The following is a 229,795-nucleotide window of genomic DNA, read 5'->3' on the forward strand; positions in this document are numbered from 1 at the left end:
CTCTTTCGACGCGGAGGCCGAGCTGACCGTGCGCATCGACCAGATCGTGGCCGAACGCACCCGGGTGCTCGGGTCATTGCAGGCGAGCGGATGGCGCGTAACCGACTCGCAGGGAAACTTCGTCTGGCTCCGCACCGGCGACGACACCGACCGGGTGAACGCCGTGTTCATCACCGAAGGCATTCTGGCCCGGGCTTTCCCCGGCGAGGGACTGCGCGTGACGATCGGCACGGCCGAGCAAAACGACCGGTTCCTGGTCGCCGCGGCAGCCGCCCTCGCGCCCGCAACCGTCTAACCCCTAACCGTCCGGCCGCAGATTCCTGCGTGCCGTATCAGCATAAATTCAAAGGAGAATTTCCAGCATGAAACACACCAGATCTTTATCCGGTCTCGCCCTGGTCGCCGCGGGCGCCCTCGCACTCAGCGGATGCGCGGCGAGCGAGCCGGAAGCATCCGCTTCAGACGACATGATCACGATCGGCATCAGCCAGATCGTGCAGCACCAGGCGCTCGACGACGCCCGCGAGGGCTTCAAGCAGGCCTTCGTGGACGCCGGCTACGTCGAGGGCACCGACATTGAGTTCGACGAGCAGAACGCGCAGGGTGAGCAGGCCACCGCGAGCACCATCGCTGCTAAGTTTGCCGCCGACAAGGTCGACCTCGTGCTGGCGATCGCCACGCCCACCGCGCAGGCCGCCGCGCAGACGATCATCGACATTCCCGTGCTGTTCACCGCCGTGACCGAGCCCAAAGAAGCCGGACTGGTCGAGAGCTGGGAGAAGCCGGGCAGCAACATCAGTGGTACTAGTGACCTGAACCCGGTCAAGGAACAGCTCGAACTGATCCAGGAGATTCTGCCAGACGCCCAGACGGTCGGCATCATCTACAGCTCGGGCGAGGTCAACTCCGACGTGCAGGTTGAGCTCGCCAAGGAGGCTGCTAAGGACCTGGGCCTGACCATCAAGGAAGCCACCGTCACCAACTCAAGCGAGGTCGCCCAGGCCACCGTATCGCTCGGCGATGTCGACGCCATCTATATTCCCACCGACAACCGTGTCACCGAGGGCCTCGAAGCCGTCATCCAGTACTCCGAGTCGAACCAGATTCCGTTGTTCGGTGCCGAAAACGGCCAGGTCGAGCGTGGCGCCATCGCGACCTACGGCATCAGCTACACCGACCTCGGCTACCAGACCGGCCAGATGGCCATCCGCATCCTCGAAGACGGGGAGAACCCGGGCGATATGCCCGTTGAAACCCTCGACACGATCGAGTTCATCCTCAACCCGGCCGCTGCCGAGCGCATGGGAGTGACCCTCACCGAAGAACTCATCGCCAAGGCCGACCGAATCATCGAATAACAACCGCTCCTCATATCCGAAGGAATAACCAGATGAATGCGGCTCTCGAACTCGGCCTGCTCTACGGAATCATGGCGTTGGGTGTCTACCTGACGTTTCGAATCCTCAACTTTCCCGACCTCACCGTCGACGGAAGTTTCACGACCGGGGCCGCGGTAGCCGCGTCGCTCATTATCAATGGTGTGCCCGCTCCCCTCGCCACCCTCGCCGGGGCGGCGTCGGGAGCGGTGGCCGGTCTGGTCACCGGTGTGCTCTATACCAAGGGGCGTATCGACGGCCTCCTCGCCGGCATCCTGACCATGATCGCGCTGTGGTCGATCAACCTGCGCATCATGGGCAAATCCAATCTGCCCTTGTTGCGCGAAGACACCATGATGACGCCGCTGCGTGACGCCGGTCTGCTCGGCGGAGCCTGGAGCATCCTGATCTTCGCCGTTGCGGCCCTCATCATCAAGTTCGCCATCGACTGGTTTCTCAGTACCGACCTCGGCCTGTCGATTCAGGCGACCGGCAACAACGAGCAGATGATCCGCAGCCTCGGCGTCAATACGCACCGCACGACGATTCTCACCCTCGCGATCTCCAACGGGCTTGTCGCGCTCTGCGGCGCGCTCATCGCGCAGTACCAGGGCTTCGCCGACGTCAGCATGGGCATCGGCCTCATTCTGGTCGGACTCGCCTCCGTCATCGTCGGCCAGGCCGTTTTCGGGCGTCGCACCATTTTTCTCGCCTCGCTCGCCGTCATCGGCGGCGCCGTCATCTATCGCTTGGTGATCTTCTTTGCCCTGGGCGCCGGCCTCAACCCGAACGATATGAAGCTCATCTCGGCGCTGCTCGTCGTCGCAGCGCTGCTGTTGCCGCGCTGGGGCTTCCTGAAACACATCCCCTCGCTGCGCCAGATGCGTTCCGCCGCCGGCAGTGCCAACTACAGCAAAGCCACTTAGGAGTCTCATGCTGCTCATTCAGAACATCACCAAGACCTTCTTTCCCGGCACAATCAACGAACGCGTCGCCCTCAACGACGTATCACTGCAGCTGAAAACCGGTGATTTCGTCACCGTCATTGGCAGCAACGGCGCCGGCAAATCCACCCTGCTCAACATGATCAGCGGCAAGCTGCCGATTGATTCCGGCGACCTGTCGATCGATGGCAGTTCTGTCAAGCGGATGCCCGACTACGCACGCGCCGCGTACGTCGGCCGGGTGTTCCAGGATCCCATGGCCGGCACAGCGCCCGACCTGAGCATCGAACAAAACCTTGCGCTCGCGCTGCGCCGCGGTCAGCGTCGCGGGCTCGCCTGGGGCGTCACCCACAAGCGTCGGGCGTTCTTTCGCGAGGAGTTGCTCTCGCTTGAGCTCGGCCTCGAAAATCGGCTCAAGGCCCGGGTAGGACTGCTTTCAGGCGGCCAGCGGCAGGCGCTGTCACTGCTCATGGCGAGCTTCACTCAGCCACGCATCCTGCTGCTCGATGAGCACACCGCCGCCCTCGACCCGCAGCGGGCTGAGCTGGTCACGACGCTCACCCAGAGCATCGTCGAGAAGCACCATCTGACCACGCTCATGGTCACGCACAATATGGAACAGGCGCTGCGCCTCGGCAACCGACTCATCATGATGCACGAGGGCCAGATCATTCTCGACGTCGACGCCGAGCGCAAGGCCACCATGACGGTGCCCGACCTGCTCGCTGAGTTCGCGAAGATCAAGGGCGCGTCCCTCGACGACCGGGCGCTGCTCGGGTAGTCGGCGGCGGCAAGGAACGCGGGTTCGGCCCTGCGGAATTGCGCAGTCCGGGCGGCGCTTCTAGGGTCAGGGACTCAATCGCGGCTGGCTCGGCGGCGTCTGAGCCGGACAGGCGGTCTATAACGACCTTGGTGAAGAAGAGCAGGCCGTGGTCCGGTTGGACCTCCAGCGCATCTTCACTGGCACACCATTTTGAGCGGATGCAGTCCACCAGATTGAGCACCACGCGTCACACACGAAGACGGTATGACGGGTTATGACTTGCGTCATGAAGACTGCGATCTCGGTTCCCGATGGCGATTTCGAGCGCTTCGAGCGCATCGCGGGCAAGCACGGCATGAACCGTTCGGAGTTCTATCGACTCGGCGCGCGGGGATGTCGTCTGGGTCGATTTCGGGTCGTCCCGCGGCTCCGAACCGGCGAAAGTTCGCCCTGCGGTCGTTGTTCAGGAGGACTGGCTGTTGGCCACGAACATCGCCACGGTACAGGTCGTCCCGTTGACGTCGAACACGGGACTGGAAGCATTCCCGGGGAACGTCCTGATACCCGCCGAGGCCTCCGGACTTGAGAAGGACTCCGTCGCCATTGTCTCTCAGGTCGGTCCGATCAGCCGGGAATTCCTCGACCCCTATCCCGCCGGGCATGTACCTGCGTACCTGCTCGCCGAGATCGGCGCGGGCATTCGCCTCGCACTCGGTTTATAGAGCCAGAACGCCCCGCGGCAGCTAACTTAGCCGTCTGACTGAATGCCCTTCGGGCAATTCGCCGCCGCAGAACCCAGGCTATGAGCGACCAGGGCGCGATGGCTCCGCTGCTCAACACTCCCGCTATCCGCAATCCCGGTGTCGTCAGCGTAAGTGCGAACAGGGCGCAGAGAGCGCACGGTGGTGGAGCCACGTGCTGTGGTACGGCGCCAGAGTATCCGCATTCACCCGGCGCCGTTCACAACTGCGGATACTTGTGGATCATCAGCTGAACGGTGGCACGGGAGACGAAACGAACGCAAATATGCAAGTTCTCTTGGAGTACAAACTGTTGCAAGACTTCGCTCACGATACGCACTGACCTAGAAACTGAACGGGCTCTAGCAGCGCTGACCGGTGACGGACTGTCCCGCTCGGATGGCGATCATGGAGGCTGAACGTACTCACCGCCGCGCTCGACTCCGGGCCGAGTCCGAAGCGCTCCGGAACGATCCGGAAGACGTCACCGCTTCTCGCAAACTTGCGGCCGAGCTGGACGCTTTTCGTGCGTGGCGACCTCTACCGCCTGAAGACGCCTAGTGACCCTCGTGGACACGAGCAAACTGGGGCGCGGTTCGCTGTGGTCCTGCAGTCCGACGAGGTGAGGCGTCATTTCGCCCCGAGGTCGAAATCAATGGAACGAAGACCAGAGTGTTGGTCGAGCAACTGACAGCGGTCAATCAGGAAATCCGGCTGGGTGAGTTCGCCGGTCGCTTGAATGGCTCGAAAATGCGCGCCATAGACGCGGCTCTGCAGAACCTGCTGGGTCCGGACTGACCGCTAGTTGCGGGGGCGGGCCGTTCCGCTACGACTGGTAGCGGGCGAGAAACTCGATCGCAGCTTGTTTGAACGCCCGTGAGCTGACCGCGTTCATATGGGTACGGGCCGGCAGCCACAACACTTCGGAGCAGGCGGCGAGCGCCGCGAGCTCGGCCGTGCCGGTCGCGAGCACATCACGGTCGCCGGTCACGAAAAGAAGGGGCCGAGACGGAACGGATGCGCCCGGCTCGAACCGCTCAGCCTTGATCGCGGCGACCAGCCGCAGCAGGGCCGGGGTGTTCGCGCCCGGAGCGAGCTGCATCAGGGTCATCAGTGAGGCGGTCGACTCGTGCGCGATCGCGCTGGAATCCGACAGAAACAGGGCGGCCGCCTCGAGGTCGAAGTCGGCGAGCGGGTCCTCGGCGCTCATGCCGCCGAGCACCGCGCGATTGACCAGGTCGGGCCGCTCGGCGGCGAGTTCCCAGGCCAGGCGCGAGCCGAGCGAGTACCCGACCAGGTCGACGCCGGATGCGGGCTGGCCGACCTTGCGGGGCCGGGCGCCGGCCAGGGTGAGCACCTCGAGAACCGCCGCGCGCAGGCGGCTGGGGGCGTAGGCATCCGTCTTGAGCGGTGCCCTGCTCGCTCCGTGGCCGAGCAGATCGATGGTAATGACGCGCCGTCCGGCGCTCACGAGGTCACGCACCCAGCCGGTCGCCTCCCAGTTGAGGGCGGTGGATGAGGCGAAGCCGTGCACGAGCAGCACCGGGGCAAGGCCCGCGTCGAGTTCGGGTTCGTGCTGGCGCCAACTGGTGAGCATGTCTAGTCCCCGTCGAGAACGACGGTGAGGCGCACGCGGCGTTTCGGCGCGGCCTCTGCCGGCACAGTGCCGACGATGCCGGCCGAGTCGTCGGCGACCGTGAAGGTGATCAGCGGAGTGTCGACGAGCACCACGTCGCCGGGCTCGCCGTGCAGGGTGAGCACGATACCGGCGATGGGTGACGGCAATTCCACCGACGACTTCGTCGTTTCAACCTCGACGAATGGCTGGTTGCGTTCGACTTGGTCACCCACCGTGACGAGCCATTCGAGCACGGTCGCCTCGAGCAGTCCCTCACCGAGGTCGGGCAGGGGAAAAGAGATTTCAGCCACGGCGGTACTCCAATACTCGCTGAACTCCAAAGAGAATTCGATCAATGTTCGGGATGTACTCGTCCTCCAGATCGCCAGACGGGTACGGCACGTCGAAGCCGGTCACGCGCTCGACCGGCGCCCGCAGCGTGTCGAAGCAGCTCTGCGAGACGAGCGCGGCGACCTCGGCACCGAGGCCAATGGTGCGCGGCCCCTCGTGCACGACGATGGCCCGACGCGTGCGTGAAACGGATGCCGCCAGCCCCGCTTCGTCGATCGGCTTCAGCCAGCGCAGATCGAGCACCTCGAGTTCGATGCCATCTTCCGCGGCTAACTCCGCCACCTGGAGGCAGCGGGAGACCATTGAGCCCCACGCGATGAGGGTCGCGTGCTTGCCCGGACGAGCGATCACCGAGCCCTCGAGGGAGGCGCGGCCGGTGAGCGGGCCATCCGTTCCCCCGGAGATGCCATCACCGACCACGTTGTCGACCAGGTTGACCCCGGCCTTGTTCCAGTAGCGCGCCTTGGGCTCCATGAAGATGACCGGGTCGGGCATCGAGACGGCGTGCTTGAGCAGGTGGTAGGCCTGCTGCGGGTTGGCCGGCGACACGACCTTGAGTCCGGGCACGTGCGCGAACAGCGATTCGAGGCTCTCACCGTGGTGTTCGGGGGCGCGGATGCCGCCAAAGCTCGGCACCCGCAGCGTCACAGGCATCGGCAGGCGTCCGCGGCTGCGATAGTTCATGCGGGCCAGCTGCGTGATGATCTGGTTGACGGCCGGGTAGGCGAAGCCGTCGAACTGCACCTCGGGGATCGGGTGAAAACCGGCCATGGCCAGCCCAATCGCGGTGCCGAGAATGCCAGACTCTGCGAGCGGGGTGTCAAAGACCCGGTTCGCGCCGAAGCGCTGCTGCAGCCCGTCGGTGACCCGAAAGACTCCGCCGAGCACGCCGACGTCTTCGCCGAAGATGAGGGCGCGCTCATCCGTTTCGAGAATCTCACCGAGCGCCCGGTTGATGGCCTGCTGCATGGAGAGTTGCAGGAGCGGGGCCTCCCGCACGAGTTCGAGGACGGCGCCGTTCATAGACTCAGACATGCTCGGATTCCTCTCTCCACTGGCGCGCCTGGGCGCCAAGCGTCGGGGTTGATTCTTGAAAAACGAAGTCGAACATTTCGCTTCCGGGCCGGCTTTCGAGGGCCACGACTCCGTCGCGAATCTCGTCGGCACGCGCCTGGGCGTCGGCGTCAGCCACGGCGAAGAAGGCAGAGTCAGCCACGTTGTCGGCCAGCAGCACCGCGCGAAACCGGTTGAGCGGATCTTCGCCACCGTCGGTTTTCTCGTCCTCGAGGGTGCGGTAGCGACCGGGGTCGTCGCTCGTGGAGTGCGGACCGCGCCGGTAGGTCATCGCCTCGACCACGACCGGGCCGAGGCCCGCGCGGGCGTGGGCGACCGCGCGTCGGGTGGCGTCCAGCACGGCGAGCACGTCGTTGCCGTCGACCTGCACGGCTGGCATGCCGTAGCCGGCAGCGCGTGCGGCCACCGAGCCGCCGGCCACCTGTTGTTCGGTCGGCACCGAGATGGCCCAGCCGTTGTTTTGCACGAAGAACACCACCGGCGCCTTCAGAATGGCGGCGAAGTTCATCGCCTCGTGCACGTCACCCTGCGAGCTCGCGCCGTCGCCGAGAAAGGCCAGGCCCACGCCGAGGCCGGTTGTTGAAACGGATGCTGCACCGCCCGTTACCACAGCCGTCCCGTTCAGCGTCTGGCCGTTCAGGGTCTGCCCGTGCGCCCAGCCCACCGCGTGCAGAACGGATCCGCCGACAACCGCTTGAAAGGGCGCGAAGTGGGTGGCCCCGGGGTCGTAGAGCCCGCCGTGCCAGATCGCTTTGTGGGTCGACATGTACTCGACCATGTTCACGCCGACCGTGTAGGCCACGCCCATCTCACGGTAGGTCGGAAAGATGAAGTCCCGGGTCTTATCGACGCCGAAGCCGGCACCGACCTGGGCTGCCTCCTGGCCGAGCATCGGCGCGTAACCGGGAATAAGACCCTGGCGCTGCCACGCCACGGCATCGCGGTCGAGCTGACGCACGTTCGCCAGCATCCGATACAGGTCGCGCAGCTGATCCGGGGTGAGGTCGCCGACATCCGCACTCTGCATCTGCATCTGCCCTGAACGCAGGGGAAGGGTGTCGAGGGCGTGAGTCGCCATGCTGGCTCCTTCTGATCGTTGACTGGGCGGGCTACCGCAAAGTTAGTGACTTTGCCGAGCGTCTGCCACAGCGACCATTTGAAGTGCACACTCTGTGAATAATTGTGTGCATTTTCAACGAAACACCATACAGTTGGTACACCCCCGCTCGGCAACGATGCCCGACCGGACCACCGAAAGGTCACGCTCATGGATGTCGACTCGCTGGATGCTCGACTCGTCACACTGTTCTGCGAGCGGCCGAAGCTCTCGGTGCTCGAGGCCTCGCGGCGGCTCAAGGTGGCCAGGGCAACCGTGCAGGCCAGGCTCGACCGGCTAATGAGCCGCGGGGTGATCAAATCCTGGGCGCCGACCCTGAACCCGAGCGAGTTCGGCTACCCGGTCACCGCCTACTGTTCGCTCACCGTGCGGCAGGACTCTGGCCACGCGGTTGTCGTTGCGGCTCTCGCGAAGATTCCCGAGATTCTGGAGTTGCACACGGTCTCCGGCGACAGCGACATGCTCGCCCGGGTCGTCGCCCGGTCGAACGCCGACGTGCAGCGCGTGCTCGACCTCATCGTCGCCACCCAAACGGTCGTGCGCTCCTCGAGCGTGATCGTGCTGCAGACCCGCATCGAGGCGCAGGCCCTGGCCCTGCTGCAGGCCACTGCCGCCGGCACTATCTCCACTCCTGGCACGCCGGAGCCGCCCGTCGATCGTGGCTAATTCAGGATAATTTCGGCGAGCGACCCCGCGGCTCCCGAACCAATGCGGCGCAACTCCCCCCGCTCAGGCAATTTCCTGAATTAGCCACCAGGCAGCTCCGTGACACACCACGCTGAGCTGAGCCACTCAGGCTCGCGTGAGAGAATAAGGGTTGGTCCCTTTTTCTTACGGAGCTCCCTCACCTATGGCCCATTCCCTCAGCACTCACGAGATCGCCCGCATCGTCGGCAGCCAGTCGTTCTCGCGCGGTGAACGGTACGCCCGCAACGGACACGTCACCGAACAGTCCTGGGCCCCGTCGGGAACACACCTCACCGGACGCGTGAGCGGCACCAGTCCCCAGCCGTACACCGTGCTGGTCTCGTTCACCCTCAATGCGGCCGGCCAGGCCGTTCGAGCCAGCGGAACGTGCACCTGCCCGATGGCCAGGAACTGCAAGCACGTCGCCGCCCTGCTGCTGGCGAGCCGCAGCACGCCCGCGGAGCTGAATGCCGAGCGCGCGGCGTCCAACGTGCGTGCCATCGGCGACCGCCGCACCCCCGTCTTCGAGTCGACCTTCGTACCGACCGCGTATCAGCCGCCCACCCCGGCCCCCGTCGTTCCCATTCGCCCACCGGTCCCGGCCTGGCGCGCCGCCCTGGCCCCGCTTGCGAAGCCGAGCGGCGCCGAGACGGTCACGAGCACGGCCCTCGCGCTGCAATTCGACCTGCTTGATCCCGTCTACAGCCCGAACCGCCGCACCGGGCCTCGCCGCCTCGGCGCACGCCCCATGGTGATGGGCAAGAAGGGCAAGTGGATCCGCGGCTCCCTCACCTGGGACAACCTGTCCTGGACGCCCGGCACCTACAACCGCGGCCACCGCAAAATCCTGAACGCCCTCTACGCCCTGTCGGCCACCGGGCAGCGTTATTACAGCTACACCGACCACTGGCTCTACCTCGACAACTTCGAGAACAAGGCCCTCTGGGATCTGCTGCACGAGGCCCAGCTGAGCGGTCTGCCACTCGTCTGCGCAACGGATGCCCAGAACCCCGTCCTCCTCTCTCCCACGCCCGCCTCGCTCGAGGTCGACATTCGGCGGGACGATGACGGCCTGCAGCTGACCCCCTTGCTCGTGTTGAGCGAGAAGCTGCACCGCGGCTCCGAATTCGGTTTTCTCGGCGATCCGGCGCACGGCGCCTACACCTGGACCGCCCCGGCCGACCCGCTCGCGACCGGCAATCAGCTCATCCTCGCCCCGCTGACTGCCACGGTGAACTCCGAGATCCGCGCCCTGGCCGTGACCGGCGGCTTCGATATTCCGGCCGACGACGAGGTGGCCTTCCTCACCGACTTCTACCCCTTTCTTCAGCAAAAACTAATCTTGACCAGCCATGACGCATCGTTTGAGTTGCCCAAGACCGCTCGCCCCCAACTCGCCCTCACCATCACGCACCAAACGGATGCCCGCATCACCCTGGCCTGGGAGTGGCAGTACGTCGCGCCCACCGACCAGGCCGCAGCCGTCCCGACCGACGCCTTCGAAATAGAGCCCGCCCCCGTGCTCTACCGCCACCCGCTGCGCCCGACACCCAACGACACCCGCTTTCGCAACGCGACCCGCGAGAGCGACACGCTGCGAGACGTCGAACGCGCCATCAGCTCGTTCGAGCAGCTCTGGCAGCCGGCAACCCCGATCAGTGCGGCCCTACTGCTCGAGCACGCCGAGCTGCAGGGCGCCGTCATGATCACCTTCCTCGGTGAAGCCGTATCCCAGCTCGCGAAAGATGGCGTCATCGTGCACGTCTCCGCCGACGCGCCGAGCTATCGCGAGGCTGACGAAGCGCCCGTGATCAGCCTCGCCACCACCGAGAGCACCGATACCCGCGACTGGTTCGACCTCGCCGTCACCGTGTCGATCGAGGGCGAAGACATTCCCTTCGACGACCTCTTTCGAGCGCTGGCCACCGACCAGGACCTGATGATCCTCGACAGCGGAACCTATTTCAGCCTCGACCGGCCCGAGCTGCAGCAGCTGCGCCGCCTGATCGAAGAGGCCCGTGGCCTGCAGGAGAGCAATGCCGGCACTCTCGGCCTCAGCCGTTTTCAGGCCGACCTGTGGGACGAACTGCAGCTGCTCGGCGTGGTCGCCGAACAGGCCGCTACCTGGCGCAGCGCCGTCGAGGGCCTGTCTGAAGCCGCTCCCATCGCCGAACGCCCGCTCCCGCTGGCCGTGCACGCCACCCTGCGCGCCTACCAGCAGACCGGTTTCGACTGGCTCAGCTTTCTCTACGACCACCAGCTCGGCGGCGTACTCGCCGACGACATGGGGCTCGGCAAGACCCTGCAGGCGATCGCCCTGATCGCCCACGCCCGGGACAGCGAACGCGCGCAGCCGGGCACCGTGCGCAAGCCGTTCCTCGTCGTCGCGCCCACGAGCGTCGTCTCCAACTGGGCCACCGAGTGCGCCCGGTTCGCTCCCGACCTGGCGACAGCAGCCATCACCCAGACCGCCGGAAAGCGCGGCTCCAGCCTGCAGGACGTGATGGGTGAAGCGGATGTCGTGATCACCTCGTACACGCTCTTTCGCCTCGACTTCGAGGAATACAACGCTCAGGACTGGGCCGGACTGCTGCTCGACGAGGCCCAGTTCGTGAAGAACCACCAAAGCAAGGCGCACGTCTGCGCCCGCCGGCTGCGCACCCCGTTCAAGCTCGCCATCACCGGCACGCCGATGGAAAACAACCTGATGGAGTTGTGGTCACTGCTCTCCATCACCGCGCCCGGCCTGTTCCCGAGCCCGAGCCGCTTCGCCGACTACTACCGCAAGCCCATTGAAACGGATGCCGACGGTGAGCGGCTCACGCAGCTGCGCCGCCGCATCCGTCCCTTCATGCTGCGCCGCACCAAAGCCCAGGTGGCGAGCGACCTGCCCGAGAAGCAGGAGCAGGTGCTGGAACTCGACCTGCACCCGCGGCACCGCAAGGTCTACGACATGCACCTGGCCCGGGAACGCCAGAAGGTGCTCGGCCTGATCGAGGACATGAACGCGAACCGGTTCGAGATCTTTCGCTCGCTCACCATGCTGCGCCAGCTCAGCCTCGATGCGAGCCTGTACGACAAGAAGTACGACAGCGTTCCCTCGACCAAGCTCGACGCCCTGCTTGAGCTGCTCGAAGACACCGTCGCCGAGGGCCACCGCACCCTCATCTTCAGCCAGTTCACCCAGTACCTCGGCAAGGCGCGGGACCGGCTCGACGCAGCCGGCATCAGCTACTCCTACCTCGACGGCAAGACCCGCAATCGAGCCAAGGCCATCAGCGACTTCAAGGAGGGCTCGAGTTCGGTTTTCCTGATCAGCCTCAAGGCCGGCGGATTCGGCCTCAACCTCACCGAGGCCGACTACGTCATCCTGCTCGACCCGTGGTGGAACCCGGCGACCGAGGCACAGGCGGTCGACCGCGTACACCGCATCGGCCAGACCAAGAACGTCATGGTCTACCGATTGGTGTCGAAGGACACTATCGAGGAGAAGGTCATGGCCCTCAAAGCCACCAAGGCCCGCCTGTTCGAGAGCGTTATGACCGATGGCGCCCCGGCCGGCACCGCCCTGACCGCCGCCGACATCCGAGAGCTCCTCGCCTGACCCCCTCCACCCCCTGCGGTCGGGGCCCGGGCCCGGAAAGCGGGCCCATGATAGGTCATGGGCCCGCTTCCACAACCTGGGCCCGAGGGATGACCATCCGTCACCAGAAGTTCACTCGCCACCCCTAGACTGCCCGCGACTCCCCACCCCGCGCTGCAGAAACGGTGACATGTCTAGAACCTTCGATTGGATCGACGCCCGCCTCGCCACGGCGCTCACCCCGAGCCGCCGTCTCACCCTGCAACGACCGCGCACTCTGGCCCTGGGGTTCCTGGGCCTGCACGCGGTCTTTCTCGTCGCGCTGCTCCCGACCATCCTCACCGGCCGGGTGCTCGGTGATCTCCCGCTCTACCGACGATGGGCCGAACTCGGCCTGGGCAACGGTTTCTGGCAGGGCCTCGACGTGGCCTGGGTGTATCCGATCGGGGCCATGCTGCCGATCGCGTTCGCCGGCATCGCCGGGCCGCTGCTCTACCAATTGCTCTGGTTTCTGATGACGGCAGCGCTCAATGCCGTCGCCGTCGGAGCCCTGACCGATTGGGGACGCCGCCGCAGCGGCTACAAGCCGGCCTGGTACTGGTTGCTGTGCTCGTTCCTGCTGAGCCCGGTCGGGCTGTTACGCCTGGAAGGAGTCACCGCACCGATCGTCATTGTCGGCCTCGTGCTGCTCGCGCGTCGACCGGTCATCGCCGCGCTCCTGCTGGCCCTCGCCACCTGGATCAAGGTCTGGCCGGCCGCCGTTTTCCTCGCGGTCGTCACGGTATCGTCGCGAAAACTGACGATGGTCCTGACCGGAGCGGCGTTGTCGGCGGCGGTGGCGGCATCCGTTTGGCTGCTCGACGCTGCGCAGTTTCTCACCGGATTCGTCACCGAACAGACCGACCGTGCGCTGCAGCTCGAGGCTCCGGTCACGACTCCGTGGGTGTGGCTGGCCTCGCTCGGCCAACACGACACGGTCATCTACGAAAACTTTGCCATCGCGACCCGCGAGGTGAGTGGCCCCGGGGCCGGTCTCGTCGCCTCCCTGATGACACCGGTCATGTTCGGTGCCATCGCGGCGATCTTCGTGCTGATGGTCATTGCTCAACGTCGACAAGCGGATGCCGCCGAGCTGCTGCTGCTTGGTTCCCTGGCCCTGGTCAGCGCATTCATTGTCTTCAACAAGGTCGGGTCGCCGCAATACATGCTCTGGCTGGTGCCGATCGTCGCGGTCGGCGTTGGCCGCAGCTGGGCGGCCTGGAGGGTGCCCGCCGTGCTGATGCTGGCCATTTCAGCCCTGACGACGTTGATCTTTCCAATCTTCTACCTGCCCCTGATCGACGGCAACCTATTTTCGCTGCTACTGCTCACGGCGCGCAACGGGCTGCTCGTCGCACTCTGCGGCTGGTCCATCGTCGCGGTCGCACGGTTGGCCCACACCGCATGGCGGAACGAGGCCGCCGCTGGCGCGCGGCGCGCACTCCCAGTCGGCCAAGGCAGAATAGACGGGTGACCACGACGACGACCTTCGCCCTCATCCGCCACGGCCAGACCGATTGGAACGCCGCCGCGCGCATCCAGGGCGCCACCGATATCCCACTGAATGACGTGGGGCGCGGTCAGGCAGCGGATGCCATCGCTCCCCTGAAACGCTACGACTGGGATTTCATCGTCTCGTCCCCGCTCTCCCGTGCTGCGGAAACCGCCGACCTGATCGGCGAGCGGCTCGGCCTCGACACGGCCCGCCGCCTCCCGGCACTGATCGAGCGCAACTACGGGCCGGCCGAGGGTTTGAGCGCTGGCGCCGAACTCGATGCCCTGCGTTTTCCCGGAGGGTTCCACGGTGCCGAGACCGAACAGGCCGTCGCCGCGCGCGGCATCGACGCCCTGCGCGACCTCGCCCGCGAGCACCCCGGAGCGCGCATCATTGTGGTCGCGCACGGCACGCTCATTCGTTTGAGCCTCGAAAACGCGCTCGACCAGCCCATCGGCAGCATTACCAACGCCTCGCTCAACGTCGTGCAGCACCACCACACACACGCTGATGGATCGACCGCCTGGCAGCTCGACGTTCTGAACGGCGAGCCGCTCGTACGCGCCTGATCGCGCCCGAAGTATCACCGCAGACCGGCAGACCAGTGTCTGCCGGTCGTCACCATCCACTGATCGAGCTTGCCGAGATCGCCCTAGGCCCGCCGTAAGCCGCCCCGAAAAAGCTAGCGACCGGTCGACACCGTCACCGTGAACTTGGTGTTGCGGCCGACTTGGCGGGTCGAACCGACGATGCGGGTCAGCATCGGACGGTAGCCGAGGTGCGTGTTCCAGACCGTCCACAGTTCGCCGCCGGGCGCAAGCACTCGGGCCGCGTCGATGAACAGCTTCTCGGCCAGGCCCGCGTGCACGGATGCGCCGATGTGAAAGGGCGGGTTGAGCAGAATCAGGTCGGCGGAGTCATCAGCCTGGCCGGACAGGCCATCGGCCCGCACGACGGTGACTCGTTCGGCGAGCGCGTTGGCGTCGACGGTGGCACGAGCGGATGCCACGGCAACGGCCGACTGGTCCGTCGCGAGCACCCGCAGCAGGGGTCGCTGCGCAGCGAGCGCCGCGGCGAGCACGCCGGTGCCGCAGCCGAGGTCGATGGCGCGCTCGGCATCGGGCTTCATGCGGTCGAGCACCTCGAGCAGCGCCCGGGTGCCGATGTCGATGCTGGTTCCAGCGAACACTCCGCCGTGGCCGCGCACCACGAGGTCGAAGTCCTCGTGCTTCTCGCTGTGCGGCCAGTCGGTCGTCGACGTGGTGAGCGGCGAGGAGGCGATGAGCACGCGGGACTTCTGGCGAGCCGGGCGCACGTTGAGGGCGCCGAAGTGACGGCGCAGCACCTCGTTCATGCTCACGGTCATGTGCTTGATGCGGCCGCCGGCGAAGACGATCACGTCGGGGGCGGCGTACTTGGCGATGGCGCCGGCGATCTCATCGAGGGCGTCGAGGCTTTTTGGCAGCTGCAGCAGCACGACGTGGGCGTCGGCCAGCAGTTCCTCGCCGAGCGGAAGGGAGCGGTAGGCATCCGTCAGGTTGACGCCGGAGGCGTTGCTGTCAAGCGCGTACTCGCCCGAGAGGGCGTCCTGATAGACGCGAATGCCGCGGGCATCGTGCAGTGCGGCGGCGCCGAGGGTGAGGGCGCCATAGCGGTCCTCGAGCACGACGACTCCACCGCTGCGGTAGGCGGCGATCGCACCGGCGGCCTCATCGAGGATGAGCCGGTCGCTGGCGTCGACGGCGAACAGGTTCTCGGCCTCGATGTCGGGGCGACGTCGCAGCCGATCGAAGTCGAAATCATTGGTGTTCCGCGGCGCGGACTGGTCGTGCGTGCCCGATTCGGACATGGTTCCCCCTGAAAGTGGTGCCGGTGCAACCAGTTCGTGCTGTGAAAGCGAAACGTGGAGCTAGGTGTTGTAGAACTACGTGTGGTCTCGCGGCCGCCAGATGACAATCTGGTTGCTGCGTCTGGTGCGGGTGCCCGCCTTCATCGAAATGACGTCGCCGGCCGAGCCAGCCGCGAAAACGCGGCGGCCCGGACGGTTCAGCAATTCGTCGGCGAGCGTCGATTCCAACTCGCGCAGGCGTTTTTCGAGCCCGCGCACGTGATCCTCGAGTTCGAGGATACGACGGATGCCCTCCAGACTCACACCTTCTGAGCCCAAGAACGCAATTTCACGGAGCTTTGCCACGTCGAGCATGGAGTATCGACGGCTCTTTCCGGGGGTGCGCTCCGGGCTGACCAGGCCCAGGCGATCGTATTGGCGCAGGGTTTGCGGGTGCATTCCCGCAAGCTCTGCTGCCGTGGAAATCACGAAAACCCGGGTGGTCTCGTCCATGACTAGCCCTTCGCTCGCGCGATCAGTTCATCACGCGGATTTTCCTTGGGCAGTGCCTCGGCGAAGGCTGCGAGCTTTTCTTCCGCATCCTTTGACAGGTGTGACGGTACAGCGACCTGCACGATGGCGAGCAGGTCGCCGGTGCCCTTCGCCGTGGTGACGCCGCGACCCTTGACCCGCAGCACGCGTCCTCCGGGAGTGCCGGGGGCCACGCGCAGTTTGACCGGGGCACCACCGAGGGTGGGCACCTCGATCGTCGCACCGAGGCTCGCCTCGACGAAGGTGACCGGAACGGTCACCCGCAGGTTGAGGCCGTCCCGTTCAAACACCGGGTGCTTGCGCACGGTGATCGTCAGCACGATATCGCCGGTTTCTCCGCCGTCGGGGCTGGGCTGGCCCTTGCCGCGCAGGCGAATCTTCTGCCCGTCGGCGACGCCCGCTGGCACCTTGACCTTGATCGGCCGGCCGTCCTGGGTCTGCAGACTGATCTGGTCGCCCTGGGTAGCCGTGATGAAGTCGATGGTCGTCGACGCGATCACATCGCGGCCTCGGGTAGGCGCGCCCGATCCGCGGTAGCCGCCGGTGGGGTTGCCGAAGCCACCGCCACCGCCGCCACCTCTGCCGAACATACCCCCGAGGATATCGTCGAAGCCGCCCTGCTCGAAGGTATAACTTTGCTGACGACTTCCGCCGCCGAACATGCCTCCGAAGGCGTCCTCAAAGCCACCGCTCTGGGCCCGGCCGCCGGGCGCGGCGAACCGCGCCCCACTGCCCATGGCCCGCACGGCATCGTATTCCTTGCGCTGCGCGGCATCGCCCAGCACCGAGTGCGCCTCGCTCAGTTCCTTGAACTTCGCCTCGGCGGCGGGGTTCCCCGGGTTGGAATCCGGGTGGTACTTACGCGCGAGCTTGCGGTACGCCTTCTTCAACTCGGCCGGCGTGACATCTTTCGATACCCCGAGAACCTTGTAGAAGTCCTTGTCAAACCAATCCTGGCTAGCCATCGCTCGGTACCTGAACGACGACCTTGGCCGCGCGCAGCAGCGTGGAGCCAAGGTAGTACCCCGTCTCCGCGACGTCGCCGACGGTTTCCACGTCGACCGCTGCACTCGGCTGCTGGAAGATCGCCTCGTGCATGGTTGGGTCGAAGGGTTCGCCGACCGTGCCGAACGAGGTCAGCCCGAGCCGTTCAACGCTCGAACGCAGTTTGGCTGCGATCGTGGCGAAGGCCGAGTCGGGCACGAGATCGCCGTGCTTCTCAGCACGGTAGATGTCGTCGAGTACCGGAATAAGCACCTTGACGATATCCCCGGTCACGCGCTCTTTCTCGATGGCCCGGTTGGCTTCGGTGCGCCGACGATAGTTGGCGTACTCGGCCGTCACGCGCTTGAGGTCGGCGAGGTGTTCGCTCGTCGGCTCAGCAACTTCGCGTTCCGCCGCGTCCAGAATGTCCTGAACGGTCAGTTCGTCTTCTTCGATCCCGTCGGCCGTACCGTCGGCTACAGCACTGTCAGGTTCAGAAGCGGATGCTGCATCAGCTGCGGCCGCGCCCGCAGCGGCGGTGCCGTCATCGGGCACCCCCGCAGCGGACGCGTCGTTGTCTGGATGTTTCTTGTCAGCCATGGTTACGGCCTACTTCTTCTTCTCGTCTTCGTCGTCGTCAACAACTTCGGCGTCGACAACGTCTTCGTCCTTGTTCTCTTCGGCAGGAGCCTCGTCGGTGCTGGTCTCATCAGCGCCGGCTGCGGCATCCGCCTGGCTGGACTTGTAGATGGCTTCGCCAAGCTTGCCCTGGCTTTCGTTGAGCTTGTCAAACGCGGTCTTCACCGCGTCGTCATCGTCGCCGGCGAGAGCGGACTTGAGGGCGTCGACATCAGCCTGCACCTCATTCTTCACGTCCTCGGGGAGCTTGTCGACGTTGTCCTTGATCAGCTTCTCGATCGAGTAGGCGAGCTGCTCGGCCGTGTTGCGGGTCTCGGCGACTTCACGCAGACGCTTGTCTTCTGCGGCGTGCTCTTCACCCTCGCGCACCATGCGCTCGATGTCTTCCTTCGCGAGCGAGGAACCGCCCGTGATGGTCATCGACTGCTCGGTTCCAGTGCCCTTGTCCTTGGCAGACACGTGCACGATGCCGTTGGCGTCGATGTCGAAGGTGACCTCGACCTGCGGAATGCCGCGCGGCGCCGGCGCGATGCCGGTGAGCTCGAAGGTTCCGAGGTTCTTGTTGTCGCGGGTGAACTCACGCTCGCCCTGGAAGACCTGGATCGCAACGGACGGCTGGTTGTCGTCGGCCGTGGTGAAGGTTTCGCTGCGCTTGGTCGGGATGGCCGTGTTGCGCTCGATCAGGCGCGTCATGATGCCGCCCTTGGTTTCGATGCCGAGGCTCAGCGGGGTGACGTCGATGAGCAGAACGTCCTTGCGCTCGCCCTTCAGCACGCCGGCCTGCAGTGCGGCGCCGACGGCGACGACCTCGTCCGGGTTGACACCCTTGTTCGGGTCCTTGCCGCCGGTCTCGCTCTTGACGAGCTCGTAGACGGCGGGCATACGGGTGGAACCACCGACGAGAACGACGTGGGCGATGTCACCGACCTTGACGCCGGCCTCACGAATAACGTCCTGGAAGGGCTTCTTGGTGCGGTCGAGCAGGTCCTCAGTCATCTTCTCGAACTGGGCGCGGGTGAGCGTCTCGTCGAGGTTGGCCGGGCCGTTTTCGGTCAGCGACAGGTAGGGCAGCTGGATGCTCGTCGACATGCTCGAGGAGAGTTCCTTCTTGGCCTGCTCAGCGGCTTCTTTGAGGCGCTGCTTGGCGATCTTGTCCTTGGACACGTCAACGCCGGTGGTCTCCTTGAAGCGCTTGATCAGGTGATCAACGATGCGCTGGTCCCAGTCGTCGCCGCCGAGGCGGTTGTCGCCGGCGGTCGAGCGCACCTGGATGGTGGAGAAGTCGTCGTCCTTGCCCACCTCGAGCAGCGACACGTCGAAGGTTCCGCCTCCGAGGTCGAAGACCAGAATGAGCTCGTCTTCCTTGCCCTTGTCGAGACCGTAGGCCAGCGCGGCGGCGGTCGGCTCGTTGATAATGCGCAATACGTTGAGTCCGGCAATCTCGCCGGCCTCCTTCGTGGCCTGACGCTCGGCGTCGTTGAAGTACGCCGGCACGGTCACGACGGCGTCGCTGACCTTCTCGCCCAAGTACTGCTCGGCATCCCGCTTGAGTTTGGCGAGGATACGCGCGCTGATCTCCTGCGGGGTGTACTTCTTGTCGTCGATCGCGACGGTCCAGTCGGTGCCCATGTGGCGCTTGACGCTGGAGATGGTGCGGTCGACGTTGGTGACGTTCTGGCGCTTGGCGGTTTCTCCGACGAGAACTTCGCCGTCCTTGGTGAATGCGACCACCGAGGGGGTGGTGCGCAAGCCCTCGGCGTTGGCGATGACGGTGGGTTCTCCACCTTCGAGCACGGACACCACCGAGTTTGTGGTTCCGAGGTCAATACCTACTGCACGAGCCATCTGGGTTGTTCTCCTTCAATCATGTGCGAAACGAACTGCTAAGTAATCTCAAGACTTGAGCCTCGATGGCTCAAGTATTCCAGAGCCGTTTCGTCCCTGTCAATTTCTACGGCTGAAAGTTGAGTGTGAGTGGCTCAACTTTCAAAGCGGATGCCGCTCCGCCGACGGCAGACATGGAAGAACGGGCCGCACGATGTAACCAGTGCGACCCGTCCACGTATTTTTCGCCCGAAGGCTGGTTAGTCGCCCTCCACCTTGATGGTGGCGATGGTACCGGTGAGCACGCCGATCAGGCGGTCACCGTCGAACTCGGTGGTGGGGGCATCCATCACGATGCGGCCGAGGCGCAGCACGACGATGCGGTCCGTCACCTCGAGTACGTGCGGCAGTGTGTGGGAGATGAAGATAACGCCGAGTCCCTTGGCCTTGGCCGCACGAATGACATTGAGCACTTCGCCCGCCTGACGCGCACCGAGGTGGTTGGTGGGCTCGTCCAGAATGATCACTTTTCGCGCCCACGACACCGCCCGGCCAATCGACACCGCCTGGCGCTGGCCGCCGGAGAGCTGAGAAACGGAACGGTTCGACGCCGGCACGGCGATTCCAACCCGCTCGAGGTCAGCGTGCGCCTCGCGGGCCATGGTCTTCTTCGACAGAAACCCCAGCTTTCCCAGGAATCCCGGCACGACCTTTTCACGGCCGAGGAACACGTTTTCCGAAACGGTCAGGTGCGGTGCCAGACCGGAGTCCTGGTAGAGAGTCTCCACCCCGGCCTCGAGGGCCTCCCGCGGCGAGCTCCATTCCCGCTCCACCCCGTCGAGCAAGATCTGTCCGCCGTCGGGTTGGTGGGCGCCCGAGAGCACCTTGACCAGGGTCGATTTTCCGGCACCGTTGTCGCCGACCAGGCCGACGACTTCGCCGGCGTGGAGCTTGAGGCTGGCCCCGTCGAGGGCGATGACTGAGCCGTAGCGCTTGGAAACGTTCCGGACTTCGTAGATGACTTCGCCGACCATGGTCACTTTCTCCCGTTCTTGCTCTGCAGCGTCTGAGCGGCGACCGCCGCAGCGATCAGAACGGCCACGACAACCTTTTTCCAGTCCGGTGCAACACCGATCATGATCAGGCCGGACTGCACGGTGAAGAGGATGAGGGCGCCGAGGATGGTGCCCATGATGCGGCCGACGCCACCCATGAGGGACGCGCCGCCGATGACGACAGCCGCGATGGCGTCGAGTTCACGGCCCGTTCCCGACGAGGGGGAACCTGCGCCGAGACGGATATAGACGTACATGCCGGCCAGGCCGGCCAGCGCACCGGACAGCGCGTAGACCATGGTGAGGTGTCGTTCCACGTTGATACCCGCTGCCCGTGCCGCAAAGGCATTCGAGCCGATGGCGTAGGTGTACAGACCAAAGCGGGCCTTGTGCAGGAACAGGCCCAGCACGGCAATGACGATGGCCACGAAGAGCACGGCCCAGGAGAGCGGATTCCAGGTCGGCGACATCGCGCTGATGAGAGTGAAGTCATTGGCGCTGCCGATGGGGGCGCCCTTGGAAATGATGACCGAGAATCCGAGCGCCGCGCCCATCGTGGCCAGGGTAGCGATGAACGGCACGATTTTGAGCTTGTTGATCAGGAATGCGTTGACCAGACCGACGCCCAAACCGACGGCGACCGAGACCACGGTTCCGATCAGGAGCGGGCCGGCAGCATCCTGCCCCTTGACGGTCTGGTCCAGGCCGAGCACGTTGGCCATGGTCCAGGCCGAGATGACGCCGCTGAGTCCGATGGTGGCACCGACCGACAGGTCGATGCCACCGCTGATCACCACAAAGGTTTGACCAACGGCAATCAGGGCAACGGAACCCCAGTCCGTGAGGACGTTATTGGCCGTCGCGACCGAAAAGAACTTCGGTTCGAGCACCGTGAACACGACGATCAGAATGATCATCACGCCCACCAGGATGGTGCTTTGATTGGCGGCCAGGGAGGAGAACCGTGACGAGAGCGCTGACTTCTGCACGCTCTGACTGACGTTGGTCATGTATTTGCCTTTGTTTTCTACAGCTACCGGGAAGACGACTTATTCAGTGGCGACGTAGGTGTACTTCGCGAAGTCGTCATCAGAGGTGCTGGAATCCAGGACTACGTTCGGAATGACAACCTCGTGCTCGGTCGACGTCTCACCGGTCTTGATGTACTCGACGAGCGTCTGAATGGCGAGGCGGGCTTCGGCGGCGGGATCCTGCGCGATGAGCGCGGTGAAAACGCCGGACTTGATCTTCGCGACGTTGTCGGGGTAAGCGTCGTAGCCGACGAGTCCAATGGTGCCTTCCAGGCCCTTGGATTCGAGGGCCGCAGCCGCACCCGAGGCGTTCGTGCCGTCAATGGCGAAAATGCCGGCCAGGTCAGGGAAGCGGGTGAGCCAGTTGTTCACGTTGGTCGCGGCCTTTTCCGGGTTGGACTCGGAGTACGCGACGTCAGCGATTTCAATGCCGGGATATTCGGCTTCGATCTGGGCCGTGAAGCCGTCGAGGCGGCTGACATTGGTGGTCGCGGTGGCGCTGGTGAGCCCGACGACAACCTGGTAGGTTCCGCCGTCTTCGTAGCCGATCTGGGTAGCGAGCGCGTCAGCGGCCTTGGCGCCGCCGTCGGCGTTGTCACCGGTGATGAATGACACGACGTCGGAGAGGTCGTCGACGTGGGTGTCTACGTTGACCACGGGGATGCCGGCGGCAACGGCCTTGGAGACCGAGGACTGCAGGGCCGTCGGGTCGGTCGGGATGAGCACCAGGCCGGAGGGCTGCTGGGCCAGAACCGCGTCGACGATCGGGATCTGGGTCTCGGCCGAGTAGTTCGCCGGGTCGCCCTGCCAGATGAGCGTGACGCCGAGCTTGGCGGCTTCTTCCTCTGCGCCGGCCTTCATCGCCTGGAAGAACGGGTCGGCCTCTGCGCCCATGACGAATGCAATGGTGATTTCATCCGCTGCCGCAGCACCGGTGGAATCGGTAGTGGCTGCGGTCGAGCAACCGGCCAGGGTCAGTGCGAATGCCGTCATTGCACCAACTGCTGCAATCGTTCGGAATGAGCGCCTCATGAATGTCTCCTTTGACTTACGTGACCAATGCGAGATCGTTCTCGCAAACCTTGGTACTATATATTCCAATGGGAGAATGAGTAATGCAACTCGAGTAGGTAACGGTTGCATCACGTTTACAAAGGGGTCACTGTGCGGGACGACGACGTCACGAAGCCAAGTCATCTGCCGACAATCGTCGACGTTGCCGCCGAGGCGGGTGTGTCCCGAGCCACGGCCTCGCGGGCGCTCGGCCGCTACGGCCGCACCTCGGCCTCCACCATCGCGCGGGTCGAGCAGGCGGCGGACGCGCTGGGTTACCGCCCGAACGAACTCGCCCGGGCGATGCGCGTCGGTGTCACCAAGACCATCGGTCTGGTCATCATCGCTGACTTCACGAATGCGTTTTTCGATCGCGCTACCAAGGCCATCGTGGACGAGGCCAAACTACACGGCTACCAGGTGCTCATTACCAACACCGATGAAGAAACCGCGATCGAGCGCCAAGCTATCGAGACCCTGCTCGAGAAACAGGTCGATGGGTTGATCGTGGTGCCGTCGCTGTCAGCGGGCTACGAGCATCTAAAGCCGGCTCAGCTCGGCGGCCGACCGATCGTGCTCATTGACCGCCGCCTGGACGACCCGCCGCTCACCTCCATCACCACCGACGACTTCGCCGGCACCCGCGAAGCCGTGCGCCACGCCATTTCACTCGGCCATAAACGGCTGGGTTTTCTCATCTCGGCCTCGAGCGTCGAGGGCGTGACCGACCAGAGGCCAACCCATCTCATCTCGACCGTTCTGGACCGCACAGAAGGCTTTCTGCAGGGCGCCTCCGACGCCGGTATCCGTCGCAACAGCCAGCATTGGATCTTCTGTGAGGACAAGCCGAAGTCATCCGAGGCGGCCGTGGCGTCGCTCCTGGACCGACCGAACCCACCCACGATCATTTTCACGTCGAACAACGACATGGCTCTGGCCGTGCTGAAGATTGCCGGAAACCGGCGCCTCACCATCGGCCGGGACATCTCGCTCGTGACGGTCGACGACAGCCAGTGGGCGGCGGCAATAGTTCCCGGCATCACCGTGGTCGCCCGCCCGGTTGAAGAAATCGGCCAACTGGCCGTCACGAAGCTGCTGGCCGAAATCGCCGAGCCCGGCCAGCCCATCGAAGTCGTGGTGCTGCCAACCGAACTCATCACCCGCGATTCGGTGGCGAACCTGTACCTGCAGGACTACCGCGTCAGCTGACGTTCGCCCGAGCGGATGCCGACCCGACGGTCCCAGTATCAGCGCAGCATCCGTTCCTTACCGGCGGGCAGTAGATTGTGCACATGATCCACACTGTCGCCGGAGACGCAGCCACCACTCCAACGCGTGGCCGGGTGGTGGCCTGGGCGTTCTGGGACTGGGGATCAGCCGCGTTCAACGCCGTCGTCACGACCTTCGTCTTCACTGTGTACATCACCGGCGCGTCTTTCGGCGATGAAGACGTGATCAGCGCCCAGCTCGGCTGGGCCCTGGCCATCGCCGGCCTCGTCATTGCCGCACTGGCCCCGATCACCGGGCAACGCTCCGACACTTCCGGCCGCCGCAAATTCTGGCTCGGCGTGAATACCTTCATCGTCGTCGCGCTGACCGCTTGCATGTTCTTCGTGCAGGCAAGCCCGAGCTACCTGCTGCTCGGACTGTTCCTGGTCGCGGCCGGCAACGTCTTCTTCGAATTCGCAGGCGTCAACTACAACGCCATGCTTGCGCAGGTGTCGACACCGCGCACTATCGGCAAGGTCAGCGGATTCGGCTGGGGCATGGGCTACCTCGGCGGCATCGTGCTGCTGCTCATCGTGTACTTCGGCTTTATCCAGCCCGAGGTCGGCCTGTTCGGGGTGACCGGCGACAACGGTCTCGCCGTGCGCGTCTCCATGTTGCTCGCAGCCGCCTGGTTCGGTCTCTTCGCGCTGCCCGTGCTCCTGCGGGTACCGGAGTATCGGGCGCCCAAGGCCGCCCGACGCGAAAAAGTCAGCTTCTTCCAAAGCTACGGGGTGCTCGGCCACGATATTGCCCGCCTCTGGAAGACCAGCCGCCAGGCGGTGTACTTTCTCATCGCGAGCGCGGTGTTCCGCGACGGCCTGGCCGGCGTGTTCACCTTCGGCGGTGTGCTCGCGGCATCCGTTTTCGGATTCTCGCCCGGCGAGGTCATCATTTTCGCCATCGCGGCCAATGTGGTCGCCGGCATCGCGACCATGAGTGTTGGCGCGCTCGACGACCGGCTCGGCGCGAAGCCCGTCATCATGACCGCCTTGGTCGGGCTTCTGGTCAGCGGCCTCCTGGTGTTTTTCCTGCACGACGGCGGGCAGATCGTGTTCTGGACGGCAGGGCTGGCCCTGTGCCTGTTCGTCGGCCCCGCCCAATCGGCCAGCCGCACCTTTCTGGCTCGGCTCATTCCCGTCGGCCGCGAGGGTGAAGTGTTCGGGCTCTACGCCACGACCGGTCGAGCCGTCAGCTTTCTCGCGCCGGCCGCCTTCGCGCTGTCGGTCACAATCTTCGGCGAGACCTACTGGGGCATCCTGGGCATCATGCTCGTGCTGCTCGTCGGCCTGCTACTGCTCATTCCGGTCTCGGCCAGGCAGCAGCATATCTCCTAGCCGGACGCCAGCCCGTCCTTGCCTGAGCATCTACTGAATTGCGGCTGTTCCCTCGCCCAGGGCGCGCAGGCCGGTCAGACTGAAGAGCATGACTCTTACCCAGCTCCAGAAGGCCGAACTCCTGCTCTCGCTGCACGTGCCCGGCGAGCCCCTCATCGTCACCAACGTGTGGGATGCCATTACCGCCAAGATCGTGGCCGATGCGCCCGGCGTGAAGGCCCTCGCCACCGCGAGCCACTCCATCTCGAACGTGCGCGGCCTGCCAGACGGCGAAGGCCTCTCGCTCGACGAGGCCATTCTCGCCGCCACGATCATCGCCCGCGCCGTCGACCTGCCGGTCTCTGCCGACTTCGAGAAGGGCTACGCACCGGATGTTGCCGGCGTGACCCGCAACGTGCGTCGCCTGATCGAGGAATCCGGCATCGTGGGCATCAACATCGAGGACTCGGTCGGCGCCGCGAAGGCCCCGCAGTTCGACATCGAGACCGCCACTGCCCGCGTGGCCGCCGCGAGAGCCGGCGCCGAGCAGACCGGCATTCCCGTCGTCATCAACGCCCGCGTCGACACCCTGGCCGGCGGCGGCGACTGGGACGAAGCCGTCGCCCGCGCCAACGCCTACCTCGGCGCCGGCGCTGACGTCATCTTCTTCCTCGGCCTGACCGACGAGGACAAGGTGGCCCGCGCGATCGAGCAGGTTAACGGCAAAATATCGGTGATCGGTGCGCCCGGACTCGTTCCGCTGAAGCGCCTAGCCGAACTCGGCATCAGCCGAGTCAGTTTCGGCCCGGGCACCCTCGGCCTCACCCTCGCAGCACTGCAGGCCGCGGCCACGAACCTCACCGCCCTCGGCGACTACCCGGCCGACCTCGGGTTCAAGTTCACCCTCTAAGCCACCCAGACACCGAGGCCATCAGCATCCGTTTCTCAGCGGATGCGGGTGGCCTCATTGTGTTCGACGAGTTGCCAGGTCGCGCCCTCATCGGCGGAGACCCACCCCTCCCACTTGTAGCTGTCGGGGGTGATGGCGGTGAAATTCCAGCGGATCGGGCGGCCGTCCGTGCGGGTGCCCTCCTGCCGAACTCCATGCCGGTATGGGGTGGCCACGAGCTGGCAGTATTCGCCCAGCGCCGGGGCGAAGTAGCTCACGCGCCAGGCTCCGGCGAACGGGTCGTAGACGCGCACGGTAGTGGCGACGGTTTCAAATCCAGACGGATGTGTCGTGCTCGCAACGACCTCGACGTCTTGCACGGCCCGACCGTCGAGGATGAATTCGACCATCCAGACGAAGTCACGTTCGATCCACTCTCCGGTGGTCTCGTCGAGGCGGGTACCCTTGGCGGCCCAGGATCCGACCATCTGGCCGAAGCGGTGCATGCGCCCCGGATACTCTGGCGTGGGGCCGTGCGCGATCAGCGCCTCGTCGAATCGGGTCGGCATGGAGGTCATACTCAGATTTTACCCGACGCGTGGTTACGTTCGACGTATTACGTTTGCTCGGCCCGCGGGCAGCCGCTGGTGTTGGAAGGCTGCGTCAGCGGTCGATGACCGTGCGGTGAAAGTTTTGGAACGAGCGTGACGCCGTCGGGCCGCGCTGGCCCTGGTAGCGGGAGCCGTATTCGTTCGAGCCGTAGGGCTTCTCGGCCGGGGAGCTGAGCTGAAAGAAGCACAGCTGGCCAATCTTCATTCCGGGCCAGAGCTTGATCGGCAGCGTCGCAACGTTGCTGAGCTCGAGCGTGACATGGCCCGAAAAGCCGGGGTCGATGAACCCAGCCGTGGAGTGGGTCAGCAGACCGAGACGTCCGAGCGAGCTCTTGCCCTCGAGCCGGGCGGCAATGTCGTCTGGCAGGGTCACCTGCTCGTAGGTGGCGCCGAGCACGAATTCGCCCGGGTGCAGAATGAACGGCTCGTCGGGCTTGGTCTCGATCAGGCGGGTCAGCTCTGGCTGGTCCTCGGCCGGATCGATGTAGGCGTACTTGTGGTTGTCGAATAGCCGAAACAGGCGGTCGAGGCGCACATCAATGCTCGATGGCTGGATCATTGCGGGGTCGAGCGGCTCCAAACCGATTCGTCCAGCGTCGAGTTCAGCCTTGATATCGCGATCTGAGAGCAGCACGGTGCCAGCCTAGCCGCGCTGGGTTGATATGCTGGCACGGTTCCGATTGTTGTCCACTCACGGTCGGGCGCGCGGATGTAGTTCAATGGTAGAACTTCAGCTTCCCAAGCTGATAGCGCGGGTTCGATTCCCGTCATCCGCTCCGAATAAGCACCGTCACGTTCTCAGTGGACAACTTCGTGTGGTGCAACCGGACTGTGACCACCCAAAGTTGTCCAGTCAGCGACGAGGTTGGTCGGCACCCACGTCGTGCAGAAAGTACGCCCCGAGCGTCGTCACCAGGCCACCTCGCCGGCCCGAAAACGACAGGCCGGGCATGGGCGTTCGAGTACCCAGCTCCAGTCAGACGTGTCAGGAACGATAGGCATGGTTTCATGGTAACGCCCGCACTTCGCGGCGCTGCGGGCTCATCGTCATGGTGCGCCCGCTAGCGTGGAATAAATCAAGGAGACAGATGACGGTACTCATTGCCGGATGCGGCGACCTCGGCACCGAGGTTGGCCTGCGGTTCGCGCGGCTGGGGCACACTGTGGTCGGGCTGCGGCGCAACGCACGCCTGCTCCCCCCAGAAATCACCGGCCAGTCCATCGACCTGAGCGTCGAGAAGCCAACCATCCCGCCAGACACCGAGTTCGTGGTCGTCGCGATCTCGGCCGGCAGCCCCACGGCCCTGGCCTATCGCACCACCTACCTTGACGGCCTGCGCAACCTGCTCGACGCGCTCAATGAGGCACAGGTCACGCCGCGCCGCGTGCTGCTGGTCTCGTCGACGGCGGTCTACGACGTCAACGACGGCAGCCGGGTCGACGAGCAGACGCCGGCGAATCCGAAACCGGGCACCGATTCAATCGTGCTCGATGCCGAACGGATGCTCCACTCCAGACTCCCCGCCGCCACCGTTCTGCGCCTGGCCGGCATTTACGGCCCCGGCCGTGAACGACTGATCGCCCAGGTACGCGCGGGTGCCGGGCTCTCCGCCCAGTCACGCCACACCAACCGCATCCACCGGGACGACGCAGCCGCCGCGATCGTTCACCTGCTGCTGCGTTCTGAGCAACCGGCGCCGCTCTATCTCGGCGTCGACAATGAGCCAGTGCGCAGTGACGAGGTGCTGACCTTTCTCGCTGCCGAGCTCGGCCTGCCCGAACCGGCGCTGAACGAGTCGGACCAGCCGACGCGCACCCGCGAAAGCCAAAGAGGCGGCGACAAGCTACTGAGCAACCAGCTTCTGCGCGATACCGGCTTCATCTTCAGCTACCCCACCTACCGGGAAGGCTACCGGGCCATGCTGGCCGGGCGCGGAATCCGCCACCCCTAACGGTGGCCCAGGCGGTCATACTCAGGCGGTCAGGCTCAGATCGGCGTCCGATCCCACGGTCAACGCCATCGCGGACAGCATGGCGCCCAGCCGTGCTTGGTCCTCCGGGCTCACGTCGCGCACGGAGTGAGTGATGAGCGCCTCGAAATCGTCGTAGATTTTCTGCGTGATCTGCTCCGCGGCCGGTGTCAAGGTCAAGAGCAGACTCCGTCGATCGTGCGGGTGAGCCACCCGAACCAGCAGTTGCAAGGCCACGAGTCGATTCGAGATCGCGGTCACTGCACCGGTCGTCATTTCCATCGATTCCGCGAGCAATTTCGGGGTAATGCTGCCCGCTTCGGCAACGCGAGCCACGGCGCGCAGCTCGCTCCCGGTCAGACCGCTCTCGGTCGCGACCCGGTTTCGATTCCGATCCATGGCGCGCAGAAAAGCTAAAGCGGATGCCGACAAGGCGTCCGGGGTGCGTCCGGAACTGTCCCGACCATACATTCGTTCTCCTGACCTCTGGTCTGTTGGTTTCGCCCAACTTCAGGCTCGCAAAATTGCCCGTGAGGGCATTCTGTTCTGTCAGTGTAGCCGCTAGATCAATTACTAAGTTTCTTAACTCTTAAATAGTTTACTGTTTGAAGTAAATCCCGTATATTGAAACGCGCGCTGCCGAGCAGCGCGACGCGCAGAGTCCGCGGTGGCAGCGAAGCCCCCGCATGCTCCTAACCGGCAGCGCGCTCACGAACCTGTCACAACGAAATGGACAATGCAATGCAGAGCTATCGGTTGACGATCAATGACGACTGGTTTTACCTATCGGACGAGTACAACATTGCCGGTCTCAAGTCAGCCCTGTCCGCCGCCGTGCACAGCGGCGGAGGCTTCGTCGACGTCGTCAGCCCCATGCGGGCGCACGTCTCCCTGCTGATCACGGCCCACTCCATGGTCAAGATTGAAACGATCAATGCCGTCGACCTCCCCGATATCAACGACGCAACCCCGGTGACCGGCCCGCAGTACATGGACGACGACTACTGGCTGGACTGAAGCCCGCAAGTCGAATCGTTGGCCGGTGGCTATTGACGGTGCACAGACAGGCGGGTACATTCACGCGAACGGCTTAGTCCGCGCCACATCCAGGCCAACCTGAAAGGCAGTTCTCATGAGTTTCCTCGGATTTCTCCTGCTCGGTCTCATCGCCGGAGCTATCGCGAAGGCGATCCTGCCCGGTCGCCAGGGCGGGGGCTGGCTTATCACCCTGCTGCTCGGGGTTGTCGGTGCCTTCCTCGGTGGATGGCTCGGCGGGCTCCTGTTCAATGTCAGTCTGGAGGAGTTCTTCTCGCTGACTACCTGGGCCCTCGCTATCGTCGGATCGCTGATCGTGCTGCTTATCTTCGGCGCGATCACTAACCGTCGCAAGGCCTGACCCGCCTCGGCACACAGCGCGTCACCCAATTCGGGTGGCGCGCTGTTTTTTGCGCACCGATCCCCTTAAACGGGGAGATCAGGGCCACAATTAGTACCAATCCGAAGCGGATGGAGCTCCGAATAAATAGCAACCACGGGTTAACCGTGAATCACCTAGGAGGCACCTGAAATGCGCACATCACCCAATCGCCTGATCGCCACCGTCTTCGGCGCGGTCTATCTTCTCGTCGGATTACTCGGCTTCGCCGTCACCGGCAGTGTCGGCTTCATCGCCACCGAGGGCGGATTGCTTCTCGGCATCTTCGAGGTCAACCCGCTGCACAACATCGCGCACCTCTTGATCGGAGCGGCTCTGCTCATCGCCGGACTCTCCAACGCCATGGCAGCCAAGGCCACCAACAGCACGATCGGTGCCGTGTACCTGCTCCTCGGAATCGTCGGATTCTTCATCGCGAGCACCTCGCTGAACATCCTGGCGCTCAACACCGCCGACCACTTCCTGCACCTCGCCAGCGCGATCGTGCTTCTCGGTGTCGGCCTCACCGCAGACAAAACGGTTCACAGCAAAGCCAACGCCTAACGCCGCACCGCTTCACTCCATCCCTTCGCGCACCAAGTCAATAGGAGCATCATGTCCCCGGTCGTTCGCACCTGGCTCGGCTTCGCCGCTTTCGGCGCCGCCCTGATCCATCTGGCCGTGGGTGTGACCGCTCCATTGCCCCTGTCGGTTCTGCTGGTCGGGTTCGGCATTGCCGAACTCGGCTGGGGAATCGCCACCCTCGCTGCTGGCCGGGTTCTGGTGCCCCGGATCATCGTGGGTGCGGCGCTCATCCCGGTCTTCATCTGGGGTACCACCGCCGTGCTCGGTAATGGCCTCGGGGTGACCAGTGGCCAAACCGGCCTGCCGCTCTACCCGATGTCCGTCGCTTCACTCTTCAACGTATTCCTGGCCGCCACGGTAGCCATCGCACTGCGCCGCTCTCCGACCGGGCCCCCTACGCCCGCGACCCCCAGCATTGAAACGCGACGTGCTTCCGCAGCAGGCGCTGCCACACCCAGCGGCTGGCGTTTTCTTACCGGTCTCGTCGTCGGAGGCTTTCTGCTTTCGGCGCTCACCACCCCGGCCCTCGCCGCCACGGAGGTCGGCTCCCATGCCGTGCCCCACGGTTCACCCGGAGTGACCGAACCGACCATCCCCGACTCCGGCGGCCACGGAGCACACTAGAGTCCCTCGCAGAGCTCACCAGCGCACGACAGCACGGGTCAGGCGGGCAGCCCGGTTTCGGGGTCGGTTGGCTCCTGGCCCGACGTGTCAAGCCCCGCCAGGTTAGCCACCGGCGGTACCACCTCGATGTTCATAAACCGTTTGACGTTCTCGTCGACGATTATGTCGCTCGGTCGCAGTGGCCTGGTCAGGTACAGGCCATTGAGGCTGGTCAGCCGGCTCAGCGCAACGTACGTCTGACCGGGGCTGAATACCCGTGCTCCCAGGTCGACAATCGCCCGCTCGTAGGTCGCACCCTGAGACTTGTGAATGGTGACCGCCCAGGCCAACCGCAGCGGAAATTGCGTGAATTCCGCCACGACATCCCGGCTCAGCTTCTTGGTCGCGGCGTTGTAGGTGTACTTGTACTTCTCCCACACCGTCGGCTCAACCTCGTGCACGTCACCGTCGATGTCGACGAACACCGTCGAGGTGACCTTGGTGACCGTGCCGATACTGCCATTCACCCAGCGCGGCCCGCCATCGAGCGGGGAGTCGTTGCGCAAAAACATCACCTGTGCTCCCACCTTGAGCTCGAGCACCTCGTCGGCCGGAAACTGCTTGCCGCCAAAATCCCCGGTGATATCGGCCTTCGCGGTGAGCGATTTGCCCGACAGCTTCTTCAAAGCGGATGCGTTGATGCGGTTTACCGCATCATTGCGCGTCGCGAGGGTGATCACGCCCTCACTCGGCGGGGTTCGCATCCCCGCACCGTTGAGCGCACCGCCGATCTCGGCGGTGACCTGACCATGGCGCACGGCATTGAGCATGAGCTTGAAATCGTTGTCCCGCTGGCGGTGAATCTCGGTGAGCTCGAAGATGCGCAGCTCGGCATCCCGCCAGACCTTGGCGTCGAAGAACCACATCGACCGATAGTGGTCGGCGAAATAGGCGCGCTCGTCGGGGCCGCCGGGCACCGGGGCCAGCTGGTACGGATCGCCGAACAGCACGATCTGCACCCCGCCAAACACCTCGAACGGGCGTTGGCGGGCCTGACGCAAACTGCGGTCGATCGCGTCCATCAGGTCGGCGTTGACCATCGAGACTTCGTCGATCACGAGGGTGTCGATGGTATTGAGGAGCTTGCGCACCTGGTCGTTCTGGTCGATCGGGCTGTCGGCGATGACTCCGATCGGCAGGCGAAAGAGCGAGTGAATAGTCTGGCCACCCACGTTGAGCGCAGCGACACCGGTGGGTGCCGCAATCACGATCTGCTTGCTGGTGTTCCAGGACAGGTGGTTCAGCAGCGTCGATTTACCCGTTCCGGCCCGACCGGTGACGAACACGTTCTGCTTGGTTCCCTCGATTGCCGCGAAAACCAGCGCCTGTTCACGGCTGAGCGGAATCTCGGACACGGCACACTTTCTCTGGCAGGCTCATGCTGCGCGGGGGACATACCACTGTAACGTCCCGTGGGCCCACAGCGAGCACTGGATCGGGCACTGGCCGTAGGTCCGACCCGCCCCCCGTACAATATTTATGTGACCACCCCGGCCGAAAACCAGCGGGCGAGCGGGCGCCGCGGCAGAATGCTCCGGGCCGTCCTCGCCCTCGTGGTGGTCGCTGCCCTCCTCGCGGCCGGTCTCGTGGGAACCATCACCGCCCTCAATCGCACGGTGTACAGCGCCGGCGGATTTGTGGAACAGTACCTCGACGCCCTCGCCCGCGGCGATACCGTCGGAGCCCTCGCGCTCGGTGGGGTCATGCCTTCGGCTGCGGAACTGACCGCGGCGGAACTGACCGTCGAATTGCCGGAGACGCTGCTGCGGGCATCCGTTTTGAGCGGTCTGAGCGATATCGAGTTGAAGAGTGACACGCCCAGCAATGCGGCCGGCGATGACACGCACCGGGTCGTCTTCGACTTTGATTTGAACGGCACAGCGTCGAGCATGGCGTTCACGGTCGAGCGGGCCGGAACCTTCGCTGGCGTCTTCAACGCCTGGACGTTTGCCGTCAGCCCGCTCGCTGTGCTGCAGGTGTCGGTGCTGCACGAACGCACCTTCACGGTCAACGGCCTCACGCTCGATACCCGCGCCCACGCGGCAGAGGATGCGCCAGCCACCTTCTCTTCCGGCGCCGCGTACCTCGCCTTCGCCCCGAACCGCTACACCATTGAACACTCCTCAGCCATGCTGACAGCGGAGAAGACGAGCGTGCGCGTGACGGCATCCGGGGCCACCGCGGTCGAGATCGACGCCCTGCCTAACGAAAAGATGATTGCGCAGGTGCAGTCAGAACTGAACAAGTTCCTCGACGAGTGTGCCACCCAGACCGTGCTGCAACCGACCAGCTGTCCGTGGGGTATCTCGATCGATGACCGCATCAAGGGCGCCCCGGCCTGGTCGATCACCGGTTACCCCGCGGTTGAACTCACCGCCGGCGAGCGGTCCTTCGAGATGGTGGCGACGGCCGGACAGGCCCACATTGTGGTCGAGGTGCAATCCCTGTTCGACGGCGACATCAGCACCCGCGACGAAGACGTGCCGTTCACCATGGGGCTCAGCGTCATCGTGCAGCCCAGCGGCGCCCTGGCCATCCAGCTGCACTAGCCGCGCGGACTTTGCGCGTCGCGCTCGGTGATCCGGGCCAGGTTGGTATTGTAGGCGATCAGCTCGGCGTCTTCGTTGCGATCGGCCTTGCGATCCAGCCTTCTCGTGACCTTGGTGTCGTCGCGGCTCCACTGAATCGCCACGACAACGGCCAGCACAAAGGTCGGCAGCTCGCCGATGCCCCAGGCGACGCCGCCACCCATCTGCTGGTCGGCGATGGCGGAGAGACCCCAGGTGCGGCCCATCGCGCCGTACCAGTCGGCCAGGAGTAGCCCGGTGCCGCTCATCAGGGCGAGGCCGAAGAAGGCGTGGAAAGCCATCGTCACCAGCAGCAGCAGCAGTCGGAAGGCATACGGCAGGCGGTACGGCACCGGGTCGATGCCGATCAGGGACTGCACGAACAGGTAGCCGGTGATCAGGAAGTGCACGATCATCCATTGGTGGCCGATGTGGTCGGTCGTCGCCCAGCTGAAAATGGACGTGTAGTAGAACACCCAGAGTGAGACGCCGAAGAGTAGGGCAGCGACGATCGGGTTGGCGACGATGCCGGCGAAGCGCGAGTGCACGGCGGTGAGAATCCATTCGCGCGCCCCAAGGCTGCCGTCGTGGCGCTTGGCGATGGCGCGAGCTGCCAGCGTCACCGGGGCTCCCGGAACGAGCATCAGGGGCACGAGCATGGTCAGCAACATGTGCATGAGCATGTGGGTGGAGAACAGGTACTTCTCGTAAACGTTCACCCCCCCGTTGGTGATGTAGAACAGGGTGAGGATGCCCAGAATCCAGAGCACGCTGCGATAGATCGGCCAGGAGTCGCCGCGGCGGTGCAGCCTCCAGACGCCGGCCAGGTAGAAGAAGATGCCGAAGGCGCAGAACAGAATCCAGGCGAGGTCGAAGCTCCACTCGGTGAAATAGCGGGAGAAGGTCAGTTCCGGCGGCAGGAGTTCGCCGGTGAGGATCTGGGCCGGTGTCGACTGCGGAATCTCGGTGGCGACAACCTGGGCGACCGGTGTCGCCGTGCGAGCGAGGGCGGCGGCTACGCCCGAGGCGAGCCCCATGAAGCCGAGTTCGGTCACCACGAGCCACCAGAACCAGCGACCGTGCGTCGAGTCGGTCCGCTGCATCCGCTTGATGAAGAACCGGCGTTGCAGAATGCCGAAGCCGCCGAGGGCGACGAGGGCAGCGACCTTCACGAGCACGAGCACGCCGTACGGGCTGAACAGGTTGTCCCAGCTGCCGATGCGCAGTTCGGCGCTGACATAGCCGGAGGCGGCCACCACGACGAAGGAGACCAGGGCGAGGGAGGAATAGCGTGCAATCACCGAGCGGATGCGTTCGCCGTCGAGCTGGGTGCGCAGCACGATGATGGTCAGCAGGCCGCCGAGCCAGATCGCCGCGAAGACAAGGTGCAGGCCGAGGGCGGTGATCGCGGCGTTGTGGCCGGCAGCGCCCGCCGAGTGGCCCTGCTGGGCCATGGGTAGCAGCGAGAGCAGCGCCAGCACGGTGACGAAGATGAGGGCGGTCTGGTTGCGCACGGCGAAGCAGAGCACGGTCACGCCGGCGGCGATCAGCGTGGTCGCGAGCCAGGCCTGGCCGAGGTCGATCTGGCTGAAGAACTGTCCGACCGTGGCGCTGAACTGATCACTGAAGCCGAAGGGAACGTTGGTGACCTGGAGAAAGGTCAGAAAGCCGGTGACAGCGGATGCGACGGCGAACAGTGCGGCCGAGGCTGCGGCGAAGTCGAGGGCGGTGCCGAACTCGCGTTCCCGGGGGCTGAGGGCGAAAAGCGTGAGCACGAGGGCACCGATCGTTCCGGCCGCGCTGATGTTGACAATGACCTTGGCGAGGGGAAGTCCCCAACGCACCACCGGCCCGGGGTCGGCCAGCAGTTGGGCCGAAGCTCCGCCGCCATAGGCGAGGGCAACGAGGGTGGACAACACAGCGACCAGCAGCAGGGCTGCCGGTCCGAGAACGCGGACGAGACGGGGCACCTGCCCAGCTTATTCGCCCAGCCCTGGGCATCCGTCTCGCCTGAGGCCGGTGCCCGGTGCCGGCGCGCGCCGAGCCGTGAGTTTTGGCCCTTTTTCGAGGAGAAATTCACGTCTCGACGCGGCCCTCGATCGACATCGGAGGATGTCCGGGGACGCCAAAGGGGGCGCCGACCGTGGTCGACGCCCCCTTTCAGTACTGAAAGCTACTTCGCGGCAGCCTTGAGCTTGCTTCCGGCGGTCAGCTTGACGCGGTGGCCGGCAGCGATGGCGATTTCGGCGCCGGTCTGCGGGTTGCGACCGGTGCGAGCAGCGGTTGCGGTGCGCTCGACGCCCAACCATCCCGGGATGGTGACCTTGCCGTCAGCGGCAACGGTCTCGGCCAGGGTTGCAAAGAATGCATTCAGAACGCCGTCAACGGCGGCCTGGCTCTGTCCGGAGTCAGCGGCAACCTTGGCAACGAGCTCGGTCTTGTTCAGCGACTTGTCAGCCATTGAGTGTCCTCCTCGGACCTTCGTCTGTATAAACAGCGATATTCGTGATACGGATGCTCCTCGAGAGAGAAGCCCCGCTGGTCGGTTCGACCGAGTTGAAATCTAGCATTGATCCGCCAAAATCCCCGGATTTACGGCGATTTTCGACCATTTCAGGGCAGTTTCACCCGCTAAGACACCCGATTTCGCTCTCCGCGAAAAGGTCGTGACCACAAAACGGGATGTCGACCGAAGTTGACATCCCGTTTTGATGGTTCAGACACCGGCGAAACCGGCTACCAACTGCACTTACCAGCGCAGGAGTTACCAGCTGGACTTGGTGATGCCGGGCAGCTCGCCGCGGTGCGCCATGTCGCGAAAACGAACGCGCGAGATGCCGAACTTGGAGAGGTGGCCACGGGGACGACCGTCAACGGCGTCACGGTTGCGCAGGCGCACCGGGCTCGCGTTGCGCGGCAGCTTCTGCAGGCCCTTGCGAGCAGCTTCACGCGACTCGTCGGTGCCGGCAGGGTCAACCAGGGCCTTCTTGAGCTCAAGGCGCTTGACGGCGTAACGCTCGACGATGACCTTGCGCTGGTTGTTCTTGGCAATCATGCTCTTCTTCGCCATGTTTAGCGCTCCTCACGGAAGTCAACGTGCTTACGGATGACCGGGTCGTACTTCTTGAGTACCAGACGGTCGGGGTCGTTACGGCGGTTCTTCTTGGTCACATAGGTGTAACCGGTTCCAGCCGTGGAACGAAGTTTGATGATCGGACGTACGTCATGAGCCTTAGCCATTAGATCTTCACCCCACGAGCGAGAACGTCCTTGACGACGCTCTCGATACCACGAGCATCAATAACCTTGATGCCCTTTGCGGACAAGGTCAACGTGACCTTGCGACGAAGCGACGGCACGTAGTACGTCTTCTTCTGAACGTTCGGGTCGAAACGACGCTTGGTGCGTCGGTGCGAGTGCGAAATGTTGTGTCCGAAGCCGGGAACAGCTCCGGTCACCTGGCATACAGATGCCATGGTTTCCTCCATTACCGAAGAGCGAGTGCTCTTCCCAAGATCCCTTGTCGACGGGCAGAACCACATCGGCCCGGAGCTAACTCAAGGCCGGGGGAGAATCGCCCGCAATGTACGCACACAGGCGTAGCAGCTCTCAACGCTACTAGATCCGCGCGCCTCCCGCAAACTCTCCTGGCCGCGAGAGCGGGTGAACGGTTACTTCAGCGAGCACGAAGCAACCGTTCACCCGCTTTCGCGCAACTTGTTAAGTGGATGCTGCGGCTGCTGCTTGACTCGTCGCCGTGACAGTGCAGGCGGCGCAGAGACCGAAAACGTCCACGACGTGGGCGGCGGCGGTGAAACCATTCTTGGCGGCGACGTCTTTCGCCCAGGTTTCCACGGCATCCGCTTCGATCTCGACCGTGAGCCCGCAATTGCGGCAGATCAGGTGGTGGTGATGATCATTGGTGCTGCACGCGCGGTACAGGCTCTCGCCCTCCGGGGACTGCAGGGAGTCGGCGTCACCCTTGACCGCGAGGTCGGCGAGGGCGCGGTAGACCGTGGCGAGGCCGATTGGGGATCCGGTCGCGTGCAGGGCGGAGTGCAGCGCCTGGGCGCTGACGAAGCCGTCGTTGGCATCGAGGGCGCCTCGAACGGCCTCACGTTGCCAGGTGTTTCGCTTCATGACTTCAACCGTAGCGATGTTCGCGCGGGCCGGCGCGCATCCGCTTCTTGGGGCACCCGCGCGGCACCGACCAATCGCCGAGCGACCAGGGCGAGCAGAAAGAACGCCGCCGCGGTGAGGGCGATGCTGGGGCCGGCGGCCACATCGAGCGAGCGGGAGAGCAGCACGCCGATCACGCCGGACACCGCGCCGAGCACGGGGGCAATCAGAAACATCTGCGAGGTCGTGCGCGAGACCAGGCGGGCCGCGGCGGCGGGGGCGGCGATCAGGGCGATGGCGAGGATTGCTCCGACGGCCGGCATCGCGGTCACGACCGTGGCCGTGATGAGCACCAGGGACAGCAATTCGATCGGCCATTCTCGATAGCCCGCTGCGCGAAAACCGTTCACGTCGAAGGTCGAGAACATGATCTGTTTGCCCAAAACCACGATGGTCAGCACTGCGAATGCCAGCACGATGGTTACGAGCGTCACATCCCTGGTGGTCACCGTGAGAATCGAGCCGACCAGATAGGAGTCGACCTTGACCGGCAACGAGGGATTGAGTCCCTGCAGCAGAACACCGAGCGCGAATCCGGCGGTGAGCAGAATGCCCGATGCGACCTGATTTCCCTGTCGCTTGACGCGTCCGATCATGGTCATGATCCCCACAATGAGCACGCTAGCCACTGCGGCGCCGAGCGGGATGCTCACGCCCAGGATCGCGGCGCCGACCGCTCCCGGAAAGGTCGCGTGGGTGAGGGCCTGGGCGAAAAAGGTGCGCTGGCGCAGTACCACGAGGGTCCCGACGAGGCCACTGAGCGCGCCGATCAGCAGCGCGGCGAGGAGCGCCTGCTCGAAGTAGCCCATCAGCGCAGCACCGCGCCCGCCGTGCGACGAGGGCCGCCGATCCGGTCGATCCCGAGCCGAGCGACCAGGGCCAGCACGTAGCCGCCGACGAGCACGAGCACGACGGTGGCGCCGCTCGGCAGGTCGACACCGCGGTTCACCGAGGCTTCGTAGCCGAGCACGAGGCCCAGCCAGGCGGCCAGAATCGCGAAACTGGCGGCGACCAGAAAGAGCAGCCAGAGGCGACGGGTCACCAGACGAGCGACCGCGCCCGGCACGATCAGCACGGCAAGCACGAGCAGGTTACCGACCGCGCTACTGGCGGCCACCACGACCAGGGCGATGGCGACGTTGAGCAGAATGTCGAGGACGAGCGGGCGGTATCCGGCCGCAGCGGTGCCCTCGAGGTCAAAGGCGCGAAAGACCTGCTCCTTGAGGGTGAACCCCACGATAATCAGCGCAATCAGGCAGACCACGACGGTCTGATTGACCTCGGCCGTACTGACGGTCAACAGACGCCCGAACAGCAGCGCGTCGAGCTGGCCGACGTAATTTGTTTCCCGTGAAACCACGATGATTCCTACGCTGAACATGGCCGTGAAGACGATCGCGATCGCAGCATCCGAGGTGACCGCTCGTTTGACGATCACCGTGAGCACGACGGCGGCGATGAGGCCCGCCACCAGTGCTCCGACAAAGAGTCCGTCACGACCACCCCAGACGAATCCGATCGCCACCCCGGGGAAGACGGCGTGGGTGAGTCCGTCGCTGATGAATTCGAGTCCGCGCAAGTTGACGAGTACGCCGACGAGGCCGGCCACGAGGCTCAGCACCACGAGCACGAGCAACGCCCGAGCCATGAAAGGCAGATCGAACGCGGTGATCAGCACGGTATTCATCTCCGGCGTGACGGCATCCACTCAGTGCCCCCCGTGGCCGGGAACCACGATGGTGTGCTCGTCCATTTCGACGCCGACCGAGCCGAACGCCTGCTGCACGTTAGCGAGGGTCAGCACCGTATCGCGCGGCCCGAACGCCACCTGGGCGCCGTTGAGCAGCAGCACGCTTTCGCACACGGCGCGGGCCAGGTCGAGGTCGTGGGTGGATACCAGTACGGCGACCCCCTGCAGCTTGAGCCGCTTTACCGTTTCGATGAGGGCATCGCGGTTCACCTGGTCGAGTCCGTTGAAGGGCTCATCGAGCAGAAGCAAACGCGGGGCGGATGCGACGGCTCGCGCCAGCAGACCGCGCTGCTGCTGCCCGCCCGACAGCTCCCCGAACCGGGTCTTGGCTCGATTGCTAAGTCCGACGGTCTCCAGCGCCTCGGCGACAGCCTGCCGATCAGCCCTGGCCGGCATGCGCCACCAGCCGAGCGAGCGGTAGCGGCCCATCATGACGACTTGCTCGAGCGAGACCGGAAAGTGCGGGTCGAGCTGGTCGGTCTGGGGTACATAGCCGATGTAGCCAGCGGGGGCTGGCCACTGGCCGAGCACCTCGACCGTGCCGTCCGTGCGGGTGATGAGTCCGAGAATGCCCTTGAGCAGGGTGGACTTACCCGAGCCGTTCGGGCCGATCAGGGCAACGGCCTGACCCGGCAACACGGTGAAATCAATGCCGGTGAGCGCAGGCTCTGCGCCGTAGGCAAACGACGCTGCCGCCACTCGAAGAGCGGCGGCAGCGTCCGATGTTGGTGTTTCTTGAGAAGTGTTCTCGATCACGTGTTAACTATTGCAGTTCGGCGGGCAAAGCAGAGGGTGTGACGCCCCACGATTCGAGCATCAGCGTTGAATTGTGCAGCTGCGCCTTTATGTAGGTGTCGCCGGCGCTACCGGCGGGGCCGAGCGAGTCGACGTAGAGGGCGTCGTCACCGGAGTAGACGGTGACGCCGGCTTCGGTGGCGATCGTCTCGGCGGTTTTCGGGCTGAGTGACGCCTCGGAGAACACGGCCGTCACACCGGTGGCCGTGATCGCCGCGACCAGTGAATCGATCTCGGCGGCGCTCGGCTCGGCGTTATCGTCGAAGCTCGGAATCACCGATCCGACGTAGTCGATGTGGTACGCCGCGGTGAAGTAGCCGAGGGCGTCATGGTTGCTCACGAGCAGGCGGTCGCTTTCCGGCACGGTCTCCACGTTGGTACGGATCCAGTCGTCGAGCGCACTGAGCTGGGCGGAATACGCTGCGGCGTTGGCCTCAAAGTTCGCGGCGTTATCGCTGTCGGCAGCCACGAGGCCGTCGGTGATCGTCTGCACGATGGTCTCGGCGTTGTGCACGTCGGTCCAGATGTGTGGGTCTCCACCGTCGTGGGCGTCTTCGGCCTCGCCTGCGTGGGCATCCGCTTCTTCGTCAGCGTGGTCATCCTCCTCGGCGACTTCGTCGGAGTGATCTTCGCCGGCCCCAACCTCGGAGATGGTGATGCCCTCGTCGGCGTCGATCGTGACACCGTCGAAGCCCGACGCGACGATGGCGTCGTCGAGCCACTCCTCGAGTCCGACACCATTGATGACGAGCACGTCGGCGGCGCCGAGCGCGGTCAGGTCGGCCGCGGACGGGTCATAGCTATGGGCGCTCTGGTTGGGCTGAATCAGCTGCGTGAGGTCGACGCCGCTGGCGTCACCGATCACGTTGCGGGCGAAGTCGGCGACCTGCGTGGTCGTGGCGACGACCTTGAGTCCAACGTCCGCGCTGTCGGCGCTGGCGGTCGTGCCGGCCGAGCACCCCGAAAGGGCGAGTGCGGCGGACGCGAGAAGTACGGGAACGGCGAAATATCTCTTGTGCATGCTTCGAGATTAGCGTTGTTGATAATGATTGTCAAAACCATTAACAGTGTGCGCACACACCCTCTGACCGCGCTACTGGTCGGTGATGAGGTCGGGCGCCGGCACGACCTGCAACGTGGTTTGCTCCGGGCTGAGCGTGGGGGTGTCTTCGTCGTAGAAGTTCTTCCACCCCCAGGCGACATCGGCCGGGGCATCCACGTGCAGTGCCGACCAGGTGGCCTGTTTGTCGGGCTGGCTGCCGGGACCGTCCACGTGAATGAGCAGTCCGATCTCCGCATGCGTCACGTCGAGCAGCGCACGGTTGCCGATCATGCTGGAGCGAAACTGGTGCAGGACGAGGAGTTTCTGGCGCAGGGCCCCCTCACTGGTCAGCGCAGCGAGCCAGCTGACGACGGCATTGATCTCCGCCACATCGACCGAACCGATCTGCCCGAGGTGGCGATGATCGCGTGCAGGGGCACGACGGTTCGGGCGGTCAGCGACGCAAACGCCAGGGGGCATGCCAACCGCCGCACGCGTACATCGACCGCCGCCAACTCGCTCTCCTCGACCCTTCATCCTGAGGTCTGCCACGATCGGGGAGTCACAACTGCGGTCAGGTCGAAGGAATGGGCCACATTTGACGCTGACCGTGGGTCTTTCCGCCCTTGTGAACGACGCGCCGTCCTACTCGAGCAGCAGGGCCGGTTCCTCCATGATGCTCGCGACGTCGGCGAGAAAACGGCTCGCGACGTCGCCATCGACGACCCGGTGGTCGAAGCTCGCACCGATCGTGGTCACGTACCGCACCCGCACCTCGCCATCGACAACCCACGGCTTCTGCTTGATCGTGCCGAGGGCCACGATTCCGGCCTCCGGGGAGTTGAGAATGGGGGTGCCGGTGTCCATACCGAACACGCCGATATTGGTGATCGTGATCGTGCCGTTGCTCATCTCGGCCGGGCTGGTCTTGCCGTCGCGCGCGGTCATGGTGAGCTTCTCGAGCGCCGCAGCGAGTTCGAGCAGGCTCATATCCTGCGCTTCCTTAATGTTGGGCACGATCAGCCCGCGCGGGGTCGCCGCGGCAATGCCGAGGTTGACGTAGTGCCGCACGATGATTTCCTCATCGGTGAAGGTGGAGTTCACCGTTGGATTGCGGCGCACCGCCCAGATCATGGCCTTCGCCATGATCAGCAACGGCGAGACGCGAATGCCGGCGAAGTCGGTCGAGGCCTTGAGTCGCTTGACGAATTCCATCGTGCGGGTGGCATCCACGTCGACGAACAGGCTCACATGCGGCGCCGTGAAGGCGCTCTTCACCATGGCCTGGGCGATGGCTTTGCGAACGCCCTTCACCGGAATGTGCTCGTCGCGATCGACCGGCCATTCCGGCGTCTGGATGTTGCGAAACACACTGGCCTGGGTCGCCCCGCGCAGCACGTCTTCCCGGGTCACGTCACCCACCGGGCCGGTCGCTTCGACGAGGGCGAGGTCGACGCCGAGGTCTTTGGCGAGCTTACGAATCGGCGGCTTGGCCATGACCGGGCCGACGGATGCCGCGCGCCGGGTCGATTCCAGCGGCTCGGCCCGCGGGCGCACAGCGGGTTCGGGCGCCAGCGTCTCGTGGGCGACACTCGAGCCGCTGTGCCGACGCCGCCGGGTGGGCATCGTCGCGGCAGAGCCGCGGCCGACGAGAAGCGGTTCGGGCGCCTCATCGCTGATGCTGCTGCTGGTGTCCGTTGTGAGCGTGGTCGTGTCGGCGCTGTCACTGTCGGCCGTCTGCGCAGCGGATGCACCGGCCTCCACTGCCAAACCAGCCGCCGGCAGGTCTGCACTCGCGTCGGCGTTCGGCCCGCTATCGGAATGTATCGTGATGATCAACGTACCCACGTCGACCGTCGTGCCCGCCGCGACCAGAATTTCACCGACGACGCCCACGAACGGAGACGGCAGCTCGACCAGGGATTTGGCCGTTTCGATCTCGACCAGCACCTGGTTGATCGTCACGGTATCGCCGGGGGCGACCTTCCATTCCACAATTTCGGCCTCAGTCAGGCCTTCGCCGACATCGGGGAGGGTGAATTTCGACACGCTCATAAGGTGCCTTTCTTGAAGTTCATAAGTGCTAATTAGTAAGCGAGAGCGCGGTCCACGGCTTCGAGCACCCGGTCGGGACTCGGCAGAAAGTGCGTCTCGACCGCCGCCGGCGGGAAGGGGGTGTCGAAGCCGGAGACGCGCAGCACGGGCGCTTCAAGCGTATAGAACGCCCGCTCGGCGACCGTGGCGGCGATCTCGCTGCCGACACTGACAAAGCCGGGGGCTTCCTGGGTGACCACGAGGTGACCGGTCTTCTGGACGGAGTTCAGAATCGGTCCGTAATCGATCGGGGAGATCGAGCGCAGGTCGATCACCTCCAGGCTGATGCCCTCGGTGGCGGCCAATTCGGCGGCCTGCAGCAGCACGCTCACCATGGCGCCGTGGCCGACGACGGTCACGTCGGTCCCAGCCCGCACCACGCGGCTGGCGTGCAGCGGCGTTCCGCTCTGCTCGAACCGCACCTCGCCCTTGGGCCAATAGCGGCTCTTCGGCTCGAAGAAAACGACCGGATCGTCACTCGCGATAGCTTCCTGCATCATCCAGTAGGCATCGTGCGGGTTGGACGGGCTCACCACGCGCAGGCCGGGGGTGTGCGCGAAGTACGCCTCCGGGCTTTCCTGGTGGTGCTCGATTGAGCCGATGTGTCCACCGTAGGGAATGCGAATCACGACGGGCATGATCAGGCCCCCCTCGTGGCGGTTGCGCATACGCGCCAGCTGGCTGGTGATCTGGTCGAACCCGGGAAAGACGAATCCGTCGAACTGGATCTCACAGACCGGACGAAACCCGCGCATGGCCAGGCCGATGGCCGTGCCGATGATTCCGGACTCGGCGAGCGGGGTATCGAGCACGCGCTTGTCGCCGAATTCAGCGATCAGCCCCTCGGTGACCCGAAAGACGCCGCCGAGCGGGCCGATGTCCTCGCCCATCAGCAGCACCTTGGGATCGTCCAGCATCGCCCGGCGCAGCCCGGCGTTCAGGGCCTTCGTCATCGGCAGTGAAGCGGATGCCACACTCGTGTCAATTACAGCGGTCATCAGTTCTTACCCTCGTCGAAAGACGCTTCGTAGCGTTCCAGCCAGGCCTTCTGCTCGGCCACGAGCGGATGCGGTTCGGCATACACGTTGTCAAAGATCACCGATTGCTCCGGGCCGGTGATCTCCAGCGCCCTCTTGCGGGTGTCGGCAGCGAAGTCGGCCGCTTCTTCATCGACGGCGTCGAGGAACTCCTGCTCGATCCCCCGGCCCTGCAGATAGCTGCGAAAGCGCACGATCGGGTCGCGGGCCACCCAGTAGGCGAGTTCGTCCGGATCGCGGTACTTGGTGGGGTCGTCGGCGGTGGTGTGCGCGCCGACCCGGTAGGTGAGTGCCTCGATCAGTGCCGGTCCGTGGCCGGCGCGGGCGTCATCCATCGACTTCGCGGTGACGGCGAAGCTCGCGAGCACATCGTTGCCGTCGATCTGGGTGCCGGGCATGCCGAAACCACCGGCGCGCAGGTAGAGCGGAGTGCGCGACTGCCGGGCGACGGGTACCGAGATGGCCCAGTGGTTGTTCTGCAGAAAAAACACCTGCGGGGTCTGGTAGCTGGCCGCGAAGACCAGCGCCTCGTTGGCGTCGCCCTGCGAGGAGGCACCGTCGCCGTAGTAGACGATGACGGCCTGGTCGGTCTCCGGGTTGCCGGTCGCGGTCGACCCATCCAGTTGCATGCCCATGGCATAGCCGGTGGAATGCAGCGTCTGCGAGGCCAGCACGAGGGTATAGAGGTGAAAGTTTCCGTGTTCTTCCGGCACCCAGCCACCGAGGGTCACGCCGCGCAGCATCCGCAGAATATCAACGACATCGAGGCCGCGGATCATGCCGACGACGTGCTCGCGGTAGGAGGGAAAGACGTGGTCCTGGGGCCTTGTGGCGTAGGCCGACCCGACCTGGGCGGCCTCCTGGCCGTGGCTCGGAACCCAGAGGGCAAGCTGGCCCTGGCGCTGTAGGTTGGCCGCTTCGGTATCGAACTTTCGCACCACGACCATGTCACGGTAGAAGCGGCGGTGGTCCGCCTCACTGAGGCGATCGAGGTAGGGCAGAAACTCCTCGGCGGCGGCATTGGGTTCGAACGTGCCGTTCGGGGAGATCATGCGTACGCAGGTCGCGGCCCCATCGAGGCCAAAGGCTGCTGACGTGGGCGCTGCTGTCATGGGCACAGTCGCATCGTTTCGGGTGGCTGACACCGTACTAACCTATCTTTCGTGCCGGGTGACCGGCGGGAAGGGCGTCGACAAGATCCGCGCTCATTAATAGGAGTGTCGCCACAGCCTGCTCCTCACCGATCGACACCCGAATGCCCTCCGGCACGAAGGGGCGCACGATAAGGCCGGCCTCGCCGAGAGCCTCGGCCACGCTCGCGGTTTCGGCACCCGTGGGCAGCCAAAGAAAGTTGCCCTGCGGCTGGGGAATATTCCAGCCCTGCTGGGTGAGTGCCGTCCAGGCTGCATCGCGACGCGCAGCAATGGTCCGAACCCGGTCAAGCAGTTCCTTTTCGGCGTCGAGCGAGGCGATCGCTGCCGCGGCTGCTGGCGCGGTAACCGAGAGCGGGATGGCGGTCGCGCGGGCGGCGTTCAGAATATCCACCGGCCCGAGGGCATAGCCGATGCGCAGTCCGGCCAGGCCGTAAGCCTTGGAGAAGGTGCGCAGCACGACCAGATTCGGGTAGCGGGCCAGGAGCGGCGGGCCGGTCACGGCATCCGCTTCGGTGACGAACTCGATATATGCCTCATCGAGAATGACCAGCAGATCGGTCGGGACAACGGCCATGAAGGCCTCGAATTCGTCCTTGGTGACGATGGTACCGCTGGGGTTGTTGGGCGAGCAGACGATGACGACCCGGGTCGCCTCGCCGATCGCGGCGGCCATTTCGGGTAGGTCATGACCGTGATCGGCGCGGTTGGGCACGCGCACGCTGGTCGCGCCCGCGACGGTGACGAGCGAGGGGTAGGCCTCGAAAGACCGCCAGGAGTAGAGCACTTCATCGCCAGGGCCTGCGGCAGCGAGAATCAGCTGGGCCAGCAGGGCCACCGAACCCGAACCGACGTGCACCTGGTCGACATCGATGCTGTACTTGGCAGCGAGGCGTTCGCACAGGGCCAGCGCCGAGGCATCCGGGTAGCGGTTGAAGGCCATTTCGGCGGCGACCGCCGCCACGACCCCCGGTAGCGGGTCAAAGGGGTTCTCGTTGCTGGAGAGCTTGAAGTCACTGGCGTCAGCCGGTTTGCCCTGCTTATAGGCCGGGAGTGCGATGATCTCCGGGCGCAGGCGGACGGAGGGTCGGTCGGAGAGGCTCACTCGTGGAGTCTACGCCCGCATATATTCGCAATGGCGAATGAATGATTGCCCGCCTTTCGACCGCGCGGCCCGGACGCCGCACCCGACGGCGCTTCCCGGTGAGATAGTAGGGACATGGCCAGATTCCTGATCAAGTTGATCGTCAACGCGGTGGCCCTGTGGCTCACCGCCCTGCTCGTCACCGGAGTGCACGTCATTCCGTACGCACCCGATTCGGGTGCGAGCGTGATCACCTACCTGCTCATCGCGCTCATCTTCGGGTTCGTGAACACCGTCGTCGGCGGCGTCGTGCGGGTCGTCGCATTTCCGCTGTACATTCTCACGCTCGGACTGTTTGCGCTCATCGTCAACGGCCTGCTGCTGCTGCTCGTCGCCTGGCTCTCCGGTTTTCTGGGTTTTGGCCTCGTTGTCGATGGCTTCTGGTGGGGCGTACTCGGTGCCCTGGTACTCGGAATCATCTCCTGGCTGCTCGGTCTGATCGTGCGCCCGGTCACCGACCGTAACTAAGCCGCGCCGTCACTTCGGCGCTGACCCGGCTGGCAAGCGGATGCCGCGCCACAAGACGGCCTCGCCCTCCGCGCTCCCGACAATGCCAGTCATCGTGTCCTGAAAATTTTGCAGGTTCTCTTCTGGGGAGGCGTTGATGAGTTGCGCCGTCTCGCGGTAGCGATCAAGGTGGTGGGCCGGCACGTTCTCCCCAACTGGGGGTTCGGTCGTCGCGAAGACCTCGCGACGCACGGTGAGGCGATCCTCCGAGTCGATCAGGCATGACCCACCAAGAGCCGTCACCACGTCATCGCTGTGCTCAACGGTGAGCGTCGCGACACCGGACGGCACCGGAACACACGTTTCCGGCGCCCCAAAAGTGGCCACCGCCTGCACGTTGAACGCCTCAGAGGCAGCTACCTGCGTGGCGACGATGCCACCCTGCGAATGACCGGCCACGACTACTGGATCACCGGGTTCAACGCCGGCGGCCTGCATCGCCTCCATCACCGCCCGAAAGGACCCCGCGTTTTGCTGGGCAATCGCAGACACGTTCGCGGCGAGGTCGAAGGGCTCGTTCGTGGCGACCGGATCCCAGTCGACCGTCCCACCGATGTACACGGCCCAGGACGTTTGCTCGCCGTCACCATATTTCTCGATGCGAACCTGCGCCCCGCCTTTGGCGGCTTTGGGAATTCGCGCGGCCACGTCACTCACCCCGGTGGGTGGCTTCAATTTTGCCAAAATACGGACCCGCCGCACCCTCACCGCACCTTCCCGCAACAGCCCGCCACGGCGAGCACGGCGACTGCGGTGCTCGAGATGCCCGTCACACCCAGGCCGGTGTCTCCGAGAATCAGGTCAACTCCAAGAGGCACTCCCAGTGCGCCCAGAGCGACGTCATCGAGCGAAGAGACGAGCAGTTTGGCCATGAGGACCGTTTGCGGGTCCGTGATAACCCGTTGGTCGAGAACAAACCCGTATCCCGTCTCACGCTTCACGAGCCCCGCCATCGCCCAGACGACCAATCCCAGAGCAGGCAGAGAGGTTGCCATTACTCCCAGGACCAGTGGAGTGGCTCCGAGCAGGAGCATCAGCCTGATAATCGTCCCGACATCATGCCCCACTTTCGCGCTCCCCAGCACGGCCAGTTGCAGGGCGCTGTGCTCAGCCCAGCCGTACCGTTCCGCGGCAGCCACCAGGGACTCGGCCAGGTCGCCGCTGCGCTGCACCAGTTCGCCGAGCGCCCCACTGGCCCAGAGCAGGGGTATCCCGGCGTCCCCCGGCGTCCATTTCATGGCCCCGCCGGCGGAGTCCAGTTGCCGGATACTGTCCACCCTGACGCGAAAGTCCTCGGCCTGGGCCTGGGCATACCGCAGCATCTCGGCCTCGGCCAGTACGACATCCGTTGACACGATTGTGGTTCCCCCCACGGACACTGTCAGTTCGCTTCCACCCACGCCAACGTCGTATTCGCTCATTGCTCCGACTCCAGCTGCCAAATGTTCTGCCTTAACTGGTCCTGCGCTTCGTCCAGAAAGTTCACGACCAGGCCCAGGTCGTGAACAATCTCTGCGACCCGCTCGCGGTAGGCACGCTTCGCGGCCGACTGCCAGAATTCGCTTTCGTCCCCCCGGCGCAACCGTCCCTGTAAATCCACGACATCGGCGGTGAGGGCCTGCACCCGCAGCCGTTGAGCTCGAAACACGGAAAGCTGATCGGTGCGTCCCGATGCGATGAGTTCAGCCAGATCATCCATGGCACCTCCCCGACAGGACCGATCGTCGCAGAATCGCCGGCCACCGGGCCTCCCCTCGACGATTCTGTGCACAGACTCCGGATACTGGGCATGTGCAGGAGCCGAATCTGCTCCACAATGGGATACATGTCTTTCGCGTCACTCACCCCCGACGAGTCGACGCCATTCCGCATCATTTTCGTCTGCACCGGCAACATCTGCCGATCGCCCATGGCCGAGGTCGTGCTGCGTGATCTGATCACGAAGCTCGGCCTGGGGCGACTGATCGCGACCAGCTCAGCCGGCACCGGAGACTGGCATGTGGGTGAGCAGGCCGACGGTCGCACGATTACCGCGCTGGCCAAGCGGGGTTATGACGGCAGCCACCACCGGGCTCGCCAATTCGATCCGCTCTGGTTCGCCGACCACGACCTGGTCGTCGTACTCGACCGCGGCCAGGAGCGCATCCTGCGGAACTGGGCGCTGGCTGATCGCGATCGCGCCAAGGTGCGCCTGCTGCTGAGTTTTGACGCCGAGCAGGCCGCCCTGTGCGACGTGCCAGACCCCTACTATTCCGACGATGCGTTGTTTGACTCGGTATTGGGCATGATTGAGAGTGCCAACCACGCACTTTTGAAACAACTTGCACCCGCAATTCGACAGGGAGTCCAATGAGTCACCTACCCGTACAGGTTCTAAGCCCGCTTGACGGCCGCTACCGATCCGCCGTTTCCGATCTGGGCGAGTACCTGTCCGAGGCCGGCCTCAACCGCGCCCGGGTGCGCGTGGAGGTCGAGTGGCTGATCACCCTCACCGACCGCAGCCTGTTCGGCTCAGCCCCGCTGACCGCCGAGCAGAAGCTCGACCTGCGAGCCCTGGTGACGAATTTCGGGCAGGCCGAGATCGATGAGCTGGCCGAGCTCGAGGCAACCACCCGGCACGACGTGAAGGCTGTCGAATACCTCGTCCGTCGCCGCCTCGGCACGCTCGGCCTCGCCGACATCAGCGAGCTCACCCACTTCGCGGCGACCAGCGAGGACATCAACAACCTCTCCTACGCCCTCACTGTGCGTGATGCGGTGCAGACGGTCTGGCTGCCCAAGCTTCGCCTGGTCATCGACGCGCTGCGCAGCCGTGCTCTCGAATTTCGAGCGGATGCGATGCTGGCCCGCACCCACGGGCAGCCCGCGACGCCGACCACCATGGGCAAGGAACTCGCCGTGTTCGTCTATCGACTCGAGCGCATCGTGGCCCAGATCGACGCCGGTGACTACCTCGGCAAGTTCAGCGGCGCCACCGGCACCTTCGCCGCCCACGTCGCCGCCGATCCGTCGGTGGACTGGCCCGCCGTGTCCCGCGAGTTCGTCGAGGGCCTCGGCCTCGGCTGGAACCCGCTCACCACTCAGATCGAGTCGCACGACTGGCAGGCCGAGCTGTACTCCCGCGCCTCCCACGCCAATCGCATCCTGCACAACCTGGCCACGGACATCTGGACCTACATCTCGATCGGCTACTTCCGCCAGATTCCGCAGGCCGGAGCCACCGGATCCTCCACCATGCCGCACAAGATCAACCCGATCCGGTTCGAGAACGCAGAGGCCAACCTCGAATTGTCCTGCGCCATTCTCGACTCGCTCGCCGCGACGCTGGTGACCAGCCGGCTGCAGCGCGACCTCACCGATTCCACCACCCAGCGCAACATCGGCGTCGGTTTCGGGCACTCGCTGCTCGCCCTCGACAACATTCTGCGCGGCCTCGGCGAGATCGACATCGACCGCGCCCTGCTCGAGCGCGACCTGGACTCCAACTGGGAGATTCTCGGTGAAGCGATCCAGACCGTGATTCGCGCCGAGGTCTCGGCCGGACGATCCTCGATCGAAGACCCCTACGCCCTGCTCAAGGAGCTGACCCGCGGCAAGCGCATCACCAGCGCCGATCTGGCCGCCTTTGTCTCAGCCCTCGATATCGGCCCGGCCGCGAAGACTCGCCTGCTCCACCTCACCCCGGCCGGCTATGTCGGCCTCGCCGACTCCCTGATCGACTTTCTGCGCTAGGAGGTCCTGATCGGTCAAACGGCGCACGTTGCGGATTGCTCCGGACGTGCGCCGTTTCATCACCGACCGGGGTAGACGATGACCTTCATCTGGCCGGGCTGGCGACCGGCATTGAGGGCCTGCTCAGCGTCGGCAAGCGCAAAGGTGCTCGTGACCAGCACGTCGAGGTCGACGGCGCCGCTCTCAACCAGCTGAATGCCGAGCGGCCAGGTGTTGGTGTATCGAAAGACGCCGCTCAGCCAGATCTCCCGGTTCTGAATCCAGGAGACGGGCAATTCAACGGTGTCGTTGCCCATCCCGACGAGGATGGCCCGGCCACCCGGTCGCACCGCCAGAATTCCGGCCTGCACCGCCGCCGCAACTCCGGAGGCGTCGATGAACGCATCCACTTCCAGGCCTTCGACCGACTCGACCCTGGGGTCGAGGGCGACGGTGGCCCCGTGCTCGAGGGCGAATGCGCGACGGTCATCCGCGATATCCGTGATATAAATTTTTGTGGCACCGAACGCGCGTGCAGTCTGCGCCAGGATCACGCCGATCGGGCCGGCGCCAGCTATGAGCACCGAGCTTCCCGGGCGAATGTCGGCGCGTTTGCAGGCCCAGATCCCGACCGAGAGTGGTTCGATCAGCGCGGCGGCCTCGTCGGAGATACTGTCCGGAATTGCATAAGCAAAGTCCGTTTGAATCGCCACGTACTCGCAGAACGCCCCGTCGATCGGCGGCGTCGCAAAAAACTCGATGTCGGGACAGAGGTTGTAACGGCCGGCCTTGCATTGCTCGCAGATGCGGCACGGCCGCTGCGGTTCGACGGCCACACGCTGCCCGATGCGAGCGGGGTCGACCCCCGAGCCGACCGCGGTGATGCGTCCGGACAACTCATGACCGAGAATAAGCGGATGCTGGACCACATACGGCCCAATTCGGCCGTGCTGGTAGTAATGCACATCGCTCCCGCAAACACCGACCGCGGCAACCTGCACAAGAACTTGGTCGTGTTCGAGGTCGGGAACGGGCACCGTGTCGACGGTGACCTCTCCGGCGGCGCGCAGCAAGGAGGCTTTCATCATGGTCACTGGGGGTTCTTTCGGTAGGCGTGTCGTGGCTGAAGCATCCGTCATGAGCGGTCCTCGATGGACAGGTACGACATGACGGTAGCGTGCGCGCCCTTCTCAAGGAGCGAATCCAACGCCGCCAGGTAGGCGGCGGCGAATCGCTCGTTGTCGGCGAGATTTCCGAACAGTTTCTCATTACGCACGAAGGCGAGCCGGTCGCCCCGCTGAGTCTGCGCGATGGCCACAAGCTCGGCACTCAGGGGGTCGACGACCGTGATCGGCTCACCCTGTTCGTCGATGCCTTCGGCATACCGCGCCCAACTGGCGACGATCGCGGCCGAGCACTCGATCTCGCCACCGCTGGCGAGCTGGTCATGAATGACCGGCACGAGCCATTTGGGGATTCGGTCGGATGACTCGGCGCAGAGCCGGGCGAGAGTGTCGCGCACCTCGGGGTTGGAGAACCGCACGATCAGCGTGGCCTTGTAGTCGTCGAGGTCGATTCCGGGCACCGGTTTGAGCGTGGGTGTGCCCTCTCGGTCCATGTAGCGTTGGACGAATCTGCGGAGGGCGTCATCGGCCATGGCCTCGTGGGCATAGCGGTGGCCGCTGAGATAGCCGAAGTAGCACAGGGCCTGATGGCTGGCGTTGAGCAGCCGCAGCTTCATGTACTCGTAGGGCGTGACGTCCTCGACCAGCTGCACACCAGCCTGCTCAAGCGGCGGACGACCGAGACCGAAGTCGTCTTCGACGACCCACTGAAAGAACGGTTCGCAGACCACGGGCCAGCCGTCGTGCAGCCCGGTGAGGGCAGCAGCTTCGATAATGTCGTCGGCAGAGGTGACGGGGGTGATGCGGTCGACCATCGCGTTGGGAAAGTGCACGTTGTGCAACATCCACTCGCCGAACTCGGCGTCCTTCTGCACCGCGAAGGCCGAGAACATGCGTTTCGCCATGTCGCCATTGCCCTGAATATTGTCACAGGACTGCACCGTGAATGGCTCGAGCCCGCGTTCGCGACGGCAACGGAGGGCCTCGGTGACATAGCCGAAGACGGTCGTCGGCACGGCCCCGTCGACCAGGTCCGCGATGACTCCAGGGTGGGTCTGGTCGAATTCGCCGGTCACCCGGTCGAAGTTGTAACCGCCCTCCGTGATCGTGAGCGACACGATACGGATAGCAGGGCTAGCCATTTTCTCGAGCACGGCCTCCGGATCGTCGGGCGCAAACAGATACTCGACCATGCTGCCGATGATCGACGACTCGCGGTGGCCGTCCGGGTGTTTGAGGGTGACCGTGTAGAGGCAGTCCTGCTGGTCGAGCACTTCCTTCATTCTGCGGTCGCCCTTGAGCAGTCCGACCCCGCAAATCGCCCAGTCCTGGGCGAGGCCGGCGTTCATGAGCTCATCGAGGGCGACGGCCTGGTGGGCGCGGTGAAAGCCGCCGACACCAAAGTGCATGATTCCCGCCGTGAGGGTCGAGCGGTCGTAGCTGGGCCGAGCGACACCGGACTTGAGGTTGCCGAGTGTCGCCGTGCACAGTGTGGGCTGCGCCATCTACTTCACCGCTCCCATGGCGAGTCCGCGTACGAGCTGCTTTTGGGCAACCCAGCCGGCGATGATGACCGGAAGCACGGCGATGGTTGACGCGGCGGAGAGCACCGCAAGGAACTGGCCACGACCGTCGACAAAGCTCGCCAGAAACGGCGGCGTCGTGCGAGCGATCGAGGTCGTGAGCAGCGTTGCGAGAAAGTACTCATTCCAGGCGAAGATGAAGCAGATCAGCGCGACGGCCGCGATGCCGGGCAGCAGAATCGGCAACACCACCCGGATCAGTTCGGTGCGCAGGTTTGCCCCGTCGATCTGGGCGGCTTCAACGATCTCGCGCGGAACCTCGTTGAAGAACGACCGCATCATCCACACAGCGATCGGAAGGTTCATCGCCGCGTAGAGCAGGCCGATGGCGGTGATGTTGTCGAGAGCGCCGAGGGCCTTGAGAATGAAGAACACCGGCAGGATCGACGCCGCAGCCGGCAGGAAGCGCGTGGAGATGAAGAAAAACAACACGTCCTGCACGCGCTTGATCGGGCGGATGCTGAGCCCATAGGCCGCGGAGATGGCGAGGAGCAGCACGATCGCCGTCGACGAGATGCTCGCGGTGAGGGAGTTGAGCAGGTAGGTTCCCATGCCGCGGTCGAAGACGAGCTGGTACTGGTCGAAACTCAACGCGGTGAAGAGGGTCGGCGGGATAGAGGCCGCTGCGCCCTCGGTCTTGAAACTGGTGAAGACCATCCAGGCGATCGGAAAGAAGAACATCAGCACCAGAACCCACGTCATTGTCGTGATCAGGGTGCCCTTGAGTGTGCGCATCAGCGTTCACTTCCGTTCATGAATACTTTGAAAAGGGTGCGGAGAGCGATGGTGGCGACGGCGATCGTGACGATGACCGTGACGACCCCGAAGGCGGCGGCCTGCCCGACGTCGAGTCCGATAAACGCCCGCTCATAGAGCAGATAGGAGAGGGTCTTGGTGCCGCCCGTTCCTTTGGTCATGATCGCGATCGGGTCGAAGGCCTGCAGCAACATGATCGACCCGAGCAGGGTCGCGATTTCAATGTACTGGCGCAGGTGCGGCAGCGTCATCCACTGAAAGGTGCGGAACGGACCGGCACCGTCGACGGACGCGGCCTCGAGCACTTCCCGGCTCTGGCTCTGCAGCCCGGCGAGCAGGATGAGCATCATGAACGGCGTGTACTGCCAGGTCAGCATCATGATGATGGTGAGCGCCGGAAAGTCGGTGTTCCAGGCGATCGAGGGCAGACCGATGAAGTTGAGTCCAACGTTGACCATGCCGACGTTGACGTCGAGCATCGACCACTTCCAGATGAGCGCCGCGGCGGCCGGCATCACCAGGAACGGCGTGATCATGAGGGTGCGTGCGAGGCCCTGGCCCATGAACTTGCGGTCGAGCAACACAGCAAAGAACAAACCGAAAACCAGCGACAGCACCACGGACGAGCCCGTGATGACGACGGTTGCCATCAGTGAAGGGAAGAAGTCGGGGCCGGTGAAGACGACCGCGTAGTTCTGAAAGCCGGCGAACGCGATCTCGGCCGGGCGAAGTTGATTCCAGTTCAGGAAAGAGAAGTAGATCGTGACCAGAAACGGAATTTGGGTCAGTACGATCGAAAAGAAGAGTGCCGGTAACACGAGTGCCCGTGACGCTCGAGCCTTCTTGCGCAGGGAGAGTGCGGCGGCGTGCGATCTTTTTGCCGAGGGCTGTGCCGGCGCCGGAGGCGGGGCTGTCGTCAGGGTTGTCATTGCTTCTTCCTCATAGTTGAGGTGCTGCCGGGGGCCGTTCGACCGACCCCCGACAGCACGTACCTGGTGCCGTGCTACTTCTGCTTGTCGCCCGCGGTCTGGGCGATGACTTGGCCCTTATCCAGGGCCTCCTCCACGGTGGTCCGTCCGGCGATGGCATCAGCCACCAGCTGGGCGACCTGGTTTCCCACGTCCTGGAACTCTGGAATCGTCACGTACTGGATTCCGACCCACGGCTGCGGGTTGAGTCCTGGCTGCTCCGGATTGACCGCATTCATGACGTCGAGCGTGATCGGGGCAAAGGCGGCAGCGGCTTCCTCGTATTCGGGGATCGAGTAGGTCGACGTGCGCGCTCCCGGGGGAACCCGGGTCCAACCGAGGGTCGTTCCGACTAGCTGCTGGTACTCCTTGCTCGTGGCCCACTTGACGAAGGTGGTCGCGGCTTCGGCGTTCTTAGTGGTCTTGGGAACGGCGAGGTTCCAGGACCAGAGCCAGCCCGATTCTTCTGTCTTGTAGACGGGAGCGTGGGTGTAGGCCATTTTGCCGGCAACGGCCGAAGTCTCGGGGTCCTCGAGGATCGACGCGGCTACCGATGCGTCGTACCACATGGCGACCTTGCCGGACTGGAGCTGGTTGAGGCACTCGGTGAAGCTGTTCGACACGGGGTCGGGCTCGCCAGCCGCCGCGAGCAGGTCGACGTAGAAGTTCACGCCTTCGACGAACTCGGGCGAGTTCACCTGCGCGTTCCAGTCTTCGTCGTACCACGCGCCACCGAAGGTCTGCACGACGGTGGTCAGCGGTGCGAACAGGTCACCCCAACCGGGCTTGCCGCGCAGGCAGATGCCCGCAACGTCCGGCGTGTTGAGCGCTTTGGCTGCCATCGCGACTTCCTGCCAAGTGGGGTGGTCGCTGATCGTGATTCCGGCCGCGTCGGTCATTTCCTTGTTGTACATCAGGATCGACGATTCACCGTAGAAGGGAACGGCATACTGCTTGCCGTCGACGGTGAGTGCGGTGCGTACCGCCGGCAGGGTGTCGTCGACATCGTAGGTGGGATCGTCGGCGAGGGCCGAGGTGAGGTCGGTGAGCCAGCCCTGGGCGCCCCACTGCGGCACCTCGTAGGCCCCGACCGTGACAATGTCGTACTGGCCGGCCCCGGAGGCCACGTCGGCGGTGACGGCGGCCCGCAAGTCGCCCTCTTCCATCTGCACGAAGTTGACGTTGATGCCGGGGTTGTCCTCTTCGAACGTTCCCTTGAGCTGTTCCATGTCCTTCATCTGCGGGTTGTTCACCGTGGCGAGGGTGAGGGTGACGTCTCCCGACGCCGCTCCGCCCCCGCCGGCACCGGTACAGCCCGTGAGCGCGAAGGCGATCACGATGAGCCCCGCCCCCAGCGTGATCGCACGTTTCTTTCCAAGCATTGGAACTCCTTTGTCGTCGTTGCTTTTGCTGTGTGCGGGGGCGGGTGGGTAGAAATCCACCGCTCCGTCCGGAGCGTTCCCGCCGTCATCCGATTCTTGAAGTTACCCGAATTCGTTCGCGCCCTCCTAGTCCGCGCAGAGTACGATTCTGATACTTTCTTTCCAAGGGATGCTGCGGCTACGCTGTATTATCCGCATCCGCTTGACTGGTCTGATCGGAGTTGTGATGAAAGCGTTACCCACGGACGAAACGCGACCCGTGGCCATGGCGGCCCGGTTCCTCGAACGACCCGCGACGCGCGAGGTGATCCGACACCTGCCGAGCGAATCTTTTCGCTGGCTGGAACACGATTACCCGAGCGAAATCGCGCGCTGGAACTACCACCCCGAGTACGAACTACACCTCATTCGGCACGGCACGGGCAGCTACATCATTGGCGACCAGGTTGGCCCGTTTGGGCCCGGTCAGGTGGCGCTCATCGGGCCGGGGGTTCCGCACGATTGGATGAGCGACCTGCAGACCGACGAGGTGGTCTACAACCGCGACGTCGTGCTGCAGTTCACCGGCGAATGGTTCGAAAGGTGCGCGAGCACGTTGCCCGAACTCAATCCAGTGCGGGCGCTCCTGGAGTCCTCGGGCCGGGGCATTATCTTCACCGGTTCGACGGCAGCGCGTGCGGCCGCCGAGCTCGAACTCATAGGCACCGCGCAGGGCGCCCGCAAGGTCTCCTACGTGTTCGCCGTGCTGGCGACCCTGGCGGAAGCACCGGTCGACGAGAAGGCCTTTGTCGCCCGGGAGTGGTTCTCCACGGCCGGTCAGGGCGACGGCAGACTCGCCGTCGAGGCTGGGCTGGCCTACATCTTCGACAATCTGTCAACCCGCATTCGCATGTCCGACGCCGCCCGGCTGGCCCACATGTCGGAGCCGACGTTTTCAAAGTACTTCAAGAAGTCGAGCGGGCTGACTTTCAGCGCCATGGTGAAGAAGTTGCGCATCGCGAATGCCTGCCGATTGCTGGCCCAGACCGACGACTCGATCGCCTCGGTGTCTCTCGGAGTTGGCTATTCCAACCTGGCCAACTTCAATCGACAGTTCCACACCGAGGTGGGAATGACTCCGAGCCGCTATCGGCGACTGGATACCGCTGAACGCCCGGCAGGACAGACCCCCAGTCTCGACCTCAAGACCCAGCGACCACCGTCGGTACTCGAGTCCACGGCGGGCATCCCGGTCTAGGACTGTTGGGCTGGGCGTGCCACGTGACGCGCCAGCGTGCGGTCAGTGGCCGTTCTGCTCATCAAGGTCGGTCTGCTCCGACGCGTTCGGCTTCATGCCGAGAACGAGCATCGCAATCACCACGAGAGCCACGATGAAGGTCACGCCGAAACCGATCGCCGAAAGTATCAGGTCGCGGGTGGTCAATAGAATCGTGCCTGCGATGAACAGGCCCATCAGGCCGGAAATACCGAGCAGCTCGGCTGGTTTCAGCCGATCGGACCGGCTCGGCTGGTGCGCGGGATTGGGCATACCGGGAGTCTTCTTGGCCATTTTTTTTCTGGGGACGCGTTTTGAAGTCACAGGGAATCCGAATCGTTGGGGACGGGAACGCCGCGGCGCTGCCGCGGGGAATCCCACTTGAGGGAGAGCCCGGCAATGGGCAGGAAAACTGCGAGAAAGACCAGATAGGCCCCGAACAGCCCGACCGACACGACGGGGTTGGGCGGAAGCAGGAGGAACAGTAGCGCGAGGATGGCGGTGCCGATGCCGGTGAACAGCCAGTCCTTCGCGGGTAGTGCTCGCTTGCGCACGCGAATACCTGCATAGATCTCCAGGAACCCCGTGACGGCTCCCCAGACGCTCACCACGAACAGGAAAAACCCGTGCCCGCCGGCGTGAAAGGCGAGGGCCACTCCGCCGGCGACCATGCTCACGATGCCACTGATCAGGAACAGGCTGCGGTCGGTAGCGACGGTCAGGGTGCGAGGTCCCGACAGAATGAGCCAGAGTCCGCTCGCGAGGGCGAATGCGCCGAACGTGATCACACCGAACTCGGCGGAGTGATCGCCATTGAAGGTAATGATCGCGGCCGGAATCAACGCGATCAGGGCGCGCCCGAAGGGCACGCGCCAGTACCCGGGACCGACGTTTGATGGCGCCTGGACCTTCGCCACGCACGACCTCTTTCGTTGCACAATTTTGTCCCCCTCAGTCTACGCGGCGAGGTGGTCGCGGGGCTGCGAGCGCGCTGCGTGCGGGGCTGCGTAGGGGAGGCTACCCGCCGGCGACCATGTCGGCGAACCGGGAGTAGTGGCCGTGGAAGGCGACCGTGACGGTACGGGTGGGCCCGTTACGGTGTTTGGCGACGATGAGGTCGGCCTCGCCGGCCCGCGGGTTGTCTTTCTCGTACGCGCTCTCGCGGTGCAGCAGGATGACCATATCGGCGTCCTGCTCGAGCGAACCCGATTCTCGAAGGTCGGAGATGGCCGGCATCTTGTCGGCGCGCTGCTCCGGACCACGGTTGAGCTGGGACAGCGCGATCACGGGAACCTGCAGTTCTTTGGCGAGCAGCTTAAGCGCGCGCGAGAATTCACTGACCTCCTGCTGACGTGATTCGACCTTCTTACCGCTCGTCATGAGCTGCAGGTAGTCAATGATGACCATCTTGAGCCCCACCCGTTGCTTGAGACGGCGACACTTGGCCCGAATCTCGACCAGAGTCATGTTCGGGCTGTCGTCAATGTACAGCGGCGCATCGTTGATGCGACCACGGGTGGACGCGATCGTGGTCCAGTCGCGGGCCTCGACAGTTCCCTTGCGCATGCTCTGCAGGGGAACGGATGCCTCGGCTGCGAGCAGACGCATCGCAATTTCACTGCGCCCCATTTCGAGGGAGAAGAAGATGCTGGGCATGTTGTTGTGGATCGAAGCCGAGCGCGCGAAGTCGAGTGCGAGGGTGGACTTTCCCAGTGCCGGACGGGCCGCGACGATGATGAGCTGGCCGCCGTGGAATCCGTTGGTGAGTTCGTCCAGGTCAGCGAAGCCGGTCGGTACGCCGCTCATCTGGCCGTCTTTGAGCTTGGCCGCCTCGATCTCCTCGATGGCGGCGGTGACGGCATCGGTCAGTGGAACGTAGTCTTCGGTTTCGGTGCCGCCGGTGACCGAGTAAATTTCGGCCTGGGCGGTGTTGACGAGGTCGAGCACCTCACCCTCGCCGGCGTAGCCCATTTGGGCAATGCGGGTACCAGCCTCGACCAGGCGGCGCAGCAGGGCACGCTCAGCCACGATCGTGGAGTAGAAGCCGGCATTCGCTGCCGTGGGCACGAGGCTTGTGAGGGTGTGCAGGTAGTCGGCACCACCGGCCCGCGACAGCTCTCCGAGTTTGGTGAGCTCGTCGGTGACCGTGATGACGTCGGTGGGCTCACCCTGCGCGTAGAGCGAGAGAATGGCATCGAAGATGATCTCGTGCTTGGGAATGTAGAAGTCCCCGCCGCGCACGGTCTCGACGACATCGGCAACGGCGTCTTTACTGAGCATCATGCCACCGAGGGCGCTCTGCTCGGCCAGCAGGTCGTGTGGCAGGGCACGCTCCGACTTCCAGGCTTCAGCGGGCCGCTCGCCTCGATTTTGGTCGACTGCGCCGCCGCGGACTGACGAAGCGTACTCGTTTGACGCTGGCTGGTTGGCCAGGCCCAGGTGAGCGATCGACACTCGGTACCTCTTTCTTCGTGCACTTCGGAGAATCCGTGTGCTTTCAGGTGTATCAGGACCCACCGACACGGGCCACGATGCACCAGCTTGAGCTGGAAACCGGCACTGCATCACCTTAGGTAGGTAGCAGCGCCCCCACAAACCCCCTTGTGGATAACTCTGTGGAGAATCTGCGCAAAAAGCCGTGGAGATTGTGCAGAACCTGTGCACTCAGTTGTGGATAAATAGTTGAACTAAGCCACATAAATAGCTTTGATCAGCAATTTCGTTGATTATCAACGCTGTGAATAAAGTAGCCTCAACCAACCGTTGAACCTTGACGAGACGAATGCTCACCTGTGCACAAAAGCGTTGCGTTTACCCCGACAAAATGCCTCTTAACGCCACATAGCGGAGGGTTCCTTTCGGAACCCTCCGCTATGGAAGAGGCAAACGTGCCGGTAACTCGCGGAACCGGCACTGACCTTACTTGGCTGCGACGACCACCAGGGTGATCGTGGCACTGAGCTCGTCGCGAAGACGAACCGTTGCCGTGTGCTCACCGGTCAGCTTGATCGCGGTGAGTTCAATCTTGCGCTTGTCAACCGTGCCGAGACCGGCGGCTGCAACGGCGTTAGCCACATCCGTGGTCTTGACCGAACCGAACAGACGTCCGCCGGCGCCGGCCTTGACGACCAGGGTGACCTTGGTGTTCTCAAGCTTGACCTTGAGCGCCTCGGCCTCTTCGAAGGTGGCGTGCTCGCGCGCTGCGCGGGCTGCCTTGATCTGCTCGATCTGCTTCTCGCCACCGCGGGTCCACGCCACAGCGAAGCCCTTGGGAACGAGGTAGTTACGAGCAAACCCGTTCTTGACGTCTACGACGTCGCCGGGTGCACCGAGGCCGGAGACCTCATGCGTCAGAATCAATTTCGACATTTGGTTTCCTTACCGGCCTGAGCCTGCGTAGGGCAGCAAAGCCATTTCGCGGGCGTTCTTGACGGCACGGGCGATGAGGCGCTGTTCCTGAACAGAAACGCCTGTAATGCGGCGGGCGCGGATCTTTCCGCGCTCGGAGATGAACTTGCGCAGGGTGGGGACATCTTTGTAATCAATGACACCAACCCGAATCGACTTCGCGGGAGCGGCGTTCTTGCCACCCTTTGCTCCGCGAAGCGGCTTGCGGCGGTCGCCGCTCGACTTTCCAGCCATGATTTCCTTACTTTCTAAAAGAAGACGTTAGCTCCGCGCGAGGCGAGGCTTAGAAGGGGGTCTCGTCGCTAAAGTTGCCTGGGCTGTTCCAAACGTCCCCACCGGATGCTGCGGGCGACGCAGTCTTGGCGGGTGCGCTGGGAGCCCACGGCTCATCATTGCCCTGGCCACCGGCAGCAGGAGCGCTGCTACGGGGGCCGGACGACTGCGCGCGAGTGAGGGAAGCGGTGGCGTAGCGCAGCGAAGGACCAATTTCGTCGATCTCAAGCTCCATGCTCGTGCGCTTTTCACCTTCCTTCGTCTCATACGAACGCTGCTTGAGACGACCGGAAGCGATGACACGCGAACCCTTGGTCAGTGAACCTGCCACGTGCTCGGCGAATTCACGCCAAACGCTTGCACGCAGGAACAGCGCGTCGCCATCTTTCCACTCGTTGGCCGCACGATCGAACGTACGCGGAGTGGAAGCGATGGTGAAGTTGGCAACCGCCAGCCCGTTCTGCGTGTAACGCAGTTCCGGATCGCTGGTGAGGTTGCCCACCACGGTGATTACGGTCTCGCCAGCCATGGGCTACTTGTCGCTTGCCTTGTCGGCAGCAGCGGCCGGAGCCGGAGCGGCCTTGGCAGCAGCAGGCTTAGCGCCAGCAACCTTCGCGGCCGGAACCGCGGTGGAGGCAGCAACAACCGGAGCAGCAGCGGCCGGAGCCTCTGCCACAACGGCCTCGGCAACGACCGGCGCGGTATCAACCTTCGGGGCAGCGGCAACCTTGGCAGCCGGTGCTGCGGCAGCTGCGGCAGCAGCGTCGGCCTTGGCAGCGATGACCTTCGGGTTGGCAGCCTTGCGGGCAGCCTTCTCGGCGGCCAGCTTGCTCGCGACGACGACCTGGGCGATGCCCTCTTCGGCGCGGAGCACCTTGGTGCGCATGACGGCCTCGGACAGCTTCAGCTGGCGGTCGAGCTCGACCGTGGCTGAGGCGTTCGCGGTGAAGTCGACAACGGCGTAAATGCCTTCGGTCTTCTTGTTGATCTCGTAAGCGAGACGACGACGACCCCAGACATCAACCTTGTCAATGGTTCCGCCATCGTTGCGAACAACGTTGAGGAACTTGTCAAGGCTGGGAGCTACGGTGCGCTCATCGATCTCGGGATCGAGGATAACCATAAGTTCGTACTGATGCATGACTAACCCACCTCCTTCGGACTAAAACGGCTGCAGACTTTCTGCAACAGGAGGGTTGTGCATGTGCTGCCGGCGCTGGTCCGGGGAATCCGGCACGCAGGCAACCTGCCCAGACTACCGGATGTTGGCAGCTTTTGCCACTGCGCTCCTACCGGTTCCGCCCTGCCCACCACTCCTGCAGCCGGCGGGTGGCTTCCGCTTCGCCCAGCGGACCGTCGTCGAGTCGCTGTTCGAGCAGATACCGGTAGGCCTCGCCGACCTCACGCCCCGGCTTCAGTCCGAGCACGGCCATGATCTGCTCGCCGTCGAGGTCGGGGCGCACGGCACCGAGCTCTTCCTTCTCGTTGAGCTCGGCAATGCGGTGTTCCAGGTCGTCGTACGCGAAGCCGAGCCGGTCGGCCTTGCGCCGATTGCGTGTCGTCACGTCGGCCCTGGTCAGAATGTGCAACCGCTCCAACTGGTCACCAGCATCGCGAACATAGCGGCGAACGGCGGAGTCGGTCCAGGCGCCCTCGGTATACCCGAAGAACCGTAGGTGCAGCTCGATTAGCCGGGACACCGCGTTGATCGTGTCATTGTCGAAGCGCAGGGCGCGCAGCCGCTTCTTGGCCAGCTTCGACCCGACCACGTCGTGGTGGTAGAAGCTGACGACCCCGCCCGGTTCAAGTTTGCGGGTGGCCGGCTTGCCAATGTCGTGCAGCAAAGCTGCGAGCCGCACGATCAGGTCGGGTGCCTCCAGGTTGCCGCGGGATTTCTCGTAGCCCATCGCCTGCTCGAGTACCGTCAGCGTGTGCTGATAGACGTCTTTATGGTGGTGGTGTTCGTCGATCTCCAACTGCAGGCCGGGAATCTCCGGCAGCACGATCTCAGCCAGTCCCGATTCCATCAGCACCTCGATGCCGGCGCGCGGGTCCGCTGATACGAGCATCTTCGAGAGCTCGTCGCCGATGCGCTCGGCCGACACGATACGGATGCTGTTGCACATCTTTTCCATCGCGAGTGCCGTGTCCAGATCCAGCGTGAAACCCAGCTGGCCGGTGAATCGGGCCGCGCGCAGCATCCGTAATGGATCGTCTCCGAAGGAGACCTCCGGGGTGCTCGGGGTGCGCAGGCGCCCGGCCAGCAGGTCGTCGATGCCACCGGACGGGTCGACCAGGGTCAGCTGCGGCAGGCGCAGCGCCATGGCATTGACCGTGAAGTCCCGGCGGAGCAAGTCGGGTTCGAGGCTCGTACCGAAGACCACGTCGGGTTTGCGGGTGGTCCCGTCGTAGCTGTCGGCGCGATAGGTGGTGATTTCCACGGTTTCACCGGCCAGGCTCGCTCCGATCGTGCCGTAGGCCCGACCAATGTCCCACTGTGCCTCGGAGAGTGGTATGACGAGCGCGAGAATCTGATCCGGCGTCGCATCCGTCGTGAAGTCCAAGTCATGCACTGGCCGATCGAGGAACGCATCTCGCACCGGACCGCCGACTAGAGCCAGCTCATGGCCGGCCGCCGCAAATGCGTTCGCCAGACGGGATACCGTGGGAGAGGCAGCCAGGTCGCCCAGTCGTGCGAGGGCTGCCGCGACGCTCTGCATATGCCCATATTAGTTGTCAGCGCGCGGCGCGCAGACGCGGTGCAGGTGGCTTCCGGCTGGCACGCCGTAGAATCCCCCTATGGTGGCCGAGTCAGATTCCGCGCATCGGCCCGCGCTTCCGGCTGCCGCACGCACTGCCGTGCGCCCGGCCCAGCGCACCAGCAGAGCACGGCGCTTGCGGCCGACGGCGGGGTTACTGGTGGGCATCCTCACCCTGGCCGCGCTGATTCTGACGCCAGTCAATGGGCTCTCTGCAGCCCAGGCCCAGGCTCCACGGACGGCGGTCGAAACCGCCACGACCGCCGCCGATTCGGTCGGGATCACCATATCCGGCACGAATTCCTCCGAGCTGTCGCCCGGCCAGGATCTGCTCCTGACGGTTGCCGTGCAGAACAATACCGATGCGGCCATTCCGATCGGCCGGGTCGATGTGTACCTCGCCGACCTCGCTCTCACGACCCGAGCGGCCCTCGAGTCCTGGCTCCGCCCGGACGCTGACGCCAATTCGGGCGATCAAATGCTGAGCGTGCCGACTACGCAAGCTATTCCGGCCGGTGCGAACACGAATCTGTCGATCACCGTTCCCGCTGCCTCCCTCGGCTTGACCGACCAGAATGCCTGGGGGGCGCGCGGTGTTGCGGCCATTCTCACGGTCGATGATGTCGTTCGCTCCGAGGGCCGGGGAACTTTTGTCTGGTCACCGGGCAGCGCCACCACCCCGGTCAGGCTGGCGTCGATCATGCCGATCACGACCCCAGAGAGCGCGACCGGCCTGATTACAGCCAAGGCGCTCGAGTCCTATACGAGTTCGGTCGGCCTGCTCTCACGCCAGCTCGATTCCGTGATCGACCTGCCCACGATGGCTATCGCCATCGACCCGCAGATCATCGCGTCCATTCGAGTTCTGGGCAGCAAAGCTCCCGCGTCCGCGGTGGCCTGGCTCGATCGCCTTGCCACGGCGAGCAACGACATTTTCCCGCTTGGCTACGCCGACGCCGATATCTCCCTGCAGGCCCAGGCCGGTGCGTCCACCCTGCGCGCACCGACGTCCTTCGCGCAGGCCATCGATCCGAGTTTGTTCGTCGTCCCCTCGAACACTCCCGTTCCTGAGACGACCAGCGACGTGCCGAGCGTCACCTCCCGCACATCCACTAAGACCACGCCGTCACCGACTCCGACGCCCGGCCCGACGGTGACGCCGGGCGAGACGGTCATTCCTACAACCAGTGACCTACTGGCCTGGAACTACACCAGCACGACGATCGGCTGGCCCAGCGCAGGCCAAGTCGCCAGCACCGACCTCGACGTGTTCGCCGCGAGTGGGCTGACCACCACCATCCTCTCCAGCGGAAATGTGGAGCAGTCCGACGTCTTCACCCCGAACACCGCGGTTACCCTCCCCACCGGGCTCGGCCTGGTCAGCGACAGCGCGCTGTCCTCGGCCATTCGTGCTGCCGCCGATGCCACGACCGACCATGACTGGCGGGTCAGCATGTCGGAAGCCGCCTCGCTGCTGGCAATCGTTTCGGCCGAGAACCCGAACTCGACGCGCACGCTGCTGGCCACGTTTGATCGCAGCAGTCCGACCCCCGCCAACCGGGTCGAGCAAACCATGGCCGCCGTGGCCGGTCTTTCCTGGGCGGATGCCGTCTCCCTTCAGGCGGCGCAGGAGTCCACTCCGGCCACCACCGTGACGTTCCAGAACGAGGCAATCGACTCCGGCAGGGTCACGCTGGCCCGTTCCCTACTCGACCGTGAGGGCGCGGTCGCTGACTTTGCCACGATCCTGGCCGATCCGATCGTGGTGACTTCCCCCCAGCGCCTCGACCTGCTGGCACTACTGGATACCTCATGGAACGTGCAGTCCTCGGCCTGGGCTGACCATGTCGCGGCCAGTCTGGCGTCATCCTTCGACCTCATGCATGCCGTCACCGTGACTACGCGCGGGCCGATCATCGTCGTCGGTAGCCAGGTCGACCTCCGCATCACCCTCAACAACGCCCTGGAACAGGCCGTGACCGTGCGCACCGAGGTCGTACCGTCGAATGGGCGCCTCGTTGTGGGCGACACACTCGAGACGATCATCCAGCCCAACTCCGCGCAGGCGGTGTCCGTGCCGTTGAGCGCTGCGGTCGGAAACGGTGACGTCGTTCTTCGGGTCACCCTGTTCACCCTGAACGGCACCCCCCTCGGCCAGCCCGCTCCCATCGACGTCACCGTGCGCGCCGACTGGGAAGGCGTCGGCGCGAGCATTTTTGCGATCCTGGTCGTGGGTTTCTTTGGATTCGGTATTTGGCGCAATATCATCAGCCGTCGGCGGGAACACTCCGCCGAGGCATCCGCTGGTGAAAATGCGGCGGGGCAGCTGGCGGTGACCCCCGATGTCTAACACCCCGACCAGCACGGGCGGCAGCATCGGCCGGGCCAGCGCCTTCCTGGCCTCCGGCACGATCGTGTCGCGCCTTCTCGGCTTCGTCAAGCTCATCGTGCTGGCCGGTATGATCGGCCAGCTCGGCGATAGCGCCGATGCGTTCGCGCTGGCCAATCAGCTGCCCAACACCGTCTACGTCATCGTCGCCGGCGGAATCCTCACGGCTGTTCTGGTGCCGCAGATCGTGCGTGCCAGCCAGCACCTCGACGGCGGTACGGCCTACATCAACAAGCTCCTCACCCTCGCCCTGTCGATTCTCGCGGTGACGACGATCCTCGGCACGCTGTTCGCGCCGGCCATCACTGGATTCATTGGCATTAACCTGCCGGCCGACCAAAAGAACCTCGCCATCGCTTTCGCCTACTGGTGCCTGCCGCAAATGTTTTTTTATGGCCTCTACACGTTGCTCGGGGAGGTGCTCAACGCGCGCAAAATGTTCGGACCATTCACCTGGGTTCCGGTGCTCAACAACGTCGTGGCGATCGCCGGCCTGTTGGTGTTCGGCGCCATGTACGGTGCCGATGCCTCCGGCAACCGAGCGGCCGGTGAATTCACCCCGGCCATGATCGCGGTCCTGGCCGGCAGCGCCACCCTCGGCGTGATCGTGCAGGCCGTGGTGTTGTTCTACTTCTGGAAGCGCATCGGCCTGCGCTATCGCCCCGACTTTCACTTTCGCGGCGTCGGCCTCGGAGCCGCCGGCAAAATGGCCACCTGGACCTTCGGCATGCTGCTGCTGACCACCACCGCCGGGATCGTCGAGACGCAGGTCGTTTCGCTCGCCACCGGTGAGGCGTCCATTGCGGTGCTCGCCACCGCCTGGCTCATCTTCATGTTGCCGCACTCGGTGATCACCGTCTCCGTCGCCACCGCCTATTTCACCCGCATGAGCGAGCATGCTGCGCTGGAAAAGTTCGATCTGGTCAGAACGGATGCGTCCTCCGCGATCCGAGGCACCACCCTGATCATCGTGCTCGCGACGGCCGTGATCGCCGTATGCGCGTATCCGTTCGCCGCGGTATTCGTGGCACCGTTCGAGCAGGTCCAGGGCATCGGAAACGTCATCATCGCCTTCATTCTCGGACTGATCGCATTCTGCATCCTGTTCGTGCTGCAACGTACCTTCTACGCCCTCGGGGACACCCGTACGCCGTTCTTCTTCACTCTGTTCCAGGTGGTGCTGATTGTGCTCGGGGTCGCGGGCTGCGCGGGGCTTCCGGTGGAGTGGATCGCGGTCGGGATCGCCCTGGTCATCACCGTGTCCGGCGTGCTCCAGTGCCTGCTGGCCGCCGTACTGCTGCGCCGCCGCCTCGGTGGCATCGACGGCCGACGCATCGTGCGCAGCCTGGTGAAGTACCTCGCCGCGGCGATCATTCCGGTCGGCCTGGGAATCACACTGTTGTTCATTCTCGGCGGAAACGTCGAGGACGGTTTTGCCGTCGCGTCCCGACTGACCGCCATCCTCTCCATGCTCCTCATCGGGCTCGTCATGGCCGCGGCGTACTTCGGCCTGCTCCTGGTCATGCGCAGCGCCGAGCTGACGGCCTTTCTCGCGCCCCTGCAGCGGCGCCTGGGCCGGTAAGGCCTTCGGTCCGGACACACGGCTCAGCGCTCCCTTGAGCGCCTCAGCATAGTCTTCCGCCAGCTGAACACCGCCTCGCAAGCTGGGAGGGCGTGGAATAGCATCCGATTAGGATGTGTTGTATCGAAATGTGAGGCGGGATATTGCCCGTTTCGCCCCCCCACTGCAAGGAGCGTGCGCGTGCGTCAGATCATCATCATCGGTTCAGGACCGGCCGGTTATACCGCGGCGATCTATGCCGCCAGAGCCAACCTCAAACCGCTTCTGATCGCCAGCTCCGTTGAGGCCGGCGGCGAATTGATGAACACAACCGATGTTGAAAACTTCCCGGGTTTCCCGGAGGGCGTGCAGGGCCCTGATTTGATGACCAAGATGCAGGAACAGGCCGAACGGTTCGGCACCGAGGTCGTCTATGACGACGTCGAGTCGGTCGACCTGTCCGGCCCGATCAAGACGGTCACCCTCGGCAATGGCGATGTTGAGCAGGCGCTCACGGTCATTTTCGCTACCGGTTCCGCCTACCGCAAGCTCGGCCTCAGCGACGAAGAGCGTCTGTCCGGGCGCGGCGTCTCCTGGTGTGCTACCTGCGACGGCTTCTTCTTCAAGGGCAAGGAAATCGCCGTCATCGGCGGCGGCGACTCGGCCATGGAAGAAGCAACGTTCCTGACCCGGTTCGCCTCCAAGGTGCACGTCATCCACCGCAAGGGTGAGTTGCGCGCCTCCAAGATAATGCAGGAGCGTGCCTTCGCCAACGACAAGATCGAGTTCATCTGGAACTCCGAAGTCGTCGGCATCACGGGCGCAGAGGCCGTCGATGGCCTGACCCTGCGCGATACCGTCTCCGGTACCGAGACCAGCCTCCCGGTCGGCGGCGTGTTCGTGGCGATCGGCAACGACCCGCGCACCCACCTCGTGCACAAGCAGCTTGACCTCACCCCCGAGGGCACCATCGCTGTCGCCGGCCGGTCGTCACTGACCAGCCAGCCGGGCGTGTTCGCGGCCGGTGATGTCATCGACTCCAGCTACCGGCAGGCCATCACCGCAGCCGGCTCCGGCTGCGCGGCCGCTCTCGATGCCGAGCACTACCTCAGCACACTTTCCCAGAACCTGCTGGCCTCGGCCAGCGAACCCGAGCTCGTTTAATTTACCCAAGAAGGAGATACACATGACTGCACGCGCTGTAACAGAGGCCAACTTCGACCAGGAAGTCATTAACAACGAGAAGACCGTGCTGGTGGACTTCTGGGCCGAGTGGTGTGGCCCCTGCCGCGCCGTCAGCCCGATCCTCGACCAGATCGCGGCCGAGAACTCGGACAAGATCGACATCGTCAAGCTCAACGTCGACGAGCACCCGGCCCTGGCCGCCAAGTACCAGATCACCTCCATCCCCGCGATGAAGGTTTTCCAGAAGGGCGAGGTGGTCAAGACCGTCATCGGCGCCAAGCCGAAGCCCCAGCTGGAGAAGGACCTGGCCGATTATCTGGTCTAACTGTTCACCGCACCACCCGACCCGCCCGGTTTCGACCGGGCGGGTTTTTTTGTGCCCGGTGCCACCCCATACGATGAAGTGAACAGCAGAACGGATGTGACGTGACAAATCAGGGTTCCACTGACGTCAGCGCTGTGCAGTCAAGTACTGTACAGGCCGGAAACAACCTCGACCCGTGGTACCACCACTACGCCGAACGAGCCGCGGGCCTGAAGGCCTCTGAGGTCCGTGCTCTCTTCGCCGTGGCCTCCCGCCCCGAAGTGGTGTCGTTGGCCGGCGGCATGCCGTACGTTGCGGCACTGCCCGAGGACCTTGTCATCAACGCCATGGACCGGGTCATGCGCGAGAAGGGTGCCACAGCCTTGCAATATGGCTCTGGTCAGGGAATTCCCTTATTGCGCGAGCAGATTCTCGACGTCATGGCGCTCGAAGGAATCAAGGCCAACGCCGATGATGTCGTCGTGACAACCGGCTCCCAGCACGCCCTCGAACTGGTCAGCAAACTGTTTCTCGACCCCGGAGATGTCGTCATCTCCGAGGGCCCGAGCTACGTCACCGCCATGGTGATCTTCAAGTCTTACCAGGCCGAGGTCGACCACGTTCCGATGGACGAAAACGGCCTCATCCCGGCCGCGCTGATCGAGCACATCGCTGCCCTCAAGGCAGCCGGGCGCAGGATCAAGTTTTTGTACACGATCCCAAGCTTTCACAACCCGGCCGGGGTCACCCTCAGCTGGGAACGCCGTCTGGAAATTCTCGAGATCTGCCGGTCGAACAACATCCTGGTCCTCGAGGACAATCCATACGGCCTGCTCTATTTCGACAAGCCAGCCCCGGATGCGATCCGCTCGCTCGAGCGCGACGGCGTCGTCTACCTGGGTACCTTCTCGAAAACCCTCGCCCCCGGCTTCCGGGTCGGCTGGGCGCTCGCTCCACACGCGATCCGCGAGAAACTCGTGCTCGCCAACGAAGCCGCCGTGCTCTCCCCCAGCTCGTTCACGCAGATGGTCATCTCGGAATACCTCTCCACGGCCGATTGGAAGGGCCAGATCAACACCTTCCGCGGCGTGTACCACGAGCGCAAGAACGCCATGCTCTCGGCGCTCGACGAATACCTTCCCGACCTCACCTGGACCGACCCCACCGGCGGCTTCTACGTCTGGGTCACCCTGCCCGAACAGCTCGATTCGAAAGCCATGCTGCCCCGCGCGGTGAAGGAACTAGTGGCCTACACGCCCGGAACAGCCTTCTACGGCAACGGTGATGGTCGCCAGAACATGCGGCTTGCCTTCTGTTATCCCACGCCGGACAACATTCGGGTCGGTATCCGTCGTCTCGCCACGGTGATTCGCGGCGAACTCGACCTGCTCGACACTTTCGCCGGAACGGGCGCGCTCGGCGCAGCACCCGACCGGCCCGGAGCCAGGAATCAGCGCTTCGCTGGCCCGCCAGCCAATATCTCCTAAATTCGCCACCTTACCCGTATGCAGCTAGGAAAAGTCCTGATCATGAGCGAATTCATCCCCCTGAACATCACCATCCTGGCCGGTGGCATCTCGCACGAGCGCGACGTTTCGCTCCGCTCAGGCCGGAGGGTAGCGGATGCCCTCACCGACGAAGGTCACACGGTGACGGTGCTCGACCCCGGAGCCAACCTGCTCACGACCCTCACCGAACAAGCTCCCGACCTCATCTGGCCTACCCTGCATGGCGCCACCGGCGAGGATGGCGCCCTGCTCTCCCTGCTCGAAACAACCGGGATTCCTTTTCTCGGCTCCCGCGGCCCGGCCGCAGCCCTCGCCTGGAACAAGGCCACCGCCAAAGAACTCGTGCTGCGCGCCGGCTTTGCCACTCCCCCGGCCATAGCGCTCTCGACCGAGACCTTTCGGGATCTCGGCGCCACGAGCGTTCTCGAGCATCTGGTCAGCGCGATCGGCCTGCCCCTGGTTGTGAAACCAGCACAGGGCGGCTCCTCGCAGGGCGTCACGATCGTGCGCACGCCCGCTGATCTGCCCCGCGCCATGGTCGAGGCGTACACCTACGCCGATACCGCCCTGGTAGAGGCATACGTGGACGGCACCGAGGTCACCGTGGCTGTGATCGAGTCCGGCGACGGCCCCACCGCACTGCCTATCGTGGAAATCGTGCCAGTCGACGGCGTTTACAGCTTTGAGGCACGCTACAACGCAGGCGAAACGGACTTTTACACCCCCGCTCGCCTCGCCGACGCGGTCTCGGCAGCCGTCTCCGACACCGCAGTGGCAATTCACACCCTGCTCGGCCTGCGCCACCTGAGCCGAGTCGACCTCATCGTCGACGCAGCGGGCACCCCCTGGTTCCTCGAGGCCAATGTTTTCCCCGGTCTGACCGAGACGTCCCTAGTGCCCCAGGCCATCGAGGCCGCCAAGCAGACCCTTGGCGCCACCTACTCGACCCTGGCCACCCACGCCCGCGCCGCCCAATAACCTCTCTCTCCTGCGTTTCACGTGAAACATCGCGGCACCACCTTCCCCTGATTGTTTAGCTGAGGGCGATGGCGGTCTCGGAAGGCTCGACCAACGGGATGGGCATTCGTGTACCTTCAGTCTGACCAGCCTGCGGAACCGAGGCCACACTCCCGTGCAACCACCGTTGTCGAGCTTGCCGAGATCGCCAGGCAGCAGTTTGACCGTGCCTACCGAATTCCCGAACACACACACGACACGCAAGGCATCGGCCATGTTTCACGTGAAACTCCAGTGACCACCTTGGCGCAGGTTCATTCCCCGAAAGTGCAGGCGGAATCAGGTCATGCACGGGGTGCGAGTTCTCGGTATTTGCGGCAAGTCTCTGCACGCTTTTCGTGAAGACTCTCCGCAAAGGCTGAATGCTCCAGCTGAAGCGCGCGTTACCGTACACCGCAGACCAGGCCGCCTTCATCGCAAAAATGCCTTTGCACAGCCATGACTTGATGTGATGTGATGTGATGTTGTTTCACGTGAAACACCACAACGGGATTCCCCAAACAACTCACGCGAGGACGATGGCGGTCTCACCAGGCTCGACCAACGAAAATCCCTCTCCCAACAGGTTGCTCGCGCGATGCCGATGGCGATCGCGGTGGCGGCAAAATTGACCAACGGATTGGGTACGTTTCACGTGAAACGTCGGTACGAGCTAGCTGGCGCTGAAGCCAGGCTCTCCCAAAACGGTCAGAATGCGATTCAGATCACCGATTGTCGCGAAATCTACTGTGATCTGGCCTTTTCGTGCGCCCAGATTAATCTTGACCCGGGTGTCGAGACGATCTCCGAGGTGTTCGGCGATCTCATCGAGGTGTCCCTGGCGCCGACCAGGCAACGGCTTCACAACAATTTTCCTGGGACCAGCCGACGCTGCCGCCTCCGCCGCACGAACCGACAGGTCCTCCTCAATAATTTTGTCGGCCAAGCGCAGCATGCCGGCGGGGTCCCCGACCGAGAGAATGGCGCGAGCGTGACCCGCCGATAGCACCCCCGCTGCGACACGCAACTGAACCGGTTCCGGTAGTTTGAGCAGTCGCAACGTGTTGGTGATCTGCGGACGCGAGCGCCCGATCCGGCTAGCCAATTCTTCCTGGGTAATGCCAAAATCCGCGAGCAACTGCTGATAAGCGGATGCTTCCTCGAGCGGATTCAGCTGCGCACGGTGCAGGTTCTCCAGGAGTGCGTCGCGCAGCATGTCCACGTCCGCAGTGTCGCGAACGACGGCCGGGATAATATCCAGCCCAACTTCCTTGGTGGCGCGCAACCGGCGCTCACCCATGACGAGTTCATACTTGCCGGGCTCGTCGGGCAACGGGCGCACCACAATGGGCTGCAGCACCCCGACTTCGCGAATGCTGTGCACGAGTTCGGCGAGGTCATCCTCATCGAAGATGGTGCGCGGCTGGGCCCGGTTGGGAACGATATCCTGCGGGTTGAGGTGCGCGAGGCGCGCTCCGGGCACGGGAATCAGCGCGGGGGAGGCATCCGCTTCAACGGTCACGGCGCGGGGAAAGAAGACGTCGACCGGGCGCGGAGCCGAAGCGTCATCCTGCACCGGAATGAGTGCACCAATACCGCGGCCAAGCCCGGTTCTCTTTGCCATCAGTATTGCTCTCTCTTGTGGGGCTTTTCGTTCGATTGGGGCTGATCTGCGCTTCTCGGTGCCCCCCGATGGGCCATTTCTGCTGCTGCTTCGAGATAGGAGAGCGATCCTGCCGAGTTCAGGTCGTAGCTGACGACGCTCTGACCGTAGCTCGGGGCCTCAGAAACCCGCACAGAGCGCGGAATTGCCGTATTAAGGACCTCTTTGGGGAAGTGATCGCGCACTTCCTTGGCTACCTGGGTCGCCAGATTGGTACGGCTGTCGTACATGGTCAGGAGAATCGTCGACACGACCAGATCCGGGTTGAGGTGTTTCTCGATCAGCTTGATGTTTTTGAGCAGCTGGCTCAGCCCCTCGAGCGCGTAGTACTCACACTGAATGGGAATGAGCACTTCTCGCGCCGCGACAAACGCATTGATCGTCAGCAGTCCCAGGGACGGCGGGCAGTCAATGAAGACATAGTCGTACGGCTCAGTCATTTCGGCGAGGTACAGGTCGAGCGCACGACGCAGGCGCTGTTCGCGCGCAACCAGGGAGACCAGTTCAATCTCGGCACCGGCCAGATGAATCGTAGCCGGAACGCAGAACAGAGCACCGAATTCGGGGCTCTTCTGCACGACCTCGATCATGGGCATGTCGTTAATGATGACGTCGTAAACGCTGGGCGTTTCGGCTCGGTGCTCAACACCAAGGGCGGTTGAAGCATTTCCCTGCGGATCAAGATCGATGACCAACACCCGGGCTCCCTGACGCGCGAGGGCCGCGGCAAGGTTGACAGCGGTCGTGGTCTTGCCAACCCCGCCCTTCTGATTGGAGATGGTCAGGACCCGGGTTTTCTCGGGTTTGGGCAGTTCGCCGGCAGCAATGACCTGGCGCCGGCGGGTCAGCTCAGCAATTTCGCGGGCGAGTGGCGGTGCAGCGTCGATCCCGGCCGCCTTGGCAACGCGCTGATCTTCAGCAGGATGTTTCACGTGAAACCTTTACGTTCGACGGTTGATGAGCCACCCGAAAGGGACCCCCGAACACCAATTCTTGCGGCATTCGGGACTAGTCCACTGTAGCCCGGATGACCCGGGTTACCTCCGGCAGCACGCCAGCACCAAGGGTAATGACCTCGACATCGCGCAGGCCGTACTTGCGAATGGCCTTCGCGGCGGCTTCAATTTCGCGCTGGGCACCCTCACCCTTCATGAGGATGAGCTCCCCGCCTGAGCGAACCAGGGGAGCGGTCAGTGGGATCAGCTTACCGAGAGCGCTCACGGCTCGTGCCGTGACCTGATCAAGCGGATGCTTCAGGCGCGCTTCCTCCGCACGCGCCCGCACTACAGTGACATTCTTCAAGCCGAGCACCGCCACCTGGTCGTTCAGCCAGGCGACTCGCCGTTCCATCGGTTCGATCAGAACGAAGTTCACGTCGGGGCGAGCGATGGCCAGAACGAGGCCGGGGAGGCCGGAGCCGGAGCCAACGTCGCCCACAAGGCCGGGGCGCAGCAGGGGCGCTACGATCGCGCAATTAAGAATGTGACGCGACCACAACCGGGGGAGTTCCAGCGGGCCGATCAAGCCCAGTATTTCTCCCTGATCAGCCAAATTACCCGTAAAAGCTCGGACCAGGTCGAGTTGGGCTCCGAACAAGTTCGCAGCTTCCGCCGGTTCCTTCTCGAGTTCAACGAGCTCAGGATCGGCAGTTCCCGGTGCGAGGGGTTCGGGCACGCGCACTCCCGGTGTGGCTGACTCCGACATAACGGCCGGAATCTACGCTGCGGTAATGACGGTATGGCGATCGCGGCCCTCGCCGGACGACTCGGATCGGTATCCGCTCGCCGACACGATGTCGTGCACAAGTTTGCGCTCGTAAGAGGACATGGCCGGCAGGTCGGCCTCGGTCGCGCCGGCTTCGATGCGGGCAATGGCACGGGCAACGAGCGCCGCCAGCTCAGCTTCACGAGCCTCGCGAGATCCGCCGATGTCGAGAATGAGACGGGAGAATGATCCCGTCTTGTTCTGCACCGCGAGGCGGGTCAGCTCCTGCAGCGCATTGACTGTTTCTGGCTTGGACAACACCCGCAGGTTGTCCGCGTCGGATGCCTTGACCGAGAGGTAGGCCCGACCATTCCGAGCATCAATGTCGATGTCTCCATCGAGGTCGCAGATATCAAGGAATTCCTCGATATAGTCCGCAGCGATGTCGCCCTCACGTTCGAGTTGATCGGTCGTGAGGGGAGTCTCGATGCTCGCGACGGAACCCGTTTCTGGAACGTCGGGGGACGGATCCGTTGCAGCAATACCACTGGGGAGCGCCGCGCTGTCGCCTTCGACAGCAGCGGCCGCCGTGATATCGACCTCAGCGTTGTTGACCTCGGTCAGGTCGATCTTTTCCGTCACGGTGATCTCCACTACTTTTTCGGGCCGGTTTGCTTCTTAGCGCGGGCCTTGCCGACCGGCTGCTGACGCTGTACCGGCTTGGCGGGCTCCTCAACCACAATGATGTCACCATCGGTCGCGATGAGCTTGCCCTTGCGGGCCATGCGCTCTTCGCGAGCTTTGGCGGCCTCACTGCCGGGCGTCGGCATGTTTCGGATCACCAGGAACTGCTGAATCATGGTCCAGAAGTTGGAGGTGAGCCAGTAGAACATGACGCCGAGCGGGAACGCGACACCGGAGAAAGCGAAGACAAGGGGGAGCAGGTAGAGCATGATGCGCTGCTGCTTGAACATGGGGCTCGCCTTGGTTTCCGGCGACATGTTCTTGGAGACGATCTGCAGCTGCGTGATGAACTGCGACGCGGTCATCAGCACGACCATGGTGGCCGCGATAATCATGACGGTGCCGTTGAAGGGGTCACCGGCCGTCCACAGCGACCACTGGGAGGCGAAGGTGTCGTGCAGGGGTGCATTTCCAAAGAGCGTGGCATTGCCGAAGCTCTCGGCGAGGCTCTGATTGAGCGGTCCGACGCCGGCCTTGGCGCGCTGGGCGTCGTTGAGCACCGAGAACAGTGCGAAGAAGATTGGCATCTGCAGCAACAGCGGCAGGCAGGAGCTCAGCGGGTTGGTACCCGTCTTCTTGTACATGGCCATGGTCTCGCGGGACATTGCCTCACGCGAGAACTGGTCCTTCTTGCCCTTGTACTTGTCCTGGATCTTCTTCAGTTGTGGGGCGACCTCGAGCATCTTGCGCTGGCTCTTGATCTGCCGCACGAAGATGGGGATGAGGGCGGCACGCACGACGAGAACGAGGCCGACGATGGACAGCACCCACGTGAGACCGTCGTCGTAGCCCAGTCCCGCGATTCCGATCTGGGAAAACAGCCAGTGGAAGGCTACGAGCAGCAGCTCGACCACCCATTTCAGAGGCCAGAGGATCGTACCTATGAGGTCCATACTGTGGGTTAGCCCTTTCCGTGGCTGGGTGCAACGACAAAACCGAACGACGTCAAACGAAAGCGACGCGTGCTTTTGAGAGGTACATCATCGATGCCGCCTTCAGACCACGGATGACAATGGCTCAGTCTCCGTGCAGCGAGGACGCTTCCCCACGCTAGTCCGTGTTCCTGAACGGCCCCCAGTGCGTAGGCCGAGCAAGACGGGTAAAACCGGCACACATCCCCGTAGAGGGGAGAAATCACGGCGCGATACACGCGAAGAATCAGCACGCCCACATTGCGCGGGAGCAGAATAATCGTCGCGAGTACGGGGGTCATCGGCCCGGGCTGCTTTTTCGCATCGGGAGGGGGCGAGACAGGGAACGTTGAACCTCGTCGTGCAGCGTCTGCCACGCGGCATCGCGCGCCGCAGGCAAAGCACGGATGACGACATCCGTTCCCGGCGTCACCGCGGGGAGCAGCTCGAACGTGACCGCCTTGAGGCGGCGGCGAACGAGATTGCGCCTCACGGCGTCACCCACATTCTTAGCGACGATGAATCCGAAGCGAACCGGGCCGACAGCATCCGTTTGAGCGGATCCGGGCCGACCGTCACTTTTGCGTATGTACAAAACGGTGTGCGCACCAACGATCCGCACACCGCGCCGAACGACGCCCTGGTAATCACTGCCGCTCGTGATGCGATTTACGTGAGCGAGCACGAGAACCTGGCGACCACGAGAACTTACGCGGAGAGTTCGGTGCGACCCTTGCGACGGCGAGCACCGAGAATGGCGCGGCCCGCACGGGTACGCATGCGCAGGCGGAAGCCGTGCACCTTGGCGCGACGGCGGTTGTTCGGCTGGAAGGTTCTCTTGCTCATAGTTCAATCTCCACGTATTTGAATCACCGCTGGCCAATTTCCCCTCGGCCAGAACAGCGGCGCGCACAGAAGTTGGAAGCCCGCGGGATGGGGTCAACTGATTAAAACTACGGCCTCGGTAACGTCTGGTCAAACTCAGCGCCCGAATCGAGTGATTCTCCACAATAATGACTCCAACGCAGAAACCGAACGTTCGGGCGCAGGAACTGCAAAATTAGCCTCCACGACCGGGATTGACTACCGTAAAGACAAGTTATCCACAGGATGGTGCCCTAAACCTGAGAATTCCACCGGTTTTATACACAAGCGGTGGATAACTTTGATCCAGTCCTGACGAACGTACCGGTACCACCCGAACGAAGGCGCGCCGGTCTTCACAGTTGAACAGAGTTATTTCGAACCACACAGATTGTAGGAACCATGGCAGACGTTGAAGCGCCGATAGCCGAAACCTGGCGGTCCGTTCTGACCTCCCTGGAGTCCGACGCCACGATTACGCCCATGCTCTACGGCTTTCTCAGTCTGGTCGAGCCGAAAGGTATCGCCGCTGGCACCTTCTATCTTGAGGTACCCAACGAGTTCACGGCCAGCATGCTCAATCAGCGGATGCGGGTTCCTCTGCTCACCGCAATGGGTCAGCTCGACGAGGCCACCGCGGTGTCGACGTTTTACGTCGTCGTGAATCCCGAACTCGAGCAGGAGTCGTTGCGCCCGGTTCAGCAGACGATGACCCCGCCCGACGTCATTACGCCGGCACCGCCGCAATCGGTGTTCGAGAGTGCTGCCCCCGCGGGGCCACACGAGACGCGACTCAACCCCAAATACAGTTTTGACAATTTCGTCATCGGGCAATCCAACCGCTTTGCTCACGCGGCCGCTGTTGCCGTGGCTGAAGCGCCGGCCAAGGCCTACAACCCGCTCTTCATTTACGGGTCGTCCGGGCTGGGCAAGACCCACCTTTTGCACGCGATCGGCCACTACGCCATGAGCCTGTATCCGGGCATCCGGGTACGTTATGTCAGTTCCGAAGAGTTCACCAACGATTTCATCAATTCCATCGCCAACAACCGTGGCTCGGCCTTTCAGGCTCGGTACCGCAATATCGACATTCTGATGATTGACGACATCCAATTTCTGCAGAACAAGGCGGAGACCCAGGAAGCCTTCTTCCATACCTTCAACACCCTGCACGACCACAACAAGCAGGTGGTCATCACGAGTGACCTGCCGCCGAAACACCTCACCGGTTTTGAAGACCGAATGCGCAGCCGCTTCGAGTGGGGTTTGATAACAGATGTCCAGGCTCCCGACCTCGAGACGCGCATCGCCATTCTGCGCAAAAAGGCCCAGAGCGAGAAGCTGCAGGTGCCCCACGACATTCTGGAGTTCATGGCGTCGAAGGTATCGTCCAACATTCGCGAACTGGAGGGAACACTGATTCGGGTCACTGCCTTCGCAAGTTTGAACAAGACTCCGGTTGACATGGACCTCGTTCAAACGGTGTTGAAGGACCTCATCACCCTGGACGAAGACAACGTCATTGCTCCAGTCGACATCATCACCAACACGGCTAATTACTTCAAGCTCTCGGTCGATGACCTGTACGGGTCGAGTCGCTCGCAGGCCATCGCCACGGCCCGCCAAATCGCCATGTACCTGTGTCGTGAGCTCACGAATCTGTCGCTGCCCAAGATTGGGCAGCTGTTCGGCAATCGGGACCATACAACAGTGATGTACGCCAATAAGAAGATCAGTGAGCTCATGAAGGAGCGACGGTCGATCTACAATCAGGTCACTGAACTAACCAACCGCATCAAGCAGGATCACCGGTACAAGTAAGCGCCAACGGCAAAATTTTCGGCCCCTCACGGCAAGCTCAGCTGAGTTTGACCCGGAGGGGTTGAATTTTTTTTAGTTTTCACACCTGTGGATAACCCTGTGGAATTAACTCACACAACCGGTCGTCGCCTGTAGAAACTCGGAGCTTCCCTGTAGAAACTTGTAATTACCAAGAGTTGCGCTTGCGCAAACGAATGACAAACTTCCACAGGTCGCCCACAAGTTACAAACGTGTAGTTCTCAGTACCTCAGCCGTTTTCACAGAGTTATCCACAGTTTCCACAACGGTTAAGAAGATTAACAAAAATTCTTTAACCAGATCTAGCCGACAACCTTGACTGCCGAAGCCACCGATGGGCCCCGGTACCGAACCGGACGGTGAAGCCAGCTAGCATTGAGGCCCAACCATCCGCTTTCGCAACGCTAAGGAATGACATCGTGAGATTTCAGGCAAATCGGGATGTCTTCAGCGAAGCAGTTTCCTTCGCCGTAAAACTTCTACCCCAGCGAACGACCCTGCCAATCCTCAGCGGTGTGCTCATCGAAGCCACGGCAACGGGCCTGATACTCTCGTCCTTCGACTACGAAGTCTCCGCCCAGACCGAGATCATCGCCGAAGTTGAAGAAACCGGCAAAATACTCGTCTCCGGACGTCTTCTGGCCGAGATCGCCAGCCGCCTGCCCAACGCGCCAGTACGTTTTTCCACGGAAAATTCCCGGATCAAGGTCAGTTGTGGTTCGGCGAGCTTCACCTTGCTGTCTATGCCGGTTGAGGAATATCCCAGCATTCCGCAGGTGAGCACCCAGTCCGGTCTGGTGCCCGCCGAAGAATTTGCCGCCGCAGTAGCCCAGGTGGCCGTCGCCGCTTCCCGTGATGATGTCACGCCCGTCATCACGGGCGTGCAGCTGGAAATAACCGAAAACAGCCTGAGCCTCGTTGCCACCGACCGTTACCGTGTGGCCGTTCGCGAAATCGACTGGGACCACGGAAGCAACACCACCGAGGGAACGATTACGGCCCTGGTGCCGGCTCGAACCCTGCAGGAAGTCGGCAAGACCTTCGGCCACAGCGGAACCATTTCGGTGTCGATCACCAACAATGACGACCGCGAACTGATTGCCTTCACCGCCAACAAGAAAACCGTCACATCACTGCTGATCAAAGGCAACTTTCCTCCGGTGCGTCGGTTGTTCCCCGAAACGGTCGACAACTACGCGGTCATGAACACAGCCGAGCTGATCGAGGCAACGCGCCGCGTGCAGCTCGTGCTTGAGCGTGAAGCAGCCCTGCGTTTCACCTTCGCCGCTGACGGAGTCACCCTGGAAGCGGTCGGTTCCGAACAGGCCCAGGCCTCGGAGACCATCGACGCGATTCTCTCCGGGACCGAGACGATCGTGTCGCTCAAGCCGCAGTTCCTCCTCGACGGACTCAGCGCAGTGCACTCGGAATTCGTGCGCATCTCATTTACGAAGACGGAAAACCCGAATAAGCCCGGTCCCGTTCTGATTACCAGCCAGACGTCGCGCGAGCAGGCCGGAGCGGACAGCTACAAGTACCTGCTCCAGCCCAACCTGCTGCTGCGCTAACGACGGTGCGGGTCACCCACCTCTCGCTCACCGACTTTCGCAACTACGCGACGGCCGAGGTTTCATTCAACGCCGGGCCTAACCTCATCGTCGGACGTAATGGTCAAGGAAAAACGAACCTGGTCGAAGCCCTTGGTTTTCTCAGTACGCTCGGCTCGCATCGGGTCTCGACCGATAAGGCCATGATTCGGGCTGGGCAGGACGCCGGAATCATCCGGGCGCGACTCGAGTACAACGGTCGTGACATCTTGGCCGAGGTACAACTCAACCGCACCGGACAGAATCGAGCGCAGGTCAATCGCTCGGTGATCAAGACCCGTGACCTGCCCCGTTATTTCTCCAGTGTGGTGTTCGCCCCGGAGGACCTCGCGCTCGTGCGCGGAGATCCCTCTGGTCGGCGTAAGTTTCTCGATCAACTTTTGGTGTTGCGGACCCCGCGGCTGGCCGCGGTTCTCAGCGATTACGACCGCGTGCTCAAACAGCGCAATACCCTGCTCAAGTCGGCGCGCTCTTCCGGTCTCCGCGGAAATCAGCTGTCCACCCTCGATATCTGGGACGAACGACTCGTCGAGTTCGGCTCAGAAATTATCGACGAGCGGGCCAAACTCGTGTATCTGCTCGGAGATCCTTTGCGCGCGGCCTATCGGGCCGTTGTGAATGAAGACCATGGGCCTGCCTTGGTGGCAAGTTTGAGCATTCTCGGCGCCGATGAAGACGTCGACGGGGCTGCGCTCGGCGGCATCGGCTCGGCGGCCGGACCGGGTTCGGTGGAATCCTCCACCACTGAGATCTTTCGTACCGCCATGGTAGGACTCCGCAAACGTGAACTCGAACGCGGTATAACCCTCGCTGGCCCGCACCGGGACGACCTCGTCTTCATGCTCAACGAGCTGCCGGCCAAGGGCTACGCGAGTCATGGGGAATCGTGGTCGTTCGCGCTGTCGCTGAAATTGGCATCCGCTCAGCTATTACGCCAGGATTCAGCGAGCGGGGATCCAGTGCTGATTCTCGACGACGTATTCGCAGAGCTGGATTTGGACCGCCGAGCCCGACTGGCCGCGGCGATCGGGTCTTTTGAGCAGGTTCTGATCACGGCCGCCGTACTGGAAGACGTTCCCCAGGCGCTGGTGGCGCACACCATCCACATTCACGCCGGCGCGGTCATCGATGGCTGACCAGAATGTTCCACGTGAAACACCAGAGAGCAGTGATTCACTGGAATCCAATGCCAGTGAAGCCAGCCAGGTTTACCTACGATTCAAGAGTATCTTTGGCGATCCGAACGCACGCCGTACCCGCGGACGCAAGCGCATCGCCCCGGCCGCCGGTTCGAGTGTGCCCTTTGGAATTGGACGCGATCCGCGTGGCCTCGGCGACACCATCAACTCGCTCACCATGCAACTCGGCTGGAATTCACCACTGGCTCAATCGGAACTGCTTGCTTCATGGATGCTGCTGGCCGGTGAAGAAACCGCCAAGCATTCCACCCCGGCGGGCATCGATGACGGCGTACTCACGGTGCACTGCGAGTCGACTGCCTGGGCGACACAGCTACGTCTAATGCGGAACGTCATCATGGAACACATCGCGACCCGCTACCCAGATGCCGGCATCCAATCGATTCGTTTCCAGGGGCCCAACGCCCCATCCTGGAAAAAGGGTCCCAGATCAATTCCAGGGCGTGGTCCACGCGATACCTACGGGTGATCCAGCAAATAAGGTCACCCCCTTGAACAAAAGGCGTCAAACGGCGATTATGGCCGGTTGGTCTCGCCTCATTTGGTAGACTGAATGGTCGCCCGTGCGATGGTCAGGAGCCTATTTTCAGATGACAGTTGAACCGACGCCCGAACGCACGTCCCCAGATATATCCCCAATAGTGGCGGAGCGGGAGCCGGAGCACGAATACGGTGCAGACGATATCCAGGTCCTCGAGGGGCTGGAAGCCGTTCGAAAGCGACCCGGTATGTATATCGGATCCACCGGACCGCGCGGACTGCACCACCTGGTCTATGAGATCGTTGACAACTCCGTCGACGAAGCCCTGGCGGGGCACTGCGACACGATTGATATTCGCATTCTGGCCGACGGCGCTATTCGCGTCGAAGACAACGGTCGCGGAATCCCCGTCGACATTCACAAGGCAGAGGGCCGTTCGACCGTTGAGGTTGTCCTGACTGTGCTGCACGCCGGTGGAAAGTTCGGCGGCGGCGGTTATTCCGTTTCCGGTGGACTGCACGGTGTCGGCAGCTCCGTGGTGAACGCCCTGTCGAGCCGCCTCGAGGTCGAGGTTCGTCGCCAGGGATTCATTTGGCGCCAGAGTTTCGCCAACGGTGTCCCCAACGCTCCCCTGGAACAGGGCGAAGCGAACGACGAAACCGGCACCACCATTACCTTCTGGCCGAGCGCTGAGACCTTCGAGACGATCGATTTCGATTACGAAACGCTGCGCGCTCGTTTTCAGCAGATGGGTTTTTTGAACAAGGGCCTGCGTCTCACCCTCACCGACGAGCGTGAAGCCCACCGCGATGACGACGGCACGGTCGTTAGTAACACCTTCAAGTACGATCAGGGACTCGTCGACTACGTCGAGTACCTCAACCGTGCCAAAAAGGCTGACCTCGTCAACGAAGAGATCATCTCGTTCGAGTGGGAAGACCACGAACGTAAGATGGCGCTGGAAGTGGCCATGCAATGGACCACGGCCTACACCGAGAGCGTGCACACCTACGCGAATACGATCAACACCCACGAGGGCGGCACACACGAAGAAGGTTTTCGCGCCGCGCTGACCACACTCGTGAACAAGTACGCCCGCGAAAAGGGCATCCTGAAAGAAAAGGATGACAACCTCACCGGCGATGACGTGCGTGAAGGATTGACCGCGGTCGTGTCGATCAAGCTCGCCGAACCGCAGTTCGAAGGCCAGACCAAGACCAAACTCGGCAACACCGAGGCGAAGTCGTTCGTACAAAAGGTCGCCAACGATCAGCTCACCGACTGGTTCAACCGCAACCCGAACCCGGCCCGCGAAATTATTCGTAAGTCCTTACAGGCATCGAACGCTCGTATGGCGGCCCGCAAAGCTCGGGAAACCGCTCGTCGCAAGGGACTGCTCGAGGGCGGCGGCATGCCGGGCAAACTCAAGGATTGCCAGAGCAAGGACCCCTCCTTGTCCGAGATCTTCATCGTCGAGGGCGATTCCGCCGGCGGCTCCGCCGTTCAGGGGCGCAACCCGGAGTTCCAGGCGATCTTGCCGCTGCGCGGCAAGATCCTCAACGTCGAAAAGGCTCGCCTCGACCGTGCCCTCGGTAACGCAGAGGTTCAGGCCATGATCACGGCCTTCGGTGCTGGGATGGGCGAAGAATTCAACCCGGACAAGGTTCGGTACCACAAGATCGTGTTAATGGCCGACGCCGATGTCGACGGCCAGCACATCACGACCCTGCTGCTGACACTGCTGTTCCGATACATGCGTCCGCTGATCGACCTCGGCTACGTCTATCTGGCCCAGCCGCCGCTGTACCGGCTCAAGTGGACCAACTCGCCGCACGAATACGTGTACTCCGATGCCGAGCGCGACGCCCTCCTTGCCGATGGCGCGGCCTCGGGCAAGCGGATCCCGAAGGACAACGGCATTCAGCGCTACAAGGGCCTCGGCGAGATGGACTACAAGGAGCTGTGGGAAACCACGATGGCTCCTGAATCCCGCACCCTGCTGCAGGTCACCCTGGATGATGCGGCATCCGCCGACGAAATCTTCTCCACCCTGATGGGTGAAGACGTCGAATCCCGACGCAACTTCATCCAGAAAAACGCGAAGGACGTGCGTTTCCTTGACATCTGATGACACCACGGGCAACTCCGACTCGAATACGCCCGAAGCAGTGACCCCTGAACTGAGTGCAGCGAACGCGGCTGCGGCGGCGGCCCACCTCGTGCAGCACGGCAAGATCGACCAGGTCGACCTGCAGCTGGAAATGCAGCGCTCCTACCTCGACTACGCGATGAGCGTCATCGTCGGGCGTGCGCTGCCTGACGTGCGCGACGGTATGAAGCCGGTGCACCGTCGGGTGATCTACGCCATGTTCGACGGCGGCTACCGCCCGGATAAGGCGTTCTCCAAGTGCGCCCGCGTCGTCGGTGACGTGATGGGACAGTTCCACCCTCACGGTGACTCGTCGATCTACGACGCGCTCGTGCGTCTGGTTCAGCCGTGGAGTCTGCGGTATCCGCTCGCCCTGGGCCAGGGAAACTTCGGTTCCCCCGGCAATGACGGCGCAGCAGCCCCGCGGTACACCGAAACCAAGATGGCGCCGCTCGCCCTCGAAATGGTGCGCGACATCGACGAAGACACCGTCGATTTTCAGGACAACTACGATGGCCGCACGCTCGAGCCGACCGTGCTGCCGGCCCGCTTTCCGAACCTGCTGGTCAACGGCTCGGTCGGAATCGCCGTCGGTATGGCCACCAATATTCCGCCGCACAACCTGCGCGAGGTCGCCGCCGGCGCCCAGTGGTACCTTGACAACCCCGACGCCACCCGCGACGAGCTGCTCGAAGCGCTGATTTCGCGCATCAAGGGACCTGATTTTCCTACCGGCGCTCAAATCCTCGGCACCAAGGGTATTCAGGACGCCTACCGCACCGGGCGTGGTTCGATCACGATGCGTGCCGTGGTCAGCATCGAAGAGTTGCAGGGTCGCACCTGCCTCGTAATTACCGAGCTGCCCTACCAGGTGAACCCCGACAACCTCGCGATCAAGATCGCCGATCTGGTCAAGGACGCCAAAGTAGCCGGCATCGCCGACATTCGGGATGAGACGTCTGGTCGCACCGGCCAGCGCCTCGTTATCGTGCTCAAGCGCGACGCCGTCGCGAAGGTTGTGCTGAACAACCTTTACAAGCACACTCAGCTGCAGGAAAATTTCGGCGCCAATATGCTGGCCATCGTCGACGGCGTGCCGCGCACGCTCGCCCTCGACGGTTTTATCTCGGCTTGGGTCGCGCACCAGATCGAGGTCATCGTTCGGCGCACCCAATTCCGCTTGAACAAGGCCGAAGCGGATGCCCACATTCTGCGCGGCTATCTCAAGGCGCTGGACGCTCTCGATGAGGTTATCGCTCTCATTCGTCGGTCGAATACGGTCGACGACGCTCGCGAAGGCCTGATGGCTCTGCTCGACGTGGACAAGCTTCAGGCCGACGCGATTCTCACCATGCAGTTGCGCCGCCTGGCAGCCCTCGAGCGCCAGAAGATTATCGACCAGGCCGCCGAACTCGAAGTGCAGATCGCCGAATTCAAGTCGATCTTGGCCAGCCCCGAGCGTCAGCGCACGATCATCAGCGAAGAACTCGCCGAGATCACCGCGAAGTTCGGTGACGACCGCCGCACCGAAATCATGTTCGGTTTCGACGGCGATATGTCGATCGAGGATCTCATCCCCGAAGAGGAGATGGTGGTCACCGTCACCCGCGGCGGCTACATCAAGCGCACCCGGAGCGATAACTACCGCAACCAGCACCGAGGTGGCAAGGGCGTCAAGGGCGCTCAACTGCGCGCCGACGACGTGGTCGAACACTTCTTCGTGACCACGACACACCACTGGCTGTTGTTCTTCACCAACACCGGTCGGGTCTACCGGGCCAAGGCGTACGAGGCGCAGGAATCCGGTCGCGATGCCAAGGGCCAGCACGTTGCCAACCTGCTCGCGCTGCAGCCGGGCGAGGAAATCGCACAGATTCTCGACATTCGTGACTACGGGGTTGCCCAATATCTGACCCTCGCCACTCGCGATGGACTGATCAAGAAGACCGCGCTTAGTGAATACGACACTAACCGCACCGGCGGCATCATCGCGATCAAGCTGCGTGAGGGCGACGAGCTCGTCTCTGCCCTGCTGGTCGAAGATGATTCCGACCTGCTGCTGGTATCCCGCAAGGGCATGTCGATTCGCTTCACCGCCACCGACGAAGCGCTGCGCCCGATGGGTCGCAGTACGTCCGGCGTGATCGGAATGCACTTCCGCGGTGAGGATACGCTGCTGGACGCATCCGTTATCAATGATGACGGCTACGTCTTCGTCGTCACCGAGGGGGGCTACGCCAAGCGCACCGCGGCAGACCAGTATCGGCTGCAGAATCGTGGCGGCCTGGGCATTAAGGTGGCCAAGCTCAACGACGATCGCGGCGATCTGGTCGGCTCGTTGATCGTGAATCCCGAGGACGAGGTCCTTGTGGTACTTGCCAGTGGCAAGGTGGTACGCTCTGACGTCGCCGAGGTTCCGGCCAAGGGTCGGGACACAATGGGTGTTGTTTTCGCAAAGTTTGCGAATGAAGACAGAATCATTTCCATCGCGAAAAACATTGAACGTAATCTGGTCGCCACGGATGAAAAAACCGATGAAATCACCGACGAAGAAGATGTGACGGATGCCGATCTACCAGCTGGTGCGGTCGACAGCAGTGCTGCAGACGGCGCTGTTCCTCACGCGGATTCAGGGAAAGTAGAGACACCGAATGAGTAGCGTCGCCGAAAAGCTCGCCAAGAAGTCCACTCGTAAGACCACAAGCAAGCAGGTTCGACTCAAACTGGTCTACGTCGACTTCTGGTCGAGCGTGAAACTGTCGTTCTTGGTGGCGGTGTGCCTGGCGATCGTCACCATCGTCGCTACCTTCCTCACCTACACCGTGCTCGTGCAGACCGAGGTACTGACCAGTGTCGATGAGCTGTACGCCACCGTGGCGGGAGAATCGGCCGACCTGGCCGCCATTCTCTCGATCGGCAACGTTATGGGCTTCGCGGTCGTTGTGGCCGTGCTGAACCTGGTCGTGATCACCGCACTCGGCGCCATCTATGCCGTTCTGTACAACCTGAGCGTCAAAATTACCGGCGGTCTGCTCGTCGGCTTCACCAACAACTAAGCTGCAGTCAAGCCTTTGTAGGCACGATCGAGGGCTGTTTCTCCGCGGAAATAGCCCTCACGCCCGAATTTGGGTAAATCCGCCGCACCGCGGCGTGACTCGATTTCAGGTTCCGGCCAGATTCCGATAGTCTTCAATCTGCCCAACAGGGGGATATAGCTCAGTTGGTTAGAGCGCTTCACTGATAATGAAGAGGTCCCAGGTTCAAATCCCGGTATCCCCACGCAGCACCAGATTCATCAGTTCTCACTCGCTATAAATAGGGTGAGAAAGCGGGGCCATAGCTCAATTGGTAGAGCGCCTGCTTTGCAAGCAGGAGGTCCGGGGTTCGATTCCCCGTGGCTCCACAATTCAAGGCTCGTCTACGGATGGGCCTTTTCTTGTACTTCCGGGGATTTTTCCCTACCAGGACTGGGCATTCGCTTAGCCGGCGTCGCGGCGGCGGTCACTGCGGGCCGCTACGGCCGTTAACGCGGCAGGGCCCGCATCCACTGGATGCGGGCCCTGCAAGCGGGTGGTGCTGCGGCGCTAGTCTTCCTGCGACGTGGCCGGTTCAGCCTCGTCATCGGCAACCCAGAGCTCGTCGTCGGCGCGGAACGTCTGCCAGACGGCGTAGGCGACGCCTGCAGCGGCGACGACGGCCAGACCGAGGGCGAAGTACGTTCCCGCCCCCACGCCCTTAGGTTCGACCACGACGGGCTTCTGTAAGCGGATGCGGCCCAGCGCGGCCCGCACGCGGGCGTCGCGCGCGACGTCGCCGACCGACAAAACCGTGCCGATGGCGGTACCGATGCCGGGAAGGACATCGTTCACCACGCGGCGTCGAACGCCGTCGGCGGCTTCCTGGGTGGCGTTCACGCCCGGGCGAACGTAGTGGTCGTAGCTCTCGCGAACGCGCGGAGCAACTTCTTCACGGGCGAGGACGCCGGCCTGGTGACCGGCCTGGCGAGCCAGCACGTTAGCGCGCTCCAATACCTCTTGTTGGTGGCTCCATAGTTCGTCTGCGCTTTTGCGCAGCCGAGTGAGTTCCTTGCGGCGCTTGCGTGACAGGCTCATCTGGACCCTCCATCGATGTCGTGTGTGGCGAATGTGTGTCTATCTTGCCACTGAGTGCCCATCTTGCCACTGAAACCTTGGCGCGCAATCGATGTCTTGCCAGCGAATGCACTGGGAACGCACCGGAAGCACACGGGGTCGAGCAGGGTGGGCGACGGTTGCTGTGCAAGAATCGGTGTATGTCTAAGCACACCGCTGTCGCCACCCTGAACACCACACTCGGACCGATCAAGGTCAATCTCTTCGGTAATCACGCGCCGAAGACGGTCAAGAACTTCGTCGGCCTCGCGACCGGCGAGATCGAGTGGAAGCACCCCGCCACGGGCGTCGCCTCCACCACGCCGCTTTACGACGGCACCGTTTTTCACCGCATTATCAAGGACTTCATGATCCAGGCCGGCGACCCGCTCGGCCAGGGTACCGGCGGTCCTGGCTACCAGTTCGACGATGAAATCAGCCCCGACCTCGACTTCACCCAGCCCTACGTGCTCGCAATGGCGAACGCGGGAATCCAGGGTGGTCACGGAACCAACGGCTCGCAGTTCTTCATCACCGTCGTGCCGACCACCTGGCTGCAGGGCAAGCACACCATCTTCGGTGCCGTTGAAGACGAGGACAGCCGCGCAATCGTCGCGAAGCTCGCGACCGTCGCCACCGATGGTCGCGACCGCCCGCTGGAAGACGTCATCATCCAGAGCGTCTCCGTCGAATCCGTCTAACCCGTATTTCAGACCAAAATGAGTGATCTGCCGGCCTCGGCGGCGAATTTTTGCTACCGCCATCCGGGGCGGCAGAGCTTCATTCTGTGTCAGCGCTGCGGGCGCACCATTTGCGCCGAGTGCCAGACCCAGGCTGCCGTGGGCGTTATCTGCCCCGAATGCATGAAACTGCAGCGCAAGAACGCACCCCGCATCAAACCCGCCGTGCTCACCCGGCTGACCGGGAGCGGTCAGCCCACGGTGACCTACGCGCTCATCGCGATTACCGTCCTCGTCTTCATCCTGCAATGGATCCCCGGTCTCGGGATCACCCAACGATTCGCCTACGCGCCAGCCCTCACCCTCATTGAGCCATGGCGCATGCTCACCAGTGTTTTTCTGCACTCGCAAGGTGGCCTGCCGTTTCACGTGCTGCTCAACATGTACGTGCTCTGGATCTTCGGTCCGATGCTCGAGGGGATGTTCGGCCGTGGTCGTTTCCTGGCGCTGTATCTGATCAGCGGTTTCGCCGGGTCGATCGGTGTTCTGTTGCTGGCTGCTCCCTACACCTACGTCGTCGGGGCATCAGGGGCCCTGTTCGGGCTCATGGGTGCCTTCCTGGTCATTCAGCGCGGTCTTGGCGGAAATTCGAAGCAGCTGCTGGTTCTGCTCGGCATCAACGTGGTCGTGAGCTTCATTCCGGGGATCGCCTGGCAGGCTCACTTCGGCGGCATAATCGGGGGCGCACTCATCGGGTTCGTTCTCATGCGTACCCGGCGACCGGCACAAAAGGGGCTGCAGATCGTCTTGATCGCGGGCGTCGCCGCTCTCCTCGTGGTGATCGGAGTCCTCAAAATTGTGAGCCTGCTCGCCCCGATCAGCTAACCACCCGGTGCACCGGGAAGTTATCCACAGGTCTATCCACATGGGGATAATTACACCGGTGTCATTACCCGCACTGCTGGATTCCGGCAGCCGGGCAGCATCCGCTTAATGACCGTTGCGTGGGCGGTTCGTGACTCGGCGGTGCGGCCGAACTAGCGCCAGCGCGTGGTCATCAGAAAGCCGATGAATGCGATTCCGAAGCCGACCAGAATATTCATGGCGCCGAGACCCGCGATGGGAAGCTGGCTGCCACTGACGTAAAACACGATGATCCAGGCCAGGCCGAGCAGCATAAAGCCGAACATGACCGGCTTGAACCAGACGGCGTTGGGCGCGTCCTCGTTCGAGCGGGCAACTTCGGTGCGGGCGGGCTTGGTGCGAGAATTCTTACGTGCCATGCTGCGATCCTAGCGTCTCCGCCTGTTTTCGTGGCTTTGACGCGGGGGCAGCGCACAACTCTGGTCAGTAGACTTGTTATATGTGTCCACAGGCAGACGATCGCACCGCGCCGGTGCCCGATGGGTCGGAGTCGCCCGGCGCTGGCACCAAACGTCGGCACCGCTCAAGTACAGCCCCGTCCGCCAAGGTCACACTCCTGGGCGTGCTCGGTGAACTACTGATCACGGCCAGTGCACTCGTGCTGCTATTTCTGGGCTGGCAGCTGTGGTGGAATGACATGATCATGGCCAATTCGCAGTCCTCGGCTGCGAGTGAGATCAGCCAGGACTGGATCGCCCAGGACACGTCGCCGACGTTCCCCGAAGCGACGGCTGATCCGACGGAACCGGACGCAGCCCGCGTAGCGGTGGACTACGGTGAGCCCGTCGTTGCCGCTGCACCCGGCAATGCTACGGCGTTCGCGGTTTTGTATGTGCCTCGTTTCGGTGCCGACTACCACCGCAGCATTGCCGAAGGCACCGGCCGTGACGTCTTGAACAGCAACCGTTTGGGCATCGGACATTACGCTGGCACTCAGATGCCCGGCGAAGTCGGAAACTTCGCGATTGCCGCGCACCGCAGCGCCTTCGGCGGTGGCATGCACCTGATCAACGAGCTGCAACTCGGCGACGCCATCTACGTGCAGACGGCCGACGGCTATTACACCTACCGGTACCGCGATACCGAGTACGTGGCACCGTCGCAGGTGCAGGTACTGGCATCCGTTCCCAACTATCCGGACGGAACCCCGGTCGACCGCATCATCACGCTCACCAGTTGCAATCCGCTGTACTCCACCGCAGAACGTATCATCGCCTACGGCGTGCTTGAGTCGTGGCAGCCACTTTCGGCCGGCGCTCCCACCGAGCTCGCACCGATCATCGCCGCTCAGGGCTAGGAGGCTCTTATGTACTCAGCACTGTGGCGTGTTCTACCCGGACCGATCTGGGTGCGCATCATTCTGGTCCTGATTTTGCTGGTGGCTGTACTGGCCGTGCTGGCCACCTGGGTGTATCCGTGGATCGATGGAATTCTGAGCAGCGAGGAAGCGACGGTAGACGGCCCATGACCCGAATTCTGGTTATCGATAATTATGACAGCTTCGTCTATACCCTCAACGGGTATCTGATGGAGCTCGGCGCGGACACCGACGTTGTGCGCAACGATTCCTTCGAGCAGACCGATGCAGCCGCTCGGATTGCCGACTACGACGGCGTGCTCGTTTCGCCGGGCCCCGGGAAGCCCTCAGACGCCGGTGTGTCCATCGCCGTCGTCGAGGCCGCGCTGGCGGCCAACCTGCCCCTGTTCGGCGTCTGCCTCGGCCATCAGGCCATCGCCGAGGCCTTCGGGGCCACGGTGACCAATGCTGAAGAACTCATGCATGGCAAAACCTCGCTCATCACGCATGACGGCAGCGATTTCTATGAGGGTGTGCCGCAACCGTTCACAGCAACGCGCTACCATTCCCTCGCCGTCGTTGCGTCGACCGTGCCGAGTGACCTGATCGTCACGTCGCGCACGCCGGGCGGGGTCATCATGGGATTGCGGCACCTAACCGCTCCTATTTTGGGCGTGCAGTTTCACCCGGAGTCGGTCCTGACCGAGGGCGGCTACCGGATGCTGGGCAACTGGCTCGCCCTGGCCGGCCTGTCGTCTGCCCAGGAGACCGCGAAGGGCCTGCACCCGCTGTTGCGCCTGAGCTAACTTCGCGCTTGGCTGTGGGTGGGAACCGGGCCCGGTGCAGACAGGGCGGTGCGGCTAGGAGCGGGCGCAGTAGGTCAGCTCGATCTCGGAGCGCTGGGGGACGTCTCCGGGGGCCAGTGACTGCGCTTTAATCGGGGAGCCGGACTCCTGGTCACAGGTGTAATCAGGCTTGGAACTCGGCGTGAGTCCGTCGGCGCTGACCAGATCGATCGCGGCAACCAGAGACTGGCCGGTGAGGTCTCCGAGGGTGACCAGGCCGCTCGACACGATGTAGTTGATGGTATCGCCGGCGAATTCGGAAGACGCCGCGGGCGGATCGGTGCGCAGAACGATATCGGCCGCCACGGTCGGGGAGTTTTCGGTGGTGACCGACCCGGAAACGAAACCGAGCGCTTCGATCGCGGCCTGGGCATCCGTTATGGGCTGATTGGTGACATCGGGAACCGCGACGGGCACCGGACCGGTAGAGACGAAGACCTTGATCACGTCGGAGGGATTGACGATGGTATCGGCCGGAGGATCCGTGCGAATAACCTGGTCGGCCGGCACTGTCGTGCTCGACTCTTCGGCACGCGTGGCCGCGAGGTCGAGGTCGAGGAGAGTATTTTGGGCGTCGTCATAGGTTTGCCCGGTGAGTGCGGGAATCTGGCGCGAACTGTCGGGCAGTTCCACTGAAGGCTGCAGATTGGCCACCCAGATCATGACCGCGACGACGATGACCACGACGCAGACGATTCCGGCCCAGACCCAGATCACCGGGGGACGACGCTGGGTGCGCACCATCGTCTGGTCTTCGGACAACTGTTTGAGGGCCAGCGCCGAACCGGTGATCGCCGTGGGCGCAGCCCCGAACAGGCCGGCACCAACCTCGTCGCCGGCCCGGTGAACGGGAATCTGGCCGGATCCGGCGGTCTCGACATCATTGCGAAACTCGACGGCGCTTTGATAGCGGGCGAAGCGGTCCTTGGCCAGGGCATGCAGCACGACCGAGTCCAGGGCCGGTGACACCTTGGGATTGAGCGCTGAGGGTTTCGCCGGCAGTTCGCTGACGTGTTGGTAGGCGACGGCCACGGGCGTGTCACCGCGGAACGGCGGCCGCCCGGTGAGCATCTCGAACAGCACCACGCCCGTGGAATACAGATCGGTGCGCGCATCGACGGACTCACCCTTGGCCTGCTCCGGCGAGAAATAGGCGGCGGTACCGAGGATGGCGGTGGTCTGCGCGACGGTCGTGGCCGAGTCGGAGATGGCACGGGCGATGCCGAAATCCATCACCTTGACCTGTCCGGACTTGGTGATCATGATGTTGCCGGGCTTGATGTCGCGGTGCACCACACCGGCGCGATGCGAGTATTCCAGCGCGGTCAGGACCCCATCGATGATGCGTACGGCCTCGGTCGCTTCGATCGGGCCCTCACGAATGATGTCCTTGAGCAGCCGACCGTCGACGTGTTCCATGACGATGAACGGAACCTGGGAATCGTGTCCGGCATCGTCGGTGACGGTCTCCTCGCCGGCATCGAACACCCGCACGATGGTCGGGTGGGCCATGCGAGCTGCGGCCTGGGCCTCTTGCCGAAACCGGGTGCGAAAGGCCGGGTCGGAGGCCAGGCTCGACTTGAGTAGCTTGATGGCCACCGTGCGACCGAGCCGGGAATCGGTGCCTACATGTACGTCGGACATGCCGCCACGGCCCAGGAGCGCCCCGACACGATAGCGGCCCGCGATCAAACGGCCAGAGTCAGGCACGAGCGCACTCCCCCACAATAAAACGGATGCCCGGGTTAGGCACAGTGAGCGCTACTTTACCGCACGGCATTGGGGAATTACTCCCCGACAGCGGGGTCGCCAGTTACGCTCACGTCTGCCGTTGGGGAAAACTCAGAGCTAACCTGGCCACAGAAATAGCGGAACTTGACCTTGAAATTCTCTGTTCCGGCGGTGATCGTGGCCGTCGTCGTTTCAGCGGTGGTGGGGTTGGCCGAGGTGATGATGGCGGCACCGCCCTCCGTTGCGATCTCATAGCCAGCCAAAGTCTGGCCGGCCGGGCAGGTCTGGGCGTTCCAGTTCACCGTGACAGTGCCCGCGGCAGCGACGGGCGAAGGCGTCGCCGTCGGGGCTGACGTCGGTGTGCTCGGCGTGGGGAACGCGCCGTAGACAGTCAGGGTCACGGTCGTCCCGGCCGGAACCGGCCCCCGGGGGTTGACTCCGTACACCGTGTCAACTTCTTCCTCAGACCCGGCCGCATTTCCGGGTTGGACGTCAGCCACGAATCCCATCTCAACGAGAAGGGCGGCGGCATCGGCGCTGGGCTTACCCACGAAATCTTCCGGATTGACCGACGTGTTCGCATTGGTGGGCGACGGCGTCGGCGACGGGGTCGCCGATGGTGTAGCCGACGGGGTTGATGAGGGTGGCGCTGACGTGGTCTGGGCCGGTGCCGGGGTCTCGTTGTTCTGCGTGAACAGGGCGATGAGCGTTCCGGTGAGCACGATCACCAGCAGCGCGACGAGGGCGATCAGCGGCCAGGTCCACGGACTGCGCTTCTTCTTCTCCGCTTCGGCAGCGGCCGCGGAGGCCCGCGTGATGGGCGCACCGGTGGCCGGCAGAACGGTCGTGGCCTGGTCGGAGCCGGCACCGGGCATGAGCATGGTGGCGCTCGTGGCCGAGAGGCCGCCCAGAACGGACGGCACGGCCACCGCGGCTGCAGCGACGTCACCGCGACGCAAAGCGGATGCCGCGCGCGCCAGGTGGGCAGCAGACGCCGGCCGGTCGGCCGGGTTCTTCGCCAGGCAGGCGAAGACCAGATTGCGTACCGGTTCGGACACGGTCACCGGCAGGTCGGGCGCTATCTCGTTGATCTGAGCCATGGCAATCGCGACCTGCGACTCACCCGTGAACGGACGACGTCCGGCCAGCGACTCGTACGCGACGATGCCGATCGAGTAGATGTCGGTGGTTGGCGATGCGGGGTGGCCGCTCGCCTGTTCCGGTGAGAGGTACTGCACGGTGCCCATCACCTGGCCGGTCGCGGTGAGCGGAACCTGGTCGGCGATGCGGGCGATGCCGAAGTCGGTGATCTTGACCCGGCCCTCCGGCGTGATGAGCAGGTTTCCGGGCTTGATGTCGCGGTGCACGAGACCGGCGGCGTGGGCGGCGTGCAGCGCGCTCGAGGTCTGCGCGACAATGTCGAGCACCTTGTCGGTCGGCAGAACGTGCTCGCGCTCGAGAATGGTCGACAGAGCTTCGCCGGGCACTAGTTCCATGACCAGGAAGGCGCTGCCGTCTTCTTCGCCGTAGTCGAAGACATTCGCGATGCCTTCGTGGTTGACCAGGGCCGCGTGGCGGGCCTCAGCGCGAAAGCGCTCGAGGAAACCGGGGTCGCCGAGATACTCGTCCTTCAAAATCTTGATGGCGACGCTTCGACCGATTACGAGGTCGGTGGACTTCCACACCTCCCCCATGCCGCCAATCGCAATGCGCGACTGCAGCTCGTATCGTCCCCCGAAGGTGAGGCCTGCTGTGGGTCTCATTTGTTAAGCACCGCCTCTAGTACTTTCTGTGCGACAGGTGCGGCAAGTTTGTTGCCGAACCCGGTTTGTCCTTCTCCTCCGCCGTCCTCGATCAGAACGGTGATGGCAAATTGTGGGTCGTCCGCCGGTGCGAAACCGGTGAACCAGAGGGTGAACGGATCGGTTGACCCGTTCTGCGCCGTGCCGGTTTTCCCCGCCACTTCGACCCCGTCTATTCTTGCATTGCTCGCGGCACCATCCTGAACGCCATTGATCATCATCGCGCTCAGTGTTGCGGCTGTTTTTTCGCTCATCACCCGCCCAAGTTCTGCCGGTTTGAAGGTTTGGATGGCGCTGAGATTGGGTGCGAGGATCTCCTGCACCAGGTTGGGCTGCATCACGACACCCCCGTTGGCGATGGCGCCGCTGACCAGGGCCATTTGCAGCGGGTTCGCCCGCACGTCGTACTGACCGAAGGCTGACTGCGCGGTCTGCGGATCGTCGAGCCCGTCGGGGTACACGCTCTCGGTCACGCTCAGGGGAATGCTGAAGCTGCTGTTGAAGCCGAACTTCTCGGCGGTCTCGCGAATGGCCGTGTCGCCGAGCGCGACGCCCAATTCGGCGAACGGGATATTGCAGGACAAACGCAGTGCTGTGGCGAGGGTGACCGTCTCACCAGCACCGCAGGTTGACCCGCTGGAGTTTTCAATCTTGCTCGTGGTGCCCGGCGCGGTGTACACGGCCGGGTTCGGAAAGGTGCTCTCCGGCGTGTAGTCGCCCGACTCCAAGGCGGCCGTCGTCACGACGAGTTTGAAGATCGACCCGGGCGGGTTGAGCGAATTGATCGCCCGGTTGATCAGCGGGTCGTTCTCGTCGGCCAGCAGGGCCTCGTAGCTCGCGGTGACCTCGGCGTTGTTGTGCACGGTGAGTAGGTTCGGGTTGAAACTCGGCTTGGAGACCATCGCCAGGATGCGGCCGGTCGTCGGTTCGGTCACGACGACCGATCCGGTGTAATCGCCGAGGGCATCCCAGGCGGCCTGCTGGGCTATTGGATCGATCGTGACCTCGACGGCTGCGCCCTTCGGGTCTTGGCCGGTGACTAGGGCGCTGATCTTGTCAAAGAACTGCGAGTTGGAGGTTCCGGTGAGTTCGGCGTTGAGGGCGAACTCGAGGCCGGTCGGTTCGCCGTTGATCGGAATGTATCCGGTGATCGGCGCATACAACTCGGGGTTGGTATAGGTGCGGAGAAATTTGTAGTCGTCGTCGGCCGGCATGGACTGGGCGATCGGGTCGCCGGCCACGAGGATGGCGCCGCGCTCGACCTGGTAGCTGTCGTACAGCGTGCGGGTGTTGCGCGGGTCGGCCGACAGATTGTCGGCCTGAAAGGCCTGCACGATCGACGTGGAGCTGAGCAGGGCGATGAACATCAGCATCACGACGATGCTGACGCGCTTGAGTTCGCGGTTCATTAGACCACCAGCCTGGGTTGATTGCGCACTGTGTCGGAGAGCCGCAGCAACAGGGCCACGATAATCCAGTTGGCCACGAGCGAGGAGCCGCCGGCGGCCAGGAACGGCGTGGTCAGGCCGGTGAGGGGAATCACCCGGGTGACGCCGCCGATGACGATGAAGCACTGCAGCGCCACAACGAAGGCCAGGCCGACGGCGAGAAGCTTGCCGAAATCATCCTGACCGGCGAAGCCGATGCGGAATCCGCGGGCCACGAATAGAAGGTACAGGGCGAGGATGGCGAAGATTCCGGCGAGCCCGAGCTCCTCGCCGAGGCTCGCAATGATGTAGTCACTCTGCGGTACCGGGGTCAGTTCGGGCCGTCCCTGGCCCCAGCCAGTGCCGAGCAGGCCGCCTTTGGCGAGGCCGAACAGGCCTTGCACGAGCTGAAAGCTGCCGCCCTCGGCTTCATAGACTTTGGGGTTGAGCGCATCGAGCCAGTTGGTGAACCGGCCGTTGACGTAGTTCAGGGTCTGGCTGGCCAGCAGGGCGCCGCCGAGGAACAGGCCCATGCCCATGATGACCCAGCTCGCCCGCCCGGTCGCGAGGTAGAGCATGACGAGGAACAGACCGAAGTAGAGCAGGGCGGTTCCGAGGTCGCGCTGGAAGATGATGACCGACATCGACAGGGCCCACACCACGAGAATCGGACCGAGGTCGCGCAAGCGCGGAAAGCGCGCGCCCAGAAACTTCTTACCGACCATGGAGAGACTGTCGCGGTTGCGCACGAGGTAGCCGGCAAAGAACACGGCGAGGGCGATCTTGGCGATCTCACCGGGCTGGAACGTGCCGAAACTGCCAAAGCCGATCCAGACCCGAGCGCCGCTGATTTCTTTACCCAGGCCGGGCACGAGCGGCAGAAAGAGCAACACCACACCGACGAGACCGAAAATGTAGGTGTAACGAAACAGCACCCGGTGATTGCGGATCACGAGCAGCACGACGATCGCGCTGAAAATGGCCAGGGCGCTCCACACCGTCTGGCGCACTGCGGCGCTCGCCCAGCCGCTGTCCTGGTCGGCGATGTCGATGCGGTAAATCATGGCGATGCCGATGCCATTGAGCACCGTGGCGATCGGCAAAATGAAGGGATCGGCGTCGCGAGCAACAAATCGCAGCACCACGTGCAGGCTGATGACCAGAACCGACAGGCCGGTTCCGAGCAGCACCAGGGTCGGGTCGAGATCGCCGAAAGCGCCAAGCTGCACGAGCACGACCGCGCTCGCGTTGATGAAGCAGGCGATCAGCAGCAGGAACAGTTCGAGGTTGCGCAGTTTCTGCGGCAGGTGCAGACGACGCACCGGCTCGGTTCCCTGACGCGCTTGCAGAGCGGATGCTTTACTCAACGACCGCACCCTTCAGCCGTTCGACGATGGCCTGCGCATCCGCGAGGGAGCCGGCACTGATGGTCTGCTCGACCTGCTGGCGGTCGTAGACGCGCAAATCGGACAGGTTGATGTCGGTGGCCTCGTACACACTGGACAGCTTGAGCGGGCCGATATCCTGCTGCACGCCCTGGTAGATCGCGACGGTCGAACCCTCGGAGCCGACGAAATAGCGGGTTTGGGTCCACTGGTAGCTCAGGATGCTGGTGCCGACGATCGCGAGTACGAGCAGAATAACGCCGAACAGCCAGGTGGCCTTGCGGCGGCGCGCGCGGCGGGCATCCTCTTCGATCAGTTCGGAGAGGTAGTCCTGGGAATCGGGTTCGAAGTGCGTCTCGCGTACCGGGTGCAGCCGCAGGGCCGGGATGCGCAGCGCGCGGTTGCGGCCGGGTTCCTCACCGAAGGCGAGCGGATTGGCCGCCGACCCGACAACGACGGGACTGTCTGTGCGCGTGCTGCCGTCGCCCGCGCCAATGTCAACGATGACGACGGTGACGTTGTCTGGGGCGCCGCCGTCGAGGCTTTCCTTCACGAGCAGGTCGGCGACATCCTGCGCGTTGGCGCCACTGGCCAGGGCGGAGGCTATGCCGGTGTGCGAGACGACACCGGTGAGACCATCGGAGCACAGCAGCCAGCGGTCGCCGTCGATCGTGGCCAGGATCGACGTGTCGATTTCGGGACTCGCCTCGACGTCACCGAGCACACGCATGAGCACGGAGCGGCGTGGATGCACCATGGCTTCGGCCTCGGTGATGCGACCGCTGTCAACCAGCCGCTGCACGAAGGTGTGGTCGATGGTGATCTGGGAGAGTTCGTTGTCGCGCAGCAGATAGATGCGCGAGTCGCCGATGTGGGCGATCGCGACCTCGTTCTCGAGCACCACGATGGCGCTGACGGTCGTGCCCATGCCGGTGAGTTCGGCATGCTCGAACACGGTTTCGGCCAGCTGGGCGTTGGCGCCGATCAGGGCGGCCTGCAGGGCGAATTCGGCGTCTTGGGCACTCGCATAGGGCTTGTCGGCCTCGATGATGCGTTTCGTGGCGATCGACGACGCGACGTCTCCGCCGGCGTGGCCGCCCATGCCGTCGGCGACCACGAACAGGGTGCGTCCGGCGTAACCGGAGTCCTGGTTATTGGAGCGAACCTTGCCGACGTGGGACGTGGCTGCGCTGTGACTTACCGTCGCCATGACTTACCGCCGAAGCTCGAAGCTGGTGGCGCCGATCTTCACGGTGGCGTTCAGGGGAATTTTGGTCGGCACGGTGACGCGGGTGCCGGCCAGGAAGGTGCCATTGGTGGAATCGAGGTCTTGCAGCATCCACTCGTCATGCCAGAGCATGAGTCGGGCGTGGTGGGTTGAGGTGTAATCATCGCGGATGACCAGGCTCGAGTCGGCCGAGCGGCCGATCGTGATGGTTTCCGTGCTGAGCGGAAACTCGGTGCCGGACTTCGGGCCGCTCGTGATGACGAGGCGCGTGGTGTGCTGGGCGGTGGCGAGTGCACCGTCGGCGGCCGGGCTGGCCCGCGCGATCGGGGCTGGTGCTGGGGTTGGTGCGGGGGCTGCAACGGGAGCGGCAGCGGCGGGGAAGGCTGCGGCGGAGGCCGGTACGGCGGCATCCGTTTTCAGGCGGCGTACGCGCTGGCCGAACAGGTCGCTGCGCAGCGCGTAGACGATGCCGAAGATGAACATCCAGAGCAGGAGAAGGAAGCCGATGCGCAGCACCAGCAGGGTCAGTTCGCTCACGTTCATGCGTTCGGCCCCCAGAATCCGCCCATGTCGTGGCGTTCGGTGGCGGGGTCGGTCGGTGCGGCCGCGCGCGGAGTCTCGTTGGAGGCCTGCGCGAGCACGCGGAAGACGATGCGGGTGCGGCCGATGGTGACGATCGAATCGGGTTCGAGGATGGCCTGGCTGACCGTGGCACCGTTGAGCTGGGAACCGTTGGTGGAGCCGAGGTCGCGCACCTGGGCGCGGGCGCCGTCCCAGATAATCTCCACGTGACGGCGGGAGGTGCCGGTGTCGTCGATGGTGATGTCGGCGTCGGAGCCGCGACCGATCACAGTGCGGGCCTTGACCAGCGGATGCCGGGTACCGTTGATGTCGAGCACCGGCGTCCAGGCGACACTGGTCGCTACCGTGCTGGAGTCGATCTGCACCAGACCCTCGCTGAGGCTGCCGTCGTCTTGCAGGGTGATCACAATGCCGCCGGTGAACTGGTAGCGCTGCTCGGTGCCGTGTTTTTGCAGCAGGGCGGTGAGCTCATCGATAAGGGTCACGCCGAGCGCGCTCATGCGCGCGTAATCGGTGTGGGACATGCGCACGGTGAACCGATTGGGCGCGAGAATGCGATCCCGCGCGACAACCGCGGCTTTGGTGTCGAGCTCACGACGCAGCGCGGAGGTAATTTCCACCGGCTGCAAGCCCGATCGAAAGGTCTTGGCGAACGCTCCGTTGACGGCGCGCTCCAATCCCTTTTCAAAGTTATCCAGTATGCCCACAGGTCTCCCGATCCGGTCCGTTTGGCTATGAGCATGTTACTTGTCTCGGGTGACAACCCGCCTTTGAGGCGCAAACGGCACGAACAGTCATACTACCTGCGGAGGGTCCTGGACCGAATTCGTGGCCCATTATGGGCATTCCTTTGGACTTTTTTGGAGCGGATGCGGTGCGCGCGGGCGTGCGGATGCGCGCGTGCGTATGCGGGCGTGCGGATACGGTGGGGGCTGGGCGGGTGGATCTTGTAGGTGCAGTCGAGCGGCGGCATCCGTTGGGAGTGCGCCCGATGTGAGTGCTTGCTCCGGTAATTACCGTAGCGGCCACCGATATCGGGCGTGATCACGCCCGATCTGGCCCCCACGGCCCGCGCGGCGCGCCGTCGAATGGCGCTGACCCCCCTCACAGTGTTAGCATTCCTAAGTTCGCGCGAGTGGCGGAATTGGCAGACGCGCTGGCTTCAGGTGCCAGTGTTCGAAAGGACGTAGGGGTTCAAGTCCCCTCTCGCGCACTGCGGATGTTTCAGGAAATCGAGAAATCATTTTCATGGAATCCAAGCGAATAGGCCGGTTGAGTAGAAATACTCGGCCGGCCTTCGGTATTTAACGATGTGATCGGGCCGGTCTGGAGCTTCTGCGGCGGCTGCGCGTTAAACGCAAAAATACCTGCGGTGGGCAGGTTAAAGGTTTCGGCGTGCAGTGGGAGTCGTGCTGGAGTCGAGGCCTGAGCGTTTGCTGACGTTGGCTAGGTCTTCGAAGTTCTTTGCCTTGATCGTTTTGTTGGCAGATCCAACCAGGCTGCGCATGCCGAAGTGCTCCCGGTGCTCCGGCGACTTGTAGGGAAATTTTTGCAGGTGCTTGACGGCGAGCCTGGGGTCTTGGTTTCGTTCGGCGGGTGCTCCGGCGTCGAGAGGGATTGTGACGCTGACAGCGTGTAGTCGGTTTGGCGACTCTTTTGCTACTGGCACGGTCGATAGCCATGTACGTGCCGGGAACGGGTAAAGGAATCATTGAGAACCGTCCTTGTTGGGCTGGCCTTTGGGCTTCATACGGTAGGCATCGCGGTTTTCCAGATAAGCCCTGTGGGGTTGGGTCGCCCGGTTCTCGAAATCAGGGTCGCATCGGCCGGAAGCATTCGCACATTGGTGTGTAGGAGTTGTTCGCACAGCCAGTCCAGACGCTCAAGATTGCGTTCAGACTTTCGTATGGCCCTTGGCGTTCATTGCTTCGCGAGCAACTTTGCGTAGGTCTTCGGCTTCAGCCGCTTGTTTCGGGGACCGGGGTACGGACAACACGGGCCATCGTGCGATTCGCTGAGCGCCACAGGCGTGGGTACCACGCGTCGTGGTCACCGGCGTGGTTTTGTATGCCGAGCAGGGCGAACTCTTCGGCGCGGAAGTGAACATCGAGGGTTTCTGTGATGCGGTGATAGTTGATGCCGTCGCCCAGTTGAACGTGCAGGAGCAAGTGAACGAGGACGGCTCGTAACGGGATGGTTGGTTTGACCCCCGCATTTGATTTCAGGCGTGCGTGCCGCCATTGGTTGAGTTTGGTGACGACGGCCGAGTTGTCGACTCAAAGTACCGGGCCGCGTGTCGCGCCCGTTAAGGCAACGGCGACGCATTTTTACGGTCGGTGCGTGACCCTCCGACCCGTTTTTTGCGTCGATTTTGATTTTGTCGCGGATGGTGGCCACGATCTCGCGCAGGTTGAAAGTTGGGGAGCAGCATGGTGACGGTGATTTGGGCAGCGACGGATTTGCGCGCGGTTCTCTGATTTTCTCGGTTCAGTCTTGTCTGCCGCGACATCTTCCATTGTGGGGATGCAGGGGCCTAGTGTAAAACAAACGATTGATTTATCACCTCCGGACAATGAGCTATATGAGGACAACATGGCAGCGGACGATGGACTGCATTTTCTTGCGAATCTCTATAAAGATTGGTCCGTGCGCATGGCTGTCGAACCGGCGTTGTCGCTTTCTGCCGTTCGGGAACTTTTTGAAGAGTGGCAGCGGCCGACCATGGAACCGGAAGATGTTTGCTTTCGAAGCGAAACCGTTGGCGGCGTCGACTGTGTGTGGGCAGTTCCGGCCGGAGCGGATCTCCGAAAAGTGGTCCTCTGGGCGCATGGCGGTGGCTTCATCGCGGGCTCAGCAGCCAGCCATCGTAAGCTTGGCGGTCATGTCGCGAAAGAACTGAACGTGACTGTTCTCCTTCTCGACTATCGGCTAGCCCCCGAGCACCCGTTTCCGGCGCAGATGGAAGACTTCACCACAGCGTATTGCGAGCTCCTCGACAGGGGCTTTCTGTCAGAGAACTTGACCTTGGGCGGTGACTCGGCAGGCTCCAGTGTGGCTGTTTCGACTGCGCTCAATCTGAGGGACCGCGGCATTCCGGGTCCGCGGCATATCATCTGCTTCTCTCCGTGGGTTGATGTCGAGTTGATGAGCCCGTCGCTGTGGACGAGCGGTGAGACGGACTATCTCGTTCCTAGGCCATCGGGTCCTGAGCTCGTCGCTATGTTCCTGGGCGGCATCACACCGGCGGACGATCCGTTGGCCAATCCTCTTTACGCTGACTTCGCAGGTTTCCCCCGTCTCTATATCAACGTGGGTTCGGGAGAGGCGCTGCTTGACGACGCCCGCCGACTCCATGAACGTGCACTCGCTGCCGGGGTTGATTCAACGCTCAGCCAGGTTGCCGACATGCAGCATGTTTTCCCCATCCTGGCCGGGCGGGCGACGGAAGTCGACGAGGAGCTCAAACGACTCGCGCAATGGTTTAAGGAAGAAGATGATTGACAGGTCGAAATATCTGCATCATGATATGAATCGTACAAACGATTGGTACATCTCAATGGTGAGAGCATAATAACTTCTCTTCGTGGTGGGCCCCAGCTATGAGGAGAAACTCATGACGTTCGAACTGCCTGACACCTTTGCGATCGTCGGAGCGGGCCCTGCCGGCCTCGTCACCGCCCGCGCATTCCTCAACTATGGGCTCAAGATTGAAATCCTCGAGCGCCACAGCCGTGTCGGCGGAATCTGGGACAAAAGCAACCCCGGATCTCCTGTCTACGAGAGCTGTCATTTCATCTCTAGTCGAGACTATGGGGGATTCATCGGCTACCCCATGCCCGCCACCTACCCCTTGTATCCCAAGTGGCACCAGATACGTGACTATGTTCGGGGCTTTGCCGATACATTCGGTCTGACCGCGTTTATCCGGACCGATTCAGACGTTGTCAGTGCCGTGCCAGTGGACACCGACGTCGGCCGATACTGGTCGGTCACGCTGGGCTCCGGTGAGACTCGAAACTACCGAGGCGTCGTTAGCGCAACGGGAGGTCAGTGGGTTCCGGTCATTCCCAAGTTCTCCGGGTCCGAACGGTTCACCGGCACCATCATGCACAGTTCGGAGTACGACGACATCGATGTCTTCCGAGGCAAGAAAGTGCTGGTGGTCGGCGCCGGCAATAGCGGCGTTGACATCGCAGCGGACGCGGCGTTCATGGCGGAGAAAGCTGTTCTCTCGACCCGTCGGGGATATTGGTTCCTCCCCAAGCTCGCCTACGGCGTCCCGGTGGGAGACCTCTTGCAGGGAAACATCCCCGATGAGAAACTGCCCGCGGAACTTGTCGGGCTGGATTCAGCGGGAATCATTCAGAAAGTCCTGGACGCTGTCGTGGGTGACGTCACAAACTACGGTCTGCCCGCGCCGGATCACCCATTGGGCGCGACGCACCCCATCACCAACTTCCAGGTACTGCACGCTCTGGCGCACGGCTTGCTCTCCTATCGCCCTAATATTCAGGAGATCACTCCAACCGGGGTGATATTCGAGGACGGCAGCTTCGAAGCGATCGACGTCATCGTCTTTTCAACGGGGTACGACAACAGCATTCCCTGGCTGCCCGAAGGAATGCTCGAGTATGAAGAGGGGCAGCCGAAGTTCCTGCTCGGGGCACTCGTCGACAACGTGGAGGGACTGTACGGCGCGGGAGTGCTGCACTTCGCGGGCAACACCTACCCGGTCTTCGATCAGCTCGTTCAGCTTGCGGCAGCAGACGCGAAGGCACTATTGTCTGGCGAAAATGGAGCTCGTCTCAAGGAATTACGGGCGTCATATCGGCCCAGCTTCAAGCACGACGGTACGTTCCTGGATGTGCGGCGCAACGCGAATCATGTCGATATAGAGGCTGTCAACACCTATCTCAAAGAACTGGAAGAGGACTTCGGGGTTCCCGTCCCGTACTTCAACACTCCTGACTTCTATGTGTAAGTTCGACGGATGGCCCGTCGAACCTGGGCTCTCGAAGGTGGCACGCGCATGAACCGGGCTCTGCCGATTCTCGACTGGGCTTTCTCACAACCGGACAAGGCATGCCTGGTCACCGATGAACGTTCCTACAGCTACCGCGAAGTCAGCCTCGCGATCCAACAGGTCGCGGCCAGCCTCATGAGCGCTGTCGGCATCGGGACGCGCGTGGGCCTGTTCATCGACAGCACGCCGAACTTCATCGTCTATCAACACGCGGTTTTCTATCTTGGTGGAATCGTGATGCCCCTCAATCGGGCGTTGACGGAGCCGGAAGTTGTCGAAGTCGTGACACTCGTCGGTCTGACGATCGTCGTGAGCGATACGCCGTTAGAGCTTCCTGACGGCGCAACAAACATCGTCGTCGCGGGGGAGTTCGATGTGCCGCCGCCGGGCGCCGTGATCCCCACCCCTGCCGTTCTTCACCCTGACGCTGGCGCCTGCCTCCTGCAGACATCGGGGTCGACCGGCCGTCCCAAGGGCGTGCTCCTATCCATGGGAAACCTCAGCTCCAACTATGACGCGACCTATCGTTGGATAGGCATCGGCAAGGAAGATCGCATTCTGCTCACCCTTCCGGTCTTCAACACCTACGCGCTGAACCAGGGCATTAATATGATGGCGATGACCGGTGCCACGCTGCGCTTGGTTCGTCGCTTTTCACCCGAGCGTCTGCAAGAAGTAATGAATGAATTCCTGCCCACATTCATCCCTCTCGTCCCCACCATGGTGACGCGCCTGCATCAAGCCGGCGTGCGCTTTGACGGTGACGTGCGGGTGGGTATCGGCGCCGCTGCGTCGCCGTCTCAAATCTCAGCCGATGCATGGTCGGTGTTTCCCAGAGCCCATATTTACTTCGGCTATGGATTGACGGAGGCCACCGCGATCGTCAGTACGAACCACGTGGGCACGAAAGAGAACAACACCGGGGACTATCTCTCAGCGGGCGCAGTCGTACCGGGCGTGCGGGTCACGATCCGGGACCCATCCGGTGAAGACGCCCGCGGCGAAGTTCTGGTTTGGGGTCGAGCCGTGTTCAGCGACTATGTGGGGACTGCTGAGCCGCGCCCCGTCGAAGATGGATGGTTGCTCACGGGGGATATCGGTCTCTTCGATGAGAAAAGACGATTGCACATCGTCGACCGAAAGCGGGAGTTGATCATTCGCGGTGGACAGAACATCTACCCCGGTGAGATCGAACGCGTCCTGTCGTCCCATCCAGCCGTGAGTGAGGCCGCAGCAGTCGCCCGCGCTGATGCCGACTTCGGCGAAGTCCCTGTTGTGTACGTCGTGCTGCGTCGCGGGGAGAACGTCTCCGGCGCGAAACTCCTGACGTGGGCGGCGGCCCGGCTTGCACCGTTCAAGGTGCCGGAGGATGTCTTCGTCATCGATGTGATGCCGAAGACTCCCACCGGCAAGATTCGCAAATTGGATCTGCGCCGAGGCAGGGAAGTGGAGAACGCCGTCAGCTGAGGGGAGAGCCCACTGCGGCCAGCAGGGCGACAACTTCTGGGGGCATGACGCCCGTGGTCGCAGGCCGGGCCAAGGCGAAGATCAACGGGCAGGACTGGTAGGACGCTGCGAGCCCCTCCATCAGCCAGGTGGGGGACTGCGCGGCGGCGAAGCGGATGGGGCCGCCCAGCGCTTTGGGAAATGCGAAACCTGCTGTCATCACCACGTCGATGTCGCTGGCGCGCTGAGCAACGCCGCTCGCGAGAACTTCTGCGGCTCCGACCAGCATGGAGGAGATGATGCGCTGCTGGATCTCGGCTGATGTGAAAAGGCGAGGCGTGATGCACTGGGCGGCTCGGCTTTCCGCGATGACCTTCGCGGTGTTTTCACTGGGTATTCCCCGTTTCGCTCCATCGGGATAGGCGTACCAGCCCTCGCCCGTCTTGGTGCCCAGATGGCCTTGTTCGCAGAGAGAATCGGCGATGGTCACGTAACGTTCGAGCGGATTTCGAGAGCTACTCAGACGTTTTCTTCGCGCCCAGGCGATGTCGAGGCCGGACATATCCGACACGGCGAAAACGCCGATGGGGAGGCCGAGATCCACCATGGCAGCGTCGACGTCCTGAGGTGTGGCGCCCTCTTCGACAAGGAATTCTGCCTGCGCTCGGTAGTCCGTGTAAATGCGGTTACCGATGAAGCCTTCACCGACCCGCGCCGGAACGCCGGTTTTCCCTAGCTTGCGAATAAGATCCGCCAGGGTGGACGCGGTGGCGTCGTTTGTGAAGCGTGTTCGGATGACTTCGACGAGTGGATTCTTCTCTGCGGGGTTGAAGAAATGAAAACCGGCCAGGCGCTCCGGATAGCGAAGGCTCTGGGAGATTTCATCCAAATTCAGATACGACGTATTGCTGGCCAGAACCACGGTGGACGAAACAACGGTTTCAAGAAGCCCCAGAAGGTCCTTCTTCACCTGCATGTCTTCAAAAACGGCATCGATGATTAGGTCAGCGGTGGCCAGATCCTGGACATTCAACGTCATGGTGATGGTGCCGTTGTTTTTTACGTCGCTGTGGTCCTGTGCCAGCGATGTCATTGCGCGGTCGAGTACCTCTGGGTTGGAGTCGAAGAGCGTGACCGCGAAGCCCGCCGTTCGGCATACCTGAGCGATCGAGGAGCCCATTGTTCCCGCGCCGGCGATTCCGATATGTGACAGTTGTGCGGCGGTCGCAGTTGTGCGGAGGCCTTTTGCGGCGGCTCTCGTGGCGAAGAATAGATACCGGAGGTTGATCGCTTCGGTGCCGGATCGCAGCTCGTTAAACGCTTGACGCTCGAGGGCCAAAGCCTCGGCTGAGTCGCGGGTGAGCGAGCCAATAGTGAGTTCGACCGCCCGGGTGATATTGGGGCGAGCGCGGCCCCGGCCGGAGGCTCTTTCAACGGCACGCTCAATGAGATCGGGCGGGTCAACGGGAGGGATCAGATCGAGGGTCCGTCGTTTGGAGGCCATGGTCCGTGCGGCGAAAATTGCTGAATCAAGGAGGGCCTCTGCGGAGACGATGCTGTCGACCAGCCCCATGCCGAGTGCCTCTCTGGCCGTGATGTGACGCCCGGATGAGATGAGGTCAATCGCCGCCGCGACTCCCACAAGGCGAGGGAGCCTGACGGTGCCGCCGGCGCCGGGGAGAATTCCCAGGGTCACCTCTGGGAGGCCCAGCACCGCCGTGGAGTCGGAGATTCTGGCGTCGCATCCCAGAGCGACCTCCAGGCCGCCGCCGAGAACGAAACCCGTGAGTGCTGCAACTACAGGGCAGGGGAGTGCTTCCAGCGCTGCGATGACGGTCGGGAGTTGGGGTGCCTCTATAGCGTTCTCGAATTCCTTGATGTCAGAACCTGCATAAAAATGTGCGCGCCCGCTGGCCAGGACGACCGCACGGACATCGGACATGGTCGCGACGAGTTCCAGCGCTGCGAGCAGGTGTCGCCGCAACAGGCTGTTGCCCATGTTCATGGGGGGACTGTCCAAGGTAATGATCGCCACACTGGAGCGTACGAGCATTGAGACGACTGTCATGTGGTGATGCCTCATCCTTGAGTTAGTTTCAATTCACCCGATCGATACGCGGTGCACGGATCATATTATCAAACAATCATTTGGTTGTCATCGTATGGAAAAACAAGTTCGAGATACCGACTAAACACCAAACAATCGGTAGTATGTCTTTCTAAGGACTAGAGGTATCGCGGCGCAGTCAGCCCTGGCTGAGAAATGGGTAATCATGAAAAAGAAACCATCTGAACGCCCCTCCGCGGAGGGGCGGAACAGAGACGGGAACGTCATCGCTGCAGCTATTTCCGTCATGTCGGAAAAAGGGTATTCCGGCACCTCAATTCAAGAGGTCGCCGATCGCGTCGGTGTGCTCAAGGGCAGTCTCTACCACTATTTCTCCTCCAAAGAAGAGCTCCTGTTTCGCATCCTCGACGAATCGCACTCGGAGTCAATGGTCATCGCCGACGCGGTTGCCGCTTTGGGCCTGGATCCGATCGACGAGTTGCTGGAATACGTGACGCGACAGAGCGTGTGGTATCTGGCCAACGTTGAACGCGCCAACATCTTCTTCACGGAGTCGCGGAACCTCACGGGGGAGCGGAAGGCGCTGACGAAAGACCGCGGCCTGCAGTTTGAACGGCATGTGCGTGATCTGATCACCGCGGCGCAGGAAAGCGGACAGATTCGCAGTCAGCTGGATGCGAGGCTGCTGACCCGCTTTGTGATCGGCGCGATGAACAACGTTCGTTTCTGGCCATCGCGAAGTGCGGGGAGCTTCTCGGACGAACAGCTCGTTTCCGCCCTTGTCGAGCTGACGTTCAACGGGCTGGAAGCCCAACCGGCCGCGCACGATTAGCGGTCGGCCGCCGGATGAGGGGCTGCCTCACTCTGGCCAGGGCGGCGCGTTCGCCTGACGTAACCCGGCTCAGGCGGAGGTGAGTTCCGCCGTGTCATAGAACGACCGGACGGCGGCGAACTTGCCGCCGATCACCGTCATGCAGTTGATGCCCCGAAGCGGGTATCTGATGCCTGCCGACGTGATGAGGACGGACTGCCACTCAAATGCGGACTCGGCACCCGATGTGGTTTCGTGCACGATAGCGACCTCAAGGCCCGGATAGAGGTCGCTCGCGTTTGCATAGAAGCCACGAATGGCGTCGTGACCCTGGAGGTTCCAACCCGGTGTCACAAAAGTTGCATCGTCTCGGTAGAAGGCCATTATGGCATCGAGATCTCGCGTGATTTCGGCATCCCAGTAGGCACGGGCTATGTCGAAGTTCGTTGACATGTCAGTTCCTTACGGTTGCGGACGTTGTCGCGTCGATGAGGGTGAATCCCACCAGCGTCGAGAGCTGACCCGCATCCAGATCATCGAAGATTTCGAGAATCCGAACGCCGGCAGGAATGACGTCGAACACGGCCACGTCCGTGTATATCCGTTCCACGCACTCGGCGCCGGTGAGCGGGTAGCTGCAGTTCTGCACGAGTTTGCTCTCGCCGGTCTTAGAAAAGAGGTCCATCACGACGTAGACGTGTTTCGCTCCCGCTGCCAGGTCCATCGCCCCGCCAACGCCGGGAATGGACGTGGTCGAGTTCGTGCGCCAGTTGGCAAGGTCGCCCCGCGCCGACACTTGATAGGCACCCATGACGCAGAAGTCGATGTGTCCTCCACGCATCATCGCGAAGGAATCGGCATGATGGAAATACGACGCGCCGATCTCTTCGGTGACGTAGACCTTTCCCGCGTTGGTCAGGTCCGCATCTTCTTGTCCGGGGAGCGCGGCGCCTCCCATTCCCAGCATCCCGTTCTCTGTGTGGAGAATGATCTCCCTGTCCTCGGGTAGATAATCCGCCACGAGTGTCGGTACGCCGATACCGAGGTTCACATAGGCGCCGTCGGGGATGTCTTTCGCCACTCGTGCCGCAATTTGGTGGCGCGAAAGCCTCATGATGTCACTTTCGGGTTGGTCGGGGCGTAGCCCGTGCTTATGAAACGGTCCACATAGATTCCGGGGGTCACGATGATCTCGGGATCCAGTTCGCCGAGTGCCACCACGTGATCGACTTCGGCAATGGTTACCTTGGCTGCGGCAGCCATCACGGGGCCAAAATTTCTCGCCGTCTTGCGGTAGACGAGGTTGCCCCAGCGATCCGCACGGGATGCCCGGATTAGGGCGAAGTCTGCATGCAGGGGTGTCTCGAACACGTAGTGTTCCCCGTCGATGAGGCGCACTTCCTTGTCCGCGGCCAGCTCTGTGCCATAACCGGTCTTGGTGAAGAAACCTCCGATTCCGGCACCCGCAGCACGGATGCGTTCGGCGAGGTTGCCTTGAGGGACGAGCTCGAGCTCAATCTTGCCGGCGAGAAAAAGTTCATCGAAAACAGTGGAGCCGATTGCTTTGGGGAAGGAGCAGATCACTTTGCGAACGCGGCCGGCTCCAAAAAGTCGGGAGATGGCGTCCCCGCCCGCCCCGGCATTGTTGTTGATGACCACGAGGTCGCTGACCCCGCGGTTCAGGAGTGCCTCTATCAGCGCGATGGGCTGGCCGGGAGGGCCGAACCCGCCGATCATGATCGTGGCGCCGTTTTCGATTCCCGAAACGGCTTCTCCCGCGTCGTGGACTTCTTTGTCAATCACCGGACACCTTCACTTCGTGTTCTTGGCTGGGTCTTGAGCTAGTCAACCATACGTCTGTTCGATAAACCAGAATCAGTATGTCGAACTTCGTATTGACAACAATGCTTGACCGCCTTGTTCTGGTGACCATATACTAAAACTGCCAACCGATTGTTTGATTCAAGCACGTCGGTCTTAATCCGGCAGACCGAGAATGGCAAAGGAGCCCACAGTGAGTCTTTCGTCCGCTGATATCAATAGCATCGTCGCAGCCCTCCACGAATCGGACTGGGATGAGGCCGTCGTGAGCGTCGGCGACGTAAAGATTTCCGTTGCTCGTAACGGCGCCCACCTTCCCGGCGGATCAACCGCGATGACGACTCCTGCACCGGTCGCGGAGCCGGTCGTCGCCCCTGTTGCGGCCCCCGCAGTGGCGGTTTCCGCTCCGATTCCGTCCTCGCCGGCAGCAACGGCACACGCTCCGGCCAATGCCACGGACTTCGCCATCACGGCACCCAGCATTGGGGTTCTGTGGCGTTCCCCCGAACCCGGCGCCACTCCCTTCATTGAGGTCGGTCAGCGCGTTGAGGTCGGGGACACGGTGTGCATCGTTGAAATCATGAAGCTGATGAACAACGTTGCCTCCACGGTTACCGGGATCGTGACGGCTGTGCATGCCGAAAACGGGGCGACCGTTGAATATGGAACACCCCTGTTCAGCGTTGACGTCACCGCGAACTGACCCCGTGCGCAGCATTCTGATTGCCAATCGCGGTGAAATCGCCGTTCGTATCATCAAGGCTTGCTTCGACGAAAATATCGAGAGTGTCCTCGCCGTCTCGGCCGCCGACGTTGATTCGCTCGGGGCCAAACTCGCAGATCGAATCGTCGTCATCGGGCCGGCAGCAGCGGGGGAAAGCTACCTCTCCGTTGAACGGGTCGTGGCAGCGGCGCGTCACGCGAACTGCGATGCACTCCACCCTGGCTATGGGTTTCTTTCCGAGCGGCCGACTCTTGTTGACGCCTGTGAAGAAAACGGGATCACGTTCATCGGGCCTCCGGCTGAGGTCATGCGTCGCGCGGGCGACAAGCTTCAGGCACGCGCGGTGGCGGAGTCCATTGGTATTCCCACGGGCAAGGGATCTCCGGGGCTGACCAGCGTCGAAGACGCGATCCGGACGGCCGAGCACTTGAACGCATACCCTCTCCTGCTCAAAGCGTCGGCCGGCGGTGGTGGACGTGGAATGACGGTCGTGAGGAATCCCGATGACCTCAGCCAGGGTTTTGTCCGGTCGAGCACCGAGGCACTGCGTGCCTTCGGTGACGGAACCCTCTATCTCGAGCCCTACATCGAGAAGGCTCGACACATTGAGATTCAGATCCTCGCCGACTCCCAGGGGACCGTCTGCCACCTCGGCGAACGTGACTGCTCAGCGCAGCGTCGATACCAGAAGATCATCGAGGAGGCACCCAGTGTCGGTCTTCCGGATGACCTCATCATCCGGATCAGGCAGGCTGCAGTTGACCTGGCGACAGCCCTCAACTATGTCGGGGCAGCAACAGCCGAGTTCCTGGTTGACGTAGAAAGAAACGCCTTCGTCTTTCTGGAGGTGAATGCCCGAGTTCAGGTTGAGCATCCCGTCACTGAGGCAGTATCGGGAATCGACATCGTGCGCGAACAGATTCGTATCGCCCAAGGCTTGCCCCTGTCGTTTTCGCAAGAGGATGTTTCTATTACAGGGCATGCCATCGAGTGCCGGATTAACGCCGAGAATTCTCGCAATAATTTTCTGCCCAACCCCGGCCTGATCGAGGAGTGGACGATGCCTCAGGGCACGGGCATTCGCGTGGATACCTACGCACACAACGGAGCTCACGTACCCCCTTACTATGACTCGCTGATCGCGAAGATAATCGTTCATGCGACCGACCGACAGCAGGCAGTAGACCTGATGGCCCGCGCGCTGGCCAAAGCGACCGTTCGCGGCGTCGACACGACAATCGACCTTCAGCTCGACATTATGCGTAACGAGACTTTCCGCACCCAACCCATCACCACCAAATGGCTCGAAGAATCATTTCTTCCGGCCCGGCCCGCAGCCTAAGCACGTTCCCTTGTCACCGCTCACTATGTGTGCATGCCCCGACGCTTCGAAGGAAATAGCATGAATGTCGAATTTGTAGACCAGACCCTGCGCGATGGAACTCAGAGCCTCTGGGGATTGCGGATGCGTGCCTACGATGCCGCAGATGCCCTGCCGTACCTGGCCAAGACGGGATTCGAGACCATTGATCTGACGGGCCCAGGTGTCTTCACCGTCCTCGTTCGGGAGTTCAACGACGATCCATGGGACACGATGGACTTCCTCGTCAAGGGCCTGCCGGGCAACAAAACGCGCTGCGGAATGCGCACCCACAGCGTGATGGGATTCGCCCGCGCCCCTGAATCGATCATCGACCTGTGGGTCCAAACGCTGATCAAGCACGGCGTTGAGAATTTTTGGATTTACGACTGTGCCTTCGACCTCCCGGTGATGAAGCGCTTGGTCGATGTGATTGCCGCGGCTGGCGGGGAGGCGCTCCCGTCGATCATGTACGGCTTGACCTCGATTCACGACGACGCGTTCTTCGCCGCCCAAGCAAAGGAAATGGCATCGTGGGCAGGAGTGCGTTCCATCTATGTAGAGGATGCGCCCGGCATTCTGAAACCGGAACGCGCAAAGACCCTGTTACCGGCAATCCGCGCGGCGGCTGGCGATATGCCTCTTGAGCTTCACTGCCATAACAACGCCGGGATGGCCCAGCACAACTACATGGTGGGGATTGAGAGCGGTTTTAACCGTATCCACACCGCGTCACGCCCTCTCGCCAATGGGGCATCTCTTCCGTCGACGGAGAGTATGGTCGACATCGTCGAATACATGGGCCACACCCATTCGCTCGACCGGAACATGTTTGCGCCCGTTGCCGAGAATTTCATTCGAGCAGCCAAGGCCGGAAACCACTTACTTGGAGTGCCTGCCGAGTTCGACCCCCGGATCTACGATCACCAGCTTCCCGGTGGCATGACGGGCACGCTCATCAACCAGCTCGGCAAGCATGGGATGGCTCACCGGCTGAATGAGGTCCTGAACGCGATCCCTCAGGTTCGTTTGGATTTCGGCGAACCGATCATGGCTACTCCGTTCTCCCAGTTCGTCGGAATACAAGCGGTGCTCAATATTGTTACGGGCGACCCCTACAGCCTGGTTCCTGACGAGGTCATCCACTACCTTCTCGGTCACTATGGGCCCATCCACGGCACCGTGAACCAGAACGTGCGCGACCGCGTTCTCTCCAGTGCGCGCGCCAAGCAAATTGCCCAGTGGGAGCGCCCCGAGCCCAGCCTGAAGGAGATTCGTTCGCGCTTTGCCGCCGGGATCTCGGACGAGGAGCTGCTGCTTCGCTACATGAACTCCGAAGATGAGGTGAACAAGACCCTCGCGGCGGGACCTGTGCGCAAGGACCCTCGCCGGAGTGCAAACAGGATCGTCGAGAACATCGTGGACTTGGTCGGAGAGAAGAGCACGGCCACAGCCTTCTCGGTGTCATCTCCTGACTTCAGCGTTCACCTCAGCAAATTGACCGGAAGCAAGTAAGGCCATGACCGCAGACTACGAAGCCATCACCCTCCTCGAGGAAGACAACGTCGCCTGGATCACGTTCAACCGGCCTGATCGGCTCAATGCCCTGAATGATCAGCTCTTGGAAGAACTAGGCCACGCGTTGGATTTCCTGGCAACGTCAGACAGCAGGGTCATCGTCCTCAGGGGCAGCGGCCGAGCATTTTCGGCGGGCTACGACGTCGGTTCGGACTCTAATGAAATCGGCTACGCGCACGAGCGAAGCCCGGTTGAAGACCGTGACCGTCAGCTCGCGAACATCGATCTGTTTCTGAAAGTGTGGCGCCACCCGCTTCCTGTCATTACCTCCGTTCACGGCTTCTGCATGGCCGGAGCGACGCAGCTCTGTGTGTTCTCCGACATCACCATCGTGGCTGAAGATGCCGTCATCGCCGCTTCCCCGGCTGTTCCCATCGGGGGTGGGTTCATCTCCCCGTTGTGGGCCACCATCGTCGGTCCCAAGCGCGCAAAGCTCATGAGCTTCGACGCCGGCCATCGCATCAGCGGTGTGACGGCTGTCGAATGGGGCTGGGCCACGGAAGCGGTCCCTGCGGATGCTTTGGATGAACACGTGCGAGCGCTCGCGGTCTCCATCGCTCGCACGCCGACGGCGATTCTGAAGCTCAAGAAGGAGGCCATTAATCGGGTTTCCGAACTTCAGGGTCTCGTCACGATCGGGCGGATGGGCGCCGAAACAGATGCGCTCCTCCATCTCACGCCCGAGGTTCAGCTCCTGCAGAACCTGATCAAGGAACGTGGCCTCAAGGGCGCCATCGCTCACTTCAACTCCGGCGAAATGAAATTCTAGCCAAGAACGGATCCCATGATTCCCGCATTCGATGACCTCCCTGAAATCGGCACCATCGGCATCAAGCACTCGTGGGGGGTCCTTCCCGTTTCGTTGGGAACGCTCGCGTTTCTGAGCCCGGCGGCGACGCTCGAGGCCAGCCATGCCGTCCGTACGGGGGAGACGATTTCTCTCAATGTTCCCTTCGACGACTTCGCACCGCCCCTCTTCGGCCGCCCCAGCCTGGGGCATCTCGTGACGGAGACCGGGAAGAACACGTTCGAAGACACCTTGAACGATTTCAATCCTCAGTCCGCATCACAATGGGACGGCCTAACCCACATCCGGGCCCGAGAATTCGGATTCTACGGTGGCATCACCGACGGCGACGAAGCCCGAACAACACTGGGAATGCACCACTGGGCCCAGCACGGCATCGTTGGCCGCGGATTGCTCGTCGACGTCGTTCGGTATCGGGCCGCGCAGAATATCGCGTGGGACCCGTTCGTGGAGGACGCCGTTGAAGCGTCTGAAATCGCCGACATCATCGCCTGGCAAGGACAGCATCTGCAGCCCGGAGATATCCTCTGTGTTCGCACCGGGTGGATGGGTGAATATCGACGTCGAGCTTCCACCGACGGAGATGTCTCCCGCGTCGGGGACCAGTTTGCCGGAATAGCGTCCACCGAGGCAATGGCGCGATTCCTCTGGGACAACAAGGTTGCTGCCGTCGCATCGGACAACCCCGCTGTGGAGAGCGCTCCTGGCGATCCTCGCAATGGCTCGCTTCACCGGCGACTGATCCCCGGGCTGGGCTTCGCCTTGGCAGAGCTCCTCGATCTGGATGCCCTCGCTGACAGGTGTTTCGAGCTCAACGCATACAACTTCCTCTTTTCCGCCGCACCGCTCCCCCTGACCGGGGGAGCGAGCTCAACGGCAAACGCACTCGCCATTCTCTAGACGAACGACCGCTGCTCTGGCTACTTTCGCTGCTCGGCGCGGTCGTTTGGCGCGCCTGCGTGTCTCCGCGATCGCGAACATGGCAGCCCATCGGGGTGTTGTCGCAAGCCGGTTCTGATCCGGCTTCCGCTCGTGAACCGGACACCCCGCGCGGGCCGAACGCACTACAGCCCCGGACCTTCAGGTCCGGGGCTGTAGTGCGTGGTGTGTGGTTCTTTACGCTTCCGCGGGGAACCGCTCGAAGATACCGGGACGACTGGACTGAACCAAGGGGTGCCCGTCCAGGGTCACGTCGACCACGAGCGAACTTGCGCAGCCCGGGCAGCTGTTTTCGCGAAGAACAACCTCTTCGAACTGCACACGCTTGCGAACGTTCGACTTGAGCTCCGCGAAACGGCCGGAAATCTCTTGTTCCTTCGTCACCGCCTGGGTGCGCCAGTTGCCCGTACTGGCGCCTAGGTCCTCGCCGCACATGTTGCAGGCCCAGCGCTCATTGACGATACCCAGAGGCGCGAAGGCCGTCGCGTTGCTCAGGATCGGGCGCTTCACTTTGCCGCCGATTCGCGCTTCACGGATTGACTCACGAAGAGCCATGGTTCCGAGCTCATCAACGCTGCCATTTTCGGCGAGCTCGACACCATAGACATCGTGGGCGACTCCAGCGGAGACGTAGCCGTCGGAGACGTCCGCACTCACACGGTGCGTTTCCCGCAGGAGCGGGTCACCGGCACCGCCGCCGCCGCCGTGGATAACGGTGTAGACGTCACCTCGGTTGAGCGTGAGCGACGCGGATTGCGTGGGGCCGGGGATGGAGTGTCCCTGAAGCGATTCTTCAGTGGGGTAGGTTCCCGTCTCCAGGAGATCAAGAATGTTCGTGTCGCGAAGAAGCTTCCACGTGCCGGCCGAACCGGCGAATCCGCCGGCAACGCCACGAGGAGGAACATAGGCGCTGTTCGTGTAGGCGCCGGCATTCATCCGGTCGCAGTGCAGGATGGCGAGACAGGTGTTGACGCCGTTGCCACCTCGGAACACTCCGGCACCACCGGTGTCGGGCTCCACGCGGCGCCAGAGGATCATTCCGGGCTGGCTCATCTCTTCAGCCTCAACGTCGGGCATGTCGCACCCGGCCATCGCCTGTGCGGCATAGATTTCCATGCCGTCGCCAACGCTTTGTCCCGCTCCGCCCGAGGACATACCCACGGACATCGAGAACGAAACAGTGGGGTTCCCTGTCCGGCGATCAACGCCGAAGGCGGTGAAATAGGTTTGATTCTGGGCAGGCTGTCCGGCAACACGAGCGCCGATGACGGGATTCTTGCTGAAGGAGCAGGCCTGGGAGAACACATCGATGAGCAACTTGTTGACGCGCATTCCCGTCTGGATGTGTGACATCGTGACGGGAGCCGGGGCCACCGCGTTGACAATGGAACCCTTGGGTCCCAGATCGAAGTGGACCGGACGCCAAATTCCGGCATTGATGGGGATGTCATAGGCCAGCTGCGCCAAGATCGTCGTCCAGGACTGGCCGAGAACCGACGGTTCGACACCGTTGACGAATGAATCCGTCTGAGGTCCACCGCGGAATTGCAGTGTTATCTCATCATCTTCCACGATGAGGCGGCAGTGAATCTCGTGGAGTTCTTCAATGCCGCGGGCGTCGAATTCGACCCAGTCGCTGCTGTCATACGTGCCGTCCGGCATTGACTTGATGATGGCACGCAGGCCGATCTCAGAGAGCCGCTTGCTCTCTTCGTTCAACGTTGTGAAGCGGTCAAGGCCGATTTCAGCCAATGTCGCTTCGAGACGGCGTTGGCCGGCGTTGTTGGCGGCGATCATGCTGCGAATGTCGTTGAGGACTGTTCCCGCCATGCGTACGTTATTAGCGATGAAACCTTCCCATTCAGGATCGATGGCGCCATCACGAGCAATTCGCGTTCCGGGGAACGCGAGGGATTCCGAGAAGGAGTCCACGGCACCCAGCGCGAAACCGGAAATGGCAGAACCGCCGATGTCGAGGACGTGTTCGTTCACATAGCCCCAGGCCACGAGCTTGTCCTCGAAGAAGAAGGGCATAACGATACCCACGTCGCCCTGGTGCACGGCGCCGGAGGTGTGCGGGTCGTTGCAGGCGAAGGCGTCACCGGGCCGAAGGTTGGCGGGGTCGACTCGACGCATAACGGCCTGAACGCCCAGGAGAGCGGTGCTGACGTGGAACGAGACGAATCCCGAGAACGCGAGCTGCTCACCGTTTGCATCCAGGATGCAGGTGCTGAAGTCTTTGGCGTCGGTGACGACCGGGGAACCCGATGTCCGCATCAGGGTGATGGCCATTTCGTTGGCAATGTTGCGAATCGACTTCTGGTGAACCTCGACATCGATTAGATCGTATTCGAGGGTTCCCTGCGTCTTTGCAGAATTCATGACTGTCTTCTCTCTGGTTCTTTACGCGGTGAGCGTGAAATTGAAGTACTGGTCACGGCCACATTCGGAGCCTTCGGGTACGTAGATTGTCGTATCTCCGACGTCAACGATGCAGGGGCCGTTGACCACGGCGCCGGGGATGAGGTCTGCTTCGGCGTAGATGGGGAGCACTGCGTCGCGTCGCTCGCTGGGCAGGAAGACGGAGCGTTCTCCGACAGGCTGCGGCGTGGGGGCTCCGACGACAACCGCCTGCTGACGCTCAGTCGGCTTCGGGCGGTGGTGGATGACCCGGGTCGAGAGGGTCATGAGAACAACAGGTGAGCCCTTCCATGCCGTTCCTTCGCCGTAGTTGCGCTCGTAGACGCGAGGGAAATCCTCCGCGAGGCGAGCAGCGTCGGCTGGAACGAAATCCACGTCCTGCAAAGGAACGGTGACTTCATATGTCTGTCCGAGGAAACGGAAATCACCGCTTCGTTCAACCGAGAGATCCTCTGGAGCAATCCCCTCGAGACCAGCGTCGTGCTTGGCCTGGCTGAGCATGACCGCCATGGCTTCGTTAATCCGATCGGCCTGGCTTGGGTCGCTGAGATCCCAGTTGACTGTTTGCTCGTACTGACGCACGTAGTCCGCGATCAGAACGCCATACGCGGAAAACGCCGAGGAATTATCGGGGATGACGATACTCGGGCAGCCCAATCGGCGGCAGATTTCCACGGCAAACAAGCCGAGCCCTCCCCCGTACGAGAAGAACGTGAAATCACGAGGGTGATGGCCTCGTTCGATGCTGACCACACGCAGTGCATTGGCCATTTCGATGACGGCAAGGTCATAGATGCCTGCTGCGGCTTGCTTGACATCCCAGCCCAGCGGATCCCCAATTCGGTTCTTCACAGCTGCTGACGCATCCGCAACGCTGAGCTGGTGGCGACCATTGAGGTAGTTTCCTGGATCGATCAACCCCAGGATGACGTTCGCATCGGTAACCGTCGGTTCTGTTCCGCCGCGTCCGTAGCAGGCGGGGCCGGGCTCGGAACCCGCGCTGTGCGGGCCCACCTGGGGAACGCCTCGTCCGTCGAGCCATGCCACGCTGCCGCCGCCGGCGCCGACTGAGACGATGTCCAACATGTTGATTCCGGTGTGAAACGGTCCGAATGTTGCCTGCTTGGCGATGGACGGCTCGAGGTTGGGGAGAACCGCCGTGTCGAAACTCGTTCCACCCATGTCACCGACGAAGATATTCGTCAGTCCGAGTCGGGCGGCAGCGTGCCGGGCCCCCATCACGCCGCCCGCCGGGCCGGATTGCATCAGGGTGACAGGCTTGGCCTGAACGGCCTCGGCGCCGACGGATCCACCGATTCCCTGAAAGAAGGTGAGGGTGCCGGTGAAACCCGCATTGCCGAGCTGTGTCTGCAGGCCTTCGACATATCGTGTCGTTGCCCGGTGTGACAGGCAGTTGAAAACCGCGGTCATGAATCGCGGATACTCGCCGACGACGGGGTGAACCTCAGAAGAGAGGGTGATGAAAATTCCGGGGATCTCTTCGAGAACAATCTCGCGGGTTCGCTTCTCGTTCGTGCCGTCGCTGAACGACCACAGGTAGCAAATTGCAATGGCTTCAACACCATTGTCGCGAAGACGACGGACGGCGGCACGGACTTCGACTTCATCGAGGGGAACGGCGATCTCGCCATTGCTCATCACGCGTTCACTTATTTCTTCAATGCAGTCCCGCGCAACGACGTCCGGCGGGGGAGTCTGGAGATGGTCGTCGTATTCAACGCGGCGGGCGCCGCTGGCCAGACGAAACGTGTCCTTGAATCCGCGTGTGATGAGCACGCCTACTTTGGCACCACGCAACTCGGTGATGGCGTTGGTGACAATAGTTGAACCGTTGATGAACGCATGGCATTGGGCCAGAACTTCATCGCGTTCCTGGCCGAGCTGGTTCGCTGCAAGCTCAAGCGCATTGAAGATGCCGACACTGTAATCACCATGTGTCGTGAACGACTTACTGCGTACGAGACCATTGGGCCCCGAGAGGACGAGGTCGGTATGGGTCCCCCCGACGTCGACTCCAACGGCATAGTCACCTTTTTCAACCAGCTGCGATTTCATAGTCCTTGTGTTCTCCATTTCATAGCAACGCCTCGCTGCGTCATGATCACATTTGCCCTGTTGCGCTTCGACCGCTTGCGCGGAAACGACGGGTCTGTGAGCTCTCGATAAGTGTCGCAAAGGCGAGATAAATCTGTCAAGCGTTTGTTTGAATTACTGTTTGTTTCCGGAGGGACGCCAGCCAGAGAATCCCGGCGTGATCGAGTAGAAACAATAGTTGACTTTCCACCATACGATTGGTAGAAATATCAAGTAGCCTGTGGGATCGTGCAGCAGGTCGAGCGTTGACCCCCTGTCCAACCCCGATCAATGAGGATCGAAAGGAGCTTCATGCCCTTCCGGCCTTTTGTTGAATCTGAATTTGATGGAAGAAGGACCTGATGGAAGAAGTTCTGCGGTTTGCACTGATCGGCCTTGGCCTGGGTGCAATGTACTCACTTGCCTCGCAAGGTCTTGTTCTCATCTACCGAGGTTCGGGTGTTCTCAATTTTGCGCAGGGTGCCGTCGGCATGCTCGGGGCCTACGTCTATTACGAGGCTCGCACGACGTTCGAGCTTCCCTTCCTGGTATCGGCATTGATCGGCATCGCCGCTTCGGGAATTGTCGGTGTTCTCGTGCAGGTCGTCATCATGCGCCGGCTCAAGAACGCCTCGCCGCTGGCGCGAATCGTGGCGACCCTCGGGATCCTGCTCACCCTGCAGTCCCTCGCAGTCTTGAAATACGGCGGCCGAACGACATTCGTGACGCCCGAGTTGCCCCAAGGCGTCATTCCCCTATCCGGATCGATAGTCCTTCCTTGGGACCGACTCATCATGGTCGTCATCGCCGTGGTCTTGACGGTCATCCTCTGGGCTGTCTACAAATACTCACGATTCGGACTCGGCACCTCAGCGGTGGCTGAAAATGAATTGGCGGCCTCGACCCTGGGCTGGTCGTCTGATCGCATCGCCATGATCAACTGGGCCGTTGGTTCCGCACTGGCCGGTCTTGCCGCAATCCTCGTTTCGCCCATCATCACCCTTCAGGTCTCGGTGATGACGAACCTTGTACTTGCGGCCATGGCAACGGCGCTGATTGCCGGCTTCCGTTCGTTCCCGATCGCACTGGTGGCAGGGCTCGTCATCGGCATGATGCAGACCGCTGTGGGACGCTTCTCAGCAGACATCCCGGGGCTGGCGGACTCGCTTCCCCTTGTCGCCATCGTTATCATCCTGCTGGTGCGGGGCAAGTCTCTTCCGCTCCGCGATTACATCTTCCAGAAGCTTCCCCTGGTTGGATCGGGACGCATCCGCTGGAGAATCGTCGTTCCTGTTCTCGTTGCTGCCGCAATCCTGATCATCGCCGTTCCGCCTCGCTGGCAGGATGCCTTGACCATCACCATTGCCGCGGCCATGATAACGCTGTCCATCGTGCTTCTTACCGGCTATGCCGGACAGATTTCGCTGGCCCAATTTGCGATGGCAGGTTTTGGCGCATTCATCGCCGGTCGAATGGTTTCCATTTGGCATGTCTCCTTCGAAGTGGCTCTCATCTCCGGCATCTTGGCCACCATTCCGGTCGGGATTCTCATCGCGCTCCCCGCGGTGCGAACCCGGGGGATCACCCTGGCCGTTGTCACTCTCGGGTTGGGCACGACTCTCGAGTTCATGGTCTTCAACAGCGACTTCTTGACGGGCGGCTTCTTCGGGACCCAAATCGGGCAACCCCTGCTTTTCGGCCTCAACATCAGCGCCATCGTTCATCCCGAGCGATATGGACTCGTGGCCTTGGGGCTCCTGCTCCTGATGACCCTGGTCGTGGGCAACATCCGTCGCGGCCGAAGCGGCCGCAAGCTCATTGCGGTGCGAACGAATGAACGAGCCGCCGCCGCACTCGGAATCAGCATCACGTCAGCCAAGCTGTACGCCTTCGGTGTCGCTGCCGGCATAGCGGCGTGCGGCGGTATCATCCTCGCGTTCCGCAGCGAATCGATCGTCTTCGGTTCGACCTTCACGAGCTTCAACTCGATTTCGGCTGTGGGCTGGGCGATGATCGGCGGAATCGGATTCCTCCTCGGCCCGCTCTTTGGTGCAACGCTGGCTCCGGGATCCATTGGTGCCGCTCTCCTGAACGCAATCCCGGGAGAGTTCAGCACGTTCCTGCCTCTCGTGAGCGGTGTGCTGATCATCTTCTTCGTGATCCAGAACCAGAACGGTGTTGCCAAGGAAATGTCGACTCTGTTCAAGGGACTTCTGCCCAAGCTGGCCCGTGATGCCAAGGCGCATTCCTCCAAGGAGCTGATGGTTCCCAACGCAGCTTCGGTGCGCGTCAGCCAGAAGGTATTGGAAGTCAGGAACCTGACCGTTCGATACGGCGGAACGGTCGCCGTGGAAGGCGTGACCCTGACGGTCCGCCCTGGCCAGGTTCTCGGCCTGATCGGGCCCAACGGTGCTGGAAAGACCTCCATCATCGATGCGATCACCGGTTTCGCCCCGCAGACCGAGGGCGATGTCATCCTCGATGGAGTCAAGATGAATGATCTCTCGGCCATGCGTCGAGCACGGGCCGGAGTCAGCCGTTCATTCCAGTCTCTTGAGCTTTTCGAAGACTGTACCGTTCTCGACAATCTGCTTACGGCTGCCGATCCATTCGAGTCGGGTTCATACTTCCTGGAGATCTTTCGGCCGAGCAAACCGCGACTCTCCCCGGCCACAATCGAAGCGATCCGTGAGTTCGACCTCGCTGATGAACTCGACACGGTGGTTGAGAACCTGCCCTACGGCAAGCGTCGACTTGTCGCTCTCGCCCGCGCTGTTGCCATCGAACCCAGCATTTTGCTGCTGGACGAGCCCGCAGCCGGATTGGGCGATGTCGAATCGGCGGAGCTCGCAGAAATGGTTCGAAAACTTGCAAAGAACTGGGGCATAGGAGTCCTGCTCGTGGAGCATGACATGAACTTCGTCATGGGTCTGTGCGACGAGATCGTTGTCGTCGACTTCGGAAAGAAGATCGCCGAAGGAAGCCCCGCTGAAGTTCGCGGGGACAGCCTTGTTCTCGAGGCCTACCTCGGAGCTCCCTCGTCGGAAGAAATCACGGAAGGAATGAATCGATGAGCGCACTTGACGTTATCGGGATGAGCGCTGGATACGGCACCCAACCCGTTGTGGAAAACATCAACCTGACCGTTGAATCGGGAACCGTCACCGCTCTCTTCGGGGCAAATGGTGCGGGAAAGTCAACCACGCTGAAGGCCATCAGCGGGGCCATCGGTGTCCTGGCGGGAAGTGTGGCGATTAACGGCAGCGCAACCACAGCCCCTTTGTACCAGCGTGCACGCAATGGGCTCTCGTATGTCACGGAAGAACGGTCCGTTTTCAAGGGGCTGACCGTTGAGGAAAACCTCCGAGTGGGCGGTGTAGACATTCCCACCGTGCTCGCGCTCTTCCCAGAACTTGAGAAACGTTTGCGTATTAAGGCCGGACTCATCTCGGGAGGCGAGCAGCAGATGCTCTCGCTCGGTCGGGCCATGGTGCGAGGACCCAACCTGATTCTGGCCGACGAACTGTCACTCGGCCTCGCCCCGCTCGTCGTGACACGCCTCTTCAAGGCGTTGCGCACTGCGGCGTCTGAGACAGGGTTGGGTGTTCTCCTCGTTGAACAACACGTTCGGAAGGCACTCGACTACGTTGACCACGTCTACGTCATGAGGCGCGGGCGAGTCGAACTAGACCTTCCGATTGCCGAGGCGAAGAACCGCATTGAAGACATTGAGAACGCCTATCTCTCGGCCTGACGAGCGACCGGCCCGGCCGTTGGGCTGCGGACCGAGAACCATCCCGTCAGCTTGCTGACACACGCTGATATTCTCAGCCGAGTCAAACAGAGTGCCTCGGCACAGACGCCATAATTACATCGTCGTCAGGAGAGGACATGGCAGAGGCCTACCTCGTTGGAGGAGCACGAACGCCCGTCGGTCGTTATGGTGGGGTGCTGGCGGGGGTGCGTCCGGATGACCTCGCGGCGATCGTGGTGGCGGAGGCGGTGCGTCGTGCCGGGATCGATCCGGCCCTGATTGACGACATCATTTTCGGCGCTGCCACGCAGGCCGGGGAGGACAACCGTAATGTGGCGCGGATGGCGGCTCTCCTGGCCGGTCTGCCCGATCACGTGCCGGGGATCACGGTCAATCGCCTGTGTGCGTCGGGTTTGTCGGCGATCACGATGGCGGCGCAGGCCATTCGCGCCGGCGATGCCGACGTGATGGTGGCCGGCGGTGTGGAATCGATGACGCGGGCGCCCTGGGTTCAGGGTAAGCCGGACCGGGCGTGGGCGAAGCCCGGTGCGCAGTTCGATACGTCCATCGGGTGGCGTTTCATCAACCCGAAGTTGGCGGCGCGGGATAAGGCCACGTTTTCGATGTCGGAAACGGCGGAGGAGGTCGCTCGCATCGACGGCATCACCCGTGATGAGGCGGATGCCTTCGCCCTTCGCAGTCAGCAGCGGGCGGCGGCGGCGATTGATGCCGGTCATTTCGTGGACGAGATCGTCGGCGTGCCGACGAAGGCCGGCGAGGTGCTCGTGGATGAGGGCCCGCGCCGGGATACGAGCCTGGAGGGGCTCGCCGGGCTGCGCCCAATCGTCAGTGGCGGTTCTGTCGTGACGGCCGGGAATGCCAGTTCGCTCAATGACGGGGCTTCGGCGGTCGTGGTGGCGAGCGGCGAGGCGGTGAAGCGTTATGGCCTCATTCCTCGCGCCCGCATCGTGTTCGGTGCCAGCGTGGGTCTCGCGCCGGAGATCATGGGGCTGGGTCCGGTTGCGGCTACCCAGAAGGTGCTCGCTCGAACGGGACTGCGGGTGGAGGACCTGGGCGCGATCGAGCTGAACGAGGCCTTCGCCACCCAATCGCTGGCGTGCATCCGGCGCCTCGACCTTGACGAGGAGATCGTGAACCGCGACGGCGGCGCGATAGCCCTCGGGCATCCGCTCGGATCGAGTGGGGCGCGACTCGTCGTTACTCTCCTCGGACGCATGGAACGTGAAAACGCCCGGCATGGCCTCGCCACGATGTGTGTGGGCGTCGGCCAGGGCTCGGCCTTGATCCTGGAGCGTGTCTGATGACCACAATGGGACTCGAACTCGCCGCGACGAGAACCTTCAGTTCTCCAGAGGTTTGGCTACAGCAACTCCGCTTCTGAGGCGGAAGCCCGACGCAAGGGACGGCTGCCTTCGAGGCCGGCCTGAATTGCCTCAACAGCATCTCCCACGTCACCGCCGACGCTAACTGACTGGCATCTTTGGGTTTCTTCCCTTCGATGGTGGGATTCTGCGTTCTTGCGGTTCGCCCGAGGATGGTAGCCGCATCGTGAACTGTGCAGGGTCCGGCGGCCTTCATGAGGTGGTGGCCGGCCTGTCCCTCTGTCGTTCCCAACCCGTCGCACTCCGGACGCATTCCGCGACCGGCTCGCCGTGATCGGTCACTTCGCCCAGGCAAGCCCGGAAAATTGCCGCTAGCGAGAAACTGTTCCGGTCAGTGCGGCAACGGAGCGCAGCACGAGCGGTGTCGCTGCGAACCAAGCCGCAATCATGACCACCAGTGATCCTGCGAAAATCCAGAACCCCAACCATGTTGTGTTGTCCTGGGAGGCATACATGTGATTGAGGTTGCGCAGCGCACCTGTTGCGAGTACGAGTGTCACGTGAAGGATCGTGAACCCGGCGAACCAGAGCATGACGGGAAAATGAACTGCTCTGGCCATCGCCAGGGGGAACGCGGCGTTGATTCTTCGGGCACGCTGTGGCCAGGCTGAAGACATCCGGAGCCCGGTTGCGATCGCCAGGGGCGCGGCGACGAAGATTGTCGCCGAGTAGCTCAGAAGCTGAAGACTGTTGTAATTGACCCAACCGTTGTCAGTGGGCCAATTCAGCGATAAATACTGAATGCCCACGGAAACAGCGTTCGGAAAGACGTCCCAACCCAGGGGGACAACTCTCATCCATTGGCCGGTGACGACGAGCAAAACAATGAAGACAATACCGTTGAGAATCCAGAGGAAGTCCAGGCTGAGGTGTAGCCACAGCATGATGCTGACTCTTAGCGGTGCCGATTTCGTGCGGAAGATACCGGAATTGCGTCTGGTCCAATAGGCCGCGGGGCGACGCTCGGTGCGTACCTGCCATCCCGATCGAATGATCAGCAGGATAAAGAAGGCATTGAAGAAATGTTGCCACCCCAACCAGACGGGCAGGCCCACCGGAGCGTTGGCGGGTAAGGAGGAATGCCCGGGGTAAGTCTGCATGAAAGAACGCACCTCGGGTACGTCGCGCACGGCCTGGGCGCCGAGAACTGCGGCGAGGAGAAGAAGGACACTTAGCAGCGCTAACCCGGCGGCCTTGACCCATCGGCGGCGTACCGGCTCCCGCACCTTCAGGGAGGAGCTCAATGCCGGAGCCGATGCAGGGCTTCAATGGTCTGCGGAATGACCGTGAAGATATCACCCACGATGCCGAAGTCGGTGAAGTCGAAGATAGGGGCGTCGGGATCTTTGTTCACGGCCACGATGACCTTGGCCGTTTGCATTCCGGCCAGATGCTGAATTGCGCCGGAGATACCCAGGGCGATGTAGAGCTGGGGTGACACGATGGTTCCGGTCTGGCCTACCTGCAGAGAATGCGTGACGTACCCGGCATCCACCGCGGCGCGTGAGGCCCCCACGGCTGCACCGAGAGCGTCGGCGAGTTGCTCAACGAGGAGAAAGTCTTCCTTCGAACCGACACCGCGTCCGCCGGAAACCACAGTTGCGGCCCCACGAAGGTCGGGCCGGCCCGAATCGGTGGGTGCTTCCGTTCGGGATGTGATCGTGGCGGCGGCAACGCCTGTGAGGGACAGGGTGATGGTGGTCAGGTCGGGAGTGTGGGCCGTGACCTCCTCGTCGATCGAGCCCTGTCGGAGCGTTATGACAGCCGGCCCGCCGTGGATGGACGACTCGACGTCGAAGGCTCCTCCGAAAACGGAGTTGCGGGCAACCACTCTGTCGTTGACGAGCGCGATGTCTATGGCATCGATTGTGAGGCCTCCACCGATTCTGACCGCGAGTCTTCCCGCAATCTCACGGCCTTCGACGGAGTTCGTCACGAGCACAGCGGCTGAGGTATCGAAGTGGGAGAACGCTGCCGCGAGGGACTCCACTGCAGGAGTCGCCAACAGGGAATCGGTCTGGGTCGACTCCGCGATGAAGACATGGTGAGCTCCGAGATCGCCAAGCTGTTTCACGTGTTCGCTGTGGTCGCCCGGCGTGGTGCTGAGGACGGCGACGGGAGTTCCGAGTCGCGTCGCGGCGGCAAGCAGCATCTTCGCGCTTCCGCGAATCTCTCCCGACGGAGACACTTCAATCAAGGTCAGTGCAGTTGACACGGTGTCATTCCTTATGTTTGATCGAGGTTTGGCGGGGTTAGACGAAGCGCCCGGCGGCAAGAAACTCTGCCAGTTCGACGCCGGCATTTCCCGAGTCGACAATCTTGATTCCAGCGGTGCGTGCGGGGCGACGCGTGACGGTCGTTATCGTCGATCGGCCGGTTGACCTGAATGAGGTTTCCGGGTTGATGCTCAGGTCGGAGAGGGAGAGGGTTGCCAGGGGCTTCTTCTTCGCCTTCAGGAGGCCCTTGAAACTGGGAAAGCGAGCGTCAGGGGATTGTTCCGTCACCGAGACGATGGCAGGAAGCCGTGCTGTCACGGTGAGGGTCCCGTAATCGGTTTCGCGTGAGCCGTTGACGACATCGGCGGCTATGTGGACCTCGGATAGCGATGTCAGGTGAGGCACCGATAAATGCTCTGCAACCATGGCAGGGATTACGCCCCCGCGGCCATCGGTTGACTCGTTTCCTGCAATCACCATGTCGAAGCCCGCGTGGGTAATGGCAGCAGCAAGCACGCTTGACGTCCATGTGACATCGGCACCGGCGAGGGCGTCGTCCAAAACGTGAACCGCCGAATCCGCGCCCATCGCAAGGCAGTGGCGCAGCGCGACTGCGGCGGAGGCGGGGCCCATGGTGAGAACGATGATTTCTGCGCCGGTCTCGTCTTTGTGTCGGAGGGCAACCTCCAGGGACCGATCACTGATCTCGTCGATGATGTTGTCGGGTGCGGAACGATCAAGCGCCCCGGTCGCTGAATCGAGGGATCGTTCGCCCCAGGTATCGGGAACCTGCTTCACGAGCACAATGATCTTCACGGGGCACTCTTCCTGCTGTTTGGAGGACGGATGATGATGAGATGCTCGTTGTTCAGGGACAAGAAGCTTGTTCTCCATTGAACACCACGTATGTCGAAAAATCAATCAATCGTTTGTTTTATTCTCACGCTTTTGAAAAGTTGTCAGGACAGCCGCTCGATAACCATGGCCATGCCCTGGCCACCCGCAACGCACATCGTCTCCAGACCGAATTGCTTGTCATGCCACTGCAATGAGTGGATGAGCGTGGTCGTGATCCGCGCGCCGGTCATCCCGTAGGGATGACCGATGGCGATGGCCCCACCGTTAACGTTCACCTTTTCGAGCGGGATGCCCAGCTCTCGGTAGGAAGGGATGACCTGCGCGGCGAAGGCTTCGTTGATCTCTACGAGATCCAGGTCCTGGGCGCTGAGCCCAGCGAGGGCTAACGCTTTCTTACTCGCCTCGACGGGGCCGAGGCCCATGATCTCGGGGGAAAGCGCGGAGACGGCCGTTGAGACTATCCGCGCGAGGGGCGTCAGGTTCAGTTCTTTTGCCCGCTGAGCACTCATGATGACGAGGGCCGCCGCCCCGTCGTTCAGACCGCAGCAATTACCAGCCGTGACAGATCCACCCTCGCGGAAGACGGGTTCCAACCCGGCTAGTTTCTCCATCGTCGTGCCGGGACGCGGTCCGTCGTCGCGGCTGACGACGGTGCCGTTCGGAAGCGTGATGGGTGTGATGTCGAGGTCCCAGAAGCCAGATAGACGCGCCTGCTCTGTCAGCGCCTGGCTCCGAAAGGCGTACTCGTCCATTTCCCGACGCGAAACGCCTCGAATGCCCGCGATGTTCTCGGCTGTCGTTCCCATATCGACAAATGCATTGGGCATGTCCCCGGTGATCCTGGGGTCAACCCAATCTCCGGGCTGCGGTGTTCCGGAGGTGAAGGCACTGTTGCCGTACTGAGGGTCATCTGGGTTTCCGTCGCGGATGCGGGAGACCATCTCGACGCCGGCGGAGATGAGCACATTGGCTTCACCCGCTCTGATGGCGTGCATGGCCATACGCGTCGTTTGCAGGCTGGACGCGCAGAACCTATTGACCGTCGTCCCGGGGATGTCGTCGTAGCCCATCAAAAGCGGAACAATTCGGCCGAGGTTGGCGCCCTGTTCCCCTCCCGGGAGGCCGCAGCCGAGGAGGAAATCCTCGATGGTGGCAGGGTCCAGCTCGGGGATCTGGGCCAGGGCGGCGATCGTGATCTGCGCGGTGAGGTCATCACCGCGGATCTCGGTCAGTGATCCCTTGAAGGCGCGACCAATCGGCGATCGAGCTGTGGCGACGATGACGGCTTCAGGCATGTTCACCGAGCGCCGTGACCATTTCTCGCAGGGTGATGAGGTGGCGCAAGTAAAAGTGAAGACCCATCTCCCAGGTGAATCCGATGCCTCCGTGAACTTGAATCGCCAGCTCAACAGCGCGGATGCTGAGGTCGAGCGAGTAGACAGCACTGCGATGCGCGTTGGCGGGATCCAGGCTGCCCCAGACGACGGCGGTTTCCGCCTGTTCGGCGTCCATGTGGGCATTCGATAAGTGATGTTTGACAGCCTGGAACGAGCCGATCGGCTTACCGAACTGCATGCGCTGCTTGGCGTACGTCACGGCATCGGCCACGGCGCGTTTGGCGATACCGCTGCCCTCCGCAGCCCACACGACAGATATTTCACGGGCGGCCTCCGCAGTGAACGTTGTGATGTGCGATGAGTGGGCGGCTCGCAGACTGGGAGCGAAAATGTCACTGGCGAGGCTCTGCACGGCAACGAGGGAGCTCGTCTCGGAGATGAAATCAGAGACCACGTGCATGTCTGCGATCTGACCAAAAGGCACCATCCCGGTGCCCGCGGAGAGAGCGCGTGTGGGAATGCTGAAGGTGACGGGACCATCGTGCTCGGCTGCGCTGGCGGAGTGGCGCTTCGCCATGATCGTGGTCAGCAGAGGGAGCTGAACGGTGATTTCTCCCCAGGCCTTGGCGATTTCCACAAGGTCGCGAAGGGTCGCGGACTCGTCGTCCTCGGTGACGCCGACAAGGTCCCAGCCGGCATCAGAAATGTCGCTCCAGGCGAGAGGGGACTGCCCTTCGATATAGGAGGAGATGTTCGCCTGGTCCGTGGCCTTGACGAGGGCTGAACGGATCGCTCCGGCGGCAAGCAGACCGATCTCGCCCGGACGCGTGGTGAGAAGTGTCATCGCGGCAACCCCAATACTCGTTCGCTGATAATGTTTCGTTGGATTTCATTGCTTCCCGAATAGATCGAGGAGGCGCGGGTTTCGAGATACTGCAGACGCCAGTGATCCGATGTTTCGGGGGTCATGTTCTCGAGTCCGAGAATGGAGGTTTCTTGCCACAGCTCGCTCCACAGCAGCTTCAAAATGGATGTCGCCCGGAAGAAATCCGGTGAGTCGAGCTCAAGGTCAACCGCTTTGGAGACCTGCCAGTGGACCAGTTCGACCCGAATGTCCAACTCGTCGAGTTGCTTTCGCAGGTCTGGCCGGTCACCGAGCGTCGCGAGTAGGAGATCCATGTCGGAGCGAATCTCGACATAGCGGCTTGTCGCTTCGACGCCTCCGCGTTCATTCATCAGGGTCGTCATGGCGACTTTCCACCCTGAGCCTTCCGTGGATACCCGGTCGGCGTCGGCGACAAAGACGTCATCGAACTGGACCTCGGCAAAGTGTGTCAGTCCGGAGGCTTGTTTGATCGGGCTGATGTTCACGCCGGGCTGCTTCATGTCCAGCAGGAACATGGTGAGATTCTTGTGGCGGGGCGCGCTCGGATCCGTCTGGGCCAGAAGGAGGCAACGATGGGCCATCTTGGCGAAGCTGGTCCAGGTCTTCCGGCCCGAGATGAGATATCCGCCGTCGACTTTGACTGCGCGGCAAGATACGCCGGCGAGGTCTGATCCGGCATTGGGCTCGGAGAATCCCTGGCACCAGATCTCATCCCCGTTGAGGATCTTCGGCAGGAAGCGCGCAAGTTGCTCATCCGTTCCGTGGCCGATCAGGCTGGGTGCCGTCAGGATGCGGCCGATGCGGGCCAGCCCGTCGGGGGCCTGAGCCTGGGCGGCGAGATCGTGGAAGATCACCTCTTCAACCATGGAGAGCCCCTGGCCACCGAATTCCTTCGGCAGGGAGAGTCCGGCAAACCCGCCGCGGTGAAGCTGACGGTCCCACTCGTGTCGGATCTCGTCCGTTTCCTTCTCGCTCAAGCTGCCTCTGTGTTCCCTCCAACGCGCGGGGACGTTCTCTTGGAGCCACACGCGGGCGGCGCTGGTGAACACTTCCCTCGCATTGCGCTCTTCTGTGGTGGGCATTTGTACTCCTTTTAATTCAGCCAAACGATTGTTTGAATATTACACCCGGATTTCCTCCCGTGACTAGTGCTGCGGAAGAAACCTGGGAAATTATTCGGCCCTGACGGTTGTGGTTATTGCGGAACAATCGCGAGAGGCCGAATGGGGGAGCCGGTCCCTCCGCCGATGCGCAGTGGTGTTGCGATAAATGTGAATTCAGAGACGCCAGCCTTGCCCAGTTCTTCGAGGTCCATGGATTCCATGATGGGAATTCCCATTTCAACCAGGTTGTGAACGTGCACGGGCAGGTTGATGATGGCGGAAGAAGGCTTGTGCTCGTAATTCATGGTGTCGGATCCCGTTGCGAGAATGCCTTTCGCACTGAGCCATTGAGCGCCCTCGAGGGTTACTCCGGGCAGTCCCGTTGAAAGCCCGATGTAGCGTTCGGAATCCGCCCAGTACTTCATCCAACCCGTGCGGATGAGCACGATTGATCCGGGGATGGGGAGAGTGCGACCGGTGAACCACTGCTCCAGTTCCCTGGGGCCGAAGCTGTCGGCCGGGGTGAGGTCGCGACCAAAGAGCTCAGGGCCGTTGACAAGGTAGCCCGGACCAATGATTGGTGGCATCTCCTCGATGCTGCCGGCGTCGAGGCCGCCCAGCCCTTCGGCGCCCATGAGCACGTCGCGACACCCAAAGGTCATGCCGTCTTTCGACACATGACCGAGGGCGTCAATGTGCGTGCCGACGTGAGCGCCCATGGCGATCATCTCCATCGCGGCAGAGACGCCGTCACGGTATCCGTGCCCGCCATGCGTTTTGGCCATGGCGAAAGAGTAGGGCGGGTGGTGGGGGTGTCGAGCCATACCGTTTTCCAGACGTACCGCAAGGTCGAAGACGCGAACTCGTCCTTTCAGCGTGATGTCGAGTTCGGTATCGAGAAATGATCCGGACCAGTGGGTCATGGGGTGGTCTCCGTTTCGGTAGTAGGGAGGAATTGAGAGATCTCGATTTCCTCGGTGAGAGTGGTTGTGAAATATATTCTTCCGTCGGTGACAACCCGACTCAAGTGTCCCCAGGCCAGCAGGAGATGGGCGTAGGCAACGACGCGCGACACAACGAATCCGAACCAAGTCGAACCGGGGTCGGAACGGCTCAGCTGGGAAACCAGTTCCCCGGCGGACTGAGGTTCGTGGGCCGCCTTCAGTAATCGGTTGCAGACCTCGGTGTGTTTGGTCGCCTGTCTGGCGAGTGCGGCGGCAACGCCCCTGAATGGCTCCTCGTGTCCGGGGAGGATGAGCGTGTCTTCGGGGATGGTCCGTCGGATAAGGTCCATGGATGCAATGAACCCAGCGTAGGGATTTGCGTCGGGCTGGTCGGACATGACGGCGACGGGAGGCACGAGCCGGTCCGACAGTTGGTCTCCACAGATGAATATGTGGTCTTCGGAGCAGTGCAGGCCAGATGCAAGAGGGGAGTGCCCGGATAGCGGGAGGATTTGAAACGTCCGTTTCCCCACTCTCACCGGATCACGAGGTCCGATCGGAATGTAGGTTTCGGGAAGGGGGGAGATCATCGACATGTTCTGAAAGCCTTCAGCAAGCCATCGGTCAAGCACTGGGACGGCGGCGCCATGGGCCAGCAGGTAACGCCGCTCCCGGGCATCGCGAGCGTGACGTGTCTGATCCGCTTGACTCGCTCCGCGCTGGTGCTCCTCGTCACTGATCAGCAGGGTTGCTCCCGTACGGCGAGCGAGCCAGCCGGCCATTCCGAGGTGATCGTTGTGCCAGTGCGTGACAAGAATACGAGTGATCGGCTTGGACGCCAGCGGTCCGGAGATGAGGGAAAGCCAACTTTCTCGGCTGGCCGTGCTGTCGACTCCGGTGTCGACAACGAGCCAAGCGTTACCGTCGTCAAGAACGTAGATGTTGACGTGGTGAGGGGCGTAGTGAAGGGGAAGGCGCCCCCAGAAGATCCCGGGAGCGATCTGGGTTAGTTCGCCGTCGCGGGGCACAGCAAAGGTGTTGGGCGCAGATACTGTGTCATGCACGGATCCTCCTGAAGTGATGGCGTGAGAGACAGCTTGACCCAGACATGCACTATCCGTCAATCGTTTGTTTGATTAAGTGCTGAGTCTGCCGGTTCGCCTGGCCCGAGATCACCGGAAAAGAATTCTCTTGACACCTGTTAGAGGGGGTGGTAGAAAATAAATCAACCAATCGTTTGCTTGAGCAACTGGATGGTTGTCGCTTATCCCACAGCATCCTCACCCCCATCGGGAAATGAGCGACGTGACTCAAACCTCGCGGTTCGGCCCGCACCACATTTCAGCTCAAGGAGGAGCTCAATTGATCAATTTCCGTAAATCCACCCAGAAGCTGGGGGTCGTAGCGGCTGTCGCCGTTGCCGCCCTCATGCTGTCCGCTTGTAGCTCCGGTTCCGCCATCGATGGCAGCGCGTCCGTGGCTGGCGCAGCGGTCGGCACCCCCATCAAGACAGTGACGGTAGCTGCCGCCGACTGGAACGGCCCGACCTACGAGAACATCTTCGTGGCCGCAAAGGCATACGAAAAATGGATCAACGACCAGGGTGGTATCGCCGGACACCCGCTCGAAGTCACCGTGTGCGATGACAAGGGCGACCCTACGCTCACGGCCGCTTGTGCTCGCGACGCCATCGCCGCGGGTGCCATCGCCGATGTGGGTTCCTTCAGCTACAACGCATACGTCAACGTTCCCATCTATGACGCCGCGAGCATGGCCATCCTAGGCGCGTGCTGCAACCTTGCCGCCGCTGAGTACACGAGTCCGAATACATTTCAGATGGGCAACAACCCGGTGCTGAACCCCGCCGGTGTTGCTCGTGCGGTTCAGGACGGGTGCGAGGACATCGCGGTTCTTGAGCTGGACATCCCGGGCGTCACCGACGACACGAACATCATTTTCAGCAATATCGCCAAGGCGTACGGCTACGAGAAGGAACTCAAATTCATTCGCGTTCCCCTCACCGCCACCGACTACAGTTCCGTTGTCGCCCAGGCCACTGACGGCACTGACTGCATCAGTATGTTCCTCGGAGAGAACAATATCTCGGGCATGATGGCGCCGTTCGCTCAGTCCGGCGGAACGCAGACTCTGTACGGAGCACAGGGAAACCTGAACGCCGTTTCGACCAAGGGATATGAAGAGCTTGCCGGCGTCAAGAACAGCGTTGTAACCGGCGCTTACATGCCTTTGAACGACGCCGTCTGGGACGACTTCCGTGGAGCGCTCACGGCCAACGACGCTCCGGACACGTTCGACTACAGCTCCCTGGGAGCCTTGTCAGCTTGGTCTGGATACAGCGCCTTCACACAGATCGCCGAGTCGATCACGGGGGACATCACGCCGGAGAGCTTCCTCGCCGCCGCTTCGACAACCGTTGTGGACAACGGCGGCATGACCCCTGTCATCGACTTCTCCAAGACTTGGGATGCCTTCGACGGCCAGTACGCACGGTCCTTCAGCCGGCAGGTGACCTACATGAAGATCGACGGCACTCCCGTTGACGGTGGCGGATGGATTGACCTTTCCGGGCCCATGCAGGGACTGGCACCGTAACGCGCGGGGCATCGTTTGCCGATGAACTGGCGAACGACAAGTTGTAACGAAACATAGCCACGGGGCCTTCGCTCGGAGTCGATCAGTCAGAAATGATTGCTTCTCCGAATCAGCGAGGGCCCTCCGTGCATCAGCCCTCAACGATAGGAAGTAGTGAAATGAATCGTCTACAAGGCAAAGTCGCACTCATTACCGGGGCAGCTCGCGGCATGGGCGCAGAGCATGCACGCCTCTTCAGCGAGGAAGGCGCACGCATTGTCATCGGCGACATCCTTGACGCTGAGGGGCAGGCCCTTTCTGCCGAGCTGGGAGACAACGTTGTCTACGTTCATCTGGACGTGACGAAACCGGACGACTGGATCCACGCGGTCGACACGGCCGTCCAGCGATTCGGCGGCCTCGACATCCTCGTGAACAACGCGGGCATCGCAGAGTTCGCGCCCATCGCGGAGACCTCCATGGCCTTGTGGGATCGAACCCTCGCGGTGAACCTCACTGGCCCGTTCCGCGGAGTCATGGCAGCCCTGTCCGAACTGAAGAAATCAGGACGTGCGTCCATCATCAACCTGTCATCCACGGCAGGCTTTGTCGGCTACGAAGGGCTCAGCGTCTACAACGCCTCCAAATTCGGAGTCCGTGGACTGACGAAATCCATGGCCCTGGACCTGGCGAAGCACGGTATCCGCGTGAACTCGGTACATCCTGGCGTCATCAAGACCCCGCTGTCGGAGGGACTCAGTGAGAGCCCCAGCCATGTTGCCATGCGCCGTATGGGCGAGCCACGAGAGGTCTCCTATCTCGTGCTCTTTCTTGCCAGCGATGAGGCTTCGTTCTGCACGGGCGCTGAATACCTTGCTGACGGCGGGGAAATCGCCGGCCTAGCTAACAACGCCATCTTGTCGCGCCACACCGTCTGACGGCCGCACGCGGGTGCGCTCAAGCCAGACAAATTCGAAAAACACGAATGTTGAAGGAGCAGAACCATGGCACGTTTAGCTGGAAAAGTTGCACTGATCAGTGGGGCCGCACAGGGAATGGGCGCCGCGCACGCGCGCACCATGATTCGGGAAGGAGCCCGTGTCGTGCTCGGTGACATCGGAGATGCCCAGGGTGAAGCGCTCGCCGATGAGCTCGGAGTTAATGCCAGATACGTTCATTTGGATGTCACCGACTCTGAGGACTGGGACCGGGCCGTTGCGGTCGCGGTTGAGAGCTTCGGGGGACTGGACATCCTGGTGAACAACGCCGGAATCGCGGAATTCGTGAGCCTGGAAGACACGACAATGGAGCTGTGGGACCGGACGATCGCAATCAACCTCACCGGTGCTTTTCGGGGGATCCAGGCGGCCCTGCCCGCACTGAAGCAATCCGAGCACGCATCCATCATCAATATCTCCTCAATCGCCGGATTCGTCGGGTTTGAGGGTTTGGGCGTCTATAACGCTTCGAAGTTCGCTCTGCGCGGGCTGACCAAGTCGGTGGCCCTCGACCTCGCGGCCGATGGTATCCGAGTGAACTCGGTGCACCCCGGTGCTGTCAGGACACCGATGACTGTGGGACTGAGCCCTAACCCCAGCAACACGGCCATGCATAGGCTAGGAGAGCCTGAAGAAGTCTCCAATCTCGTTCTCTTTCTCGCGAGTGATGAATCTTCGTTCTGTACCGGAGCGGAGTACCTGGCTGACGGTGGCGAAGCAGCGGGCCTTTCCAATCTCATACCTCTGTCGCGGGTTGTCGTCTAATCCGGCACGTTAGCCACGGGACCTGCTGGCTGGACTTCCCTAGGCAAAGTCGACGCGCGCCGATCATCTCCGATCCGCTCACCGCACCCGAGGTGAACGAGATCTGAGCGGCGATCGTGGAGGCGATGCTGGGCACCTCGGCTGGGATCGGCGAGGTGCCCGCCAGCTGATACGAAGTTGATTCCAAGCGAGGTCTCTGATCCGTCCGCATATGATTTCAGCAAATCGAAACCGCTAAACAATCAGGTCGTCGGCGGCCTCAGCCCGGTTGGACTGGAGAAGCCCAAGAACACGTCAGTGAGCAGCCACGTATGGCGTCGGAACCGGGAGGCTGGCTTCCTCGCGGACCCGGCGAGAGAAACGCTCTATCGACTTAAGGGCCGAAACAACATCGGCCGGCCGCACGTCGAAAGGCATCGCGTGAATGGTCTCGCCTTTCTCGGTAGCCGCACTGGCGACCAATGCGAGTTCCTGGGAGCTTTCCACCGTCAGCCCGACTTCGGTGAGAGTTGTGGGGAGGCCCACTCGAGTGGTGAACTCGATGAAATCCCGGATGTCGCCGGTTGGTGCCCCCTCAAGTACCAGCTGCGTGAGTGAACCGATGTTGACCTTCTGCCCATGAGCCAGTCCATGTGTTTGCGGTACCGCCGTCAGCCCGTTGTGGATGGCGTGGGCTGCGGCTAGACCACCGGACTCGAACCCCATGCCCGAAAGCAGAGTATTCGCCTCGATGACTTTCTCGACTGCCGGGGTTACGAGGTGATCGCGTACAGCGTCGAGAGCTGGCAGCGCGTTATCCCAAAGGACATCCCAGCTAAGTCGGGCCAGGGCGGTGCCGGTGAGGGTAGGAAGACCCCCGGCCATCGTCAGCGAGTTTGAAGCTGCCGTTGCCCGTGCCTCAAGCCAGGTGGCCAAAGCGTCGCCAACTCCCGCTGCGAGAAAGGCCGCCGGGGCGTTGGCAATAATCTGCGAATCGACAAGGACGAGGTCCGGGTTGCGAGGAAAGAAGCGGTACTCCTCGAATGCACCTTCTTCGGTGTAAACCACGGCCAAGGCGGAAGTCGGCGCATCCGTGGAAGCGACCGTTGGTACGGTCACCCACCGGATACCTGCGAGAAATCCGGATGCTTTGACCGCGTCGATCGTACTTCCGCCGCCGACGGCGACGACGACGTTCGCATTCGTGCTCTTGATCACGGCAACGAGGCGATTGATCTCTCTTGCAGACGGGATTCCACGGAACGTTTCTCGGGTAACAGGCAGCCCAACCGTCTTCAAGGATGAGGTTACATCGTGCCCCACGAAACCCCAGACGGCATCATCGGCGACGATCAGGGGTGTGTCTCCGATGGGTGCGAGGAACTCGCCCAGACGGGAAATGGCTCCCGGCCCTTGGACGTAGCGCCCCGGGCTGATGACTGTGCGGATGGGACTTATTGCGGACATGTGGGGCTCCTTGACGTCGTTGTCGATGCAGGCCAAATGGCGGTCCCGGAGCCTTTTTTCTGAACCCCGGTGTGACGAGAGTATTAGGCCGATGGAGTTCCGAGTGATGGCGACTATCTCAACTTGAGACGGGCACTGCGCGTTGTTGCAGCCCCGCGGTTTCGTCCAGTCGGGAGTGTGGACCCGATTTATACGATTGTGTCGTCTCGGATCATGGTGGAGAGGACGTCGCAGCGGCGGCGGGCTCCGGAATGAAGGCTTGGCTGTGATGTTTGCCTTGGGCGATCTTTCGGGTGCAGCCATTGTGTGAGACTGGTGCGTTGAGCGCGGCGAATACGGCGAGAAACAGCGCGCGTTTGAGGCCTACGTTGCCTCGTCTTGAGGGATGTTGTTCAGTCGTGGCGGGGGAGTTGAATTCCGTATTGCGCCAGTTTTCGGTACACGGTGGCGCGACTCATTCCCAGCTCGGCCGCCGCACCTTCTGAGGTGGCACCGGGTCTACTGAGCACGCGCACGATCTCGTCGCGCTCAAACGCCTTGATGCGCGAAAGGTGCTGGCCGCGGGACAGTATCTGTGGCGGAAGGTGGCGCACGTCGACTAAATCGGTGCGGCTCGCGGCCTCTCTGACGGCCTGAGCGAGTTCCTCGACGTTTCCCGGCCAGGCATAGTCGGTGAGCGCGCGTGAAGCGGCGGTGGTGAAATCGACCTCGCGGCGGCGTGCCCGCCAGGCTAGATGGTTGGCGAGGGGGAGGATGTCGGCCGCCCGCTCACGCAGCGGAGGCACCTGCACCACCGTTTCGACAAGGGTGCGAAGTGGCAGCGGAATGGCATCGAAATGCTCTGCGGACACTGGGCAGGCAGCCGCGTCGGAGGTGCGCTCGCCGACCAGCATCGCGCGCAGGTGCTCGGCGGCGGGAGAGGAGAGATCATCAACGTCGCACAGCACGAACCCGGTGTTGGGACGGCTGAGCTCGGGTGTCCAGACCGAGAACCACGAATCCGTGTCGCGCGGCGCTGGGGCGCGTACGGCAAACAGCCGGTCGTGAGGGTACACCTGCCGAACGGCTTGGGCCAACAGCGTAGCTCGTCCCGAACCTCGCTCGCCCACCGCTGCAACCATACGGCCCGCGGTGAGGGCTTCGACGGTGCGGGTGACGGCATTGTTCCAGGCGTCCGACAGATCGCGCAGTGGAGCGTTCCCCGACTGCTCCCGTAGACCCTCGATGCGAAAGACCTGGCCGCGCGATACCCGCCGCGGGTGGTGGCCCTGCGATCGAGCGAGCATGAGGTTCGCGGTCGACGTGGCAGCCGTCTGCGCCAGCGCGAGCAGCAGGTCAGAGCCTTTCTCCGACCAGGTCGTCAGGTTCACCGCCCCCTCGAGCCGACCGCTCACCGGGTCGAAAACCGGGGCAGCGGCACAGCTGTACAGGCGCAGGCTCAGCGTGTAATGGTCTTCCGCGCGCACGAGGGTGGGTACTCGATCGGCGAGGGCGAGGCCGAGGCCATTAGTGCCCGCCTGCCGCTCGGAGTACGAGAATCCTGGTGCTAAGTGCACATCGTCGAGCGCGAGCAGCAGCTGGCGGTCTCCGCTGAGTCGGTTGAGCACGAGTCCCTCCGCATCGGTGAGCATGAGTCCGACCGGTTCGGACGAGAGGGTGTCGTGCAGTTCTGTCAGGACCTCACGCCCACACTCGACGAACAGCGATTCGTCGTCGTACGTGCCCGAGAACATGGGCTGGACGTCGTCAAGGGAGACGCCGTAGTCTTCACTGCGCCGCCACGAAGCGAGAAGGCGGGGGGAGATCGCCGCCATCGGTGCGTTATGCACGTGTACACGAGAAGGAAGATCGTGAGCGTCCATCAGCACCTTTGCGGTAGTCGGTCAACATCAGTTTAGGTCTTCCCGCCACCGAGGTGCCCAGACCGATCTCAGAATGAGACGGCGCCATCGCTCCGCTCCGGTAGGCGTCCGTTAGCGTGACGTAGGTAATCACGATTCCCGCATGCAGCAAAGGAGCAGGTATGTATCAGAAGGATGGCGAGAGCTACTTTATTGTCGACGCCCATGTGGCGCTCTGGGACGCGCGCCCCGAGAATCAGCGCAACATCCACGGCAAGCAGTTCATCGACTGCTTCTACGATTACCACGCCAACCTGTCCCCAGCTTCGGAGAAGTGGCCATATGAGGAGTACCTCTATCAGGGCGGCGAGCGTTTCATCAAGGACATTTTCACCGACGGCTACGTCGACCACGCCATTTTCCAGCCTGCCCACCTCGGCGAGTTCTACAAGACCGGCTTCGGGCAGACCGAAGAAGCGTTCGCGCTCACCCAGGCGAACCCTGGGCGGCTCACCTACAATCACAATTTCGACCCACGCAACGGCGAGGCCGGCCTGGACCAGCTGCGCGCCGACGCCGAGCGTTTCAACTTGAAGGGTGTGAAACTTTATACCGCCGAGTGGCACGGTGACTCCCGGGGCTACAAGCTCAACGACCCCTGGACCTACCGTTACTTCGAGTTGTGCCGCGAGCTCGGCATCCGCAACATCCATGTGCACAAGGGGCCGACAATCCGCCCACTCGATCGAGATGCCTTCGACGTGGCCGATGTCGACCACGCAGCGACCGACTTCACCGACCTCAATTTCATCGTCGAGCACGTGGGCCTGCCCCGCCTCGAAGATTTCTGCTGGATAGCCACGCAGGAGCCTAATGTGCACGGGGGGCTTGCAGTAGCGATGCCCTTCATCCACACGCGCCCGCGCTACTTCGCCCAGATCATGGGGGAGTTGATCTATTGGATTGGCGAAGACCGCATCCAGTTCTCCTCCGACTACGCGCTGTGGACCCCGCGCTGGCTTATCGAAGCCTTCGTGGACTTTCAGATCCCGGAGGACATGACGGAGTACGCTCCCATCACGATCGAGCAGAAGCGAAAGATCCTCGGGCTTAACGCGGCGAAGATGTACGACATTCCGGTGCCGGTCGAACTGCAGTTGCCGAGTGCAGAAGAGACGGCGACGGGGCCGCGTCAGCCCGAACGGGCCGATCTGGCTGCAGTGTGATGGGTACCACGACGATGCCAGCCGCAGTGGCGGCCACTCTGCACTGGGAGGCAGGAGCACCAGAGCCGCTCACGGAGGGCGACGTGCTGCGGGCTTTGGATTCGGTCATCGACCCTGAGCTCGACGAGCCCATCACCGACCTCGGATTCGTGCGCTCGGTGACGCTGACGGGTGCGAGCGTTGAGGTTCACCTGCGTCTGCCCACGTCATTCTGCGCACCGAACTTCGCGTATTTGATGGCGTCGGACGCCAAGGACGTGCTCACAGCACTCCGCAATGTCGGGGTGGTGACAGTCGAGCTCGACGACCACCATGACTCCGACATCATCAACAGTGGACTGGCAGCGAACGCCGGCTACAAGGGAACGTTCCTGCACGAGGCAGAGAGTGATCTCGATGAATTGCGGGCCACGTTTCAGCGCAAGGCCCACACCGCGGCGATGGAACGCTCGCTCACCGCGTTCCTGCGCGCTCGGCCTGAACTCGCAGAGACGGCGGTCGCAAACGTGGTGTTGGGCGATTTGCCCGACGACTCGGCGAAGGCTGCCTTGCTGAGGCGGCGGGCGACGATCGGCCTGAGCACCGTCGATTCCGCATCGGTGCTGGTTGACGACAGCGGATCACCTTACCCTGCAGTATCCGTTGCTCTCGCCCTTCGCCGGGCTCGCTCGACTCGTATCTCGATCGACGGCAACGCTCATTTCTGCCGGGGTTTGCTCGCAACGCGGTATCCGGGCTCCGAGGTCGATCAACTACCCAGGGCAGAAGAGAATTTCTTTCCCTTGTCTTCAGTCATCCGCACGCACAAAAGGAAAATTGCATGAGCACCATGAGAGCCGTTCAGGTCGTCGACTACCACCAAAACCTTGTAATGACCGAGGTTCCAAAACCTCAGATCACCGGTCCGTTCGACGTGATCGTGAGGATCGGAGGCGCAGGGGTGTGCCGCACGGACTTGCACATCCTCGAGGGACAATGGGAGCAGAAGTCAGGAATCACCCTCCCGTACACGATCGGCCACGAGAACGCGGGATGGGTCGACGAGATCGGCAGTGCGGTGACGAATGTGGCTGTCGGCGACAAAGTGATCGTGCATCCGCTCATCACCTGCGGGTTTTGTCGTGCGTGCCGATCCGGTGACGACGTACATTGCACCGCGAGCGCTTTTCCAGGGATCGACACCCACGGCGGCTACGCCGAGTACCTGAAGACCTCGGCTCGTAGCCTCGTGCCTATCGCTGATTCACTCGAACCGGCGGATGTTGCAGCGCTCGCCGACGCGGGCCTCACCGCCTATCACGCAGCGGCCAAGGCCGCCCGGCACCTGCGCCCCGCCGATCGGTGCGTCATCATTGGGGCGGGCGGGCTCGGGCACATCGGCATCCAGGTGCTGAAGGCGCTTACGGCGTCGGAGCTGATCGTCGTCGACCGTAACCCGGCCGCGCTCGAACTCGCGATGTCGCTTGGTGCCGACCACGGGGTGATTGCCGACGGATCACACGTCGATCGCGTTCTTGAACTGACCGGTGGCGCCGGGGCTGAGGCCGTGATGGACTTCGTCGGCGAGGGCGGATCGACAGCGGAGGGCATTCGCATGCTGCGCCAAGCCGGCGACTACTACGTCGTGGGCTACGGCGAGAACATCGACGTGCCCACGATCGACATCATTTCGAGCGAGATCAACTTCATCGGCAACCTCGTGGGTAGCTACACTGACCTCACCGAGCTAATGGTGCTTGCTGCACGAGGCCAAGTCACACTGCACACGACGTCCTACGCTCTCGACGACTTTCAGCAAGCTGTCGACGACCTCGGGGCCGGGCGCGTGCGCGGGCGCGCCATACTCATCCCCTGACACCGGGTGGGATGTAATGGGCGCGGTTTCACTATTGTCGGGCGATCGCGAGCACATCGCTGTCGGCCGTCGCAAGCCAGGTTGCGCGCTGCAGAGAGACGAGATGTTCCAGATGGGCGGCAGTCTCGGCCAGAGTGGCTCGTTAGCCGTGTGGATCCAGGCTCTCCGGGCAGCGTGAACGGGTGATTCTCTGTGCCATTTTCCACAGGCTGAGTGAGGGAAGTGTTCCAGCGTTCTGGAGTACGTCCTCGGCTCGGTCGACGTGATGGTCACGCAGCGAGGTGCTGCGTTCGGCGACACCGAGGAAGGTATACTCGTGCGCCGGACAGGCCTAGGACCCATCTCACGAAGTCCACGGATCCCAAAGCGACGTCCTCGTTTGTGGCGCCGGAATTTGAGCCCGTGAGACGGGGGATTCCCGCGTAATTTCGTACAAGGCCTCGAGATCGGAAGATGGGGAAGGGGAAATCGACCGCTTAGGAACCCTGCTTCGCAGAACCTAGAAGGGCACTGACAATGCGTATTAGCCTCATCCAAGTAGCCAGCCCCGACAACGAAACAAGCAACGAGCGCCGTGACAGAGTATCAAAAATGGTGCTCGGAACCGACGCAGATTTGGTGGTTCTGCCTGAACTATGGGCTGCGGGGTACTTCAACTTCGATCGATACTCTGAAGAGTCCGAGCCGTTCGAGGGCCGCACAGTCACTGACGCCGCCGCGTGGGCTCTCCAACTCGGATGCTACGTCCATGCGGGAAGCTTCATTGAACGGGGCTCCAACGGCGGCTACCACAACACTGCAGTCCTGCTCAGCCCTGAAGGCGGCGTAATTCACTCGTACCGGAAAATCCACGTCTTCGGCTACGAATCCCGTGAAGCTGAACTATTGTCGCCCGGAACCACAGTCACAACGAGCCCATCAAGGTTGGGTCGGATCGCGGCTACTACTTGCTACGATCTCCGATTCCCGGATCTGTGGCGATCGCTCGTAGACTCGGGAGCAGAAATTGTGGTGACCCCCGCCGCTTGGCCTCTGACCAGACTCTCGCACTGGCGCCTCTTCACAGCGACACGCGCCGTCGAAAGCCAAATACTGATGATCGCCTGCAACGCAGTCGGCGAGCAGCAGGGGGTGGTCCTCGGCGGCCATTCCTCGGTCATCGATCCCTGGGGAAACATCCTCCTGGAAGCACGAGACCGTGAGGGGGTCTTCAGCGTAGACGTATCCGACGACATCGTGAAGTCCGTCCGTAGTGAATTCCCGGTGCTCGGCGACCGTCGCCCGGTACTCCCCTGAAGAGCAAAGAAAGTAATCTATGAAATTCCGACCTCGCCAACTCTGCTGAGCGTAGCTCTGCCCAATTACACAATTCCACGGGCACCGTCGTAGACTCTGCCGAACGTGATCAGGCTGCCGTTCAACGCCACATCGATGAGCTTGCCGCCATGGGCGTAGCCGCGCCACCCCGAGTCCCTATGCTCTACGCGATGGCGACTAATCCGTTCCAATTTGGGAAATCGTGTCTGCCTCGGCCGAGCAGGCTCTGGTGGAGTTGAGCCCGTTCTCCCCCGGGCCAGTGCGGAGTGGCTCCTCACCGTCGGTTCCGACCGTACCGACAAGGCTATTGAGCGCGAAAGCATCCCTCACTTGAGGGAGAGGCCTGGGGAACCCTGCCTCTCTTCGGCCATCCGCCTCCAGAGCGAACGGCGTAGCCTGAATCCACTGGTCGACCTGAGATTTTTCACGGCGCGTTAAACCGAGAATGCCACTCTGACCAGCGAAAATAGTTGTTAGTAAGACAAATTATTTTACGCTCAGGGAGACATCTCGTAGATGCAACTTTCTCACACTCACCGGGGCGGATTCCATGGACGATATGGCCATGCTCCGACACGGTGCTCTCCGGAAACTGGTCAAGGGAACTTACGCACCGTCGACGTTGGGATCCTTTCTGCGGGCGTTCACCTTCGGCTACTCCGGTGTTCGCGGCCTCAACAACCGTCGACGCCGACAAAACCCACCGCCACCATGCAATCATCGAAAATTTGGACGCCGATATGAAAGCGTCGGCGATGGCGCACTTCCCGTCCAGCGTATTCACCGCCAACGCCGCCTGACTCGTGCTGGCCTGCATCGCGTTCAACCTCACCCGCGCCGCCGGTACTCTCGCCAGTCCCGCCCTCGGAAAAGCTGTCACCGCGACCGTCCGCCCCAAACTCATCAACGTCGCTGCGAGGATCTCCACCGATTGGCGACCTCAGTCCAAGTCCACCGGCGGCAAACCGGCGCAACGGCCGGAGATTGCGGCGTAGGTCAGGATGGTGCCACGAGATAATCACCTTGTCTAGTGTGGATATATGAGTCATTCGATAGTGCCGACCACCACTTATCTTCAGAAGCTTCAGGCCGACACTGCGCGGAGGATGCAGACCTCGGTGCCGGTGCCATCGCGGTTCGCCGGGGCCCCGGAGGAACTGGTAAGCGTTGTCGAAGCCCACGTCGAGGCGCTTGCTAAGGATCTGCGGGACGTCGTTCACAGCCTGCACGCCGACCCGGAGACCGCGTTTCTTGAGCACCGCAGCGCCGCCTATTTGGTGGAGCTGCTCGGTCGCCACGGGATAGCCGCACAGCTCGGCGTGCACGGGGTTGATACCGCAATTCGCGCCGAGATCGGGTCGGGCGACGGCCCGGCCATCGCGATTCTCAGCGAGTACGATGCTTTGCCTGACGTGGGGCATGGCTGCGGCCACAATGTGATCGCAGCGGCCGGAGTCGGTGCCTTCCTCGCGCTGGCGAACACACTCATTGAGAATCCCAACGCATTCACGGGCCGGGTGGTATTGCTCGGCACCCCCGCTGAGGAAGGCTTCTCGGGCAAGGAGGTGATGGCCAGGCACGGTGCCTTCGATGGTCTCGACGCCGCGATCATGGTGCACCCCTACGGTTACGACCTCGCCGACCAGGTGTGGCTCGGCCGCCGGGTGCTCACCGTGACGTTTACGGGCGTCGCGGCGCACGCATCCGCTCAACCTTTTATGGGACGCAATGCCCTCGATGCGGCAACCTTGGCGTATCAGGCCGTTGGCCTGCTGCGTCAGCAGCTGCCGCCGGTGGACCGCGTGCACGCCGTGATCAGCGAGGGGGGAACTCGGCCGAGCATAATTCCTGAGCGGGCGGTGCTCGAGTTCTACGCCCGCTCCAAATTCGCCGAGACCCTCAAGGACCTCAGCGAACGGCTGAACGGCATCGCCCGAGGCGCGGCCTTGATGACCGGAACCAGCGTCGAGGTCGACTGGGATGAACACGCTCCCACCCTGCCGGTGCGAACGAACGACGCGCTCACCGAACGGTGGGTCGCTGCCCAGCAGCGCCGCGGCCGCCAGCCGCTGCCGCTCGGTGTGGTGTCGGAAACCATCGCAGCGTCGACCGACTTCGGCAATGTCAGCCATCGCATCCCCGGTATCCACCCACTGATCAAGATCGCGGCACCAGACGTTGCCCTGCACACCCGAGAATTCGCGGCGGCTTCAGCAACGGATGCCGCCGAGCTCGGCGCCCTCGACGGAGCCTGCGGCCTCGCGCTCACCGCCCTCGACTTTCTCTGCGACGCCGAGCTGCGCCGGAGCGTGGCCGAGGAGTTCGCGGAGCAGGGCGGCGCGATCGATGTGCCGCACTTCTTCGACTGACTCCTCATTCACCGATCAACGCGAAGCAAGGTGGGCCCCATGTCTTCACAACCGTCCCTAACCCGGCGCAGCGCCCTGATCGATCGTGTTCTCGGCGGAATCGAACGCGTCGGTAACAAACTGCCAGACCCGTTCATTCTCTTCCTCCTGCTCTTTGGCATCACGGCGGTGGCGTCGACCGCGATGGCGTGGGCAAATGTCACGGTGCAATTGCCCGGAACCGACGAGATCACGATGGTCAAGGGCTTCTTCACTGCGGAGGGGCTCACCTGGTTCACCCAGAATATCGGGGTCAACTACCTGGGCTTCCCGCCGCTCGCGACGGTGCTGCCCATCCTGCTCGCGGTAGGTGTAGCCGAGAAGTCCGGTCTGCTCGCGGCGCTGATCCGCAAGGCCTTCGGATCGGCGCCGCGCTGGTCACTGCCCTATGCCGTGGCGTTCGTGGGGGTCGTTGGATCGATCATGTCTGATGCGGCCTTCGTAGTCATCCCTCCGCTGGCCGCAATGGTATTCAAGGCAGCCGGCCGGCACCCGGTGGCTGGGCTGCTCGGCGGGTTCGCGGCCGTGGGTGCCGGCTACTCGACCTCGCTGTTCGTGACGAGCCTCGACGCATTGTTCGCCGGAATCACAACGTCTGTGACGCAGAACCTGCCCAACGCCGGTTCCGCCGTTACCCCGGTGTCGAACTATTTCTTCAATGTGGCCTCCGCGCTCGTACTCATCGCCCTGGCCGGCTTCATCATCGACAGAATCCTCGAACCGCGTCTGGGCCGCCAAGGGATTGCTCGCGAAGAGATCCTCGACGATGACGCCGTGTTGGTTCCCACCGTGATGAACACGCGACTCACGGACACCGAGAATCGCGGCCTGTTCTGGGCGTTCGTGGCCGGCGTCGTGGTCGCCGGAGTGATCCTCATCGGCGTGCTCTTGCCCGAATCCCCGTGGCGCAACGAAGACGGCGAGTTCTTGCCGCGCTCGCCCTTGTTGAGCTCGATCGTGTTCATCGTCTTCGCCATGTTCGTGATTCCGGGTCTGGTATATGGCAAGATCACCGGTTCCATCGCCAGGGGCAGTGACGTGCCCCGCGTGATGGGGCAAGCCATCAAGGACATGAGCGGATTCCTCGTGCTCGCGTTCATCCTCGGCCAGTTCATTGCCCTGTTCAATTTCTCCGGAATCGGGAGTTGGCTCGCCGTTGCAGGAGCCGGGGGCCTTGAGTCCATCGGCCTCACCGGATTTTCGGCCGTCGTTGCCTTCGTACTGCTCGCCTCGCTGCTGAACCTTTTCATCATTTCAGGCTCGGCGATGTGGACGCTGATGGCCGCCGTGTTCGTGCCGCTGTTCGTGCTCCTTGGCTACGAACCCGCGTTTATCCAAGGTGCCTTCCGAGTGGGAGATTCAGCCACCCAGGTGCTGACGCCCCTCAACCCGTACATGCTCGTGCTGCTCACGATGCTGCGCAAATACGAGCCACAGGCGGGGCTCGGTACCATAATTGCCCGCATGCTGCCCTTCGCTGTCACGTTCTGGCTCGCCTGGGTAGCCGTGCTGAGTGTCTTCTTCTTTTTCGACCTGCCGATGGGCCCGGGCAACGGCATCATGATTCCGCAGCAGTGACAACGCAAGACCCAAGGAATACGCCGCGCCGGAGCCTCCTTAAGTTCATTGCAACCGAAAGGATTTACATGACTTCCAGCCTGCCCACGGTCTATGCCCTGCACGAGAACCCCGAGTGGTTTCCACCGTTCACCCGGGCGTTTAAAGCAGAGGGTATGGAGGTGAAGGAATGGCTGCTCACCGACGGGGTTCTCGACCTGGATTCGGTGCCGCCGGAGGGAATCTTCTGGTCGCGCATCAGCGCATCCGCTCACACCCGCGACCACGGAATGTCGAAAGACTACGCGCGCGCCGTACTGGCCTGGCTCGAGGCCCACGGCCGCCGCACGGTGAATGGCCGGCGCGTACTCGAACTGGAGATGAGCAAGGTCGAGCAGCTGGTCGCGCTCAAGGCCGCCGGTATCGACACCCCGCGCACCGTGGCAGCGGTGGGCCGCGAGCAAATTCTCGCCGCGGCGCAGGACTTTGCCGCCCCGTTCATGACCAAGCACAATCAAGGCGGCAAGGGCCTGGGGGTGCGCAAGTTCGACAGCCAGGACGAGCTCGCCGAGTATGTGGCCTCCGACGAGTTCGAGGAGCCGCAGGACGGCATCACACTCATTCAGGAATACATCCAGGCCAAGGAGCCCTTCATCACCCGGGTCGAGATCGTGGGGGGCGAGTTCATCTACGCGGTCAAGGCCGATACCGCGCGGGGCGGCTTCCAACTCTGCCCCGCGGATGCCTGCGCCATCGACCCCATCACGCGCGAGCTGATCATGCCTCCCGGCGCCACCATCGCACCCGTAGCCGGTCAGCAGCTGTTCAGCCTGCGCGAAGACTTCGACCACTCAATCATCGAGAAATACCTTGAGTTCGCACGCCGCAACGGCTTGGAAGTCTGCGGCATCGAGTTCATTGAAGCTGAAGACGGCCGTGTGCTCACCTACGACGTGAACACCAACACGAACTACAACGCGCTCGTCGAGGCCGAGGCGCCTCGCTCGGCTCCACTGGCCCTGGCCGGCTACCTCAAGGGGCTCGCGACCGGCCAGAAATAAGCCGAGACGGTCGAACCCGCGCCGACGCGCCCGTCACGGTCGGCAGCGGCGGCCGCCGCTCCCGCGGTCACGCCGCGCCACGTGGTGGCTTCAGGCTATGAGATGACGCCGAGCGCGGTGAGCTTTGCGTGCAAGGCGGCGTCGGTGGGCTCGACGACGTGGGTGTTGTCGGGGAAGGCGATGACCGGAATCTTGGTGAGGCCGCTAATGGCCTTGGCCCGGTCGGCACCACCTTCGACGGCCTCAAGGTCGACATAGTCGTAGTCCACGCCCAGGGTGTCGAGCAGCTTCTTGGAGCGACGGCAGTCGCCGCACCACTCGGCACCGAACATAGTGATGTGCTGGCGCTGGCTCTGGACTGTGGGTGCGGCTGTGTCAGTCATTCTCTGAGTCCAAAGGTGTCACATCCGCTTATGCCGAGTGCGGCACTGCGCGACCGGGCAGGATTTGTGACCTACCGCGTCAGTGATCTACACCCCGGCCCGAGGGACAAGTAGCCTTGCGTGGACGCCGCGGCAAACCGCCCGCGCGGGAACGGAACAGGATGACGACGGGTGCCTCCCGGGCGAGTGCATTTCAGGCGAGTCGGTGGTTGCGGCTGGTCTGGATCGTGCCTGCGATTCTGGTGGCACTGGCCCTCGTCGCGCTCGCAGCCCACGGACTGCGTACCCTTCCATCCATCGAATCCTTCCTGCGCAGCTATCCCGGCGTCTCCACCCACCCGGCGGCCACCCCGATCGGAGTGCCGGCCTGGCTGGCCTGGCAGCACGGGCTCAACGCCTTCTTCATCCTGTTCGTCATTCGCACCGGCTGGCAGGTGCGCACGACCAAGCGCCCGTCCATTTTCTGGACGCGCACGAACACCGGTGTGGTGCGCACCAGGAATCCCCCGATTCGGATCACCCTCGACCTCTGGCAGCACATGGTCTTCGACACCCTGTGGGTGATCAACGGCATCCTTTTCTATGTTCTGTTGTTCGCGACCGGGCAATGGCTCAAAATTGTGCCCACCAGCTGGGACGTCTTTCCCAACGCCGTGTCTGCCGGCCTGCAATACGCCTCGCTGAACTGGCCGACCGACAACGGCTGGGCGTACTACAACGCCCTGCAACTGCTCAGTTACTTCACGGTCGTGTTCGTGGCAGCACCCATCGCGCTCGTTACCGGCCTGCGCATCTCTCCCGGGCTCTCCGCCCGGTTTCGGCCCCTGGACCGGGTCTTTCCCCTGCCCGTCGCACGCAAGCTGCACTTCGCGGCTCTTATCTTCTTCGTGGCATTTATTGTCGTGCACGTTCTGCTCGTGCTCACGACCGGTGCCCGCGCCAACCTCAACCACATGTATGCGGCACGCAGCGCCACGGGCTGGCTCGGCGTCTGGATCTTCGTCGGCTCGATCCTGCTGACGGTTGCAGTCTGGGTAGGGGCGCGCCCGGTCGTGGTGCGCGCCATCGCCGCGCGCAGCGGGCGCATCATTCACCGCAAGCGCTAAACCGCAAGCGCTAGGCGGTCCGGGCCTCGGCCTCAAGAACGTCCCGGCTCAGCAGTGCGGCGCCCGCGACCGCGGCGGGCATCACGATGACCGCCGCGCCCGGAATCAGGAACAGCAGGTAGGTGAGTACGCCGAAACCGAGGCTGCGGGATCGGCGGGCGCGCAGCATCCGTCGTCGCTGGCTGAGGGTGAAGCCACGGGCGTCGAAGGCGAATCCGGTGAGTTCAAGCGCGAGGATCCAGCCGCCCAAAACGGCCCCGAGAACGAGCGCGAGCAGCTGACCGAGACCGGGAATCAGGCCGCAGATAAGCAGCAGCAGAGCGACCAATGCCGCGAGGGCGATGAGTCGCACTGCGTCACCGATCGACCATAGCAGGCCGCGCTTCGCTTCGACCGGCGCGTCGCCGAGGCTGGTCTCGACCGCGCGCCAGATGCGCTCGTAGAAGGGGTCGCCGACCAGCAGCGTCACGGCCACAAAGGTGTATGCGAGCAAGAGGATGCCGGCCGCCGCGACCGCAACGCCGGTCACGACCCGCATCCCAGTGCGCCACGGATCATCCCACCCGCTCGCGAATGGACTGATAGCGACGGCAATCGTCTCGAGGTTGACCAGCACCACCACGATCCCCGCCAGATAGACGAGGCCGACGATGAAGGCGGGCAGGGCGCCGAGCAGCATCAGGCGGGGTGAGGTAATCCACATTCTGAGGCCGCGACCGAGAAATGCGGCTCCGGCGAAGAACTCGATCCTGGCGGGTGGACGGGTCATAGGTGTGGGCGTGGTTGAAGGCGGCACCCCCACACCCTAACCCGCCGCCGTGAAAGCCAGGCGGATCCCCGCGGGGACCCGCCTGGCTTAGGCGAGCTGCGGAAACCCGAGGTCGATCTCGGAGCTGGCCGGGTCAGGCCAGCGGGTCGTGACGACCTTGCCCCTGGTATAAAAACGGATGCTGTCTGGCCCGTACATATGCGCGTCACCGAACAGCGAGTTCTTCCACCCGCCGAACGAGAACGATCCAACGGGCACCGGAATGGGCACGTTGATGCCGACCATTCCCGCTTCGATCTCGAACTCGAACTGCCGGGCAGCCCCGCCATCGCGGGTGAACAGGGCGACGCCGTTGCCGAACTCGTGCTCGTTGACGAGCGTCACGGCCTCGTCGAAGGTGTCAACGCGCACGACCGAAAGCACCGGGCCGAAGATCTCATCGTCATAGACCTGCATTCCGGGGGTGACATGGTCGATCAGGCTGACGCCGAGAAAGAAGCCGTCGCTGTCGAAGTTCTGGGCGCGGCCGTCGACGACCATCGTGGCGCCGGCTGCCTCAGCGCCGGCCAGGTAGGACGCGACCCGGTCGCGGTGTTCTCCGGTGATGAGCGGTCCCATTTGCGAGACCGGGTCGGTTCCGGGACCGACGGTGAGGGTCTTCATGCGCTTTTCGATCGCGGCGACGAGGTCGTCGGCGATGCCGCCGACGGCCACAAGCACGCTCACGGCCATACAGCGCTCCCCGGCCGATCCGTACGCGGCGTTGATGGCGGCATCCGCTGCCATGTCGAGGTCGGCATCGGGCAACACGACCATGTGGTTCTTGGCCCCGCCGAGTGCCTGCACCCGCTTGCCGTTCGCGGCTGCCCGGCTGTAGATAGATTTCGCGATCGGAGTGGACCCGACAAAGCTGATCGCCCGGACTTCCGGGTTGTCGAGCAGCTCGTCGACGGCCTCCTTGTCCCCCTGCACGACGTTGAGCACCCCGGCGGGCAGTCCGGCTTCCGTGAAGATCTCGGCGATGAAAATAGCCGATGAGGGGTCTTTCTCGCTCGGCTTGAGCAGCACGGTGTTGCCGCAGGCGAGGGCGCTGCCGATCATCCAAAGCGGCACCATGGCTGGAAAGTTGAACGGGGTGACGCAGGCGACGACGCCGACGGGCTGGCGCACCGAGTGCACGTCGATCCCGTGCGAGACCTGCTGGGAGAAGTCGCCCTTGAGCATGTGGGCGAGCCCGGTCGCGAACTCGATGTTCTCGAGCCCGCGGGTGATCTCGCCGGCCGCGTCGGAGAGCACTTTGCCGTGCTCGCTCGTGAGAATCGCCGCGAGTTCACTGGTGCGCTCGGCGAGCAGCTCGCGCACCTTGAAGAAGATGGCGGTGCGCTTGGCTAGACTGCTGGCCCGCCACTCCGGCAGTGCCGCCCTAGCCGCCTCGATCGCGTCGACGACGACAGCGCGGGAGGCCAGGACCACCTGCTTCTCCTGCACGCCAGTTGCCGGGTTGAACACCGGGCCGAACCGTTCAGCCGACTCGACGCGCTGGCCGTTGATGTAGTGGGGAATTGTTTGCATGGGGGTGCTCTTTCTGATGGGTGACGTGGTTCAGGCGCTCGGCTGCAGGGTGCCGTCGACGAGTTTGACGATCATCGAGCAGTCCTTGCCTCCCTCGCCCTCATCGATCAGCCGCTGAAACAGCTCGGCAACGTGCTCGCCGATTTCGAGCGGGGTGTTGGTCGCACGGGCGGCCGCTATGGCGAGGCCGATGTCCTTGCTCGCGAGCGCGGTGGTGAATGTGGGGGCGAAATCCTGGTTGGACGCGGCCGTCGCGACGACATCCTTGATCGGATACCAGGTGCGCAGCGCCCAGCTGTCGCCAGAAGAAACGGATGCGATATCCCAGAACACCTGCTTGTCCAGTCCCAGCCGCTCGGCCAAAACGGCGCCCTCGGCGGTCGCGGCCAGGTTGATGAAGAGCATCAGGTTGTTGCAGATCTTCGCAGCCTGACCGGTCGTTGCTGCCCCGGTGGGGATGATGTTAGCCGCCATCGGCTTGATAAACGCGGTCGCGTCGGCCACCGCGCCGGCCTCGCCGCCGATCATGAAGGTCAGTGTTCCGGCCTTCGCACCGCTAATGCCGCCGGAGACCGGGGCATCGACGAACCGAGAGCCCGCCGCTGCTGCGGCATCGTGCAGCGCCTGGGCGGTCGCGATGTCGATGGTGGAGGAATCCACCAGCAGAGTTTTCGTGTCAGTGTTGGCCAGCACGCCGTCGGCACCGAAATAGACCGAGCGGGCATGCTCCCCCTTGGGCAGCATGGTGAAGACGACATCAGCCCCGGCCACGGCCTGGGCAATGCTGCCGACGGCGGTGACGCCCCCCGTCACTGCGGTGGCGACGGCATCCGGATTCAAATCGAACCCGCGTACCTCGTGGCCGGCGGCCACCATATTGGCTGACATGGGTCCACCCATGTTGCCCAGCCCGATCCAGGCGACTACTGACATGTGAAGCTCCTTTGCTTGTGTTCCTCCACCCTCGCAGCCGGATAGAGTGCAATCAAGGCAAAATTTCACAGGGAGTATGTGCGCAGATGCACAGCCTCGAAGGGACCATTCCGTGAGTTCATACCAGCTTCCGAGCCCGAACGACCTGCTCGTACTGCTCACCGTGGCCCGGCTGGGCCGGTTCAACGCGGTCGCCGAGGCACTCGGCACCACCCACACGACGATTTCGCGGCGCATCCTCTCGCTCGATCGCGAACTGGGCGGTCGCACGCTCGAACGCAGCCCGCACGGCTGGGAGCTCACCGAGCTGGGGCGGCACGCGGTCAGCGCGGCCGAAGCGATCGAAGATCGGCTCGGCGCGCTCAGCACGGCGATCAGTCAGACAGATCCGCTTTCCGGGCTGCTGCGCATCAGCACGATCGACGGATTCGGGGCTGAGGTCGTCACGCCGGCGCTCGTGAAGCTGCAACAGAGTCACCCGCGCATCAACATTGAGATGTTCAGCGCCACCCGCAAAGTGAGCCAGAACCGGTCGGGGGTCGACCTGGAAATCGTGGCGGGGCGCAACGACGTCAACAATGCACAGGCGGTTTTTCTCACCAACTACTTTCTGCGGCTGTACGCGAGCCGCGGCTACCTGCTCGCCCGCGGTGTTCCCGCGTCGCTCGACGATATTCCGTCGCACGGTTTTGTGTCCTACGTCGAGAGCGCACTGCTCGTCACCGACCTCGGCTACCGGTCCTCTGAGCTGCCCGAACCCGCCACGACCTTTCAGGCGACCAGCCTGTTCGCGCAGCTGGAAGCCGTGCAGGCCGGCGCCGGAATCGGCCTGCTGCCCAATTTTCTCGTACACGACCGGCCCGAATTCGTGCCCGTCCTGCGCGACGATTTTCAGCGTCAGCTGCCGATTTGGGCCGTGGTGCGGGCCGAATCGCTACGCTCCCCGGTGGTGCGCGCCGCGATCGAGGCCATCTCGCTCGAGATCGCGGGTCGACCGGCGGCCTTCACCGATTGACCGGGCGAGCGGATGTGCGTCACTCGCGCAGCGAGATGGCCCGATCGACGAGATCGGGCCATCGCTTCGTTCCGCCGAGCTAGCGGCGACCGGCCCCAGCCAAATCGGCGGCGGCGGCGCGATCGGCCGATTCGGCGGCATCCGCTGCATCAATGTCGTGCAGCGAGAGGCCGCGCGTTTCCTTGAGGGTCAGCACAACGAGGGCCGTCAGGAGGCAGGCTGCCGCGAGGTAGATGGCCACCGGCACCGAGGAATCGAAGGCGGAGAGCAGGCTCACGGCGATGATCGGGGCGATCGAGCCCGCGATGACCGAGGTGACCTGGTAGCCGAGCGAGACGCCGGAGTAGCGCATGCGGGTGGGGAACATCTCCGCCATGATGGCGGGCTGGCCGGCATACATGAGGGCGTGGAACAGCAGACCCAACATAATCGCGACGATAATGATGAAGTCGTTCGCGGTATCCATCATGGGGAAGGCGAAGAAGCCCCAGGTGCCGGCGAGGACGGCACCGAGGAAGTACACCGGGCGGCGGCCGACTCGGTCGGACAGGTGGCCGACGAGCGGAATGACACTGAAGTGCAGGGCGTGGGCGAGGAGTAGAAGCAGCAGTACCCGCGAGGTGTCCATCTCGACGATGATCTTCAAGTAGGTGATCGAGAACACCACCACCAGGTAATAGAGGATGTTCTCGGCGAAACGCAGGCCCATTGCGGTGAAGACGCCGCGCGGGTAGCGACGGAAGACCTCGACGATGCCGAAGCCCTTGTCGCCCCCCATGACCTCTTTCTGCGCCTTGAGAAAGATCGGCGCATCGCTGACCTTGGTGCGAATGTAATACCCGACCAGCACGATCACGGCGGAGAGCCAGAACGCGACGCGCCAGCCCCAGCTCAGGAAGGCCTCATCGGAGAGGGTCGAGGCGAGTACGAACAGCACGCCGGTGGCCAGTAGGTTTCCACCGGGCACAGCGGCCTGGGGCCAGCTGGCCCAGAATCCGCGCGACTTCTCCGGGCTGTGCTCGGCGACGAGCAGCACGGCACCGCCCCATTCGCCGCCGACCGCGAAGCCCTGAATGAAGCGCAGGAGCACGAGCAGAACGGGCGCGAGGTAGCCGATCTGCTGGAAGGTCGGCAGACAGCCCATCAGGAAGGTGGCGACGCCGACGAGCACGAGGCTGAACTGCAGCAGTCGTTTGCGGCCGAACTTGTCGCCGAAGTGTCCGAACACGATGCCGCCGATGGGGCGGGCCAGGAACCCGACCGCGTAGGTGGCGAAGGCGGCGATGATGCCCTCGAGCTCACTGCCCGCGTTGGGAAAGAACAGGGTGCCGAAAACCAGGGTTGCCGCGGAGGCGTAGAGAAAGAACTCGTACCATTCCACGACCGTGCCGGCCATGGAGGCTGCCACGACCTTTTTCAGTCCGGACGTCTGTACGTCCTGTCGGGAATTGGATCTGGTCGTGCTCATGGGATTCCCCCTCGTGTCGTCATTGACACAACGTGCGTGCACGTCGTCTGGCTCGTCTTAGCTTGCGCTTCGCACTGCTGACTGTCAAAGGCGATTCGCACAGGGGCGCCGTGCAGAAATGCACACGTGGTCTGAGGGAACGAACTCGGCAACGGTATTCTCAAAGGAACAAACAGTGAGGTGGGAACAACCGTGACGCACGCGCATCCGTTGCACGTCGACGTGGAGGTGCCGTGCCTGTGCTGCCTCGCGCCGCAGCCGTTTCACTTCACCGCGCTGAGCGACCAGGTGGTCTGCGCGCAGTGCGTGCACCACATTGGGGCTGAGAAGAGTGAGCGTCGCGACGCTGAGCACGTCAAGCTGTGGGCCGCTCGCTGGGCGGTTTCCGAGTCCGCGCACGAAGAATATATCGCCGAAACGGAGGCTCTCCTCGTCGCCCGCGACATTGATCTGACCGCCCTGCGCGCCCAGGTCACCGAGCTCAGTGCCGTCGTGGAAGGTCAGTTCGCGGACGGGATCGACGGAGTGCGTGCCCTGCTGCAGAATGATCTGGTCAAGCGGGCCGAACGCAATACCGAGCTGGCCCGGCGCCAGATTGACTGGGCGATGGGCGGCCTCTGGCGCATCGCTGGGCTGCACCACGACGACCCGGCTCAGCCGGCGAAGTGCTCCTGCGGACGCACGGCCGGCAGCTGCGCGGAGAGCAGCGCAATCGACGCGCTGAGGCAGGCGCTAGGCGACTGGGAGAAGAAAAACGTGCTGCTGCTGCAGGGTGGCCGCCGGCATGGACTGCCGGCGGACCACCCTGCGGTGCTGAACCAGCGCATCCGCTGAACCAGCGCATCCGCTGAACCAGCGCATCCGCTGAACCAGCGCATCCGCTGAACCAGCGCATCCGCTGAACCAGCGTGCTGCGCTGTGCAGGTGCGCGGGCTAGTGCCCGATCGGAACCGGCGCGTCGAGCGGCGGACGCCGTACCAGGAATGCTGCCGGAATGGCGAACAGCGAGATGATCGCACCGCACAGGAACGCACCGCGAATACCGGCGGCCGTCGCCGACACCTCGTTGACGCCCTGCGCGATCAGCGCGGCCGACTGCGAGGTCATGACGGCGATGAACAAGGCTGTGCCGATGGCGCCGGCGAGCTGCTGGACCGTGCCGACGACCGCGCTGCCGTGGGAGTACAGGCTGGGCCCCAGGGAGCCGAGACCCGAGGTGAACAGCGGTGTGAACAGCAGGGACAGGCCGGCGCTCATGCCGATGTGGGCGACCATGAGCATCCACGGTTCGGTGGTCTCGCCCATCCTGGTCATCGCCCAGAACCCGCGCTGACGAGGATCGACCCGGGAACCAGCAGGATGGTCGGGCCGCGACGGTCGTAGATACGGCCGACGAACGGCGCGAGCAGGCCCATGGTCAGCCCTCCTGGCAGCAGCAGCAGCCCGGTAGCGAGAGCGGTCATGCCGAGCACGTTCTGCATGTACAGCGGCAGCAGAATAATGGTGCCGAACAGGGCCAGCATGCTGATGCTGAGCATGGAGATCGACAGGGTGAACGTGCGCGAGGTGAACACGCGCAGGTCGAGCAGGGCACGATCGGTGCGCTGCAACTGCAGTTGGCGCAGCACGAACAGGGCCAGGGCAACCAGGCCGATGCCGAGCGGCAGCCAGCCGGCCATTGCTGCGCCGCCCAGGTTGCTCAGACCGTAGACGAACCCGCCGAAGCCGAAGGCCGAGAGGATGACCGAGAGCACGTCGATCGGAATCTGGCGCGGCGTGGTCACGTTCTGGATCCGTGAGGCGCCCAGGACGAGGGCGCCGATGGCGATCGGCAAGACCAGGATGAACATCCATCGCCAGTCGAGCACGCTGAGGATGATGCCCGAGATGGTCGGGCCGATCGCCGGGGCGACCGAGATGACGATGGAAATGTTTCCCATGGTCTTGCCGCGGGAGCTGGGTGCGACGAGGGTCATCACGGTCGTCATGAGCAGGGGCATCATGATGGCCGTTCCGCTGGCCTGCACGATGCGGCCGAGCAGCAGCAACTCAAAGCCGGGAGCGAGCGCGGCGATCAGGGTGCCGGTGCTGAACAGGGTCATCGCGGCGATGAACACCGGGCGGGTGTTGAAACGCTGAATGAGAAAACCGGTGATCGGAATGACCACGGCCATCGTGAGCATGAACGCCGTGGTCAGCCACTGCGCGGCGGTCGCCGTGATGCTGAGGTCGTCCATGAGGTGCGGCAGGGCCACACCCATGATGGTCTCGTTCAGAATGACCACGAACGCCGAGACCAGCAGCAGTCGAATCACCAGCTGGTTGCGCTTGGCATCGGCATCGGGGCGGCGGTCCACCGTGGTTGTGGGCACGCTGGCTGTTGTGGTCATAACTGGTCCTGACAGTGGTACGAAAAGGATATGCATAAAACGACATGCGAAAATTAGCGGCCGCCGCCCCCGAGCCGGCTCGCTGTGTGCGCCTCTAGGTGCAGCGTTTTGCAGGGTGTGAATTATTCCTGGGCACGCGAATTAGCCACCGAGAACCGGGTGAGGCGCGCGATTTAGGCCAGGCGGAGCTTGAGATAGGGCGCGGTGCGGCTGGTCGGGTGGGCCGCCACGGTCGCGGGGGTGCCGGCCGCGATGATTTGGCCGCCCTGGTCGCCACCGGACGGGCCGAGGTCGATCACCCAGTCGGCGGCGGCGATCACGTCCATCTCGTGTTCAACCACGACGACGGTGTTGCCGGCTTCGACCAGGCGTCCGAGCTGCTGCAGGAGCAGCTCGACGTCGGCCGGATGCAGCCCGGTCGTCGGCTCGTCGAGCAGATAGAGGGTGTGGCCGCGGCGGGCGCGCTGCAGCTCGGTCGCGAGCTTGATGCGCTGGGCCTCGCCGCCGGAAAGCTCGGTGGCTGGCTGCCCGAGTCGCAGATAGCCCAGGCCCACCTCGCGCAGGGTTTCGAGGCTGCGCGCGGCGACGGAGACGTCTTCGAGAAAGTCGAGTGCGGCATCCACTGTCAGGCCGAGCACCTGGGCGATGTTCTTGCCGCGGTAGGTCACCGCGAGGGTCTCGGGGTTGTAGCGCGAACCCCCGCAGTCCGGGCAGGGCGCGTAGCTGCCCGGCAGAAAGAGCAGTCCGACCGCCACGAAACCCTCACCGAGGCAGGTCTCGCAGCGGCCGCCGGCCACGTTGAACGAGAACCGTGACGCGGTGAAGCCGCGCGCCCTGGCGTCGTCGGTGGCGGCAAAGGTGGCTCGAACGGCATCGAACAGGCCGGTATAGGTGGCGAGGTTGGAGCGCGGGGTGCGGCCGATCGGCTTCTGGTCAACCTGCACCAGGCGATCCACGGCTTCGAGGCCGGTGACCGCGGCGACCGGGCTCGAGTCGAACTCGACTTCGGTATCGGGGTCGCCCAGATCGAGCACCGGAACGTCGTCGGGGTCGGGGTGCAGGTGTCGACCGACGGCCTCGGCGAGCACCTGGCTGACCAGGGTGGATTTGCCCGAGCCGCTGACGCCGGTGACGGCCGTCAAAACCCCGAGCGGAATCTGCGCATTGAGACCCTGCAGGTTGTGCCGGGTCACGTCGTGCAGGCCCAACCAGCCAAGCGGATGCCGCAGCTCTGCCCGCGCCACCGGCTCCCGGTCTGCGGCAAACAGGTACCGCCGCGTGACCGAGGCGTCGACCTCGGCCAGCCCCGCGGTCGGCCCGCTATAGAGCACCTCGCCGCCACCCTCGCCGGCCCGAGGACCGACGTCGACGACCCAGTCGGCGCGTCCGACGACGTCCATATTGTGTTCGACCACGAAGACGGAGTTGCCCGAGAGCTTGAGCTGCTCGAGCACGAGCAGCAGCGGCTCGGCGTCGGCCGGGTGCAGACCGGCCGAGGGCTCGTCGAGCACGTAGATCACCCCGAACAGGCCAGAGCGCAGTTGGGTGGCGATGCGCAGCCGCTGCATCTCGCCCGGCGAGAGCGTGGGGGTCGAGCGGCCGAGGGCCAGATAGCCGAGGCCCAGTTCGAGCAGCACATCGATGCGGCGCAGCAGGTCCCCGGCCAGGGTGACGGCCACCTCTGACACAGAGTCGCCCGACACAATCGGCCGCAGAACATCGGCCAGAGCCTTCATCGGCAGGGCGTTGAGCTCGGCGATCGAGTGACCGGCCACGGTGACGGCGAGGGCTTCCGGCTTCAGGCCACTGCCACCGCAGTCGGGGCACGGGCCGGTATCGACGTAGCGCAACACCCGCTGCCGCACGTTCGGGCTCTTGCTGTCGGCGAGGGTGTGCAGTACGAAACTCTTGGCGCTCCAGAACCGGCCCTGGTAGGGCTTGGCGATGCGGTCGCGCTGCGGCACGACCTCGACCACCGGCTGTTCCTCGGTAAACAGAATCCAGTCCCGGTCGGCTCTGGACAGGTCCTGCCAGGGCAGGTCGATGTCGTAGCCGAGCACCGCGACGATGTCGCGCAGGTTCTTGCCCTGCCAGGCACCGGGCCAGGCCGCGATGGCGCCGTCGCGAATGCTGAGGGTGGGATCGAGCACCATCGATGCTTCACTGACCGTGTGCGCCATACCCAGACCGTGGCAGCGCGGGCAGGCACCCATCGCGGTGTTCGGTGAAAAGGAGTCGGATTCGAGGCGACCGGCAGCATCCGCTGGATATATGCCGGCACGGGAATACATCATGCGGAGCGAGTTAGACAGCGTGGTGACCGTGCCGACGCTCGAACGGGAACTCGGTGTACCGCGTCGTTGCTGCAGGGCGACCGCCGGGGGCAGGCCGGTGATCTCATCGACGTGCGGGGTATGCCCTTGTTGAATGAGCCGACGGGCGTAGGGCGCTACCGACTCAAAGAAACGGCGCTGAGCCTCGGCAAAGATGGTGCCGAAGGCGAGCGAGGATTTGCCGGAGCCCGAAACGCCGGTGAAGGCCACGATGGCGTCCCGGGGCACATCGACGTTCACATTGCGCAGGTTGTTCTCGCGGGCACCGCGCACCCGCACGAAACCCTCGGATTGATTTTCACTAAGCATCCGAGCAAGTGTAGTTCGCTCGATTGGGAACCGCGCGGCTCAGATCGAGGTGGCGTCCTCGACCTGACCGACGAGCTCTTCGATGATGTCCTCCAGAAAGAGCACACCGGTCACGGTGCCGTTTGCGTCGAAGGACGTCGCTACGTGCGCTCCGAGGCGTCGCATCGACGCGAGCGCGTCTTCCAGCTCGCTGTCACACGACACGGATGCGAGACGACGCAGCCGTTTGCTCGGTACCGGCTGGGTGAAGGTGTCGCCGCTGGTGAGATCCATGACGTCCTTGAGGTGCAGGTAGCCGGTCGGCTGATCGTCGTCGTCGGTGAGGATGTACCGCGAGAATCCGTGCTGGCTGACGGCCCGCTGAATGTCGGCCGGTGAGGCCGTGGAGGGCAGGCAGACCATCGATTCGATCGGCACCTGCACGTCGGACACCTTTTTCGCCGTGAACTCGAACGCGGCTGTGAGCGTGCCGGAGGCATCCTGCAGCATGCCCTCGCGGGTGGACTGCTCCACGATGCTGGCGACCTCGTCGAGGGTGAACGCGCTCGTCGCCTCGTTTTTGGGCTCGACCTTGCACAGGCGCAGCACGCCGTTGGCTAGCCAGTTCAGGCTGAAGATGATCGGGTTGAACACCCGAGCCACGAACACGAGTGGCGGCGCCAGAATGAGGGCGGCCTTTTCGGGAACGGAGAACGAGATGTTCTTCGGAATCATCTCGCCGAAGACAACGTGCAGAAAGGTCACCAGAATCAGCGCGAAGCTGAAGGCGATCGTGCTGATCATGCCCTCGGAGAGGCCGGTGCCCGCGAGCGGGTATTCGAGCAGACCGTGAATGGCCGGCTCGGAGACGTTCAGAATGAGCAGTGAGCACACCGTGATACCCAGCTGGCTGGTGGCGAGCATGAGTGTGGCGTGTTCCATGGCCCACAGGGTGGTCTTGGCAGCCTTGCTGCCCTGGGCGGCGAGCGGTTCAATCTGGGAGCGCCGGGCGGAGATGACGGCGAATTCGGCGCCGACGAAGAACGCGTTCACCACCAACAGGACGACGAGCCAGATCAGTCCGGGCAAGTACGCGGTTAAATCGGCGCTACTCATGGATCAGGTCTTTCTGAATTTTATTGACGATGCGGTCGTGCGGGGTGGCGAGGCTCGGATCGGTCTCGGGGTCGACGGGCGTGTAGCGGACGCGGTGAACGCGTACGCCGTCGACGCGGTCGATGCGCAGCACGCCGCCCTCGATGGCGACCTCGTCACCGAGTTCGGGAATGCGATCGAGCTGATCGGCGAGGAATCCGCCGACCGTGTCGTAGTCGCCGTCGGTCGGGACGGTGACGCCGGCCCGGTCGAACAGCTCGTCGGGGCGCCAGGCCGCGTCGAACACGACCGACCGGCCGGAGCGGATGACGCCGGCCTTGGCCCGGTCATGCTCGTCTTCCAACTCGCCGACGAGTTCTTCGACGAGGTCTTCGAGGGTGACGATGCCGGCGGTTCCGCCGTATTCATCGGCGACCACGGCAATCTGGAACCCCTGCTGGCGCAGAGCGGCGAGCAGGGAATCTACGCCCATGGTCTCGGGAACGCGCAGGGCCTCCACTTTCAGGTCAGCGGCCGTCACCGTGGCCCGCTCATCCAGTGCAACGGCGAAGGCCTGTTTCACGTGCAATACGCCGACGATGTCATCGGCGTTCCTGTCGATCACGGGGAACCGTGAGTAGCCGGTGCTGGTCGCAAGACGCACAACGGCCTCGGCCGTGTCGGTGACATGAACAGAGGCCATGCGCACCCTCGGCGTCATGACATCGGCAGCAGAATGGTCGGAGAACCGCAGGGTGCGGTGCAGCATGGCGGCGTGGTCGTCGTCCAGCACCCCCTCGAGGGCTGAGCGGCGCACCAGAAAGCTCAGCTCTTCGGCGCTACGGGCGCCGGAGAGTTCTTCTTTCGGCTCGATGCCGAACCGGCGAATGATCGCGTTGGCCGTGTTGTTGAACAGCAGAATGACGGGTTTGAACACGGCCGTGAACACGGTTTGGGCCGGCACGACGATTTTCGCGGTTGCCAACGGCACGGCGAGGGCGAAGTTCTTTGGAACGAGCTCGCCGACCACCATGGAGAACAGCGTCGCGAGCGAGATCGCGATTATCGTTCCCAGCAGCGGCACGATGCCGGCCGGTACGCCCGCACTTGTCAGCGGCCCGCTGAGCAGGGATCGAATGGCCGGTTCGAAGGTGAATCCGGTCAGCAGCGTGGTGAGGGTGATGCCCAGTTGGGCGCTCGACAGGTGCGTCGAGGTGATCTTGAGCGCCTTAATAGTCGGACCGAGTCGCTTTTCGCCGCGATCGCGGCGAGCTTCGAGCTCATTGCGGTCGAGCGTAACCAAGGCGAACTCGGAGGCTACGAAAATTCCCGTTCCGACGGTGAGTAGGAGTCCTACGCCCACCATGATCCACTCATACATGTTGTGCTCCTCTCAGATCGAGAGGCATGTCGGTGGTGGCGGGCGAGGGTTTATGCGAGGGAGGGTCTTCCATTGTGCGTCTAAACCTATAGGCAGATGCTGACAAAACGCCGGTTCGCCGCGTTTCGGCCGTGACAGGGCCTGGGTGCTGGGGCGGTCACCTCGGGCCCGGCCAGCCGGGAATTCAACGCGACGAGCACCCCGCCGGCCAGCGGAACGGCGTAGTGGGCGATTAGCATCTCGGGTATATTCGGCGCGAGGAATATAACCCGGTCACCCGGCGTGATACGCGAGCGGATGGCGTGGGCCAGCTCCTCGGCGGCCTGCGCGAACTCCAGGTAGCTGTAGCGCCGAGCGCCGTAAACGATCGCATCCTTGTTTGGGAATACTTCGGCGCTGCGCTGGAGAAATCGCATCGGTGTGAGCGGTGAATCGTTGCGCGAGCTGGTCTTGGTATCAATCACGCGGGACTCCTGTGTCCGGAAAGATGCACCGAAGTGGGGCTAGTGGAAGGCGCTGACCCCGGTGAGGTCACGGCCGATGAGCAGCGACTGGATGCTCTCGGTGCCCTCATAGGTGTGGATTGACTCGATGTCAGCGAGGTGCCGAATAACGTGGTTTTCGAGCAGGATGCCGTTGCCACCGAGCATGTCGCGGGCTAGCGACGCGAGCGAGCGCGCCGCCCGGGTGTTGTGGAATTTGGCCAGGCTGGCCTGGATCGGGCGCAGCGTTCCGGCCGCGTCGAGTTCGGCCAGGCGCATGCAGTGCAACTGCATCGAGGTGAGTTCGGAGAGCATGAGAGTGAGGCGTTCTTGCACGATCTGAAAACCGGCGATCGGCTTACCGAACTGCACCCGCTGCTGGGCATAGTTGAGGGCGGCTTCGAACACCGCAGTGGCGTGTCCGAGAGCCGACCAGGCCACACCGAGCCGGGTCGCGAACAGTACGACAGCGGTGTCCTTGAAGGTGTGGGTGCCCGGCAGGACGGCGTCCAGCGGAATGCGCACGTCGGTCAGCGTGATGCGGGCCTGGTGCACGGCCCGCAGGGAGCCCTTACCGAGCATCGTCTCACCGTGGTAGCCCGGCAGGGACTGATCGACCAGAAATCCGCGCACGTTGCCGTCGTCGTCGCGGGCCCAGACCACGGTCACGTCGCCGACCGAGCCATTGCCGATCCACTTCTTCTCGCCGTTGATCACCCACTCGTCACCGTCTCGGTGGGCGGTGGTCTCCAAGGTCACCGAATCCGAGCCGTGGTCCGGTTCGGTCAGGGCGAAGGCACCGAGCTTTTCGGCCCGGGCCAGCGGCACCAGCCAGGTGGCCTTCTGCTCGTCGCTGCCGAACATGGCGATGCTGCGCAGGGCGAGCCCGCCCTGCACGGCCACGACGGTGCCCATCGAACCATCGCCGCGGGAGATTTCCATGTTGACCAGGCCAGCCGCGAGCGGAGACATGGGAGTGAGGCCCGGACCTTCGACGCCGTCCGTGAGCAGGTCAAGCGCGCCGAGGCGGCGAGCCAGGTGCAGCGGGTACTCCGCTTTGTCCCAGGCTTCGCTCAGCTCGTCGAGCGTCTCCACCGCAAAGGTACGTGCCCTGCCCCAGAAGGCCCGATCCGCCTCGGGAACATCGGCGAAGACGCCGTAATAGTCGGTGTCAAGCGGGGCGGACACATCGTAATCGGGCATCATTGCCTTTCGCAGCAGCGGGTGTGACTACAGTTCTACCTGACACTGAGTTTCAGGTCAAGTGACACTTAGTGTCACATGCCGCCCGATTGGTACCGGCCCGCGATCGCCCGGGCGACGTCGTCGGGCAGGGCGGAGGCCGGAAACACCGCGACCAGCAGCTCGCTGTCCGGGGTGGCCGCGGCCACGCCTCCGGGGGCAAAGCGAGTGCGTACCGCCTGCAGGTGGGCGGCCAGTCCTGCCGAATCCAGCATCCGTTCTGTTCCGGCAGCGCGAATCATGCGGCGCAGCTCATAATTGTGCGTGGCCGTCACTGCCGCAGCGAATTGAATGGCCAGCACCGGATCGACCTGCGGCAGCCGTTGCCGCAGATAGGCCGAAAAGGTCTTCTCATAGCGCGACACCATGACCGTTTCCCGGTCGCGCAGAACGGATGTCTGGCGCACCACCCGGTCGCGCACCCGCACGACCTCGAGGCGCTCCCGAAATCGCTCGAAAACAAGCGCGGCAGCGTCGCACACGGCCAGCCACGGGTCATCGTGTTCGCGGGTGAAATACTCGCCGATCTGCTCGAGCAGCTCATCATGATCGGCGAAGATCACGTCGTCCTTCGACCGGAACTGTCGAAAAAAGGTGCTGCGGGACACCCCGGCGGCGGCGGCGATCTGGGCCGCGCTGGTGGCCTCGTATCCCTGGGTGTGGAACAGGCCGACGGCGATGTCGGCGACGGCGACGCGGCTGCGGGCATCCGCTTGCCGGGAGCCGGAAACCGGGGCGAGGGCGGTGAGTGCGGCTGGTGCAGACGGATCAGACATGGTCTGGCGAAATTAGCACGGAACGGTGGGCGGCCGTCGCGCCGCCGCGAGAAGACGGTCGGGGCCCGGGCCCGGAACGCGGGAGACGGTGGATGGACATACCGGCGTATGCACAAGGTTTCCATAAGGCCCGCACAGCACTCTTGCAGCGTTCGCTCATCCTGAAGAGATAGGTACGTCATGAGCAGGTTCGAAGGTAAGGGAATCGTTCGCAGCAACTGCAATTCCAGCGGAATGCGAGGTAATCCACCTTTCCAGGACAGTGCAAGACCCAAGCGGGTTCTCGGCAAGCCCATGCGCATACTCGCCGCCGGCATGGCTGCCGTGCTCTACACCGGACTCGGCCTGTCGGCCGCCCTCCCGGCCCAGGCCGCCGTCGCCCCGGTCGGCCAGGGATTCGCCGTGACGGCCTCTGACCTCGCCTACATTCTCAAGCAGATCAAGATTGCTGAAGCCCACGTGGCCAACACCACTTCGACCACCGGCCCCTGTGGCGCCCTGGTCGGAACGGGCCCCAACCAAATCGCCAGCCCGTTGCTCTCGCTCGGCCTGCGTACCGTCGACGGTTCCTGCAACAACCTGCAGCCCGGCCAGGATCAGTTCGGCGCCGCCGACCAGGTCTTCCCGCGCCTGGCGACGCCGGTCTTCTCCGCAGCGGATGTCACTCCCTCCGGCTTCGGACCGCCGAACCCGACCTCCTACGCCCAGAAAAAGGGCCTCGTCTTCGACTCGGAGCCGCGCACGGTCAGCAATTTGATCGTCGATCAGACCTCGACCAACCCGGCCGCCATCGCTGCCGCCGGAAACCCGGTGCGGACCCAGGGCAATGAGGGCGTTGTGGCCTGCACGACCGACCCGAGCCCGGACGTGCCGTTCGGCGTTCCCGCCGGCTGTATCCCCTCCCACGAGACGCTGTTCATGCCGAATGTGACGACCGACGTCGGCCTCTCGCCGCCATACAACTCCCTGTTCACCCTGTTCGGCCAGTTCTTCGACCATGGCATTGACCAGACGGTCAAGGGCGGCGGCACCGTCTTCGTGCCCTTGCAGGCCGATGACCCGCTGGTCGCCGGGCCGGACCACGTGTTCGGCAACGCTGACGACCTCGACCCGAACCTGCGCTTCATGGTGCTGACCCGCGGCCAGAACCAGCCCGGAGCCGACGGCGTCGCGGGCGATAACCCGTCCACCCCGGCCGATGAGAGCGCCGACGACATTCGGGATGCCCTCAACACTAACTCGCCTTGGATCGACCAGAGCCAGACCTACTCCTCGCACGCCTCGCACCAGGTATTTCTGCGCGAGTACGTCACCGAGGGAAATCGACCGGTTGCCACCGGCAAGCTGCTCGGCGGACCGGCCGGACCCACAGCTGGCGGTATGGCCACCTGGGCGACCGCCAAGGCCCAGGCCGCGAACGTGCTCGGACTCCTGCTCGTCGACCAGAACGTCACCAACATTCCGATGTTGGCAGTGGATGCCTACGGCAAGTTCATCCCGGGACCGCTGCGCGGAATGCCGCAGTATGCCACCGCGACCGGCCTGGTCGAGGGTGACCCGGCGAACCCCGTGGCCGTTCCGAGCAACGTGCTGTACTTCAACACCCCGTTCCTCACCGACATCGCGCACAACGCGGAGCCGAAAGCCGGACTGACCCCGGACGGTAACTCGACTGCATCCGCTGACTTCGCCAGCCAGCCGGCCGGAACCTACGACGATGAAATGCTCAACGCGCACTTCATCGCCGGAGACGGTCGCGTCAACGAGAACATCGGCCTGACCGCCATTCACCAGGTCTTCCACTCGGAGCACGACCGCCTGGTGGACGATATCGAGAACACCCTGACCAACGACACTTCTGCCAAGGGCGTTGCGGCCCTGGCCGAGTGGAAGCTGGCCAGCGGAGCCGCCGGCTGGAACGGTGAACGCCTGTTCCAGGCGGCCCGTTTCGTCAACGAGATGGAGTACCAGCACCTCGTGTTCGAGGAATTCGCGCGCAAGGTGCAGCCTGGTATCAACCCGTTCGAACCGTTCGCGTTCACCCAGACCGAGATCAACCCGGCGGTCAAGGCGGAGTTCGCCCACGCCGTGTACCGCTTCGGTCACTCCATGCTGACCGAGACGATTTCGCGTCGCAACGAGGACAAGCCCGGCGTTGACGGCCTGTTCGGTACTGGTGATGACGTTCTGGGCAGCCAGAACAACATCTCTCTGCTCGACGGGTTCCTCAACCCGCCTGCGTATACCGACGGCGGACCGGAGGGACAATTAACCTCGGAGCAAGCCGCCGGCAGCATCATCATGGGCATGAGTGACCAGGTTGGTAACGAGCTCGACGAATTCGTCACCGATACCCTGCGCAACAACCTGCTGGGACTACCGCTCGACCTGGCAGCGATCAACATGACCCGTGCGCGTTCTGAGGGCGTGCCGCGGTTGAACGTGTTCCGCCGCGACCTGTTCAACAGGACCAACGACGGGGCGCTCAAGCCCTACACGAACTGGATCGACTTCGGAGAGAACCTCAAGCATCCGGAATCGCTGATCAACTTCGTGGCCGCCTATGGTCAGTTCCCCACCATCACGGGCGCGACCACGCTCGACGGCAAGCGCGACGCCGCGCGACTGATCGTGAGCCCCGATGCCCTGGCCTTGGAAGTTTCTCCGGACGGGGCCATGGACTTCATGAACAGCACGGGAGCGTGGGCCAACTCGGGCACGCACTCGATCACCGGTCTCGACGAGGTCGACCTCTGGGTCGGCGGACTCGCGGAGATGACCACGCCGTTCGGTGGCCTGCTCGGCACGACGTTCAACTACGTGTTCGAGAACCAGATGACCGACCTGCAAAACGGTGACCGGCTGTACTACCTGGCCCGCACGCCCGGCATGAACCTGCGCACCCAGCTGGAGGGCAACTCGTTTGCTGAATTGATGATGCGCAACACGAACGCGCATTCGCTCAAAGCGGATCCCTTCGCCACGGCCGACTGCAAGTTCGAGCTGAAGAACCTGGCTGGAACCGTCGCAGGCTTCGCGGCTTCAGGCAACACCGTCGCCAACGACCCGCAGTCCGAGTGTGACGAGACAGCGCTGCTGATTCGCATGCCCGACGGCACGATCAAGTACCGTGCCCGCAACACGGTCGACCCGACCGGCATCAACGGCCAGGCGGTCTACAACGGCACCGCCCAAGTGGATCGGGTATTCGGCGGCAACGACAACGACACCTTTTGGGGTGGCCTCGGCAACGACGTCATCGAGGGTGGTGGCGGAGCCGACGTGGCTCTCGGCGGTGAAGGTGACGACATCATCACCGACCTTGCCGGAGACGACGTGCCCAAGGGTGGCCCCGGTAACGACGCGATCGACGCTGGTCCCGGACTCGACATCATCATGGGTGGCGAGGGCAAGGACTTCACCAACGGTGGAGCCAATGCCAACGAAACCTTCGGCGGCGCCGACGACGACTTCATCATTCTCGGTGAAAGCCTCGACGCGGCCTTCGGTGACGGTGGCGACGACTGGGAAGAGGGCGGCAACCAACCCGACCTCATGATCGGAGACAGTAGCAATCTGTTCTTCCTGGACGACTCACAGAAGCCCGGTCACGACTTCATGATCGGCCAGGGCGGCGATGACGACTACGACATGGAGGGTGGCGACGACATTGGCGTTGCCGGTCCGGGAATCGAAAAGAACGCTGGCGGGTCCGGCTACGACTGGTCGACCGGCCAGGGTGACCCGCAGGCGCAGGACGCCGATCTGGCCCTGCCGATCGCGCCCCTCGACATTCTGCAGGTCGGTGTGCGCGACAAGTTCAATGAAGTCGAGGCACTTTCCGGCTGGAAGCTGAATGACATCCTGCGTGGTGACGACATTGTTCCCGGTGCTGTGGGTGGCGGCGGCTTCATCGGCTGTGACGTTCTGGACCAGGCCGGAGTTGACCGCATTGCGGGCTTCGACGCGCTGATTCCGGAATTCACGACCACGCTGGCATCCGTTGTCGCACTGTCGGCACAGGGTGACTGCCCGATCCTGACCGGCCCGAACGTCTGGGGCGCCGGCAACGTGCTCCTCGGCGGCGGCGGAAGCGACCTGATCGAGGGACGAGGAGCCGACGACATCATCGACGGTGACGCGTACCTCAGCCTTCGACTGAGCGTTCGGACCAACCCGAACGATCCGGCGACGGAGATCGGCAGTGCCAGCATCAACGGCACGAACCAGAGTGCAATGACCAGCCAGTACCTCTCCGACGGCGCCGGTGGGCTCACCGGGCCGACGCTGCAGGAAGCTGTCTTCGCCGGCGCGGTCAACCCGGGCGACATCGTGGCTGTCCGCGAGATCCTGTACGGATCTGGCGGAACCGACACGGCGCAGCTCTCAGGACTGACCAGCGATTACGAAGTCACCACCACCGGCGGCGACGGCACGCTCGGGTCTGCCGGATCGACCACAACGGTGCACGACAACCGCGGTACCGACGGTACAGACACCCTGCGCAACATCGAACGCCTGCAGTTCAGCGACACCGTGGCTCCGGGAACCCCGACCATCGGTGCTGCCATTGCCGGCAACGGGCAGGCAACCGTGGACTGGACCGCGTCGCCGACCGGCATCGCCACCAGCTTCTCGGTGAAGGTGCTCGACGCGTTCGGAGGCCAATTCGGTGCACTCCGCACCGCAGCCGGAACCGCGTTCAACCTGGTTGTCACCGGGCTGAACAACGGCTCCAGCTACACCTTCCAGGTATCGGCGACCAATGCGGAGGGGACGAGCGCATTCTCGGCACCGTCCAACGCGGTGACTCCGTCGGCACCGGTGGTGCAGGTGGTCGCCGATGCTCCGACGATCGGAACCCCGGTCGCCGGTAACGCCCAAGTGACCGTGAACTGGACGGCCCCGACGCCGGTGGCCAACCAGGCGACAATCACGGGCTACCGGGTTCGCACCTACGAAGGAACGAGCGCCACGGTGTTCCGAACCTCGCTGGTCGCTGACGTCTCTACCGTCACGATTACCGCTCTGACCAACGGAACCGGGTACACCTTCGACGTCGCCGCGATCAACGCGGTCGGCACCGGAGCGGCCTCGGCCCGGTCAGTGGCAGTCACCCCGACCGCCCCGGTGGTGCAGGTGGTAGCTGGAGCTCCCGTGATCGGAACCCCGGTTGCCGGTAACGCATCGGCGACAGTGAACTGGGCCGCCCCGGCACCAGTGGCCAACCAGGCACCGATCACGGGCTACCGGGTGCGCACCTTCGTCGGAACGGGAGCAACGGCTGTTGCCACCGCGACGGTGGCCAACGTCACCAGCACGGTGATCGGGTCGCTGACGAACCGTACCGGGTACACCTTCGATGCCGCCGCGATCAACGCGGTCGGCACCGGAGCGGCTTCCGCTCGTTCGGTCGCGGTCACACCGCGCACGGAGTTCGTGCTCCCCACGGTGATCGCACGCACGCCGGCCTCCGGTGCTCGCTCGGTCAGCCAGACCGGAAATCTGACGGCAACGTTCAGTGAACCTGTCGCTGGGGTCAGCGGAACGACGTTCGTGCTGCGGCTCGGTACCACGGTGGTTCCGGCGCTGGTTTCGTACAATGCCACGACTCGGGTCGCGACGTTGAACCCGAGTGCGACTTTGCTCGCCGACCGCAGCTACACGGCTACTCTGTCGGGCATTCGGGACGCGGCCGGCAACACGATGGCGACAAGTACCTGGTCGTTCATCACCGGCCCGGCTCCGACGATCACCACGAGAACTCCCGCTTCGGGAGCCACCGGGGTGCGCCGGAACGCCAACGTGCTCGCGACCTTCAGCGAAGACATCACCGGAGTCAGCGCGACCACGGTTCAGATCACCCGGGTCTCCACCGGCGCGGTTGTCACATCGGCGGCGGCGTTCAACGCCACCACCAACGTGTTGACGATCAACCCCTCGGTGACCCTGACCTCCAATGTTCAATACCGGGTGACCATCACCGGTGGTACCACGAGCGTTCGAGATCTGATCGGAAACCCCCTGGTGACGAGTACGTGGACCTTCACGACCGGCACCGTGCTCTAAGAACGACCTGATCCGCTTCACCCGGCCGGCGACTGAATCCAGTCGCCGGCCGGTCCCACCACTACAGCTGAACAGCACAAAGCCTTGAGGAGAGAAATGACATCACGCAGGGAAGTTCTCCAGCTCGGCGCCTTCGGTGCGCTTGGTCTGGCCAGCATGGAAGGGAATGACAATGACGTTCCGATCGTGCCGCCGCCCACTCAAAGCCAGCTCGCCCCCGCGAACATGCCGGTGCCCTACGCCGGCGTCTTTCGCCGCCCGCCGGTGCTGGCCCCGTACCAAACCGGTTTCGACGAGGGTGACCCCGACCGCCCATTCGCCCGGTACGCACTCACCCAAAAACTTGGCCAGGCGCAGTTTGTGCCGGGCCTGTCGACCACGATCGCCGGCTACAACGGCATCTTCCCAGGGCCGACCATTCGGGCTAGGCAGGGCACCCGGTGCGAGGTGCGCATTCGCAACGCACTGCCGGCCAAAGGCCTGCTACATCCCAGCGCCTTCCGCACCGTGACCCACCTGCACGGCTCGGCGTCGCTGCCACAGTACGACGGCTATGCGAACGACTCGACGGCGCCCGGCAACGTCAAGACCTACCGATATCCGAACTGGCAGAATGCCCGCACTTTGTGGTACCACGACCATAATCAGCACCTCACCGCCCAGAACGTCTATTCGGGACTGGCCGCGTTCTACCCCCTGACCGACAGCTATGAGAGTGCGCAACTCCCCCAGGGGGAGTTCGACGTACCGCTGATGATCTCCGACGCCATGTTCAACGCCGACGGATCGCTTGGATACAACGACCGGCTGCACAGCGGCCTCTACGGCGACATCATCCTGGTCAACGGGGTGCCGTGGCCGACCATGAAGGTCAAGCCACGCATCTACCGCTTTCGCGTGCTGGTCGCCTCCATTTCGCGGTCCTATCGCCCAACCTTGTCGACCGGCGACCCGGTCTACATCGTCGCGACTGATGGCGGGATGGTGCCCATCGTTCAGCCCGTCGCCTCCTGGCGCCACGGCACGGCAGAGCGGTACGAGATCCTGATCGACTTTCGCAAGTATCGGGTCGGGCAAAAGATCGGCCTGCTGAATCTGAGCAACAAGAACAACGTCAACTTCGTCAACACCAACAAGATCATGCAGTTCGAGGTCGGTGCTGATTCCGGGTCGAACCTGGGCGGCATCACGTCGATTCCGGCAACGCTCGATGACGGCGGCTCTGTCAACCCGCACCAGGGCGGGATCGCCACGATGAGCCTCACCCCTGCCATGGCCAAAGTCAAACGCAGCCTCAAGGTGGAGAAGGTGAATGGCGTCTGGAAGATCAATGGCACGACCTGGGACGACGTCGTGGCCTCCCGCTTCACCCAGTTGTTCGCGAACCCGCAGCCTTACGATGTCGAGCAGTGGACCATCACCAACGGCTCCGGCGGTTGGTTCCACCCGGTGCACATTCACCTGATCGATGCCAAGATCGTCGGCCGAAACACCAACGGCGGCAAGCCGTTCGTCTGGGAAACCGGGCCGAAGGACGTCTTCTACGTCGGCGAGAACGAGTCGATCACGGCGCTCATGCAGTTCGATACCGGGCCGGAGGCCGGCGGCCGCTACATGATTCACTGCCACAACCTGGTGCACGAGGACCATGACATGATGGCGCAATTCGCGGTGGGAGACTCCCGGGTGAACGACCCGATCTACTCCGATCCCGCCTATTTGGACACGATGCCGATGAATGCCTACCCGCCGGTGTACCTGCCGGGGCTGCCAGCCGGCACCTGATGGTTCACGCGACCCGTCCGACCTCGGCGGTGCGGCTGCTCGCTCTGCTCAACGCTGGTTTACTGGCGGCTGGAGTGCTGAGTGGCTGCACGGCTTGGGCCTCGGCCTCGGCCCCGCCTGGCACGACCAGCACCTCGACTAGGCCAGCCGCGGCATCCGCTTCACGCAGCGAAATTGGCAATGGCCGACCCCTGGTCAACTACGACGGACCACTGGTGCAACGCCGGGTCGTACTCGCGATACATACGAAAGCGGATGCCGATCTGCCCACGTTGCGCGCCGGCGTGGACCAGCATGCCGACGGTGCCAACCTCAGGCTCGCCGAGATTTCCCCCGATGTGTTGCCGGCCGGGGTGCTGGAGCAGGCCGTGCCCCAGCTGACCCTGCTGCTGCCGGCGGGGTCGACCGAAGACGACGCGCGCGGCCTTATCGATGCATCGACGGCCACCCAACCCGCGCAGTACTTCGTGCTGACCGTTCTGGTGCACGATCTCGTCTTCGAGGTGGACGCGACCGACCCGGGGGCGTTGGCCGATGCTATTGCGCGTGAAGGCATCCTCTCTGATGCTCTGGGAAACTACGAGACCACGGCTGGCACCGACACCTTGGGCGTGAGCTACCTCGGGACACTGTTGGGCGACGAAATGGTGGACTCCGTGCGCAGCGCGATGGCACGCCCGGCCGGCACCACACCCCGGCGGGTGGCTGTCCTGGCCGGCACTCCCGGCGGGGCGGGCGTTGACATCGCCGCCGAACCGATCCCACAGCCGGTGGTCTTGGCTGGCGGAACCTCGCATGAGGTGGTGAGCGATGCGCCGGTGGCCGGGGCCGAGGTTGACTCGACACCGTTGGGACCGTGGCTGGCCTACTGGATCGGACTCGCGGTGGTGCTGGGCGTGACGGTGCTGCTCGCCGGTTGGAGTCTGGTGCAGCGGCGGCGCGGGCTTCGGGCTAGCGCGTTCGAACCGGAACGACCCGATCCAGAGTAGCCATGACGGAGGTACCGCCGCCCACCCAGGAGCGCACTTCGAGGGTGCCGCCGGCGACCTCGATGGTGTCGCGCATGATGCGCAGACCCATGTGATTCTCGGGTGCGTCCGCGGCCATGTCGAAGCCGCAGCCGTTGTCATGGATGAGCAGGATGGTGCGATCGGTATCTTGCATGAGCGTCAGCTCGACGGTGCCGGCCTTGGCATGCTTCACGGTGTTGGCGAGCACCTCGCGGGCCACCCGATAGAACATCGCCGAGCGGTCCCGGTCGAGATCGCAGTCGGGGGGAATATGCAGTTTGACCTCGATGTCGTGCTCGAGCAGCGGGGCGGCCAGCCGGGTGAGGGCGGCCGGCAGTCCGAGTTCGGCCAGATCGGGTGGGTAGAGCTCGGTCGTCATAGCGCGCAGGGTGCGCACGTTTTTTTGCAGGATGGCCTTGGCCTGGCCGAAGAGCGCCCGATTCTCGGGGGTGGAATGCATTTCCTCGGCTTCGAGGGCGTAGGACAGGCCGGCCAGATCTTGAATGACTTCGTCGTGCAGATCACGGGCAATGCGCTGGCGTTCCAGGTCGGAGGCGTCGATCGCGTGCTGCAGGAGGCGGCGTTTCGTTGACTGGTGACCCTGGATGCGCCGGGCCAGCTGGATCGCCGGCACGAGCTGGGCCATTTGAAGGGCTCCAAGGGACAGCAGGAAGGTGGGAATCAGCCCGACCACGAGTGCGTTTTGCTCGTCACGGACCCCGTCGTCATTGAAGTACGCCTCCAAAATTACGACCTGACCGTTGGCCGCCGTGGTGCGCACGTGCACCTCGACCAATTCGCCGGCCTGGGATTCGTGCGCGTTCTCGGCGCCGTCCTGCACGCCGAGGTTTGCATGCCCCTTGCCTCCGGCCAGGAGTTCAGGGGCAAAGCTCGGCAGGTCGAAGACCTGGCCGACCAATGCCGGGAAGTCGGAGTACACGATTCGCCCTCCGGAATCCCAGACCTTGATGCGCACAATCGATCCGTCGGAGATGCGGGGAGCCAGGCGGTCGTCCAGCCGACGGGTCGATCCGGGCAACCCCGCGAGGAGGTCGTCGGTAATGAGCGGTCCGATGGAATAGTCGGCGAGGCGTTGAGCCTGTTGGATGGCGTTGTCCATGGCGTTGCTCATGGATTCAGCGCGAACCCAGAGTGCGGCCGGCACGGCGATGATCATCATGGCGATGACGCCGACGGTGATGAACCGACCCACCGCCGACCGCACCTCGGAACGTTCGTCCGACCGGGTTCGGTCGAGGCGGCTGGGCTTCGCCGCCGAGTTAGACATGCTGGGCGGGAACCAAGCCCAGTCGAGTGGCGATCACGACGGCCTCCAGTTGTGAGTGTGCGCCGAGCTTGCCGAGGATGGACTTGACGTAACCCCGGCAGGTGTTCTCCGAGATGCCGAGGGTCTTGGAGTTGGCCCGAACGTCGGAACCCTCTCCCATGAGGCGGAGCACGGCGAGCTCGCGCTTGGTCAGCTCGGGAAACGGAATCTCATCGTTGTGCTGTCGGCGTCGGGCGCTGAGCAGGCTCACGAGCGACGGATGCACGATGAATCCGCCAATCCGAGCGTGCCGGAGGGTATCGAGCACCGTGGCGAGCGAACCGTCCTTGGGCAGGAAGGCGCAGACGCCGATCGCCGCGGCCTGTTCGAGGGCCTCGAGGGCCGGGTCGCCGGTGAGGATGACGATGCGGGTCTGCGGGGCGCGCGCCAGGATGGCCGCGGCCGCGACGAGCCCACTGCCGTCGGGTAGGTGATAGTCCATGACGACGACGTCGGGGCGCAGCTCCAGACACGCGGCGATACCGCTTGCGACGTCGTTGGCTGATCCGACGCTGCACAGGTCAGGCTCGCGGTTGAGGGAATCGGTGAGCAGTTCAGCGAAGGTCGTGTGATCGTCGACGATGAGAATGCGAATCTGGGCGGGCGGCGGCGGTTGAACGGCCGTTCCCTGGAAGTAAGGTTCGAGGGGGGACATTTGCGTGGTCATCTGCGGAGACCTCTCTGCCCTGTCCCGAGCTGTGTTAGCTCGATAGACGAAACCAGCATCTGCAGAACCTGAAATTCCGTCGAGTCCTGCTGTTTTTGTCCCCCATGTGATACTACCCGGGAATCAGGCGCGAGCGACGGCGCGGCGCAGGAATGACGTGATGACATCAGTGGCCTCTCGGAGGGAATCCGGGACCGGCTCTGGTCGCGGAAGTGTGCTCGTGCGGGGGTGAGAATCGGGTGCTGGCACTCCCAGGTGTTCGTGCAGCACGAGAAAAGCCGAGAGCACGTCGGCAAGGTCGCCGTCTTCGGTGGCCGTCGCGTGCAGCAGACGCAGCTGGGCTGAGCGCAGAATCTGGCCGGGTGCGCAGCCCAGTTCGCTCTGCATGGCATGGCGGCACCGGTCATAGGCCTGCAGGCCCTGGGCGTGGCACCCGGCAGCCTCCAGCCCGAGGATGAGGGCCGTCCAGGCTCGTTCATTGAGCGGGTCATTGGCAATCGCGAGGTTGGCGAGATCGACGGAATCGTCGATCCGGTGCAGAGCAGCGGCGGTTTCGGACGCCAGAACGCGGGCGACGGTCAGCCGGGACTCGTGCAGGTCCCGCGCCTCCGATGCCCACGCTGCGACCAGTTCATCGCAGAGCAGTGGGGCTTGGGCGAGGTCGAGGGCGCGAAGTAAGAAGGGGTAAGCCAGCTCGGGATTGGTTTTCTGGGCTCGTTGCAGCAGATCGTCGAACTGTTCAAGGTCGACATCGACCAGGTCGCGGTCCAACACATAGCCGCCAGTCGTCGTCTGCAACGGCCCGAACTTTCCCGCACCGGGCTGCAGGTGGCGGCGCAGCACGCTGACATAACTTTCCAGGGTGGGCAGGGCTTCGGCTGGAGGGTTTGCTCCCCAGAGCAATTCGATCAGGTGGTCTTTCGACACCGGGAGGCCAACGTGTACGAGAAGAATCTCCAGGATCTGGCGTGGTTTCGGTCCGCCGAGTTCGTGGGCGTGCAGAACAACGGGGCCGCATCGAATGGTCAGGTTGCCGAAGAGTTGAACGCTGAGGTGTGCGACGGGCGCGCTGGCTGGCTGCACTCGGGTGTCCGATTCCATTGTCATAACGACCTCCACTGTTGGAATGCGACAATGATGCCTGTTTGCCCAAGCCGGGGTAAGCCGCGGGTGGACTAGGAAATTACCCCCAATTTCGGGGATCATTTCAGGAGTTGCTATGATGCCCGGTTCCGAGGGACAGGCTGGCACCCTGAGGCCCGTCCAGGACGAGGGCAATGACCTGATTGGGGATTTCGAAAACGAGGGTCGCTTGAACGGATGCTCCGCTCTGCTCCGCCGGGTCGACCCAGAGCGCGGTGGACCGCGCGCCGAGTCCGGACAGGGAGTAGTCGGCGGCGCGAAAGGCGAGGCCGGAGGCATCCGTTTCGGTCAGTTCGAGCAGAATGCGCACGCGGTGGGCCCCGGGCTGCACCGGGCTGGAGAGCAGATCGGCGGCGGTAGCCGGCACCCAGCCATCGGTTTCGAGCGGGATGATCGCGCTGATACGGGCGAGTCCGCCGGGCACGGCGGCCGTATCGCCGAACGGGGTGCTCGGCTTCGTACCGGTGAGCAGCAGCACGCCAGCCAGGGCAGCCATCACGAGCCAGGCGATGGCCAATGGGATCAGAATTTTGCGGCGGCGTTGGAACAGGGTGCGAGGCGAGGGACGCCTGTGCCGTGTGGTGCCCGGATGCTTCTCCCCGTCGTCGGGACGCACCAGACGCAGCGTTACATTCGCGGGAGTCATGTGCGGAATTCTGACCGCGGGACCATGGGAAAACCCTGCTCCGGTCTGGTTTGTCGCGGATGGGCTGGCGTGGGCGCGCCCGTCAAGGACGGGATCGAGGTGCTCGGCTACGAGCACTGGAGCGCCCTCGACAACTACGAGTGCGCGAGCGGATTCCGGCCGACATTAGGGCTCATCGAGGTCGACCACGAGACGTTCGTTCGCACGCCCAAGCCGAGCCTGGCCTGGCTGGCTGGGTCGCGCGGGCGAACGGGCTGGAGTAGCGAAGGTCCTTCGCGACCGGTCGTTCACAACTGCTCGCGGCGCCAGCGATCCGGGCACCGGCGACCCCGGAAGCGGCGACCGTGGGAGTGCCCGGTGGGCATCCGCTTGTCGAAAATGACCGTCATCAGAGCACCCGCGGCGGTAGATAGACCGAGCTGCCCAGACGGGTGAACTCGGCCGACTTCTCGGCCATTCCCGCCTCGATGGCCTCGAGACTGGTGAGGCCGTTCTCTTCGGCGTACACCCGAACATCCGCTGAAATACGCATGGAACAGAACTTGGGACCGCACATGCTGCAGAAGTGGGCGGCCTTGGCTGGGCCGGCCGGCAGCGTCTCGTCGTGAAAGCTCTGCGCGGTGTCCGGGTCGAGCGAGAGCGCGAACTGGTCGGTCCAACGAAATTCGAACCGGGCCCGACTGAGGGCGTCGTCGCGTTCCTGGGCGCGCGGATGCTGTTTGCCCAGGTCGGCGGAGTGCGCGGCGATCTTGTAGGTGATCACGCCGGTTTTCACGTCGTCGCGGTTGGGCAGGCCGAGGTGTTCCTTGGGCGTGACGTAGCAGAGCATGGCGGTGCCGGCCTGGGCGATGATGGCCGCGCCGATCGCGCTCGTGATGTGGTCGTAGGCCGGAGCGATGTCGGTGGCGAGCGGGCCGAGCGTGTAGAACGGGGCCTCCTCGCAGAGTTCCTCCTCGAGCGCCACGTTTTCAACGATCTTGTGCATCGGAACGTGGCCGGGGCCCTCGATCATCACCTGCACTCCGTAGGACTTCGCGACCTTCGTCAGCTCACCGAGGGTGCGCAGCTCCGCGAACTGGGCCTCGTCGTTCGCGTCGGCGATCGAGCCGGGGCGCAGGCCGTCGCCGAGCGAGAAGGTCACGTCGTAGCGGCGCAGAATCTCGCACAGCTCCACGAAGTGGGTGTAGAGAAAACTCTCCTGGTGGTGCGCGAGGCACCAGGCGGCCATGATCGAGCCGCCGCGCGAGACGATTCCGGTCACCCGGTTGGCGGTCAGCGGCACGTAGCGCAGCAGCACGCCGGCGTGCACGGTCATGTAGTCGACGCCCTGCTCGCACTGCTCGATCACGGTGTCGCGGTAGATCTCCCAGGTGAGTAGCGACGGGTCGCCGTTGACCTTTTCAACGGCCTGGTAGAGCGGAACGGTGCCCACCGGAATGGGCGAGTTGCGCATGATCCACTCCCGAGTGAGGTGAATGTCCTTGCCGGTGGAGAGATCCATCAGGGTGTCGGCGCCCCAGCGGGCCGCCCAGACCATCTTCTCGACCTCTTCGGCGATCGACGAGGTCACCGCCGAGTTGCCGATGTTCGCGTTGATCTTCACGGTGAAGGCCTTGCCGATGATCATCGGCTCGCTCTCCGGATGCTTGTGGTTGGCCGGAATGACGGCCCGGCCGCGCGCCACCTCGTCGCGGACAAGCTCGACCGAGACGCCCTCGCGCGCGGCGATGTAGGCCATCTCCGGCGTGACAATGCCGGCGCGGGCCCAGACCAGCTGGGTGGCAGCGCCATCGATGGGCAGCGGATGCTCCCACCCGGCCCGAGTCTGCGGCAGCCCCGTCTCGAGATCGATGGTGGCCGTCTCGTCGGTGTACGGGCCGGACGTGTCGTACAGGTCGAAGTGTTCGCCGTTGCTGAGGTTCACCCGGCGAACGGGAACTTCGAGTCCGGGCCAGTCCTTTACCGGTTCGTAGCGTTTGCTGCTGCCCTGGATCGGGCCGGTCGTGACCGTTTTTGACATGGTTGTTTCATCAATTGTGCGCATTGGTTTCGAACTTCCTACGCCGGCATTACCCGGACAGGTTCAACGGTCGACGGCCCTGGCCGTCCTCTCAGCTCGCTGGTGCGCGCTCCCGTGGTTGGTGTGTCTTCTGACTCCTTCACCCTAGCGCTGGTTGCGCGCTCGGGTCCTACCGGGGTCGCGGTCACCGCGCCCGTTGGGGGCCATCGCTCCGGGCATCGCTGGCGCTATGACCGGGAACTGGCGCCCGAGTCTGCGGGTGCCAGGCATAGCTGGCGCTGGGCATCCGCTTAGCGAGCGAGGGCGGCCAGCTCGACGCGGGTCGAGGCACCGACCTTGCGCAGCAGGTTGGCCACGTGAAACTTCACTGTGTTCTCGCTGATGGTCAGGGCCTGTGCGATGGCCTTGTTGCGCGCCCCAGAGGCGACGAGTTCGAGCACGCCGCGTTCGCGTGGGCTGAGGCCCCAGGCCGCGGCGGTGGTGACGGATGCCGTGGGCGCGTCGAGCGGCAGCGACACGGCCATCTCGGAGCCCCAGCCGGCGGTGGCCTCCACGTTGAGTGTGCCGCTGAGCGCGACGACGCGGGCGGCGAGCTGACGCACGCTCGGAACCTCGGCATCGAGGTTGCCCGGACCGTCGTCCCGAATGCGGATGAGCAGGTTACTTCCGTCGCAGTCCCACTGCACGCGCACCCGCGCGACCCCGGCCTGTTCGACGAGGGCGAGCACGGCGCCGCGAACGATGGCGCGGGCTTCGTGGGCGACCTCGCCGGGCAATGCCCGACCGTTCACCGGCGGCTCGATGAACTGCACGTCGAGGTCGCCGAAGCGCACGAGCGGGCGCAGGTCGTTCCTGAGACGTTCGAAGGCGCGGGCGACGGGTTCCTCGGTGAGACTGCGATCGAGGTCGCTCACCGCGCGCAGGGCGACCATCGCGGCGGCGGCGAGTTCGGTGGCCTTCTGTCGGGCGGCGGTGTCACTCGTGCTGCCGGAGCGCAGCACAGCAAGCAGGGATTCCAGCGTGGTGGCGTGTGCGTCGGTGAGGTCGGCGATGAGTTTGGAACGTTCGGCGGCTGCGCTGCGCGCTGTTTGAACCGGGGAGTTTGCGGGGAGCGTCGAGCGTTTTGCGGTCGTGGCGGATGACGCGGCCGGTTCGGCTGCTCCGGTAGCAGCATCAGACCGGAGGGCGGCGGCCGTGCTGCGCGCAGCGGCCTCAGTGGCGGTGGCGCGCACGCCGGGGTTAGATGGAGCGGAAGTCATGCCCCCAGCCTACCCGGGCCATCCTCGGAGCCCACCCAGAGCCATCCGTTTGGGTAGGAAAACCGCTCGTTTGGCGGGCAGCATTCCCACTCGAAGGAGTGGAACATGGAATCATGACCGAAACGACAACCACCCCACTGGCAGCGGATGCCCTCGGCCTCATTTTCGCCGAGAACGGCCGCGTCGTCGAGGCGCTGCAATCGGCATCCGCTTCAGTACTGGATGAGGCGGCAACCCTGCTCGCCGCGGCACCCCGGGTATTTGTGCTCGGTGCTGGCCGCTCCGGGCTGGCACTGAAGATGACCGCGATGCGACTCATGCACCTCGGCCTCGACGTGCACGTGGTGGGCGAGGTGACCAGCCCGGCGATTGTGTCGGGTGACGTGCTGCTGGTGGCGAGCGGATCCGGAACGACGGGCGCCATTGTGCGTGCCGCCGAGACGGCTCACGGCGTGGGGGCGAGCATTCTCGCGCTGACCACGGCGCCCGAGTCGCCGCTCGGGCGGCTCGCCGCGGTGACCGTGGTCATTCCCGCGGCTGCCAAGCAGGACCACGCCGGGCAGGTGTCGGCCCAGTATTCGGGCGGCCTGTTCGAGCAGTCGGTGTTGTTCGTCGGCGACGCCCTGTTTCACACGCTCTGGAAGGCGAGCGGTTCCACGGCCGAACAGCTCTGGCCGCGTCACGCCAACCTCGAATAGAGCGCGCACCCTTTCCAAGAACTTTCCACTCTTAAACACTAATAGAAAGCAGAATCCCATGAAGCTTCAGGTAGCTATGGACGTACTGACCACCGAAGCGGCGCTCACGCTGGCTGCTCAGGTTGCACCGCACGTCGACATCATCGAGCTCGGCACCCCGCTGATCAAGGCAGAGGGCCTGCGCGCCGTCACCGCGATCAAGAACGCGCACCCCGACAAGATCGTCTTCGCCGACCTCAAGACGATGGATGCCGGCGAGCTCGAAGCCGACATCGCCTTCGCCGCCGGTGCAGACCTCGTCACCGTGCTCGGCACGGCCGGGGACAGCACCATTATCGGAGCCGTCGCCGCCGCGACCAAGCACGGCAAGGGCATCGTCGTTGACCTCATCGGCGTTGCCGACAAGGTCACCCGCGCCCGCGAGGTCACGGCGCTCGGTGCCCAGTTCGTCGAGATGCACGCTGGACTCGACGAGCAGGCCGAGCCCGGCTTCTCGCTCGCCACACTGCTCAACCAGGGCGAGACCGCCAAGGTTCCGTTCTCCCTTGCCGGCGGCGTGAACCTGTCGACCATCTCTTCGGTGCAGCGCGCCGGAGCAACGGTCGCCGTTGCCGGCGGAGCAATCTACGGCGCCGAAGACCCGGCCGCAGCTGCTGCCGCCCTTCGCGCCGCGATTATCTAGCCCAAGCGCTTAATCTGGTGCCGTCCCGCGTCTGCGGGGCGGCACTTTTGCGTTAGCGGCACTATCGCGTTAAGCGGATGTCCCTGCCCGGGTGACGAGAAATCCGACCGGGCCCGGGCCTGGTCGATGGGGCACTCCTGCACGCATGGGCCCACATTCCGTGCCCCGGCCTGTCGGTGGGCGCGGCTAGGCTGGTGGCGCCCAGACTAGTTGGCGGCATCGTCGCCGCGAGAGGACGCCACCCATGACCAGCAGCCACGCATGAATAGCACCATTTTCGACCGGGCCCGGCCAGCGGCATCCGTTGTTAAAGCCTCGCTCACGGGAACACGCCAAGGCTCGTTTTGGCTCGAGGAGCTCGAGCCGCGTACCGGCTATCCAGCGCTCACCGGCGACCTGCGCTGCAACCTCGCGATCGTTGGCGGCGGCTACCTCGGACTGTGGAGTGCGGTGCTGGCCAAGCAGCAAAACCCTGATGCGAGGGTGCTTTTGTTGGAGGCGCGCACGGTCGGCTGGGCGGCATCCGGTCGCAATGGCGGCTTCTGCGAGGCGAGCCTGACCCACGGTGACGACAACGGGCGCAGCCGCTGGCCGAAAGAGATCGACCGACTGACCGAACTGGGCAACGAGAATCTCGACGAGATCGAACGAGCGGTGGCAGACCTCGGCATCGACTGCGATTTTGAACGCACCGGATCCATCGACCTCGCCATCGAAGAGCATCAGATTGAGTGGCTGCGCGAAGAGACGATCGGCGAAAACGTGGTGTTTCTCGACGAGTCCGCAGTGCGGGCCGAGGTCGCGTCACCGACCTATCTCGCCGGCGTCTGGCACCGGCGCAGCACCGCCCTCGTGCATCCGGGCAAGCTCGCCGCCGAACTGGCGCGCGTGGCGACCGACCTTGGAGTGGAGATCTTCGAGCACTCGCTCGTGCAGAGCGTGGACACGGCCCGACGTCTGCCGGCCCAGGGCGCCCGGGTAGTGACCACGGGCGGCACCGTGACCGCGCAGAAGGTCGCGCTCGCCACCAATGTCTTTCCCTCGCTGCTCAAACGCAACAAACTCGCGACCGTTCCAGTCTACGACTACGTGCTAATGACCGAACCGCTCGATGCGAGCCAGCTCGCCGCGATCGGCTGGCAGAATCGGCAGGGCCTGAGCGACCTCGCCAACCAGTTTCACTACTACCGACTGAGCGCCGACAACCGCATTCTGTTTGGCGGCTACGACGCCGTGTACCACTACGGGCGAAAGGTGCGCAGCGGCTACGAGAACCGACCGGAGACCTTCGAGAAGCTCAGCAGCCACTTCTTCACGACGTTTCCGCAGCTGGCCGGCGTGCGCTTCAGCCACAAATGGGCCGGTGCGATCGACACGTCCACGCAGTTCTGCGCCTTCTTCGGGCAGGCTCGCGGCGGGCGCATCAGTTATGCGGCCGGCTTCACCGGCCTCGGTGTTGGTGCCACGCACTTCGCCGCCCAGGTCATGCTAGACCAGCTGGCCGGCCGCAGTACGGAGCGCACTGAACTGGCCATGGTGCGGGGCCGTCCGCTTTCGTTCCCACCGGAGCCGCTCGCATCCGCTGGAATTCAGGCCACGCGCTGGGCACTCAATCGTGCCGACCACAATCGGGGCCGCCGCAACGTGCTGCTCAAGGGGCTCGATGCCGTGGGCCTAGGCTTCGACTCGTAGCCGGGACCGACTATTTGCCGATGGGACCTGGCAGGCCCTTTTCGGCCAACACGGCGTCGGCCTCTTCCGGCCGACCGAGATCAGTGAGTATTTCGGCGCGCACTTCACGGGCATAACTGTAGAGTTCCGCGTCTGAGATTTCATCCTTCATCATTTACCCCTTCCAGGTGGCTGGCAAGCGAGCGACCACCAGCTGCGCCAGGTCCCTATCATCTTCTTTTGCTTCGTCTTCTTTCGCGAGCTTGCGCAGCGAAGCGAGGCCGGCGATGCAGGCAGCGACGAACGTTCCGTCCCAGGGAATGATCCCAAATAGGTAGAACTGCTCGGCTTCGAAGGTCATGGTCCAGAACATAGCGGTCAGCGACCGCGTCCAACAACAACGACCGGGTCATCCAGGCTCCGGTCCCGAAATGTCAGACAAGAGGATGCCGCACCTCGGCGGGCCTGGACCGACCAGCGGATGCCGCGCCGCGGCTAGTGCGGCGCGACTGCGGAGCTGCCGTCGAGCATCCGCTTGCGTGCCACGCTGCTGAGTCGCTCGGCCAAGAGGACGACGATGAGAATCATGATGATGATCGTCATCGCGGTGTCGAACTGGCGCAGTTGGAATGCCACGTTCAGCTCGACGCCGATGCCACCGGCTCCGACCAGGCCGAGTACCGCCGCGCCACGAATGGATTTTTCGAGGCAGTACAGGCTGGTGCCCGTGAACGACGGAAACGCGGTCGGGATGACCGCACAGGCCATGACGCTGATGCGGTTGGCTCCGGTAGAGCGCAACGCGTCGATCGGACCGCGGTCGAGCTCTTCGATGCGTTCCGCGAAGAAGCGGCCCGCGAAACCGATCGTATCGACCATGATCGTCAGGATTCCGGCGATCGGTCCGAGACCGACCGACACGACGAAAACCATGGCCCAGACCAAGTCGGGCACGCTGCGCATGACCGTGAGCAGTGATTTCGCGGCCACGTGAATCATGCTGTGTGGTGTGGTGTTTCGCGCAGCGAGCAGAGCGATCGGCAGGCTGAGGAGCACGCCGAGGGCCGTACCGATGATGGCCATCTCGATGGTTTCGAGCATGGCCTCCGCGAGGTTTGGCACGCGATCAGTCGCCGGTGGAAATCCGCGCGAGAGAAAATCCCACGTGCGCGCCGGGGCCATGAGTAGCCGTTCGGGGCTCAGATCGAGGCGGGACACCCCGTGAATGGCGAGTCCCGCGAGCACCAGCACGGCCAGAAATGCTCCGCCGTGGGGGCGCCGAAACCGGCTGGGTGGCGCGCTGGTGACGCGCGTCGGCCGGGTGGTCATGATCATCGATTCACTCCTGCTTCGTCGTGCTGCGAGTTCTCGGCGGAATCAGCCTGCTCTGAGTCCTCGGAATACAGCCCGGCCAAATCGGTCCGAGACAGATCACGCATGTGCCCATCGAGCAGCAATCGGCCGCGTTGCAGTGCGACCACGCGGTCGCCATACGCCTCGGCGAGTTCCAGCTGGTGCAGGGTACAGACGAGCGTCAGACTCTTTTCTGCCACGACCTGCCAGAGCACGTCCATCACTTCCCGCCCGGCCCGGGGGTCGAGGGCGGCCACGGGTTCATCCGCGAGCACGATCGTTGGGCGTTGCATCAGCATCCTGGCGATCGCGACGCGCTGGCGCTGCCCACCGGACAGCTGGTCAGCGCGGCGCGAGGCGAAGGGGGCCAGGCCCACGCGTTCCAGACAGACCATGGCCTCGTCTCGCACAGTGCTGGACGAGGTCCAGGCGAACCAATTTCGTGGGTTGTCGGTGCGCCCGAGAGAACCGTGTCCGACGTTCGACAACACGCTGACCTGGTCCACGAGGTTAATCGATTGAAAGACCGTGCCGACCCGCCGACGTACGTCGCGCAGTTCTCTCGCCGTGGCTCCGGTCACCGCCGTTCCATCGAGGGAAATAGCGCCGGCCGTTGGCTCAATCAGACGAGTCAGTGCCTTGAGCAAGGTCGACTTACCGGATGCGTTGTGCCCCAGCAGCACGATGGCCTCACCCTGGTCAACGGTCAGGTTGATGCCGTCGAGGGCTTCTGTTCCATCGGGATAGCGATGACTTAGATCGCGCACGCTGATCATGGGTGTGGCGTGGGGGACAGAGGTGCTGCGTGGGCTGTGCTGCCGGCTCACTCGGGGAGCTCGGCGAAATCGGCGAATCCAGCCGCTTCGAAGGCCGCGCGCGTCGGGTCGTAGTCGGCATCCGTGGCGACCTGGAATTCGGATTCGAGGTACTTGTCACTCTCGCCGGTCGCGGTGATGGCGTCGAGAAGCACCTGCTGGTTTTCGGTCAGGGTCTCTTGAAGCCAGGTCGCGCATCCGCTGCCGAGAGCGCTGCGGGCCACGAACAGATCGTTGGGCAGGTCGGGTCCCTCGGCCAGCATTTTGATCGATCCGGCCCCCAGTTCCTCTTCGATCTCCGCGAAGTCGCTCAGGCCGGTGCCGAGCGCATCGCCCTCACCGGCGCCGAATGCCGCGATGCGGGTCGCGCCGAGCGGAACGACGTCGACGTTATCGCCAGCGACGAGGCCGGCGTTGGAGAGCATTTCCAGCGGGCCCAGGTGACCGGAGGTGGAACCGACCTCCTTGGTGATGACCGTGGAGTTTTCGAGGTCGGCAAGCTCCGTCACGGTGGAATCGGCGCGGGTCACGATCATGGAGCGGTAGCCGGGGCGGGTGATACCGACAACCGGGATGGCGTCCGCTTCCTGCTTCAGAACGACATATTCGGCGGGACCAGTCAGGAGCAGGTCGATCTCGTCGAATTCCAGCGCGGTCGACGCTGCGGTGCGGCTGGAGATTGGGTAAAACTCAACGTTCTTGCCGGTGGCTTCTTCAAATGCCGTACGGAATCCCTCGAATTCGACGACGAGAGTTTCGAGTCCTTCCACGCCCGTGTCGCTGAATCGAAGCGTGTCGGGGCACGAGTCCGCGCCGGTCGCGGCGAGAGGCTGGTCACTCGCGGTACTGGTTGCGGCGCATCCGCTCAAGGCCAGAATGCTGACGAGGGCAAGGGCGGGAATGGACCTGTGGCTAGCTTTGGATCGCAAAAGATGGAGCCTAACTGGTTGTGACGCGGCGAGAATAGAAGAACCCGAGAGTATTCGCCGCTCGGGTTCTTCAACACGCTGTCATTCCCCGGTCACCAGCCGTTTACCTCCCGGTGAACACGAGGCAAATGCGAGGTGAACCGCGTGGGGGTTCCGCCTGGTTCGCGATGGCCTCAGCCGAGCAGCAGCTTGCGGAGCTGGTCGGTCGAGTGCACGACCGCGGTCGCCGCCTCGGCCTCGGCTGGCGAGCCGTAGCCCCACTCCACCAGAATCGCCGGAATGCCATTCGCCTGCGCGCCGATGGCGTCGTAGCTGCGGTCGCCGACCAGGACGGCGCCGCCGGTGTCTACGCCGGTCGCGGCCAGGCGGGCGAGCGCCTCTGCGACGATGTCGGCCTTGTTGCTGCGGGTGTCGTCGGCGGAGGCACCGACGGTGGCCGTGAAGTACTTGGCGAGGTCGAAGTGCGTGAGAATGGCGATCGCACTGAGCTCGGGCTTGCTGGTGGCCAGGGCGAGCGGAATTCCGGCCGCGTGGATACGTTCGAGCAGGCCGGCGACGCCGGGAAAGACAGCCGTGTCGAGCGCGGCGGCGCCGTGGTACTCGGCGCGGTAGACGGCGATGGCTTCGACGGCTTCGGCGGGGGTCATGCCGGCGTATTCCTGAAAGGCGTCGAACATGGGTGGGCCGACGTAGGCGAGCAGTTGGGCAGCGGAGGGCACCGGGCGGCCGAGCAGCGTAAACGTGCGGGCCAGAGAGCTGGTGATAGCCGGGGCGGAATCCGTGATGGTTCCGTCAAGGTCGAAGAGAATGGCGCTCCAGGTGCGCGTCAATGTTGCGTTCATTCGGCATAGCCTAGGCGGTCAGCCGAAAAAGTGTCCCATTTACCCATTTTCTCAGCATTCGTACGGTTAGTGAGGCGCTAGCCTTTTCGTTCCCCCTCACAAAGGAATCCGTATGACGCTGTCTCCGCCCGACCGCCTGATCTACGGCTGCATGGGACTCGGCGGCGACTGGACGCCCGGGCCGGTCACCCCGGCCGCGATCGATCAGGCCGTCGCCGCGGTCGAGGCCGCGCTGTCCATCGGCATAACGGTGTTCGACCACGCCGACATTTACCGCTTTGGCAAGGCGGAGCAGGTGTTCGGTGAGGTTCTGAAACGCTCGCCGGGACTGCGCGAGCGCATCGAGATTCAGACGAAGTGCGGCATCCGCTTGGATGCAGAGCACGCTCCCTACGACCTCGGGGCGATCGTGGCGCGCGTCGACGACAGCCTCGCGCGCCTGGACGTTGACTACGTCGACACGCTGCTGCTGCACCGGCCCGATCCGTTGCTCGAACCGGCCGTTGTCGCTGCGGCGGTGACCGACCTGCACGCCGCCGGAAAAATTCGCGCGCTCGGCGTCTCGAACATGTCGGGAGCGCAGATCGCGTTCCTCCAGCGCGAGATCGACCTGCCGATCGTGGTGAACCAGCTTGAGATGAGCCTGCTCAAGCGCGACTGGGTCGACAGCACGGTGCTGGTCAACCACCCGGACGGCGCCGACAACACCTTTCCGCACGGCACGCTGGAGTACTGCGCGAGTAATGGGGTGCGGCTGCAGGCCTGGGGCGCGCTCGCGCAGGGCCGGTATTCCGGGGCGCCGGGCGCGGCGGCCGAGGAGGCGGCATCCGCTTTGGTGCAGACGCTGGCCGAGGCGAAGAACACGACCCGCGAGGCCATCGTTCTCGGCTGGCTGATGCGACACCCCGCGCACATCGATCCCGTCCTCGGATCGAGCGATCCGGCGCGCATTCGGGCCTGCGGGGATGCAGCCGCGCAGGCAGCGGCGATGACCCGCGACGAGTGGTTCGCGTTGTACCTTGCGGCCCGCGGGCGCCCGCTGCCCTAAAAGAGTTTCGAGGCCGTGTCGTCGAGGCCGCGCATGGCGTCGTAGTCGAGGAGCAGACAGCGGATGCCGCGATCCTCCGCCAACTTGCGGGCCTGCGGTTTGATCGTCTGCGCCGCAAAAACCCCACTGACCGGCGCCAAATGCGGGTCGCGATTCATGAGTTCGAGGTAGCGCGTGAGCTGCTCCACCCCGTCGATATCGCCATTTCGCTTGAGTTCTACCGCGACAGATCGGCCGGCGGCATCCTGCGCGAGGATATCGACCGGCCCGATGGCGGTCATGTACTCACGGCGCACGAAGGTGAAACCCTCGCCGAGCAGATGAATGTGCTCGGCCAACAGCTTCTGCAGGTGCGACTCCGCGCCGTCCTTGATCAGGCCGGGGTCGATGCCGAGCTCGTGCGCCGAGTCGTGCTGCACCTCGTACACGCTGACCACGAGCTGGTCGGCGGTCTTGCCGTGGGTGACCGTCCAGAGGGCGGTGATTCCGGCATCCGCTTGATCGCCGTCGGGCTCGGAGATGGCGATCGAGCAGGGTGGGCTCATCCAGTTCAGCGGTTTGTAGGAGCCGCCGTCGGAGTGCACGAGCACGCTGCCATCGGACTTGATCATCAGCAGACGGGTGGCCAGCGGCAGGTGCGCGCTAAGACGCCCGGCATAGTCAACGGAGCATTTCGCAATTACAAGGCGCACTGAACGAGTTTATCCTGGTCGCCTTCGGCCTCTCATCGGCACGGGCCTCGGCGACCGCGCTCACGGGCCTCGGCGACCGCGCTCACGGGTCGGGCGGCTCAGAAAACTCGCATTGCGATCTCGGCCGGGGCGGCGAGTAGTGCCGTTATCTCGTCGTCGAGTCGCACCAGCGTGATCGAGGCACCGGCCATGTCGAGCGAGGTGCAGTACTCGCCGACATAGTTACGTCCCACGGTCATGCCCAGCGCGGTGAGCCGCTTGTGGATGATCCCGTAGAGAATGTACAGCTCACTGATCGGCGTGCCGCCGAGGCCGTTCACCATCACGGCGACCCGGTCCCCGCTGACGAATGGCAGGTCGGGAACGATCGCGCTGAGCAGCTCGTCCACGATCTCGTCGGCGGGCATCCATTTGGCCCGGCGTCGCCCCGGTTCGCCGTGGATGCCGACGCCGATCTCGATCTCGTCGTCGCCGAGGGCAAACAGGGGTTCCCCCCGGGCGGGAGGAGTGCAGGCCGTCAGCGCGACACCCATGGTGCGGGTGACGGAATTGACCTTTTCGCCGATGCGCACCAGCTCGTCGAGGTCGGCACCGGACTCCGCCGCGGCTCCAACGGCCTTCATCACGAAGAAGTTGCCGGCCACGCCGCGGCGGCCGACGGTGTAGGTGGAGTCCTGCACCGACACGTCATCGTCGATGAACAGCGTGCGCACCTGGATGCCGTCGGCGCTGGATGCCTCCTCGGCCATCTCGAACGCCATCCGGTCTCCGGTGTAGTTGTTGACCAGGAGCAGCACCCCCTTGTCGGAGGCGAGGAGCTTGGTGGACTCGATAATGAAGTCGATCGGCGGGGCGGCAAAGACGTCTCCAGGGCACGCGCCGTCCAGCATCCCCTTACCGACCGTCATCACGTGGGCTGGCTCATGACCGGAGCCGGAGCCCTGAATGATGGTGACCTTGTCGTGGTTGGGGGCATCCGCTCGATGGATGAGGTGATACTCGGGAACGTAGCGCAGGGTGTCGGGGTTCGCGAGCGCGATGCCCTCGAGCATCTCGGGAACGAACTGCTGGGGGTCGTTGATGAACTTCTTCATGATGTCTCCACGTCGTTGTCGGGATCGGATGGTTATCGGTGGGCTAGTTGGCCCAGGTTCGGGCGAGGCGCTCGACCAGCACAGCAATGGCGATCGCGCCAGCGTCGGGCGATCCCACGCTGCGCTCGCCGGTGTAGCTCGCGCGCCCGCGCCGGGCCTGGAGCAGGCTCGTGGCTTGTGCGGCCTCCCGAGCGGAGACCGCCATCTTGCCCAGAGCAGTCTTGGCGTCGTCGCCGGCCGCAAATGCGGCCTCGAGCGTGTCGACGGCGGGCACAAAAGCATCGAGCAGGGTTTTGTCACCGACATCGGACTTACCGCGGTACTTGATCCCTTCGATGGCCGCGCGCAGCGCGGTGATGGTGTCCGCCGGGCTGATCTCGTTTCGGCCCTTGAGCGCGGTGCCGGCGCGCAGGAATGCCGTTCCCCAGAGCGGCCCCGACGTTCCCCCGATGGTGCTGGTGATGACAATCGCGATCTTGCTCAGGAATACCCCGGGGTCCGTGCGGTCAACGCCGTCCCAGCCGGAGAGCACAACCTCGAAACCGCGGGCCAGAGAGTAGCCGAAGTCCCCGTCACCGACAACTGAGTCAAGTTCGCCGAAGTATTTCTCGTTGACGAGGGCCTCCTCGGCGATGGAGCGCACCACGAATTCAGTCGCGTTCAGGGAACTGGTCATGATTCTTCCTCCTGGTTGGGGGCGCGCAGCAGCATCGAAAGGTCGCCCAGCGTCACGAAACCGTTCGGCACCACGCCGGCAGGAGAGCCCAGCACGGTTGCGAGTTCGCCATCCGGGTCGCCGAGCGAGGTGACGACGAGGGCAGCACCGTCAAAGTTCTCATCGACGGTGTAACTGCTCACTGTGACGAGGGTGCGCAACCCGGCAGCGCGGGCGGCGCGCAGGCCGTTGTTGCTGTCCTCGATGACGATCGCCTCGTCGGTGCTCACGCCGAGGTGCTCCAAGGCATAGGCGTAGATGTCCGGCGCAGGTTTCTTGGCGGCCACGATGTCTCCCGCGAATACTTGGAACTGCGCGGCCAGGGACTCGCCCACCGCGTGGGTCAGCACTGCCCGCACGGAGGGTTCGGCCGAGGTTGAGGCGACCGCGAGCATCCAGCCGGCAGCAGCCGCCTCGGCGACGATCCGGGCGATCCCCGGGCGGGCGGGCAGCGCTCCGACAGCGATCAGGTCGGTGTAAATCTGGGTCTTGCGCCGATGCCAGGTGGCGACGGTTTCTTGTTGCCGGGCCGGATCGGCGGGAAGATGGGCCGCCTGAACGAAGTCCGGCGTGAGCAGGCTCGTAAGGCGTTCCTTGCCACCGCCGATCAGCAACTTCTCGGCGTAATCCTCCTCGCTCCAGTGCACGGGCAGTCCGAACTCCGCGAAGCTGGCGTTGAAGGCGGGCAGGTGTCCGTGGCGTTCGGTGTCGGCGAGTACGCCGTCGCAGTCGAAGATCAGTGCCGGCATCGCTTACCAGGCCTGGCCGGCCGAGCCGAACGTGCGGGCCAGGCCCGTTGTGAGGTCGACGACATCGCCACTCACAGCGCGAAAAAGCGTCGGCGGGTCCCATTTGTCGGCCTCTTCGGCGAACCGCAGGTTGGCCAGGGTGGATTGCAGATAGGTCACCTTGAGGGCGGTAGAGATGTTCACCTTGGAACAGCCGCGCTGGATCAGGTCGTGGAATTGGGCGTCCGTCATTCCGGTGCCGCCGTGCAGGGCGATGGGTATTGGATGCGCCGCCACCAGATCGCTGACCCGGTCGAAGTCCAAAACGGGTTTCGATTTGTAGACGCCGTGGGCGTTGCCGATGGACGGAGCGAAGACATCGACGCCGGTCGCTTCAATGAACGCGAGGGATACGTCAAGGGTCTGCCGCGCCGCGGTCTGATCGGAGCCGACACCGTCTTCGACGCCGGTGATGGATTCAATCTCACCCTCGACATGGGCTCCGTAGCCTCGGGCCTCCTTGACCACCTCAATGGTTTGGCGCTGGTTCTCGGCCACGGGCAGCTGGGACGCGTCGAAGAGCACCGAGTTCCAGCCGATGGCCAGGCACTCGCTGATCACGTCACGGTCGGGGCAGTGGTCGAGGTGCAGGGCGACGGGCACGTCGATGTCGGCGGTCATGGATTGCCACATAGCGAACAGCACCTTCGCGCCGATCGAGCGCACGGTCTTGACCGACGTCTGCACGATGATCGGCGAGCGAACTTCGACTGCGGCAACCAGCACCCCCTGCATGGTGAGGTCGTTGAACACGTTGACAGCAGGCACGCCGTAGCGGGCATCGAACGCCCGGTCGACGATTTCCTTCAGGGAAACAACTGGCACGACGGCCTCCTTTGGCTTCGTCCCACGTTAAACCGGCACGCGCATCGCGCGCTATCGGGGAGTCCCCCCATTCGCTTTGGGGGAAATCCCTGGTCGTCGTCGGCATCCGTTCAGGAATGATGCGGATGGGCCAGCCCGGCCAGCATTGTGCGGTTGGCTGCTCCCGTCTTCCTGAGGATCGTGCCGACGTGTTTTTCGACGGTTTTTACCGAGATGCCAAGTTCCGTACCGATCTGCTTGTCCCGGAGTCCTCCCTCCACCAGCCGGCGCACCTCCCGCTCGCGGGACGTGAGGAGGGCGGGATCGGCCGGTTCGCCCCACATTTCCAGTAGGGAGCGCGACAGAACAGCATCGCCGGCAACGGCCGAGTCGACCGCTCGCACGAGCGAATGCCCCTCGGCGGATCGGTTCAGGAACCCGCGGGCGCCAGAGTGGGCCGCGCGCCGGATTCGTTCGTCGTGTGGGTCTCCGACCAGGAGCACGACGGCCGTGCCCGGACTGGTGCGAGCCAGCGCCTCGATCAGGTCGGTGTCTGGCAGGTCGGTGCCTGGCAGGTCGACCAGATCGATGTCAGTGACCACGACGTCGGGCTGCAGATACCGTGCCGCAGCGAGGGCGCCGGCAGCGTCGCCGCACTCGGCGATCACCTGGATGCCCGTCCCCTCCTGCGTGAGCAGGTGGACCAAGCCGGCGCGGATCACCGGTCGTTCGTGCATGACGAGCACCCGAGGGGGGTGTGTCTCGGTCAGGCGCCCGATCGATACGTGCGTCGGTCTGCACGGATCGTCGCCGCCCGGCAGCCCGAATCTGTGGGCCAGCGCTGCACGCTCGGACGTGTGAAACTCGGCCAGATTGATGTTGACCTCGATGGCCACGGTGTGCAGACGGAAGTCGGCGATGGCGGCGGCCGCCTGAGCGGCGAAACGTTCGAGTATCCGGGCGTCCTGGCTGGTGAAGAGGCGCTCGGAGGTATTGGCAAAGACCACGCAGGCGCCGATGACCCCGGAAGGAAGCCTGATCGGCACGCCGATGACTGGGCGCTGGTAGCGGGCGTCGTCCCGGCCGAGATGACCGCCCGGCACTTTGGAGTACTCACTGAACACAACGGATCCACCGGCTCGCACGACTGCTCCGGTGACGCCTTCATCCAGTGAGAAGACTTGGCCAGCCCGGCATTCGTCGCCGAGGTCGACCTCTTTGCGGTAGACCTGAGCGGTCTCATCAATAGTGCAGATCGATCCCATGGCGCATCCCAGCAACTGGGCGGCGCGCAGCAGGATCCGTTCCAGCAGAGGTCCGAGCCCCGTATCACCGGCCGGCCCCGTAGCCAGGAACAGGGCTACTTCATCGCCGGGTTCATCGGTCTGCGATCGAGGGGCATTACGAGGGGTCGGCAGGTGAGTCGGGGTCGGGCCCATCGTCTTCTCGTCTCTGAGTGTGCAAGCCAGCCTGGTTCCGTAGACAGCACTTCACCCTATGGGTCTGTCCCCCCTTGGCGCTAGCGGCGGGTGCTTCGATGTGGCGAGGAACCACACCAGCCGACGTAGCCTTCTGTGCCGTGACTCACGCGGCGTGGGGCCGTGCCGCCGGGGCGGCCAGCCCGGCCAGCACCATCAGCACCAAAACCAGGTACAGCGCGTTGAGGATTCCCCAGGCTTCGCCGAGCAGTCCGAGCACGGGCGGTCCGACCAGAAAAGCACCGTAGCCGATGATGGCGACGGCGCTCACCCGCGCCGCAGCGTTCTTGGTGTCGTCCGCGGCCGCCGACATGCCCACCGGAAAACCGAGCGAGGCGCCGATACCCCAGAGGATTGTACCGACAAAAACGAGCGGGGTGTTCGGCGCGAGGATGAACAGTACGAGCCCCGCGATGCCGATTCCGGCGCAGGCCCGCAGCACGAGCACCCGGCCGAACCGGTCGAGCAGGGGGCCACCGATCACGCGGCCCACGGTCATCGCGGCCACGAATACCCCGAACACGATGGCGCCGTCGGTGTTGCTGAGGCCGTGTCCATCGACCGAGGCGAGGGCCAGCCAGTCGTTCGCCGAGCCCTCGGCGAATGTCATGCCGAGCACGATCAGCCCGATCAGCAGCAGTTTGCGATCACGCCAGACGGCGAGGCTGCCCTGCAGGCGCGCGCGCCAGGCGAGGCGCGGGGCATCCGCTTCAGTATCGATTTCGATGGCGGCCGGTAGGAACCGCACGGCCACGAGAACGGTGCCCAGAACGAGTGCGGCCATGACCAGCAGATGCCAGAACACCGAAACCTGCCAAGCGGATGCCGCGGCGCCGCCGAGCGCGCCGACCACCGTGCCGAGGCTGAAGCAGGCGTGCATGAGTGGCATCAGAGTGCGGCCGATGGCCCGCTCGGCGGCCGCGCCCTCGACGTTCATCATGACGTCGAGGGATCCCATGCCCACGCCGAACACGGCGAGGGCAGCGAACACGAACGGGGCCGAGGGCGCGAGGCTGACGCCGACGCCCATGAACACGAGTCCGGTCGCCGACAGCGAGATGCTGACCAGCATGGCGCGGCGTGCGCCGAGGCGGGCGAGCAGGCCGGCTGCGATCAGCAGTCCGACGACCGAACCGGCCGAGAGGCCGAAGATGAGGATGCCGACCTGCGCGGTATCGAGGCCCAGGCCGTCGCGGACGGCGGGAACCCGCGCCATCCAGCTGGCCAGGCCCAGTCCGGAGACAAAGAACGCTGCGAACACGGCGTTGCGCCAGCCGATCAGGCCCGAGCGTGTGGCGGTGGTAATCACGGGGGAGTTGGTCATCGGGCTCCTCAAGTGGCGGGCGGGAGGCCTCGACAGCGGGTGGGTGGGAACCTTAACGCTACAACGAGAAGTTCCCACAGAGGGTGGAGATGGCACTGAATGCTCAGGGTGACCTCGCTTGCGGTGGTTCTCGTTTAGGACCTGCCTGACACCGGCGCATGACGCCCGAAGGCCCCGCCGATTGGCGTTGCTCAGCGGGTTAGCGTAGCCTTACCTTAGTCAATCAAACCCCGTCCTTGGAGTCACATGCGCATCCCGCTCTCCCTCGCCGCCCTCGTTGCCGGCGCCACCGTTCTTGCCCTCGCCGGGTGCACCCAAGCCGCCGAGCCAACGGCAGAAGGGGCCACGAGCGACGGAGCCTTCACGCTCTACTCCGGTCGCGACGAAGCGCTCATCCAGCCGCTCATCGATCAGTTCGAAGAGACCAGCGGCATCAGCGTCGAGGTTCGTTACGGCAACACCGCCGAGCTCGGCGCGTTGCTGCTCGAGGAGGGCGACGCCACGCCCGCCCAGGTCTTCCTCGCGCAGGACGCCGGAGCGCTCGGTGCTCTCGCCAACGCCGACCTGTTTGCCACGCTTCCCGCCGAGACGACCGACGCGGTCCCGGTCGGATTCACCTCGACCGACGACACCTGGGTCGGCGTCACCGGCCGGGCCCGCGTGATCGCCTACGATAGCGAGGCGATGAGCGCGGCCGAGGTGCCAACATCCGTTGACGCCTTCACCGACCCGGCGTGGGCCGGAAAATTCGGAATCGCGCCGACCAATGCGAGCTTCCAGGCCTTCGTCACCGCCTACCGTGTGCTGAACGGCGAAGAAGCAGCCGATGAGTGGGTCGCCGCCATCGCCGCGAACAGCCCGGTCATCTTCGACAACAACCGCGCCATTCTCGCCGCCGTCAATGACGGTGTGATCGAGGCCGGACTGCTCAATCACTACTACTGGTTTGCCATGGCCGCCGAGACCGGCGAAGAAAACATGCGTGCTCAGCTCTCTTACCCCGAAGCTGGAGACGCTGGATCCATCGTGAACGTGGCCGGGGCCGGCCTGCTCGCCGGAGCAGCCGAAGACGCCGACGCGCTCGAATTCATCGACTACCTGGTCGGCGCGAAGGCGCAGCAGTACTTCGTGGATGAGACATTCGAGTACCCGTTGATCGCTGGCATCGACGCCCCGGCTGGCCTGCCGGCGCTCGACTCGCTGGTCAACCCCGACCTCGACCTCGCCGACCTCGACACCCTCGAAGACACCCAGACCCTGCTGGGCAAGCACGGCCTGATCTAATATTAAAGCAGTGAAGGCGCGGTTGCGGGCTCAGGTCGGCAGCCGCGCCCTACCCTTTACCAAAGCGGATGCCCCGGCGCCTGCCCGGTCTCGGAGCGCCAGCCGCTGCGGAGAGCTGCGCCCGACCCCACCGGTGGCCGCTCCCCGAGCCGCCCGATCACCCGGGCCGCGCGCATGACCGAACTACTGATCCCGCCGCCGGAAACGGCCGCGACCCGCGCGCCAGCCCGGTACCGCTTCGGTGCCCCGCCCTGGCTGCTGGCCGTCGCTGCGCTCTGCGCCGCAACGGCCGCCATCCCGCTGGTCTACCTGGTGGTGCGCACGACCGAGGCCGGTCTGACCGAACTTCTCGATACCCTCGTGCGCCCGCGAGTGCTGCAGCTCACGATCAACACCGCGCTGCTCGCCGCCGCCGTCACCCTGTCCGCTCTCGTGCTCGGCACGATCTGCGCCTGGATCCTCACTCGCATTCGCTTGCCGTTCCAGCGCACGCTCCTGCTGGTCTCGGCGCTGCCGCTCGCGGTGCCGAGCTACCTCGCCGCCTACGGCTGGCTGGTGTGGTTTCCGCACCTTAACGGCTTCTGGGCCAGCTGGTTCGTCATGACCATGGTCTGCACCCCCTACGTGACGCTGCCGGTCGCGGCGGCGCTGCGCGGGGCATCCGCTGATCTGGAATTGGTGGCCCGCACCCTGGGTCGCGGTCCGCTGCGGGCCTTTGCGGCGGCGACCTGGCCGCAGATTCGCCCGGCCGCGATTGCCGGCGCGCTGTTGGTCTGCCTCTACTCACTGAGCGATTTCGGGCTCGTCTCGATGCTGCGTTTGCAGACGCTGACCTGGGGAATCAACGCCGCCTACGGCGCAAGCTTCGACCGCAACCAGGCCGCGCTGCTCGCCCTCGTGCTCGTGGTGCTCGCCCTCGTGGTCGTGGCCGGCGAACGCCGCAGCCGCCGTCAGGTCGCCAGCGTTCCCGGCCGCAGCACCATGCCTTCCCGCGCGCCCGGCCGCAATGGGCCCTTTTACGTGGCAGTGCTCGTTGCCGCGCCGCTGGCCGGGGTCGTGGTTCCCGTGGTCGGGCTGCTCAGCCGGCTGATCGAGGCCGAAACCCTGCGCGCCATCGACGTTCCCCGGCTGCTCGAGGCCGTCGGTTCGACCCTCGGGATCGCCCTCGCTGCCGCCGTGGTCGCCGTGCTCGTGGCGCTGCCGATCGCGGCGCTCGCGGCCCGCTACTCCGGTCGCCTGGTCGCCGTGATCGAGGCCGTTGGGTTTCTCGGCCACGCCCTGCCAGGCATCGTCGTGGGTCTCTCGCTCGTATTCTTCGCGCTCGCCGCGGTTCCGATGTTCTACCAAACCTCCGTCGTGCTCGTCTTTGCCTACGTCGTTCTGTTCATGCCGCGGGCGATTGGCAGCGTGCGCAGCGGTATCGCGGCGGTGCCGACGAGCCTCGGCGACGTCTCCCGCATGCTCGGCCTGTCACCGTTTCAGGCCTGGTGGCGGGTCACCGCGCGCCTCGCCCTGCCCGGCATCGCGATCGGTGCACTGCTTGTGGCCATCTCGGCCATGAAAGAATTACCAGCGACGCTGCTGCTGCGGCCGACGAGCGTGTCCACGCTCGCCACCGAGTTGTGGAGTCGCACGGCACTGTTCGAGTTCGGCGCTGCGGCGCCGTACGCTGCGGCGCTCGTGCTCGTGGCGATGGTGCCCGCGGTGCTGCTTAGCGGCATCCGCGGCACAGCAAGGGAGAACTAGTGGGCTGGGTAACGATCGAGGCGCTCCGCGTCGCCTACGGTGACCGCCGAGTGCTTGACGACGTCAGTTTGCGCATTCCGCGCGGCTCGCTCGTGGCCGTTCTCGGTCCAAGCGGATGCGGCAAGACCACGCTCCTGCGCGCCGTCGCGGGTTTGTTGCCGGTCGCCTCCGGCACCATCAGCGTCGGTGGACGCCTCGTCACCGGCCCCGGCGTGCAGCGGGCGCCGGAGAAACGCGGAATGGGCTGGGTCCCGCAGGATGCCTCGCTGTTTCCGCACCTCACTGTCGGCGAGAACATCGGCTTCGGGCTGCCGCGTACGAAGCAGAACGACGATCTCTACTGCGAACCGGGCGAGGCTCCGAGCCGAGTCGCCGGGCTCCTTGCCGGACTCAGGCAGCGGGGGCGCGCGAACCGCACAGGACCGGCCTCGCTGAGGGCCGGTGCGGCGCTGCCCGCGAACCCGCGCACAGTTTCGTTGGCGCACCACCCAGTCGCGCCGGGGCACAACCACCTCGCACCCGCACCGATCACACCCGACCGCGATCGCCAGACCAGCCGCGCGGCCCGCATTGCAGAGCTCGCCACCCTCGTTGGCCTGGCCGAACTCGTCGATCGCGCCCCCTCCCAGCTCTCCGGCGGGCAGGCCCAACGGGTCTCGCTGGCACGGGCGCTCGCCCCGCGGCCCGACCTGATGCTGCTCGACGAGCCGTTCGCCGCCCTCGACCCGCTGCTGCGCTCCGCCCTGCGCACCGAGGTCGCGGCACTGCTGCGCGGCCAGCACAACACGAGCCTGCTCGTGACGCACGACCAGGAGGAGGCGCTGTCGCTGGCAGACTTCGTCGCCGTGATGTGCGGCGGCGAGATTTTGCAGTTCGGCACGCCAGCGGATGTCTACGAGCGCCCGGTCAATCCGTGGGTCGCCGGCTTCGTCGGCGATACCGTCGAGCTCGACGGTTTGTGGCGGGGCGGCCGGGTCGAGTGTGCCCTCGGCTCGCTCGCGGCGGACTGGATGGGCGCGCAGGCAGTGCCAGCGCAGTCGTCGGGTGCGCCGAGGGGTGAGCGGACCGCAGCATCCGCTCCCGCCGACGGAACGGGCGTGTGCGTGCTGCTGCGTCCGGAATGGCTGACCCTGGGCGCGCGGGGTTCGGCCCAGCCAACAACGGATGCCGACGTCGTGGCCATCGCCTACGCCGGCCACGATGCCCTGGTCACTTTCGCCCTCGCTAATTCGGAGAAAACGGTGGTGCGCGCGCGCATTGCAGCGCCCGACCTGCCCCAGCTCGGCGACCGCGTGACGCTCGGTATCTGCCAGAACGCCCTCGCCTACCCCCTTTTTAGGTAGATATAACCCCCGTTCCGGGGCGCATCGCCACTCGCTCAGGGCGCTGCTGATTCGTGCATGCGGGCTTGCCGTACCGCGCGCGCGAGCAGGAAGCGTGCGCGGCAGGCGGTTAGTGGGCCCCGACGACCATCCAGGCCAGGCTGCGGGCGCGCAGCGACAGCGTCACGGCACGGGCACCGAGATAGCCCAGCGCGAACGCGGCCATGAGCAGCGCGAGCCCGGCCTCGCCCGCCGGAGCCCAGACCAGTACAGCGGCGGCCAGTGGCACGAACACGGCGAGGTTGAGCAGCCCGGTCAGGGCGAGATAGCGGGCGTCGCCGGCGCCGATGAGCACGCCGTCGAGCACGAATACGACCGCGCCGAGGGGAACGGACGCCCCGAGCACGATCAAGGTCAGCGGCAGCAGTTGAGTTACCGCTGAGGCATTGGTGAACGCGTGCCCGAGTACCCCGCTCGTGCCGATGACGCCCAAGGCGAGGACGAGTCCGGCCAGCACGCCCCACTCCAGGCAGCGGCGCAGCACGGCGCGAACCTGTGCCACATCCCCGGCACCGAGGCCGCGGCCGACGAGGGCCTGGGCGGCGATCGCGAGGGCGTCGAGGGCGAACGCCAGGGTCGCGAACAACGTCATCGCAATCTGAAAGGCAGCGAGCTCGGGCGAGCCGAGCTGGGCGGCAACGAACACGGCGAGCAGCATGGCGGCGCGCAGGCTCAGCGTGCGCACAAACAGCCAGCCGCCGCTCCTGGCACCCAGCAGAAGCCCAGCCCGGTGCGGGCGAAGAGGGGCGCTGTGGCGTCGGGCATGCCGGGTGACCACGACGAGGTACACAGCGACCATGCCCCACTGCGCCACAACGGTGCCGACGGCTGACCCGGCGATGCCCCAGCCGAGCAGGTAGATGAACACGTAGTTCAGTGCGATGTTCGCGCCGAAACCGATGCCGGCCACATAGAGCGGGGTGCGGGTGTCCTGCAGGCCGCGCAGCAGGCCGGTTGCCGCGAACACCAGCAGCATGGCGGGCAGGCCGAACATGGAGATGCCGAGGTAGGTGGCGGCATCCGCTGTCACGGCGGATTCAGCGCCGAACGCCCCGACCAGCGCCGGGGTGGCGAGCAGGCCGCCAGCCGCGAGCGCCACGCCGAGGCCGAGGGCGAGCCAGAGCCCGTCGATGCCGACCGACACCGCCCTCTTGGAATCGCCCGCACCGAGCCAGCGAGCCACGGCCGGGGTCGTGCTGTAGGCGAGAAAAACCATGAGACCGATGATGGTCTGCAGCACCGCGCTGGCCAGGCCGAGTCCGGCCAGCGGAGTGGTGCCGAGGTGCCCGACCATCGCCGAATCCGCCAGCAGAAACAGCGGCTCGGCCACGAGCGCGCCGAGCGCGGGTACGGCGAGACGCAAAATGTCCCGGTCTATGGGCTGCGTGCGCAAAATATTGATGCTTCGACTCTACGGCGGTCCGCGCATACGCCACCCGCGCATACGCCACCCGCGCATACGCCACCCGCGCATACGCCACCCGCGCATACGCCACCCGCGTATGACCGCGCCCGAAATCGGTGTGCGCTACCCCGGTTACCGCAGCGCTCATTCGGATCGGGCGCGGTCATCCCGGCCCTTCCAAGAACGCCCACAGTGCTCCACGGATGCTGACTGCTCAATGTGCGAAAACGTCTCAAGTCAGCCCCGGCAACCCGCTGCATTGTTAAGAAAGCCGAATCTTTCATCAACGGCGACCACTTATCGGGCCTCTCCCGCGCCCCATCCCGCTATGTTCGTCCCAGGAGCTTCTGCCGACCGTGGACGCTTCGGGCACGCGCCGGGAACATCATTTTTGGCCCAGGTGCCCGCGTTCACCCCGCAAGGATGTTTGCCGCCTCAGGACGATCGTGCGGACATCCGCTTCGAAAGGCCCCACTATGCCGAATCCCCAACTGCACCCCGAAACACCCAGTATCGGCGTCGTCCGCGAGAGCGGGGCGGATGAGCGGCGAGTTGCCCTCGTGCCGCGCGCCGTCGCGTCCCTCGTCGCGAAGGGACTCGACGTTGTCGTTGAATCCGGCGCGGGGGCAGAGGCCCTCATGGGTGACGACCTCTACCTCGAAGCCGGTGCCACCCTGGGCGACGCCTGGAGCGCCGACATCGTGCTCAAGGTCGCCCCGCCCACCGACGCCGAGATCGCTCGGTTGAAGACGGGCGCGACCCTGATCGGGTTCCTGGCACCGCGCAATGCGGAGAACAAAATCGCCGCCCTGCAGAACGCCGGCATCGTTGGCTACGCGGTCGAGGCGATCCCGCGCATCTCCCGGGCTCAGGTCATGGACGCCCTCTCGTCGCAGGCGAACGTCGCCGGCTACAAGTCGGTTATCCTCGCGGCGTCGCTCTCCACGCGGTTCTTCCCGATGCTCACCACGGCCGCCGGCACGGTCAAGCCGGCGAGCGTGCTCGTGCTCGGCGTTGGCGTGGCCGGGCTGCAGGCTCTTGCGACCGCCAAGAGGCTCGGCGGTCGCGCAACCGGCTATGACGTGCGTCCGGAGGTCGCCGACCAGGTGCGTTCGGTCGGAGCCCAGTGGCTCGACGTGGGTATCTCAGCTGCCGGTGACGGCGGCTATGCCCGCGAACTCACCGCCGACGAGCGCGCCGAGCAGCAAAAGGCGCTCGAGGCCGCGATTTCCACCTTCGACGTCGTGATCACGACGGCGCTGGTTCCGGGACGCCCGGCACCGCGGCTCGTGACCGCTGCCGCCGTGCACGGCATGAAAGCGGGCAGTGTCGTCATCGACATGGCCGGGGAGACCGGCGGCAACTGCGAGCTCACCGTTCCCGGCGAGACCGTCGTCATCAATGGTGTCACGATTGCGTCCCCGCTCAACCTGCCCTCGACCATGCCCGAGCATGCGAGTGAGCTCTACTCGAAGAATCTCACCGCCCTGCTCGAATTGCTCGTGCCGGGCGGCCGACTCGACCCCGACTATTCCGACGACGTGGTGGCGCTCTCCTGCGTTACACGTGACTCAGTCTCGAACAGGAACTAACCCATGGACTCCTTTCTGGCGAACATCGCCATCCTCGTGCTCTCGGGCTTCATCGGCTTCGCGGTCATCTCCAAGGTTCCGAACACGCTGCACACCCCGCTCATGTCGGGAACCAACGCCATCCACGGCATCGTCGTGCTCGGCGCCCTTGTCGTGCTCGGCACCGCGCACAACCCGGGCCTTCCGCTGCAGATCATCTCCTTCGTGGCCATCGTGTTCGGAACCGTCAACGTCATCGGCGGCTTCGTCGTGACCGACCGGATGCTCGCCATGTTCAAAACCCGCCCAGTCGACACCAACACCAGCACCGCGACCGACGGGAAGAACTGACCATGGACATCCTCGTCTACGCCCTCTATATCGTCGCTTTCGCCATGTTCATCCTCGGGCTCTCCGGGCTGACCGCCCCGAGGTCCGCGGTGCGCGGCAACAAGATCGCTGCGGCCGGCATGGCCGTCGCCGTCGTCGCGACACTGATCCACATCCGCGAGACCAGCAGCTGGCTGATCATCGTCGCGGCTCTCGTGGTGGGCGTGATCCTCGGCATCCCGCCCGCGCGCAAGGTGAAGATGACGGCAGTACCGCAGCTCGTCGCGCTGTTCAACGGAGTCGGCGGCGGAACCGTCGCGCTCATCGCCTGGGGCGAGTTCATCGAAAGCGACGGCTTCACCGGCCTGCACGCGGCCTCCGGCCCGGTGCTCCCGCTCGTCATCGCCTCCCTGTTCGCGGCGATCATCGGCTCACTGTCGTTCTGGGGTTCGATCGTCGCCTTCATGAAACTTCAGCAGATTCTCCCAGGGCACCCCCTGTCGGTCGGCCGCCTGCAACAACCGCTCAACGCGATGTTGTTTCTCGGCGCCACCCTCGCGGCCGTCATCGTCGGGATCGGCTCAACCACCACCGGCGCTGACCTGGTTTGGTTCGTGGCGATCCTCATCCTGGCGGGCATCCTCGGGGTTATGACCGTGCTCCCGATCGGCGGAGCCGACATGCCCGTGGTCATCTCGCTGCTCAACGCCCTCACCGGTCTCTCCGCGGCGGCGGCCGGGCTCGCGCTCAACAACATCGCGATGATCGTCGCCGGCATGATCGTCGGAGCATCCGGTACCATCCTCACCAACCTCATGGCCAAAGCCATGAACCGGTCGATTCTGTCCATCGTCGCCGGCGGCTTCGGCGGCGGCGGCTCCAAGGGTGTTTCGGCCACGAGCACCGGTGACCAGCACGCGAAGTCCACTTCTGCGGCGGATGCCGCCATCAAGCTGGCCTACGCCAACCAGGTCATCGTCGTGCCCGGCTATGGGCTCGCCGTCGCCCAGGCCCAGCACGCCGTGAAAGACATGGCCAAGGTGCTCGAGTCCCGGGGTATCGAGGTCAAGTATGCGATCCACCCGGTAGCCGGGCGTATGCCGGGGCACATGAACGTGCTCCTCGCCGAGGCCGACGTCTCCTACGACGCCATGAAGGAAATGGACGACATCAACGGCGAGTTTTCACGCACGGACGTCACCATCGTCATCGGGGCCAACGACGTCACGAACCCGGCGGCGCGCAACGACCCGAACTCGCCCATCTTCGGCATGCCCGTGCTCAACGTGACCGAATCCCGGTCGGTGATCGTGCTCAAACGTTCCATGAGCTCGGGCTTCGCCGGCATCGAGAACCCCCTGTTCTTCGCGGCCAACACCACGATGCTCTTCGGCGACGCGAAGAAGTCCGTCGCCCAGGTGACCGAGGAACTCAAGGCGCTGTAGGGGGCTCTTGTTGCATGACGGGGCCCAATGCTGAAATCACGCGCTACCGTGCCAGGATCGCCAGTCCTGCCAGAGTTGAGCCGTCCACCAGTGCACGAGCGCGAAACAGGTGATCGGCGGCCGCCAACCCGGGTGCCGCGCGCATCCACTCGTAGAAATCGTCTTCGCCGAGCGGATGCCTGCGCGCTCGCCCATCACAGCCCACACGATCCCGCTATACGGCTGCCTGTCACCCCGCCCGGATAGGCTGGAGGCATGACTGAGCTGGCGACTGCATCCGGAATCAACAGACACGAACTTGACCCGGAGGTGCGCCCGCAAGACGACCTCTTTCGGCACGTGAACGGCCAGTGGATTGCGCGCAGCGAAATTCCCGTCGACAAGGCCCGCTGGGGCTCCTTCATGATGCTCGCCGAAGACGCCGAAAAGGCCGTGCGCGAGATCATCATCGAGGCGCAGACCGCGCCGGAGGGCAGCCTCGAACGCAAGTTCGGCGACCTCTACACAAGCTTCCTCGACGAAGAGCGCATCGAAGCGCTCGGCGCGACACCCCTGCACAAGGACCTGGCAGCGGTCGATGCCGTCACCACCATCTCCGAATTGCTCGCCACCCTCGGCCGCCTCGAGCGTGGCGGAGTCGCCGGAGCCTTCCACCTCTACGTCGACAACGACCCGGGCAACCCCGAACGCTACCTCGTCTTCATCGCGCAGGGCGGCATCGGCCTGCCTGACGAGTCCTACTACCGCGAAGAGAAGTTCGCTGATATTCGCGCCAAGTACCAGCAATTCCTTGAGCGGATGTTCACCCTCGCCGGTTTCGCCGACGCCGCCGGCCGCGCCGCGCGCGTCTTCGAGCTCGAGACCGAACTCGCGTCGCACCACTGGGACAAAGTCAGCACGCGCGACAGTGAGAAGACCTACAACCTGCGCACCTGGGACCAGGTCTCGGCGCTCGCTGCCGGCGCCGATGTCGACCTCTGGTTGGAAGGCCTCGACGGCCCGTCCGGTGCTCTCGCCGAGGTCGTCGTGCGCGAACCGAGTTACATTGTCGGACTCGCGGCGACGCTCACCGAGGACCGTCTGGAAGCCTGGCAGGACTGGCTGCGGTGGCAGGTCATCCGCTCGAGTGCTGCGTACCTGTCCGGTGAATTTGTCGAGGCGAACTTCGACTTCTACGGTCGCACTCTAAGCGGCACCCCGCAGCTGCGCGAGCGCTGGAAGCGCGGTGTCTCGCTCGTCGAGGGTGCCCTCGGTGAGGCCGTCGGTCGCATCTACGTGGAGCGCCACTTCAAGCCGAGCGCCAAGGCGAGCATGGACGTGCTGGTCGCGAACCTCGTCGCCGCCTACGAGAACAGCATCAGCACCCTCGACTGGATGACCGAGGAGACCCGCGGGAGGGCGCTCGAGAAACTCAGCAAGTTCACGCCGAAGATCGGCTACCCGGTGAAATGGCGCGACTACTCGAGCCTGGAAATCAGCGCCGACGACCTGATCAGCAATGTCAAGGCCGCTGGCGAGTTCGAGTTTCAGCGCGAGCTCGGCAAGATCGGGAAGCCGCTCGACCGCGACGAATGGTTCATGACGCCGCAGACCATCAACGCCTACTACAACCCCGGATTCAACGAAATCGTCTTTCCGGCCGCCATTTTGCAGTTTCCGTTCTTCGACGAGGATCGCGACCCAGCCGCCAACTACGGCGCGATCGGCGCGGTCATCGGCCACGAGATCGGCCACGGCTTCGACGACCAGGGCTCCAAGTACGACGGCGACGGCCGCCTCACCGACTGGTGGACCGCCGACGACAAGGCCGCATTCGAGCTGCGCACGACCGCACTCATCGCCCAGTTCGAGGGCCTCGAACCGCAGGCCATCCCCGGAAACACCGTGAACGGCGCGCTCACGATCGGCGAGAACATCGGCGACCTCGGCGGGCTCTCCATCGCCTGGAAGGCCTACCTGCTCTCGCTCGATGGCCAGGACAGCCCGGTCATCGACGGCCTCACCGGGCAAATGCGCTTCTTCCTGTCCTGGGCCCAGGCCTGGCAAATGAAATTACGCGACGCTGAGGCCATCCGCTTGCTGGCCATCGACCCGCACTCGCCGAACGAGTTTCGCTGCAACCAGATCGTCAGCAACATTCCCGCGTTCTATGAGGCGTTCGACGTTTCCGAAGCGGATGCCCTCTGGCTCGCCCCCGACAAGCGCGTCACGATCTGGTAGCGGTACTGTCCGCGGCGGGCATGCCGAGGCCCGAGTGGGGTGTCATGATCTGGCCTTCTCGCCTCGGCCAGTTCGCGCGTCCCCCGTCTGGGTTAGGGTTGGCCGTGCGCCTTGATCGGCCAGAGGCTGGCCTTGCGCCGTTTGCCGCTGTAGTCGCTGGCTGAGCAGAGTGACTCAGAGCAGATTGACGCAGTCCGGGTTTGTAGCGATCGGCAGCACCGAGGGAGGAATGAGCCAACGATGGTCTTGTCCAGCGGTTCTGGTTCGAGCGGCGGCGGGCATCGGTCCGGCCCGAATGTGGGCGATACCGTCGCCTCAGGTTTGATGCGTTCCCGCCACGCCGCAGCGCCCGGCGGCAAACACCGCGGCGCCGAGACTCCAGAAAGCTTCGCTCGCGGCTTCGCCGCCCTCGGCGACCTCGCCCTGAACGGTGTGCAGGTTTCGGCCCGGGCGACCGACCTCGCGACCGGGCGGGTCTTGTTCTCGGTCGACGACCACGTTTCCATGCCGACCGCGAGTATCGGCAAGGTGCTGCTGCTGATTGAGGTGGCCGCGCGGCTGAAAGACGCCGAGTTCGGTATGGCCACGATGCTCGAGCGTACGAATGTCGATGCCGTGAGTGATTCCGGCGTCTGGCAGCACCTGCAGGTGGCCCGATTGGGCGTCGCGGATCTCGCCGCCCTCGTCGGGTCGACGAGCGACAACCTCGCGACGAACGTGCTCATTCGCGCCGTCGGGCTGCACTCGGTGCGTGCCCGCACCGAGCAGCTCGGCCTCAGCCGCACGGCGCTGCTCGACCTGGTGCGCGACAAACGTGGCCCCGATGACGCACCGCAGCTGTCAGTGGGCAGCGCCAAGGAACTGACCTGGCTGTTCACCGCGCTCGCCCGCGGCGAGATCGTGGACGCCGAGACCAGCGCGCGCGTGATTGGCTGGCTGTCGCTCAACACCGACCTGTCGCTGGTCGCGAGCGCCTTTGGGCTCGACCCCCTGGCGCATCGGGAGAGCGATCACGGTCTGCTCATGGTCAACAAGACCGGCACGACCGCCGGGGTGCGCAGCGAGGTGGGTATCCTGCGTGGTCCTCGGGCCGGTGCGACCTACGCCGTGTCGATGGCATTCGACGACGCCCTGCTGATGACCCGCCTCGCGGTGCTCGAGGGGATGCGCGCGGTCGGGGCGGACCTGCTGGAGTACGTGCACTAGCTCCCGCCAAGTTGTGCCATCGTGTACGGGACGGGCATTGACGCCCGTCACCGGAGCGAAGGAGCTATGCCATGGCGGTTATCGGATGGATTGGACTCGGACACATGGGCGGCCCCATGACGGCGAACCTGGTGAAGGCGGGGCACAGCGTGCGCGGCTTCGACCTCAACGCCGAGGCCCTCGACGCTGCGGTCGCTGCCGGCGTCACCCGCGCGACCAGCATCCAGGACGCCGTTGACGGCACCGACGTCGTCTTCACCATGCTTCCCAAGGGTGAGCACGCCCGCGCGGTGTACTTCGGCGAGGCGGGAGTCTTCGCCCATGCCGACCCAAAAACGCTCCTGGTGGAGTCGTCGACGATCGACATCGAATCATCCCAGGCCCTGCACGACGCGGCGAAAGCTGCGGGTTTTCGCCTTGTCGACGCCCCGGTCTCGGGTGGCATCACCGGTGCTGAGGCCGGCACGCTCACCTTCATGATCGGTGGCGAAGCGGATGCCGTAGCCGACGCGACCACCTACATCCAGCCAATGGCGGCGCACATTATTCCGACCGGCGGGGCCACGACCGGCCAGGCGGCGAAGATCTGCAACAACCTCATGCTGTTCATCAACCTGGCCGCGACGTCCGAGGGGGCAGTTTTGGCCGATCGGCTGGGACTGGACCCGCAGGTTTTCTGGGATATCGCATCCGTTTCATCGGGCGACAGCTGGGCGCTGCGCACCTGGTATCCCGTGGCTGGCGTCGTGCCGTCAGCGGCCGTGAACCGCGACTTTTCGCCGACCTTCACCGCCGAACTTGCCAATAAGGACATCGGTCTCGCAATCGCGGCGGCGGAAGCCACCGACACGCCGCTCGAGATTGGCAAGCACGTCGCCGAGCTGTTCCAGCGCCTGGTCGATCAGGGGCAGGGCGGCAAGGACTGCTCGATGATCGTGAAGCTCGTCGACGGCACCCTGGCCTGACGCTTGCGCCGAGCCGTGAGTTTCATACCCCTTCAAACGCTTCCACGCGTTGAGACCCACGGGACGGCGGGTTGACCGTGGCGCATGAGTGTATCTGGGTTCGTTCAGGTGTTGAGCGCATGGAAGCCTTCCAGAAAGCCGAGAAAGGAACTCAGGCCGACGACGACGGTCAACGTGGTCAGCACCGCGGCGGCCATGGCCCAGTCGGTGCGGGTGAGGGGAATACGCCGCCAGGTGCTGCGCGGGGTCAGGCCGAGGCCGCGCGACTCGAGGGATTGCGCCATCCGCTCGCCCTTGCGAATCGATAGCACCAGCAGGGCGAAGGCTGCCCGACCGTATTGACGGAGGCCGCGAGGCGGCTTGCCATGGGGGCGGAGGGGAGCGCGCACCGCGTGTGCCTGGCGGATGGTCTGCCACTCGCGCGGCAACTCTTCGAGCATACGGTAGCCGGCGAGCACGGCGTAGGTGAGGCGGGAGCCGAGCCGGGCGTGCTGGTGCAGGCTGGTCATGAGGGCCACGCCGTCGGTCGAGAGCACAAAGCCGATCGAGAGCACGCCGATGACGAGGGTGCGCAGGGCGAGGGCAGCCCCCACGAGCAGTCCCTCGGTGGTGATCCGCAGCACCCCGGACTGCCAGAGTACGTCCCCCGGCCGGCTGAGCGCGTTCACGATCAGAAGGCCGAGAGCAAATGCCAGAAATGGAATATGTGCGAGAACGAATACTTTCACAGGAATGCGAGCCGTGACAGCGACCGCGCCGAGAGCGAGCAGGTACAGCACCAGTGGCGTGATCGGATCGAAAACAAACATCAGCACGAGGGAGACGACGAACAGAAGCGCGAGTTTGACGGTCGGGTTGCGCCTGGCTAGGGCGCTGACGGGCCGTCGTGTCGGGGGAGCATCGATGTCGATGAGTTGAGCAGTCATGTCGTCGCGCCCACGGCAGCGTCGAGCTGACCCAGCACGCGGCGAATCCGCGCGTCAGAATCGAATTCCTTGAGCAGGTGCCGAATCAGCGTGGGCAGCTCGAGCCCGGCCTGCTTCAGTACCTCGTCCCACCGCAACACCTCGAACACGGGCCCGTCGGCGATCACCGTATGGTCGGCCAGCACGATCACCCGGTCGGCGAGGGTTGCCACGGTTCGCAGATCATGACTGGAGAAAAGGATGCTGCGGCCCGCGTCGGCCGCCTGGCCGAGCGCTGCCAGGGTGGCGATGGTGTCCCGGCGATCGAGGCCGAAGGTGGGTTCGTCGGCGAGCAGCACCGGCCGATCGTGCGCGAGCATGGCGGCGACGCTGAGCCGCCGCTTCTCGCCGCCGCTCAGTCGATACGGGCTTTGATCGGCGAGGTGGGTCAACCGGTGCCGGTGCAAAATGGCCTGAAGCTCGTCATCGCTCAGGCTCGGCAGCCCATGCCGAATCTCGCCGCGCACGGTGTGCTCGACGAATTGGTGCTCGGCATTCTGAAAGATCATGCCGGGTCGGGCGCCGGTCACGGTGCCGACCGATGGCCGGTGCAATCCCGCCAAGGTCAGCAGCAACGAGGTTTTGCCCGTTCCATTGCCGCCGAGCAGGGCCACGATTTCGCCGCCCCGCAGGGTGAGGCTGACGCCGGCGAGAACCGTTGTGGCGGTCCCGTTCGGCGCGCCAACCCCGCGATCAATGACCACATCCGTGGCGGTCAGAACGATCCGGCCGAAGTCCTGCCGTCGCCCCAAGGCTCCGGCCGGCTCGCCGAGTGACCGGAGGCCGGCGCGCACGCCCGCTTCGCCGAGCCCGCCGGCGCACCCGGTCACGGCAAGCAATTCGGTTTCGAGCGGAAGCCAGCATCCGTTTTGATTGAGCGAGCGCCCATGCTGGGCGAGCACGTCGACCGTGGGGCCATCGGCAATGACGGTTCCGGCCTCGCCGAGCACGAGTGCGCGTGGCGGCAGCCCGGCGATTCCCGCCGTGCCCGTGAACTCGTCGATGCGGTGTTCGACCAGCACGACGGCCGGCCGGTAGGTGTCGACGGCCGAACGGATGGCGCGGCGCACGGCGCCCAAGCCCGCCGCGTCGAGCATCGAGGTGGGTTCGTCCAGCAGGAGCACGGCCGGTTCGGCGATGAGGGTGGCGGCGAGGGCCACGCGCTGGCCTTCGCCGCCGGACAGCTGCCCGGTCGACCGATGTCGCAGCATCCGTGCCTGAACAGCGTCAAGGGCGCGATCGATGCGCGCCGAGATAAGTGCCGGGTCGACACCGCGGTTTTCGAGCGGCAAGGCAAGCTCCTGTTCGACGTCGGGCAGACAGACCGACGACGCGGGGTCCTGCGCGACCACGCCGACGAGCCGGGACAGCTCGACGACGGAGGTTTCGATGCTGAGCGTCCCTCCCATGCGCACACTGCCGCCGAGCGAGGCTACGACCGAATGCGGAATGACGCCGGTGATGGTCTGCAACAGGGTGGATTTGCCCGAACCGGAGGCGCCGAACACGATGAGCTGCTCGCCCGGCGCGAGGCGCACCGACACGTCGCTGAGCACGGCCTCGGGCCGACGCGGGAATCGCACCGACACGTCCTGCAGTGTCAGGATGTCGGTCTCAGGCACGGGCGAGGCGATCGCGGCCGATCGCGAAGTTGTCGACGACGCCGGTTTTGTCGAGGGCATCGACGATGAGTTTGGCCAGCAGCCCGCCGAGAAACACGCCGGAGATCAGCTGAATAGCGAGGCGCAGCAGAAAGATCTCCTGGCCGTACCAGCCGGAGCGAAATGCCGAGTAGAAGAACACCAGCCCGGCGCCGAGCAGCCCCGAAAGTGCGTAGGTCAGCCAGCTGTAGTTGCGGTAGCGAGTGAGGGCGAACGGAATCTCGCTGCCCGCGCCTTGAATGGCGGCGGCGACGAAGAGCAGCGGCCCGACCATGGAGCCGAGAAAGACGACCTCGATCACCGACGCGATAACCTCCGCAAAGATGCCGGCGAACGGCCGTCGCACGATGGCGATCGCGATCGGGGCGACGAGCAGCCAGGAGCCGAGCAGAAAGTGCTGCGCGAGGTCGCCGGCCGGACCCATCGTGATCGACAGGGCGGTCCAGGCCTGCACGAATATCCAGTACAGAAAGCCGAACACGACACCGAGCACGACGACAAGCACGAGGTCTTTGAGGCTCCAGTGCCTTTTCTTGGCGGATGCTGTGGGCATGGCTGTTTCTTTCTGGTCGGCGTCAGGACGCATGGGAGTTCAGGCTCGGGCTGTTGAGGGACAGGGTCGCGTGCGTCGCCACGTGCTGCACCGTTCGGCCGGCCACGATCCAGCCGGCGGCGATGACCTGCAGCACGAGGGCGAGGTCGCCCTCGAGCCGGGTGACGAAGTGCTCGCTGTGTACCGTGAGCCCGGAGGCCTTGGCGGTCTCGATCGCGGCGTAGATGTCGCGCATGTGATCGGCTGAAGCAGAACCGGTGCCGTCATCCAGTGGATACAGTGCCCATTCTGCGACGGCGTGTACGCCGGTGGGGGTGAGGTTCACGACCTCGGCGAACAGCCCGCCGGTGGGTGGCAGCGTGCAGGTGACTTCGCCGGGGCAGCCGCGGGAGAATTGCACGGTTGCCGTGACGTGGGCTCCGCTGCGGCTCGCACCGGCGACGACCTGGCTGACGTAGCGCAGCAGGTCGGGTTCGGCGCCGGACAGGTAGGTGCTGACGACGCCGGTTTGAAGTGCGAGCCCGGTCGAATCTGCCTGCTGGAGCGCGTCGAGAATGACGGCGGCGTAGTCGTCGCGCATGACGGCGAGGGTGAGGCGCGCGCCAATGCCGAATTCCGCCGGTGTGGCTGTGAAGGTTTCTGGAATGATCGTGCCCATTTCTTTCGTGGGGGCACGGGAAAGACGAGTCAGCCTCCCTGCGCTGGCATGATCCAGATCAGGTTCGACGGTCGAAGCCTCTGCAGCTTCCTCTCAGCCCGATTAATCGGACTCCCGTGTTGATACAACGAAAGTATGGCATGCCGTGGCCGGGTCGCGGGTGCCGAGGCTGGCCCCCTGCAGCCGCCACCGACACACCACTGGAGGTTGGGCAGCACGTGCAGCAATTGTTCCAGCGCCTGATCGACCAGGGCCAGGGCGGCAATGTGTGTGACGACACCTGTGCCGGTCGGCGACGGCGTACTGTGCCCCGCCGTGTCGCTAGCCCGCGATGATGAGGATGCTTGCGGCGATCACGCTCCGGGCACGATTTGTGCACGACGGTGTTATTCGTTCGGATACCGTAGACCGATCTTTGCCCGGATGGCATCCATCGTGCGCATGACCGTCACCGATTCCTCGGGAATGATCAGGGGGCTACCGTGATTGCCGTCTCGGATGACGCGTTCCACTTCGGCCGCTTGAAACTGCATGCCACGTCCGGATACTGCCTGGTCATAGACGTCGACAAGTGAATTCCTTGCGTCGTAAAGCGACACCGTGGTTGGTGCGTACCAGGTGTCCGCGATTTCGATGCGGCCCTCGGTGCCAAGGATTGTGGCTCGGTTAGGGCCTCGCGTCTCGAGTGATGAGAACGATGTCGACATCGCGCCGTTCTCGTGCGTGAGGATCGTCGCGACCGACGCGTCAACTCCTGATCGGGTGAACGTTGCGTGAGCGTCGATGTCGACGGGGGCACCAAGGATATCGTGCGCGAAGGAAACAGGGTAGATACCGAGGTCCAGGAGCGCACCGCCGGCTAGATAGGGGTTGTTGATGCGGTGAGTGTCTTCACGAGGAAGGTTCTGCGTGTGGTCGGCGTGGAGGGAACGGATCTCCCCGAGGCGGCCCGCCGCGATCAAGTTGCGCACGTGTGCCATGTGCGGGAGGAACCGCGTCCACATGGCCTCGACCACGACGAGGCCCATTTGCAGGCCGAGTTCGACGACGGTGGAAGCCTGGGCTTCCGTGAGAGTAAACGACTTCTCGACGAGGATGTGTTTGCCGTGTTCGAGCGCGAGCGTTGCGTTTTCGGAGTGCAGGTTGTGTGGCGTTGCGATGTAAATCACGTCGACGTTCGGGTCGGTAGCGAGGTCCTCATACGAACCATGGGCCTGGGGAATCCCATGGGTTGCCGCGAAAGCCTCGGCTGACGCGAGAGAACGCGACCCGACGGCCGCCACCCGGTGGCCGTGGGCGATCAGGTCTCTCGTGAACGCTCCGGCGACGCCCCCCGTTGCGAGGATCCCCCAGCCAATCATCCCGTCAGATCGTGGGAACGGGTCCCTCATGCTCACGGCGCCGTCCGGTAATCGAGGACTACTTGCAGCGCGGCCTCTGGCGACGCGTCGAGCATCGTGAAGGCGGCAGGAGCGTCTTCCGCTGGCATCGTATGCGTAATGAGCGAGGTGACGTCGAGTTGGCCGTCGCTCACCAGTCGGAGCGCCGTAGTTGACATGCGCAACTCGTTCCAGCGGTGCTGAAGCGTTGGTGAGACACCGGAAATCTGGGATCCGATGATGGAGATGCGGTTGTGGTGAAATTCGTTGCCGAGGTGAACGGGGGTCGCAGCGCCCTGAAAAAACCCTCCGACAACAACGCGCGAGCTGTAGGCCGCGGTGCGTACGGCCTCTTGAAGTGCATGGTAACTGCCACTCATTTCGATAACCACATCGGCCCCACGATTTTCCGTGAGCTCACGGACTCGCTCGGCGACGTCGTCGGCGGCCGGGTCAAGCGTGAGGGAGGCGCCGAGGCGCTCGGCGAGTTCTCGGCGCCCCGGGAGCAGGTCGACGGAGACCACGCGCCCTCCGTTGAGCCGAGCGAGTTGTGCCACGATTTGTCCGGGAACGCCGGCTCCGAAGACGACAACGGTCTCGCCGACGTGTATGTCGGCGTCGAGTACGGCATTGAGAGCGATCGCTCCGATCTTCGCAAAGATGCCTGCGACTGGATCGAGTCCGTCCGGCATAAGGCGGTCCATGACCCACGTCATGGGGCGGACGACGGAGGACCGGTGGCCCCACGTTCCCCAGACGACGCGGCCAATCAGCCCCGCGTCCACGCCGTCGCCGACCTCTGTGATGGTGCCAACCTCTTCATAACCCCAGGCATCGAGCGGGTAGGAGTGCGTCGAGTCGCCCGGTACGAACAACCGGCGGCGAGCATCCCATTCGCTGTTCAGGTACGGGTTGCTGCCGCGGTATGCGGTGAGCTCCGTGCCGGCGGAAATGCCGGAATACATGGTTTCGAGGCGCACCTCGCCGGCGCCAACGGGAGCGTCCTCAAAGTCGATGACTTCTGCCAGGCCGGGTGAAGTAAAACGAACGAGCCGTCCCATGTTCAGTTCCTTTCGGTTGTGAGGTTGGTGAGTATGTCTGCACGATCGACGGCGACAAGTCTGAAGAGCAGGGCTTGTTCTGGATAGAGCATGGGCGCGGGGAGCCCGATGCGGCCGAGGACGCTTCCGGAGAGGGCGATGGGGTCCGTCCACCACGACGGTGCCCCGCCTTTCACTCGCATGAGAGCCGAAGCGGACAGCTCAATCGGTTCGATGCGGTAGATGGCTTCGTCGCGCAGACCGGGGATTCGGATGCGACCGGGGTGCACAGCCACACTTGTGGCGAGTGCGACGAATGAGATGACCGCGCGGTCCTGGTCGGGGGCGACGTAGCCGTGTGCCCAGTACGCCTCATCGGGGTAGTCGCTGTGCACGGCAGTGCCGGTATGGATGAGTTCCCGCTCTTGTTTGTAGAGGTCAACCCAGGCCGCGAGCTGGTCAAGTTCCGCGCTTGATGCGTCGCGGAGGTCCCACTCGATCCCAAAATGCCCAAAAAGCGCCGTGGCCGCGCGGAACGCGAGCGCGTGGGTGCGGTGGGTCGTGTGCGCCGTCGCTGCGCCGACGTGCGACCCCACAAGCTCCGGGGGCAGGAGCAGCCCCGTCCAGCGTTGGATCTGCTGGCGCTCGAGGGCGTCAATGCAGTCGCTCGCCCACACGCGCTGCGTGCGCTCGAGCACAGCGAGGTCGACTCGACCACCGCCGGAGGAGCACGACTCGATCTCAAGTCCTGAATGTCGCCGATGCAACTCGTCCATGAGCGCGTACGTCGCGAGGGTCTGCGCGTGAACGCGTGGAGTGCCTGTCACGCGATCACCAGCTTCCACGAGGTCGCGGTTGTGGTCCCACTTGATGTAGTCGATGTCGTACTCGTTTACCAGGGCACTTATCGACTCAAGAATGTAGTCGAACGCCGCAGGGATCGTGAGGTTGAGTACCTGCTGCGAGCGGCCCGCGATGGGGAGTCTGTCTCCCGGCGCGAGAATCCATTCAGGGTGCGCTCGGGCGACGTCTGAGTCCTCGTTGATCATCTCAGGTTCAAACCAGAGCCCGAACTGCATACCGAGGGAGCGCACGACCGTGACGAGGGGGCCGAGTCCGTCCGGCCAGACGTCGCGGTCGACTTGCCAGTCGCCGAGCCCTGCTCGATCGTGGCGGCGGTGAGTGAACCAGCCGTCGTCGAGGACGAATCGCTCCACGCCTACGCGTGCACCGAGCTCGGCGAGCGTCGTCAGCGAGTCGAGGTCTTGGTCAAAGTACACGGCCTCCCAGGTGTTGAGGACAACCGGCCGGGGGCTCACCGGGTGCGACGCTCTTCCACGAAGATGCTCGTGGAACGACGCGGCGATGTCATCAAGGCCGTTCCCATACGCCGCGTATATTGCCGGCGACGAATAGGAGGCACCCGGCTTGAGGATCATTTCGCCGGGCAGAAGAAGTTCACCGCCGCCGAGCACACGCGATCCGGTGATTCCGAGCTCGGCGAAGGTGGCGTGATTGCCGCTCCAGGCAGTGTGAACTGCCCATACCGCGCCGGAGCGGAAGCCGAAGCCCGGTGTGCCGGCTGCGAGAAGGATGCTCGAGTCCGAGCCAGTGCGACCGCGCCGTCCTTCCCGGAGATGCGTGCCGACCACGAAGGGATGGCGTTGGGGAGTGCGCTCTCGGAGGTGCCGACCCGCGAAGTCGAGGAGCTCGCCGGCTTCGGCCGGGACAGGGAGAACGACGCGGAGCGCGTCGACCGAGTAATCGCTGTCCTGTGCGATATTCGTCAAGCGCGCCTCGAGACGGAGCAGCCCGGACGGCAGGAGCGTAATCGTGGTTGTGAGCTGCAACTCAGCGACGGTATCGGTTGCCTCGGCCACGAGGGATTGAATCGTGCCAGCCGATCCGTCGATGCGCCAGCTCGACGCGGTGAACGCCGTCGAGAAGGATGTGCCACTTCGATGCCCCTCCAGACCGGGGGTTCCCATCCATCCCGCTGATTGCTCGGGGAGCAGTGTCGGCGACCGGCGGGACTCAAGCAGATCGGCCCCACCCTGGGTCTCGGCGAGGGAGCGGAGGAAGGCCTGGTCGGTAGAGGTCGCAGCGAAGGGAGCGCCCCAATGGAGGATGCGCGGAATGCCGGAGGACACGTCGATCGTTACGCACGTTCCGCTGGCCTCGAGCGTGACCAGCTGCGCCACGTCTACTGCCGTCGATACACTCATCCGTGCCCCCTTTTCACTCTTTTAGATTCCATGCTGAAACTATTAAACCAAAGTATGGCATACTCAAACGGCGCAATCACGGCCGCCTAAGTGGCAAGTTGGATAATTCTTGAAGAAGATCGGAGTTTGGCGATGGACGGTGTCGAATCCGACGTCAGCTCGCTGCTGTCCGCGCCGTCGAAGGCCGTCGCGATTGAGGTTCTCGTGCATGGCGCCCAGTCTCGAGCGCGACTCGCGCGCCGTATGGGGCTCTCGCCCGCGACCCTCACGCGACTCGTAAAGCCTCTGCTCGAAGGGGGCGTGCTCATCGAGTCGGGCGCCGTGCGTTCTCCCGGTCGAGGCCGTTCTTCCCTTCCCCTTGATGTGGTCCCTGACCGGTACAAATTCGTTGGCGTGAAGCTCACCGAGGAAGCCATCTACGCCGTCGTCACTGACGTACGGTCGCGCATCATCGATCAGGTTCGTGTGCCGCTCGGTTCCCGTGACGTGTCGGATGTCGTGACTGCCGTGCGCGACATTGTCATGGACTTCCAGTCGGGCATGGACCAGCCCCTCGATGCTGTTGGCGTAACGGTAGGCGGCCGGGTCGATGAGGGTGAGATTGTTGCGGATTCTTCCTTCCTCCAGTGGCGTGATGTGCCCTTTCGCTCGCTATTGGGGGCGGCCCTCAGGGTTCCCGTCTACCTGGATAACGACGTTGTCGGCCTTACCAAGGCCCAGCAATGGTTCGGTCATGGCAAGGGGTACTCGAGCTTCGCTCTGCTTACTGTTGGTGCCGGAGTTGGGTATGGCCTCGTCATCAATGACCTGATGATTCCGACTTTTCTAAACCCTCTTAGCCACTATCCCGTTGATCCGTCGGGACCGCTGTGTCCGCTCGGGCATCGGGGCTGCATGACGGCATTCTTGTCCTCGAGCTCGATCACCGCGGCGGTGTCTGCCGCACATGGCCGTTTCATCGAATACGACGATGTTCTCGAGATGGCCAGGTCTGGGGATGCGCCAGCTGTTCGTGTCGTCCAGGAAGCCGCTCGCGCCCTGGGCCGTGCAGCATCCGCTATTACGGCATTTACCGGTGTGAAGCGCATCATTCTTTCGGGCGAAGGGGTTCACCTCGCCGATGCCGCGCGTTCGAGCGTTGACGAGGGGCTGTCTGAATATGACACCGATAGTCCCCTCCACAGCGAACTCATTGTGCGTCCTATGGACTTCCCCGAATGGGCAAGAGGCGCGGCCGTTATTGCTATTCAAAAAACGTTTCCTAGAAGTTCACCCGGTGGTACTGCGGGCAGCGAAGCAGGCGCCCCAGCGGAGCATTCGACAGCTGTAATTGACTCTGAGTGACCATCTGGCCTGCATTGGGTGCTTGCAGGGAAGGCCTGCGCGTGACCGTTTTCGTTTCATAATGAAACTATATCGAGAGACCAAACGGGCGTCTGCGGTCAAGCGCAAGGCGTCGATTTCGTCCGCGTCATTCCTTCTCGGCGAGCCGCAGCGTTCGCGCCGTCAGCTCGTCGATCGTTATGCGGTCGAAGTCGCGCACAGCGCTGCGCACGCGCACGGGTTCGCTGATGAGTAGGGACTCCGGGATGGCGGCCGAGCCGTGCAAGGCACCGAAGACGCTACCGACGGTGGCCGCGTTGGAGTCGGTGTCCCGGCCGCCCTCAATGGCAATGCCCACCGCGCTGAGAAAGTCCTCACCCCAAAGCAGCCCCGCCGTAATCTGCGCGGCGTTGTTGATCGTGTGCACCCAGCTATAGTGCCCGAGCTCCCGGTCGATCGTGTCGAGTGCGACGACGTGGGTTGTGCCCTGATCGTGGAGGTCAAGCATCCGGTGAAGCGCCTCGGCAAGGCGTGATCCGCTGGGCACCACGGCGAGGGAGCATTCGAGCGCTTCGCGAGCGGATGACGCCGCGAACGCCGCCGCTACCAGGCCCGCCGCCCACATTGCTGCGTACATGCCGTTTCCGACGTGCGAGAGTCGGGCGTCGGTGATGGCGAGTGCGGCGGCCGGCCCAGGATCCCCGGGATGAATGTAACCGTAGACGTCGACGCGAATGAGGGCGCCAATCCACTCCCGGTACGGGTTTCGGTGGGTCGCTGTGGCGGGCGGGGTGAGGCCGGCGAGAAGGTTGCGGTAAGTGGCGCGCTCCGCAGTGTATGTCTGAGTGAACGGCATGCGGTCGAGCCAGAGAGCGGCGAGCTGGTCGGTGGTGAACTCGCGGCCATGCCGTTCGAGCGTGAGCATACCGAGGATCGTCCAGTCGATGTCGTCATCGCGGGGAACCTCCTGGAACCGGCCCTCGGTTGCGATGGGAGCGGAGGGATGCAGGTGGGCGACACCGTCGGGCAGTGGGTTCAGAAGCGGGAGGTATCCGCGGAGCGGCCAGTGACCCGCGGCACGTAGGTAGATCTCCACCTGGGTTCGATCGAGACCCTCGATCGGCTTGCCGAGCGTGTTACCGACCGCCCGCCCGAGCCACGCGCCGCGAATCCGGTCGGGCAGCACCGCCGCGTCGAACCCGGTGCGGGGTGCAGCGTCACAGAGTGCGTACAGCACGTGCTCCTCCCGGGGCTCGTAGTACGGCCAGTCCGGCAGGGGCCGCAACTCACCGAGCCGAATCTCGACCGCCGCGAGGTGTTCCAGATCACCGGCCGCTGCCGCCCGTTTGGCTTCCTCGAGGAGGTCCCCGACGGGATATCCGCTCACCTGTAATTCTTCCGCCTCGTCAGGCACGAGATCCCGGGGATCGAGTACGTTGTGCATTTCTTAACCTTTCACTGCGCCGGAGAGGAATCCCTCGGTCACCTGACGTTGCAACAAGATGAACAGGAGCACGACCGGCAAGATTGTAATGAGCGCCCCGGCCGCCAATGGTCCGATGTCGACGGACCGACCGCCGACGAAAAGATACAGTCCCGTGGTCAGCGGGCGGTATTCGCCGCTGGGCAGGTAGAGGAGGGGGACGAGAAAGTTGTTCCAGTTCTGCAGGAACGTGAAGACTGTCAGGGTTCCGATCCCCGGGGTGGCCAGCGGCAACATCACTTGCGCGAAGATGCGTGCCTCGGAAGCGCCGTCGATGCGGGCAGCCTGCTCGAGCTCATCAGGCAGGTCAGAGAAGAATGCGCGCATGAAAAAGGCGCCGAAGGCGAGCCCGGTCGTGCTGAGCACAAGGATCGTGCCGACGAGAGTGTCGAGCATTCCCATGGTGCGGAGCTGAAAGTACAGCGGAATCATGTAGGCGAAGAACGGCACGAGCAAGCCGAGCACCACCGCGTAGAACAGGATGTTTCGACCGGGGAACGGCAACCGGGCGAACGTGTATCCCGCCATGGTGGAGAGCGCGACTGTGATCACGGTGCTCGGGATCGTGAGGAGCACGCTGTCGAGCAGGTGTGAGCCGAACTCACCGACGGTCCAGGCTTGCACGATGTTCTCGAACGAGAACGACGAGAAGAGGCCGAACGGATTGACCTTAACATCCTGCTCGGTTTTGAGCGCGGTGGAGAGGATGAGGATCACCGGGAACAACGACAGGAGCGAAAGCACAACGAGCAGCAGGTGGTGCGAGGCGCGAATCGCGCGTCGGCGGGGCGAGAGGCGGATCCTCGAAATACTCATACGGACTCCTGCAACGAGAGCCTACGCTGCAGGCGATTGAGTGCCACGGCGAAGGGAATGGCGAGCACGGTGATGACGAGCGCGAGCGCCGTGCCGTAACTGATGCGGTTGAGCTGAAAGGCATTGCTGTAGGCATAGGTGCCCAGAACTTCCGTCGCGTTCGATGGGCCGCCACCGGTCATGATGAAAACGATGTCGAAGACACTGAATCCGCCGACGAGCGTCAGCGTGACGATCATCAGGAATACGGGCATGATTTGCGGGAGAACGATGTACCAGACGCGCTGTAGCGAGTTGGCACCGTCCATGCGTGCTGCATCGAGCAACTCCGCATCGACGTTGCGCAACGATGACAGCAGCACGACGAAGACGAACCCTGTCGTCGCCCAGACGGCAGTCACAAGGACTGCATACAGGGCGGTGTTCGGGTTGCCGAGCCACCCTGTCGCGAGTGCATCGAGCCCGACCGATCGAAGCAGCTGGTTGAGCCAGCCACGCATCGGATCGTAGATCCAGCCCCACACCACCCCGGCCGCAACGGCGGGGAGGATGTACGGAATGAAGAGCGCGACGCGGTACAGCGTGCTCGCCCGGCGCACCGTCCACATCAGCAGGGCCAGCGCAAGTCCGATGACCACCGGTGCTGCCGTGCCGAGAACGATCCAGATGATGTTGTTCATGAACGCTGGGCCGAGTGCGGGATCGGTGGCGAGTTCGACGAAGTTTCCGAGGCCCACGAACGCCGGCGAGGGGTCGACTCCGTTGTAGTCGAGCATCGAGTAGTAGATGGCGTTACCGAGGGGGAAGAGGAAAAAGACGGTTACGAGCACGAGCAGCGGTGCCACAAGGGCGACGCCCAGGCGGGCCTGCGCTCGCCTGGTGACGCGGGGTGCTGAGTGACTTCTGGTCGGTGGATTCATCGTTCTGTTCTGTCTCTTCCCCCTCACGTTCGTTAGTTTCGTGCCGCTGCTTCGAGTTCCTCGGCGACCTGCTCGGGAGTTTTCTGCCCGGTGAAGAGTGCCTGGAATCCGTCGTACATGGTCTGGTTGAAGAGATCACTGGCGACCACGTCAATGTTCGTTCCCAGGTCACTGCTGCCTGCGGCGAAGGTCGCGGTGTCTTCGATCACCTGGGCGAGCAGCGGCAAAACTTCGAGATCCTTGGTGTCGATCGGGAACGCAGGGATGGTTCCGAGACTTTCCACCGCCCACTGGCCGTGCTCCTCCGAGACCAGGAAGTCCACAAATTTGATGGCCGCCTCCGGGTTGTCGGTGTTTGCGGACACGAGTGGACCTGACCCCAGGCCAGCCGTGAAGATTCCAGCGCCGTCTTCGCTCGGGAACGGGATGTAGCCGACCTCGAAGTCGGTGTTGGCCTCGACCTCCGGGATAAACCAGCTACCGGTCGGCAACATGGCCGCCTCTCCGGAGTAGAACAGTGCGGCACCGCCGTCGTAGGAGATTGCAGTGGGGAACTCCGGCAGGTAGCCCGCGTCGTTGAAGCCGGCCCAGAGCGCCAGCGATTCGACTACCTCGGGCGACGTCCATGAAGCCTCACCGTCGATCAGGTCGGCGACACCCTGAGAACCCACTCGGCTCGCGAGCGTCATGCTCAGCAAGTGCCCTGCCTGCCAGCCTTCCTGGTCACTCACCGCGAAGGGGATGACTCCGGACTGCTTGATGTTGGCGGCTGCAGCTTCGAGGTCGCCAAGGTTTTCGGGCTGGTCGATGCCGAGGTCATCGAAGATCGTTTTGTTGTAATACACCCCGACGGTTTCGATGTCGCCGGGAACTCCGATTATTCTGCCATCGACGGTGACGCGGTCCTTCGCGAAGTCGTAGATCTGCCAGTCGTTCTTCTCGTAGCTCTCCGTCAGGTCATACAGGAGCCCCGCGTCGGCGAGGCTGCCGGCGAAGGTCGGACCCGAGCCCCAGTTGAAAACATCCGGCCCGTCACCCGACTGCAGTTGAGTCTGAAGAACAGTGCGCATCGTGTCGAAGGGCATCGCATCGATTTCGACGAGGATGCCGGGGTTTCGCTCCTCGAACTTCGCGACTCGGGCCTCGATCATCGGCAAGAACTCCGGGTCCTCCTGCTGCTCGACCAGGTAGCGGAGGGTGCCGTCGCCCTCACCCGAAGAGGCAGTCGAGCTAGCCGGTGTGCATCCGCTGAGCAGCAGCGCGAGTGCGCCGAGGCCTGCGACAGCGGCGAGTGAATGTCGAGATGTCATTGTTATCCTTCGGATGTTGCAAGCGGGGGCGAACGGATGTTCGATTGCCCGGGCAACCTGCGCCGATAGTTTTGATGAGAAACTATAGTTGCCGGTTCAGGCTCTACATTGTGACTCAATTCTTCCCGGATCGGGGAGATTTGACATTAACGGGGGATGAATAGTTCTGCACTAAAACTATTTGGTAGCCGGCGAACCCTTTTCGCAGTATCCCCGCACCCCCCTCGCCGTCGAGATTCACTGCCCCTGAGTCCCGCCTCAGCCGGAGTCCTGCTCTCGATCCAGCAACCCGCGCGATTCTGAAAACGGCAGCAGCGGCATCCGCTCGGCGCAGTCGGATGACGCCACCGGGTTCGATGAATCCACCATCGAACTGGGACTGCTCGCGGTGCCGGGCGGCGACATTAGCGATGCCGTGGCCAGCGCCCGGGAATTTCTCGCAATCATCGAGCCGGGTGGCGCATCGGAACCCGGACCCTTGCTCTCAACCCGGCTCTTCCTCGAGGCGATCACCTGGTCGATGGTGATCCTATCGATCGTGATCCGGCTGTTCGCGCTCTGTGGCGACCGAGCTGAGTGACAGACTATTTTTCGGCCGGTACCTCCACGTAGCGCGGACTCTTCGGGTTCATGACGGAGTTCCGACGACCGTAGGCGAAGTAAATGACCAAGCCGATCACGAGCCAGATGGCGAAGCGCAGCCAGGTTTCCCAGTGCAGTTGGGTGATCAGAAAGAAGGATGCCAGCACACCGAAGGCGGGGACTATCGGCATGAATGGCAGCCGGAAGGTGCGCGGAACATCGGGCCGGGTGCGGCGCAGCACGATGACGGCAATGCAGACCACAACGAACGCCGCCAGGATGCCGATATTGGTCAGATCCGCGATCAGACGAATCGGGAAGACTCCGGCCAGAAATGCGGAGGCGATGCCCGCAATCCAGGTGACGCGTTGCGGGGTGCCCTTCTTGTCGGTGCCCGAGAACCATTTGGGTAGCAGACCATCACGGCTCATTGAGAACCAGACCCGGCTGACGCCGAGCAAGAAGGTGAGCATCACGGTGAGGATG

Annotated in this window: 208 protein-coding genes, 4 tRNA genes, 6 pseudogenes and 2 riboswitches (2 of these 220 only partly in view); of the genes and pseudogenes, 93 read left to right on the top strand and 125 right to left on the bottom strand. The window is 63.6% G+C overall.

Going from position 1 to position 229,795, the window contains the following annotated elements; genetic code table 11:
• The 6 genes from hisC to E3O11_RS18110 all read left to right on the top strand — a co-directional run.
• Positions 1-295, top strand: partial view of a histidinol-phosphate transaminase gene (hisC, locus tag E3O11_RS07820; RefSeq protein ID WP_092447947.1) — the end only. The gene continues 773 nt to the left of window position 1, outside the view; only the last 295 of its 1,068 coding nucleotides appear in the window; its start codon lies beyond the left edge, outside the window; it ends in the stop codon at positions 293-295.
• Between the two features lie 67 nt (positions 296-362).
• Positions 363-1,358 (top strand): ABC transporter substrate-binding protein, encoded by a 996-nt coding sequence (locus tag E3O11_RS07825; RefSeq protein ID WP_092447948.1) that lies wholly within the window; start codon positions 363-365, stop codon positions 1,356-1,358.
• A gap of 32 nt (positions 1,359-1,390) precedes the next feature.
• Positions 1,391-2,302, top strand: a complete 912-nt coding sequence (locus tag E3O11_RS07830) for an ABC transporter permease (RefSeq protein ID WP_092447949.1) — start codon at positions 1,391-1,393, stop codon at positions 2,300-2,302.
• Between the two features lie 7 nt (positions 2,303-2,309).
• Complete coding sequence (locus E3O11_RS07835) at positions 2,310-3,101, top strand: ABC transporter ATP-binding protein (RefSeq protein WP_092447950.1); 792 nt, start codon at positions 2,310-2,312, stop codon at positions 3,099-3,101.
• Between the two features lie 356 nt (positions 3,102-3,457).
• Positions 3,458-3,805: a type II toxin-antitoxin system PemK/MazF family toxin gene (locus E3O11_RS07845; RefSeq protein WP_092447951.1), complete on the top strand. Its 348-nt coding sequence runs from the start codon at positions 3,458-3,460 to the stop codon at positions 3,803-3,805.
• Between the two features lie 690 nt (positions 3,806-4,495).
• Positions 4,496-4,621, top strand: a complete 126-nt coding sequence (locus E3O11_RS18110; RefSeq protein WP_218026649.1) for a type II toxin-antitoxin system PemK/MazF family toxin — start codon at positions 4,496-4,498, stop codon at positions 4,619-4,621.
• Positions 4,622-4,649: 28 nt separating this feature from the next.
• On the opposite strand, the gene E3O11_RS07860 is transcribed toward E3O11_RS18110, so the two are convergent.
• From E3O11_RS07860 to E3O11_RS07875, 4 genes are read right to left on the bottom strand one after another with little or no spacing between them, the layout of a single operon-like run.
• On the bottom strand, positions 4,650-5,420 hold the full coding sequence (locus tag E3O11_RS07860) for an alpha/beta fold hydrolase (protein WP_092447952.1): 771 nt from the start codon (positions 5,418-5,420) through the stop codon (positions 4,650-4,652).
• Between the two features lie 2 nt (positions 5,421-5,422).
• Entirely contained in the window at positions 5,423-5,752 is a 330-nt protein-coding gene (locus E3O11_RS07865; RefSeq protein WP_092447953.1) for a biotin/lipoyl-containing protein, read from the bottom strand.
• On the bottom strand, positions 5,745-6,827 hold the full coding sequence (locus E3O11_RS07870) for an alpha-ketoacid dehydrogenase subunit beta (RefSeq protein WP_092447954.1): 1,083 nt from the start codon (positions 6,825-6,827) through the stop codon (positions 5,745-5,747). The genes E3O11_RS07865 and E3O11_RS07870 overlap by 8 nt, the downstream gene beginning before the upstream one ends.
• Positions 6,820-7,899 (bottom strand): thiamine pyrophosphate-dependent enzyme, encoded by a 1,080-nt coding sequence (locus E3O11_RS07875; protein ID WP_092448186.1) that lies wholly within the window; start codon positions 7,897-7,899, stop codon positions 6,820-6,822. The genes E3O11_RS07870 and E3O11_RS07875 overlap by 8 nt, the downstream gene beginning before the upstream one ends.
• 234 nt (positions 7,900-8,133) lie before the next feature.
• On the opposite strand from E3O11_RS07875, the gene E3O11_RS07880 reads away from it, so the two are divergent.
• From E3O11_RS07880 to E3O11_RS07895, 4 genes are all read left to right on the top strand, one after another.
• Positions 8,134-8,649, top strand: coding sequence for an Lrp/AsnC family transcriptional regulator (locus E3O11_RS07880; RefSeq protein ID WP_092447955.1), 516 nt, complete (start codon positions 8,134-8,136; stop codon positions 8,647-8,649).
• A 184-nt stretch (positions 8,650-8,833) separates the two neighbouring features.
• Complete coding sequence (locus E3O11_RS07885) at positions 8,834-12,274, top strand: DEAD/DEAH box helicase (protein ID WP_092447956.1); 3,441 nt, start codon at positions 8,834-8,836, stop codon at positions 12,272-12,274.
• A gap of 169 nt (positions 12,275-12,443) precedes the next feature.
• Positions 12,444-13,766: a glycosyltransferase 87 family protein gene (locus E3O11_RS07890; protein WP_092447957.1), complete on the top strand. Its 1,323-nt coding sequence runs from the start codon at positions 12,444-12,446 to the stop codon at positions 13,764-13,766.
• On the top strand, positions 13,763-14,356 hold the full coding sequence (locus E3O11_RS07895) for a histidine phosphatase family protein (protein ID WP_241991048.1): 594 nt from the start codon (positions 13,763-13,765) through the stop codon (positions 14,354-14,356). Before E3O11_RS07890 ends, E3O11_RS07895 begins: the two co-directional genes overlap by 4 nt.
• 113 nt (positions 14,357-14,469) lie before the next feature.
• On the opposite strand, the gene E3O11_RS07900 is transcribed toward E3O11_RS07895, so the two are convergent.
• From E3O11_RS07900 to E3O11_RS07935, 8 genes are all read right to left on the bottom strand, one after another.
• Positions 14,470-15,636, bottom strand: coding sequence for a class I SAM-dependent methyltransferase (locus tag E3O11_RS07900; protein ID WP_092447959.1), 1,167 nt, complete (start codon positions 15,634-15,636; stop codon positions 14,470-14,472).
• A gap of 75 nt (positions 15,637-15,711) precedes the next feature.
• Positions 15,712-16,128 (bottom strand): heat shock protein transcriptional repressor HspR, encoded by a 417-nt coding sequence (locus E3O11_RS07905; protein ID WP_092447960.1) that lies wholly within the window; start codon positions 16,126-16,128, stop codon positions 15,712-15,714.
• Positions 16,129-16,130: 2 nt separating this feature from the next.
• Entirely contained in the window at positions 16,131-17,132 is a 1,002-nt protein-coding gene (locus tag E3O11_RS07910; RefSeq protein ID WP_092447961.1) for a DnaJ C-terminal domain-containing protein, read from the bottom strand.
• A complete protein-coding gene (locus tag E3O11_RS07915) occupies positions 17,125-17,751 on the bottom strand; it encodes a nucleotide exchange factor GrpE (protein ID WP_092447962.1) in 627 nt (208 codons plus the stop codon). The genes E3O11_RS07910 and E3O11_RS07915 overlap by 8 nt, the downstream gene beginning before the upstream one ends.
• Positions 17,752-17,760: 9 nt before the next feature.
• The gene (gene dnaK, locus E3O11_RS07920) at positions 17,761-19,635 is read right to left on the bottom strand and encodes a molecular chaperone DnaK (protein WP_092447963.1); all 1,875 of its coding nucleotides are present in this window, start codon (positions 19,633-19,635) and stop codon (positions 17,761-17,763) included.
• A 239-nt stretch (positions 19,636-19,874) separates the two neighbouring features.
• Positions 19,875-20,648: an ATP-binding cassette domain-containing protein gene (locus E3O11_RS07925; RefSeq protein WP_092447964.1), complete on the bottom strand. Its 774-nt coding sequence runs from the start codon at positions 20,646-20,648 to the stop codon at positions 19,875-19,877.
• A 2-nt stretch (positions 20,649-20,650) separates the two neighbouring features.
• Complete coding sequence (locus E3O11_RS07930; protein ID WP_092447965.1) at positions 20,651-21,679, bottom strand: ABC transporter permease; 1,029 nt, start codon at positions 21,677-21,679, stop codon at positions 20,651-20,653.
• A gap of 39 nt (positions 21,680-21,718) precedes the next feature.
• Entirely contained in the window at positions 21,719-22,732 is a 1,014-nt protein-coding gene (locus E3O11_RS07935; RefSeq protein WP_166787527.1) for a substrate-binding domain-containing protein, read from the bottom strand.
• 132 nt (positions 22,733-22,864) lie between these two features.
• Here E3O11_RS07935 and E3O11_RS07940 point away from each other — a divergent pair, with 132 nt between their 5' ends.
• The 3 genes from E3O11_RS07940 (at position 22,865) to E3O11_RS07950 (ending at position 26,245) form a co-directional block, all read left to right on the top strand.
• Positions 22,865-23,962, top strand: a complete 1,098-nt coding sequence (locus tag E3O11_RS07940) for a LacI family DNA-binding transcriptional regulator (protein WP_166787528.1) — start codon at positions 22,865-22,867, stop codon at positions 23,960-23,962.
• Positions 23,963-24,045: 83 nt separating this feature from the next.
• Positions 24,046-25,356 carry an MFS transporter gene (locus tag E3O11_RS07945; RefSeq protein ID WP_092447968.1) on the top strand — a complete coding sequence of 437 codons (1,311 nt, stop codon included), beginning with the start codon at positions 24,046-24,048 and terminating at the stop codon, positions 25,354-25,356.
• Between the two features lie 88 nt (positions 25,357-25,444).
• Positions 25,445-26,245: an isocitrate lyase/PEP mutase family protein gene (locus tag E3O11_RS07950; protein ID WP_092447969.1), complete on the top strand. Its 801-nt coding sequence runs from the start codon at positions 25,445-25,447 to the stop codon at positions 26,243-26,245.
• A 35-nt stretch (positions 26,246-26,280) separates the two neighbouring features.
• On the opposite strand, the gene E3O11_RS07955 is transcribed toward E3O11_RS07950, so the two are convergent.
• Together E3O11_RS07955 and dcd are read right to left on the bottom strand one after the other, a co-directional pair.
• Positions 26,281-26,802: a hypothetical protein gene (locus tag E3O11_RS07955; RefSeq protein WP_092447970.1), complete on the bottom strand. Its 522-nt coding sequence runs from the start codon at positions 26,800-26,802 to the stop codon at positions 26,281-26,283.
• An 85-nt stretch (positions 26,803-26,887) separates the two neighbouring features.
• Positions 26,888-27,469, bottom strand: coding sequence for a dCTP deaminase (gene dcd, locus E3O11_RS07960; protein WP_092447971.1), 582 nt, complete (start codon positions 27,467-27,469; stop codon positions 26,888-26,890).
• Positions 27,470-27,540: 71 nt separating this feature from the next.
• Between dcd and E3O11_RS07965 the strand changes: the two genes are divergently transcribed.
• Together E3O11_RS07965 and E3O11_RS07970 are read left to right on the top strand one after the other, a co-directional pair.
• A tRNA-Gly gene (locus E3O11_RS07965) sits at positions 27,541-27,611 on the top strand.
• 312 nt (positions 27,612-27,923) lie between these two features.
• Complete coding sequence (locus E3O11_RS07970) at positions 27,924-28,787, top strand: NAD-dependent epimerase/dehydratase family protein (protein WP_092447972.1); 864 nt, start codon at positions 27,924-27,926, stop codon at positions 28,785-28,787.
• 21 nt (positions 28,788-28,808) lie between these two features.
• Here E3O11_RS07970 and E3O11_RS07975 read toward each other — a convergent pair whose 3' ends face one another.
• Positions 28,809-29,276 (bottom strand): MarR family winged helix-turn-helix transcriptional regulator, encoded by a 468-nt coding sequence (locus E3O11_RS07975; protein ID WP_092447973.1) that lies wholly within the window; start codon positions 29,274-29,276, stop codon positions 28,809-28,811.
• Positions 29,277-29,546: 270 nt separating this feature from the next.
• On the opposite strand from E3O11_RS07975, the gene E3O11_RS07980 reads away from it, so the two are divergent.
• The 4 genes from E3O11_RS07980 to E3O11_RS07995 all read left to right on the top strand — a co-directional run bounded on the left by E3O11_RS07980 (position 29,547) and on the right by E3O11_RS07995 (position 31,428).
• Positions 29,547-29,822: a hypothetical protein gene (locus E3O11_RS07980; RefSeq protein ID WP_134477775.1), complete on the top strand. Its 276-nt coding sequence runs from the start codon at positions 29,547-29,549 to the stop codon at positions 29,820-29,822.
• A gap of 115 nt (positions 29,823-29,937) precedes the next feature.
• Complete coding sequence (locus E3O11_RS07985; protein ID WP_092447975.1) at positions 29,938-30,201, top strand: GlsB/YeaQ/YmgE family stress response membrane protein; 264 nt, start codon at positions 29,938-29,940, stop codon at positions 30,199-30,201.
• Positions 30,202-30,372: 171 nt separating this feature from the next.
• On the top strand, positions 30,373-30,783 hold the full coding sequence (locus tag E3O11_RS07990; protein ID WP_092447976.1) for a DUF4383 domain-containing protein: 411 nt from the start codon (positions 30,373-30,375) through the stop codon (positions 30,781-30,783).
• 51 nt (positions 30,784-30,834) lie between these two features.
• On the top strand, positions 30,835-31,428 hold the full coding sequence (locus E3O11_RS07995) for a hypothetical protein (RefSeq protein WP_092447977.1): 594 nt from the start codon (positions 30,835-30,837) through the stop codon (positions 31,426-31,428).
• 38 nt (positions 31,429-31,466) lie between these two features.
• Here the strand turns inward: E3O11_RS07995 and E3O11_RS08000 are convergent, their stop codons facing one another.
• A complete protein-coding gene (locus E3O11_RS08000) occupies positions 31,467-32,822 on the bottom strand; it encodes an ATP-dependent DNA helicase (protein WP_092447978.1) in 1,356 nt (451 codons plus the stop codon).
• A 126-nt stretch (positions 32,823-32,948) separates the two neighbouring features.
• Here E3O11_RS08000 and E3O11_RS08005 point away from each other — a divergent pair, with 126 nt between their 5' ends.
• Positions 32,949-34,016, top strand: a complete 1,068-nt coding sequence (locus tag E3O11_RS08005; protein ID WP_092447979.1) for a hypothetical protein — start codon at positions 32,949-32,951, stop codon at positions 34,014-34,016.
• Here the strand turns inward: E3O11_RS08005 and E3O11_RS08010 are convergent.
• From E3O11_RS08010 to E3O11_RS08080, 15 genes are all read right to left on the bottom strand, one after another.
• Positions 34,013-36,004, bottom strand: a complete 1,992-nt coding sequence (locus tag E3O11_RS08010; RefSeq protein WP_092447980.1) for a bifunctional copper resistance protein CopD/cytochrome c oxidase assembly protein — start codon at positions 36,002-36,004, stop codon at positions 34,013-34,015. The genes E3O11_RS08005 and E3O11_RS08010 overlap by 4 nt on opposite strands.
• Before the next feature lie 203 nt (positions 36,005-36,207).
• Entirely contained in the window at positions 36,208-36,495 is a 288-nt protein-coding gene (locus E3O11_RS08015; RefSeq protein WP_092447981.1) for an HU family DNA-binding protein, read from the bottom strand.
• A gap of 303 nt (positions 36,496-36,798) precedes the next feature.
• On the bottom strand, positions 36,799-37,104 hold the full coding sequence (gene rpsN, locus E3O11_RS08020; protein ID WP_092110538.1) for a 30S ribosomal protein S14: 306 nt from the start codon (positions 37,102-37,104) through the stop codon (positions 36,799-36,801).
• Between the two features lie 2 nt (positions 37,105-37,106).
• Entirely contained in the window at positions 37,107-37,274 is a 168-nt protein-coding gene (gene rpmG, locus E3O11_RS08025) for a 50S ribosomal protein L33 (protein WP_035880539.1), read from the bottom strand.
• Positions 37,274-37,510, bottom strand: a complete 237-nt coding sequence (rpmB, locus tag E3O11_RS08030) for a 50S ribosomal protein L28 (protein WP_035835252.1) — start codon at positions 37,508-37,510, stop codon at positions 37,274-37,276. The genes rpmG and rpmB overlap by 1 nt, the downstream gene beginning before the upstream one ends.
• Before the next feature lie 244 nt (positions 37,511-37,754).
• Positions 37,755-38,174, bottom strand: a complete 420-nt coding sequence (locus E3O11_RS08035) for a Fur family transcriptional regulator (RefSeq protein ID WP_092447982.1) — start codon at positions 38,172-38,174, stop codon at positions 37,755-37,757.
• On the bottom strand, positions 38,171-39,022 hold the full coding sequence (locus E3O11_RS08040) for a metal ABC transporter permease (RefSeq protein WP_092447983.1): 852 nt from the start codon (positions 39,020-39,022) through the stop codon (positions 38,171-38,173). The genes E3O11_RS08035 and E3O11_RS08040 overlap by 4 nt, the downstream gene beginning before the upstream one ends.
• Positions 39,022-39,921 carry a metal ABC transporter permease gene (locus tag E3O11_RS08045; RefSeq protein ID WP_092447984.1) on the bottom strand — a complete coding sequence of 300 codons (900 nt, stop codon included), beginning with the start codon at positions 39,919-39,921 and terminating at the stop codon, positions 39,022-39,024. The genes E3O11_RS08040 and E3O11_RS08045 overlap by 1 nt, the downstream gene beginning before the upstream one ends.
• Positions 39,922-40,719, bottom strand: coding sequence for a metal ABC transporter ATP-binding protein (locus tag E3O11_RS08050; RefSeq protein ID WP_241991050.1), 798 nt, complete (start codon positions 40,717-40,719; stop codon positions 39,922-39,924). It lies immediately after the preceding gene.
• A 7-nt stretch (positions 40,720-40,726) separates the two neighbouring features.
• Positions 40,727-41,779: a metal ABC transporter substrate-binding protein gene (locus E3O11_RS08055; protein WP_092447986.1), complete on the bottom strand. Its 1,053-nt coding sequence runs from the start codon at positions 41,777-41,779 to the stop codon at positions 40,727-40,729.
• A gap of 72 nt (positions 41,780-41,851) precedes the next feature.
• Positions 41,852-42,280: a hypothetical protein gene (locus tag E3O11_RS08060; protein WP_092447987.1), complete on the bottom strand. Its 429-nt coding sequence runs from the start codon at positions 42,278-42,280 to the stop codon at positions 41,852-41,854.
• A gap of 165 nt (positions 42,281-42,445) precedes the next feature.
• A complete protein-coding gene (locus E3O11_RS08065; protein WP_092447988.1) occupies positions 42,446-43,855 on the bottom strand; it encodes a dihydrolipoamide acetyltransferase family protein in 1,410 nt (469 codons plus the stop codon).
• 32 nt (positions 43,856-43,887) lie between these two features.
• Positions 43,888-44,892 carry an alpha-ketoacid dehydrogenase subunit beta gene (locus E3O11_RS08070; RefSeq protein WP_092447989.1) on the bottom strand — a complete coding sequence of 335 codons (1,005 nt, stop codon included), beginning with the start codon at positions 44,890-44,892 and terminating at the stop codon, positions 43,888-43,890.
• The gene (locus E3O11_RS08075; protein ID WP_092447990.1) at positions 44,892-46,043 is read right to left on the bottom strand and encodes a thiamine pyrophosphate-dependent dehydrogenase E1 component subunit alpha; all 1,152 of its coding nucleotides are present in this window, start codon (positions 46,041-46,043) and stop codon (positions 44,892-44,894) included. Before E3O11_RS08075 ends, E3O11_RS08070 begins: the two co-directional genes overlap by 1 nt.
• Positions 46,044-46,080: 37 nt before the next feature.
• The gene (locus E3O11_RS08080) at positions 46,081-47,187 is read right to left on the bottom strand and encodes a histidinol-phosphate transaminase (RefSeq protein WP_092447991.1); all 1,107 of its coding nucleotides are present in this window, start codon (positions 47,185-47,187) and stop codon (positions 46,081-46,083) included.
• A gap of 114 nt (positions 47,188-47,301) precedes the next feature.
• On the opposite strand from E3O11_RS08080, the gene E3O11_RS08085 reads away from it, so the two are divergent.
• Positions 47,302-47,694 carry a phage holin family protein gene (locus E3O11_RS08085; protein ID WP_092447992.1) on the top strand — a complete coding sequence of 131 codons (393 nt, stop codon included), beginning with the start codon at positions 47,302-47,304 and terminating at the stop codon, positions 47,692-47,694.
• Between the two features lie 9 nt (positions 47,695-47,703).
• On the opposite strand, the gene E3O11_RS08090 is transcribed toward E3O11_RS08085, so the two are convergent.
• From E3O11_RS08090 to E3O11_RS08100, 3 genes are read right to left on the bottom strand one after another with little or no spacing between them, the layout of a single operon-like run.
• Entirely contained in the window at positions 47,704-48,408 is a 705-nt protein-coding gene (locus E3O11_RS08090) for an alpha/beta fold hydrolase (RefSeq protein ID WP_139226613.1), read from the bottom strand.
• A 29-nt stretch (positions 48,409-48,437) separates the two neighbouring features.
• Positions 48,438-49,154 carry a hypothetical protein gene (locus tag E3O11_RS08095; protein WP_092447994.1) on the bottom strand — a complete coding sequence of 239 codons (717 nt, stop codon included), beginning with the start codon at positions 49,152-49,154 and terminating at the stop codon, positions 48,438-48,440.
• Positions 49,151-49,432, bottom strand: coding sequence for a hypothetical protein (locus E3O11_RS08100; RefSeq protein WP_092447995.1), 282 nt, complete (start codon positions 49,430-49,432; stop codon positions 49,151-49,153). The genes E3O11_RS08095 and E3O11_RS08100 overlap by 4 nt, the downstream gene beginning before the upstream one ends.
• Before the next feature lie 126 nt (positions 49,433-49,558).
• On the opposite strand from E3O11_RS08100, the gene E3O11_RS08105 reads away from it, so the two are divergent.
• Positions 49,559-50,086 (top strand): low molecular weight protein-tyrosine-phosphatase, encoded by a 528-nt coding sequence (locus tag E3O11_RS08105; protein ID WP_092448187.1) that lies wholly within the window; start codon positions 49,559-49,561, stop codon positions 50,084-50,086.
• Entirely contained in the window at positions 50,083-51,465 is a 1,383-nt protein-coding gene (purB, locus tag E3O11_RS08110; protein ID WP_092447996.1) for an adenylosuccinate lyase, read from the top strand. Before E3O11_RS08105 ends, purB begins: the two co-directional genes overlap by 4 nt.
• Positions 51,466-51,524: 59 nt before the next feature.
• Here the strand turns inward: purB and E3O11_RS08115 are convergent, their stop codons facing one another.
• The 5 genes from E3O11_RS08115 to E3O11_RS08135 all read right to left on the bottom strand — a co-directional run bounded on the left by E3O11_RS08115 (position 51,525) and on the right by E3O11_RS08135 (position 57,257).
• Positions 51,525-52,532 carry an NAD(P)-dependent alcohol dehydrogenase gene (locus E3O11_RS08115; protein WP_373866148.1) on the bottom strand — a complete coding sequence of 336 codons (1,008 nt, stop codon included), beginning with the start codon at positions 52,530-52,532 and terminating at the stop codon, positions 51,525-51,527.
• Between the two features lie 47 nt (positions 52,533-52,579).
• On the bottom strand, positions 52,580-54,073 hold the full coding sequence (locus E3O11_RS08120; protein ID WP_092447998.1) for a mannitol dehydrogenase family protein: 1,494 nt from the start codon (positions 54,071-54,073) through the stop codon (positions 52,580-52,582).
• On the bottom strand, positions 54,074-54,886 hold the full coding sequence (locus E3O11_RS08125) for a carbohydrate ABC transporter permease (RefSeq protein ID WP_092447999.1): 813 nt from the start codon (positions 54,884-54,886) through the stop codon (positions 54,074-54,076).
• On the bottom strand, positions 54,886-55,836 hold the full coding sequence (locus tag E3O11_RS08130) for a carbohydrate ABC transporter permease (RefSeq protein ID WP_134477789.1): 951 nt from the start codon (positions 55,834-55,836) through the stop codon (positions 54,886-54,888). The genes E3O11_RS08125 and E3O11_RS08130 overlap by 1 nt, the downstream gene beginning before the upstream one ends.
• Before the next feature lie 74 nt (positions 55,837-55,910).
• Positions 55,911-57,257: an ABC transporter substrate-binding protein gene (locus tag E3O11_RS08135; protein ID WP_092448000.1), complete on the bottom strand. Its 1,347-nt coding sequence runs from the start codon at positions 57,255-57,257 to the stop codon at positions 55,911-55,913.
• 226 nt (positions 57,258-57,483) lie between these two features.
• Between E3O11_RS08135 and E3O11_RS08140 the strand changes: the two genes are divergently transcribed.
• Positions 57,484-58,494, top strand: a complete 1,011-nt coding sequence (locus E3O11_RS08140; RefSeq protein ID WP_233195409.1) for an AraC family transcriptional regulator — start codon at positions 57,484-57,486, stop codon at positions 58,492-58,494.
• 42 nt (positions 58,495-58,536) lie between these two features.
• On the opposite strand, the gene E3O11_RS08145 is transcribed toward E3O11_RS08140, so the two are convergent.
• The 8 genes and pseudogenes from E3O11_RS08145 to E3O11_RS08180 form a co-directional block, all read right to left on the bottom strand.
• A complete protein-coding gene (locus E3O11_RS08145) occupies positions 58,537-58,785 on the bottom strand; it encodes a hypothetical protein (RefSeq protein WP_092448189.1) in 249 nt (82 codons plus the stop codon).
• A gap of 47 nt (positions 58,786-58,832) precedes the next feature.
• Complete coding sequence (locus tag E3O11_RS08150) at positions 58,833-59,429, bottom strand: hypothetical protein (RefSeq protein ID WP_092448002.1); 597 nt, start codon at positions 59,427-59,429, stop codon at positions 58,833-58,835.
• A gap of 100 nt (positions 59,430-59,529) precedes the next feature.
• A complete protein-coding gene (gene dnaB / locus E3O11_RS08155) occupies positions 59,530-60,837 on the bottom strand; it encodes a replicative DNA helicase (RefSeq protein ID WP_369828705.1) in 1,308 nt (435 codons plus the stop codon).
• Between the two features lie 594 nt (positions 60,838-61,431).
• Positions 61,432-61,881 (bottom strand): 50S ribosomal protein L9, encoded by a 450-nt coding sequence (rplI, locus tag E3O11_RS08160; protein ID WP_092110565.1) that lies wholly within the window; start codon positions 61,879-61,881, stop codon positions 61,432-61,434.
• Positions 61,882-61,890: 9 nt separating this feature from the next.
• Positions 61,891-62,154: a 30S ribosomal protein S18 gene (gene rpsR / locus E3O11_RS08165; RefSeq protein ID WP_035835236.1), complete on the bottom strand. Its 264-nt coding sequence runs from the start codon at positions 62,152-62,154 to the stop codon at positions 61,891-61,893.
• Between the two features lie 49 nt (positions 62,155-62,203).
• Positions 62,204-62,722 (bottom strand): single-stranded DNA-binding protein, encoded by a 519-nt coding sequence (locus E3O11_RS08170; protein WP_092448003.1) that lies wholly within the window; start codon positions 62,720-62,722, stop codon positions 62,204-62,206.
• Positions 62,723-62,965: 243 nt separating this feature from the next.
• Positions 62,966-63,334: pseudogene (gene rpsF, locus E3O11_RS18115) on the bottom strand (30S ribosomal protein S6); the annotation flags it as partial.
• A 148-nt stretch (positions 63,335-63,482) separates the two neighbouring features.
• Positions 63,483-64,913, bottom strand: coding sequence for a CCA tRNA nucleotidyltransferase (locus E3O11_RS08180; RefSeq protein ID WP_092448005.1), 1,431 nt, complete (start codon positions 64,911-64,913; stop codon positions 63,483-63,485).
• Positions 64,914-64,992: 79 nt separating this feature from the next.
• Between E3O11_RS08180 and E3O11_RS08185 the strand changes: the two genes are divergently transcribed.
• The 6 genes from E3O11_RS08185 (at position 64,993) to E3O11_RS08210 (ending at position 72,877) form a co-directional block, all read left to right on the top strand.
• The gene (locus tag E3O11_RS08185; protein ID WP_092448006.1) at positions 64,993-67,302 is read left to right on the top strand and encodes a DUF6049 family protein; all 2,310 of its coding nucleotides are present in this window, start codon (positions 64,993-64,995) and stop codon (positions 67,300-67,302) included.
• Entirely contained in the window at positions 67,295-68,923 is a 1,629-nt protein-coding gene (gene murJ, locus E3O11_RS08190; protein WP_092448007.1) for a murein biosynthesis integral membrane protein MurJ, read from the top strand. Before E3O11_RS08185 ends, murJ begins: the two co-directional genes overlap by 8 nt.
• Positions 68,924-69,103: 180 nt before the next feature.
• Positions 69,104-70,066, top strand: coding sequence for a thioredoxin-disulfide reductase (trxB, locus tag E3O11_RS08195; protein WP_092448008.1), 963 nt, complete (start codon positions 69,104-69,106; stop codon positions 70,064-70,066).
• A gap of 22 nt (positions 70,067-70,088) precedes the next feature.
• Positions 70,089-70,412 carry a thioredoxin gene (gene trxA / locus E3O11_RS08200; protein ID WP_092448009.1) on the top strand — a complete coding sequence of 108 codons (324 nt, stop codon included), beginning with the start codon at positions 70,089-70,091 and terminating at the stop codon, positions 70,410-70,412.
• Positions 70,413-70,513: 101 nt separating this feature from the next.
• Positions 70,514-71,878, top strand: coding sequence for an aminotransferase-like domain-containing protein (locus tag E3O11_RS08205; RefSeq protein WP_233195408.1), 1,365 nt, complete (start codon positions 70,514-70,516; stop codon positions 71,876-71,878).
• Positions 71,879-71,920: 42 nt separating this feature from the next.
• Positions 71,921-72,877 carry a D-alanine--D-alanine ligase family protein gene (locus E3O11_RS08210; protein WP_092448010.1) on the top strand — a complete coding sequence of 319 codons (957 nt, stop codon included), beginning with the start codon at positions 71,921-71,923 and terminating at the stop codon, positions 72,875-72,877.
• Between the two features lie 691 nt (positions 72,878-73,568).
• On the opposite strand, the gene E3O11_RS08215 is transcribed toward E3O11_RS08210, so the two are convergent.
• The 8 genes from E3O11_RS08215 to rpmH form a co-directional block, all read right to left on the bottom strand.
• Positions 73,569-74,519 (bottom strand): ParB/RepB/Spo0J family partition protein, encoded by a 951-nt coding sequence (locus E3O11_RS08215; RefSeq protein WP_092448011.1) that lies wholly within the window; start codon positions 74,517-74,519, stop codon positions 73,569-73,571.
• On the bottom strand, positions 74,519-75,490 hold the full coding sequence (locus tag E3O11_RS08220; RefSeq protein WP_174775284.1) for a ParA family protein: 972 nt from the start codon (positions 75,488-75,490) through the stop codon (positions 74,519-74,521). The genes E3O11_RS08215 and E3O11_RS08220 overlap by 1 nt, the downstream gene beginning before the upstream one ends.
• 76 nt (positions 75,491-75,566) lie before the next feature.
• Entirely contained in the window at positions 75,567-76,262 is a 696-nt protein-coding gene (rsmG, locus tag E3O11_RS08225) for a 16S rRNA (guanine(527)-N(7))-methyltransferase RsmG (protein WP_092448012.1), read from the bottom strand.
• Positions 76,263-76,274: 12 nt separating this feature from the next.
• Positions 76,275-76,751, bottom strand: coding sequence for a Jag family protein (locus tag E3O11_RS08230; protein WP_233195422.1), 477 nt, complete (start codon positions 76,749-76,751; stop codon positions 76,275-76,277).
• A 164-nt stretch (positions 76,752-76,915) separates the two neighbouring features.
• Positions 76,916-77,899 (bottom strand): membrane protein insertase YidC, encoded by a 984-nt coding sequence (gene yidC, locus E3O11_RS08235; RefSeq protein ID WP_092448013.1) that lies wholly within the window; start codon positions 77,897-77,899, stop codon positions 76,916-76,918.
• A gap of 8 nt (positions 77,900-77,907) precedes the next feature.
• Positions 77,908-78,219 carry a membrane protein insertion efficiency factor YidD gene (gene yidD, locus E3O11_RS08240; protein ID WP_092448014.1) on the bottom strand — a complete coding sequence of 104 codons (312 nt, stop codon included), beginning with the start codon at positions 78,217-78,219 and terminating at the stop codon, positions 77,908-77,910.
• Positions 78,216-78,602: a ribonuclease P protein component gene (gene rnpA / locus E3O11_RS08245; protein WP_092448015.1), complete on the bottom strand. Its 387-nt coding sequence runs from the start codon at positions 78,600-78,602 to the stop codon at positions 78,216-78,218. The genes yidD and rnpA overlap by 4 nt, the downstream gene beginning before the upstream one ends.
• A 23-nt stretch (positions 78,603-78,625) precedes the next feature.
• Complete coding sequence (gene rpmH / locus E3O11_RS08250; protein WP_010204566.1) at positions 78,626-78,763, bottom strand: 50S ribosomal protein L34; 138 nt, start codon at positions 78,761-78,763, stop codon at positions 78,626-78,628.
• 420 nt (positions 78,764-79,183) lie between these two features.
• Between rpmH and dnaA the strand changes: the two genes are divergently transcribed.
• From dnaA to E3O11_RS08295, 9 genes are all read left to right on the top strand, one after another.
• Entirely contained in the window at positions 79,184-80,602 is a 1,419-nt protein-coding gene (gene dnaA, locus E3O11_RS08255) for a chromosomal replication initiator protein DnaA (RefSeq protein WP_092448016.1), read from the top strand.
• Positions 80,603-81,040: 438 nt separating this feature from the next.
• The gene (dnaN, locus tag E3O11_RS08260; RefSeq protein ID WP_092448017.1) at positions 81,041-82,189 is read left to right on the top strand and encodes a DNA polymerase III subunit beta; all 1,149 of its coding nucleotides are present in this window, start codon (positions 81,041-81,043) and stop codon (positions 82,187-82,189) included.
• Positions 82,190-82,194: 5 nt separating this feature from the next.
• The gene (gene recF, locus E3O11_RS08265; RefSeq protein ID WP_092448018.1) at positions 82,195-83,364 is read left to right on the top strand and encodes a DNA replication/repair protein RecF; all 1,170 of its coding nucleotides are present in this window, start codon (positions 82,195-82,197) and stop codon (positions 83,362-83,364) included.
• On the top strand, positions 83,357-83,896 hold the full coding sequence (locus E3O11_RS08270) for a DciA family protein (RefSeq protein ID WP_092448019.1): 540 nt from the start codon (positions 83,357-83,359) through the stop codon (positions 83,894-83,896). The genes recF and E3O11_RS08270 overlap by 8 nt, the downstream gene beginning before the upstream one ends.
• A gap of 121 nt (positions 83,897-84,017) precedes the next feature.
• On the top strand, positions 84,018-86,036 hold the full coding sequence (gene gyrB / locus E3O11_RS08275) for a DNA topoisomerase (ATP-hydrolyzing) subunit B (RefSeq protein WP_092448020.1): 2,019 nt from the start codon (positions 84,018-84,020) through the stop codon (positions 86,034-86,036).
• 52 nt (positions 86,037-86,088) lie between these two features.
• Positions 86,089-88,716 (top strand): DNA gyrase subunit A, encoded by a 2,628-nt coding sequence (gyrA, locus tag E3O11_RS08280; RefSeq protein ID WP_241991056.1) that lies wholly within the window; start codon positions 86,089-86,091, stop codon positions 88,714-88,716.
• On the top strand, positions 88,709-89,113 hold the full coding sequence (locus E3O11_RS08285; RefSeq protein ID WP_092448022.1) for a DUF3566 domain-containing protein: 405 nt from the start codon (positions 88,709-88,711) through the stop codon (positions 89,111-89,113). Before gyrA ends, E3O11_RS08285 begins: the two co-directional genes overlap by 8 nt.
• A gap of 149 nt (positions 89,114-89,262) precedes the next feature.
• A tRNA-Ile gene (locus E3O11_RS08290) sits at positions 89,263-89,336 on the top strand.
• A 51-nt stretch (positions 89,337-89,387) separates the two neighbouring features.
• Positions 89,388-89,460, top strand: a tRNA-Ala gene (locus tag E3O11_RS08295).
• A 181-nt stretch (positions 89,461-89,641) separates the two neighbouring features.
• On the opposite strand, the gene E3O11_RS08300 is transcribed toward E3O11_RS08295, so the two are convergent.
• Complete coding sequence (locus E3O11_RS08300; RefSeq protein WP_092448023.1) at positions 89,642-90,169, bottom strand: hypothetical protein; 528 nt, start codon at positions 90,167-90,169, stop codon at positions 89,642-89,644.
• Between the two features lie 179 nt (positions 90,170-90,348).
• On the opposite strand from E3O11_RS08300, the gene E3O11_RS08305 reads away from it, so the two are divergent.
• Positions 90,349-90,888, top strand: a complete 540-nt coding sequence (locus tag E3O11_RS08305; RefSeq protein WP_092448024.1) for a peptidylprolyl isomerase — start codon at positions 90,349-90,351, stop codon at positions 90,886-90,888.
• A 162-nt stretch (positions 90,889-91,050) separates the two neighbouring features.
• Positions 91,051-91,752, top strand: a complete 702-nt coding sequence (locus E3O11_RS08310) for a rhomboid family intramembrane serine protease (RefSeq protein ID WP_307725677.1) — start codon at positions 91,051-91,053, stop codon at positions 91,750-91,752.
• A 152-nt stretch (positions 91,753-91,904) separates the two neighbouring features.
• Here E3O11_RS08310 and E3O11_RS08315 read toward each other — a convergent pair whose 3' ends face one another.
• Positions 91,905-92,150, bottom strand: a complete 246-nt coding sequence (locus tag E3O11_RS08315) for a cell division protein CrgA (RefSeq protein WP_092448026.1) — start codon at positions 92,148-92,150, stop codon at positions 91,905-91,907.
• 80 nt (positions 92,151-92,230) lie between these two features.
• Between E3O11_RS08315 and E3O11_RS08320 the strand changes: the two genes are divergently transcribed.
• From E3O11_RS08320 to E3O11_RS08325, 3 genes are read left to right on the top strand one after another with little or no spacing between them, the layout of a single operon-like run.
• A complete protein-coding gene (locus tag E3O11_RS08320; protein ID WP_092448027.1) occupies positions 92,231-93,088 on the top strand; it encodes a class E sortase in 858 nt (285 codons plus the stop codon).
• A 9-nt stretch (positions 93,089-93,097) separates the two neighbouring features.
• A complete protein-coding gene (locus E3O11_RS17585) occupies positions 93,098-93,259 on the top strand; it encodes a hypothetical protein (RefSeq protein WP_166787529.1) in 162 nt (53 codons plus the stop codon).
• Positions 93,256-93,894 carry an anthranilate synthase component II gene (locus tag E3O11_RS08325; protein ID WP_092448028.1) on the top strand — a complete coding sequence of 213 codons (639 nt, stop codon included), beginning with the start codon at positions 93,256-93,258 and terminating at the stop codon, positions 93,892-93,894. Before E3O11_RS17585 ends, E3O11_RS08325 begins: the two co-directional genes overlap by 4 nt.
• 54 nt (positions 93,895-93,948) lie before the next feature.
• Here E3O11_RS08325 and pknB read toward each other — a convergent pair whose 3' ends face one another.
• From pknB to E3O11_RS08360, 7 genes are all read right to left on the bottom strand, one after another.
• Positions 93,949-95,577 carry a Stk1 family PASTA domain-containing Ser/Thr kinase gene (pknB, locus tag E3O11_RS08330; protein WP_241991057.1) on the bottom strand — a complete coding sequence of 543 codons (1,629 nt, stop codon included), beginning with the start codon at positions 95,575-95,577 and terminating at the stop codon, positions 93,949-93,951.
• Positions 95,578-95,720: 143 nt separating this feature from the next.
• Positions 95,721-97,427: a protein kinase domain-containing protein gene (locus E3O11_RS08335; RefSeq protein ID WP_092448030.1), complete on the bottom strand. Its 1,707-nt coding sequence runs from the start codon at positions 97,425-97,427 to the stop codon at positions 95,721-95,723.
• Positions 97,424-98,875, bottom strand: coding sequence for a peptidoglycan D,D-transpeptidase FtsI family protein (locus E3O11_RS08340; RefSeq protein WP_092448031.1), 1,452 nt, complete (start codon positions 98,873-98,875; stop codon positions 97,424-97,426). Before E3O11_RS08340 ends, E3O11_RS08335 begins: the two co-directional genes overlap by 4 nt.
• Positions 98,875-100,260: an FtsW/RodA/SpoVE family cell cycle protein gene (locus E3O11_RS08345; protein ID WP_241994674.1), complete on the bottom strand. Its 1,386-nt coding sequence runs from the start codon at positions 100,258-100,260 to the stop codon at positions 98,875-98,877. The genes E3O11_RS08340 and E3O11_RS08345 overlap by 1 nt, the downstream gene beginning before the upstream one ends.
• Positions 100,253-101,488, bottom strand: coding sequence for a PP2C family protein-serine/threonine phosphatase (locus tag E3O11_RS08350; protein ID WP_092448032.1), 1,236 nt, complete (start codon positions 101,486-101,488; stop codon positions 100,253-100,255). The genes E3O11_RS08345 and E3O11_RS08350 overlap by 8 nt, the downstream gene beginning before the upstream one ends.
• Before the next feature lie 3 nt (positions 101,489-101,491).
• Positions 101,492-102,043, bottom strand: a complete 552-nt coding sequence (locus E3O11_RS08355; RefSeq protein WP_092448196.1) for an FHA domain-containing protein FhaB/FipA — start codon at positions 102,041-102,043, stop codon at positions 101,492-101,494.
• A 2-nt stretch (positions 102,044-102,045) separates the two neighbouring features.
• Entirely contained in the window at positions 102,046-102,795 is a 750-nt protein-coding gene (locus tag E3O11_RS08360) for an FhaA domain-containing protein (RefSeq protein ID WP_092448033.1), read from the bottom strand.
• Positions 102,796-103,217: 422 nt separating this feature from the next.
• Here E3O11_RS08360 and E3O11_RS08365 point away from each other — a divergent pair.
• From E3O11_RS08365 to E3O11_RS08380, 5 genes are all read left to right on the top strand, one after another.
• Positions 103,218-103,301: transfer RNA gene (locus E3O11_RS08365), tRNA-Leu, on the top strand.
• A gap of 832 nt (positions 103,302-104,133) precedes the next feature.
• Positions 104,134-104,277: a hypothetical protein gene (locus E3O11_RS17590; protein WP_158251675.1), complete on the top strand. Its 144-nt coding sequence runs from the start codon at positions 104,134-104,136 to the stop codon at positions 104,275-104,277.
• A 403-nt stretch (positions 104,278-104,680) separates the two neighbouring features.
• A complete protein-coding gene (locus E3O11_RS08370) occupies positions 104,681-105,589 on the top strand; it encodes an alpha/beta hydrolase (protein WP_092448034.1) in 909 nt (302 codons plus the stop codon).
• Positions 105,590-105,701: 112 nt separating this feature from the next.
• Positions 105,702-107,069, top strand: a complete 1,368-nt coding sequence (locus E3O11_RS08375) for a flavin-containing monooxygenase (RefSeq protein ID WP_092448035.1) — start codon at positions 105,702-105,704, stop codon at positions 107,067-107,069.
• Positions 107,070-107,117: 48 nt separating this feature from the next.
• Positions 107,118-108,578 carry a class I adenylate-forming enzyme family protein gene (locus tag E3O11_RS08380; protein WP_166791505.1) on the top strand — a complete coding sequence of 487 codons (1,461 nt, stop codon included), beginning with the start codon at positions 107,118-107,120 and terminating at the stop codon, positions 108,576-108,578.
• On the opposite strand, the gene E3O11_RS08385 is transcribed toward E3O11_RS08380, so the two are convergent.
• A complete protein-coding gene (locus E3O11_RS08385; RefSeq protein ID WP_092448037.1) occupies positions 108,571-110,640 on the bottom strand; it encodes a 3-hydroxyacyl-CoA dehydrogenase NAD-binding domain-containing protein in 2,070 nt (689 codons plus the stop codon). The two genes, E3O11_RS08380 and E3O11_RS08385, sit on opposite strands and share 8 nt — an antisense overlap.
• Before the next feature lie 190 nt (positions 110,641-110,830).
• On the opposite strand from E3O11_RS08385, the gene E3O11_RS08390 reads away from it, so the two are divergent.
• A complete protein-coding gene (locus E3O11_RS08390) occupies positions 110,831-111,457 on the top strand; it encodes a TetR/AcrR family transcriptional regulator (RefSeq protein ID WP_092448038.1) in 627 nt (208 codons plus the stop codon).
• A gap of 69 nt (positions 111,458-111,526) precedes the next feature.
• Here E3O11_RS08390 and E3O11_RS08395 read toward each other — a convergent pair whose 3' ends face one another.
• Genes E3O11_RS08395 through E3O11_RS08405 form a run of 3 tightly spaced genes read right to left on the bottom strand, consistent with a single transcriptional unit; the run spans position 111,527 to position 113,239 of the window.
• Positions 111,527-111,889: a nuclear transport factor 2 family protein gene (locus E3O11_RS08395; RefSeq protein WP_092448039.1), complete on the bottom strand. Its 363-nt coding sequence runs from the start codon at positions 111,887-111,889 to the stop codon at positions 111,527-111,529.
• Position 111,890: 1 nt separating this feature from the next.
• Complete coding sequence (locus E3O11_RS08400; protein ID WP_198415574.1) at positions 111,891-112,550, bottom strand: 3-oxoacid CoA-transferase subunit B; 660 nt, start codon at positions 112,548-112,550, stop codon at positions 111,891-111,893.
• Positions 112,547-113,239, bottom strand: coding sequence for a 3-oxoacid CoA-transferase subunit A (locus tag E3O11_RS08405; RefSeq protein ID WP_092448041.1), 693 nt, complete (start codon positions 113,237-113,239; stop codon positions 112,547-112,549). Before E3O11_RS08405 ends, E3O11_RS08400 begins: the two co-directional genes overlap by 4 nt.
• A 211-nt stretch (positions 113,240-113,450) precedes the next feature.
• On the opposite strand from E3O11_RS08405, the gene accB reads away from it, so the two are divergent.
• From accB to E3O11_RS08430, 5 genes are read left to right on the top strand one after another with little or no spacing between them, the layout of a single operon-like run.
• The gene (gene accB / locus E3O11_RS08410) at positions 113,451-113,960 is read left to right on the top strand and encodes an acetyl-CoA carboxylase biotin carboxyl carrier protein (RefSeq protein WP_158251673.1); all 510 of its coding nucleotides are present in this window, start codon (positions 113,451-113,453) and stop codon (positions 113,958-113,960) included.
• Between the two features lie 4 nt (positions 113,961-113,964).
• Positions 113,965-115,323: an acetyl-CoA carboxylase biotin carboxylase subunit gene (locus tag E3O11_RS08415; RefSeq protein ID WP_092448043.1), complete on the top strand. Its 1,359-nt coding sequence runs from the start codon at positions 113,965-113,967 to the stop codon at positions 115,321-115,323.
• 60 nt (positions 115,324-115,383) lie between these two features.
• Entirely contained in the window at positions 115,384-116,856 is a 1,473-nt protein-coding gene (locus E3O11_RS08420; RefSeq protein WP_092448044.1) for a carboxyltransferase, read from the top strand.
• A gap of 4 nt (positions 116,857-116,860) precedes the next feature.
• Positions 116,861-117,688: an enoyl-CoA hydratase-related protein gene (locus E3O11_RS08425; protein WP_092448045.1), complete on the top strand. Its 828-nt coding sequence runs from the start codon at positions 116,861-116,863 to the stop codon at positions 117,686-117,688.
• A gap of 15 nt (positions 117,689-117,703) precedes the next feature.
• Positions 117,704-118,627 carry a cyclase family protein gene (locus E3O11_RS08430; RefSeq protein WP_092448046.1) on the top strand — a complete coding sequence of 308 codons (924 nt, stop codon included), beginning with the start codon at positions 117,704-117,706 and terminating at the stop codon, positions 118,625-118,627.
• 216 nt (positions 118,628-118,843) lie between these two features.
• On the opposite strand, the gene E3O11_RS08435 is transcribed toward E3O11_RS08430, so the two are convergent.
• Entirely contained in the window at positions 118,844-121,048 is a 2,205-nt protein-coding gene (locus E3O11_RS08435; RefSeq protein ID WP_092448047.1) for a hydantoinase B/oxoprolinase family protein, read from the bottom strand.
• A gap of 21 nt (positions 121,049-121,069) precedes the next feature.
• Complete coding sequence (locus E3O11_RS08440; RefSeq protein ID WP_158251672.1) at positions 121,070-123,163, bottom strand: hydantoinase/oxoprolinase family protein; 2,094 nt, start codon at positions 123,161-123,163, stop codon at positions 121,070-121,072.
• A 380-nt stretch (positions 123,164-123,543) separates the two neighbouring features.
• Between E3O11_RS08440 and E3O11_RS08445 the strand changes: the two genes are divergently transcribed.
• The 3 genes from E3O11_RS08445 (at position 123,544) to E3O11_RS08455 (ending at position 128,257) form a co-directional block, all read left to right on the top strand.
• Positions 123,544-126,255, top strand: a complete 2,712-nt coding sequence (locus E3O11_RS08445) for a branched-chain amino acid ABC transporter permease/ATP-binding protein (RefSeq protein WP_092448049.1) — start codon at positions 123,544-123,546, stop codon at positions 126,253-126,255.
• A complete protein-coding gene (locus tag E3O11_RS08450) occupies positions 126,252-126,935 on the top strand; it encodes an ABC transporter ATP-binding protein (RefSeq protein WP_092448050.1) in 684 nt (227 codons plus the stop codon). Before E3O11_RS08445 ends, E3O11_RS08450 begins: the two co-directional genes overlap by 4 nt.
• A 137-nt stretch (positions 126,936-127,072) precedes the next feature.
• Positions 127,073-128,257, top strand: coding sequence for a thiolase family protein (locus E3O11_RS08455; RefSeq protein ID WP_092448051.1), 1,185 nt, complete (start codon positions 127,073-127,075; stop codon positions 128,255-128,257).
• A 392-nt stretch (positions 128,258-128,649) separates the two neighbouring features.
• Here the strand turns inward: E3O11_RS08455 and E3O11_RS08460 are convergent, their stop codons facing one another.
• From E3O11_RS08460 to E3O11_RS08495, 8 genes are all read right to left on the bottom strand, one after another.
• Positions 128,650-129,582, bottom strand: a complete 933-nt coding sequence (locus E3O11_RS08460; RefSeq protein ID WP_092448052.1) for a cytochrome b/b6 domain-containing protein — start codon at positions 129,580-129,582, stop codon at positions 128,650-128,652.
• Positions 129,579-130,553, bottom strand: a complete 975-nt coding sequence (locus E3O11_RS08465; protein ID WP_241994675.1) for an electron transfer flavoprotein subunit alpha/FixB family protein — start codon at positions 130,551-130,553, stop codon at positions 129,579-129,581. The genes E3O11_RS08460 and E3O11_RS08465 overlap by 4 nt, the downstream gene beginning before the upstream one ends.
• A 37-nt stretch (positions 130,554-130,590) precedes the next feature.
• Positions 130,591-131,370, bottom strand: coding sequence for an electron transfer flavoprotein subunit beta/FixA family protein (locus tag E3O11_RS08470; protein ID WP_092448054.1), 780 nt, complete (start codon positions 131,368-131,370; stop codon positions 130,591-130,593).
• A 143-nt stretch (positions 131,371-131,513) separates the two neighbouring features.
• Positions 131,514-132,707, bottom strand: a complete 1,194-nt coding sequence (locus E3O11_RS08475) for an acetyl-CoA C-acetyltransferase (RefSeq protein WP_092448055.1) — start codon at positions 132,705-132,707, stop codon at positions 131,514-131,516.
• Positions 132,700-133,593, bottom strand: coding sequence for an acyl-CoA dehydrogenase family protein (locus E3O11_RS08480; protein ID WP_092448056.1), 894 nt, complete (start codon positions 133,591-133,593; stop codon positions 132,700-132,702). The genes E3O11_RS08475 and E3O11_RS08480 overlap by 8 nt, the downstream gene beginning before the upstream one ends.
• The gene (locus E3O11_RS08485) at positions 133,590-134,741 is read right to left on the bottom strand and encodes an acyl-CoA dehydrogenase family protein (protein ID WP_198415575.1); all 1,152 of its coding nucleotides are present in this window, start codon (positions 134,739-134,741) and stop codon (positions 133,590-133,592) included. Before E3O11_RS08485 ends, E3O11_RS08480 begins: the two co-directional genes overlap by 4 nt.
• Before the next feature lie 89 nt (positions 134,742-134,830).
• The gene (locus tag E3O11_RS08490) at positions 134,831-135,661 is read right to left on the bottom strand and encodes a cyclase family protein (protein ID WP_092448058.1); all 831 of its coding nucleotides are present in this window, start codon (positions 135,659-135,661) and stop codon (positions 134,831-134,833) included.
• Positions 135,658-136,746: an MBL fold metallo-hydrolase gene (locus tag E3O11_RS08495; protein ID WP_158251671.1), complete on the bottom strand. Its 1,089-nt coding sequence runs from the start codon at positions 136,744-136,746 to the stop codon at positions 135,658-135,660. The genes E3O11_RS08490 and E3O11_RS08495 overlap by 4 nt, the downstream gene beginning before the upstream one ends.
• 298 nt (positions 136,747-137,044) lie before the next feature.
• Between E3O11_RS08495 and E3O11_RS08500 the strand changes: the two genes are divergently transcribed.
• The 3 genes from E3O11_RS08500 (at position 137,045) to E3O11_RS08510 (ending at position 140,037) form a co-directional block, all read left to right on the top strand.
• Positions 137,045-138,295, top strand: a complete 1,251-nt coding sequence (locus E3O11_RS08500) for an ABC transporter substrate-binding protein (RefSeq protein ID WP_166787531.1) — start codon at positions 137,045-137,047, stop codon at positions 138,293-138,295.
• A 158-nt stretch (positions 138,296-138,453) separates the two neighbouring features.
• Positions 138,454-139,212 (top strand): glucose 1-dehydrogenase, encoded by a 759-nt coding sequence (locus E3O11_RS08505; protein WP_092448061.1) that lies wholly within the window; start codon positions 138,454-138,456, stop codon positions 139,210-139,212.
• A gap of 66 nt (positions 139,213-139,278) precedes the next feature.
• Complete coding sequence (locus E3O11_RS08510) at positions 139,279-140,037, top strand: SDR family oxidoreductase (RefSeq protein ID WP_092448062.1); 759 nt, start codon at positions 139,279-139,281, stop codon at positions 140,035-140,037.
• A gap of 294 nt (positions 140,038-140,331) precedes the next feature.
• On the opposite strand, the gene E3O11_RS08515 is transcribed toward E3O11_RS08510, so the two are convergent.
• The 3 genes and pseudogenes from E3O11_RS08515 to E3O11_RS08520 form a co-directional block, all read right to left on the bottom strand.
• A complete protein-coding gene (locus E3O11_RS08515) occupies positions 140,332-141,519 on the bottom strand; it encodes a glycerol dehydrogenase (RefSeq protein WP_427846433.1) in 1,188 nt (395 codons plus the stop codon).
• Positions 141,520-141,671: 152 nt separating this feature from the next.
• A pseudogene (locus tag E3O11_RS18120) lies at positions 141,672-141,874 on the bottom strand (IS110 family transposase); the annotation flags it as partial.
• A gap of 1 nt (position 141,875) precedes the next feature.
• A complete protein-coding gene (locus E3O11_RS08520; protein WP_233195405.1) occupies positions 141,876-143,312 on the bottom strand; it encodes an AAA-type ATPase lid domain-containing protein in 1,437 nt (478 codons plus the stop codon).
• A gap of 194 nt (positions 143,313-143,506) precedes the next feature.
• Here E3O11_RS08520 and E3O11_RS08525 point away from each other — a divergent pair, with 194 nt between their 5' ends.
• From E3O11_RS08525 to E3O11_RS08570, 10 genes and pseudogenes are all read left to right on the top strand, one after another.
• The gene (locus tag E3O11_RS08525; RefSeq protein ID WP_092448064.1) at positions 143,507-144,550 is read left to right on the top strand and encodes an amidohydrolase family protein; all 1,044 of its coding nucleotides are present in this window, start codon (positions 143,507-143,509) and stop codon (positions 144,548-144,550) included.
• A complete protein-coding gene (locus E3O11_RS08530; RefSeq protein WP_241994677.1) occupies positions 144,550-145,374 on the top strand; it encodes an iron-sulfur cluster assembly protein in 825 nt (274 codons plus the stop codon). The genes E3O11_RS08525 and E3O11_RS08530 overlap by 1 nt, the downstream gene beginning before the upstream one ends.
• Positions 145,371-146,405 (top strand): NAD(P)-dependent alcohol dehydrogenase, encoded by a 1,035-nt coding sequence (locus E3O11_RS08535; RefSeq protein ID WP_198415576.1) that lies wholly within the window; start codon positions 145,371-145,373, stop codon positions 146,403-146,405. The genes E3O11_RS08530 and E3O11_RS08535 overlap by 4 nt, the downstream gene beginning before the upstream one ends.
• A 516-nt stretch (positions 146,406-146,921) precedes the next feature.
• Positions 146,922-147,701, top strand: coding sequence for a carbon-nitrogen family hydrolase (locus E3O11_RS08540; protein ID WP_092448065.1), 780 nt, complete (start codon positions 146,922-146,924; stop codon positions 147,699-147,701).
• 110 nt (positions 147,702-147,811) lie between these two features.
• Positions 147,812-147,961, top strand: a pseudogene (locus E3O11_RS18700) (DUF2848 family protein); the annotation flags it as partial.
• A complete protein-coding gene (locus E3O11_RS18705) occupies positions 147,915-148,160 on the top strand; it encodes a DUF2848 family protein (RefSeq protein WP_166787532.1) in 246 nt (81 codons plus the stop codon). The pseudogene E3O11_RS18700 and the gene E3O11_RS18705, both read left to right, overlap by 47 nt.
• A 242-nt stretch (positions 148,161-148,402) precedes the next feature.
• Positions 148,403-148,660 (top strand): annotated as a pseudogene (locus E3O11_RS18125) (IS1380 family transposase); the annotation flags it as partial.
• A gap of 102 nt (positions 148,661-148,762) precedes the next feature.
• Positions 148,763-150,091 carry a M20 family metallopeptidase gene (locus E3O11_RS08560; RefSeq protein WP_092448067.1) on the top strand — a complete coding sequence of 443 codons (1,329 nt, stop codon included), beginning with the start codon at positions 148,763-148,765 and terminating at the stop codon, positions 150,089-150,091.
• A 39-nt stretch (positions 150,092-150,130) separates the two neighbouring features.
• Positions 150,131-151,708, top strand: coding sequence for an AbgT family transporter (locus E3O11_RS08565; protein WP_092448068.1), 1,578 nt, complete (start codon positions 150,131-150,133; stop codon positions 151,706-151,708).
• A gap of 68 nt (positions 151,709-151,776) precedes the next feature.
• Positions 151,777-152,748: an ATP-grasp domain-containing protein gene (locus E3O11_RS08570; protein WP_092448069.1), complete on the top strand. Its 972-nt coding sequence runs from the start codon at positions 151,777-151,779 to the stop codon at positions 152,746-152,748.
• A gap of 95 nt (positions 152,749-152,843) precedes the next feature.
• On the opposite strand, the gene E3O11_RS08575 is transcribed toward E3O11_RS08570, so the two are convergent.
• The gene (locus E3O11_RS08575) at positions 152,844-153,131 is read right to left on the bottom strand and encodes a glutaredoxin family protein (RefSeq protein ID WP_092448070.1); all 288 of its coding nucleotides are present in this window, start codon (positions 153,129-153,131) and stop codon (positions 152,844-152,846) included.
• Positions 153,132-153,292: 161 nt separating this feature from the next.
• On the opposite strand from E3O11_RS08575, the gene E3O11_RS08580 reads away from it, so the two are divergent.
• On the top strand, positions 153,293-154,237 hold the full coding sequence (locus E3O11_RS08580; protein ID WP_092448071.1) for a cytochrome b/b6 domain-containing protein: 945 nt from the start codon (positions 153,293-153,295) through the stop codon (positions 154,235-154,237).
• Positions 154,238-154,247: 10 nt separating this feature from the next.
• Here E3O11_RS08580 and E3O11_RS08585 read toward each other — a convergent pair whose 3' ends face one another.
• The 3 genes from E3O11_RS08585 to mmsB (E3O11_RS08595) all read right to left on the bottom strand — a co-directional run bounded on the left by E3O11_RS08585 (position 154,248) and on the right by mmsB (E3O11_RS08595) (position 157,511).
• The gene (locus E3O11_RS08585) at positions 154,248-155,006 is read right to left on the bottom strand and encodes an EI24 domain-containing protein (protein ID WP_092448072.1); all 759 of its coding nucleotides are present in this window, start codon (positions 155,004-155,006) and stop codon (positions 154,248-154,250) included.
• A gap of 87 nt (positions 155,007-155,093) precedes the next feature.
• Positions 155,094-156,578: a CoA-acylating methylmalonate-semialdehyde dehydrogenase gene (locus E3O11_RS08590; protein ID WP_092448073.1), complete on the bottom strand. Its 1,485-nt coding sequence runs from the start codon at positions 156,576-156,578 to the stop codon at positions 155,094-155,096.
• Positions 156,579-156,608: 30 nt separating this feature from the next.
• The gene (gene mmsB, locus E3O11_RS08595; protein WP_092448074.1) at positions 156,609-157,511 is read right to left on the bottom strand and encodes a 3-hydroxyisobutyrate dehydrogenase; all 903 of its coding nucleotides are present in this window, start codon (positions 157,509-157,511) and stop codon (positions 156,609-156,611) included.
• A gap of 112 nt (positions 157,512-157,623) precedes the next feature.
• On the opposite strand from mmsB (E3O11_RS08595), the gene E3O11_RS08600 reads away from it, so the two are divergent.
• Positions 157,624-158,526 carry a LysR family transcriptional regulator gene (locus tag E3O11_RS08600; RefSeq protein ID WP_241991053.1) on the top strand — a complete coding sequence of 301 codons (903 nt, stop codon included), beginning with the start codon at positions 157,624-157,626 and terminating at the stop codon, positions 158,524-158,526.
• 79 nt (positions 158,527-158,605) lie between these two features.
• Here E3O11_RS08600 and E3O11_RS08605 read toward each other — a convergent pair whose 3' ends face one another.
• Entirely contained in the window at positions 158,606-159,994 is a 1,389-nt protein-coding gene (locus E3O11_RS08605; RefSeq protein WP_092448076.1) for an MFS transporter, read from the bottom strand.
• 180 nt (positions 159,995-160,174) lie between these two features.
• Here E3O11_RS08605 and E3O11_RS08610 point away from each other — a divergent pair, with 180 nt between their 5' ends.
• Positions 160,175-160,828 (top strand): hypothetical protein, encoded by a 654-nt coding sequence (locus tag E3O11_RS08610; protein WP_092448077.1) that lies wholly within the window; start codon positions 160,175-160,177, stop codon positions 160,826-160,828.
• Positions 160,829-160,927: 99 nt separating this feature from the next.
• On the opposite strand, the pseudogene E3O11_RS08615 reads toward E3O11_RS08610, so the two are convergent.
• From E3O11_RS08615 to E3O11_RS08645, 7 genes and pseudogenes are all read right to left on the bottom strand, one after another.
• Positions 160,928-162,384, bottom strand: a pseudogene (locus E3O11_RS08615) (MDR family MFS transporter).
• A 173-nt stretch (positions 162,385-162,557) separates the two neighbouring features.
• Positions 162,558-165,026, bottom strand: a complete 2,469-nt coding sequence (locus E3O11_RS08620; protein ID WP_092448078.1) for an excinuclease ABC subunit UvrA — start codon at positions 165,024-165,026, stop codon at positions 162,558-162,560.
• Positions 165,027-165,065: 39 nt separating this feature from the next.
• Positions 165,066-166,121 carry a hemolysin family protein gene (locus tag E3O11_RS08625; RefSeq protein ID WP_092448079.1) on the bottom strand — a complete coding sequence of 352 codons (1,056 nt, stop codon included), beginning with the start codon at positions 166,119-166,121 and terminating at the stop codon, positions 165,066-165,068.
• Positions 166,114-167,481, bottom strand: a complete 1,368-nt coding sequence (locus E3O11_RS08630) for a hemolysin family protein (RefSeq protein ID WP_092448080.1) — start codon at positions 167,479-167,481, stop codon at positions 166,114-166,116. The genes E3O11_RS08625 and E3O11_RS08630 overlap by 8 nt, the downstream gene beginning before the upstream one ends.
• Positions 167,482-167,567: 86 nt before the next feature.
• On the bottom strand, positions 167,568-167,945 hold the full coding sequence (locus E3O11_RS08635; protein ID WP_241994678.1) for an AMP-binding protein: 378 nt from the start codon (positions 167,943-167,945) through the stop codon (positions 167,568-167,570).
• A 39-nt stretch (positions 167,946-167,984) separates the two neighbouring features.
• Positions 167,985-169,169, bottom strand: a complete 1,185-nt coding sequence (locus E3O11_RS08640) for an acyl-CoA dehydrogenase family protein (protein WP_092448081.1) — start codon at positions 169,167-169,169, stop codon at positions 167,985-167,987.
• Between the two features lie 71 nt (positions 169,170-169,240).
• Positions 169,241-169,981: a TetR/AcrR family transcriptional regulator gene (locus E3O11_RS08645; protein ID WP_092448082.1), complete on the bottom strand. Its 741-nt coding sequence runs from the start codon at positions 169,979-169,981 to the stop codon at positions 169,241-169,243.
• 1,722 nt (positions 169,982-171,703) lie between these two features.
• Here E3O11_RS08645 and E3O11_RS18710 point away from each other — a divergent pair.
• The 4 genes and pseudogenes from E3O11_RS18710 to E3O11_RS08660 all read left to right on the top strand — a co-directional run.
• Positions 171,704-173,410 (top strand): annotated as a pseudogene (locus E3O11_RS18710) (peroxidase family protein); the annotation flags it as partial.
• Positions 173,411-173,788: 378 nt separating this feature from the next.
• Complete coding sequence (locus tag E3O11_RS18715; RefSeq protein ID WP_373866161.1) at positions 173,789-176,050, top strand: Ig-like domain-containing protein; 2,262 nt, start codon at positions 173,789-173,791, stop codon at positions 176,048-176,050.
• A gap of 96 nt (positions 176,051-176,146) precedes the next feature.
• Positions 176,147-177,835: a multicopper oxidase family protein gene (locus E3O11_RS08655; protein ID WP_092448083.1), complete on the top strand. Its 1,689-nt coding sequence runs from the start codon at positions 176,147-176,149 to the stop codon at positions 177,833-177,835.
• Complete coding sequence (locus E3O11_RS08660) at positions 177,835-178,824, top strand: hypothetical protein (protein WP_092448084.1); 990 nt, start codon at positions 177,835-177,837, stop codon at positions 178,822-178,824. The genes E3O11_RS08655 and E3O11_RS08660 overlap by 1 nt, the downstream gene beginning before the upstream one ends.
• On the opposite strand, the gene E3O11_RS08665 is transcribed toward E3O11_RS08660, so the two are convergent.
• The 4 genes from E3O11_RS08665 to E3O11_RS18130 form a co-directional block, all read right to left on the bottom strand.
• Positions 178,787-180,133 (bottom strand): sensor histidine kinase, encoded by a 1,347-nt coding sequence (locus E3O11_RS08665; RefSeq protein ID WP_092448085.1) that lies wholly within the window; start codon positions 180,131-180,133, stop codon positions 178,787-178,789. The two genes, E3O11_RS08660 and E3O11_RS08665, sit on opposite strands and share 38 nt — an antisense overlap.
• Entirely contained in the window at positions 180,126-180,839 is a 714-nt protein-coding gene (locus E3O11_RS08670) for a response regulator transcription factor (protein WP_092448086.1), read from the bottom strand. The genes E3O11_RS08665 and E3O11_RS08670 overlap by 8 nt, the downstream gene beginning before the upstream one ends.
• A gap of 123 nt (positions 180,840-180,962) precedes the next feature.
• The gene (locus tag E3O11_RS08675; protein ID WP_166787535.1) at positions 180,963-181,946 is read right to left on the bottom strand and encodes an AfsR/SARP family transcriptional regulator; all 984 of its coding nucleotides are present in this window, start codon (positions 181,944-181,946) and stop codon (positions 180,963-180,965) included.
• Between the two features lie 100 nt (positions 181,947-182,046).
• Positions 182,047-182,628: a hypothetical protein gene (locus E3O11_RS18130; RefSeq protein ID WP_241994679.1), complete on the bottom strand. Its 582-nt coding sequence runs from the start codon at positions 182,626-182,628 to the stop codon at positions 182,047-182,049.
• Positions 182,629-182,652: 24 nt separating this feature from the next.
• On the opposite strand from E3O11_RS18130, the gene E3O11_RS18720 reads away from it, so the two are divergent.
• Positions 182,653-183,063 (top strand): family 1 glycosylhydrolase, encoded by a 411-nt coding sequence (locus tag E3O11_RS18720; RefSeq protein WP_373866160.1) that lies wholly within the window; start codon positions 182,653-182,655, stop codon positions 183,061-183,063.
• On the opposite strand, the gene thiC is transcribed toward E3O11_RS18720, so the two are convergent.
• Together thiC and E3O11_RS08690 are read right to left on the bottom strand one after the other, a co-directional pair.
• A complete protein-coding gene (gene thiC / locus E3O11_RS08685) occupies positions 183,017-184,648 on the bottom strand; it encodes a phosphomethylpyrimidine synthase ThiC (protein ID WP_277871267.1) in 1,632 nt (543 codons plus the stop codon). The two genes, E3O11_RS18720 and thiC, sit on opposite strands and share 47 nt — an antisense overlap.
• Before the next feature lie 18 nt (positions 184,649-184,666).
• Positions 184,667-184,774, bottom strand: a riboswitch (TPP riboswitch).
• A gap of 164 nt (positions 184,775-184,938) precedes the next feature.
• Complete coding sequence (locus E3O11_RS08690) at positions 184,939-185,907, bottom strand: helix-turn-helix transcriptional regulator (RefSeq protein ID WP_092448090.1); 969 nt, start codon at positions 185,905-185,907, stop codon at positions 184,939-184,941.
• A gap of 113 nt (positions 185,908-186,020) precedes the next feature.
• Between E3O11_RS08690 and hxlB the strand changes: the two genes are divergently transcribed.
• From hxlB to E3O11_RS08705, 3 genes are all read left to right on the top strand, one after another.
• The gene (hxlB, locus tag E3O11_RS08695) at positions 186,021-186,605 is read left to right on the top strand and encodes a 6-phospho-3-hexuloisomerase (RefSeq protein WP_092448091.1); all 585 of its coding nucleotides are present in this window, start codon (positions 186,021-186,023) and stop codon (positions 186,603-186,605) included.
• A gap of 58 nt (positions 186,606-186,663) precedes the next feature.
• A complete protein-coding gene (gene hxlA, locus E3O11_RS08700) occupies positions 186,664-187,287 on the top strand; it encodes a 3-hexulose-6-phosphate synthase (RefSeq protein ID WP_092448092.1) in 624 nt (207 codons plus the stop codon).
• A 261-nt stretch (positions 187,288-187,548) separates the two neighbouring features.
• Positions 187,549-188,979: an NAD(P)/FAD-dependent oxidoreductase gene (locus E3O11_RS08705; RefSeq protein WP_092448093.1), complete on the top strand. Its 1,431-nt coding sequence runs from the start codon at positions 187,549-187,551 to the stop codon at positions 188,977-188,979.
• A 10-nt stretch (positions 188,980-188,989) separates the two neighbouring features.
• Here the strand turns inward: E3O11_RS08705 and E3O11_RS17600 are convergent, their stop codons facing one another.
• The 6 genes from E3O11_RS17600 to E3O11_RS08730 all read right to left on the bottom strand — a co-directional run bounded on the left by E3O11_RS17600 (position 188,990) and on the right by E3O11_RS08730 (position 192,897).
• On the bottom strand, positions 188,990-189,133 hold the full coding sequence (locus E3O11_RS17600) for a hypothetical protein (protein ID WP_166787536.1): 144 nt from the start codon (positions 189,131-189,133) through the stop codon (positions 188,990-188,992).
• Positions 189,134-189,319, bottom strand: a complete 186-nt coding sequence (locus E3O11_RS08710; RefSeq protein WP_134477857.1) for a hypothetical protein — start codon at positions 189,317-189,319, stop codon at positions 189,134-189,136.
• A 134-nt stretch (positions 189,320-189,453) separates the two neighbouring features.
• Positions 189,454-190,293, bottom strand: coding sequence for a phosphonate ABC transporter, permease protein PhnE (gene phnE, locus E3O11_RS08715; RefSeq protein ID WP_198415577.1), 840 nt, complete (start codon positions 190,291-190,293; stop codon positions 189,454-189,456).
• Positions 190,290-191,087 (bottom strand): phosphonate ABC transporter ATP-binding protein, encoded by a 798-nt coding sequence (locus E3O11_RS08720; protein WP_092448095.1) that lies wholly within the window; start codon positions 191,085-191,087, stop codon positions 190,290-190,292. The genes phnE and E3O11_RS08720 overlap by 4 nt, the downstream gene beginning before the upstream one ends.
• A 47-nt stretch (positions 191,088-191,134) precedes the next feature.
• Positions 191,135-192,055 carry a PhnD/SsuA/transferrin family substrate-binding protein gene (locus E3O11_RS08725; RefSeq protein WP_158251664.1) on the bottom strand — a complete coding sequence of 307 codons (921 nt, stop codon included), beginning with the start codon at positions 192,053-192,055 and terminating at the stop codon, positions 191,135-191,137.
• Positions 192,056-192,228: 173 nt separating this feature from the next.
• Entirely contained in the window at positions 192,229-192,897 is a 669-nt protein-coding gene (locus E3O11_RS08730; RefSeq protein WP_092448097.1) for an HAD hydrolase-like protein, read from the bottom strand.
• Positions 192,898-193,009: 112 nt separating this feature from the next.
• Between E3O11_RS08730 and E3O11_RS08735 the strand changes: the two genes are divergently transcribed.
• Positions 193,010-193,945, top strand: a complete 936-nt coding sequence (locus tag E3O11_RS08735; protein WP_092448098.1) for an aldo/keto reductase — start codon at positions 193,010-193,012, stop codon at positions 193,943-193,945.
• On the opposite strand, the gene nucS is transcribed toward E3O11_RS08735, so the two are convergent.
• The 7 genes from nucS to E3O11_RS08770 all read right to left on the bottom strand — a co-directional run bounded on the left by nucS (position 193,942) and on the right by E3O11_RS08770 (position 200,840).
• Positions 193,942-194,637 (bottom strand): endonuclease NucS, encoded by a 696-nt coding sequence (gene nucS, locus E3O11_RS08740; protein WP_092448099.1) that lies wholly within the window; start codon positions 194,635-194,637, stop codon positions 193,942-193,944. The two genes, E3O11_RS08735 and nucS, sit on opposite strands and share 4 nt — an antisense overlap.
• A gap of 98 nt (positions 194,638-194,735) precedes the next feature.
• Complete coding sequence (gene dhaK, locus E3O11_RS08745; protein WP_092448100.1) at positions 194,736-195,731, bottom strand: dihydroxyacetone kinase subunit DhaK; 996 nt, start codon at positions 195,729-195,731, stop codon at positions 194,736-194,738.
• Between the two features lie 43 nt (positions 195,732-195,774).
• Complete coding sequence (gene dhaL, locus E3O11_RS08750; protein WP_092448101.1) at positions 195,775-196,407, bottom strand: dihydroxyacetone kinase subunit DhaL; 633 nt, start codon at positions 196,405-196,407, stop codon at positions 195,775-195,777.
• Positions 196,404-197,195, bottom strand: a complete 792-nt coding sequence (locus E3O11_RS08755; RefSeq protein ID WP_092448102.1) for an HAD-IA family hydrolase — start codon at positions 197,193-197,195, stop codon at positions 196,404-196,406. Before E3O11_RS08755 ends, dhaL begins: the two co-directional genes overlap by 4 nt.
• 3 nt (positions 197,196-197,198) lie before the next feature.
• The gene (locus E3O11_RS08760; protein ID WP_092448103.1) at positions 197,199-198,059 is read right to left on the bottom strand and encodes a class II fructose-bisphosphate aldolase; all 861 of its coding nucleotides are present in this window, start codon (positions 198,057-198,059) and stop codon (positions 197,199-197,201) included.
• 110 nt (positions 198,060-198,169) lie between these two features.
• Positions 198,170-199,477 (bottom strand): GAF domain-containing protein, encoded by a 1,308-nt coding sequence (locus tag E3O11_RS08765; protein ID WP_092448104.1) that lies wholly within the window; start codon positions 199,475-199,477, stop codon positions 198,170-198,172.
• Positions 199,478-199,622: 145 nt separating this feature from the next.
• On the bottom strand, positions 199,623-200,840 hold the full coding sequence (locus E3O11_RS08770; protein ID WP_092448105.1) for an MFS transporter: 1,218 nt from the start codon (positions 200,838-200,840) through the stop codon (positions 199,623-199,625).
• A 246-nt stretch (positions 200,841-201,086) separates the two neighbouring features.
• Here E3O11_RS08770 and E3O11_RS08775 point away from each other — a divergent pair, with 246 nt between their 5' ends.
• The 3 genes from E3O11_RS08775 (at position 201,087) to E3O11_RS08785 (ending at position 205,213) form a co-directional block, all read left to right on the top strand.
• Positions 201,087-202,124 carry an extracellular solute-binding protein gene (locus E3O11_RS08775; RefSeq protein ID WP_092448106.1) on the top strand — a complete coding sequence of 346 codons (1,038 nt, stop codon included), beginning with the start codon at positions 201,087-201,089 and terminating at the stop codon, positions 202,122-202,124.
• A gap of 174 nt (positions 202,125-202,298) precedes the next feature.
• A complete protein-coding gene (locus E3O11_RS08780) occupies positions 202,299-203,870 on the top strand; it encodes an ABC transporter permease (RefSeq protein WP_092448107.1) in 1,572 nt (523 codons plus the stop codon).
• The gene (locus tag E3O11_RS08785) at positions 203,870-205,213 is read left to right on the top strand and encodes an ABC transporter ATP-binding protein (RefSeq protein ID WP_092448108.1); all 1,344 of its coding nucleotides are present in this window, start codon (positions 203,870-203,872) and stop codon (positions 205,211-205,213) included. Before E3O11_RS08780 ends, E3O11_RS08785 begins: the two co-directional genes overlap by 1 nt.
• A gap of 109 nt (positions 205,214-205,322) precedes the next feature.
• Here the strand turns inward: E3O11_RS08785 and E3O11_RS08790 are convergent, their stop codons facing one another.
• Complete coding sequence (locus E3O11_RS08790) at positions 205,323-206,645, bottom strand: MATE family efflux transporter (RefSeq protein ID WP_092448109.1); 1,323 nt, start codon at positions 206,643-206,645, stop codon at positions 205,323-205,325.
• A gap of 488 nt (positions 206,646-207,133) precedes the next feature.
• On the opposite strand from E3O11_RS08790, the gene E3O11_RS08800 reads away from it, so the two are divergent.
• From E3O11_RS08800 to mmsB (E3O11_RS08825), 6 genes are all read left to right on the top strand, one after another.
• On the top strand, positions 207,134-208,249 hold the full coding sequence (locus E3O11_RS08800) for an NAD(P) transhydrogenase subunit alpha (protein WP_092448110.1): 1,116 nt from the start codon (positions 207,134-207,136) through the stop codon (positions 208,247-208,249).
• A 3-nt stretch (positions 208,250-208,252) separates the two neighbouring features.
• Positions 208,253-208,579, top strand: a complete 327-nt coding sequence (locus tag E3O11_RS08805; protein ID WP_092448111.1) for an NAD(P) transhydrogenase subunit alpha part 2 — start codon at positions 208,253-208,255, stop codon at positions 208,577-208,579.
• A gap of 2 nt (positions 208,580-208,581) precedes the next feature.
• Positions 208,582-210,003 carry an NAD(P)(+) transhydrogenase (Re/Si-specific) subunit beta gene (locus E3O11_RS08810; protein ID WP_092448112.1) on the top strand — a complete coding sequence of 474 codons (1,422 nt, stop codon included), beginning with the start codon at positions 208,582-208,584 and terminating at the stop codon, positions 210,001-210,003.
• A 255-nt stretch (positions 210,004-210,258) separates the two neighbouring features.
• Positions 210,259-212,223 carry a M13 family metallopeptidase gene (locus tag E3O11_RS08815; RefSeq protein ID WP_092448113.1) on the top strand — a complete coding sequence of 655 codons (1,965 nt, stop codon included), beginning with the start codon at positions 210,259-210,261 and terminating at the stop codon, positions 212,221-212,223.
• Positions 212,224-212,547: 324 nt separating this feature from the next.
• On the top strand, positions 212,548-213,429 hold the full coding sequence (locus E3O11_RS08820) for a serine hydrolase (protein WP_092448202.1): 882 nt from the start codon (positions 212,548-212,550) through the stop codon (positions 213,427-213,429).
• Positions 213,430-213,500: 71 nt separating this feature from the next.
• The gene (mmsB, locus tag E3O11_RS08825) at positions 213,501-214,394 is read left to right on the top strand and encodes a 3-hydroxyisobutyrate dehydrogenase (RefSeq protein ID WP_092448114.1); all 894 of its coding nucleotides are present in this window, start codon (positions 213,501-213,503) and stop codon (positions 214,392-214,394) included.
• Between the two features lie 104 nt (positions 214,395-214,498).
• Here the strand turns inward: mmsB (E3O11_RS08825) and E3O11_RS08830 are convergent, their stop codons facing one another.
• The 7 genes from E3O11_RS08830 to E3O11_RS08865 form a co-directional block, all read right to left on the bottom strand.
• Complete coding sequence (locus E3O11_RS08830) at positions 214,499-215,320, bottom strand: energy-coupling factor transporter transmembrane component T family protein (protein ID WP_092448115.1); 822 nt, start codon at positions 215,318-215,320, stop codon at positions 214,499-214,501.
• Complete coding sequence (locus E3O11_RS08835; RefSeq protein WP_166787537.1) at positions 215,317-216,981, bottom strand: ABC transporter ATP-binding protein; 1,665 nt, start codon at positions 216,979-216,981, stop codon at positions 215,317-215,319. Before E3O11_RS08835 ends, E3O11_RS08830 begins: the two co-directional genes overlap by 4 nt.
• A complete protein-coding gene (locus E3O11_RS08840) occupies positions 216,974-217,573 on the bottom strand; it encodes an ECF transporter S component (RefSeq protein WP_092448117.1) in 600 nt (199 codons plus the stop codon). Before E3O11_RS08840 ends, E3O11_RS08835 begins: the two co-directional genes overlap by 8 nt.
• Positions 217,574-217,595: 22 nt before the next feature.
• Positions 217,596-218,231, bottom strand: coding sequence for a YkoF family thiamine/hydroxymethylpyrimidine-binding protein (locus E3O11_RS08845; protein ID WP_092448118.1), 636 nt, complete (start codon positions 218,229-218,231; stop codon positions 217,596-217,598).
• Between the two features lie 17 nt (positions 218,232-218,248).
• Positions 218,249-218,359, bottom strand: a riboswitch (TPP riboswitch).
• 258 nt (positions 218,360-218,617) lie between these two features.
• Positions 218,618-219,592, bottom strand: coding sequence for a Gfo/Idh/MocA family protein (locus tag E3O11_RS08855; protein ID WP_092448119.1), 975 nt, complete (start codon positions 219,590-219,592; stop codon positions 218,618-218,620).
• 32 nt (positions 219,593-219,624) lie between these two features.
• A complete protein-coding gene (locus E3O11_RS08860; protein WP_092448120.1) occupies positions 219,625-220,671 on the bottom strand; it encodes a zinc-dependent alcohol dehydrogenase in 1,047 nt (348 codons plus the stop codon).
• A 2-nt stretch (positions 220,672-220,673) separates the two neighbouring features.
• Positions 220,674-222,875 (bottom strand): alpha-galactosidase, encoded by a 2,202-nt coding sequence (locus E3O11_RS08865; protein WP_092448121.1) that lies wholly within the window; start codon positions 222,873-222,875, stop codon positions 220,674-220,676.
• A 393-nt stretch (positions 222,876-223,268) separates the two neighbouring features.
• Here E3O11_RS08865 and E3O11_RS08870 point away from each other — a divergent pair, with 393 nt between their 5' ends.
• Positions 223,269-224,219, top strand: a complete 951-nt coding sequence (locus E3O11_RS08870) for an ROK family protein (RefSeq protein WP_166787538.1) — start codon at positions 223,269-223,271, stop codon at positions 224,217-224,219.
• Positions 224,220-224,346: 127 nt separating this feature from the next.
• Here E3O11_RS08870 and E3O11_RS08875 read toward each other — a convergent pair whose 3' ends face one another.
• From E3O11_RS08875 to E3O11_RS08895, 5 genes are all read right to left on the bottom strand, one after another.
• Positions 224,347-225,642 (bottom strand): ADP-ribosylglycohydrolase family protein, encoded by a 1,296-nt coding sequence (locus E3O11_RS08875; RefSeq protein ID WP_092448123.1) that lies wholly within the window; start codon positions 225,640-225,642, stop codon positions 224,347-224,349.
• A 3-nt stretch (positions 225,643-225,645) separates the two neighbouring features.
• Positions 225,646-226,497: a carbohydrate ABC transporter permease gene (locus E3O11_RS08880; protein WP_092448124.1), complete on the bottom strand. Its 852-nt coding sequence runs from the start codon at positions 226,495-226,497 to the stop codon at positions 225,646-225,648.
• A complete protein-coding gene (locus E3O11_RS08885; protein ID WP_092448125.1) occupies positions 226,494-227,417 on the bottom strand; it encodes a carbohydrate ABC transporter permease in 924 nt (307 codons plus the stop codon). The genes E3O11_RS08880 and E3O11_RS08885 overlap by 4 nt, the downstream gene beginning before the upstream one ends.
• Before the next feature lie 32 nt (positions 227,418-227,449).
• Positions 227,450-228,727, bottom strand: a complete 1,278-nt coding sequence (locus E3O11_RS08890) for an ABC transporter substrate-binding protein (RefSeq protein WP_092448126.1) — start codon at positions 228,725-228,727, stop codon at positions 227,450-227,452.
• 584 nt (positions 228,728-229,311) lie between these two features.
• Positions 229,312-229,795, bottom strand: partial view of an amino acid permease gene (locus E3O11_RS08895; protein WP_092448128.1) — the 3' end only. 965 nt of this gene lie beyond the right edge of the window; only the last 484 of its 1,449 coding nucleotides appear in the window; the start codon falls outside the window, past its right edge; its stop codon occupies positions 229,312-229,314.

This window comes from Cryobacterium levicorallinum, assembly GCF_004402405.1.
Lineage (GTDB): Bacteria > Actinomycetota > Actinomycetes > Actinomycetales > Microbacteriaceae > Cryobacterium > Cryobacterium levicorallinum.

What these genes read in the sequence shown, in the direction of transcription:
- mmsB (WP_092448074.1), bottom strand. Translation starts at nt 157,511, where the DNA reads ATGTCAGTAGTCGCCTGGATCGGGCTGGGCAACATGGGTGGACCCATG.
- E3O11_RS17600 (WP_166787536.1), bottom strand. Translation starts at nt 189,133, where the DNA reads ATGATGAAGGATGAAATCTCAGACGCGGAACTCTACAGTTATGCCCGT.
- hxlA (WP_092448092.1), top strand. Translation starts at nt 186,664, where the DNA reads ATGAAGCTTCAGGTAGCTATGGACGTACTGACCACCGAAGCGGCGCTC.
- E3O11_RS08040 (WP_092447983.1), bottom strand. Translation starts at nt 39,022, where the DNA reads ATGGGCTACTTCGAGCAGGCGCTCCTCGCCGCGCTGCTGATCGGCGCG.
- E3O11_RS08840 (WP_092448117.1), bottom strand. Translation starts at nt 217,573, where the DNA reads ATGCCCACAGCATCCGCCAAGAAAAGGCACTGGAGCCTCAAAGACCTC.
- E3O11_RS08570 (WP_092448069.1), top strand. Translation starts at nt 151,777, where the DNA reads ATGACTTCCAGCCTGCCCACGGTCTATGCCCTGCACGAGAACCCCGAG.
- E3O11_RS08100 (WP_092447995.1), bottom strand. Translation starts at nt 49,432, where the DNA reads ATGGATGATCTGGCTGAACTCATCGCATCGGGACGCACCGATCAGCTT.
- E3O11_RS08215 (WP_092448011.1), bottom strand. Translation starts at nt 74,519, where the DNA reads ATGGCAAAGAGAACCGGGCTTGGCCGCGGTATTGGTGCACTCATTCCG.
- E3O11_RS08445 (WP_092448049.1), top strand. Translation starts at nt 123,544, where the DNA reads ATGGAAGAAGTTCTGCGGTTTGCACTGATCGGCCTTGGCCTGGGTGCA.
- E3O11_RS08350 (WP_092448032.1), bottom strand. Translation starts at nt 101,488, where the DNA reads ATGGCGACGGTAAGTCACAGCGCAGCCACGTCCCACGTCGGCAAGGTT.
- E3O11_RS08105 (WP_092448187.1), top strand. Translation starts at nt 49,559, where the DNA reads ATGTCTTTCGCGTCACTCACCCCCGACGAGTCGACGCCATTCCGCATC.
- E3O11_RS08730 (WP_092448097.1), bottom strand. Translation starts at nt 192,897, where the DNA reads ATGAACGCAACATTGACGCGCACCTGGAGCGCCATTCTCTTCGACCTT.
- yidD (WP_092448014.1), bottom strand. Translation starts at nt 78,219, where the DNA reads ATGACCCCCGTACTCGCGACGATTATTCTGCTCCCGCGCAATGTGGGC.
- E3O11_RS08340 (WP_092448031.1), bottom strand. Translation starts at nt 98,875, where the DNA reads ATGAACCGCGAACTCAAGCGCGTCAGCATCGTCGTGATGCTGATGTTC.
- purB (WP_092447996.1), top strand. Translation starts at nt 50,083, where the DNA reads ATGAGTCACCTACCCGTACAGGTTCTAAGCCCGCTTGACGGCCGCTAC.
- E3O11_RS08320 (WP_092448027.1), top strand. Translation starts at nt 92,231, where the DNA reads ATGTGTCCACAGGCAGACGATCGCACCGCGCCGGTGCCCGATGGGTCG.
- rpsN (WP_092110538.1), bottom strand. Translation starts at nt 37,104, where the DNA reads ATGGCGAAGAAGAGCATGATTGCCAAGAACAACCAGCGCAAGGTCATC.
- rpsR (WP_035835236.1), bottom strand. Translation starts at nt 62,154, where the DNA reads ATGGCTGGAAAGTCGAGCGGCGACCGCCGCAAGCCGCTTCGCGGAGCA.
- E3O11_RS08765 (WP_092448104.1), bottom strand. Translation starts at nt 199,477, where the DNA reads ATGGGCCCGACCCCGACTCACCTGCCGACCCCTCGTAATGCCCCTCGA.
- E3O11_RS08430 (WP_092448046.1), top strand. Translation starts at nt 117,704, where the DNA reads ATGATTCCCGCATTCGATGACCTCCCTGAAATCGGCACCATCGGCATC.
- E3O11_RS08505 (WP_092448061.1), top strand. Translation starts at nt 138,454, where the DNA reads ATGAATCGTCTACAAGGCAAAGTCGCACTCATTACCGGGGCAGCTCGC.
- E3O11_RS07915 (WP_092447962.1), bottom strand. Translation starts at nt 17,751, where the DNA reads ATGGCTGACAAGAAACATCCAGACAACGACGCGTCCGCTGCGGGGGTG.
- E3O11_RS08510 (WP_092448062.1), top strand. Translation starts at nt 139,279, where the DNA reads ATGGCACGTTTAGCTGGAAAAGTTGCACTGATCAGTGGGGCCGCACAG.
- E3O11_RS08775 (WP_092448106.1), top strand. Translation starts at nt 201,087, where the DNA reads ATGCGCATCCCGCTCTCCCTCGCCGCCCTCGTTGCCGGCGCCACCGTT.
- E3O11_RS07870 (WP_092447954.1), bottom strand. Translation starts at nt 6,827, where the DNA reads ATGTCTGAGTCTATGAACGGCGCCGTCCTCGAACTCGTGCGGGAGGCC.
- E3O11_RS08285 (WP_092448022.1), top strand. Translation starts at nt 88,709, where the DNA reads ATGAGTAGCGTCGCCGAAAAGCTCGCCAAGAAGTCCACTCGTAAGACC.
- E3O11_RS08890 (WP_092448126.1), bottom strand. Translation starts at nt 228,727, where the DNA reads ATGACATCTCGACATTCACTCGCCGCTGTCGCAGGCCTCGGCGCACTC.
- E3O11_RS08055 (WP_092447986.1), bottom strand. Translation starts at nt 41,779, where the DNA reads ATGCACAAGAGATATTTCGCCGTTCCCGTACTTCTCGCGTCCGCCGCA.
- E3O11_RS08375 (WP_092448035.1), top strand. Translation starts at nt 105,702, where the DNA reads ATGACGTTCGAACTGCCTGACACCTTTGCGATCGTCGGAGCGGGCCCT.
- E3O11_RS07990 (WP_092447976.1), top strand. Translation starts at nt 30,373, where the DNA reads ATGCGCACATCACCCAATCGCCTGATCGCCACCGTCTTCGGCGCGGTC.
- E3O11_RS08645 (WP_092448082.1), bottom strand. Translation starts at nt 169,981, where the DNA reads ATGTCTGATCCGTCTGCACCAGCCGCACTCACCGCCCTCGCCCCGGTT.
- E3O11_RS08060 (WP_092447987.1), bottom strand. Translation starts at nt 42,280, where the DNA reads ATGCCCCCTGGCGTTTGCGTCGCTGACCGCCCGAACCGTCGTGCCCCT.
- E3O11_RS08425 (WP_092448045.1), top strand. Translation starts at nt 116,861, where the DNA reads ATGACCGCAGACTACGAAGCCATCACCCTCCTCGAGGAAGACAACGTC.
- E3O11_RS08880 (WP_092448124.1), bottom strand. Translation starts at nt 226,497, where the DNA reads ATGAGTATTTCGAGGATCCGCCTCTCGCCCCGCCGACGCGCGATTCGC.
- E3O11_RS08480 (WP_092448056.1), bottom strand. Translation starts at nt 133,593, where the DNA reads ATGACACTTCTCACCACGCGTCCGGGCGAGATCGGTCTGCTTGCCGCC.
- E3O11_RS08805 (WP_092448111.1), top strand. Translation starts at nt 208,253, where the DNA reads ATGGACTCCTTTCTGGCGAACATCGCCATCCTCGTGCTCTCGGGCTTC.
- yidC (WP_092448013.1), bottom strand. Translation starts at nt 77,899, where the DNA reads ATGGACCTCATAGGTACGATCCTCTGGCCTCTGAAATGGGTGGTCGAG.
- E3O11_RS07830 (WP_092447949.1), top strand. Translation starts at nt 1,391, where the DNA reads ATGAATGCGGCTCTCGAACTCGGCCTGCTCTACGGAATCATGGCGTTG.
- E3O11_RS08530 (WP_241994677.1), top strand. Translation starts at nt 144,550, where the DNA reads ATGGGTACCACGACGATGCCAGCCGCAGTGGCGGCCACTCTGCACTGG.
- E3O11_RS08115 (WP_373866148.1), bottom strand. Translation starts at nt 52,532, where the DNA reads ATGATGAAAGCCTCCTTGCTGCGCGCCGCCGGAGAGGTCACCGTCGAC.
- E3O11_RS07925 (WP_092447964.1), bottom strand. Translation starts at nt 20,648, where the DNA reads ATGGTCGGCGAAGTCATCTACGAAGTCCGGAACGTTTCCAAGCGCTAC.
- E3O11_RS08270 (WP_092448019.1), top strand. Translation starts at nt 83,357, where the DNA reads ATGGCTGACCAGAATGTTCCACGTGAAACACCAGAGAGCAGTGATTCA.
- E3O11_RS08085 (WP_092447992.1), top strand. Translation starts at nt 47,302, where the DNA reads ATGGCCAGATTCCTGATCAAGTTGATCGTCAACGCGGTGGCCCTGTGG.
- E3O11_RS07950 (WP_092447969.1), top strand. Translation starts at nt 25,445, where the DNA reads ATGACTCTTACCCAGCTCCAGAAGGCCGAACTCCTGCTCTCGCTGCAC.
- E3O11_RS08620 (WP_092448078.1), bottom strand. Translation starts at nt 165,026, where the DNA reads ATGCTTAGTGAAAATCAATCCGAGGGTTTCGTGCGGGTGCGCGGTGCC.
- E3O11_RS08490 (WP_092448058.1), bottom strand. Translation starts at nt 135,661, where the DNA reads ATGACCCACTGGTCCGGATCATTTCTCGATACCGAACTCGACATCACG.
- rpmB (WP_035835252.1), bottom strand. Translation starts at nt 37,510, where the DNA reads ATGGCATCTGTATGCCAGGTGACCGGAGCTGTTCCCGGCTTCGGACAC.
- E3O11_RS08810 (WP_092448112.1), top strand. Translation starts at nt 208,582, where the DNA reads ATGGACATCCTCGTCTACGCCCTCTATATCGTCGCTTTCGCCATGTTC.
- E3O11_RS08770 (WP_092448105.1), bottom strand. Translation starts at nt 200,840, where the DNA reads ATGACCAACTCCCCCGTGATTACCACCGCCACACGCTCGGGCCTGATC.
- E3O11_RS08560 (WP_092448067.1), top strand. Translation starts at nt 148,763, where the DNA reads ATGAGTCATTCGATAGTGCCGACCACCACTTATCTTCAGAAGCTTCAG.
- E3O11_RS08400 (WP_198415574.1), bottom strand. Translation starts at nt 112,550, where the DNA reads ATGAGGCTTTCGCGCCACCAAATTGCGGCACGAGTGGCGAAAGACATC.
- E3O11_RS08450 (WP_092448050.1), top strand. Translation starts at nt 126,252, where the DNA reads ATGAGCGCACTTGACGTTATCGGGATGAGCGCTGGATACGGCACCCAA.
- E3O11_RS08120 (WP_092447998.1), bottom strand. Translation starts at nt 54,073, where the DNA reads ATGGCGCAGCCCACACTGTGCACGGCGACACTCGGCAACCTCAAGTCC.
- E3O11_RS07935 (WP_166787527.1), bottom strand. Translation starts at nt 22,732, where the DNA reads ATGAGGCGCTCATTCCGAACGATTGCAGCAGTTGGTGCAATGACGGCA.
- E3O11_RS08820 (WP_092448202.1), top strand. Translation starts at nt 212,548, where the DNA reads ATGCGTTCCCGCCACGCCGCAGCGCCCGGCGGCAAACACCGCGGCGCC.
- gyrB (WP_092448020.1), top strand. Translation starts at nt 84,018, where the DNA reads ATGACAGTTGAACCGACGCCCGAACGCACGTCCCCAGATATATCCCCA.
- E3O11_RS08815 (WP_092448113.1), top strand. Translation starts at nt 210,259, where the DNA reads ATGACTGAGCTGGCGACTGCATCCGGAATCAACAGACACGAACTTGAC.
- E3O11_RS07910 (WP_092447961.1), bottom strand. Translation starts at nt 17,132, where the DNA reads ATGGCTAGCCAGGATTGGTTTGACAAGGACTTCTACAAGGTTCTCGGG.
- E3O11_RS08310 (WP_307725677.1), top strand. Translation starts at nt 91,051, where the DNA reads ATGAAACTGCAGCGCAAGAACGCACCCCGCATCAAACCCGCCGTGCTC.
- E3O11_RS08140 (WP_233195409.1), top strand. Translation starts at nt 57,484, where the DNA reads ATGAAAGCGTTACCCACGGACGAAACGCGACCCGTGGCCATGGCGGCC.
- pknB (WP_241991057.1), bottom strand. Translation starts at nt 95,577, where the DNA reads ATGTCCGACGTACATGTAGGCACCGATTCCCGGCTCGGTCGCACGGTG.
- E3O11_RS08475 (WP_092448055.1), bottom strand. Translation starts at nt 132,707, where the DNA reads ATGCCTGAAGCCGTCATCGTCGCCACAGCTCGATCGCCGATTGGTCGC.
- E3O11_RS08300 (WP_092448023.1), bottom strand. Translation starts at nt 90,169, where the DNA reads ATGAGCCTGTCACGCAAGCGCCGCAAGGAACTCACTCGGCTGCGCAAA.
- E3O11_RS08675 (WP_166787535.1), bottom strand. Translation starts at nt 181,946, where the DNA reads ATGACAATGGAATCGGACACCCGAGTGCAGCCAGCCAGCGCGCCCGTC.
- E3O11_RS08885 (WP_092448125.1), bottom strand. Translation starts at nt 227,417, where the DNA reads ATGAATCCACCGACCAGAAGTCACTCAGCACCCCGCGTCACCAGGCGA.
- rpmH (WP_010204566.1), bottom strand. Translation starts at nt 78,763, where the DNA reads ATGAGCAAGAGAACCTTCCAGCCGAACAACCGCCGTCGCGCCAAGGTG.
- E3O11_RS08185 (WP_092448006.1), top strand. Translation starts at nt 64,993, where the DNA reads ATGGTGGCCGAGTCAGATTCCGCGCATCGGCCCGCGCTTCCGGCTGCC.
- mmsB (WP_092448114.1), top strand. Translation starts at nt 213,501, where the DNA reads ATGGCGGTTATCGGATGGATTGGACTCGGACACATGGGCGGCCCCATG.
- E3O11_RS08640 (WP_092448081.1), bottom strand. Translation starts at nt 169,169, where the DNA reads ATGATGCCCGATTACGATGTGTCCGCCCCGCTTGACACCGACTATTAC.
- E3O11_RS08390 (WP_092448038.1), top strand. Translation starts at nt 110,831, where the DNA reads ATGAAAAAGAAACCATCTGAACGCCCCTCCGCGGAGGGGCGGAACAGA.
- E3O11_RS08605 (WP_092448076.1), bottom strand. Translation starts at nt 159,994, where the DNA reads ATGAGCACGACCAGATCCAATTCCCGACAGGACGTACAGACGTCCGGA.
- E3O11_RS08800 (WP_092448110.1), top strand. Translation starts at nt 207,134, where the DNA reads ATGCCGAATCCCCAACTGCACCCCGAAACACCCAGTATCGGCGTCGTC.
- E3O11_RS08395 (WP_092448039.1), bottom strand. Translation starts at nt 111,889, where the DNA reads ATGTCAACGAACTTCGACATAGCCCGTGCCTACTGGGATGCCGAAATC.
- E3O11_RS08130 (WP_134477789.1), bottom strand. Translation starts at nt 55,836, where the DNA reads ATGACAACCCTGACGACAGCCCCGCCTCCGGCGCCGGCACAGCCCTCG.
- phnE (WP_198415577.1), bottom strand. Translation starts at nt 190,293, where the DNA reads ATGATCATGACCACCCGGCCGACGCGCGTCACCAGCGCGCCACCCAGC.
- E3O11_RS07970 (WP_092447972.1), top strand. Translation starts at nt 27,924, where the DNA reads ATGACGGTACTCATTGCCGGATGCGGCGACCTCGGCACCGAGGTTGGC.
- E3O11_RS08015 (WP_092447981.1), bottom strand. Translation starts at nt 36,495, where the DNA reads ATGGCTGACAAGTCGCTGAACAAGACCGAGCTCGTTGCCAAGGTTGCC.
- E3O11_RS08125 (WP_092447999.1), bottom strand. Translation starts at nt 54,886, where the DNA reads ATGCGCACACTCAAGGGCACCCTGATCACGACAATGACGTGGGTTCTG.
- E3O11_RS08145 (WP_092448189.1), bottom strand. Translation starts at nt 58,785, where the DNA reads ATGCCCAATCCCGCGCACCAGCCGAGCCGGTCCGATCGGCTGAAACCA.
- E3O11_RS07900 (WP_092447959.1), bottom strand. Translation starts at nt 15,636, where the DNA reads ATGTCCGAATCGGGCACGCACGACCAGTCCGCGCCGCGGAACACCAAT.
- E3O11_RS08735 (WP_092448098.1), top strand. Translation starts at nt 193,010, where the DNA reads ATGACGCTGTCTCCGCCCGACCGCCTGATCTACGGCTGCATGGGACTC.
- E3O11_RS08135 (WP_092448000.1), bottom strand. Translation starts at nt 57,257, where the DNA reads ATGCTTGGAAAGAAACGTGCGATCACGCTGGGGGCGGGGCTCATCGTG.
- dnaK (WP_092447963.1), bottom strand. Translation starts at nt 19,635, where the DNA reads ATGGCTCGTGCAGTAGGTATTGACCTCGGAACCACAAACTCGGTGGTG.
- E3O11_RS07985 (WP_092447975.1), top strand. Translation starts at nt 29,938, where the DNA reads ATGAGTTTCCTCGGATTTCTCCTGCTCGGTCTCATCGCCGGAGCTATC.
- E3O11_RS07875 (WP_092448186.1), bottom strand. Translation starts at nt 7,899, where the DNA reads ATGCAGATGCAGAGTGCGGATGTCGGCGACCTCACCCCGGATCAGCTG.
- E3O11_RS18130 (WP_241994679.1), bottom strand. Translation starts at nt 182,628, where the DNA reads ATGACTCCCGCGAATGTAACGCTGCGTCTGGTGCGTCCCGACGACGGG.
- trxA (WP_092448009.1), top strand. Translation starts at nt 70,089, where the DNA reads ATGACTGCACGCGCTGTAACAGAGGCCAACTTCGACCAGGAAGTCATT.
- E3O11_RS07955 (WP_092447970.1), bottom strand. Translation starts at nt 26,802, where the DNA reads ATGACCTCCATGCCGACCCGATTCGACGAGGCGCTGATCGCGCACGGC.
- E3O11_RS08580 (WP_092448071.1), top strand. Translation starts at nt 153,293, where the DNA reads ATGACGACGGGTGCCTCCCGGGCGAGTGCATTTCAGGCGAGTCGGTGG.
- E3O11_RS08385 (WP_092448037.1), bottom strand. Translation starts at nt 110,640, where the DNA reads ATGAGGCATCACCACATGACAGTCGTCTCAATGCTCGTACGCTCCAGT.
- E3O11_RS08690 (WP_092448090.1), bottom strand. Translation starts at nt 185,907, where the DNA reads ATGACTTCCGCTCCATCTAACCCCGGCGTGCGCGCCACCGCCACTGAG.
- E3O11_RS07980 (WP_134477775.1), top strand. Translation starts at nt 29,547, where the DNA reads ATGCAGAGCTATCGGTTGACGATCAATGACGACTGGTTTTACCTATCG.
- E3O11_RS07860 (WP_092447952.1), bottom strand. Translation starts at nt 5,420, where the DNA reads ATGCTCACCAGTTGGCGCCAGCACGAACCCGAACTCGACGCGGGCCTT.
- E3O11_RS08660 (WP_092448084.1), top strand. Translation starts at nt 177,835, where the DNA reads ATGGTTCACGCGACCCGTCCGACCTCGGCGGTGCGGCTGCTCGCTCTG.
- dnaA (WP_092448016.1), top strand. Translation starts at nt 79,184, where the DNA reads ATGGCAGACGTTGAAGCGCCGATAGCCGAAACCTGGCGGTCCGTTCTG.
- E3O11_RS17585 (WP_166787529.1), top strand. Translation starts at nt 93,098, where the DNA reads ATGTACTCAGCACTGTGGCGTGTTCTACCCGGACCGATCTGGGTGCGC.
- E3O11_RS08655 (WP_092448083.1), top strand. Translation starts at nt 176,147, where the DNA reads ATGACATCACGCAGGGAAGTTCTCCAGCTCGGCGCCTTCGGTGCGCTT.
- E3O11_RS08075 (WP_092447990.1), bottom strand. Translation starts at nt 46,043, where the DNA reads ATGACAGCAGCGCCCACGTCAGCAGCCTTTGGCCTCGATGGGGCCGCG.
- E3O11_RS08305 (WP_092448024.1), top strand. Translation starts at nt 90,349, where the DNA reads ATGTCTAAGCACACCGCTGTCGCCACCCTGAACACCACACTCGGACCG.
- E3O11_RS08710 (WP_134477857.1), bottom strand. Translation starts at nt 189,319, where the DNA reads ATGACCTTCGAAGCCGAGCAGTTCTACCTATTTGGGATCATTCCCTGG.
- E3O11_RS08585 (WP_092448072.1), bottom strand. Translation starts at nt 155,006, where the DNA reads ATGACCCGTCCACCCGCCAGGATCGAGTTCTTCGCCGGAGCCGCATTT.
- E3O11_RS07905 (WP_092447960.1), bottom strand. Translation starts at nt 16,128, where the DNA reads ATGGACGAGACCACCCGGGTTTTCGTGATTTCCACGGCAGCAGAGCTT.
- E3O11_RS08380 (WP_166791505.1), top strand. Translation starts at nt 107,118, where the DNA reads ATGAACCGGGCTCTGCCGATTCTCGACTGGGCTTTCTCACAACCGGAC.
- E3O11_RS08525 (WP_092448064.1), top strand. Translation starts at nt 143,507, where the DNA reads ATGTATCAGAAGGATGGCGAGAGCTACTTTATTGTCGACGCCCATGTG.
- E3O11_RS07945 (WP_092447968.1), top strand. Translation starts at nt 24,046, where the DNA reads ATGATCCACACTGTCGCCGGAGACGCAGCCACCACTCCAACGCGTGGC.
- E3O11_RS08335 (WP_092448030.1), bottom strand. Translation starts at nt 97,427, where the DNA reads ATGAGACCCACAGCAGGCCTCACCTTCGGGGGACGATACGAGCTGCAG.
- dhaL (WP_092448101.1), bottom strand. Translation starts at nt 196,407, where the DNA reads ATGACCAGTTCCCTGAACGCGACTGAATTCGTGGTGCGCTCCATCGCC.
- E3O11_RS07835 (WP_092447950.1), top strand. Translation starts at nt 2,310, where the DNA reads ATGCTGCTCATTCAGAACATCACCAAGACCTTCTTTCCCGGCACAATC.
- E3O11_RS08370 (WP_092448034.1), top strand. Translation starts at nt 104,681, where the DNA reads ATGGCAGCGGACGATGGACTGCATTTTCTTGCGAATCTCTATAAAGAT.
- E3O11_RS08845 (WP_092448118.1), bottom strand. Translation starts at nt 218,231, where the DNA reads ATGGGCACGATCATTCCAGAAACCTTCACAGCCACACCGGCGGAATTC.
- E3O11_RS07930 (WP_092447965.1), bottom strand. Translation starts at nt 21,679, where the DNA reads ATGACCAACGTCAGTCAGAGCGTGCAGAAGTCAGCGCTCTCGTCACGG.
- E3O11_RS07975 (WP_092447973.1), bottom strand. Translation starts at nt 29,276, where the DNA reads ATGTATGGTCGGGACAGTTCCGGACGCACCCCGGACGCCTTGTCGGCA.
- E3O11_RS08070 (WP_092447989.1), bottom strand. Translation starts at nt 44,892, where the DNA reads ATGACCGCTGTAATTGACACGAGTGTGGCATCCGCTTCACTGCCGATG.
- E3O11_RS08830 (WP_092448115.1), bottom strand. Translation starts at nt 215,320, where the DNA reads ATGACTGCTCAACTCATCGACATCGATGCTCCCCCGACACGACGGCCC.
- E3O11_RS08535 (WP_198415576.1), top strand. Translation starts at nt 145,371, where the DNA reads ATGAGCACCATGAGAGCCGTTCAGGTCGTCGACTACCACCAAAACCTT.
- E3O11_RS08670 (WP_092448086.1), bottom strand. Translation starts at nt 180,839, where the DNA reads ATGACCACGCAAATGTCCCCCCTCGAACCTTACTTCCAGGGAACGGCC.
- E3O11_RS07885 (WP_092447956.1), top strand. Translation starts at nt 8,834, where the DNA reads ATGGCCCATTCCCTCAGCACTCACGAGATCGCCCGCATCGTCGGCAGC.
- E3O11_RS08455 (WP_092448051.1), top strand. Translation starts at nt 127,073, where the DNA reads ATGGCAGAGGCCTACCTCGTTGGAGGAGCACGAACGCCCGTCGGTCGT.
- hxlB (WP_092448091.1), top strand. Translation starts at nt 186,021, where the DNA reads ATGACCGAAACGACAACCACCCCACTGGCAGCGGATGCCCTCGGCCTC.
- E3O11_RS08170 (WP_092448003.1), bottom strand. Translation starts at nt 62,722, where the DNA reads ATGGCTGGCGAGACCGTAATCACCGTGGTGGGCAACCTCACCAGCGAT.
- E3O11_RS08065 (WP_092447988.1), bottom strand. Translation starts at nt 43,855, where the DNA reads ATGAGCGTGTCGAAATTCACCCTCCCCGATGTCGGCGAAGGCCTGACT.
- E3O11_RS08755 (WP_092448102.1), bottom strand. Translation starts at nt 197,195, where the DNA reads ATGCCGGCACTGATCTTCGACTGCGACGGCGTACTCGCCGACACCGAA.
- E3O11_RS08095 (WP_092447994.1), bottom strand. Translation starts at nt 49,154, where the DNA reads ATGAGCGAATACGACGTTGGCGTGGGTGGAAGCGAACTGACAGTGTCC.
- murJ (WP_092448007.1), top strand. Translation starts at nt 67,295, where the DNA reads ATGTCTAACACCCCGACCAGCACGGGCGGCAGCATCGGCCGGGCCAGC.
- E3O11_RS08210 (WP_092448010.1), top strand. Translation starts at nt 71,921, where the DNA reads ATGAGCGAATTCATCCCCCTGAACATCACCATCCTGGCCGGTGGCATC.
- E3O11_RS08035 (WP_092447982.1), bottom strand. Translation starts at nt 38,174, where the DNA reads ATGAAGCGAAACACCTGGCAACGTGAGGCCGTTCGAGGCGCCCTCGAT.
- E3O11_RS07825 (WP_092447948.1), top strand. Translation starts at nt 363, where the DNA reads ATGAAACACACCAGATCTTTATCCGGTCTCGCCCTGGTCGCCGCGGGC.
- E3O11_RS08875 (WP_092448123.1), bottom strand. Translation starts at nt 225,642, where the DNA reads ATGCACAACGTACTCGATCCCCGGGATCTCGTGCCTGACGAGGCGGAA.
- E3O11_RS08575 (WP_092448070.1), bottom strand. Translation starts at nt 153,131, where the DNA reads ATGACTGACACAGCCGCACCCACAGTCCAGAGCCAGCGCCAGCACATC.
- E3O11_RS08705 (WP_092448093.1), top strand. Translation starts at nt 187,549, where the DNA reads ATGAATAGCACCATTTTCGACCGGGCCCGGCCAGCGGCATCCGTTGTT.
- rsmG (WP_092448012.1), bottom strand. Translation starts at nt 76,262, where the DNA reads ATGTCGGAGTCAGCCACACCGGGAGTGCGCGTGCCCGAACCCCTCGCA.
- E3O11_RS08590 (WP_092448073.1), bottom strand. Translation starts at nt 156,578, where the DNA reads ATGCAAACAATTCCCCACTACATCAACGGCCAGCGCGTCGAGTCGGCT.
- E3O11_RS08625 (WP_092448079.1), bottom strand. Translation starts at nt 166,121, where the DNA reads ATGAGTAGCGCCGATTTAACCGCGTACTTGCCCGGACTGATCTGGCTC.
- E3O11_RS08325 (WP_092448028.1), top strand. Translation starts at nt 93,256, where the DNA reads ATGACCCGAATTCTGGTTATCGATAATTATGACAGCTTCGTCTATACC.
- E3O11_RS08720 (WP_092448095.1), bottom strand. Translation starts at nt 191,087, where the DNA reads ATGATCAGCGTGCGCGATCTAAGTCATCGCTATCCCGATGGAACAGAA.
- rpmG (WP_035880539.1), bottom strand. Translation starts at nt 37,274, where the DNA reads ATGGCTAAGGCTCATGACGTACGTCCGATCATCAAACTTCGTTCCACG.
- rplI (WP_092110565.1), bottom strand. Translation starts at nt 61,881, where the DNA reads ATGTCGAAATTGATTCTGACGCATGAGGTCTCCGGCCTCGGTGCACCC.
- E3O11_RS08855 (WP_092448119.1), bottom strand. Translation starts at nt 219,592, where the DNA reads ATGATTGGCTGGGGGATCCTCGCAACGGGGGGCGTCGCCGGAGCGTTC.
- dhaK (WP_092448100.1), bottom strand. Translation starts at nt 195,731, where the DNA reads ATGAAGAAGTTCATCAACGACCCCCAGCAGTTCGTTCCCGAGATGCTC.
- E3O11_RS08420 (WP_092448044.1), top strand. Translation starts at nt 115,384, where the DNA reads ATGAATGTCGAATTTGTAGACCAGACCCTGCGCGATGGAACTCAGAGC.
- thiC (WP_277871267.1), bottom strand. Translation starts at nt 184,648, where the DNA reads ATGTCAAAAACGGTCACGACCGGCCCGATCCAGGGCAGCAGCAAACGC.
- E3O11_RS07880 (WP_092447955.1), top strand. Translation starts at nt 8,134, where the DNA reads ATGGATGTCGACTCGCTGGATGCTCGACTCGTCACACTGTTCTGCGAG.
- E3O11_RS08865 (WP_092448121.1), bottom strand. Translation starts at nt 222,875, where the DNA reads ATGAGTGTATCGACGGCAGTAGACGTGGCGCAGCTGGTCACGCTCGAG.
- E3O11_RS08540 (WP_092448065.1), top strand. Translation starts at nt 146,922, where the DNA reads ATGCGTATTAGCCTCATCCAAGTAGCCAGCCCCGACAACGAAACAAGC.
- E3O11_RS08860 (WP_092448120.1), bottom strand. Translation starts at nt 220,671, where the DNA reads ATGGGACGGCTCGTTCGTTTTACTTCACCCGGCCTGGCAGAAGTCATC.
- E3O11_RS07995 (WP_092447977.1), top strand. Translation starts at nt 30,835, where the DNA reads ATGTCCCCGGTCGTTCGCACCTGGCTCGGCTTCGCCGCTTTCGGCGCC.
- E3O11_RS18720 (WP_373866160.1), top strand. Translation starts at nt 182,653, where the DNA reads ATGGGAAAACCCTGCTCCGGTCTGGTTTGTCGCGGATGGGCTGGCGTG.
- E3O11_RS07890 (WP_092447957.1), top strand. Translation starts at nt 12,444, where the DNA reads ATGTCTAGAACCTTCGATTGGATCGACGCCCGCCTCGCCACGGCGCTC.
- E3O11_RS08315 (WP_092448026.1), bottom strand. Translation starts at nt 92,150, where the DNA reads ATGGCACGTAAGAATTCTCGCACCAAGCCCGCCCGCACCGAAGTTGCC.
- E3O11_RS08565 (WP_092448068.1), top strand. Translation starts at nt 150,131, where the DNA reads ATGTCTTCACAACCGTCCCTAACCCGGCGCAGCGCCCTGATCGATCGT.
- E3O11_RS08630 (WP_092448080.1), bottom strand. Translation starts at nt 167,481, where the DNA reads ATGTATGAGTGGATCATGGTGGGCGTAGGACTCCTACTCACCGTCGGA.
- E3O11_RS08665 (WP_092448085.1), bottom strand. Translation starts at nt 180,133, where the DNA reads ATGTCTAACTCGGCGGCGAAGCCCAGCCGCCTCGACCGAACCCGGTCG.
- E3O11_RS08780 (WP_092448107.1), top strand. Translation starts at nt 202,299, where the DNA reads ATGACCGAACTACTGATCCCGCCGCCGGAAACGGCCGCGACCCGCGCG.
- E3O11_RS08180 (WP_092448005.1), bottom strand. Translation starts at nt 64,913, where the DNA reads ATGCAGAGCGTCGCGGCAGCCCTCGCACGACTGGGCGACCTGGCTGCC.
- E3O11_RS08435 (WP_092448047.1), bottom strand. Translation starts at nt 121,048, where the DNA reads ATGAATTCTGCAAAGACGCAGGGAACCCTCGAATACGATCTAATCGAT.
- E3O11_RS08440 (WP_158251672.1), bottom strand. Translation starts at nt 123,163, where the DNA reads ATGAAATCGCAGCTGGTTGAAAAAGGTGACTATGCCGTTGGAGTCGAC.